This window comes from Stutzerimonas sp. S1 (assembly GCF_025966695.1).
GTDB lineage: Bacteria > Pseudomonadota > Gammaproteobacteria > Pseudomonadales > Pseudomonadaceae > Stutzerimonas.
Map to the genome: position 1 here is coordinate 188421 of NZ_JAOEIY010000007.1, position 176231 is coordinate 364651.

Annotated in this window: 180 protein-coding genes, 2 tRNA genes and 1 other RNA gene (1 of these 183 only partly in view); 137 read left to right on the forward strand and 46 right to left on the reverse strand. The window is 61.7% G+C overall.

The genetic code is table 11. The features are described 5' to 3' along the window. The 3 genes in view from N8H22_RS16700 to N8H22_RS16710 are tightly spaced (at most 4 nt apart) and all read right to left on the reverse strand, a layout consistent with a single transcriptional unit that may run on beyond the window. Positions 1 to 698, reverse strand: the 5' portion of a protein-coding gene (locus N8H22_RS16700; protein WP_264591631.1) for a glycerophosphodiester phosphodiesterase. 43 nt of this gene lie to the left of the window's left edge; only the first 698 of its 741 coding nucleotides appear in the window; it begins with the start codon at positions 696 to 698; its stop codon lies beyond the left edge, outside the window. Beyond that, positions 695 to 997: a phosphodiesterase gene (locus N8H22_RS16705; RefSeq protein ID WP_264591632.1), complete on the reverse strand. Its 303-nt coding sequence runs from the start codon at positions 995 to 997 to the stop codon at positions 695 to 697. Before N8H22_RS16705 ends, N8H22_RS16700 begins: the two co-directional genes overlap by 4 nt. Before the next feature lie 4 nt (positions 998 to 1001). Continuing rightward, positions 1002 to 1571 carry a PilZ domain-containing protein gene (locus N8H22_RS16710; RefSeq protein ID WP_264591633.1) on the reverse strand — a complete coding sequence of 190 codons (570 nt, stop codon included), beginning with the start codon at positions 1569 to 1571 and terminating at the stop codon, positions 1002 to 1004. Between the two features lie 98 nt (positions 1572 to 1669). Here N8H22_RS16710 and N8H22_RS16715 point away from each other — a divergent pair, with 98 nt between their 5' ends. Genes N8H22_RS16715 through N8H22_RS16725 form a run of 3 tightly spaced genes read left to right on the forward strand, consistent with a single transcriptional unit; the run spans position 1670 to position 4867 of the window. Further along, the gene (locus N8H22_RS16715; RefSeq protein WP_264591634.1) at positions 1670 to 2917 is read left to right on the forward strand and encodes a lipoprotein-releasing ABC transporter permease subunit; all 1248 of its coding nucleotides are present in this window, start codon (positions 1670 to 1672) and stop codon (positions 2915 to 2917) included. A gap of 7 nt (positions 2918 to 2924) precedes the next feature. Continuing rightward, on the forward strand, positions 2925 to 3623 hold the full coding sequence (gene lolD / locus N8H22_RS16720) for a lipoprotein-releasing ABC transporter ATP-binding protein LolD (RefSeq protein WP_264591799.1): 699 nt from the start codon (positions 2925 to 2927) through the stop codon (positions 3621 to 3623). After that, on the forward strand, positions 3623 to 4867 hold the full coding sequence (locus tag N8H22_RS16725; RefSeq protein ID WP_264591635.1) for a lipoprotein-releasing ABC transporter permease subunit: 1245 nt from the start codon (positions 3623 to 3625) through the stop codon (positions 4865 to 4867). The genes lolD and N8H22_RS16725 overlap by 1 nt, the downstream gene beginning before the upstream one ends. A gap of 9 nt (positions 4868 to 4876) precedes the next feature. Here the strand turns inward: N8H22_RS16725 and N8H22_RS16730 are convergent, their stop codons facing one another. Next, a complete protein-coding gene (locus N8H22_RS16730; protein ID WP_264591636.1) occupies positions 4877 to 5392 on the reverse strand; it encodes a DUF2062 domain-containing protein in 516 nt (171 codons plus the stop codon). Between the two features lie 153 nt (positions 5393 to 5545). On the opposite strand from N8H22_RS16730, the gene N8H22_RS16735 reads away from it, so the two are divergent. The 8 genes from N8H22_RS16735 (at position 5546) to murB (ending at position 12382) form a co-directional block, all read left to right on the forward strand. After that, the gene (locus N8H22_RS16735) at positions 5546 to 7771 is read left to right on the forward strand and encodes a DNA internalization-related competence protein ComEC/Rec2 (protein ID WP_264591637.1); all 2226 of its coding nucleotides are present in this window, start codon (positions 5546 to 5548) and stop codon (positions 7769 to 7771) included. Positions 7772 to 7842: 71 nt separating this feature from the next. Further along, a complete protein-coding gene (locus N8H22_RS16740; protein ID WP_264591638.1) occupies positions 7843 to 8478 on the forward strand; it encodes a MotA/TolQ/ExbB proton channel family protein in 636 nt (211 codons plus the stop codon). After that, positions 8475 to 8903 carry a biopolymer transporter ExbD gene (locus N8H22_RS16745; protein WP_264591639.1) on the forward strand — a complete coding sequence of 143 codons (429 nt, stop codon included), beginning with the start codon at positions 8475 to 8477 and terminating at the stop codon, positions 8901 to 8903. The genes N8H22_RS16740 and N8H22_RS16745 overlap by 4 nt, the downstream gene beginning before the upstream one ends. Beyond that, on the forward strand, positions 8903 to 9907 hold the full coding sequence (gene lpxK / locus N8H22_RS16750; protein WP_264591640.1) for a tetraacyldisaccharide 4'-kinase: 1005 nt from the start codon (positions 8903 to 8905) through the stop codon (positions 9905 to 9907). Before N8H22_RS16745 ends, lpxK begins: the two co-directional genes overlap by 1 nt. A 45-nt stretch (positions 9908 to 9952) precedes the next feature. Further along, positions 9953 to 10138, forward strand: coding sequence for a Trm112 family protein (locus N8H22_RS16755; protein WP_264591641.1), 186 nt, complete (start codon positions 9953 to 9955; stop codon positions 10136 to 10138). Then, complete coding sequence (gene kdsB, locus N8H22_RS16760; protein ID WP_264591642.1) at positions 10135 to 10899, forward strand: 3-deoxy-manno-octulosonate cytidylyltransferase; 765 nt, start codon at positions 10135 to 10137, stop codon at positions 10897 to 10899. Before N8H22_RS16755 ends, kdsB begins: the two co-directional genes overlap by 4 nt. Positions 10900 to 10901: 2 nt before the next feature. Then, positions 10902 to 11366 (forward strand): low molecular weight protein-tyrosine-phosphatase, encoded by a 465-nt coding sequence (locus tag N8H22_RS16765; protein WP_264591643.1) that lies wholly within the window; start codon positions 10902 to 10904, stop codon positions 11364 to 11366. Next, positions 11363 to 12382: a UDP-N-acetylmuramate dehydrogenase gene (murB, locus tag N8H22_RS16770; RefSeq protein ID WP_264591644.1), complete on the forward strand. Its 1020-nt coding sequence runs from the start codon at positions 11363 to 11365 to the stop codon at positions 12380 to 12382. The genes N8H22_RS16765 and murB overlap by 4 nt, the downstream gene beginning before the upstream one ends. Positions 12383 to 12402: 20 nt before the next feature. Here murB and N8H22_RS16775 read toward each other — a convergent pair whose 3' ends face one another. Both N8H22_RS16775 and rne read right to left on the reverse strand, forming a co-directional pair. Continuing rightward, positions 12403 to 14007 carry an FMN-binding glutamate synthase family protein gene (locus tag N8H22_RS16775; protein ID WP_264591645.1) on the reverse strand — a complete coding sequence of 535 codons (1605 nt, stop codon included), beginning with the start codon at positions 14005 to 14007 and terminating at the stop codon, positions 12403 to 12405. Positions 14008 to 14199: 192 nt separating this feature from the next. Beyond that, a complete protein-coding gene (rne, locus tag N8H22_RS16780) occupies positions 14200 to 17220 on the reverse strand; it encodes a ribonuclease E (RefSeq protein ID WP_264591646.1) in 3021 nt (1006 codons plus the stop codon). 557 nt (positions 17221 to 17777) lie between these two features. Between rne and rluC the strand changes: the two genes are divergently transcribed. The 3 genes from rluC to sppA are packed head-to-tail and all read left to right on the forward strand — an operon-like array spanning position 17778 to position 20383. Next, entirely contained in the window at positions 17778 to 18731 is a 954-nt protein-coding gene (rluC, locus tag N8H22_RS16785; protein WP_264591647.1) for a 23S rRNA pseudouridine(955/2504/2580) synthase RluC, read from the forward strand. Continuing rightward, complete coding sequence (locus N8H22_RS16790; protein WP_264591648.1) at positions 18724 to 19410, forward strand: HAD-IA family hydrolase; 687 nt, start codon at positions 18724 to 18726, stop codon at positions 19408 to 19410. The genes rluC and N8H22_RS16790 overlap by 8 nt, the downstream gene beginning before the upstream one ends. Then, positions 19400 to 20383 carry a signal peptide peptidase SppA gene (gene sppA, locus N8H22_RS16795; RefSeq protein WP_264591649.1) on the forward strand — a complete coding sequence of 328 codons (984 nt, stop codon included), beginning with the start codon at positions 19400 to 19402 and terminating at the stop codon, positions 20381 to 20383. The genes N8H22_RS16790 and sppA overlap by 11 nt, the downstream gene beginning before the upstream one ends. A 23-nt stretch (positions 20384 to 20406) precedes the next feature. Here the strand turns inward: sppA and N8H22_RS16800 are convergent, their stop codons facing one another. Next, the gene (locus N8H22_RS16800; protein WP_264591650.1) at positions 20407 to 20985 is read right to left on the reverse strand and encodes a nucleoside triphosphate pyrophosphatase; all 579 of its coding nucleotides are present in this window, start codon (positions 20983 to 20985) and stop codon (positions 20407 to 20409) included. Positions 20986 to 21088: 103 nt separating this feature from the next. Here N8H22_RS16800 and N8H22_RS16805 point away from each other — a divergent pair, with 103 nt between their 5' ends. From N8H22_RS16805 to N8H22_RS16870, 14 genes are all read left to right on the forward strand, one after another. Further along, a complete protein-coding gene (locus tag N8H22_RS16805; RefSeq protein ID WP_264591651.1) occupies positions 21089 to 21616 on the forward strand; it encodes a YceD family protein in 528 nt (175 codons plus the stop codon). A 12-nt stretch (positions 21617 to 21628) separates the two neighbouring features. Further along, on the forward strand, positions 21629 to 21811 hold the full coding sequence (gene rpmF, locus N8H22_RS16810; RefSeq protein ID WP_008570655.1) for a 50S ribosomal protein L32: 183 nt from the start codon (positions 21629 to 21631) through the stop codon (positions 21809 to 21811). Positions 21812 to 21814: 3 nt separating this feature from the next. Further along, positions 21815 to 22852 (forward strand): phosphate acyltransferase PlsX, encoded by a 1038-nt coding sequence (gene plsX, locus N8H22_RS16815; protein WP_264591652.1) that lies wholly within the window; start codon positions 21815 to 21817, stop codon positions 22850 to 22852. 98 nt (positions 22853 to 22950) lie between these two features. Continuing rightward, positions 22951 to 23889: an ACP S-malonyltransferase gene (gene fabD / locus N8H22_RS16820; protein WP_264591653.1), complete on the forward strand. Its 939-nt coding sequence runs from the start codon at positions 22951 to 22953 to the stop codon at positions 23887 to 23889. A 14-nt stretch (positions 23890 to 23903) separates the two neighbouring features. Then, positions 23904 to 24647 (forward strand): 3-oxoacyl-ACP reductase FabG, encoded by a 744-nt coding sequence (fabG, locus tag N8H22_RS16825; protein WP_264591654.1) that lies wholly within the window; start codon positions 23904 to 23906, stop codon positions 24645 to 24647. 192 nt (positions 24648 to 24839) lie between these two features. Then, positions 24840 to 25076: an acyl carrier protein gene (gene acpP, locus N8H22_RS16830; RefSeq protein WP_003283670.1), complete on the forward strand. Its 237-nt coding sequence runs from the start codon at positions 24840 to 24842 to the stop codon at positions 25074 to 25076. A gap of 178 nt (positions 25077 to 25254) precedes the next feature. Then, on the forward strand, positions 25255 to 26499 hold the full coding sequence (fabF, locus tag N8H22_RS16835; RefSeq protein ID WP_264591655.1) for a beta-ketoacyl-ACP synthase II: 1245 nt from the start codon (positions 25255 to 25257) through the stop codon (positions 26497 to 26499). Further along, a complete protein-coding gene (pabC, locus tag N8H22_RS16840) occupies positions 26496 to 27317 on the forward strand; it encodes an aminodeoxychorismate lyase (protein ID WP_264591656.1) in 822 nt (273 codons plus the stop codon). The genes fabF and pabC overlap by 4 nt, the downstream gene beginning before the upstream one ends. Next, positions 27314 to 28381, forward strand: coding sequence for an endolytic transglycosylase MltG (gene mltG, locus N8H22_RS16845; RefSeq protein WP_264591657.1), 1068 nt, complete (start codon positions 27314 to 27316; stop codon positions 28379 to 28381). Before pabC ends, mltG begins: the two co-directional genes overlap by 4 nt. Further along, positions 28378 to 29010, forward strand: a complete 633-nt coding sequence (gene tmk / locus N8H22_RS16850) for a dTMP kinase (protein WP_264591658.1) — start codon at positions 28378 to 28380, stop codon at positions 29008 to 29010. Before mltG ends, tmk begins: the two co-directional genes overlap by 4 nt. Then, the gene (locus tag N8H22_RS16855) at positions 29003 to 29989 is read left to right on the forward strand and encodes a DNA polymerase III subunit delta' (protein ID WP_264591659.1); all 987 of its coding nucleotides are present in this window, start codon (positions 29003 to 29005) and stop codon (positions 29987 to 29989) included. The genes tmk and N8H22_RS16855 overlap by 8 nt, the downstream gene beginning before the upstream one ends. 31 nt (positions 29990 to 30020) lie before the next feature. Then, the gene (locus N8H22_RS16860; RefSeq protein WP_264591660.1) at positions 30021 to 30377 is read left to right on the forward strand and encodes a PilZ domain-containing protein; all 357 of its coding nucleotides are present in this window, start codon (positions 30021 to 30023) and stop codon (positions 30375 to 30377) included. A gap of 85 nt (positions 30378 to 30462) precedes the next feature. After that, positions 30463 to 31248, forward strand: coding sequence for a TatD family hydrolase (locus N8H22_RS16865; RefSeq protein ID WP_264591661.1), 786 nt, complete (start codon positions 30463 to 30465; stop codon positions 31246 to 31248). Between the two features lie 183 nt (positions 31249 to 31431). Then, complete coding sequence (locus tag N8H22_RS16870; RefSeq protein ID WP_264591662.1) at positions 31432 to 32826, forward strand: amino acid permease; 1395 nt, start codon at positions 31432 to 31434, stop codon at positions 32824 to 32826. 206 nt (positions 32827 to 33032) lie between these two features. Here the strand turns inward: N8H22_RS16870 and N8H22_RS16875 are convergent, their stop codons facing one another. After that, positions 33033 to 34166 carry an aminotransferase class V-fold PLP-dependent enzyme gene (locus N8H22_RS16875; protein ID WP_264591663.1) on the reverse strand — a complete coding sequence of 378 codons (1134 nt, stop codon included), beginning with the start codon at positions 34164 to 34166 and terminating at the stop codon, positions 33033 to 33035. 75 nt (positions 34167 to 34241) lie between these two features. On the opposite strand from N8H22_RS16875, the gene N8H22_RS16880 reads away from it, so the two are divergent. The 3 genes from N8H22_RS16880 (at position 34242) to N8H22_RS16890 (ending at position 36204) form a co-directional block, all read left to right on the forward strand. Then, positions 34242 to 34862, forward strand: coding sequence for a TetR/AcrR family transcriptional regulator (locus tag N8H22_RS16880; RefSeq protein WP_264591664.1), 621 nt, complete (start codon positions 34242 to 34244; stop codon positions 34860 to 34862). 133 nt (positions 34863 to 34995) lie between these two features. Beyond that, positions 34996 to 35598 (forward strand): DUF4823 domain-containing protein, encoded by a 603-nt coding sequence (locus N8H22_RS16885; RefSeq protein ID WP_264591665.1) that lies wholly within the window; start codon positions 34996 to 34998, stop codon positions 35596 to 35598. 39 nt (positions 35599 to 35637) lie between these two features. Then, positions 35638 to 36204 (forward strand): DUF1285 domain-containing protein, encoded by a 567-nt coding sequence (locus N8H22_RS16890; RefSeq protein ID WP_264591666.1) that lies wholly within the window; start codon positions 35638 to 35640, stop codon positions 36202 to 36204. Positions 36205 to 36298: 94 nt separating this feature from the next. Here N8H22_RS16890 and N8H22_RS16895 read toward each other — a convergent pair whose 3' ends face one another. Next, a complete protein-coding gene (locus tag N8H22_RS16895) occupies positions 36299 to 37954 on the reverse strand; it encodes an electron transfer flavoprotein-ubiquinone oxidoreductase (protein ID WP_264591667.1) in 1656 nt (551 codons plus the stop codon). Between the two features lie 324 nt (positions 37955 to 38278). On the opposite strand from N8H22_RS16895, the gene N8H22_RS16900 reads away from it, so the two are divergent. The 7 genes from N8H22_RS16900 (at position 38279) to N8H22_RS16930 (ending at position 44134) form a co-directional block, all read left to right on the forward strand. Further along, entirely contained in the window at positions 38279 to 39028 is a 750-nt protein-coding gene (locus N8H22_RS16900; RefSeq protein ID WP_264591668.1) for an electron transfer flavoprotein subunit beta/FixA family protein, read from the forward strand. Further along, the gene (locus N8H22_RS16905) at positions 39029 to 39958 is read left to right on the forward strand and encodes an FAD-binding protein (RefSeq protein ID WP_264591669.1); all 930 of its coding nucleotides are present in this window, start codon (positions 39029 to 39031) and stop codon (positions 39956 to 39958) included. A 129-nt stretch (positions 39959 to 40087) separates the two neighbouring features. Further along, positions 40088 to 40912, forward strand: a complete 825-nt coding sequence (locus tag N8H22_RS16910; protein ID WP_264591800.1) for a transporter substrate-binding domain-containing protein — start codon at positions 40088 to 40090, stop codon at positions 40910 to 40912. A gap of 12 nt (positions 40913 to 40924) precedes the next feature. Then, positions 40925 to 41284 (forward strand): DUF4398 domain-containing protein, encoded by a 360-nt coding sequence (locus N8H22_RS16915; protein WP_264591670.1) that lies wholly within the window; start codon positions 40925 to 40927, stop codon positions 41282 to 41284. Positions 41285 to 41316: 32 nt separating this feature from the next. Continuing rightward, positions 41317 to 42087, forward strand: coding sequence for an OmpA family protein (locus tag N8H22_RS16920; RefSeq protein ID WP_264591801.1), 771 nt, complete (start codon positions 41317 to 41319; stop codon positions 42085 to 42087). Between the two features lie 92 nt (positions 42088 to 42179). Further along, the gene (locus N8H22_RS16925; RefSeq protein WP_264591671.1) at positions 42180 to 43610 is read left to right on the forward strand and encodes a PLP-dependent aminotransferase family protein; all 1431 of its coding nucleotides are present in this window, start codon (positions 42180 to 42182) and stop codon (positions 43608 to 43610) included. Continuing rightward, positions 43583 to 44134 carry a hypothetical protein gene (locus N8H22_RS16930; protein WP_264591672.1) on the forward strand — a complete coding sequence of 184 codons (552 nt, stop codon included), beginning with the start codon at positions 43583 to 43585 and terminating at the stop codon, positions 44132 to 44134. Before N8H22_RS16925 ends, N8H22_RS16930 begins: the two co-directional genes overlap by 28 nt. A 46-nt stretch (positions 44135 to 44180) precedes the next feature. On the opposite strand, the gene N8H22_RS16935 is transcribed toward N8H22_RS16930, so the two are convergent. Next, positions 44181 to 46751: an EAL domain-containing protein gene (locus tag N8H22_RS16935; RefSeq protein ID WP_264591673.1), complete on the reverse strand. Its 2571-nt coding sequence runs from the start codon at positions 46749 to 46751 to the stop codon at positions 44181 to 44183. 166 nt (positions 46752 to 46917) lie between these two features. Beyond that, the gene (locus N8H22_RS16940; protein ID WP_264591674.1) at positions 46918 to 47085 is read right to left on the reverse strand and encodes a DUF2897 family protein; all 168 of its coding nucleotides are present in this window, start codon (positions 47083 to 47085) and stop codon (positions 46918 to 46920) included. Between the two features lie 195 nt (positions 47086 to 47280). Here N8H22_RS16940 and pyrF point away from each other — a divergent pair, with 195 nt between their 5' ends. After that, a complete protein-coding gene (gene pyrF / locus N8H22_RS16945) occupies positions 47281 to 47976 on the forward strand; it encodes an orotidine-5'-phosphate decarboxylase (protein ID WP_264591675.1) in 696 nt (231 codons plus the stop codon). Between the two features lie 4 nt (positions 47977 to 47980). Here the strand turns inward: pyrF and N8H22_RS16950 are convergent, their stop codons facing one another. Beyond that, the gene (locus N8H22_RS16950; protein WP_264591676.1) at positions 47981 to 48979 is read right to left on the reverse strand and encodes an NADP-dependent oxidoreductase; all 999 of its coding nucleotides are present in this window, start codon (positions 48977 to 48979) and stop codon (positions 47981 to 47983) included. Positions 48980 to 49201: 222 nt separating this feature from the next. Here N8H22_RS16950 and N8H22_RS16955 point away from each other — a divergent pair, with 222 nt between their 5' ends. Next, positions 49202 to 49963 (forward strand): SDR family oxidoreductase, encoded by a 762-nt coding sequence (locus tag N8H22_RS16955; RefSeq protein ID WP_264591677.1) that lies wholly within the window; start codon positions 49202 to 49204, stop codon positions 49961 to 49963. Between the two features lie 122 nt (positions 49964 to 50085). Here the strand turns inward: N8H22_RS16955 and N8H22_RS16960 are convergent, their stop codons facing one another. Continuing rightward, positions 50086 to 51273, reverse strand: coding sequence for a benzoate/H(+) symporter BenE family transporter (locus N8H22_RS16960; protein WP_264591678.1), 1188 nt, complete (start codon positions 51271 to 51273; stop codon positions 50086 to 50088). A gap of 285 nt (positions 51274 to 51558) precedes the next feature. Here N8H22_RS16960 and fliE point away from each other — a divergent pair, with 285 nt between their 5' ends. From fliE to flhB, 18 genes are all read left to right on the forward strand, one after another. Further along, the gene (gene fliE / locus N8H22_RS16965; protein ID WP_264591679.1) at positions 51559 to 51888 is read left to right on the forward strand and encodes a flagellar hook-basal body complex protein FliE; all 330 of its coding nucleotides are present in this window, start codon (positions 51559 to 51561) and stop codon (positions 51886 to 51888) included. A 13-nt stretch (positions 51889 to 51901) separates the two neighbouring features. After that, entirely contained in the window at positions 51902 to 53686 is a 1785-nt protein-coding gene (gene fliF / locus N8H22_RS16970) for a flagellar basal-body MS-ring/collar protein FliF (RefSeq protein ID WP_264591680.1), read from the forward strand. Continuing rightward, positions 53679 to 54695 carry a flagellar motor switch protein FliG gene (fliG, locus tag N8H22_RS16975; protein ID WP_003287596.1) on the forward strand — a complete coding sequence of 339 codons (1017 nt, stop codon included), beginning with the start codon at positions 53679 to 53681 and terminating at the stop codon, positions 54693 to 54695. Before fliF ends, fliG begins: the two co-directional genes overlap by 8 nt. Before the next feature lie 3 nt (positions 54696 to 54698). After that, positions 54699 to 55472 carry a flagellar assembly protein FliH gene (gene fliH, locus N8H22_RS16980; protein ID WP_264591681.1) on the forward strand — a complete coding sequence of 258 codons (774 nt, stop codon included), beginning with the start codon at positions 54699 to 54701 and terminating at the stop codon, positions 55470 to 55472. After that, positions 55462 to 56820, forward strand: coding sequence for a flagellar protein export ATPase FliI (gene fliI / locus N8H22_RS16985; protein WP_264591682.1), 1359 nt, complete (start codon positions 55462 to 55464; stop codon positions 56818 to 56820). Before fliH ends, fliI begins: the two co-directional genes overlap by 11 nt. Before the next feature lie 3 nt (positions 56821 to 56823). Further along, positions 56824 to 57276: a flagellar export protein FliJ gene (gene fliJ, locus N8H22_RS16990; RefSeq protein ID WP_264591683.1), complete on the forward strand. Its 453-nt coding sequence runs from the start codon at positions 56824 to 56826 to the stop codon at positions 57274 to 57276. 191 nt (positions 57277 to 57467) lie between these two features. After that, positions 57468 to 57773 carry an STAS domain-containing protein gene (locus N8H22_RS16995; RefSeq protein ID WP_264591684.1) on the forward strand — a complete coding sequence of 102 codons (306 nt, stop codon included), beginning with the start codon at positions 57468 to 57470 and terminating at the stop codon, positions 57771 to 57773. Between the two features lies 1 nt (position 57774). Then, on the forward strand, positions 57775 to 59469 hold the full coding sequence (locus N8H22_RS17000) for a fused response regulator/phosphatase (protein WP_264591685.1): 1695 nt from the start codon (positions 57775 to 57777) through the stop codon (positions 59467 to 59469). A gap of 28 nt (positions 59470 to 59497) precedes the next feature. Then, a complete protein-coding gene (locus tag N8H22_RS17005) occupies positions 59498 to 59848 on the forward strand; it encodes an Hpt domain-containing protein (RefSeq protein WP_264591686.1) in 351 nt (116 codons plus the stop codon). Positions 59849 to 59927: 79 nt separating this feature from the next. Continuing rightward, positions 59928 to 61157: a flagellar hook-length control protein FliK gene (locus N8H22_RS17010; protein WP_264591687.1), complete on the forward strand. Its 1230-nt coding sequence runs from the start codon at positions 59928 to 59930 to the stop codon at positions 61155 to 61157. A gap of 258 nt (positions 61158 to 61415) precedes the next feature. Continuing rightward, positions 61416 to 61943, forward strand: a complete 528-nt coding sequence (locus tag N8H22_RS17015) for a flagellar basal body-associated protein FliL (RefSeq protein WP_264591688.1) — start codon at positions 61416 to 61418, stop codon at positions 61941 to 61943. Between the two features lie 13 nt (positions 61944 to 61956). Further along, entirely contained in the window at positions 61957 to 62928 is a 972-nt protein-coding gene (gene fliM / locus N8H22_RS17020) for a flagellar motor switch protein FliM (protein ID WP_264591689.1), read from the forward strand. 40 nt (positions 62929 to 62968) lie between these two features. Continuing rightward, positions 62969 to 63442: a flagellar motor switch protein FliN gene (gene fliN, locus N8H22_RS17025; RefSeq protein WP_264591690.1), complete on the forward strand. Its 474-nt coding sequence runs from the start codon at positions 62969 to 62971 to the stop codon at positions 63440 to 63442. Between the two features lies 1 nt (position 63443). After that, on the forward strand, positions 63444 to 63863 hold the full coding sequence (gene fliO, locus N8H22_RS17030; RefSeq protein WP_264591691.1) for a flagellar biosynthetic protein FliO: 420 nt from the start codon (positions 63444 to 63446) through the stop codon (positions 63861 to 63863). Further along, positions 63863 to 64639 (forward strand): flagellar type III secretion system pore protein FliP, encoded by a 777-nt coding sequence (gene fliP, locus N8H22_RS17035; protein ID WP_264591692.1) that lies wholly within the window; start codon positions 63863 to 63865, stop codon positions 64637 to 64639. The genes fliO and fliP overlap by 1 nt, the downstream gene beginning before the upstream one ends. A gap of 10 nt (positions 64640 to 64649) precedes the next feature. Then, positions 64650 to 64919, forward strand: a complete 270-nt coding sequence (fliQ, locus tag N8H22_RS17040) for a flagellar biosynthesis protein FliQ (protein WP_003287611.1) — start codon at positions 64650 to 64652, stop codon at positions 64917 to 64919. Positions 64920 to 64922: 3 nt separating this feature from the next. Further along, complete coding sequence (fliR, locus tag N8H22_RS17045; RefSeq protein WP_264591693.1) at positions 64923 to 65699, forward strand: flagellar biosynthetic protein FliR; 777 nt, start codon at positions 64923 to 64925, stop codon at positions 65697 to 65699. Between the two features lie 33 nt (positions 65700 to 65732). Then, complete coding sequence (flhB, locus tag N8H22_RS17050; RefSeq protein ID WP_264591694.1) at positions 65733 to 66869, forward strand: flagellar biosynthesis protein FlhB; 1137 nt, start codon at positions 65733 to 65735, stop codon at positions 66867 to 66869. A gap of 44 nt (positions 66870 to 66913) precedes the next feature. Here flhB and sodC read toward each other — a convergent pair whose 3' ends face one another. Then, complete coding sequence (gene sodC, locus N8H22_RS17055; RefSeq protein ID WP_264591695.1) at positions 66914 to 67435, reverse strand: superoxide dismutase [Cu-Zn] SodC; 522 nt, start codon at positions 67433 to 67435, stop codon at positions 66914 to 66916. A gap of 277 nt (positions 67436 to 67712) precedes the next feature. Between sodC and flhA the strand changes: the two genes are divergently transcribed. From flhA to N8H22_RS17130, 15 genes are all read left to right on the forward strand, one after another. Continuing rightward, complete coding sequence (gene flhA / locus N8H22_RS17060; RefSeq protein ID WP_264591696.1) at positions 67713 to 69833, forward strand: flagellar biosynthesis protein FlhA; 2121 nt, start codon at positions 67713 to 67715, stop codon at positions 69831 to 69833. A 15-nt stretch (positions 69834 to 69848) separates the two neighbouring features. Further along, on the forward strand, positions 69849 to 71129 hold the full coding sequence (gene flhF / locus N8H22_RS17065) for a flagellar biosynthesis protein FlhF (RefSeq protein ID WP_264591697.1): 1281 nt from the start codon (positions 69849 to 69851) through the stop codon (positions 71127 to 71129). A 90-nt stretch (positions 71130 to 71219) separates the two neighbouring features. Next, positions 71220 to 72047 (forward strand): flagellar synthesis regulator FleN, encoded by an 828-nt coding sequence (fleN, locus tag N8H22_RS17070; RefSeq protein ID WP_264591698.1) that lies wholly within the window; start codon positions 71220 to 71222, stop codon positions 72045 to 72047. 17 nt (positions 72048 to 72064) lie between these two features. After that, positions 72065 to 72790, forward strand: coding sequence for an RNA polymerase sigma factor FliA (fliA, locus tag N8H22_RS17075; protein ID WP_264591699.1), 726 nt, complete (start codon positions 72065 to 72067; stop codon positions 72788 to 72790). A gap of 75 nt (positions 72791 to 72865) precedes the next feature. Further along, positions 72866 to 73240, forward strand: a complete 375-nt coding sequence (locus N8H22_RS17080; RefSeq protein ID WP_171819274.1) for a chemotaxis response regulator CheY — start codon at positions 72866 to 72868, stop codon at positions 73238 to 73240. Between the two features lie 23 nt (positions 73241 to 73263). Then, a complete protein-coding gene (locus N8H22_RS17085; protein ID WP_264591700.1) occupies positions 73264 to 74058 on the forward strand; it encodes a protein phosphatase CheZ in 795 nt (264 codons plus the stop codon). A gap of 11 nt (positions 74059 to 74069) precedes the next feature. Next, positions 74070 to 76253 carry a chemotaxis protein CheA gene (locus N8H22_RS17090; protein ID WP_264591701.1) on the forward strand — a complete coding sequence of 728 codons (2184 nt, stop codon included), beginning with the start codon at positions 74070 to 74072 and terminating at the stop codon, positions 76251 to 76253. A 55-nt stretch (positions 76254 to 76308) separates the two neighbouring features. Then, the gene (locus tag N8H22_RS17095) at positions 76309 to 77406 is read left to right on the forward strand and encodes a chemotaxis response regulator protein-glutamate methylesterase (RefSeq protein WP_264591702.1); all 1098 of its coding nucleotides are present in this window, start codon (positions 76309 to 76311) and stop codon (positions 77404 to 77406) included. Then, positions 77407 to 78147 (forward strand): flagellar motor protein, encoded by a 741-nt coding sequence (locus N8H22_RS17100; RefSeq protein WP_264591703.1) that lies wholly within the window; start codon positions 77407 to 77409, stop codon positions 78145 to 78147. Positions 78148 to 78157: 10 nt separating this feature from the next. Continuing rightward, positions 78158 to 79009: a flagellar motor protein MotD gene (gene motD, locus N8H22_RS17105; RefSeq protein WP_264591704.1), complete on the forward strand. Its 852-nt coding sequence runs from the start codon at positions 78158 to 78160 to the stop codon at positions 79007 to 79009. A gap of 76 nt (positions 79010 to 79085) precedes the next feature. Continuing rightward, the gene (locus N8H22_RS17110) at positions 79086 to 79874 is read left to right on the forward strand and encodes a ParA family protein (protein ID WP_264591705.1); all 789 of its coding nucleotides are present in this window, start codon (positions 79086 to 79088) and stop codon (positions 79872 to 79874) included. Between the two features lie 87 nt (positions 79875 to 79961). Then, positions 79962 to 80783, forward strand: a complete 822-nt coding sequence (locus tag N8H22_RS17115) for a CheW domain-containing protein (RefSeq protein ID WP_264591706.1) — start codon at positions 79962 to 79964, stop codon at positions 80781 to 80783. An 82-nt stretch (positions 80784 to 80865) separates the two neighbouring features. After that, positions 80866 to 81345: a chemotaxis protein CheW gene (locus N8H22_RS17120; RefSeq protein WP_264591707.1), complete on the forward strand. Its 480-nt coding sequence runs from the start codon at positions 80866 to 80868 to the stop codon at positions 81343 to 81345. 3 nt (positions 81346 to 81348) lie between these two features. Then, positions 81349 to 81759: a DUF2802 domain-containing protein gene (locus tag N8H22_RS17125; RefSeq protein WP_264591708.1), complete on the forward strand. Its 411-nt coding sequence runs from the start codon at positions 81349 to 81351 to the stop codon at positions 81757 to 81759. A 119-nt stretch (positions 81760 to 81878) separates the two neighbouring features. Then, positions 81879 to 82319 carry a rhodanese-like domain-containing protein gene (locus N8H22_RS17130; RefSeq protein WP_264591709.1) on the forward strand — a complete coding sequence of 147 codons (441 nt, stop codon included), beginning with the start codon at positions 81879 to 81881 and terminating at the stop codon, positions 82317 to 82319. Here N8H22_RS17130 and N8H22_RS17135 read toward each other — a convergent pair. Both N8H22_RS17135 and N8H22_RS17140 read right to left on the reverse strand, forming a co-directional pair. Further along, entirely contained in the window at positions 82300 to 82626 is a 327-nt protein-coding gene (locus tag N8H22_RS17135; RefSeq protein ID WP_264591710.1) for an EscU/YscU/HrcU family type III secretion system export apparatus switch protein, read from the reverse strand. The genes N8H22_RS17130 and N8H22_RS17135 overlap by 20 nt on opposite strands. Further along, a complete protein-coding gene (locus tag N8H22_RS17140; RefSeq protein ID WP_264591711.1) occupies positions 82623 to 84167 on the reverse strand; it encodes a flagellar hook-length control protein FliK in 1545 nt (514 codons plus the stop codon). Before N8H22_RS17140 ends, N8H22_RS17135 begins: the two co-directional genes overlap by 4 nt. A 136-nt stretch (positions 84168 to 84303) precedes the next feature. Between N8H22_RS17140 and ccmA the strand changes: the two genes are divergently transcribed. The 15 genes from ccmA (at position 84304) to N8H22_RS17215 (ending at position 97563) form a co-directional block, all read left to right on the forward strand. Continuing rightward, complete coding sequence (gene ccmA / locus N8H22_RS17145; protein ID WP_264591712.1) at positions 84304 to 84939, forward strand: cytochrome c biogenesis heme-transporting ATPase CcmA; 636 nt, start codon at positions 84304 to 84306, stop codon at positions 84937 to 84939. Beyond that, positions 84936 to 85607 (forward strand): heme exporter protein CcmB, encoded by a 672-nt coding sequence (gene ccmB / locus N8H22_RS17150; RefSeq protein ID WP_264591713.1) that lies wholly within the window; start codon positions 84936 to 84938, stop codon positions 85605 to 85607. The genes ccmA and ccmB overlap by 4 nt, the downstream gene beginning before the upstream one ends. A 95-nt stretch (positions 85608 to 85702) precedes the next feature. Further along, on the forward strand, positions 85703 to 86458 hold the full coding sequence (locus N8H22_RS17155) for a heme ABC transporter permease (protein ID WP_264591714.1): 756 nt from the start codon (positions 85703 to 85705) through the stop codon (positions 86456 to 86458). Beyond that, a complete protein-coding gene (gene ccmD, locus N8H22_RS17160; protein ID WP_264591715.1) occupies positions 86455 to 86631 on the forward strand; it encodes a heme exporter protein CcmD in 177 nt (58 codons plus the stop codon). The genes N8H22_RS17155 and ccmD overlap by 4 nt, the downstream gene beginning before the upstream one ends. Next, positions 86628 to 87095, forward strand: a complete 468-nt coding sequence (gene ccmE, locus N8H22_RS17165; RefSeq protein WP_264591716.1) for a cytochrome c maturation protein CcmE — start codon at positions 86628 to 86630, stop codon at positions 87093 to 87095. The genes ccmD and ccmE overlap by 4 nt, the downstream gene beginning before the upstream one ends. Further along, a complete protein-coding gene (locus N8H22_RS17170) occupies positions 87092 to 89065 on the forward strand; it encodes a heme lyase CcmF/NrfE family subunit (RefSeq protein WP_264591717.1) in 1974 nt (657 codons plus the stop codon). Before ccmE ends, N8H22_RS17170 begins: the two co-directional genes overlap by 4 nt. Position 89066: 1 nt before the next feature. Continuing rightward, positions 89067 to 89594, forward strand: a complete 528-nt coding sequence (locus N8H22_RS17175; RefSeq protein ID WP_264591718.1) for a DsbE family thiol:disulfide interchange protein — start codon at positions 89067 to 89069, stop codon at positions 89592 to 89594. Further along, complete coding sequence (locus N8H22_RS17180) at positions 89591 to 90064, forward strand: cytochrome c-type biogenesis protein (protein WP_264591719.1); 474 nt, start codon at positions 89591 to 89593, stop codon at positions 90062 to 90064. Before N8H22_RS17175 ends, N8H22_RS17180 begins: the two co-directional genes overlap by 4 nt. Continuing rightward, entirely contained in the window at positions 90061 to 91272 is a 1212-nt protein-coding gene (ccmI, locus tag N8H22_RS17185; RefSeq protein ID WP_264591720.1) for a c-type cytochrome biogenesis protein CcmI, read from the forward strand. Before N8H22_RS17180 ends, ccmI begins: the two co-directional genes overlap by 4 nt. A gap of 29 nt (positions 91273 to 91301) precedes the next feature. Beyond that, complete coding sequence (locus N8H22_RS17190; RefSeq protein ID WP_264591721.1) at positions 91302 to 91736, forward strand: hypothetical protein; 435 nt, start codon at positions 91302 to 91304, stop codon at positions 91734 to 91736. Between the two features lie 153 nt (positions 91737 to 91889). Beyond that, on the forward strand, positions 91890 to 92186 hold the full coding sequence (locus N8H22_RS17195) for a flagellar protein FliT (protein ID WP_264591722.1): 297 nt from the start codon (positions 91890 to 91892) through the stop codon (positions 92184 to 92186). Between the two features lie 424 nt (positions 92187 to 92610). Then, positions 92611 to 94092, forward strand: a complete 1482-nt coding sequence (locus N8H22_RS17200) for a sigma-54 dependent transcriptional regulator (protein WP_264591723.1) — start codon at positions 92611 to 92613, stop codon at positions 94090 to 94092. Positions 94093 to 94323: 231 nt separating this feature from the next. Beyond that, entirely contained in the window at positions 94324 to 95448 is a 1125-nt protein-coding gene (locus tag N8H22_RS17205) for an ATP-binding protein (protein ID WP_264591802.1), read from the forward strand. Next, a complete protein-coding gene (locus N8H22_RS17210) occupies positions 95445 to 96827 on the forward strand; it encodes a sigma-54 dependent transcriptional regulator (protein WP_264591724.1) in 1383 nt (460 codons plus the stop codon). Before N8H22_RS17205 ends, N8H22_RS17210 begins: the two co-directional genes overlap by 4 nt. Before the next feature lie 73 nt (positions 96828 to 96900). After that, positions 96901 to 97563, forward strand: a complete 663-nt coding sequence (locus N8H22_RS17215) for a thiopurine S-methyltransferase (protein ID WP_264591725.1) — start codon at positions 96901 to 96903, stop codon at positions 97561 to 97563. A 33-nt stretch (positions 97564 to 97596) separates the two neighbouring features. On the opposite strand, the gene N8H22_RS17220 is transcribed toward N8H22_RS17215, so the two are convergent. The 4 genes from N8H22_RS17220 to N8H22_RS17235 all read right to left on the reverse strand — a co-directional run bounded on the left by N8H22_RS17220 (position 97597) and on the right by N8H22_RS17235 (position 100970). Then, complete coding sequence (locus N8H22_RS17220) at positions 97597 to 98241, reverse strand: DUF2959 domain-containing protein (RefSeq protein WP_264591726.1); 645 nt, start codon at positions 98239 to 98241, stop codon at positions 97597 to 97599. Positions 98242 to 98321: 80 nt separating this feature from the next. Continuing rightward, a complete protein-coding gene (gene htpX, locus N8H22_RS17225; protein ID WP_264591727.1) occupies positions 98322 to 99194 on the reverse strand; it encodes a protease HtpX in 873 nt (290 codons plus the stop codon). A 107-nt stretch (positions 99195 to 99301) separates the two neighbouring features. Beyond that, positions 99302 to 99754 (reverse strand): hypothetical protein, encoded by a 453-nt coding sequence (locus tag N8H22_RS17230; protein WP_264591728.1) that lies wholly within the window; start codon positions 99752 to 99754, stop codon positions 99302 to 99304. 4 nt (positions 99755 to 99758) lie between these two features. Continuing rightward, on the reverse strand, positions 99759 to 100970 hold the full coding sequence (locus N8H22_RS17235) for a pyridoxal phosphate-dependent aminotransferase (RefSeq protein ID WP_264591729.1): 1212 nt from the start codon (positions 100968 to 100970) through the stop codon (positions 99759 to 99761). Between the two features lie 189 nt (positions 100971 to 101159). On the opposite strand from N8H22_RS17235, the gene msrB reads away from it, so the two are divergent. The 3 genes from msrB (at position 101160) to N8H22_RS17250 (ending at position 103065) form a co-directional block, all read left to right on the forward strand. Then, positions 101160 to 101558: a peptide-methionine (R)-S-oxide reductase MsrB gene (gene msrB, locus N8H22_RS17240; protein WP_264591730.1), complete on the forward strand. Its 399-nt coding sequence runs from the start codon at positions 101160 to 101162 to the stop codon at positions 101556 to 101558. A gap of 23 nt (positions 101559 to 101581) precedes the next feature. Continuing rightward, complete coding sequence (locus N8H22_RS17245; RefSeq protein WP_264591803.1) at positions 101582 to 102064, forward strand: glutathione peroxidase; 483 nt, start codon at positions 101582 to 101584, stop codon at positions 102062 to 102064. A gap of 98 nt (positions 102065 to 102162) precedes the next feature. Next, a complete protein-coding gene (locus N8H22_RS17250) occupies positions 102163 to 103065 on the forward strand; it encodes an ATP-binding protein (RefSeq protein ID WP_264591731.1) in 903 nt (300 codons plus the stop codon). A 51-nt stretch (positions 103066 to 103116) separates the two neighbouring features. On the opposite strand, the gene N8H22_RS17255 is transcribed toward N8H22_RS17250, so the two are convergent. Then, positions 103117 to 103794: a glutathione S-transferase family protein gene (locus N8H22_RS17255; RefSeq protein WP_264591732.1), complete on the reverse strand. Its 678-nt coding sequence runs from the start codon at positions 103792 to 103794 to the stop codon at positions 103117 to 103119. A 27-nt stretch (positions 103795 to 103821) separates the two neighbouring features. Next, positions 103822 to 104577 (reverse strand): hypothetical protein, encoded by a 756-nt coding sequence (locus tag N8H22_RS17260; protein ID WP_264591804.1) that lies wholly within the window; start codon positions 104575 to 104577, stop codon positions 103822 to 103824. A 226-nt stretch (positions 104578 to 104803) separates the two neighbouring features. Between N8H22_RS17260 and N8H22_RS17265 the strand changes: the two genes are divergently transcribed. Both N8H22_RS17265 and N8H22_RS17270 read left to right on the forward strand, forming a co-directional pair. Then, positions 104804 to 104879: transfer RNA gene (locus N8H22_RS17265), tRNA-Glu, on the forward strand. A 5-nt stretch (positions 104880 to 104884) separates the two neighbouring features. Continuing rightward, a tRNA-Gly gene (locus N8H22_RS17270) sits at positions 104885 to 104960 on the forward strand. 205 nt (positions 104961 to 105165) lie between these two features. On the opposite strand, the gene N8H22_RS17275 is transcribed toward N8H22_RS17270, so the two are convergent. Continuing rightward, positions 105166 to 105450: a metal-sensing transcriptional repressor gene (locus tag N8H22_RS17275; RefSeq protein WP_264591733.1), complete on the reverse strand. Its 285-nt coding sequence runs from the start codon at positions 105448 to 105450 to the stop codon at positions 105166 to 105168. 179 nt (positions 105451 to 105629) lie between these two features. Between N8H22_RS17275 and N8H22_RS17280 the strand changes: the two genes are divergently transcribed. From N8H22_RS17280 to N8H22_RS17295, 4 genes are read left to right on the forward strand one after another with little or no spacing between them, the layout of a single operon-like run. Beyond that, positions 105630 to 105956 (forward strand): metalloregulator ArsR/SmtB family transcription factor, encoded by a 327-nt coding sequence (locus N8H22_RS17280; protein WP_264591734.1) that lies wholly within the window; start codon positions 105630 to 105632, stop codon positions 105954 to 105956. Then, entirely contained in the window at positions 105953 to 106387 is a 435-nt protein-coding gene (locus tag N8H22_RS17285; protein WP_264591735.1) for a YeeE/YedE family protein, read from the forward strand. The genes N8H22_RS17280 and N8H22_RS17285 overlap by 4 nt, the downstream gene beginning before the upstream one ends. Before the next feature lie 2 nt (positions 106388 to 106389). Beyond that, positions 106390 to 106809, forward strand: a complete 420-nt coding sequence (locus N8H22_RS17290) for a YeeE/YedE family protein (RefSeq protein WP_264591736.1) — start codon at positions 106390 to 106392, stop codon at positions 106807 to 106809. A gap of 13 nt (positions 106810 to 106822) precedes the next feature. Next, positions 106823 to 107014, forward strand: coding sequence for a DUF2892 domain-containing protein (locus N8H22_RS17295; protein WP_264591737.1), 192 nt, complete (start codon positions 106823 to 106825; stop codon positions 107012 to 107014). A gap of 60 nt (positions 107015 to 107074) precedes the next feature. On the opposite strand, the gene N8H22_RS17300 is transcribed toward N8H22_RS17295, so the two are convergent. The 8 genes from N8H22_RS17300 to N8H22_RS17335 all read right to left on the reverse strand — a co-directional run bounded on the left by N8H22_RS17300 (position 107075) and on the right by N8H22_RS17335 (position 115819). Then, positions 107075 to 107503, reverse strand: coding sequence for a DUF2141 domain-containing protein (locus tag N8H22_RS17300; protein ID WP_264591738.1), 429 nt, complete (start codon positions 107501 to 107503; stop codon positions 107075 to 107077). A 183-nt stretch (positions 107504 to 107686) separates the two neighbouring features. Continuing rightward, entirely contained in the window at positions 107687 to 108067 is a 381-nt protein-coding gene (locus tag N8H22_RS17305) for a rhodanese-like domain-containing protein (RefSeq protein ID WP_264591739.1), read from the reverse strand. Next, positions 108051 to 109862, reverse strand: a complete 1812-nt coding sequence (gene sulP, locus N8H22_RS17310; protein WP_264591740.1) for a sulfate permease — start codon at positions 109860 to 109862, stop codon at positions 108051 to 108053. Before sulP ends, N8H22_RS17305 begins: the two co-directional genes overlap by 17 nt. Beyond that, entirely contained in the window at positions 109862 to 111607 is a 1746-nt protein-coding gene (locus N8H22_RS17315; RefSeq protein WP_264591741.1) for a bifunctional protein tyrosine phosphatase family protein/NAD(P)/FAD-dependent oxidoreductase, read from the reverse strand. Before N8H22_RS17315 ends, sulP begins: the two co-directional genes overlap by 1 nt. 22 nt (positions 111608 to 111629) lie before the next feature. Beyond that, positions 111630 to 112493 carry an MBL fold metallo-hydrolase gene (locus tag N8H22_RS17320; protein ID WP_264591742.1) on the reverse strand — a complete coding sequence of 288 codons (864 nt, stop codon included), beginning with the start codon at positions 112491 to 112493 and terminating at the stop codon, positions 111630 to 111632. A gap of 181 nt (positions 112494 to 112674) precedes the next feature. After that, entirely contained in the window at positions 112675 to 113415 is a 741-nt protein-coding gene (locus N8H22_RS17325) for an ABC transporter ATP-binding protein (protein WP_264591743.1), read from the reverse strand. Then, positions 113408 to 114628, reverse strand: a complete 1221-nt coding sequence (locus tag N8H22_RS17330) for an FtsX-like permease family protein (protein WP_264591744.1) — start codon at positions 114626 to 114628, stop codon at positions 113408 to 113410. Before N8H22_RS17330 ends, N8H22_RS17325 begins: the two co-directional genes overlap by 8 nt. A gap of 6 nt (positions 114629 to 114634) precedes the next feature. Continuing rightward, complete coding sequence (locus N8H22_RS17335) at positions 114635 to 115819, reverse strand: efflux RND transporter periplasmic adaptor subunit (RefSeq protein WP_264591745.1); 1185 nt, start codon at positions 115817 to 115819, stop codon at positions 114635 to 114637. A gap of 196 nt (positions 115820 to 116015) precedes the next feature. On the opposite strand from N8H22_RS17335, the gene N8H22_RS17340 reads away from it, so the two are divergent. Beyond that, complete coding sequence (locus N8H22_RS17340) at positions 116016 to 116945, forward strand: ZIP family metal transporter (RefSeq protein WP_264591746.1); 930 nt, start codon at positions 116016 to 116018, stop codon at positions 116943 to 116945. A gap of 13 nt (positions 116946 to 116958) precedes the next feature. On the opposite strand, the gene N8H22_RS17345 is transcribed toward N8H22_RS17340, so the two are convergent. The 3 genes from N8H22_RS17345 to N8H22_RS17355 all read right to left on the reverse strand — a co-directional run bounded on the left by N8H22_RS17345 (position 116959) and on the right by N8H22_RS17355 (position 119597). Further along, entirely contained in the window at positions 116959 to 117672 is a 714-nt protein-coding gene (locus N8H22_RS17345) for an OmpA family protein (RefSeq protein WP_264591747.1), read from the reverse strand. Between the two features lies 1 nt (position 117673). Then, entirely contained in the window at positions 117674 to 118483 is an 810-nt protein-coding gene (locus tag N8H22_RS17350; RefSeq protein WP_264591748.1) for a MotA/TolQ/ExbB proton channel family protein, read from the reverse strand. Between the two features lie 127 nt (positions 118484 to 118610). Next, on the reverse strand, positions 118611 to 119597 hold the full coding sequence (locus N8H22_RS17355) for an FAD-dependent oxidoreductase (protein WP_264591749.1): 987 nt from the start codon (positions 119595 to 119597) through the stop codon (positions 118611 to 118613). A 322-nt stretch (positions 119598 to 119919) separates the two neighbouring features. Here N8H22_RS17355 and ffs point away from each other — a divergent pair. The 3 genes from ffs to efp all read left to right on the forward strand — a co-directional run bounded on the left by ffs (position 119920) and on the right by efp (position 121996). After that, positions 119920 to 120016, forward strand: an RNA gene (gene ffs, locus N8H22_RS17360) — signal recognition particle sRNA small type. A 230-nt stretch (positions 120017 to 120246) separates the two neighbouring features. Beyond that, positions 120247 to 121386, forward strand: a complete 1140-nt coding sequence (gene earP, locus N8H22_RS17365) for an elongation factor P maturation arginine rhamnosyltransferase EarP (RefSeq protein WP_264591750.1) — start codon at positions 120247 to 120249, stop codon at positions 121384 to 121386. A gap of 43 nt (positions 121387 to 121429) precedes the next feature. Next, positions 121430 to 121996 (forward strand): elongation factor P, encoded by a 567-nt coding sequence (efp, locus tag N8H22_RS17370; RefSeq protein ID WP_264591751.1) that lies wholly within the window; start codon positions 121430 to 121432, stop codon positions 121994 to 121996. A gap of 219 nt (positions 121997 to 122215) precedes the next feature. Here the strand turns inward: efp and N8H22_RS17375 are convergent, their stop codons facing one another. Together N8H22_RS17375 and N8H22_RS17380 are read right to left on the reverse strand one after the other, a co-directional pair. Continuing rightward, a complete protein-coding gene (locus N8H22_RS17375; RefSeq protein ID WP_264591752.1) occupies positions 122216 to 123664 on the reverse strand; it encodes a DASS family sodium-coupled anion symporter in 1449 nt (482 codons plus the stop codon). Positions 123665 to 123928: 264 nt separating this feature from the next. After that, complete coding sequence (locus N8H22_RS17380; protein WP_264591753.1) at positions 123929 to 125278, reverse strand: 3-deoxy-7-phosphoheptulonate synthase class II; 1350 nt, start codon at positions 125276 to 125278, stop codon at positions 123929 to 123931. A gap of 113 nt (positions 125279 to 125391) precedes the next feature. Between N8H22_RS17380 and N8H22_RS17385 the strand changes: the two genes are divergently transcribed. The 17 genes from N8H22_RS17385 to N8H22_RS17465 all read left to right on the forward strand — a co-directional run bounded on the left by N8H22_RS17385 (position 125392) and on the right by N8H22_RS17465 (position 145842). Next, entirely contained in the window at positions 125392 to 126141 is a 750-nt protein-coding gene (locus N8H22_RS17385) for a spermidine synthase (RefSeq protein ID WP_264591754.1), read from the forward strand. Between the two features lie 575 nt (positions 126142 to 126716). Further along, positions 126717 to 128387: a DEAD/DEAH box helicase gene (locus N8H22_RS17390; protein ID WP_264591755.1), complete on the forward strand. Its 1671-nt coding sequence runs from the start codon at positions 126717 to 126719 to the stop codon at positions 128385 to 128387. Between the two features lie 270 nt (positions 128388 to 128657). Continuing rightward, positions 128658 to 128942 (forward strand): integration host factor subunit beta, encoded by a 285-nt coding sequence (gene ihfB / locus N8H22_RS17395; RefSeq protein ID WP_167137668.1) that lies wholly within the window; start codon positions 128658 to 128660, stop codon positions 128940 to 128942. A 127-nt stretch (positions 128943 to 129069) separates the two neighbouring features. Continuing rightward, positions 129070 to 129792, forward strand: a complete 723-nt coding sequence (locus N8H22_RS17400; RefSeq protein ID WP_264591756.1) for a Wzz/FepE/Etk N-terminal domain-containing protein — start codon at positions 129070 to 129072, stop codon at positions 129790 to 129792. A gap of 212 nt (positions 129793 to 130004) precedes the next feature. Continuing rightward, positions 130005 to 130532 carry a hypothetical protein gene (locus N8H22_RS17405; RefSeq protein ID WP_264591757.1) on the forward strand — a complete coding sequence of 176 codons (528 nt, stop codon included), beginning with the start codon at positions 130005 to 130007 and terminating at the stop codon, positions 130530 to 130532. A gap of 79 nt (positions 130533 to 130611) precedes the next feature. After that, on the forward strand, positions 130612 to 131742 hold the full coding sequence (gene wecB, locus N8H22_RS17410) for a UDP-N-acetylglucosamine 2-epimerase (non-hydrolyzing) (RefSeq protein WP_264591758.1): 1131 nt from the start codon (positions 130612 to 130614) through the stop codon (positions 131740 to 131742). Between the two features lie 49 nt (positions 131743 to 131791). Then, a complete protein-coding gene (gene wecC, locus N8H22_RS17415; protein WP_264591759.1) occupies positions 131792 to 133063 on the forward strand; it encodes a UDP-N-acetyl-D-mannosamine dehydrogenase in 1272 nt (423 codons plus the stop codon). Positions 133064 to 133113: 50 nt separating this feature from the next. Further along, positions 133114 to 134442, forward strand: a complete 1329-nt coding sequence (locus N8H22_RS17420; RefSeq protein WP_264591760.1) for an O-antigen ligase family protein — start codon at positions 133114 to 133116, stop codon at positions 134440 to 134442. A 2-nt stretch (positions 134443 to 134444) separates the two neighbouring features. Further along, entirely contained in the window at positions 134445 to 135704 is a 1260-nt protein-coding gene (locus tag N8H22_RS17425; RefSeq protein WP_264591761.1) for a hypothetical protein, read from the forward strand. Continuing rightward, a complete protein-coding gene (locus tag N8H22_RS20085; protein ID WP_272890864.1) occupies positions 135701 to 136216 on the forward strand; it encodes an acyltransferase in 516 nt (171 codons plus the stop codon). The genes N8H22_RS17425 and N8H22_RS20085 overlap by 4 nt, the downstream gene beginning before the upstream one ends. 1 nt (position 136217) lies before the next feature. Then, positions 136218 to 138353, forward strand: coding sequence for a bi-domain-containing oxidoreductase (locus N8H22_RS17435; protein ID WP_264591762.1), 2136 nt, complete (start codon positions 136218 to 136220; stop codon positions 138351 to 138353). A gap of 18 nt (positions 138354 to 138371) precedes the next feature. After that, a complete protein-coding gene (locus tag N8H22_RS17440; protein WP_264591763.1) occupies positions 138372 to 140204 on the forward strand; it encodes a heparinase II/III-family protein in 1833 nt (610 codons plus the stop codon). Then, entirely contained in the window at positions 140201 to 141418 is a 1218-nt protein-coding gene (locus N8H22_RS17445; protein ID WP_264591764.1) for a glycosyltransferase family 4 protein, read from the forward strand. The genes N8H22_RS17440 and N8H22_RS17445 overlap by 4 nt, the downstream gene beginning before the upstream one ends. Further along, positions 141415 to 142011 carry a sugar transferase gene (locus N8H22_RS17450; RefSeq protein WP_264591765.1) on the forward strand — a complete coding sequence of 199 codons (597 nt, stop codon included), beginning with the start codon at positions 141415 to 141417 and terminating at the stop codon, positions 142009 to 142011. Before N8H22_RS17445 ends, N8H22_RS17450 begins: the two co-directional genes overlap by 4 nt. Continuing rightward, the gene (locus N8H22_RS17455; RefSeq protein ID WP_264591766.1) at positions 142008 to 142628 is read left to right on the forward strand and encodes an acetyltransferase; all 621 of its coding nucleotides are present in this window, start codon (positions 142008 to 142010) and stop codon (positions 142626 to 142628) included. Before N8H22_RS17450 ends, N8H22_RS17455 begins: the two co-directional genes overlap by 4 nt. 11 nt (positions 142629 to 142639) lie before the next feature. Beyond that, positions 142640 to 143818 carry a DegT/DnrJ/EryC1/StrS aminotransferase family protein gene (locus N8H22_RS17460; protein ID WP_264591767.1) on the forward strand — a complete coding sequence of 393 codons (1179 nt, stop codon included), beginning with the start codon at positions 142640 to 142642 and terminating at the stop codon, positions 143816 to 143818. Positions 143819 to 143838: 20 nt separating this feature from the next. After that, complete coding sequence (locus N8H22_RS17465; protein WP_264591805.1) at positions 143839 to 145842, forward strand: nucleoside-diphosphate sugar epimerase/dehydratase; 2004 nt, start codon at positions 143839 to 143841, stop codon at positions 145840 to 145842. 197 nt (positions 145843 to 146039) lie between these two features. On the opposite strand, the gene N8H22_RS17470 is transcribed toward N8H22_RS17465, so the two are convergent. Together N8H22_RS17470 and N8H22_RS17475 are read right to left on the reverse strand one after the other, a co-directional pair. After that, positions 146040 to 146447 (reverse strand): PA2817 family protein, encoded by a 408-nt coding sequence (locus tag N8H22_RS17470; protein WP_264591768.1) that lies wholly within the window; start codon positions 146445 to 146447, stop codon positions 146040 to 146042. 201 nt (positions 146448 to 146648) lie between these two features. After that, positions 146649 to 149096: an acyl-CoA dehydrogenase gene (locus N8H22_RS17475; RefSeq protein ID WP_264591769.1), complete on the reverse strand. Its 2448-nt coding sequence runs from the start codon at positions 149094 to 149096 to the stop codon at positions 146649 to 146651. A 253-nt stretch (positions 149097 to 149349) separates the two neighbouring features. Here N8H22_RS17475 and N8H22_RS17480 point away from each other — a divergent pair, with 253 nt between their 5' ends. From N8H22_RS17480 to queF, 3 genes are all read left to right on the forward strand, one after another. Then, complete coding sequence (locus N8H22_RS17480; protein ID WP_264591770.1) at positions 149350 to 150282, forward strand: ABC transporter ATP-binding protein; 933 nt, start codon at positions 149350 to 149352, stop codon at positions 150280 to 150282. Next, positions 150279 to 151058, forward strand: coding sequence for an ABC transporter permease (locus N8H22_RS17485; RefSeq protein WP_264591771.1), 780 nt, complete (start codon positions 150279 to 150281; stop codon positions 151056 to 151058). Before N8H22_RS17480 ends, N8H22_RS17485 begins: the two co-directional genes overlap by 4 nt. A gap of 78 nt (positions 151059 to 151136) precedes the next feature. After that, positions 151137 to 151967, forward strand: coding sequence for an NADPH-dependent 7-cyano-7-deazaguanine reductase QueF (gene queF, locus N8H22_RS17490; protein ID WP_264591772.1), 831 nt, complete (start codon positions 151137 to 151139; stop codon positions 151965 to 151967). Positions 151968 to 152021: 54 nt separating this feature from the next. Here queF and N8H22_RS17495 read toward each other — a convergent pair whose 3' ends face one another. After that, complete coding sequence (locus N8H22_RS17495) at positions 152022 to 152288, reverse strand: DUF4404 family protein (RefSeq protein ID WP_264591773.1); 267 nt, start codon at positions 152286 to 152288, stop codon at positions 152022 to 152024. 286 nt (positions 152289 to 152574) lie between these two features. Here N8H22_RS17495 and N8H22_RS17500 point away from each other — a divergent pair, with 286 nt between their 5' ends. After that, positions 152575 to 153216, forward strand: coding sequence for a VacJ family lipoprotein (locus tag N8H22_RS17500; protein WP_264591806.1), 642 nt, complete (start codon positions 152575 to 152577; stop codon positions 153214 to 153216). Between the two features lie 81 nt (positions 153217 to 153297). Here the strand turns inward: N8H22_RS17500 and N8H22_RS17505 are convergent, their stop codons facing one another. After that, positions 153298 to 153597 (reverse strand): PilZ domain-containing protein, encoded by a 300-nt coding sequence (locus N8H22_RS17505; protein WP_264591774.1) that lies wholly within the window; start codon positions 153595 to 153597, stop codon positions 153298 to 153300. A 206-nt stretch (positions 153598 to 153803) separates the two neighbouring features. Here N8H22_RS17505 and rssB point away from each other — a divergent pair, with 206 nt between their 5' ends. Both rssB and rssC read left to right on the forward strand, forming a co-directional pair. Then, complete coding sequence (gene rssB, locus N8H22_RS17510; protein WP_264591775.1) at positions 153804 to 154988, forward strand: two-component system response regulator RssB; 1185 nt, start codon at positions 153804 to 153806, stop codon at positions 154986 to 154988. After that, entirely contained in the window at positions 154985 to 155467 is a 483-nt protein-coding gene (gene rssC, locus N8H22_RS17515; protein WP_264591776.1) for an anti-sigma factor antagonist RssC, read from the forward strand. Before rssB ends, rssC begins: the two co-directional genes overlap by 4 nt. On the opposite strand, the gene tal is transcribed toward rssC, so the two are convergent. The 5 genes from tal to N8H22_RS17540 all read right to left on the reverse strand — a co-directional run bounded on the left by tal (position 155468) and on the right by N8H22_RS17540 (position 159578). Further along, positions 155468 to 156394 (reverse strand): transaldolase, encoded by a 927-nt coding sequence (gene tal, locus N8H22_RS17520; RefSeq protein WP_264591777.1) that lies wholly within the window; start codon positions 156392 to 156394, stop codon positions 155468 to 155470. A 133-nt stretch (positions 156395 to 156527) separates the two neighbouring features. Beyond that, complete coding sequence (gene dusA / locus N8H22_RS17525) at positions 156528 to 157523, reverse strand: tRNA dihydrouridine(20/20a) synthase DusA (RefSeq protein WP_264591778.1); 996 nt, start codon at positions 157521 to 157523, stop codon at positions 156528 to 156530. A gap of 301 nt (positions 157524 to 157824) precedes the next feature. Continuing rightward, a complete protein-coding gene (locus tag N8H22_RS17530; RefSeq protein ID WP_264591779.1) occupies positions 157825 to 158223 on the reverse strand; it encodes a cupin domain-containing protein in 399 nt (132 codons plus the stop codon). A 78-nt stretch (positions 158224 to 158301) separates the two neighbouring features. Continuing rightward, positions 158302 to 158781, reverse strand: a complete 480-nt coding sequence (locus N8H22_RS17535; protein WP_264591780.1) for a carboxymuconolactone decarboxylase family protein — start codon at positions 158779 to 158781, stop codon at positions 158302 to 158304. A gap of 44 nt (positions 158782 to 158825) precedes the next feature. After that, positions 158826 to 159578, reverse strand: coding sequence for an SDR family oxidoreductase (locus N8H22_RS17540; protein ID WP_264591781.1), 753 nt, complete (start codon positions 159576 to 159578; stop codon positions 158826 to 158828). 227 nt (positions 159579 to 159805) lie between these two features. Between N8H22_RS17540 and N8H22_RS17545 the strand changes: the two genes are divergently transcribed. Continuing rightward, on the forward strand, positions 159806 to 161362 hold the full coding sequence (locus N8H22_RS17545) for a winged helix-turn-helix domain-containing protein (RefSeq protein ID WP_264591782.1): 1557 nt from the start codon (positions 159806 to 159808) through the stop codon (positions 161360 to 161362). A gap of 146 nt (positions 161363 to 161508) precedes the next feature. Then, positions 161509 to 163008: a diguanylate cyclase gene (locus N8H22_RS17550; protein WP_264591783.1), complete on the forward strand. Its 1500-nt coding sequence runs from the start codon at positions 161509 to 161511 to the stop codon at positions 163006 to 163008. A gap of 56 nt (positions 163009 to 163064) precedes the next feature. On the opposite strand, the gene N8H22_RS17555 is transcribed toward N8H22_RS17550, so the two are convergent. Beyond that, positions 163065 to 164177, reverse strand: a complete 1113-nt coding sequence (locus N8H22_RS17555) for a CapA family protein (RefSeq protein WP_264591784.1) — start codon at positions 164175 to 164177, stop codon at positions 163065 to 163067. A gap of 358 nt (positions 164178 to 164535) precedes the next feature. On the opposite strand from N8H22_RS17555, the gene N8H22_RS17560 reads away from it, so the two are divergent. The 11 genes from N8H22_RS17560 to N8H22_RS17610 all read left to right on the forward strand — a co-directional run bounded on the left by N8H22_RS17560 (position 164536) and on the right by N8H22_RS17610 (position 176106). Further along, entirely contained in the window at positions 164536 to 165489 is a 954-nt protein-coding gene (locus tag N8H22_RS17560; RefSeq protein ID WP_264591785.1) for an AraC family transcriptional regulator, read from the forward strand. 228 nt (positions 165490 to 165717) lie between these two features. Then, a complete protein-coding gene (gene benA, locus N8H22_RS17565; RefSeq protein WP_264591786.1) occupies positions 165718 to 167079 on the forward strand; it encodes a benzoate 1,2-dioxygenase large subunit in 1362 nt (453 codons plus the stop codon). Then, positions 167079 to 167567: a benzoate 1,2-dioxygenase small subunit gene (benB, locus tag N8H22_RS17570; protein ID WP_165595170.1), complete on the forward strand. Its 489-nt coding sequence runs from the start codon at positions 167079 to 167081 to the stop codon at positions 167565 to 167567. Before benA ends, benB begins: the two co-directional genes overlap by 1 nt. A gap of 10 nt (positions 167568 to 167577) precedes the next feature. Next, the gene (gene benC / locus N8H22_RS17575) at positions 167578 to 168588 is read left to right on the forward strand and encodes a benzoate 1,2-dioxygenase electron transfer component BenC (RefSeq protein ID WP_264591787.1); all 1011 of its coding nucleotides are present in this window, start codon (positions 167578 to 167580) and stop codon (positions 168586 to 168588) included. 71 nt (positions 168589 to 168659) lie between these two features. Beyond that, entirely contained in the window at positions 168660 to 169436 is a 777-nt protein-coding gene (locus N8H22_RS17580) for a 1,6-dihydroxycyclohexa-2,4-diene-1-carboxylate dehydrogenase (protein WP_264591788.1), read from the forward strand. 107 nt (positions 169437 to 169543) lie between these two features. Further along, on the forward strand, positions 169544 to 170887 hold the full coding sequence (locus N8H22_RS17585) for an MFS transporter (protein ID WP_264591789.1): 1344 nt from the start codon (positions 169544 to 169546) through the stop codon (positions 170885 to 170887). A gap of 28 nt (positions 170888 to 170915) precedes the next feature. Further along, positions 170916 to 172037, forward strand: a complete 1122-nt coding sequence (locus N8H22_RS17590) for a muconate cycloisomerase family protein (RefSeq protein WP_264591790.1) — start codon at positions 170916 to 170918, stop codon at positions 172035 to 172037. 14 nt (positions 172038 to 172051) lie between these two features. Beyond that, positions 172052 to 172342, forward strand: coding sequence for a muconolactone Delta-isomerase (catC, locus tag N8H22_RS17595; protein WP_264591791.1), 291 nt, complete (start codon positions 172052 to 172054; stop codon positions 172340 to 172342). A 73-nt stretch (positions 172343 to 172415) separates the two neighbouring features. Beyond that, positions 172416 to 173354, forward strand: coding sequence for a catechol 1,2-dioxygenase (gene catA, locus N8H22_RS17600; protein ID WP_264591792.1), 939 nt, complete (start codon positions 172416 to 172418; stop codon positions 173352 to 173354). 75 nt (positions 173355 to 173429) lie between these two features. Continuing rightward, entirely contained in the window at positions 173430 to 174731 is a 1302-nt protein-coding gene (locus tag N8H22_RS17605; protein WP_264591793.1) for a benzoate/H(+) symporter BenE family transporter, read from the forward strand. A 106-nt stretch (positions 174732 to 174837) separates the two neighbouring features. Beyond that, a complete protein-coding gene (locus N8H22_RS17610; RefSeq protein ID WP_264591807.1) occupies positions 174838 to 176106 on the forward strand; it encodes an OprD family porin in 1269 nt (422 codons plus the stop codon). Positions 176107 to 176231: the final 125 nt, after the last annotated feature.

Here is a 176231-nt window from a genome sequence, read left to right on the forward strand (position 1 = left end):
GCCACCCCGGGGAAATCGGTGATGAGGCTATCCGCGCCGAAATCGGCGAGTCGACGCATCAGCGCCGGCTCGTTTACGGTCCAGACGGACACATGCAAACCCTGTTGCTGGGCCTTCGCCAGACGCTCGGGAGTGCACAGCGTCCATTTCAACGCGAGCAGGTCACAACCATAGTGGCGTGCAACCTTCAGCGGATCGAGCCAGGCGTATTCGGCGACCAACCCGCGGGAGATTGCCGGGGCCAGGCGCTTCAGCGCCCGCAGGACTTCACGTGAACTCGAGGTTACCGTGATCCGGTCGAGCAGTTGATGGCGCTCAGCTAGCGCCTTGATCGCCAGTACCGTCCGCGCCGCTCGATCTCGCGATGCGCTTTTGACCTCCAGCTGCCAATGCTCGAATGCGCAATTCTCGAACAACTCGGACAGCCTTGGAATCGGACAAGGCTGCTTCCAGCCGGGCCCGCCGAGACGCGCATCGTAGCCGGCCAATTCTTCTGCCGAATGCTGGGCGACCTTGCCGCGCCGGCCGGTGGTGCGTTTGAGCGTCGGATCGTGGATGACCATCAGCTCGCCGTCACGGGACAGGTGCAGGTCCAGCTCACAACGACTTACGCCGTGCTGCAGACATTGCTGGAAGCTCGTGAGGGTATTTTCCGGTGCTTCACCTTTGGCGCCACGATGGCCGTAGATCAGGGTCACGGTAGGGACTGCTCCTGTGCAGTGATGGGGCGGTGATGGCGCACGCTGTTGATCACTCGCTCGTTCTCGAAATAGACCGAAAATTCACGATAATCCCAGCGAGTGATCGGTGGTTTGCCTACAGTTGGATGCTCTTCATCGGCCAGGCCGAAGTGTTCCAGCACGCGATTTTTGTGCTCGCCGCGGGCGGGCATGTCGATCGTTGGTGTGCCTTGCGTGCCGATCGGAATGTGCAGTTGCTCGGCGAGTGACGACTGGCTGAGCGTAAACAGGAGAAGAAGGGCGGGCAGGCGCAGCATTGGGTCAGCTTCCTTGTTGATGATCTCGGGCCAGGCGTCGTTGCAGCGCCTGTTTCTGCAGGATATGCCGGGCCAGCAATTGTCGCTGTGCATCAGTCAGCGCTTCGAACTCGGTCCCCAGCTGGTAGTCGCCCTTATCAAGCGCCGCGCAATGGGTCACCCTGGCCTGTAGCGTCAGCCCCAGCGCCTGTGGCAGCAGTACCAGCCTGAGGGTAAGGAGTGTCCCCAGTTCAACGGGTACATCATGGGCGAAGCTGACGCCACCCTCGGAAAGCACCACTGGACGCGCCGGGCCGATTTCTTTGAGCAGGTCCTGGGCAAGGGCCTGGCCGATGAGTTCGATGCGCTTGTTCTGCACCTTCAGGTAGTTGGCCAGGGTGCGGTTGCCTTCGGCGATCTGGCGCAGCAGGTGCTGGGCTTCGAAATCCAGCTGATGCAGTTCGGCGAGTAGGTCGAACAGCTGTGGTGATGCGCCGTCGGTAGAACGGTCCGGTGTGGGTGGGATGATTTCCAGTGCGATCCGATCGTCGATACGGTAGTATTCGCGGCGTTCTTCAATCTCTTGTGTCGGCATGGCGAGCCCCGGTCAGCAGTGATTTTCAGAGTGTAACAGGGCCCAGGCAGCGCCAGCCGCATGCTCGTTTCCTACCTCGCCAGCGAACCCGTCGATCTATGTTCAGACCGCTGTCCGTGTTCATCGGAGCGCGCTACACCCGCGCCAAACGTCGCAGCCTCTTCGTTTCCTTCATTTCGCTGACCTCCATGATCGGACTCGCGCTTGGCGTGCTGGTGATGATCGTCGTGTTATCGGTAATGAATGGTTTCGATCACGAGATGCGCACCCGCGTGCTTGGCATGGTGCCGCACGCCACCATCGAAAGCGCGGTACCAGTGGACGACTGGCAGGGGCTGGGCGAACAGCTTTCTCGTCATCCACAGGTCAGTGCTGTAGCGCCGTTCATTCAGATGCAAGGGTTGCTGACGCATCAGGGGCAGGTCTCCAAGATTCTGATCAACGCAGTAGATCCGCAGGTCGAGCCCAAAGTCTCGATCATCGATCGATTCTTCCGCGAAGGTGCGCTCGCGGACCTCGCGCCCGGCGAGTTCGGCATCGTGATCGGTGACAAGGCCGCTCAGAAGCTCGGAGTGGGCGTAGGGGACAAGATTACCTTCGTCGCGCCGGAAGTGACCGTGACGCCCGCCGGGATGTTCCCACGCATGAAACGTTTCACCGTGACTGGCATCTTCCACGTCGGGGCGGGCGAGATCGACGGCTACGTGGCGCTGGCTAATATTGCCGATCTCGCACGCCTGCACCGCTGGAAGCCGGGGCAGGTCCAGGGGTTGCGTCTGCGCTTCGACGATTTGTTCCAGGCGCCGCGGATTGCCTGGGAGCTGGCCGGCCAGTTGGACGGCGATTTCTACTCGCGAGACTGGACGCGGACCCACGGCAACCTCTATCAGGCGATTCGCATGGAGAAGGCGATGATCGGCCTGCTGCTACTGCTGATCGTTGCGGTGGCCGCATTCAACATCATCTCCACGCTGGTCATGGTGGTTACCGACAAACGTGGTGACATCGCCATCCTGCGCACGCTCGGCGCGACACCACGCCAGATCATGGCGATCTTCATGGTACAGGGCACCGTGATCGGTGTGGTCGGGACGCTGCTCGGGGCGGTGCTGGGCATTCTTGCAGCACTCAACATCAGCGGCTGGATCGCTGCCTTGGAGCGCCTTATCGGACACAAATTTCTCAGTGCCGATGTGTATTTCATCGACTACCTGCCGTCGCGACTGATGGCCGCGGATGTGATCCAGGTATGCGTCGCCGCGTTGGTCCTGAGCTTTCTCGCTACCCTGTATCCGGCCTGGCGCGCCGCGCGTACGCAGCCGGCAGAGGCGCTTCGTTATGAGTGAAATGGCTATGAATGAGCTGTCTTCCGAAGATCGCGCGGTGCTCAGTTGCCGCAACCTGGGCAAGCGCTACGAGCAAGGACCGGAGTCGGTCGATGTGCTATCGGGACTGCAGCTGGAGCTTTTTCCCGGACAGCGCGTGGCGATAGTCGGCAGTTCCGGCTCCGGCAAGAGCACGCTGCTGAACCTGCTGGGCGGGCTGGACACGCCGAGTCACGGCAGCGTCTGGCTGGCCGGCGAAGAGTTGTCGGCGCTCAACGAGAAGGAGCGTGGGTTGCTACGCAACCGTGCGCTGGGCTTCGTCTACCAGTTCCATCATCTGTTGCCGGAATTCACGGCACTGGAAAACGTCTGCATGCCATTGCTCATAGGCAAGGTGGCGATCCCGGAGGCGCGCGCGCGCGCAAGCGAATTGCTGACGCGCGTCGGCCTGGGGCACCGGCTGGAGCACAAACCGGCCGAGCTCTCCGGCGGCGAACGCCAGCGCGTGGCGATTGCGCGAGCGCTGGTGAATCGTCCGGCTCTGGTGCTGCTCGATGAGCCTACCGGCAATCTCGACCATCACACTGCTCAGGGTATCCAGGATCTGATGCTCGAACTGAGCACATCGCTGCGCACTGCATTTCTGGTGGTTACCCATGACCGTCAGCTAGCTGCGCAGATGGATCAAATCCTGCGCCTGGAAGACGGCCGGTTGGTGGCCGAATAATGTTCCGTCCACTGAGTGTCTACATCGGTAGCCGTTACACGCGGGCCAAGCGGCGCAATCATTTCATCTCGTTCATCTCCCTGACCTCACTGATCGGTCTGGCGCTGGGAGTGCTGGCGATGATCCTGGTGCTCTCGGTGATGAACGGCTTCCAGCGCGAGATGAGTTCGCGAATCCTTGGCATGGTGCCGCATGCCACGGTCTTCGGTACACAGCCGCTGGATGATTGGCGCGCCTTGCGGCAGCGGTTGCAGATACATCCTGAGGTGTTGGCCGGTGCGCCGTTGACACAGCTCGAAGGCATGCTGTCGTACAAGGGCAGCATGCAGCCGATACAGGTCAATGGCATCGAGCCGCAGGCCGAGGCTGGTGTGTCGATCGCTGCTACACGAATGGTCGCGGGCCGCCTCGATGACCTTAAGCCGGGCGAGTTCGGGGTGATTATCGGCATGATCACTGCGCGGCGCTTTGGGCTCTCGGTGGGGGACAAGCTGACGCTGATCGTGCCCGAAGTCAGCTCTACGCCCGGTGGGATTACCCCGCGTATGCAGCGTCTGAACGTGGTCGGTGTGTTCAAGGTTGGCGCAGACCTCGACGGCAGCCTGGCAATGATTCATCGCAGCGATGCTGCACAGATCCAACGCTGGCAGCCAGAGCAGGTGCAGGGTGTGCGGGTCAAGCTTGTCGATCTTTACCGCGCGCCGCAGGTGGCCGAGCAGCTGCTGGCTTCGCTGGGCGACGCTTATCGTGCCGAGGACTGGTCGCATACGCAGGGCAGTCTGTTCAGTGCGATGAAGATGGAGAAGACCATGATCGGTGTGCTGCTGATGCTGATCGTGGCGGTGGCCGCGTTCAATATCATCGCCACGCTGATCATGGTGGTTGCCGACAAGCGGGCGGACATCGCGATCCTTCGCACTCTGGGCGCAACGCCCCGGCAGATCATGGCGATCTTCATGGTGCAAGGCAGCCTCATCGGCTTCAGCGGTACGCTGATCGGTATCGTGCTCGGCGTACTCGGCGCGCTGAACGTGAGCGGACTAGTCGGTTGGCTGGAGCGCGTGACCGGCCAGCACATCTTCAGCTCCGATGTGTATTTCATCAGCACGTTGCCGTCGGAACTGCGCTGGGAAGATGTCGCGATCGTTGCGCTGGTGACGCTGAGTCTGAGCTTTCTGGCAACCCTCTATCCGGCCTGGCGCGCTGCGCAGACTCAGCCAGCCGAGGCGTTGCGCTACGAATGACGCCGGCGCTCAGCGCCGGTCATTCTGCCGCTTGCGCCAGTTGCGACCGACCCACCAGCGCCAGTACCCCTGCGTACCGGCGTAGCCGAGCAGCGCAAAGCCGATCGCCATGACCAGCGAACCGAGGTAGAGCGGCTGCCAGTTGCTCTGCAGCAGCTGAGTTACCCACGCCAGGCTCAGCTCATCGGGCATGTTGACCGCAGGCGTATCCATCAGCCAGGCGCCCACCTTGTAGTTGCAATAGAACACCGGCGGCATTGTCAGCGGGTTGGTCAGCCAGACCAGGCCGATGGCGATCGGCAGGTTGGCCCTGGCCGGCAGAGCGCAGATCGCCGCCGCGAGCATCTGCATGGGCATGGGAATAAGCGCCCAGAACAGGCCGATGGCCATTGCCCGGGATACCGAGTGGCGATTGAGATGCCATAGGTTGGGATCGTGAATCAGCGCGCCGAGAAAACGCAGGGACTTGTTAGTCTTGATGCGATCAGGATGCGGCATGTAGCGTTTGAAGAAACGACGCGGCATGAAGGTTCTCTGGCGGGCTGAGCTTGTCGATTATGCCCCTATTTTGATGGTCGCGCCGACAGTAGTTTTGTCACATAAGTTCTATTGCCGCCGCGCGAAAATGCGGCGAGCGTTCCGGTATTTCTTTGGAAAGGATTCCGAGGAGGATCGACGATGCGTGCAGGGATGCTGGCATTGGCCGTCGGCTTGGTTTTACCGCGTTTCTCTCCGGAGCTGCCGGCGTCGTGGGAACTGTTAACCCTGGCGATGCTGGGTATGGTCTGCGCGCTGCGTCCCGGCTGGCGCCCGCTGGCGTGCTTCTGCGCAGGCCTGCTCTGGGCGTGCATCCACTTCCAGACCGCGTTGGCCGAGCGGCTGCCGGTCGAACTGGACGGGCGCACGTTCTGGCTCGAGGGGCAGGTAGTCGGGCTGCCTGATGTTCGTGGCGATGTGGTGCGCTTCGAGCTGACCGATATCCAGTCGCGGCATGTCGGGTTGCCGTCGCGCCTGCGTTTGGCTTGGTACGACGGCCCGCCTCTACGGGGTGGTGAGCGCTGGCGGCTGGCGGTGCGGCTTAAGCGTCCATCAGGGATGGTCAATCCGCAATCATTCGATTACGAGGCTTGGCTGCTGGCGCGCGGCATCGGGGCAACCGGTTCGGTCAAGGCTGGTGAGCGCCTGCAGGCTGCCGCCGGCGCGGGTGGCTGGCGTGACCGATTGCGCAGTCGGCTGATGGCAATCGACGCACAGGACCGGCAGGGCGCCATCGCAGCATTGGTGGTGGGGGACAGTTCGGGGTTGTCTGCGGCTGACTGGCGAGTGTTGCAGGACACCGGCACGACCCATCTGATGGTCATCTCCGGCCAGCATGTCGGCATGCTGGCCGGGCTTGTCTATGGAATGGTTGCGCTGCTGGCGCGCCTTGGTTGGTGGCCGCGGAGTCTGCCCTGGTTGCCTTGCGCGTGTGCGGCTGCGCTCGTCAGTTCACTTGGCTATGGTTGGCTGGCGGGTTTCGAGGTGCCTGTACAGCGTGCCTGCATGATGGTCGCGGTGGTGTTGCTATGGCGACTGCGCTTCCGTCAGTTGCGCATCTGGCTACCGTTGCTGATCGCTCTTGACGGTGTGCTGTTGCTGGATCCTCGAGCGAGTCTGCAGGCCGGATTCTGGCTATCGTTCGGCGCCGTTGCATTGTTGGCACTGGTTTTCTCCGGGCGTCTGGGGCGCTGGTCGTGGTGGCAAACCCTACCGCGTGCACAGTGGGCGATGCTGCTGGGGCTGTTGCCGTTGATGCTTGCGCTGGGTCTGCCCGTCAGCGCGAGCGGGCCGCTGGCCAATCTACTGGCAGTGCCCTGGGTCGGCCTGACGGTGCCGGTCGCGCTGCTGGGAACATTGCTGTTGCCCTTGTCGGGAGTAGGCGAAGGCCTGTTGGGGCTGACGGGTTGGTCGCTGTCGATGCTGTTCCAGGTGCTGTCAGTTATTGCTAGCTGGCAGCCGGCTTGGTTCGCCGCAGGCTTGCCGAGCTGGGCTTGGTTGCTGGTTGCGCTGGGGGCAACGGTCCTGTTGTTGCCGGCCGGTGTCCCGCTGCGCGCGCTGGGCGTGCTGCTCTTGCTGCCGTTGCTGTGTCCGCCGCAGCAGGCCCCGGCCGTCGGGCGTGCACAGGTCTGGGTTTTCGACGTGGGGCAGGGGCTGTCCGTGCTGGTGCGTACTCGGGCTCACGCATTGCTCTACGATGCCGGACCGCGGCGCGGTGATTTCGATACCGGCGAGCGAATCCTGTTTCCCTCCCTGCGCCGGTTGGGTGTCGGTCGTCTGGACCTGCTATTGGTCAGTCATGCCGACAACGATCATGCCGGTGGTGCCGAGGCCGTACAACGCCTGCAGGGGGCGCAGCGGGTGCTCAGTGGCGAGCCTGCGCAGCTGCCCCCATCACTGCAGGCGGAACTCTGCGATTCATCGCAGGCCTGGCAGTGGGACGGCGTGCGCTTTGACCTCTGGCGCTGGCCGCAAGCGGCGGATGGCAACCAGTCGTCCTGCGTGCTGATGATCGAGGCCAGTGGCGAGCGCATGCTGCTGACCGGTGATATTGACACGCTCGCGGAGCGGGCCCTTGTGCAAAGCGGCAGACCCGTAGGAGCGCAGTGGCTGTTGCTGCCCCACCATGGCAGCAACAGTTCTTCGTCGCCCCCGTTCCTCGCGGCGGTGCGCCCGAGCGCCGCACTGATCTCGCGCGGCCGCCACAATGCCTTCGGTCATCCGCACCCGGCGGTGCTTGAGCGGCTCGGTTCCCGCGACGTTCGCTTATACGATACTGCTGCAACCGGTGCGCTTAAGGTTGAATTGGGGACGTTCGGCGCGGCGCAGGGTTTACGCGAGCAGCGACGATTCTGGCGGGAAAAATGAGAACGGCGACGGTCGGCGGCCTGGTGACCCTATGCTAGAGTGGCGCCACTTTTCCGAGGGGGATTCATCTCGTGTGGGAGCTGGTCAAAGCAGGTGGCTGGATAATGCTGCCGATCATCCTGTGTTCAATCGTCGCGGCCGCGATCATCGCCGAGCGACTGTGGACGTTGCGACCGAGTCGCGTCACACCTCCGCATCTGCTCGGCCAGGTGTGGAAATGGATCAAGGACAAGAAGCTTAGTAACCAGAAGCTCAAGGAGCTGCGCGCCGACTCGCCCCTGGGCGAGATACTCGCGGCAGGCCTGGCCAACTCCAAACGTGGTCGCGAGATCATGAAAGAGTGCATCGAAGAAGCTGCCGCCCGGGTAGTGCACGATCTTGAGCGTTATCTCAACGCGCTTGGCACGATCGCGGGTATCGCTCCGTTGCTCGGACTGCTCGGCACCGTGCTGGGCATGATCGAGATCTTCAGTGCCTTCATGGGCTCGGGCATGGCCAACGCGCCATTGCTGGCAGGCGGTATCGCCAAAGCGCTGATCACCACTGCGGCCGGTCTCATGGTGGGCATCCCGGCTTTGTTCTTCCACCGTTTTCTCCAGCGTCGAGTCGACGAGCTGGTGGTCGGCATGGAGCAGGAGGCGATCAAGCTCGTCGAGGTGGTGCAGGGCGATCGCGACGTCGATCTGGGTGACGAGGGCAAGGCGTGAAGTTCCGGCGCAAACCGCGGGAGAACGTCGAAATCGGTCTGGCCCCCTTGATCGACGTGGTGTTCATCCTGCTGCTGTTCTTCGTTGTCACGACCACCTTCACCCGCGAGACGCAACTCAAGGTGGATCTGCCCGAGGCTGCCAGCGGCACACCGCCTCAGGAAAGCGAGATAAAGCAGCTGGAAGTCGTCATCGATGTGGATGGCAATTACTCGCTCAACGGCAAGGCTTTGCTCAAGAGTGACCTGAACTCGCTGATGGCGGCACTGAACAAGGAGTCGGAGGGTGACAGCAGTCTGCCGATGATCATCAGTGCCGACGGCAAGACGCCGCACCAAGCTGTGATTACGGCAATGGATGCAGCCGGCAAGCTGGGCTTCTCGCATCTGCGCATCACCACCGTCGAGGCGCAGGCAGCGCCCTGATGTCGTTTATCGAGCGTCTCCAGCACGCCTGGTATCAAGGGCATCCGGCATTGACGCTGCTGGCACCGCTGGAGGCGATCTATCGCTGGGTGGTCGCTCGCAAGCGCCAGCGCTTTCTCGCGGGACGGGCCCAAGCCTACCGGGCTCCCGTGCCGATCATCGTGGTCGGCAACATCACTGTAGGTGGCACCGGCAAGACGCCGCTAATCCTCTGGTTGATCGAGCACTGCCGTGCACAAGGCATTCGGGTTGGAGTGGTCAGTCGTGGTTATGGCGCGACACCGCCGACGCTGCCGTGGCGGGTACGGCCGGAGCACTCAGCGAGCGAGGCGGGCGATGAGCCGTTGCTCATCGTGCAGCGTACCACCGTGCCACTGATGATCGATCCCGACCGCGCACGTGCGGTGCGAGCGTTGCTGGAAGCTGAGCCGCTGGACCTGATCCTCTCCGACGACGGCCTGCAGCACTACGGTCTGGCAAGAGATCTCGAGCTGGTGTTGGTCGACGCTGCCCGTGGCCTTGGCAATCGCCGCTGTCTTCCGGCCGGGCCGCTGCGTGAGCCCGTTGAGCGCCTGCAGGACGTGGATGCTGTGTTGCTCAATGGTGCTGCTGCAGACGAGACCGCAGGGTACGCCTTCTGCCTGCAACCATCGGCGTTGATCGAGCTGCGGAGTGGCGAATTCCGGCCGCTCGACCATTTTCCAGCGGGGCAGTCGTTGCACGCCGTCGCTGGTATCGGCAACCCGCAGCGTTTCTTCGCCACGCTTGAGACGCTACACTGGCGCCCGATTCCGCATCCCTTCGCCGATCACGCCGCCTATAGTCCGGAGCAGCTGAGGTTCACTCCCGAGTTGCCGCTGGTAATGACCGAGAAGGATGCGGTGAAATGCCGGGCGTTCGCGCCCTCAGGCTGGTTCTACCTGCAAGTTCAGGCCGCGCCTTCGCCGGCGTTCATTGCCTGGTTGGATGGCCAGCTGGCTCGTTTGCTGCCTGATCACATATAAGCCGTCCGATCTGCAGGTGCAGTCGGCCGCTTCCAAGGACTGCGCATGGATACCAAACTTCTCGATATTCTGGCCTGCCCCCTGTGCAAGGGGCCGCTGAAGCTGGCTGACGACAAAACCGAGCTGATCTGCAAGGCTGACGGTCTGGCCTTTCCGGTGCGCGAAGGAATTCCGGTAATGCTGGAAAGCGAGGCCCGTACGCTTGACGTGGACGAGCGCTTGGACAAATGAGCATTGCTTATACCGTCGTTATTCCCGCGCGTTATGCCTCCAGCCGTCTTCCCGGCAAGCCTTTGCAGGAGATCGCGGGTAAACCGATGATCCAGTACGTCTGGGAACAGGCGCGCAAGAGCGCCGCCCAGCGGGTGGTGGTGGCTACCGATGACCAACGCATCCTCGACGCCTGTGCCGGCTTTGGCGCCGAGGCGGTGCTGACACGAGTCGAGCACAACTCCGGGACTGACCGCTTGGCTGAAGTGGCGAACCTGCTTGGGCTGGCGGCCGATGCCATCGTGGTCAACGTACAGGGTGATGAGCCCTTGATTCCACCCGCGGTGATCGACCAGGTGGCGGCCAATCTGGCGGCGCACCCGGAAGCGGCGATGGCGACTCTGGCCGAACCATTTACCGATGCGGACACGTTGTTCAATCCCAACGCCGTCAAGGTGCTGGCGGACATCAATGGTCTGGCGCTGACCTTCAGCCGCGCGCCGCTACCCTGGGCACGAGATGCGTTTGCCGAGCGCCGCGATGTGCTGCCGACCGACGTTCCTTACCGCCGCCATATCGGCATTTATGCTTATCGTGCTGGTTTCCTGGCGAATTTTGTCGCCTGGGGGCCCTGTTGGCTGGAGAACACCGAGTGTCTGGAGCAGTTGCGTGCGCTCTGGCACGGCCAGCGCATTCACGTGGCTGATGCTGTCGAATCGCCGCCAGCTGGCGTGGATACGGCGGAAGACCTGGAGCGAGTCCGGCGTTTGCTGGGGCATTGAGCATGAAGGTGTTGTTCGTCTGCATGGGCAATATCTGCCGCTCGCCGACTGCCGAAGGCGTCTTTCGCCAGCAGGTACAAGCGGCCGGGGTGCAAGCGCTCGTCGAGATCGACTCGGCCGGTACCGGGGACTGGCACGTGGGCAAAATGCCGGATCGTCGTGCCTGTCTGGCAGCGAAAAGCCGTGGTTACGACATCGGGGCGTTGCGCGCGAGACAGGTTGCTCCGGAGGATTTCGAGCGCTTCGATCTGATCCTTGCCATGGATCACGATAATCTGGCGCATCTGCAAGCGTTGCGCCCGGTGGGTGCGCGTGCCGAACTGGATCTGTTCCTGCGCCGCTATGGTGTGGGTGGCGATGTCGTGCCGGATCCGTACTACGGTGGTACGGACGGTTTCGAACAGGTACTGGACCTAATCGAACAAGCGTCGCAATCGCTCCTCGATGAAGTTCTGGAGCGCCTGTGACCCTGCAGATCAAGGAGCAACGTTCGCTCAAGGCCTTCAACACCTTTGCCGTCGAGCAGCGGGCGCGCCTGTTCGCCGAGGCGCACAGCGATGCCGAGGTGCGGGAAGCGCTAGCGTTGGCGACGCAACGCGGGCTGCCACTGCTAGTGCTCGGTGGTGGCAGCAACCTGCTGCTGACACGCGACGTCGAGGCGCTAGTGCTGCGTATGGCCAGCAGCGGCAAGCGCATTCTCACGGAGCGGGACGGTAGTGTTCTGCTCGAGGCCGAGGCGGGTGAGCCTTGGCATCCCTTCGTGCTCTGGACGCTGCAGCAGGGACTGATGGGGCTGGAGAATCTCAGCTTGATTCCCGGAACCGTTGGGGCAGCGCCGATCCAGAACATCGGTGCCTATGGGGTGGAAATCAAGGACACGCTGGCCGGTATCACTGCGCTGGATTGCGAGACTGGCGAATTGCGCGACTTCACTCCGCAGGAGTGCGCCTTTGCCTACCGCGACAGCGTGTTCAAGCACCTGCCGGGGCGCTACGTCATCCTGCGGGTGCGCTTCCTGCTGCAGCGGCAGGCGCCCTTGCATTTGGAGTACGGACCCATCCGCCAGCGCCTGGCAGAGCAGGGAATCGAGGTACCGACAGCGCAGGATGTCAGTCGAGCCGTTTGCGCCATTCGTAGTGAAAAGCTGCCGGATCCGTGCGTACTGGGCAACGCCGGCAGCTTCTTCAAGAACCCACTAGTACCGCAGGCGTTGGTCGATCGATTGCGGAGCCAGTACCCGGGCCTGGTGGTCTATCCGCAAGCGGGCGATCAGGTCAAACTCGCCGCCGGTTGGTTGATCGAGCAAGCGGGTTGGAAGGGCTTTCGAGAAGGCGATGCCGGCGTCCACGGTCTGCAGGCGCTGGTTCTGGTCAATCACGGTCACGCCACAGGTGAGCAGCTGTTGCGGCTGGCTCGACGCATCCAGGCGGATATCGCTTCGCGGTTCGAGGTCGAGCTGGAGATCGAGCCGAACGTCATCTGAGGCGACTGTCTTAGTTGAGCTCAGTCGATTTTTGGTTCGAAACTTTCCGCCTGCGCCATTTGCCACATCCGGGGGTAGAAGTCGCCCTGCAGGTTATCGGCAAGCAACTCCCCGGGTTCGAGGAAGGTGTGCAGCTGCGAAAATAGCTTGATCTCGGTAGCTGACATCCTGCGCACCAGATGCTTGGCTTCCAGCTGTTCAGGATGCGACAGACCCGCAGCCGCAAGCATCTCGGACAGCGCCTTCAGGGTGTTGCGATGAAAGTTGTAAACCCGTTGCGCTTTGTCCGGTACCACGAGCGCGCGCTGCCGCAGGGGATCCTGGGTGGCAACGCCGGTGGGGCATTTGTTGGTGTGGCACGACTGCGACTGAATACAGCCGATGGCGAACATGAAGCCACGTGCCGAGTTGGCCCAGTCGGCACCGATGGCTAGCACGCAGGCGATATCGAAGGCGCTGACGATCTTGCCGCTGGCGCCCAGTTTGATGTGGTCGCGCAGGTTCAGCCCCACCAGGGTGTTGTGTACGAATAGCAGTCCTTCGCGCAGTGGTACGCCGATGTGGTTGGTGAACTCCAACGGTGCGGCGCCAGTGCCGCCTTCCTTGCCGTCGATGACGATGAAGTCCGGCAGGATTCCGCTCTTGAGCATTGCCTTGGCAATCGCCATGAATTCCCAGGGATGACCCAGACACAGCTTGAAACCCACTGGTTTGCCGCCGCTTAACTCGCGCAACTGAGCGAGGAAGGTTAGCAGCTCAAGTGGTGTGGAGAAGCTGCTGTGGCTAGCCGGCGAGACGCAGTCTCTGTCCATAGGGATGCCGCGGGTCGCGGCGATCTCGGCGGTGATTTTGTGCTTGGGCAGAATGCCGCCGTGGCCGGGCTTGGCACCCTGGCTGAGCTTCACTTCGATCATCTTCACTTGCGGATCTTGCGCCTGGCGCGCGAAACGCACCGGGTCGAAGCGCCCCTGCTCGTCGCGACAGCCGAAGTAACCGCTTCCCAGCTCCCAGATCAGGTCGCCGCCATGCTCGCGGTGATACTGGCTAATGCTGCCTTCACCAGTGTCGTGAGCGAAACCACCGAGCTTGGCGCCTTGATTCAGGGCTCGAATCGCGTTCGCGCTGAGCGAGCCGAAGCTCATCGCCGAAATGTTGAAGATCGATGCGGAGTAGGGCTGGTGGCATTGTGGGCCGCCCACCGTGACACGAAACCCTTGGGGGTCGCTATGCGGTGCGGTTCGGATGGAATGCCCGATGAACTCGAAGCCGGCGCCGTAGACATCGGCCAAGGTGCCGAAGGGTTTGTCGGCAGCCTCGTTCTTCGCGCGGGCATAGACCAGTGAGCGTTGCGCGCGAGAGAACGGTAGTGGATCGCTGTCGTTCTCCAGGAGGTACTGGCGGATCTCTGGGCGGATGGTTTCGATCAGATAGCGCAGGTTGCCGAGGATTGGATAATTGCGGCGAATCGCTTGCTTGGGTTGCAGCAGGTCGAGCGTGCCGATGGCGCTGAGTAGCGCAGTAATCAGGGTCAATCCCCAGACCTGCTCGAGCCAGGGAAGGCTGAGCAAGGTAAATGACACGCAGAACGCATAGAAGGCATAGCGGTTCATCAGCGACAGGTTCATCGGCATCCTTGTGTCTGTGTCTGTGTCTGTGTCTGTGTCTGTGTCTGGCAGCGCAGGGACGGGATGTTGCGCCTGCTAGCAGGATACTGGCAATTGCTCCTTTGGTCGGCTGAGCGCTTTGGGGCGGCGTCGAAAGCGGTTCGGCAATAAAAAAGGGACGCCGAGGCGTCCCTTTTTCCTTATCGCTGCGGATCAGGCTTGAGGCTTGTCCTTGCTGTCCTGCTCGCTTTCCTGTGTGACCTCGCTTTGCTCAGGCGCTACAGGACGTTCTTCTTCGGCAGCCGGTTTGACTGCCTCGCCTGTCTCTTCGGTCTCGCTGGACGCAATAATTTCTGGTTCCAAGCGCTCCTCAGTCTGAGCGGCAGCATCCGATTGTTCATCGGGCTGCTGCTCGGCAGCAGCGGCTGGCTCCGCGGCAACGATCTCCGGGGCGGCCGGTGGCTGCTGTGCAGCAGATTGAGCCTCACGTGCCGCTTGTTGTTCCGCTGCGGCGGCTTCCTGTGCCAGGCGCTCGGCTTCACGCTGACGGCGACGAACCTCGCGCGGATCGTTGGGTGCACGACCGCTTGGCTTGGCTGCGGCGGCTGGTTGCTCAATGAGCGCTTCTGCTGGCACCGGCTCGGTTTCCGGCGCTTCGGGTGCTGCTACCGCGACTTCGACGGTGGCCGGCGGCTGCTCTTCGCTGGCTGCCGGGAGTTCGATCGGCGCTTCGGGCTTCGCTTCCTCTGCGACCACGGCGGCCTCGACGGCAGTCGGGGCTACGATGGTCGTGCTTGGTTCGGTCGCAATGTCGGTCGGCATCTCGGCCTGAGGCGCAGCTTCGACATTGGCAACGATAGCGGCAGTCGTGGCAGCCACCGCAATCTCTTCGGTTTTCACCGGTGCATTGCTTTCATCGACGTCGGCGATTTCATTGCCATCGGCATCACGCTGACGCTCGCGGCGATTGCTGCGTCGGCGCTGACCGCGCGAACGGCGACGTGGGCGCTCGCCATCGGTGGTCTCCTGGCCTTCTTCCGCGCTCTCGTCGGTCTGCTGCAGCTCTTCCTCGCTCGGGATCTGCTCCGCGCGTGGCTTGCGTTCCTCGCGCGGTTGGCGCGGCTTGCGTTCTACGAGCTCTTCGCTCGGCGTTTCCACTACAGGGGTTGTTTCGTCGATCGGGGCGCGCAGTTCGCGTTTACGCTCTTCGCGCGGCTGCCGCTCTTCACGCGGAGCGCGCTCGCGACGTGGCTGAGTCTCCGGAGCCTCGACCTGTTCGCGGGGCTTGCGCTCTTCGCGCGGCGGTCGTGGTTGGCGTTCCTCGCGTGGCTGGCGCTCTTCCCGAGGTTGGCGCTCCTCGCGGGCCTGACGCTCCTCACGTGGTTTGCGTTCCTCGTCGCGACCGCGGCCGTCGCGGCGACGATTCTGTTGACGTCCGCTGCGACGCTCGTCATTGCGCTGTGGGCGGCTTGGGGTCGGCTTGGACGCGACCTCAACTGTCGGCTTCTGCTCTTCCTGCTTGCCGGCAAACAAGCCGACCAGCGATTTGATCAAGCCTTTGAACAGGCTTGGCTCCGGCGCGACGGCAGGGGCGGCGGCGGGTGCCTCGGCAGCAGCGACTGGTGTCGGTGCGGGCGCGCTACGTTGCGGTGCGGTCTTGACGGCGGCTTCCTGGCGTACCAGCGTCCGGGTCGAACTGACCGGCTGGACCTCTTCGGCCTCGCTGTGGCTCATCTCGTAGCTGGCTTGGCCGGCAACAATCTCAGGGCTGTCGTCGCGCAGTCGCTGAACTTCGAAGTGCGGTGTTTCCAGATGGTCGTCCGGCAGAATGAAGATGCGCGCACGGGTGCGCAGTTCGATCTTGGTAATCGCGTTGCGCTTTTCGTTGAGCAGGAATGCTGCAACCTGGAACGGCACGCGGGCCCGCACCTCGGCAGTGCGGTCCTTGAGCGCTTCTTCTTCGATCAGACGCAGAATCGCCAGCGACAGCGATTCGACGTCGCGAATGATGCCCTGGCCATTGCAGCGTGGGCAGACGATGCCGCTGGTTTCGCCAAGAGAAGGGCGCAGGCGCTGACGGGACATCTCCAGCAGGCCGAAGCGCGAGATGCGGCCGACCTGGATGCGTGCACGGTCAGCTTCCAGTGCTTCGCGCATCTTCTCTTCGACGGCGCGTTGGTTCTTGGCTGGCGTCATGTCGATGAAGTCGATGACGATCAGGCCGCCAATGTCGCGCAGACGCAGTTGGCGGGCGATTTCTTCGGCGGCCTCCAGGTTGGTCTGCAAAGCGGTTTCTTCGATGTCGCCGCCTTTGGTGGCGCGCGCCGAGTTGATGTCGATGGACACCAGTGCTTCGGTCGGGTCGATCACGATCGAGCCGCCAGAAGGCAGCTTCACTTCGCGCTGGAACGCGGTTTCGATCTGGCTCTCGATCTGGAAGCGGTTGAACAGTGGGACCGAGTCCTCATACAGCTTGATCTTGCTGGCGTACTGGGGCATCACCTGCTGGATGAAGCTCAGCGCCTCGTCCTGAGCCTCGACGCTGTCGATCAGTACTTCGCCAATGTCCTGACGCAGGTAGTCGCGGATGGCGCGGATGATGACGTTGGATTCCTGATAGATCAGGAACGGGGCGGCGCGGTCCTGCGATGCCTCCTTGACCGCCGTCCACAGCTGTAGCAGGTAGTCGAGGTCCCACTGCAGTTCTTCGCTGGAACGGCCCAGGCCTGCGGTACGGACAATGAGTCCCATGTCGGCGGGCACGTTGATGCCGTTGAGGGCTTCGCGTAGTTCATTGCGCTCTTCGCCTTCGATGCGACGCGAGATGCCGCCAGCGCGCGGATTGTTCGGCATCAGCACCAGATAGCGACCGGCAAGGCTGATGAAGGTGGTAAGCGCAGCGCCCTTGTTGCCGCGCTCTTCCTTCTCGACCTGGACGATGACTTCCTGGCCTTCGCGCAGGACGTCCTTGATGTTCACCCGGCCTTCGGGCGCCTTGCTGAAGTATTCGCGGGAAATCTCTTTGAGCGGTAGAAAACCGTGGCGCTCGGCGCCGAAATCTACGAAGGCGGCTTCGAGACTAGGCTCGACGCGCGTAATCTTGCCTTTGTAAATGTTGGCTTTCTTCTGTTCCCGGGCACCGGACTCGATGTCGAGATCGAACAGGCGCTGGCCGTCGACCAGTGCGACACGCAACTCTTCGGGCTGAGTTGCGTTAATTAGCATTCTTTTCATGTAGTACCGTCGGTTTCCGTAGCGTCCGGAAACGGCGTTCGGCACACACGACTCTCGCGGTCGGTGTCAGGTGAGTCAGGAATGGTTGTAAGGCACTCCAGTGTCCAGCGATGTGCGGCCAATTGGGCCGGCGTCGCGACGACATCTCCTGCTTGCTGTCTTGACAGCAGCAATGGTTCGGGAGGAGGAATCAGGCATCGGTAGCGGACGGAATGAAGCGTCTGTGAAAGCCTTTGCTACGCAATCCGATGCTCTGTGCATCTCCACCCAACACGCATACTTTGAAAATCGGGTGCCGCTCGCAGAATCCGGGGAGCGGGTTGTCGATTATCGCGATTCCCTAAAGGGGGCACGCATCATGTCTTCAAGGCTTGTTTCGCAACTTCACTACTGCTGAGGGAAGCTCCGTCGGACGGCCTCACGTCCTCGAGCATTTCTGCAGGTCCGGAATGGCGATATCGCTGGCATCCCTAGACCTGGCCGCTTTTGGCGGCGTTCGCGACTATAACAGCAATGTTTAAGTGCTTCAATTCCATGAAAATTGCTATGATGCCGCGATGACCAATACCCCCTCCCAGACCTCCGGTGTGCAAATACTCGAGGTCGCGCCGGAACTTGCCGGCCAGCGCATCGATAACTTCCTGCGTACCCAGCTCAGAGGCGTTCCGAAGACGCTGATCTATCGCATCCTGCGCAAAGGCGAGGTGCGGGTTAACAAGGGGCGGATCAAGCCTGAGTACAAGTTGCAGGCGGGAGATCTGGTGCGCGTGCCGCCGCTGCGCCTGGCTGAACGGGATGAGCCTGAGCCGCTTGCTCAGGGGCTGCTCGAGCGCCTTGAAGCGGCGATCGTCTATGAGGACAAGGCGCTGATCGTGTTGAATAAGCCGGCAGGTATCGCGGTGCATGGCGGCAGCGGACTTAGCTATGGCGTTATTGAAGCGTTACGGCAACTGCGGCCTGATGCTAAGGAGTTGGAGCTCGTCCATCGCCTGGATCGCGATACGTCGGGCCTGCTGATGGTTGCCAAGAAGCGCAGCATGTTGCGTCATTTGCACCAGGCGCTGCGTGGTGACGGTGTTGACAAGCGCTACATGGCGCTGGTACGTGGGCGGTGGGAGGCCTCTAAAAAGCAGGTCAATGCGCCGTTGCTGAAGAACACGCTGCGCTCCGGTGAGCGCATGGTTGAGGTGACTAGCGAGGGCAAGGAGGCGCTCACTCTGTTTCGCGTGCTGCGCCGTTTTGGTGATTTTGCCACGCTGGTTGAGGCTAAGCCGGTTACCGGACGAACCCATCAGATTCGCGTGCATGCGCGGCACGCTGGACACAGCATCGCCGGAGACAGCAAGTACGGCGATGAGGAGTTCACTCGAGCCATTCGCGAGTTGGGCGGCAAGAGGTTGTTCCTGCACGCCTATGCATTGCGTGTTCCGCTTCCAGATGGCGGTGAGCTGTCGCTCGAGGCGCCGGTGGATGAGATCTGGGCGCGCACGCTGGAGCGGCTGGGTGAATAGGTACGAGCTGCTGATTTTCGACTGGGACGGCACATTGGTCGATTCGATCGGGCGGATCGTTGAGTCGATGCAGGTTGCCGCTCGTGCCTGTGAGTTGCCGCAGCGTGATGAGGCTTCCCTTAAAGATATCATCGGCTTGGCGTTGCCCGAGGCGATTGCCACCCTTTATCCGCAATTGGCTGGTTCCTCCGTGGTTGAGGATTTTCGCCGCTACTACAGCGAGCACTATCTCGCGCTTGAAGCGCAGCCATCGCCACTATATCCCGGTGTGGCGGAGGTATTGCAGGCGTTTCGTGATCGTGGATATCTACTTGCGGTGGCCACGGGCAAGGGGCGGCTGGGGCTGAATCGCGTGTTGGCAGGGCGGGGTTGGGAGGCGTTCTTCGACGTCACGCGTTGTGCGGACGAGACTGCAAGTAAGCCCGATCCGCAGATGATCCACGAAATCCTCTGTCATTGTGGCAAGCGGCCGGAGCGGGCGCTGATGGTGGGCGATTCGGTATTCGATCTGCAGATGGCCCGGCATGCCGGCATCGATAGCGTGGCGGTTACGTATGGTGCGCAACCGGTCGAGGTCCTGCGGGGGTGTAAGCCGCGGTTGATGATCGACCGTTTTGCGGAGCTTGGTGCCTGGCTGGGCGCTGTGGATAGCTTTGAGGTGAGTGCATATGTCGGATGAATGGAAGGCGCCGGGAGTCGAGAGACCGGACGACCGTAGCAGTTGGAAGCTTCTAGAGAGAACCCTGCAGGCCGGCATTCAGGAGCAGCGGCGAGCCAGGCGCTGGGGCATTTTCTTCAAGCTGCTGACCTTCATCTACCTGTTCGGAGCCTTGGCGATGTTTTCGCCCACGTTGCAGTTCGGCAAGGATCGGGCTGCACGAGAGAGTCATACCGCGGTGATTAATGTGCGCGGAATGATTGCCGACGAAGAGTCAGCTAGCGCTGATAACGTGGTTGGCGCTCTGCGTGCAGCGTTCGAGGATGCCAATACTAAGGGCGTCATCTTGCGTATCAATAGCCCGGGTGGCAGTCCGGTGCAGTCGGGTTACATCTATGACGAGATTCGCCGGCTGCGTGGCGAATACCCGGCGATCAAGGTGTATGCGGTGATCACTGATCTCGGGGCGTCCGGTGCCTACTATATAGCCAGTGCGGCGGATGAGATCTACGCGGATAAGTCCAGTCTGGTGGGGTCCATTGGCGTGACGGCGGCGACGTTCGGTTTTGTCGAGACCATGGAGAAGCTGGGGGTGGAGCGGCGCGTATATACCTCGGGTGAGCACAAGGCCTTTCTCGACCCATTCCAGCCGGAAAAGCAGGAAGAGACCGAGTTCTGGCGCGAGGTGCTGGCAACCACGCATCGGCAGTTCATCGATAGCGTCAAGCTCGGGCGGGGCGATCGTTTGCAGGTCGCCGAACACCCTGAGTTGTTCTCCGGGTTGGTGTGGTCGGGTGAGCAGGCTTTGGAGTTGGGCTTGATCGATGGTCTGGGCAGTACCGCGCATGTTGCTCGCGAGGTGGTCGGCGAGCCGGAGCTTGTCGACTTTACCGTGAAGGAATCGACAATCGATCGCTTTACCAAGAAGCTTGGTGCTGGGGTTGCCGAGCGTCTTGCGCTGCTCGTTGGACTGCAGGGACCGGTGCTGCGATAGTGGCGCTGTATGCGGCGGACGCGTTAGGGAACCTTGATGCCCTCGGCCTGCAGCATGTCCACCAGGCGAATCAGTGGCAGGCCTACCAGGCTGGTAATGTCCTCGCCTTCAGTTGTGCGAAACAGGCAGATGCCAAGTCCTTCTGCTTTGAAGCTGCCTGCACAGTCGTAGGGTTGCTCGATTCGCAGATAGCGTTCTATGCGGTCTTCGTCCAGTTGGCGGAAGTACACCGTGAAAGGGATGCAGTCTACTTGGATGCGTCCGCTGCTGCTGTCGAGTAACGCCAGTCCGGTGTGGAAGCGGACGGCGGATCCGCTGGCGGCCGTCAGCTGCTGTTTGGCGCGTTCGAAAGTGTGGGGTTTGCCGAGGATGGTGTCGCCGAGCGCGGCGACCTGGTCGGAGCCAATGATCAGGTGGTTCGGGTGCTTTTCGGCGAGGGCTCGTGCCTTGCTTTCGGCGAGTCGGCGTGCCATATGTTCGGCGTGCTCGCCGGGCAGTGGTGTCTCATCGATATCCGGGGCGCAGCTATCGAAGGGTAGGTGCAGGCGCGAAAGCAATTCCTGGCGATATTGGGAGCTGGAAGCAAGAAGTAGGCGGCGCATGAATTCCTCCTATATATATGGAACGAATTCTATGCGTTTCGCTGATGGGAATGGGCGGATTTCCTTTGACAGCTAGGGAGTGCATCCCTAGAATGCCGCGCTTATGTTGAAAGGACCGATACCTCCGCACATTGATCCGCGCAAGCTCGCAGACCGGGCGGCTACCTTGGAAGGTGAGCTGCAATTGTCGCAGCTCACGCGGCTCGCTGATTCTCTCGAGGATGATCAGGGTGTGGTGCGCGCCAGTTTTGTTTTTGGGCGCGACGAGCAGCGAACTGCGGTAATCCACAGTCGGCTCGATGTTGAAGTCAAAATGATTTGCCAGCGTTGCCTGGAGCAGGTTGTTCTGCCGATTCATAGCGAATGCGATTATGCCGTTGTGAATGAAGGTGCGAGCAGTCAGCACCTGCCTAAGGGCTATGATGTGCTGGAAGTGGGGGAGGATCCTCTGGATCTGCTGGCGCTGGTCGAGGACGAGCTGTTGCTCGCCCTGCCGATTGTTCCACTCCATGACCCTGAAATTTGCCAGCCGCCGGTTGGGCCGGATGAGCCTGAACCGAGTGAGGACGAGGTAACGCGGTCCAACCCGTTCAGCGTACTGGCGCAGTTAAAGCGTGACCCAAACGTTTAGGAGTTGATCCAAATGGCTGTTCAGCAGAACAAAAAATCCCGTTCCGCTCGCGACATGCGTCGTTCACATGACGCCCTGCAGGCGAACGCTCTGTCCGTGGAAAAGAGCACTGGTGAAGTTCACCTGCGTCACCATGTTTCCCCGGACGGTTTTTATCGTGGTCGCAAGGTGATCGACAAGGGCGCTGACGAGTAATCCTTGTCCGGTCCGGTCATCGCGATCGACGCAATGGGCGGGGACTTCGGTCCCCGTTGCATTGTTCCGGCCAGTCTGTCTTGCCTGGCTGAACTCCCCTCGCTTCATCTGGCCTTGGTTGGCCAATCCTCTTTATTAGAACGTCTCGTTGCCGAACATGGATCGGTCGATCGTGCACGCCTGCAGATTGTCGATGCGGATGACGTGATTGGCATGGCTGAGCGGCCGGCGCAGGTGCTGCGCGGCAGGCCGCGTGCATCGATGCGAATTGCACTGGAGCTGGTGCGCGACGGGCAAGCACAGGCTTGCGTCAGTGCGGGCAATACAGGTGCTCTGATGGCTGTGGCAAGGCAGGTACTGAAAACACTGCCAAGCATTGATCGGCCGGCTATGGTTACGGCGGTGCCGACCCGCGGTGGTCCCTGTCTCCTGCTGGATCTAGGGGCGAACGTCGATTGCACTGCTGAGCAACTGTACCAGTTTGCTGTCATGGGCTCGGTTGCGGCTCAGGCGCTGGGCATAGCTGAGCCACGGGTCGCCTTACTGAATGTCGGTACCGAAGAGGTGAAGGGTAATCAACAGGTCAAGCTTGCGGCCGCATTGTTGCAGCAGGCGAGGGGCCTCAATTTCACTGGATTCATCGAGGGGGATGGGGTGTATCGGGGCGAGGCCGATGTCGCGGTATGCGATGGTTTTGTCGGCAATGTCCTGCTCAAATCCAGCGAAGGCCTGGCTGAGATGGTGGGGGAGCGTGTCGAGGCCCTTTTTAAGCGTTCGCTGGTGACGCGCATTGTGGGGGCGCTGGCATTGCCGATGTTACGCCAGTTGCGCGCGGATTTGCGGCCGTCTCGTTATAACGGTGCCAGTTTTCTCGGCCTGCAAGGCATCGTGGTGAAAAGTCATGGCGCTGCTGGTGTGGTCGCTCTCAAGTCGGCAATCATGCGAGCCGCGCGAGACGTCGAACATGATCTGCCGGGGCATTTGCGAGAGCAGTTGGAGCGGACGCTGGCGCCGGTTGGCTCGAGCGCCGGTGGCGGGTGATGTGACCGCACCGAGTGGCCCGTCATCCAACTGACATTCCCTGCGCCTGTCAGCAGGCGTGTTCATCCAGACGAACAGAACCATAAGAGAGCTGCTTCATGTCCGCATCATTCGCTTTCGTCTTTCCCGGCCAGGGTTCGCAGTCGCTCGGCATGCTCGCCGAACTGGGTGCTCAGCAGAGCGTGGTCCTTGATACATTTGCCGAAGCGTCCGCGGCGCTGGGCTATGACCTCTGGGCGCTGGCTCAGCAGGGGCCAGAGGAGCAGCTGAATCAGACCGATAAAACTCAGCCCGCGATTCTCGCAGCGTCGATTGCCCTTTGGCGTCTTTGGTTGGCGGAGGGCGGCTCGCGTCCGGCATTCGTGGCCGGGCATAGTCTCGGCGAGTACTCGGCGCTGGTTGCCGCCAATAGTCTTTCCTTTGGCGATGCAGTGAAGCTGGTCGAGTTGCGCGGGCAGTTGATGCAGCAGGCAGTACCTGCGGGCAAAGGCGGTATGGCGGCCATTCTCGGCCTAGAAGACGCTGATGTGCTGGCAGCCTGTGCCGAGGCGGCGCAGGGTGATGTGGTCAGCGCTGTCAATTTCAACGCGCCGGGTCAGGTGGTGATTGCTGGTAGCGCCACTGCGGTGGAGCGCGCGATCGAGGCTTGTAAGGCCCGAGGTGCCAAGCGGGCAATGGCGTTGCCGGTCAGCGTGCCGTCACATTGTGATCTGATGCGCCCTGCTGCCGAGCGCTTTGCAGGTGCAGTTGCGGCTATCGCTTGGCAGACGCCGCAGATTCCGCTGGTGCAGAATGTCAGCGCGGCGATCGTTGCGGATCTGGAGACCCTCCGGTGCGATCTGCTTGCTCAGCTCTACAGTCCGGTGCGCTGGGTCGAGTCGATGGTTGCTCTAAGCGAGCAAGGTGTGACTGATCTGGTCGAATGTGGCCCTGGCAAGGTGCTATCTGGACTGAACAAGCGCTGCGTGAAGGGCATCAGTACCTACAATCTGGATACCCCTGACGCCTTTGCAGCTACTCGTGCTGCGCTGGCTTGAACAAGGAGAATGCAATGAGTCTGCAAGGTAAGGTCGCACTGGTTACCGGTGCGAGCCGTGGTATCGGTCAAGCCATCGCTCTTGAGTTGGGGCGCCAGGGTGCCATTGTCATCGGGACCGCAACGACGCCATCGGGCGCTGAGCGCATCGCCGAAACGCTGAAGGCGAATGGTATTGAAGGCGCTGGGCTGGTTCTGGATGTCGGTAACGACGAGTCGGTCGCGCGCACGCTGGAGCATATCCAGCAGCACCTCGGTCAGCCCGCCATTCTGGTCAACAATGCCGGCATCACTCGCGACAACTTGATGCTGCGCATGAAGGATGATGAGTGGTATGACGTCATCAATACCAACCTCAACAGCCTGTACCGCCTTTCCAAGGCTGTGCTGCGCGGCATGACCAAGGCGCGTTGGGGCCGAATCATCAACATCGGTTCCGTCGTGGGTGCCATGGGTAACGCAGGGCAGGTAAACTACGCCGCGGCCAAGGCCGGGTTGGAAGGTTTCAGCCGAGCCCTGGCACGTGAGGTGGGGTCGCGAGGCATTACGGTCAACTCCGTGGCGCCTGGCTTCATCGATACTGATATGACCCGCGAATTACCAGAAGCCCAGCGTGACGCACTCCTGGGTCAGATTCCCCTGGGTCGTCTTGGCCAAGCCGAAGAAATTGCCAAGGTTGTCGCTTTCCTGGCTTCGGACGGCGCTGCCTATGTCACTGGTGCTACGGTTCCGGTGAACGGCGGCATGTACATGAGCTGAATGTGACGCCAAACGCAGGTCGACAGTCATAAAGACTGTCTTATTTCGCTATAAAACTGCGGACTGTTTATAGACAGAAGGTTGAAGGTGGGATCATGCTTGCCCGCTTTCAGCTTGAAATGCGGAAAACGCTTTCTATACACTACCGCGCAGACCAGCTGCCTGATTTTTCCATAGGAGTGAAAACAAGGTATGAGCACCATCGAAGAACGCGTCAAGAAAATCGTTGCCGAGCAACTTGGCGTTAAAGAAGAGGAAGTAACCAATAGCGCTTCCTTCGTCGAAGACCTGGGTGCCGACTCTCTTGACACCGTTGAGCTGGTGATGGCTCTGGAAGAGGAATTCGAGACCGAAATCCCGGACGAGCAAGCTGAAAAGATCACCACCGTTCAGGAAGCCATCGATTACATCAACGCGCACGCGCAGTAAGTTGTAATCCTGCTTCGGAACTAGGAAAGCCGCACTGCCTTGTACAAGGTAGTGCGGCTTTTCTTTGAGAGTCTATTCGCGGTGCGGTACATCGCATGGTGTGTGCCTGCGGATGTTCCCGCGTTATCACGGAGATGACCGCGGGAATCGAACCAACGTTAGGTATAGGAGAATTGCTGTGTCGCGTAGACGCGTCGTGGTCACCGGTATGGGCATGCTATCGCCACTGGGCAACGATGTGCCGAGTAGCTGGCAGGGCATTCTGGCCGGCCGCAGCGGTATCGGCCTGATTGAGCATATGGATCTTTCCGCCTACTCCACACGTTTTGGTGGTTCGGTCAAGGGCTTCGATGTCGAGCAGTATCTGCCGGCCAAGGAGGCGCGCAAGCTGGATCTGTTCATTCAGTACGGCCTTGCCGCCAGCTTCCAGGCGGTGCGCGATTCTGGTCTGGAGATCACCGATGCCAATCGGGAGCGCATTGGCGTTGCCATGGGCTCTGGTATCGGTGGGCTGACCAATATCGAAACCAGCTGCAAAGCCCTGATCGAGCACGGGCCGCGGCGTATCTCGCCGTTCTTCGTGCCTGGTTCGATCATCAACATGGTTTCCGGCTTTCTGTCGATTCATCTTGGTTTGCAGGGGCCGAACTATGCGATCGCCACCGCCTGCACCACCGGTACCCACTGTATCGGTATGGCGGCACGCAACATTGCATATGGCGAGGCGGACGTTATGGTGGCCGGTGGCTCCGAAATGGCGGCCAGTGGTCTGGGCATCGGCGGTTTCGCCGCTGCGCGTGCCTTGTCGACCCGTAATGACGATCCGGCCGCGGCCAGTCGCCCGTGGGACAAAGGCCGCGATGGTTTCGTGCTGTCCGATGGTGCCGGCGCGCTGGTGCTGGAAGAGCTTGAGCACGCGAAAGCGCGAGGTGCGCGTATTTACGCCGAGCTTATTGGCTTTGGCATGAGTGCCGACGCGTTCCATATGACTTCCCCGCCGGATGACGGGGCTGGTGCGGCGCGTTGTATCCGTAACGCGCTGAAGGATGCACAGCTCAATGTCGAGCAGGTGCAGTACATCAACGCCCACGGGACTTCCACGCCGGCGGGAGACAAGGCCGAAGCAGCAGCGATTCGCAGCGTGTTCGGCGATCACGCCTACGAGTTGTCGGTGAGTTCGACCAAGTCGATGGTAGGGCACCTGTTGGGGGCTGCTGGTGCGGTTGAGGCCATCTTCAGCGTGCTTGCGATTCGCGATCAGGTGGCGCCGCCGACCATCAACCTTGATGAGCCTGACGAAGGCTGCGACCTCGACTTTGTTCCGCATCAGGCCAAGGCAATGCCGATTGACGTGGCTATCTCCAATTCGTTCGGTTTTGGTGGTACCAACGGCTCGCTGGTGTTCCGCCGGTTCGCCGAGTGAAACGGAGCTGGGTTGACGGGCAACCCTGTACCGGGATGCCCGTCGACGATCGCGGTCTGGCTTATGGGGATGGCCTCTTCGAGACGATTCGAGTTGAGGCGGGGCAGGCGTGGTTGCTCGAGCGTCACCTACAGCGTCTGGCAGACGGCTGCGAACGCTTGGGCATCCCCTGTGACCAGGCGGCTACTCGGGCCGAGCTTCTGGAGTTCTGCCACGAACTGGTGCGGGGCGTAGCCAAGCTTATCGTTACCCGTGGTACCGGCCAGCGTGGCTACGCGCAGCCAAAGCCGTGTCACCCGCGGCGTCTCTTGCTCGGTTCGGCGCTGCCCGATTATCCAGCCCACAACTGGCAGGCGGGCGTGCGGCTTTTTCCTTGCGCGACTCGTCTCGCCGAACAGCCGCTGCTGGCGGGCATCAAACATCTCAATCGGCTGGAGCAGGTACTGGCGCGGGCCGAGTGGCACGATCCTGCCTATGCCGAAGGACTGTTGCGCGACTGCACTGGACGGGTGATTGAAGGGGTTTTCAGCAATCTGTTTGTCGTGCGTGACGGAGCATTGCTCACAGCCTCACTGCACCGCTGCGGCGTTGCAGGTGTTATGCGCGCGGAGATCATCGATCAGGCGCGGCAACTGGGTATCGTCACAGCGGTGCGGGACCTTGCTTATGACGAACTGCTGGCGGCGGACGAAGTATTTCTCTGCAATAGCGTCTACGGTATCTGGCCTGTGACGGCGCTGGCGGAGCATGCCTGGCCGGTCGGCGCGCTGACCCGTAAACTGCAAGCCGTTGTAGCCGACCTGTCGAGAGAGTCGTGATCCGTAAACTATTCATTCCGCTGGCGGTTGTCGTCGCGCTGGCAATCGCCGGCGTCGGGCTGTTCGCCTGGAAGCAATATTCCGTTCTTGAGCAGCCGCTCATTCTGCAGGAGTTGCAGCTGCTCGATGTCGAGCCCGGCGATACGCCCAGCGGCGTGTTTCAGCGCCTCGAGACGCAGGGGCTGTTGAATGATTCGTTCTGGCTGCGGGTGTACTGGCGGCTAAATCTATCCGGGCAAAGTCTACATAGCGGCGAATACCGACTCGAACCGGGCATGACGGCTCGGGACATGATCGGGCTCTGGCAGCGCGGCGAGGTGGAGCAGTACAGCCTTACGCTGGTGGAGGGGTGGAATTTCCGCCAGCTACGTGCGGCTTTGCAGGGGCAGCCGAAGCTGCAACAGACGCTGCCGGGGTTGTCCGATGCGCAGGTGATGGCTCGCCTGGGACAGCCTGATCTTCATCCTGAAGGGCGCTTCTTCCCCGATACCTATCGGTTTACCCGCGGGACCAGTGATCTCGACTTGCTGAAACGGGCTTATGTACGGCTGGAGCAGGTCCTTGAGCAAGAGTGGGCGCAGCGCGCCGAGAAGTTGCCCTATCAGAATGCCTACCAGGCGCTGATCATGGCGTCGATCATCGAGAAGGAGACCGGCGTGCCGCAAGAGCGTGGAGAGATAGCCGGGGTTTTTGTCCGTCGGCTGGAGCGCGGCATGCTGTTGCAGACTGATCCAACCGTGATCTACGGAATGGGCGACCGCTATCGTGGGCGGATCACGCGTAACGATCTACGTCGATCTACGCCATACAACACCTACACCACCGCCGGCCTGCCACCTACGCCGATCGCGATGGTGGGGCGCGAGGCGATCCACGCTGCGCTGCACCCTACGGAGGGACGCAGTCTGTATTTCGTTGCCCGCGGCGATGGCAGTCACGTCTTCAGCAACACGTTGGACGAACATAATCGTGCTGTGCGCCAGTACCAGCTCAATCGGCGCGCCGACTATCGTTCGAGCCCTGCGCCCCAGCCAACTCCGGCGACCAGCGAGAAGAAGCAGTGACAGGACTTTTCATCACCTTGGAAGGCCCGGAAGGTGCGGGTAAGAGTACCAATCGCGAGTATCTTGCCGAACGCTTGCGAAAGTGTGGGCTGGACGTGGTGCTTACCCGCGAGCCCGGCGGGACGCCGCTAGCAGAGCGGATCAGAGAGCTGCTGCTGGCGCCTGCGGATGAGCCTATGGCGGACGACACCGAGCTTCTATTGGTATTTGCGGCACGAGCTCAGCATCTGGCCCAGGTAATCCGTCCTGCATTACAGCGTGGTGCCGTGGTGCTTTGCGACCGCTTCACGGACGCGACCTACGCATATCAGGGTGGTGGCCGCGGATTGTCGGTCGAACGAATTGCGCAGCTGGAGACTTTCGTACAGCACGATCTGCGTCCGGACCTCACCTTGATCTTCGATCTTCCCGTGGAGGTGGGACTGCGTCGGGCTGCGGCTCGCGGGCGGCTGGACCGTTTCGAACAGGAGGGCCTGCAGTTCTTCGAAGCGGTCCGTCAGGCCTATCTGGCGCGCGCGCATGCTGCGCCGTCGCGCTACCGAGTACTGGACGCGGCGCAACCCTTGGCGAAGGTCCAGCAAGCGATCGATATCCTGGTGCCCGAGCTGTTGGAACGCGCCGATGGCTAATGTTCTCCCCTGGCAGATCGACCTCTGGCAGCAGCTGGCAGGTCGTGCGCAGCATGCTCATGCTTATCTGCTGCATGGGCCGCGTGGCATCGGTAAACGGCTGCTGGCCGAGCGGCTGATGGAGTTGCTGCTCTGCCAGCGCCCCTCCGCTGGCGGCGCCTGCGGGCAGTGCAAAGCCTGCCAGTTGCTGGCGGCGCATACGCATCCTGACCATTACCTGCTTGAGCCGGAGGAAGCTGACAAGGCGATCCGGGTCGACCAGGTGCGTGAGCTGGTCAGTTTCGTCACCCAGACGGCGCAGCTTGGGGGGCGCAAGGTGGTGCTGCTCGAGCCTGCCGAAGCGATGAACCTGAATGCTGCCAATGCCTTGCTCAAGAGCCTCGAGGAGCCTGCTGGCGATACCGTGCTGCTGCTGATCAGTCACCAGCCCAGTCGTCTGTTGCCGACCATCAAGAGCCGCTGCGTGCAGCAAGCTTGTCCGCTGCCGGCCCGCCAGCAGAGTCTCGATTGGCTGGCAACCCAGCTCCCAGAACTCACGACCGAGCTGTGCACGGAGCTCTTGATGCTGTCTGGCGGTTCGCCGCTGATGGCGGCGAAGTTATACGCTCAAGGAGTGCTGGAGCAGCGGGCGCTGGTGGTTGATGGCGTGAAGAGGCTGCTCAAGCAGCAGCAGTCACCCAGTCAGCTGGCCGAGAGCTGGAATGCATTGCCGCTAGGTCTATTGTTCGACTGGTTCTGCGAGTGGTCGCACCTGATTCTGCGCTATCAGATGGCCGGTGATGAAACGGCGCTTGGCGCTGCCGATATGCGAAAGGTGCTGCAGTACCTGGGGCAGAAGGCGTCGCGCGATGGGGTGATGGCATTGCAGGACTGGTTGTTAGTCCAGCGGCAGAAAGTCCTTAGCAAGGCCAATCTCAATCGTGTCTTGCTTCTCGAAGCGTTGCTGGTGCAGTGGGCAAGCCTGCCTGGGCCAAGCTAGAATCCACCGCAATTGTCGCTAGGAAAATCGCATGAGCCTGCCAGCAAATCTCGGTCCGCGTAACGGCATCTTGTCTCTGACGATCAAGGACAAATCGGTGCTGTACGCCGCCTTCATGCCTTTCATTAAGAACGGCGGATTGTTCATTCCGACCAACAAGAGCTACAAGCTCGGCGATGAGGTATTCATGCTGCTCAACCTGATGGATGAGCCGGAGAAGATACCGGTGGCTGGCAAGGTGGTATGGATTACTCCCAAGGGAGCTCAGGGCAGTCGCGCGGCGGGAGTTGGCGTGCAGTTCAATGATGGCGACTCCACAGCGCGCAACAAGATCGAAACCTATCTCGCCGGTGCGCTGAAATCCGACCGTCCGACACATACCATGTGAGTCGGGCCGGCCATCTGCCGCCCTCCAGGCCAGCGCGCGTTTGCATTACAATCCTCGCCTTTACGATTGGCGTAGCGTTCTTCTCATGCTGGTAGATTCCCACTGTCATCTGGATCGACTCGATCTCGCCCTGCATGGTGGCTCGCTCGACGCAGCACTGGACGCCGCGCGCGGACGTGGTGTCGGGCACTTTCTCTGTATCGGCGTCAGTGCCGCCAATGCTGCTGCGGTCAAGGCGCTCGCCGAGCGTTACGAGGACGTCGACTGCTCGGTCGGTGTGCATCCGCTGGATTTGCAGCCAGGTAGTCAGCCGGCTTTGGACTGGTTGCTGCGCGAGCTGGATCATCCGCGGGTGGTGGCCATCGGCGAGACGGGTCTCGACTACCATTACGAACCACAAGCGGCGGATAGGCAGCGCGAGTCATTCCGTCTGCATTTGCAGGCCGCCCGTAGCTGTGGCAAGCCGGTAATCGTGCACACTCGTGAGGCGCGGGCCGACACTCTGATGCTGCTGCGTGAGGCCGCGTTGCCACAAGCGGGGGTGTTGCACTGCTTCACTGAAGATTGGGAGATGGCCAAGGCCGCACTTGATCTCGGGTTCTATATTTCGCTTTCCGGCATCGTCACCTTCCGCAACGCTGATGCCTTGCGCGAGGTGGCACGCCTGGTGCCGGCCGAGCGGCTGCTGGTTGAAACCGATTCGCCGTACCTGGCACCGATTCCCTATCGGGGGAAGCCCAATCTGCCGCAGTACGTACGCGAGGTCGCCGAGTTCCTGGCGGACCTGCGAGGTGTGACATTCGACCGGTTGGCCGAACAGACCACTGAGAACTTCAAGCGACTGTTCCCTCTGGCGCGCGTGGCAGGCTGATTCCTGCCGGTCCTGCCGGGACTCGCTACGCTGTGGCACCGCCCGTGTACAATGCGCGCCGTTAGGTCTACGGCCGTGGTCAAGTCCGGCGTTGAGTGCTGCTTGGAACTGCTGGCGCGACCTATGTTTCCATGCTGTCTGCTTTGGCACGGCGCTCCCCAATCCGTCACAGAAGGTGGCGCAATGACCCGCGATACATTGCATGCCGGCCCGCTTCAGCGTGGCCTGAAAAATCGTCACATTCAGCTCATCGCGCTCGGTGGCGCGATCGGTACCGGCTTGTTCCTCGGCTCGGCAGGGGTGCTGAGAAGCGCCGGCCCGTCGATGATTCTCGGATACGCCATCGGTGGTCTGATCGCCTTCCTGATCATGCGCCAGCTCGGTGAGATGATCGTTGAAGAGCCAGTGGCCGGCTCATTTAGTCACTTCGCCCACCAGTATTGGGGGCCTTATGCGGGTTTTCTCTCCGGCTGGAACTACTGGGTACTCTATGTGCTGGTGGGTATGGCCGAGCTGACGGCAGTCGGCAAGTACGTGCAATTCTGGTGGCCGGAGATGCCTACGTGGGCGACGGCGGCGGTGTTCTTCGTGTTGATCAATCTGATCAACCTGACCAATGTGAAGGCCTTCGGCGAGGCGGAATTCTGGTTCGCCATCATCAAGGTCGCTGCGATCATCGGCATGATCGTGCTCGGACTGTTCCTTTTGTTCAGCGGCCAGGGGGGCGAACAGGCGAGTATCAGCAATCTGTGGAGTCATGGCGGCTTCTTCCCCAATGGCATCAGTGGCATGGTCATGGCGCTGGCGATCATCATGTTCTCCTTTGGCGGGCTTGAGCTGGTCGGAATCACCGCGGCGGAAGCGGCGGAGCCGAGAACGGTCATTCCCAAGGCGATCAACCAAGTGGTGTATCGCATTCTGATTTTCTATATCGGTGCTTTGAGCGTGCTGCTGGCGCTCTATCCCTGGGATAGCTTGCTGCAGACCCTGGGGTCAGCAGGCGATCCGTACAGCGGCAGCCCGTTCGTGCAGATCTTTTCGCTGATCGGCAGCGATACGGCGGCGCACTTGCTCAACTTCGTCGTGCTGACCGCTGCGCTGTCGGTCTACAACAGCGGCGTGTACTGCAACAGCCGCATGCTCTATGGTCTGGCCGAGCAGGGCGACGCGCCGAGGGCGTTGCTCAAGGTCAATCGTCGCGGTGTGCCGGTACTGGCGATCGCGGTATCGGCCGCAGTGACACTGCTCTGTGTGGCCATCAACTATCTGGCTCCGCAGAATGCGCTCGAACTACTGATGTCGCTGGTCGTGGCCTCACTGGTAATCAACTGGGCGATGATCAGCCTGGCGCATCTGAAATTCCGCAAGGCAATGCAGCAGCGCGGTGTGGAGCCCGGCTTCAAGGCATTCTGGTTCCCCTTCAGTAACTACCTTTGCCTAGCATTCGTGGCTGGCATCCTGGTCATCATGCTGTTTATTCCGGGTATTCGCCTGTCGGTGTACGCCATTCCGTTCTGGGTCGCATTCCTCTGGCTGTGCTTTCGCCTGCGCCGTGCCCGGGCAGTCCGTATCGGTTGAGCGGGCAAAAAAAACCCGGATCCTGAGGAAGCCGGGTCAAGACCATTAGGAGTATGAGAGCGCAATCCTCGCGCTCTCAGCTGGTCAGGCAGTGGGGGGAATGCCTCACCAGTGCTCTCAAGTATTAGTCCGATCAGCGAGTTCTGCCGCGAATGGCCTTGTTTTTCTTAAACCTATTTGGAATACATCACTTTGTGCTTGATCGCTCAGCCACGGGCAAGGCTGCGGATCAGGCTTAACGTATCGTCGATGACCGGCGTCTGAGTGTAGAAGTGCGGCGATAAGCGAATGCCACCACCGCGCATCGCGCAGACGACCTGGGCGGATTTCAGCTGCTCGAACAATTCCGGGTTGGGTCGGTTGTCGAGGCGGAATGTGAGTATGCCGGATCTGCGTTCACCGGCTCCTGGGCTGAGCAGCGTGACGCCATCGATGCCGGCCAAGCCTTGGCGTAGCCAGTCGATGCGCTCCGCCAATGCGTTGGCGACACTCGGGATGCCGACCTCCTCGAGCAGCGATAGGCTCGCTTCCAGCGCCATCGTGCCAAGCATGTTGGGACTGCCGCATTCGAAACGACGGGCTGTGCGTGCCGGCTCCCAGTCGTTGCGATCATAGTCGCCAGCGTGTTCGAGCATATGCCAGCCAAACTCGTGCAGCTTCAACTGTTCGCGCAAATCGCTCCGACAATAGAACACGCCGAGTCCCTCCGGCCCCATCATCCATTTATGTCCATCGGCCATGGCGAATGCGCAGCGGTTCTGCTGCGCGTCGAACGGTAGTGCGCCCAGTTGCTGGATTGCATCGATGCACAGGAGCACGCCGCGCTGCTCGCAGCCTTCGCCCAGGCGCGGAAGATTCAGGCGCATGCCGCTGGCGTACTGCACGGCGCTGATCGACATCAGGCGCACCCGCGGGCCGCAGGCGGCTAGCAGATCCGCTTCCGGATCCAGACCCTTGAGACTGACCTGAATGACATCCACGCCCTGTGGGCGTAATGCCTCCCACACGACACAGTTGGAGGGAAACTCTTCGTCGCTGATGACGATCTGGTCGCCTTGCTTCCAGTCCAGGCCGAAAGCGACGAACGACAGTGCCTCCGACGTGTTCTTCACCAGGGCGATGTCCGCGCTGCTAGGGGCGTTGAGCAGCCGAACCAGGCGTTCACGCAGGCGGCTCTCAATGTGCAGCCAGTCCGGATAGTCGCGCGCACCGATGGTCATGTTTTGGTCAGCGAATCTCGCTACTGCGTCAGCCGCACGGCGAGGCCAGGGCGCGACGGCTGCATGGTTCAGATATCGCAATCCGACCGGATGTGGAAATTCGTCACTAAATTGAATCATGGCTGGATGTCCCGTGCATTTCATGACTGGATAGGCATAATGGCCATCTCATTTTTAACGCCAGCAGCCTTTCCTATGCAGATTGAACCTCGCAAGGTTCGCGAATTCCGTCGTCGCGAACAGGAAATACTCGATACCGCCCTGCAGCTGTTTCTCGAGCAGGGTGAAGACAGCGTCACGGTGGAGATGATTGCCGATGCCGTGGGCATCGGCAAAGGGACCATTTACAAGCACTTCAAGTCCAAGGCCGAGATCTACCTGCGCCTGATGCTCGATTATGAGCGCGATCTGAACGAGCTGCTCCACTCGCAAGACGTGGACCGTGACAAGGAGGCCCTGTCGCGTGCGTATTTCGAGTTCCGCATGCGCGACCCGCAGCGCTATCGCCTGTTCGATCGTCTGGAAGAAAAGGTCGTCAAGGGCAATCAGGTACCGGAGATGGTGGAGGAACTGCACCGTATCCGCGCATCCAACTTCCAGCGCCTGACGCAGCTCATCGAGGGGCGTATCGCCGAGGGCAAGTTGGAGGACGTACCCCCCTATTTTCACTACTGTGCAGCCTGGGCGCTGGTACACGGCGCGGTCGCGCTGTATCACTCGCCGTTCTGGAGCAACGTGCTGGAAGATCAGGAAGGCTTTTTCCAGTTCCTCATGGACATCGGTGTGCGCATGGGTAACAAGCGTAAGCGCGACTGAGGACTGCCCGTGCCGGCTTAGTTTGGCGCCGGTTCCGTGCACCGGGCAGGCGGGTACAGAGGCGCGATATGGCGTGGAAGCTGCATCCTCGCGAGGATATGCCGGCTTCCTGTCACCGGCTGGAGATAACCAGATGCGATTGCTGTACGTGTTGCTAGGCTCGCTGGCCCTGACCGGCTGCATGAAGGTCAGCGATATGGCCGAGGGCACCCGTTATCACCTGCGCGATGCGGGCATTCTTGATCACAGCGAAACCCGCCGCGCCAGCCCGTGGCGCCTGCAGGCGGATTCCTTCATCTATATTGCTCAGGGCCACTTCGTTCCGCCCGGTAATGGTTATCCGCGTCCTAACGTGGTCGCGGAAGAAACGTTCGCAGGGTTTGTCGAGTACTTTCCGATGGTGCGACGCTCGGCGCAGCCGGTCGGATTCGAGGAGGCGATGAACCAGGCGGCCGAGGTTGGCGCTCATTATTTGCTGTATACGCGTTTTGCCGCGGCGGATGATCGTATCGGCAGTTTCGACGAGCTAAACGACCAGCGAGCCGTCGATCGACTGGGCGTGGATACTGGCGTGGTGCAGCTTATGCTGGTGGAAACCGGAACGCGTTATCTGGTCGACACGGCTCGCATCCGCGCGCGAGGAGGACTGCTGAACCTGTACGACGCCAAGCCGGACCAGCTGCTCGGGCCACCCATGCAGGACTACGCTCGGCGGCTGCTGGGGCTCAGTGACTGAGCTGCAATGCTGGCGAGCTGATCAGGCGGAGGTAAACGAATGAGCGAATCCACCAGAGCAGCAGACCTGCTGGGGCAAATCCCCAAAGCGGATAAGAAGGCTCTGCCACCGGTACACCTTTGGAACCCGCCCTTTTGCGGGAACATCGACATGCGCATCGCCCGTGATGGGAGCTGGTACTACCTGGGCACACCGATTGGCCGACCGGCGATGGTGCGGCTGTTTTCCAGCGTGCTGCGTCGCGATGGCGATGACTATTTTCTGGTTACGCCGGTCGAGAAGGTGGGTATTCAGGTTGATGATGCACCCTTCGTGGCGGTTCGTCTGGACGTGGCGGGACAGGGCGAGCGGCAACAGCTGCGCATGGTTACCAATGTCGAGGACGAGGTCCAGCTAGGGCGCGAGCACCGCTTGCGTGTCGAGTTGAACCCGCAAACCCAGGAGCCGTCACCCTACGTTCACGTGCGCGCCGACCTGGAGGCTCTGGTCCACCGTAACGTCTTCTATCAACTGGTTGAGCTGGCGGTGCCGCGGCAGATTGATGGGCAGAGTTGGCTGGGTGTCTGGAGCGGGGGAGAGTTCTTTCCGATCGGTCCGGCGGAGTAGCGCGATGCGTTGCAGCGGTCCGTGATCTGGACGCATGCGGCGTCGGATAGAAAGCAAGAAGGCTCCCATGGGAGCCTTCTTTGCTGAACAGTAGTTACATGTTGGGGTAGTTCGGGCCCCCGGTACCTTCCGGCGCCACCCAGGTGATGTTCTGGGCGGGGTCCTTGATGTCGCAGGTCTTGCAGTGCACGCAGTTCTGCGCGTTGATCTGGAAGCGCTTGCTGCCATCGTCATTGGTGACGACTTCATAGACGCCGGCCGGGCAGTAACGCTGCGCGGGCTCGTCGTACAGCGGCAGGTTCTTTTGGATCGGGATGTTCGGGTCGGTCAGTTTCAGGTGAACCGGCTGATCCTCTTCATGGTTGGTGTTGGAAAGGAACACCGAGCTCAACTTGTCGAAGCTCAGTTTGCCGTCCGGCTTCGGGTAATCGATCTTCTTCGCCTCGGCGGCCGGCTTCAGGCAGGCGTGATCCGGCTTGGTGTCGTGCAGGGTGAAGGGGATCTTGCCGCCGAAGATGTTCTGGTCGATGAAGTTGAAGGCGCCACCTTTGATGGCTCCCCACTTGTGGATCGCCGCGCCGAAATTGCGGCTCTTGTACAGCTCGTCGTACAGCCAGCTGTTCTTAAAGCCTTCTTCATAGGCGGTCAACTCGTCGCCGCCCTCACGCCCGGCCAGCAGCGCGTCGGCGGCGGCTTCGGCGGCGAGCATGCCGGACTTCATGGCCGTGTGGCTGCCCTTGATCTTGGCGAAGTTCAGGGTGCCGGCGTCGCAGCCGATCAGTGCGCCGCCGTTGAAAACCATCTTCGGCAGGCAGTTCAGGCCGCCCTTGGCGATGGCGCGGGCGCCATAAGCAACGCGCTTGCCGCCTTCCAGATACTGCTTGATCACCGGGTGGTGCTTGTAGCGCTGGAACTCGTCGAACGGTGACAGATGTGGGTTGCTGTAAGCGAGGTCGACGATCAGACCGACCACTACCTGATTGTTCTCCAGATGGTAGAGGAAGGAACCGCCGGTATTCTCATCGTCCAGCGGCCAGCCGGCGGTATGCACCACCAGGCCCTGCTCGTGTTTGGCAGGATCGATATCCCACAATTCCTTGATGCCGATGCCGTAATGTTGCGGGTCGACATTGGCGTTGAGCTGGAAGCGATTGATCAGCTGCTTGCCGATGTGCCCGCGGCAGCCTTCAGCGAACAGGGTGTACTTTGCCCGCAGCTCCATACCCGGGGTGTACATCCCTTCCTTAGGATTGCCCTCGCGATCGACGCCGAGGTCGCCGGTGACGATACCGCGCACCACGCCATTCTCGTCGATCAGCGCTTCCTGGGCCGCGAATCCTGGATAGATCTCGACGCCGAGGTTCTCGGCCTGCTGCGCGAGCCAGCGGCACAGGTTGCCGAGAGAGATGATGTAGTTGCCTTCATTGTGCATGGTCTTTGGAACCAGCAGGTTCGGCAGCTTGCTGGCGGCGTCGGCATTCTTGAGCAGATAGATATCGTCGCGCTTGACCGGGGTATTCAGCGGTGCGCCGAGCTCTTTCCAGTCAGGGAACAGCTCGTCCAGTGCGCGCGGCTCGAATACCGCGCCGGATAGAATATGGGCGCCTACTTCGGATCCCTTTTCAACAACGCATACACTGATTTCCTGGCCGGCGTCGGCAGCCTTCTGCTTCAGTCGGCAGGCGGCGGACAGGCCTGCTGGGCCGGCACCGACGATCACCACGTCGAATTCCATGTATTCGCGTTCCATAGGGCTTTCTCCTACTCAAGGCTTGGTTGTTATAAAAGGTGGTGGAGGGCTGTGCTCATCCCTGACCGAGCCGAGCCGGCGCATTATATATAGACGCCGGAATCGGTCCAATACAAACGTTTGTTTGAATTTTCTGCAAGCCTGCTAGAATCGGCCCGCTGCGGCTTATGCGCGGGTATATGCGTTGTTGACCCCGCTAGGGCCTGCAGTCAAGATACGGGACAGTTTGCGCTCGCCGAACAGCCAGAAGGGCTATCGGAACCCAGGCCTCTGGCCGGTTCGCCTCGGCGATAAATCTAATCTCCGGAGAGTAACGAGGAATCCATGAAGGTTCTTGTAGCTGTCAAACGAGTGGTCGATTACAACGTCAAGGTTCGCGTCAAGGCGGACAACTCCGGCGTTGACCTGGCCAACGTCAAGATGTCGATGAACCCCTTCTGCGAAATCGCCGTGGAAGAAGCCGTGCGCCTGAAAGAAAAAGGCGTGGCGAGCGAAATCGTTGTCGTCTCCATCGGCCCGAGCGCTGCCCAGGAGCAGCTGCGCACCGCACTGGCGCTGGGCGCCGATCGCGCCGTGCTGGTCGAATCCAGTGAAGAGCTGAACTCGCTGGCCGTGGCCAAGCTGCTCAAGGCCGTGGTCGACAAGGAACAGCCGCAGCTGGTCATCCTTGGCAAGCAGGCCATCGACAGCGACAACAACCAGACCGGGCAGATGCTCGGCGCCCTCACCGGCTATGCCCAGGGTACTTTTGCCTCCAAGGTGGAAGTGGCTGGCGACAAGGTTAACGTGACACGCGAGATCGACGGCGGTCTGCAGACCGTCGCACTGAACCTGCCGGCGATCGTCACCACCGACCTGCGCCTGAACGAGCCGCGCTACGCGTCGCTGCCGAACATCATGAAGGCCAAGAAGAAGCCGCTGGAAACGCTGACCCCGGATGCACTCGGTGTCACCACCACTTCCACCGTGAAGACCCTGAAAGTCGAAGCGCCGGCCGCCCGCAGCGCCGGTATCAAGGTCAAGTCCGTGGCTGAACTGGTCGAGAAACTGAAGAACGAGGCGAAGGTAATCTAAATGACTATCCTGGTTATCGCTGAACACAACAACGCCGTCCTCGCGGCTGCGACTCTGAATACCGTTGCGGCCGCCAAAGCCATCGGCGGCGACATCCATGTGCTGGTAGCCGGTAGCGGCTGCGGTGCTATCGGCGAGGCGGCGGCCAAGATCGAGGGCGTCGCCAAGGTATTGGTCGCCGACGATGCAGCCTATGCCAACCAGCTGCCGGAGAACGTCGCGCCGTTGATCGCCGATCTGGCGAAGAATTACAGCCACGTGCTGGCCGCTGCCACCACCAACGGCAAGAACTTCCTGCCGCGCGTCGCTGCTCAGCTGGACGTCGATCAGATCTCCGAGATCGTCGCCGTCGAGAGCGCCGACACCTTCAAGCGTCCCATCTACGCGGGTAACGCCATCGCGACCGTGCAGTCCAGTGCTGCGATCAAGGTCATCACCGTGCGCTCCACCGGCTTCGACGCCGTCAGTGCTGAAGGCGGTTCCGCTAGCGTCGAACAAATCTCTGGTACTGGCGACGCTGGCAAGTCCACCTTCGTTGGCGAAGAGTTGGCCAAGTCTGACCGTCCCGAACTGACCGCAGCCAAGATCGTCATTTCCGGCGGCCGTGGCATGCAGAACGGCGAGAACTTCAAGCACCTGTACTCGCTGGCCGACAAACTCGGCGCGGCAGTCGGCGCCTCGCGCGCCGCGGTCGATGCTGGTTTCGTACCGAACGACATGCAGGTCGGCCAGACTGGCAAGATCGTCGCGCCGCAGCTGTATATCGCCGTCGGTATTTCCGGTGCGATCCAGCACCTGGCCGGCATGAAGGACTCCAAGGTGATCGTCGCGATCAACAAGGACGAAGAAGCGCCGATCTTCCAGGTCGCCGATTACGGCCTGGTGGGCGATCTGTTCGAGATCGTGCCGGAGCTGGAAAAGCTCGTCTGATTGACCGGCCCTAGAAAACCCGCTTTCGAGCGGGTTTTTTTATGGGCGAACGGATGGGGGGTGGATGCTAAGATCACGCCGCGCCCCTCGCTCGGGGGTCTTTTCACTCTTTCGATTAAGGTGTCATTCATGGAGTTTGGCATTCGGCTGAAATCGGCTCTGCTCTTGCTGGCGCTGGCATCGCCGGTCATGGCAGTCGCTGCTGGCAAATGCGAACGGTTGATCGCCACCGGCGCTGCGGATAATCCGCCGTTTCTCTGGCGCGATCCGCAGAATCCGAAGCGTCTGATCGGAGCCAATGCCGACCTGCTCAAGCAGATTGGCAAGGCGCTTGAAGTGAAGGTCGAGCTGCTCTATAGCGGCGACGCCGGCAAGGCGCTCGACGAGGTCCGAAGTGGTCGGGTTGATATGCTGGCCGACGCCCGACTGGTGGTGCAGCGTCTGGACGAGATGGATTTCGTGCATCCCGCCATCGCGCCGTTGCAGACGGTGGCCTGGGTACGCAACGAGCCAGGTTTCCTCTATTCAAGCCGTGAAGACCTCGCCGGGCACAGTGGCACCTTCGTCAGCGGAAACCGTTTTGATAGCGAGTTCGATGCCTTCGCCAGCCAGAAGCTGACGCTGCAGCCTACTGCGGCTTTGTCTCAGGCGATGCAGCAACTGGTCGCCGGCAGTACCGATTACGTGCTGCATGAGCGCTACAGCGCGCTTGCCAGGATTGGCACGTTGGGGCTGATGGATAAGGTGCAGCGGCTGGAACCCCCAGTACTCAGCCAGGACATGCACCTGGCCGTTTCTCATAACTCAGCTTGTAACGATCCGTGGCTGCGGGGACAACTGGCACGGAAGATGACAGAATTGCGCGCCGCCGGGGTGCCCGAGCAGTTGCTCGTCAGCAACCTGGAACGCTGGAAGAGCCAGCAGGTTGGGTCGGCGAAAACACCGCAACAGTAGGACTTCTTCGTTGTGAAAACTGCACTTTCCTGTGTCGCCCTCTGTTTGTCGCTAACCGCGCTGAGCGGCTGTGCCAGCGATCCGGCTCCGCTCGAACAATTGCGCCTGACCGAGCAGGCCGTGCTGCAAGCGCGGGCGGTCGGCGCCAATCAGCAGACCGCGGAGCTGGCGCTTGCCGAGCTGAAGCTGGCCGCGGCGCGTGCTGCCATGGCGGATGAGGACTACCGGCAGGCACGCCTGTTGAGCGAGCAGGCCGAGCTGGATGCCCGTCTCGCCGAGGCTCGGGTGTTGAATGAGAAGGGCAGCGAGCAGGTCGCGGAGCTGACTCGACGCATCGAGCGTCTGCGCCGCCAGCTGGGAGATCTACGGTGAGAACGCTTCGATTGCATGTCATCACATGCGCCATGCTGGCCGGACTCGCTGGTTGTGCCAATCCGGACGTCGAGCAGCAACTTGCGCAGGCCGCGGTCGCGTTCGCCAAGGTCAGCAATGACCCGCAGATCCAGCGCGGCGCTCCGAAGGACGTCGCGCGCGCCGGCGACTCGCTGGGGCGGGCTCAGCGCTTTGCCGAATTCTGGGGCGGCGCCGAGAACGCTCAGCATTATGCGTACCTCAGCCTGAGCTACAGCGAGATTGCCCGGCAGCACGGCGCGTTGTTGGAGCATCAGCAGCGTGTCATGCAGCTGGAAATGGAGCGCGAGCGGCTACTCGGGATGGTGCGTGACGCCCGCTTGCTGAGCGCGCAGCAACAGGGCCGTTGGGGCGAGGACCAGATGATCAGCATGGCCGCGACCGAGACGGATCGCGGTCTGGTGATGACGCTGGGCGACGTGCTGTTCCGTGCAGGCAGTGACGAACTTGGACGCGAGGCCAATCGTACCCTGCTCAAGCTGGCGCATTTCCTCGAGCTGAACCCGCAGCGGCGAGTGCGCATCGAGGGCTATACCGATAGCCGCGGTGGGGCGGAAGAGAATCTGGCGTTGTCGCGCGCGCGAGCACAGGCGGTCGCCGATGTCCTGATCGATCTGGGTATCGCCCCGCAGCGCATCCAGGTGCGCGGCTATGGTGAAGGATTCCCCATCGCGGAAAATGCTTCATCGCGCGGCCGTGCGCAGAATCGCCGCGTGGAAATCCTCTTCTCCGATGCTCAGGGCATGCTCGGCGCTGATCGCTGAGCAGCTGTTTCGCTCAGTCATTTTGTAACTGTATTGGTTGCATTTGTAGCTGGTGAGCTACTGTTACGGTTCAGTTGGCGGGGACCGGCAAAATGACCAATCTGTTGCTCTATCAGCGCATCGCTCAGCAGCTGGCCGAGGATATTCGGCGTGGCGTCTATCGCCCGGGTGAGCGAGTGCCCTCGGTGCGCAAGATGAGCCTGCAGCTCAATGTCAGCCATGCCACCGTGTTGCAGGCGTATGCCAACCTGGAAGACCAGGGCATGATCCGCGCGCGTCCGCAGTCGGGCTTCTACGTGCATCAGACACCCATGCTGACCGCGCCGACCCCGGACATCGCCCAGGTCGAGCGTCCGACCCTGGTCACCCGCAGCAGCATCATCAACCAGGTGCTCAGCGAGTCGCGCCGGGAGGGACTCATTCCGTTAGGTGCTGCCGTGCCGCATGTGGACTACCTGCCCGTGCGGGCTCTGCACCAACAACTGGCCAAAGTGACCCGCTTCCACAGTCCACGGGCGTTCAGCTACATGTTCAGTCCGGGTTACGAACCACTGCGCCGGCAGGTGGCGATTCGCATGCGTGATGCTGGCGTGGTGGTGGACCCGGCCGAGATCGTCATCACCCACGGTTGTGTCGATGCCTTGCAGATGTCGCTGCGCGTGCTGACCCGGCCAGGCGATCTTATCGCCGCCGAGTCGCCGACTTATTACGGGCTGCTGCAACTGGCCGACCTGCTCGGATTGAAGGTTATCGAGATTCCCAGCGACCCGGATACCGGCATGAGCCTCGAAGCGCTGCAGTTGGCCGCCAGTCAGTGGCCGATCAAGGCGCTGGTCCTGACCGCACGGCTGAGCAATCCGCTCGGTGTCAGCATGCCCGACAGTCGGCAGAAGCAATTGCTCAGCCTGGCCGCGAGTTTCGATATCCAGATCGTCGAGGATGATATCTACGGCGAGCTGATGTTCGAACAGGGCCTGTACAAGGCGCTCAAGTCCAATGATCGGGAGGGGCGGGTCATCTATTGCTCGAGTTTCTCCAAGACCCTCTCGCCCGGTGTGAGGATCGGCTGGATCATTGCCGGTCGTCACCAGGCCGAGGTGCAACGCCTGCAGACCTTCAGCACTCACTCAGCCTGCAGCGTGACGCAGATGGGCGTGGCAGCGTATCTGGAGAATGGCGGCTACGACCGCCACCTGCGTTTCATTCGTCACGAGTACCGCAAGAACCTGTCGGCGTTTCAGCTGGCGGTGCAGCGTTACTTCCCCGAGGGCACCCAGATGACGCGGCCCAAGGGCAATTTCATTCTGTGGGTCAGCCTGCCGGCACGGGTCAACACCAAGGAGCTGCACGCGAGGGCTTTGGCGCAGGGAATCAGCATTGCGCCGGGGCTGATCTTCAGCAATACCGAGCAGTTCAACCACTGCATCCGCCTGAACTGCGGCTTGCCTTGGAATCATGAGACCGAGCGAGCGCTGAGCACCTTGGGTGGGCTGGCTTGCGACCTTTGCCGGGAGGCACAATAGCGGCACGCGCGGTGCGCGCGAATCAAAGGAACAGCGCCTCGATGGTCAAACCTGTGTTGGTGGCTTTTGCACTGCTCTTGCTGACCGCCTGCGACAAGGAGAACGTGCCGCCGGCGCCTGTCCCGCAGGAGCAGCCGTCCGTGCCGGCAAGCGATTCGGCCGAAACGCCGCCGGATCTGCAGATCGAAGTGGCCGCTCCGACAACGCAGCAGGGCGAGATAGTCAAGCCTGAGGTCACGATCAGCGTTCCCGAACCGCCGGCTGCGCCCAGTACGCAGAAAAAGACGGTTCCGGTGCAGGTCGAGGAGATCGAGCTGAACGAGCCGAAACTCGACCTTAGCCTGCCAGCGGACTGGGCCAAGGAATTCGAGGTGGACGATTCTTCGGAGGCAATGAGCCTGCTGCCGCCACTGTTCAGCGAGCCGAAGCGCTCCGTTCAGATGAGCGGTCGACTGATTACCGGCGAGGAGGAAGACGAACCGCTGATCGAGGGGGCGGAAATCCAGTTCGAATTCAAGCGCTGACCCTGTCCTTGCAGGGCCGCATTCTGGCCGGATGCGACCGTTTCGCTCACGCTTCCTCAGGCTGACGAGCCAGCAGTTCGTGCAGTGCTGCAACCGGCAACGGGCGACTCATGTGGAAGCCCTGCACCTCGGTGCAGCCGTCGTCCTGTAGCAGGCGCAGCTGCTCGGCTGTCTCCACTCCCTCGGCCGTCACTTCGAGGTTCAGACCTCGGCCGAGGTCGATCAGCGCGCGAACAATCGAGTGGTCCTCGGCGTTCTGCTGGATGCCACCGACGAAGCTGTTGTCGATCTTGATCACGTCGAACGGATAGTTGCGCAGGTTGCTCAGTGACGAGTAGCCGGTGCCGAAATCGTCCATGGCCAACCGTACGCCGAGTGCTTTGAGTTTTCCGAGCAGAGCCAGGGTGTCGTCGTTTTCCTGCAGCAGAGCGCTTTCGGTGATTTCCAGCTCCAGCCGCGCGGCCGGCAGTCCGCTTTCGGCGAGCGCCGCCTTCACCTCGTCGAGGAAGCGATCGTGGCGCAGCTGCAGTGGGGACAGGTTGACCGATACCACCGGCTGCCCCGGCCAGGTGGTGGCCTCGCGGCAAGCCTGGCGCAGCACCCAGCCACCCAGCAAGGCAATTACGCCGACCTCTTCAGCCAGCGGAATGAAAGCCTCGGGCAGCAACAGTCCGCGCTCGGGGTGTCGCCAGCGCAGCAGGGCCTCGGCGCCGTTGATGCGTAGGCCTTCGCTTCGGTAGCGCGGCTGATAGTAGATCTCGAACTGCTGTTCGGCGATGGCCCGGCGCAGGTCATCCTCCTGGCGATGCCGATCATAGGGACGCTGATCCAGCTCCCTTGAATAGGCCCGCCAGGTGCCACGGCCGTCGGTCTTGGCCTGGTAGAGGGCAATGTCGGCGCAACGCAGCAGTTCGCTGGCGAGTCTGCCGTCGGTAGGCGCGGTGGCAACGCCGATGCTGGTGCCGATGTAGACCTTGTTGCCCTCGTAGAAGAATGGCTCGCCGATGGCGGCAATCACCCGCTCGCAGAGCCTGGCGATGTCGTCCTGTTCGCCCAGGCGGCTGAGCACCATGACGAACTCGTCGCCGCCCAGGCGCGCCACCAGATCATCGTCACGGATGCACTGCTTGAGCCGTTGCGCGACGCCGATCAGTACCTCGTCACCGGCGGCGTGGCCGAGCGTGTCGTTGACGGGCTTGAAGCGATCCAGATCGAGATAGAGGACGGTCAGTCGGGATTCGGGATTGCTCAGCGAAGCTAGCTTGTTCTCCAGGTGATCGCGCATGCGGGCACGGTTGGGCAGCCCGGTCAGTGCATCGTGCTGTGACAGATACTGGACGCGCGCCTGCGCCTTGGTCTCCTCGGTGATGTCGCTGGCGGTGCCGCGATAACCACGCAGCTCACCGCCATCCCTGATCGCCCGCGCGGCGAGCCGACAGTAGCGTTCGCAGCTGTCGGCGGCACGGTAGCTGCATTTCAGCGGCGCTGCCTGTGGCGCCTGCAACCAGTCGCGCAGGGCGGCATGGTCACTGATGAGCAGCTCGATCAGCGGGCGGCCGACCCAGGCATCGGGGTCGTGACCGGTGATCTCCTTGAAACGGCGCGAAAGATAGGTCAGGCGGGCCTGGGCATCGGTTTCCCAGATCCAGTCGGAGGCAGCCTCGGCGACATCGCGAAAGCGTGCTTCGCTGGCAGCCAGCGCGCGACGGTTGCTGGCCAGCCGCTCGTAGCTGGTTTCCATCAACTGCACACTGCGCAGCGCCTGCCGACTCAGCAGCCAGGCCAGCACGCCGAGCCCGAGGGCGACCAGGCCAAGGATCGGCAGGGCTATCCACAGTATCAGTCTCCCGGGTTGTGCCGGTGTCCAGGTCAGCGCTACCGGCGTGCCGTCTTCCAGCGCCAGCGCCAGTTGCGGTGCCGAGCGGCGCCGAGTGGCCTCATGCAGACGCAGCGCATCGATGGCATAGCTTTCGCCGAGCTCGCCGAGGTGTGCGGAGTCCAGAAGATCGACGAACAGCACCACCGAGGCCGGGCCTTCAACGGCCTGCACCTTGCTGTCGCCCGGCGACAGCACCGCCGCCGCCACCATGGCGGGAGTGCCATTGGCCGACAGCAGCCCCACTGCGCCTTGCTCTTCTTCGAAGGCTGTTCGCGCACGGGCGATCAGCAGGTCCAATCCACCCGTGAGCCATTGGCGAGCGTCGATCGGCTGCAATTCGCCCTGTATCACTGCATAAGCCGTACCACCTTGCGGCGTCACCACCAGCAATCCCTCGTAGCCGAAGTCTTGATACAGCGAGGGACCGAAGTTGGCCTGTTCATACGCCCAATCGAGGCTGATCTTACCGTTGAGGTGCGCGTAGGCATCGCCCCAGAAGGCGTAGTCGATGACCGAACGCGACATCCACTCGCGCTGAGCCTCGATGGCCTTGCCGGCGAGGAAGTGGCTCTGTGCCAGGGCATCTCGATCGATGCGGGCGGCGATCAGGCCGACGGCGATGGCGGCGCCGAGCAGCGCGCACACCAGCAGACCAAGCATGCCGGGGATGATACGACGGGCGAACGTGGCGAGGGCTCGCGGACGGTCTTCATCGATGCGGATGGAAGCTGCTGGCATGGGTCATCCATCTGGAGGAAAAGGAGGGTCGTGCGGGTGGCGATATACGACCAGGACAAGCTGCCCGTCGTGCAAACCGTTCGCTGGGCGTTCCCTAGCATGACCGCGGGGTACGCGGCGGGTCGCCCTGACGACAGGATAGCAACCAGCGGCACGTCTCAGCGATTCAGCGGTCGCGTGCGTCCTGCGCATCCGCTTCGGCATTGCGAGCGGCGATGCGTTTCTTCTGCTCTTCGCTGAGCGGGATCTTGCGGGCTGTCGAGCGCAGCATGAGCAGGCTGCCGACGATGGAGCCGAGAGCGACCACCAGGATCAACCAGAAGTACCAGGGCATGGCAATTCTCCACGGGTAGAAATAAGCGGAGCTGTACGTGACGCCCGCAGGTACCGTCACTTTACGCGGTGATGGCATACCGGGCCACGCTTTGCGCCCGCTGGCGCCATCGAGCAGTTTGACTAACGCCTGGGGGTTTCGTCGCTCCGGCGTTTTTCTGCGACAATGCGCGCCGAATTTTGCCGAGGACTCGTCATGACTTGCCAGACTCCGATCATCGTTGCGCTCGATTTCCCTTCGCAGGACGCTGCCCTGGCACTGGCGCAGCAGCTCGATCCCGCGTTGTGCCGGGTCAAGGTCGGCAAGGAGTTGTTCACCCGCTGCGGCCCGGCGGTGGTCGAGGCGTTGCGCGAGCGCGGCTTCGAGGTGTTCCTCGATCTGAAATTCCACGACATTCCCAACACCACGGCGATGGCGGTGAGGGCGGCGGCCGAGCTTGGCGTGTGGATGGTCAACGTGCACTGCTCGGGCGGCCTGCGCATGATGGCGGCCTGCCGCGAGACGCTGGACAAGGTCAGCGGCCCGACCCCGCTACTGATCGGCGTGACCGTGCTGACCAGCATGGAGCAGGCCGATCTGGCTGATATCGGCCTGGACATCGCGCCGCAGGAGCAGGTGCTGCGCCTGGCGGGGCTGGCGGCGCGGTCCGGTCTCGACGGTCTGGTCTGCTCGGCGCAGGAAGCGCAGCCGTTGAAGGCGCAATACCCGCAGCTGCAACTGGTGACGCCCGGCATTCGCCCGGCCGGCAGCGCCCAGGACGACCAGCGACGCATCCTCACCCCGGCGCAGGCGATGGCCGCGGGTTCGGACTATCTGGTTATCGGTCGGCCCATCGCCCAGGCCGCCGACCCGGCGCAGGCGCTGGCCGCGGTCGTCGCCGAGCTGCGTTGAGTGCTCAGCCGACCTTGAGCACCAGCTTGCCGAAGTTTTCGCCGCTGAAGAGCTTCAACAGGGTTTCGGGGAAGGTTTCCAGGCCCTCGACGATGTCCTCCTTGCTCTTCAGCTGGCCGCCGGCCAGCCAGCCGGCCATCTCGCGCATCGCCTCCGGGTAGCGCGCCATATAGTCGGTCACCACCATGCCTTCCATGCGCGCACGGTTGACCAGTAACGACAGATAGTTCGCCGGTCCCTTGACCGCCTCCTTGTTGTTGTACTGGCTGATCGCGCCGCACAGCACCACCCGCGCGCCGACGTTGATACGGGTGAGCACCGCGTCGAGGATGTCGCCGCCGACATTGTCGAAATACACATCCACGCCCTGCGGACATTCGCGCTTCAGGCCCGCGGCGAGGTCCTCGTGCTTGTAGTCGATGGCGCCGTCGAAGCCCAGCTCCGCGGTGAGGAAGCGGCATTTGTCGGCGCCGCCGGCGATACCTATCACCCGGCAGCCTTTGATCTTGGCGATCTGCCCGGCCACGCTGCCCACCGCGCCGGCAGCGCCGGACAGCACCACGGTATCGCCGGCCTTCGGCTGGCCGACGGCGAGCAGGGCGAAGTAGGCGGTCATGCCGGTCATGCCCAGCGCCGACAGGTAGCGCGGCAGCGGCGCCTGCTGCGGGTCGACCTTGTAGAAGCCCTTCGGCTCGCCGCGAAAGTACTTCTGCACACCCAGCGGACCGTTCACGTAGTCGCCGACGGCGAAGCCAGGATGCTGCGATGCGATCACCTTGCCGACGCCGAGCGCGCGCATCACCTCGCCGAGGCCCACCGGTGCGATGTAGGACTTGCCTTCGTTCATCCAGCCGCGCATGGCGGGGTCGATCGACAGGTATTCGACCTGCACCAGGATCTCGTTGGGTCCGGGCTCTCCGGTGTCGGTCTCGACGAACCGGAAGGTGTCGCGCGTTGGCGCGCCGATCGGCCGCTGGGCCAGCAGGTACTGTTGATTGAGCATGTCGAACAAGCCTTCGTTGAGCGAAAAGCTTGGTTTAGTCGCCCTTGATCCCGATCGCAACTTGCACCCGCTGACGCGTATGCAGCGGCATGCAGAGTGGTGATATCGGCGTTCACTTGTTAGCCGGCGCCGCGCAGAGCGGTATAACGGTGACCGCACATCGTCCCGTGGTCACGTAAGGACCGCGCGGCTAGGTTCCAACTCTTTCAGGGTTTATTCAGCATGAGCATGAAATTCTCCGGTCAGGTCGCCCTCGTTACCGGTGCAGCGGCGGGCATCGGCCGTGCGACGGCGCTGGCCTTCGCCGAGCAGGGCCTCAAGGTCGTTCTCGCCGACCTCGATGACACCGCTGGCGAGGCGGCCGCAGCGGCGATTCGGGAAAATGGTGGCGAGGCGTTGTTCGTCCGTTGCGACGTCACGCGCGACGAGGAGGTTCGAGCATTGCTGGAGCAGCTCGTGGGCCGATTCGGCCGGCTCGACTATGCCTTCAACAATGCCGGTATCGAGATCGAGCAAGGCCGGCTGGCCGAAGGCAGCGAGGCGGAGTTCGACGCGATCATGGGCGTCAACGTCAAGGGCGTGTGGCTGTGCATGAAGCACCAGTTGCCGCTGATGCTGGCCCAGGGCGGCGGCGCCATCGTCAATACCGCATCGGTGGCTGGCCTGGGGGCGGCGCCGAAGATGAGCATCTACTCGGCGTCCAAGCATGCGGTGATCGGCCTGACCAAGTCGGCGGCCATCGAATATGCGAAGAAGGGCATCCGGGTGAATGCGGTGTGCCCGGCGGTGATCGACACCGACATGTTCCGCCGTGCCTATGAGGCCGATCCGCGCAAGGCGGAGTTCGCTGCGGCGATGCATCCGGTTGGGCGCATCGGCAAGGTCGAGGAGATCGCGGCGGCGGTGCTCTATCTGTGCAGCGATGGCGCGGCGTTTACTACGGGCCATGCGCTGACGGTGGATGGTGGAGCGACGGCCATCTAGCGTTCTGCTTGAGTGGGTGAGCTGGGCGATCCGCGAGTGTGTGGATGCCTCGGGTTTCGCCCTGCCGGTCAGCGTGCCTGCTGCCGGGACCGCCCGGAGCGGCGCGGAAACCAGGCCTGCTCTCAGCCCTGCCTATTAAGCATCACCAGCGTCACCACTCCCGCGATCAACCCCCACAGCGCGGCCCCGATTCCAAACAGCGTCAGCCCCGACGCCGTGACCATGAAGGTGATCAGCGCCGCCTCGCGCTCATGCGGCTGCTGCATGGCCTGGGTCAGCCCCGCACCGATCGAGCCGAGCAGCGCGAGCGCCGCGATCGACAGCACCAGCGCCGCTGGAAACGCCGCGAACAGCGCCGCCAGGGTCGCGCCGAAGATGCCGGCGATGCCATAGAACACCCCGCACCATGCCGCCGCGGTGTAACGCTTGCCAGGGTCGGGGTGCGCCTCGGGGCCGGCGCAGATGGCCATGGTGATCGCCGCCAGATGAATGCCGTGCGAGCCGAACGGTGCCAGCAGCACCGAGGCGATGCCGGTCACCGAGATCAGCGGCGAGGCCGGCACGTCGTAACCTTCGGCACGCAGTACGGCGAGGCCGGGCATGTTCTGCGAGGCCATGGCGATGACGAACAGCGGGATGCCGATGCTCAGAATCGCAGCGAATGACAGCGACGGCGTGGTCCATACCGGTACCGCCAGTTCCAGACTGAAGTGCCGGAAATCCAGCAACCCCTGCGTCGCAGCCAGTGCGCAGCCGATCACCAGGGCGGTCAACACCGCGTAGCGGGGCCACAGCCGTTTTGCCAGCAGGTAGCTGAAGAACATGCCGAGCACCAGCAGCGGCTGCACTTCCACTGCGCGAAAGATCTCGATTCCGATGTTGAACAGCACGCCGGCCAGCAGCGCGGCGGCCAGTGAGGCGGGTACCCGACGCATAAGCCGCTCGAAGCTGCCGGTTAGCCCGCAGAGTACGATCAGCAGCGAGGCGAAGATGTAGGCGCCAATCGCTTCGGCGTATGGCACGCCGGGCAGGCTGCTGATCAGCAGGGCGGCGCCCGGCGTCGACCAGGCCACCACCACCGGCGTGCGATAGCGCAGCGACAGGCCGATACTGCAGATCGCCATGCCGATCGACAGCGCCCAGATCCACGAGGAAATCTGCGGAGCACTCAGGCCCGCCGCCTGGCCGGCCTGGAACATTAGTACCAGCGAGCTGGTGTAACCAGTGAGCATGGCGATGAAGCCGGCGGCGATGGTTGATGGCGAGCTATCGCTGAGCGGTCGTAACGTGGAGCGGATCGTTTCGGTCATGGCGATTCGGCTGGTGGTCGCAGCGTTGAGGTCTGCACTGTCGTGCTGCCAGCGGTCGGCGGCGGGGTGTAAGTCAGGGTTGAAAGCGGAGGTTAGCCTAGCGGGCGCAGGGCTGTGGCGTCCCATACAGCCAGCGGCCGGTTCGGCGTAACAGTGCCGACCGTCGCACTCTGATGACTGACCGGGCTGGCCGCCGAGAGCACACCTATTTTTGGCACCCTTGTTGCTATCTACATCTCGCCTGCCGCGCAGCGTCAAAAAAACCGCGGCTGTTGGAGGAAGTAGATGAGTCAGGGTGTCCAATTCAATCGCTTGATGCTGGAAATGCGGGCCATGCAGACCGACGCAATGGCGCGCACCAAGCCCGAGGCGCCAGTCCAGGAAGCCGGCGCGCCGAGCTTCTCCGACATGCTCGGCCAGGCGGTGAACAAGGTGCACGAAACCCAGCAGGTTTCCAGCCAGTTGGCCTCCGCCTTCGAGATGGGGCAGGGCGGCGTCGACCTGACCGAAGTGATGATCGCCTCGCAGAAGGCCAGCGTTTCCTTTCAAGCCATGACCCAGGTGCGCAACAAGCTGGTTCAGGCCTATCAAGACATCATGCAGATGCCGGTGTGAGGCGGGTTGAATTATGGCTGACGCGGTGAGCAACGTTCCGGTTCCGAGCGGCGCGGCAGAGGCGAAGAAGCCTCTGCTGGGGCTGTCGTTCCTGGAAAACCTCTCCGAGATGTCGATGCTGCGTCAGATCGGCCTGCTGGTCGGGCTGGCGGCGAGTGTGGCGATCGGCTTTGCCGTAGTGCTCTGGTCGCAGCAGCCGGACTACCGCCCGCTGCTCGGCAGTCTTGCCGGGATGGATGCCAATCAGGTGATGGAAACCCTCGCCGCGGCGGACATCTCCTACACCGTCGAGCCGAACTCCGGCGCCCTGCTGGTCAAGGCCGACGATCTGGCACGCGCGCGACTGAAGCTCGCCGGCGCCGGTATTGCGCCGGCCGACAGCAACGTCGGCTTCGAGATTCTCGACAAGGATCAGGGCCTGGGCACCAGTCAGTTCATGGAGGCGACCCGCTATCGCCGTGGCCTCGAAGGCGAACTGGCGCGCACCATCTCCAGCCTGAACAATGTCAAGGGCGCCCGCGTGCACCTGGCAATCCCCAAGAGTTCGGTGTTCGTCCGTGACGAGCGCAAGCCCAGCGCCTCGGTGCTGGTGGAGCTGTATCCGGGCCGCTCGCTGGAGCCGAGCCAGGTAATGGCGATCATCAACCTGGTTGCCACCAGCGTGCCCGAGCTGAGCAAGTCGCAGATCACCGTGGTGGACCAGAAGGGCAACCTGCTGTCCGACCAGCAGGAGCTGTCCGAGCTGACCATGGCCGGCAAGCAGTTCGACTACAGCCGGCGCATGGAAAGCCTCTATACCCAGCGCGTGCACAACATCCTGCAGCCGGTGCTGGGCAGCGGCCGCTACAAGGCCGAGGTCTCCGCCGACGTCGATTTCAGCGCGGTGGAATCCACCTCGGAAACCTTCAATCCCGACCAGCCGGCGCTGCGCAGCGAGCAGAGTGTCAACGAACAGCGCCAGAGCAGCCTGCCGCCGCAAGGCGTGCCCGGGGCGTTGAGCAACCAGCCGCCGGGCCCGGCGTCCGCGCCCGAACAAGCCAACCAGGCCGCCGCTGCCGCAGGTGCCGTGCCGCCCGGCCAGCCGCTGCTGGATGCCAACGGCCAGCAGATCATGGATCCGGTGACCGGCCAGCCGATGCTCGCGCCATACCCGGCGGACAAGCGCGAACAGGCCACCCGCAACTACGAGCTGGACCGCTCCATCAGCTACACCAAGCAGCAGCAGGGGCGTCTGCGCCGGCTGTCGGTGGCGGTGGTGGTCGATGATCAGGTCATGACCAATGCCGCCGGCGAAGCCACGCGTACTCCCTGGACGCCCGAAGACCTGGCGCGCTTCACTCGCCTGGTCCAGGACGCCGTCGGCTTCGACGCCAGCCGGGGCGACAGCGTCAGCGTGATCAATACCGCCTTCGTCGCGGACTCCTTCGACGACGTCGTGGTCGACATTCCGTTCTACTCCCAGCCGTGGTTCTGGGATGTGGTCAAGCAGGTGCTGGGCGTACTGTTCATCCTGGTGCTGGTGTTCGGTGTGCTGCGTCCGGTGCTGAACAACCTGACCCATGCCGGCAAGGGCAAGGAGCTGCAGACCAGCGACGCAGATGTCGAACTCGGCGACATGGACGGCGTCGACGCAGCGCTGGCCAATGACCGGGTCAGCCTCAGCGGCCCGCAGAACATCCTGCTGCCGAGTCCCAGCGAGGGATATGAAGCCCAGCTGAACGCGATCAAGAACCTGGTGGCCGAAGACCCGGGACGGGTCGCCCAGGTGGTGAAAGAGTGGATCAACGCCGATGAGTGAGAACCGGGTTCAAACCAAGCTCAACAAGGTCGACAAGGCCGCCATCCTGTTGCTGTCGCTGGGTGAAACCGATGCCGCGCAAGTGCTGCGTCACCTCGGCCCGAAGGAAGTGCAGCGGGTCGGCACGGCGATGGCGCAGATGCGCAACATCCACCGGGAGCAGGTCGAGCGGGTGATGAGCGAGTTCGTCGAGATCGTCGGCGACCAGACCAGCCTCGGCGTCGGCTCCGACGGCTACATCCGCAAGATGCTCACCCAGGCCCTGGGTGAGGACAAGGCCGGCGGCCTGATCGACCGCATCCTGCTGGGCGGCAACACCAGCGGTCTGGACAGCCTGAAGTGGATGGAGCCGCGCGCCGTGGCGGACGTCATCCGCTACGAGCACCCGCAGATCCAGGCCATCGTCGTGGCCTATCTGGATCCGGACCAGGCCGGTGAGGTGCTGTCGCACTTCGATCACAAGGTGCGTCTGGACATCGTGCTGCGCGTGTCGTCGCTCAACACCGTGCAGCCGGCGGCGCTGAAGGAACTGAACCTGATCCTCGAGAAGCAGTTCTCCGGCAACACCAACACCAGTCGTGCCAGCCTCGGCGGCGTCAAGCGTGCCGCCGACATCATGAACTACCTCGACAGCTCCATCGAAGGCCAGCTGATGGACGCCATCCGCGATGTCGACGAGGACCTGTCCACGCAGATCGAAGATCTGATGTTCGTCTTCGACAACCTGGCCGACGTGGATGACCGTGGCATCCAGATCCTGCTGCGCGAGGTTTCCTCCGACGTGCTGGTGCTGGCGCTCAAGGGCGCCGACGAAGCGATCAAGGAAAAGGTCTTCAAGAACATGTCCAAGCGCGCCGGCGAACTGCTGCGCGACGACCTGGAAGCCAAGGGGCCGGTGCGCGTCAGCGAAGTCGAGAACGCGCAGAAGGAAATCCTCACCATTGCCCGCCGCATGGCTGAAGCCGGGGAGATCGTCCTGGGTGCCAAGGGCGGCGAGGAAATGGTCTAAGCCGTGGCCAAGGAAAATCCCAGCGATGTGATCCGCGCTCAGGACGTGCGGCTGTTCGACCGCTGGGCGCTGCCCAGCTTCGATGCCGAAGGCGCGCAGGCCGACGATCCGCCGGAAGCGGCCGAGCCGGTTGTCGAGGAGCTGGCACACAGCGAAGAAGTGCCGGTCGAGGAAGTCAAACCCTTGACGCTCGATGAGCTGGAAGCGATTCGCCAGGAGGCCTACAACGAAGGCTTCGCCACCGGCGAGAAGGACGGCTTCCATGCCGGCCAGCTGAAGGCTCGCCAGGAGGCCGAGACGGCGCTGGCCGCACGCCTGCAGAGCCTGGAGCAGCTGATGACGCAGCTGCTCGATCCGATTGCCGAGCAGGATCGCAACCTCGAGCACGCGCTGGTCACGCTGGTCAGCCACCTGTCGCGCGAGGTGATCCAGCGCGATCTGCTGATCGATTCCAGCCAGATCCGCCAGGTGCTGCGCGAGGCGCTCAAGCTGCTGCCGATGGGCGCGCAGAACGTGCACGTTCACGTCAATCCGCAGGATTTCGAACTGATCAAGGCGCTGCGCGAGCGTCACGAGGAGAGCTGGCGGATTCTCGAAGACGCCAGCCTGCTGCCCGGCGGCTGCCTCATCGAGACCGAACACAGCCGCATCGACGCCAGCGTCGAGACGCGCCTGAGTCAGGCGATCAAGCAGTTGTTCGAGCAGCAGCGCGAGAACGCCACGCATCCGCCGGCGGCCGATCTGCACCTCGATCTGGATAGTCCCGATGCGCCTTGACCGGGTCAGTTTCGCCCGGCGCCTGGCCTGTTACACCGAGGCGGTCAAGCTGCCCAGTCAGCCGGTCCTCGAAGGCCGTCTGCTGCGCATGGTCGGCCTGACGCTGGAGGCCGAGGGCCTGCGCGCCGCGGTTGGCAGCCGCTGCCGGGTGATCAACGACGATAGCTACCATCCGACCGAGGTCGAAGCCGAGGTCATGGGCTTCTCCAGCGGCAAGCTTTACCTGATGCCGGTCGGCAGCCTCGCCGGTATCGCGCCGGGTGCGCGTGTGGTGCCGCTGCCCAATACCGGTCGCCTGCCGATGGGCATGTCCATGCTTGGCCGGGTGCTCGACGGCGCCGGTCGCGCGCTGGACGGCAAGGGCGGCATGCGCGCCGAGGACTGGGTGCCGATGGATGGCCCGGTGATCAACCCGCTCAAGCGCCACCCGATCAGCGAGCCGCTGGACGTCGGCATCCGCAGCATCAACGGCCTGCTCACCGTCGGCCGCGGCCAGCGCCTGGGCCTGTTCGCCGGTACCGGCGTCGGTAAGTCGGTGCTGCTGGGCATGATGACCAAGTTCACCGAGGCGGACATCATCGTCGTCGGCCTGATCGGCGAGCGTGGTCGCGAGGTCAAGGAGTTCATCGAGCACATCCTTGGCGAGGAGAGTCTCAAGCGTTCGGTGGTGGTTGCCTCGCCCGCCGACGAGGCGCCGCTGATGCGTCTGCGCGCCGCGCAGTACTGCACGCGTATCGCCGAGTATTTCCGCGACAAGGGCAAGAACGTGCTGCTGCTGATGGATTCGCTGACGCGTTACGCCCAGGCTCAGCGCGAGATCGCCCTGGCCATCGGCGAGCCGCCGGCGACCAAGGGCTATCCGCCATCGGTGTTCGCCAAGCTGCCGAGCCTGGTGGAGCGGGCCGGCAACGCCGAGCAGGGCGGTGGTTCGATCACCGCGTTCTATACGGTGCTCTCCGAAGGCGACGATCAGCAGGACCCGATCGCCGATGCCGCGCGTGGCGTGCTCGACGGCCATATCGTGCTGTCGCGGCGCTTGGCCGAGGAAGGCCATTATCCTGCGATCGATATCGAGGCTTCGATCAGCCGGGTCATGCCGCAGGTGGTCAACGCCGAGCATGTGCGCAGCTCGCAGCGCTTCAAGCAGCTCTGGTCGCGCTACCAGCAGAGCCGTGACCTGATCAGCGTCGGTGCCTACGTGCCGGGCGGCGATCCGGATACCGACCTGGCGATCGCCCGCCAAGCCGAAATGGTGCGCTACCTGCGCCAAGGACTTAACGAGAGCGAATCGCTGGGCGAAAGTGCGGCACAGTTGAGTGCGGTGTTCAGCCCGCGTCAGGGCGCGTAAACCGTGCCACTCAGTCGTGCCGCCCGGCTGGCGCCGGTCATCGAGATGGCCGAGCGGGCCGAGCGCGATGCCGCTCGCCTGCTTGGGCAAGGACAGGCGCAGCTGGCGCAGGCCGAGGCCAAACTCGGCGAGCTTGAACAGTATTTCAGCGATTACCAGCAACAGTGGATGCGCCAGGGTAGTCAGGGCGTCTCCGGCCAGTGGCTGATGAACTACCAGCGCTTCCTGTCCCAGCTCGAATCGGCGATCGGGCAGCAGCAGCGTAGCGTCGCGTGGCATCGCGACAACCTGAGCAAGCTGCGCGCCCAGTGGCAGCAGCGTCACGCGCGGGTCGAGGGGCTGAGCAAGCTGGTGGAGGGCTATCTGCGCGAGGCGCGGGTGGCTGCCGACAAGCGCGAGCAGAAGCTGCTCGACGAGTTCTCGCAGCGTCTGGCAGGGCGCCGCCGGCAGGATTGAGCTTGCCGCACCGGGCCTTGGATGCTAAATCTTGTCCCGCTTCATTGCAGCAGCCCGCGACAGGTCGTTGAGAAACAGCGAGCCCATCCGCTGAGCAGTGCAGCCTGCGTCAGCAGGCATCGATTGTTTTTCAATGCAAAGATTGCGAGCGTGGGTCTGCCCAGATCCCGTTTCGGACCAGGGAGTGCTACATGACCATTACTTCTCAGCCTTCGGCGGATGGGCGCGAGTTGACGATCGCCATCAGCGGTCGCTTCGACTTCAATGCCCATCAGGCGTTTCGCGACGCCTATCAGCGCCAGGATGTCGCTCCCCAGCGGTATGTCGTCGATCTGCAAGGCACCACCTATCTGGATAGTTCGGCGCTTGGCATGTTGCTGTTGCTGCGTGATCACGCCGGCGGCGACGAAGCCGATGTGCGTCTGCTCAACTGCAACGCCGACGTGCGAAAGATTCTCTCGGTCTCGAATTTCGAACAGCTTTTCGTGATCGGCTGAGATGTTCGACCAGCTGACGATCCTGATCGCCGAGGACAATCCGGTCGATCGGATGCTGCTGTCGACCATCATCGCCCGCCAGGGGCATCAGGTGCTGACGGCCAGCGATGGTCTGGAAGCAGTGGCCCTCTACGAGCGGGAGCGCCCACAGCTGGTGCTGATGGATGCGCTGATGCCGCTGATGGACGGCTTCGACGCCGCGCGGCGCATCAAGCGTCTGGCCGGCGACGAGCTGGTGCCGATCATCTTTCTCACCTCGCTCAGCGAGAACCAGGCGCTGGTGCGCTGCCTGGACGCCGGTGGTGACGATTTCATCGTCAAGCCGTACAACCCGGTCATTCTCGAGGCCAAGATCAAGGCCATGCATCGCTTGCGCCGCTTGCAGGCAACGGTGCTCGAACAGCGCGATCTGATCGCCCGGCGCAACCAGCAGCTGCTCGACGAGCAGCGCGCGGCCAAGGCGATCTTCGACAAGGTCGCGCATGCCGGCTGTCTGGGTGCGCCAAATATCCGCTTCCGGCAATCACCGCGGGCGCTGTTCAACGGCGACCTGCTGCTGGCCGTGCAGGCCCCTGCTGGACAGATGTTCGTGCTGCTCGGCGATTTCACCGGTCACGGTTTGCCGGCGGCGATCGGCGCCATGCCGCTGGCGGAAACCTTCTACGGCATGACGGCCAAGGGTTATGCGGCCAAGGACATCCTTCGCGAGCTGAATGCCAAGCTCAAGCAGATTCTGCCGGTGGAGATGTTCTGCTGCGCCACGCTGCTGGACATCAACATGGCCCAGGGCGTGCTCAACGTCTGGAATGGCGGCCTGCCGGACGGCTACCTGATTCGCCCGGATGGTCGGCGCGTGGCGCTGGTATCCCGGCATCTGCCATTGGGTGTGCTGAGCCCGGGAGCATTCGAACCGCGCTTCGAAAGCCATCCGCTGGCGCTCGGCGACCGCCTGTTGCTGCTGTCCGACGGAGTGGTGGAGAGCCGTAACGCCAACGACGAGCTGTTCGGCGAACAGCGCCTGCTGGCGACCTTGGACGCCAATCGCGATCCGGCGCGCCTGTTCGACGAGATCGAGCAAGCGCTGCTGGCGTTCCACGGACAGTTGCAGGATGACCTCAGCCTGGTCGAGGTGGACCTGACCGAGAAGCTGGTGCCGATGCAGCTGCCGTTGTCGCTCGGCGCACCTAACGAGTCGCGTCCGATGGATTGGTCGGCGCAGTTCGAACTGCGCGCGGCTAGCCTGCGGACCGGCAATCCGTTGCCGCTGCTGTTGCAGGTGTTGCTGCAGGTTCAGCAGTTGCGCCCACGCGCAGGTGCGGTCTATACCGTTCTGGTCGAACTGTTTTCCAACGCGCTGGAGCACGGCGTGCTGGGCCTGGACTCGAACCTCAAGCGGGATGCCGAAGGCTTCGCGCAGTACTACGAGTTGCGGCGCCAGCGCCTGGCCGAGCTGACGACGGGACATATCCATCTCGAGCTGGAGATCCGGTCCGGCGACGAAGGTGGCTACCTGCGTATCGGCATCCAGGACAGCGGGCCCGGTTTCGATGTCGCTCACGTATTGGGTGAACGGCACGGCGTCGACAGCTTGTGCGGCAGAGGCTTGCGGCTGATCCGTCAGCTGAGCGACGGGTTCGATTGGCAGGCGGACGGGCGGGGGCTGAGCGTGGAGTTCCGCTGGTCGGCTCATGCATAATTCGCGGCTTTCACCAAGGAGCGGCTCTGTGTCCATCCCTCATCTCGACAGTTCCGTGCTCGCGACCTTGCAAGCGGTAATGGAAGCCGAGTATCCGGTGCTGCTGGACACCTTTCTGATCGATTCCGAGGAACGCTTGCGCCTGCTCCAGCATGCGCTTCAGGCCGGTGAAAGCGAGGCACTGCGCCGTGCCGCGCACAGCTTCAAGGGCAGTTGCAGCAACCTGGGCGCCGCTGCACTCGCTGACCTGTGCTCTGAGCTGGAGGTTCTGGCGCGCGAGCAGCAATTGGTCGAGGCGCCAGCCATGCTCGAGCGGATCGAGCGCGAGTTCGCGATCGTCGGCATCCTCTTTCGTGCCGAGCGGCAACGCTACGCCTGAGCGGACGGCTCTCTGGCGTTTTGTGCTGGCCCGGAACTTGCTCAAGGTTCTGCACGAATCACCCTGAGCGGAAAGATCCATGGCCGTTTCCCCTGATCTGTTGCTGAAATCCCCATCAGTTGACGCACGCCCCAAGGCGGCCGCGGCGAAAGCGGCAGAGGCGCCTGAGCCCAACGCTGGCGGGCGTTCAAGCTTCTCCGAGGTGTATGCGCGCGAGCGCCAGAGCAAGCCTGTCGAGCGCAAGGACGGTGCTGCGGCGTCGGCGCGCGAACCGGCCGACGAGGATCAGCCTGTCGATGAAACGACGGCAGCGAGTGACGCCGAAAAGCCGGCAGTTGCCGAAAGCGGCAATTCCTTGCCTGCCGGGGACGAGGCCGAGGGGCTGGCGCTCGATAGCGAGCTCGACCCATTGCTGCTGCTTGGCTTGAGTGGTCAGTTCCCGCCCCAGGAAGAGGCCGTGGCTACGCAGGCGAGCTTTTCCTTCACGCCGGGACTGACGCAGCCGCAGGCGCAGTTGCAGCAGCCAACTGCCGCGGTCGATGTGCTGGCAGATGATGGGTTGGCCGCCCTTGGCAAGGTGAGCGACTCGACTGCACCGAGCATGAAGACTCCTCTGGTTTCCGAATTGACCAGCAGCACGAAGGACGCCGCGATAACCAGCGAGGACAGCTTCGCCGGTCTGCTGGTGGCCAGCGCCGAGCCGGAGGAAGACGCCGAACTCGAGGTGGCCGTCGGTGAGTTGCTTGAGGGGCTGGATGGGCCGAAGGAGAGCCGCCAGGCTGCCGAACCGGCGACCAGCCGCATCAATCCGCTGAGCCAGGCGATCGCGCAGCAGATTCAGCAGGCGCACAAGCCTGCCCTGGTGCCCGGGCAGCCGGTGCAGATGCAGCAGGCCGGTTGGAGTGAGGCCGTGGTGGATCGGGTGATGTGGCTGTCCAGCCAGAACCTCAAGTCCGCCGAGATCCAGCTCGATCCGGCTGAGCTGGGGCGGATGGAGGTGCGCATCGAGATGAGTCGTGATCAGGCGCAGATCACCTTCCTCAGCCCGCATGCCGGCGTACGCGACGCGCTCGAAGGGCAGATGCAGCGGTTGCGTGAAATGTTCGATCAGCAAGGCATGAGCATGAACGTCAACGTGTCCGACCAGTCCTCGGCGCGCGGTTGGCAGGGGCGTGGCGAGGGCGAAGCGGGGCGCAATAATGCCCTGGCGGGTGGCGCGTCGAGCGACGATGAGCACCCGTTAGGCGTCAGCGAGATCGCCAGCAATCGGACGGTCGGCGATCGCGGTCTGGTGGACTATTACGCCTGAGCCGGGACGCCCGACCGGGTACACCGGCGTGCCTGTTGAGCAACCGCGACAGCCTGCTGACGGTTTTCCGGCGCGTGTGCTTGCTCGATGAGCGACGATAGTCAGCGGTTTATCTCTGCCTGAACGCCGACGATCGTCTCGCGTGTGGGTCATCACCCGTTCACCCTCTGTTGCTTGCCGCGCTTCCCCACGTTGGCACAGCAGTTGCTCCTGTCCTGCCCCAGCGGGATGTTGCGCGCACAACGACGGATATTTGGCATGGCGAAGAAACAGGTACCTCCCGGCCCACCGATTGCCGGCGCAGAAGGCGCGGATGGCAAGGGGCGGCTGAAACTCATCATCGCGATCGCGGTCGCTTTCTTGTTGGCCATCGGTTTGTCGATTGGCGGCACGCTGTTCTTTCTCGACAAGGGCGATGAGGCGGACGAACAACCGGCCGAGGTGGCGGGAACTCCTTCGGGCAAGCCGGCGGCTGTCTACGAAGTGCTGATGCCGGCTTTTGTGGTCAATTTCAATCACAAGGGGCGTCAGCGCTATATGCAGGTCAGCGTGGCCTTGATGTCGCGTGATCAACTGGCGCTCGACGGGCTCAAAGAACACATGCCGCTGCTGCGCAATCGGTTGGTGATGCTGTTCTCCAGTCAGGATTTCGCGGCGCTGATGACGCCGGTAGGCAAGGAAATGCTGCGCCAGCAGGCCACGTCCAGCGTGCAGGAGCTTGCGCAGAAGGAAGTCGGCAAGCTGGCGGTCGAGCAAGTGCTTTTCACCAACTTCGTACTGCAATAGAAGGTTTTTGCCGATGGCTGTTCAGGACCTGCTTTCGCAAGACGAGATCGATGCGCTCCTGCACGGGGTCGACGACGGTCTGGTGGATACCGAGAGCGACGCCGAACCCGGTTCGATCAAGAGCTACGACCTCACCAGCCAGGACCGCATCGTCCGTGGGCGCATGCCCACGCTGGAGATGATCAACGAGCGCTTCGCGCGTTACACCCGCATCAGCATGTTCAACCTGCTGCGCCGCTCGGCGGACGTCTCGGTGGGCGGTGTACAGGTGATGAAGTTCGGCGAGTACGTGCATTCGCTGTACGTGCCGACCAGTCTCAACCTGGTGAAGATGAAGCCGCTGCGTGGCACGGCGCTGTTCATACTCGACGCGAAGCTGGTGTTCAAACTAGTGGACAACTTCTTCGGCGGCGACGGCCGTCACGCCAAGATCGAAGGGCGCGAGTTCACGCCTACCGAGCTGCGTGTGGTGCGCATGGTGCTGGATCAGGCGTTCACCGATCTCAAGGAAGCCTGGCACGCGGTGCTGGACGTCAACTTCGAGTACATCAATTCGGAAGTGAACCCGGCGCTGGCCAACATCGTCAGCCCCAGCGAGGTGGTGGTGGTGTCGACCTTCCACATCGAACTCGACAGCGGCGGCGGCGACCTGCACGTGACCATGCCTTATTCGATGATCGAGCCGATCCGCGAGATGCTCGACGCCGGCTTCCAGTCCGACGTCAGCGACCAGGACGAGCGCTGGGTCAAGGCGCTGCGCGAGGACATTCTCGACGTCAACGTGCCGCTGGGCGCGACCGTGGTGCGGCGGCAGTTGAAGCTGCGCGACATTCTCAACATGCAGCCGGGCGATGTCATCCCGGTGGAAATGCCCGAAGACATGATCATGCGCGCCAATGGCATGCCGGCCTTCAAGGTCAAGCTGGGTGCCCACAAGGGCAACCTGGCGCTGCAGGTGCTAGAGCCGGTGGTTCGTCCGCGGTGACTCACTTTCTTACTCAATTCGAGCCGGTCGAGGATTAGCGATGGCAGACGAACACGAAAACACTTCCCCAGAAGAGCAGGCGCTGGCCGACGAGTGGGCCGCGGCGTTGGCCGAGGCTGGCGATGCCAGCCAGGACGACATTGACGCGCTGCTCAATCAGGGGCCGGCCGCAGCCGAGCCTGCAGCACCGCGCGCGCCGCTGGAAGACTTTGCCAGTATGCCGAAGGCCGGCGGCGCACCGCTGGGGCTGGAGGGGCCGAACCTGGATGTGATCCTGGATATTCCAGTCTCCATTTCCATGGAGGTCGGCAGCACCGAGATCAGCATTCGCAACCTGCTGCAGCTCAACCAGGGCTCGGTGGTGGAGCTCGATCGGCTGGCAGGTGAGCCGCTGGACGTGCTGGTCAACGGTACGCTGATCGCGCATGGCGAGGTGGTGGTGGTCAACGAGAAGTTCGGCATTCGCCTGACGGACGTGATCAGCCCCACCGAACGCATCAAGAAGCTGCGCTGACATGCGCGCGCTAGCCTTTCTCGGCCTGCTGCTCGCACTGCCGGCGCTGGCCGCCGAGCCGGCGACCAGCATGAGCAGCACCGACATGGGCGCTCAGTTGAGCAAGCTGCTGCTCGGCCTGCTGCTGGTGGTCGGGCTGATCTTCCTGCTCGCCTGGCTGCTGCGCCGCGTCCAGCAGCTGAACCCGCGCGGTACTCAGGTGATCAAGCTGGTTTCCAGTCAGGCGCTGGGCCCGCGCGAGCGGCTGGTGCTGGTGCAGGTAGGCAGCGAGCAGGTGCTGATCGGTCTATCCGCCGGCCGCATCACGCCGCTGCACGTGCTCAAGGAACCGGTGCATCTGCCCGATTCCGAGCCAGCCAATCCGGAGTTCGCTCAGCGCCTGATGGAGTTGCTGGGCAAGGATCACAAGGACAAGCCCTGATGTTGCGTATTCTGCTGGCGGTCCTGCTGGCTACGATTGCCCCGCTGGCGCTCGGTCAGGAGGCTGGCGGATTGCTGGCGCGCGGTGACAACCCGTTGTCGATTCCGGCGATCACCCTGAGCACCGACGCTCAGGGCCAACAGGAGTATTCGGTCAGCCTGCAGATCCTGCTGATCATGACGGCGCTGAGTTTCATTCCGGCGTTCGTCATGCTGATGACCAGCTTCACGCGGATCATCATCGTCTTTTCCATCCTGCGCCAGGCGCTGGGCCTGCAGCAGACGCCGTCGAACCAGATCCTCATCGGTCTGACGTTGTTCCTCACGCTGTTCATCATGGCGCCGGTATTCGAGCGGATAAACCAGGAGGCGCTGCAGCCCTACCTGGCTGAGCAGCTGCCGGCGCAGGAGGCGATCGCCCGCGCCGAGGTGCCGCTCAAGGCGTTCATGCTGGCGCAGACCCGCGAAAGCGACCTCGACCTGTTCATGCGCCTGTCGCGGCGGACCGACATCGCCAGTCCGGAGGCGGCGCCGCTGACGATCCTGGTGCCGGCATTCGTCACCTCGGAGCTGAAGACGGCGTTCCAGATCGGCTTCATGATCTTCATTCCGTTCCTCATCATCGACATGGTGGTGGCCAGCGTGCTGATGGCGATGGGCATGATGATGCTGTCGCCGCTGATCATCTCGCTGCCATTCAAGATCATGCTGTTCGTGCTGGTCGACGGCTGGGGGCTGATCATCGGCACCCTGGCCGGCAGCTTCGGCACGCTCTAGGAGGCTCGTCATGACGCCCGAAGTCGCGGTGGACCTGTTTCGCGAAGGCCTTTGGATGACCGCGATGATCGTCGGTGTGCTGGTAATGCCCAGCCTGCTGGTCGGTCTGGTGGTGGCGATGTTCCAGGCCGCCACGCAGATTAACGAGCAGACGTTGAGCTTCCTGCCGCGCCTTTTGGTGATGCTGCTGACGCTGATCTGGGCTGGGCCTTGGCTGGTACGCGAGCTGATGGAATACACCCAGGGCCTGATCGCCAACATTCCGCTGATCATCGGCTGAGCCATGCTGGAGCTGAGCAACGCGCAGATCGGCAGCTGGGTAGCGCAGTTCATGCTGCCGCTGTTTCGCATCGCGGCCTTGCTGATGAGCATGCCGATCATCGGTACCCAGCTGGTGCCGACGCGCGTGCGCTTGTACTTGGCGTTGGCCATTACCCTGGTGCTGGCACCAACCCTCGGCCCGATGCCGCTGGTCGAGGCGCTGAGCGTGCGCGCGCTGTTGCTGATTGCCGAGCAACTGTTGATCGGCGTGATGCTCGGCTTCGTGCTGCAGCTGTTCTTCCATGTCTTCATCGTTTCCGGGCAGCTGCTGGCGATGCAGATGGGCCTGGGCTTCGCCTCGATGGTCGATCCGGCCAACGGCGTGTCGGTGCCGGTGCTCGGACAGTTCTTCAACATGCTGGTGATCCTGCTGTTCCTGGCGATGAACGGCCATCTGGTGGTGCTGGAAATTCTCACCGAAAGCTTCGTGACCCTGCCGGTGGGTGGCGGGCTGTCGACCAACCATCTGTGGGAGGTGGCGGGGAAGCTTGGCTGGGTGCTCGGCGCCGGGCTGCTGCTGGTGCTGCCGGCGATCACCGCGCTGCTGGTGGTCAACCTGGCGTTTGGCCTGATGACTCGCGCCGCACCGCAGCTGAACATTTTCTCAATCGGCTTTCCGCTGACTCTGGTACTGGGCCTGATCATCGTCTGGATCGGCATGGCCGATATCCTGGCGCAGTACCAGATCTTCGTCGGCGAGGCGCTGGCCATGCTGCGCGAGCTGGTGGGGCTGCGCTGATGAACATGCTCATGCACAACGCGGAGGCCGTCGATGGCTGAAAGCGAAAGCGGTGCCGACAAAAGCGAGGAACCCACAGAGAAACGCCGACGGGAATCTCGCGAGAAAGGCCAGATCGCGCGCTCGCGCGAGCTGAACACGGTGGCGGTCACCATCGGCGGGATCGGAGGGCTGCTGGCCTCCGGCGGCGGGTTGGCGCAGGCGCTGATGGGCATGATGCAGGGCAGCTTTGAGTTGAGCCGGGAGATGCTGCTCGATGAGGGCAGCATGGTGATGCTGCTGATGGCCAGCGGCATGATCGCGCTGGAGGCCATCCTGCCGCTGCTGATCGCCCTGCTGATCGCCTCCATTGTCGGCCCGATTGCCTTGGGCGGCTGGCTGTTTTCGGCCAAGGCGATGGCGCCCAACTTCGGCCGGATGAACCCCGGTGCCGGACTCAAGCGGATGTTTTCGACCAAGGCGCTGGTCGAGCTGCTCAAGGCGCTCGGCAAGTTTCTGGTGGTGCTGCTGGTGGCCTTGCTGGTGCTGTCTTCCTACCAGGACGACCTGCTGTCAATCGCCAAGCAGCCGCTGGATCTGGCGATCATGCACAGCGTCGAGCTGGTGGGCTGGTGTGCGCTGTGGATGGCCTGCGGGCTGATCCTGATCGCGGCGGTAGATGTGCCGTTCCAGCTCTGGGACAACAAGCAGAAGCTGATGATGACCAAGCAGGAGGTCAGGGACGAGTACAAGGATTCCGAGGGCAAGCCCGAGGTCAAGTCGCGCATCCGCCAGTTGCAGCGCGAGATGGCCGAGCGGCGCATGATGCAGGCGGTGCCCGAAGCCGACGTGGTGATCACCAACCCGACGCACTTCGCCGTGGCGCTGAAATACGACGCCGCGCGGGGCGGGGCGCCGATGCTGGTGGCCAAGGGCGGCGACTTCCTCGCGCTGAAGATCCGCGAGATCGCCCAGGAGCACAGCGTCACCGTCCTCGAATCACCGGCCTTGGCGCGGGCGGTGTACTACTCGACGGAGTTGGATCAGGAAATCCCGGCGGGGCTATATCTCGCTGTGGCTCAGGTGCTCGCCTATGTCTACCAGCTGCGGCAGTACCGCGCCGGCAAGGGCAGGCGGCCCGATCCGCTGCACGAACTGCCGATTCCGCCGGAATTACGCCGCGACGAATAATGGACGTAGGCTTGGCAGAGTATGGCGGCCGCCCTGCGTCGGCCTTACTCGATGACGCCGCAGGCGACCCGCGCGCCGCCACCGCCGAGTGGTTGCGGGTGATCGGAGTGATTGTCGCCGCCCTGATGCACCATCAGCGCCAGACCCTTGATATCACCGAGGCTCTTCAGTCGCGGGGCCAGTACCGGCTGGGTAGCCTTGCCATCGCCGTCCACGTACAGCGCCGGCAGGTCGCCCATGTGGCCGTCGCCCCAGGGTTCGCCATGCTTGCCGCTGTTCTTCGGGTCCCAATGGCCGCCGGCGGCGCCTGCGGCGGTGGGCTTGCCGTCGATCTCTGCTGCCTCGCAGCTGCCCTTGGCATGCACATGGAAGCCGTGGAGGCCCGGCTGTAGGCCCGCCAGCTCGGGGCGAAAGACCAGACCGTAGTCGCTGCTTTCGATCTTCACGCTGCCGACCGCCTCGCCGATGCCCTGGGCACTGACGGCTTTGAGCGGGACGCTGAGGGTTTCCGCCTGGACGCCGAGGACGGTGCAGCCGGCCAGCGCGGCGATGATCCACTGTTTCATCACGTGTCTCCTTGCAGATTGGACGGGGCGGCGGATTCCGCCGCACGAAGCTCTGACTGCGCGCGGCCCGGCGGGTTCGCAGACTTGGGCAGCGGACTCACCAGACCGCGACACGATGAGCTAAGTCCCGATGTCTGCGCCTCGCCAGCTCGCCGCGCCTGTCGATGTCGTCGGGCTGGGTGTAGGCCGGCGCGTCGAGTTGGACCCCTTCTTGCTATAGCCCCGACAGAACGCATTCCTGCGTCAAAAAAACGATTCTGTCCGCTTGGGGGCTACGTTGGATCGCACGCAACTCATCAACATGCGCAACAGCCTGACGGGAGTCGGTCGGGGCAACCTCGGCGTGCCGCTGCTGTTGCTGGTCATGCTGGGCATGATGATGCTGCCGATCCCGGCATTCCTGCTCGACGTGCTGTTCACCTTCAATATCGCGCTGTCGATTGTGGTGCTGCTGGTCAGCGTCTATGCGCTGCGTCCGCTGGATTTCGCGGTATTTCCCACCATCCTGCTGGTCGCCACGCTGATGCGCCTGGCATTGAACGTCGCCTCGACCCGTGTGGTACTGATCAACGGCCACGAGGGTGGCGCCGCGGCGGGGCACGTGATCGAAGCCTTCGGTAATGTGGTGATCGGCGGCAACTACGTGGTCGGTGTGGTGGTGTTCGCGATCCTGATGATCATCAACTTCGTGGTGGTGACCAAGGGCGCCGGGCGTATCTCCGAGGTGAGCGCGCGCTTCACCCTGGATGCCATGCCCGGCAAGCAGATGGCGATCGATGCCGACCTCAATGCCGGACTGATCGATCAGAGCGAGGCGAAAAAACGCCGCGTCGAGGTCGCTTCGGAGGCGGACTTCTATGGCTCGATGGACGGTGCCAGCAAGTTCGTCCGCGGCGATGCGATCGCCGGCCTGCTGATCCTGTTCATCAACCTGATTGGTGGCATCGGTATCGGTATGGCGCAGCACGGCCTGAGCTTCGCCGAGGCTGGTCGGGTCTACGCGCTACTGACGATCGGTGACGGTCTGGTGGCGCAGATTCCGTCGCTGTTGCTGTCGACCGCGGCGGCGATCATGGTGACCCGCGTCACCAGTTCAGAGGACATGGGCCAGCAGGTCCAGCGGCAGATGTTCGCCTCGCCGAAGGCGCTGGCCGTGTCGGCGGCGATCATGATTGCCATGGGCCTGGTGCCGGGCATGCCGCACATGTCCTTCCTCGGCCTGGGCGCCGCTGCCGCCGCCGGTGCTTACTGGATCTGGCATCGGCAGCGGCAGGTCAAGCAGCAGGCCGAGCAGGAAGTACAGAAGCAGCAGGAGCTGTTGCCAGCACAGCGTGCGGCGGAAACCAAGGAGCTTGGCTGGGACGACGTCACGCCGGTGGACATGGTCGGTCTGGAGGTTGGCTACCGGCTGATCCCGCTGGTCGATCGCAACCAGGGTGGCCAGCTGCTGGCGCGGATCAAGGGTGTGCGCAAGAAGTTGTCGCAGGACCTGGGCTTCCTCATGCCGTCGGTGCATATCCGCGACAACCTCGATCTGTTGCCCAATGCCTATCGCCTGACGCTGATGGGCGTCAGCCTGGGCGAGGCGGAGGTCTACCCGGACCGCGAGCTGGCGATCAACCCGGGCCAGGTGTTCGGGCCGCTCAACGGCATCGCGGCCAAGGACCCGGCGTTCGGTCTGGAGGCGGTGTGGATCGAGGGCAGTCAGCGCGATCAGGCGCAGTCGCTCGGCTATACCGTGGTGGATGCCAGCACGGTGGTCGCCACGCACCTGAACCAGGTATTGCACAAGCACGCCCACGAACTGCTCGGTCATGAAGAGGTCCAGCAATTGCTGCAGCTGCTGGCCAAGAGCTCGCCGAAACTCGCCGAAGAGCTGGTGCCGGGCATGGTATCGCTGTCCACGCTGCTCAAGGTGCTGCAGGCGTTGCTGCAGGAGCAGGTGCCGGTACGCGATATCCGCACCATCGCCGAGGCCATCGCCAATGTGGCTGCCAAGAGTCAAGATCCCGCCGCTATGGTGGCGGCGGTGCGGGTCGCGCTGTGCCGCGCGATCGTGCAAAACGTTGTGGGACTAGAGCCCGAGCTGCCTGTGATCACCCTTGAGCCACGGTTGGAACAGATTTTGCTCAATAGCCTGCAGAAGGCCGGTCAGGGTGCCGAAGATGGCATCTTGCTGGAGCCGGGAATGGCCGAAAAGTTGCAGCGCTCATTGGTAGAGGCGGCGCAGCGTCAAGAAATGCTCGGCAAGCCGGCAATCCTCCTGGTAGCCGGACCGGTTCGCGCGATGTTGTCCCGGTTCGCGCGGTTGGCAGTGCCGAACATGCATGTGCTGGCCTATCAGGAAATACCGGACAACAAGCAGGTCACCATCGTTTCGACGGTGGGTCAGAATTAACCGAGGGTGCAGGCCATGCAGGTCAAACGTTTCTTCGCCGCCGATATGCGCATTGCCATGAAGATGGTGCGCGACGAGCTGGGCGCCGATGCCGTGATCATCGGCAATCGTCGGGTTGCTGGCGGCGTCGAGCTGACTGCCGTGCTCGATTACCCGATGCAGTCCGCACCCGAGGCCAAGAAACCCAACCCCGTGCTGGAAGCGGAGCTGCGCAAGACGCAGTCGCGCATTGCCTCGGCGCATGCTGAGCTGAGCACGCCGAGCCGCATGAAGGTGACTCAGGATCGTCAACTGCTTGACGAACAGCCGGTAGCTGCCGCGCCGCAGGCGGTGGCCGCCAGTGCCCCGCTCGATTCGCGAGCCTTCGAGAGCATGTACACCGAGCTGCAGGGCTTGCGCGAGCTGATCGAAGTGCAGCTCGGCTCGATCGCCTGGGGGCAGGAGCAGAGCCGTCGTCCGCAGCAGGCCGGCCTCTGGCGTCGCCTGCAACGCCTCGGACTGCCGGCGGAGCTGTCGCGCAGCCTGCTGGAGAAGGTCGCGGCCATCGCCGATCCGCGTCAGGCCTGGCGCATGGTGCTGGCGCATCTGGCGCAGGCGATCAAGGTCAGCAAGCAGGAGCCACTGGAAGAGGGTGGGGTGATCGCGCTGGTGGGACCGGCTGGGGTCGGCAAGACCACCACCTTGGCCAAGCTGGCGGCCCGTTACGTACTGAAGTACGGCGCGCAGAATATCGCGCTGGCAAGCATGGACAACTACCGCATCGGTGCCCAAGAGCAGCTGAAGACTCTCGGACGCATTCTCGATGTGCCGGTGGTACAGATCGATCCGTCGCAGCCGCTGGGCAAGACGCTGGCCCCGCTGGCGCGCAAGCGGATCATCCTGATCGACACCGCCGGGCTGCCGGCGAGCGATCCGACGCTGCGCATGCAGCTGGAGGCGCTGTCCGACCGTGGCGTCAAATCGAAAAACTATCTGGTGCTGGCCGCGACCAGTCAGAGCCAGGTGCTCAAGGCTGCCTGGCACAACTACCGGCGTTGTGGCCTGGCCGGTTGCATCCTGACTAAGCTTGACGAGGCCGGCTCGCTCGGCGATGTACTCGGGCTAACGATCAGCCAGCACTTGCCGATAGCCTATCTCGCCGACGGGCCGCGTATTCCCGATGACCTGCACCTGCCGCGCAGCCATCAGCTGGTCAGTCGGGCGGTGAGTTTGCAGTCCGGCGAGGAGCCGAGCGAGGAAACCATGGCCGACATGTTCGCCGGTCTGTACAACGAATCATCGCGGCAGGCCGGATAAGCTCTGCACGGCGTTACTCGAATAAACCAGATGCGTTCGGGCTGAATGCATCGCCGGCCTCCTGGCCCGAGCAATATATAGGCGTAGAACATGGGTATGCATCCCGTACAGGTGATTGCGGTGACCGGCGGCAAGGGTGGCGTCGGCAAGACCAACGTGTCGGTCAATCTGGCGCTGGCCCTGGCCGAACTCGGGCGGCGCGTGGTGTTGCTGGATGCCGACCTCGGTCTGGCCAATGTCGACGTGCTGCTGGGGTTGACCACCAAACGCACGCTTGCCGACGTGATCGCCGGCGAGTGCGACCTGCGCGATGTGTTGATTCCGGGGCCCGGCGGCATCCGCATTGTGCCGGCCGCCTCCGGCACGCAGAGCATGGTTCAGCTGTCCTCGCTGCAGCATGCCGGGCTGATCCAGGCCTTCAGCGACATCGGGGATGATCTCGATGTGCTGATCATCGACACGGCCGCCGGTATCGGCGATGCGGTGGTCAGCTTCGTGCGCGCCGCGCAGGAAGTGCTGCTGGTGGTGACCGACGAGCCGACTTCGATCACCGATGCCTATGCGCTGATCAAGCTGCTCAACCGTGACTATGGCATCAACCGCTTTCGCGTCCTGGCCAACATGGCGCATGCCCCGCAGGAAGGGCGCAACCTGTTCGCCAAGCTGACCAAGGTTACCGAGCGTTTTCTCGACGTCGCGTTGCAGTATGTCGGCGCGATCCCCTACGACGAAGCCGTGCGCAAGGCCGTGCAGAAGCAGCGTGCAGTCTATGAAGCCTATCCACGGTCCAAATGTTCACTGGCTTTCAAAGCCATCGCGCAGAAGGTCGACACCTGGCCGTTGCCGGCGACCCCGCGCGGGCACCTCGAGTTCTTCGTCGAGCGCCTGATCAGACCGGCTGCCGACACCCACGAATGACAGTTGCTGGATCTGCCATGTATTACAGCAAAGCTCAGGCGAAGGATGCTCAGCATCGTTTGATCGACCAGTATGCGCCGCTGGTCAAGCGTATTGCCTATCACCTGCTGGCGCGCTTGCCCGCCAGCGTTCAGGTCGATGATCTGATCCAGGCCGGCATGATCGGCCTGCTCGAGGCGGCGAAAAAATATGACGCTGGCAAGGGTGCCAGCTTCGAGACCTATGCCGGCATCCGCATCCGCGGCACCATGCTCGACGAAGTGCGCAAGGGCGATTGGGCGCCACGTTCGGTGCATCGCAATTCGCGGATGGTCAGCGAGGCGATTCGCGCCATCGAGGCGAAAACCGGGCGTGACGCTAAAGATCACGAAGTCGCGGCCGAACTTAAGCTGAGCCTTGATGAGTATTACGGCATTCTCGGTGACACCCTGGGCAGCCGTCTGTTCAGCTTCGACGACCTGTTGCAGGACGGCGAGCACGGCGAGCTGCACGAGGATGCCGCCAGTACCCATTCGGAACCCTTTCGTGATCTGGAAGACGAGCGCTTCCAGCAGGCTCTGGCCGATGCCATCACCAACCTGCCCGAGCGCGAGAAGCTGGTGTTGTCGCTGTACTACGACGAAGAATTGAATTTGAAGGAAATCGGTCAGGTGCTCGGCGTCAGCGAGTCGCGGGTCAGTCAGCTGCACAGCCAGTGCGCCGCCCGTTTGCGCGCTCGCCTCGGCGAATGGCGTGCAAGCTGATCGACGTTTTATCGCTGCGAGACGTGCTCGGTTGCCGAGATTTTGGGACTTACGGAGGTCGACTTGGACAAGAACATGAAAATCCTCATCGTCGATGACTTCTCGACGATGAGACGCATCATCAAGAACCTCTTGCGCGACCTGGGGTTTACCAATACCGCCGAGGCTGACGACGGCACCACCGCCTTGCCGATGCTCAAGAGCGGTAGCTTCGACTTCCTGGTCACCGACTGGAACATGCCGGGCATGAGTGGCATCGATCTGCTGCGTCACGTGCGCGCCGACGAGCGTCTCAAGCATCTGCCGGTGCTGATGGTGACCGCCGAAGCCAAGCGCGACCAGATCATCGAAGCGGCCCAGGCCGGGGTCAACGGTTACGTGGTCAAGCCTTTCACCGCCCAGGTGCTCAAGGAAAAGATCGAAAAGATCTTCGAGCGCGTCAACGGCTGAAGCAGTAACGCCGCGAGGGCACTATGACGCAAGCAGATCAAAGCCTGGCAGAGTTCGAAGCGACTCTGAAGGCTCATGCACCCCAGTTGATCGAGAGTCTGCAGGAAGGTCGCTTCGACGAAGCGGCGCAGATGTTCAACGAGCTCAACCAGACCCGCAATCAGGGGCTCTATCAAGAGGTTGGCAAGCTCACCCGCGAACTGCACAACGCCATCGTCAAGCTCGAGATGGACACTTGCGCCACCGGGGGTGATCCGTCACCGATCACCGATGCGACGGATCGGCTTTCCTACGTGGTGGAAATGACCGAGAAAGCGGCCAATCGCACCATGGACCTGGTGGAGGAATCGGCGCCGCTGGTCAATTACGTGAGTTACGAAGCCCAGAGTCTGACCGCCGACTGGCAACGTTTCATGCGCCGCGAAATGAATGCCGAGCAGTTCAGGGAGCTGGTCCGCCGGATCGATCAGTACCTGCAGCGCTCGATGAACGACAGCAGTCAGCTGTCGCAGAACCTCAGCGAAATCATGCTGGCTCAGGATTTCCAGGATCTGACCGGGCAGGTGATCAAGCGTGTTACCCGTCTGGTTACCGAGCTGGAAAGCAATCTGCTCAACCTGGTGCTGATGGCCGGCCAAGTGGACCGCGTGGCGGGCATCCAGCATGACCGCGAAGAGATGCGCGCCGAGCAGGAAAAGAAAAAACAAGAGAAAGAACCTTCCAACGGTGAAGGTCCGCAGATGCATGCCGATATACGTGAGGACGTCGTGTCCGGACAGGACGACGTGGATGATCTGCTTTCGAGCCTAGGATTTTAGGGGATAGGAATATGAGCTTCGACGCCGATGAAGAAATCCTCCAGGATTTCCTGGTAGAGGCCGGCGAGATTCTCGAACTATTGTCTGAGCAGCTGGTGGAGCTGGAAAGCAGCCCCGACGACATGGCATTGCTCAATGCGATTTTTCGCGGGTTCCACACGGTCAAGGGCGGCGCAGGGTTTCTCCAGCTGCATGAGCTGGTCGAGTGCTGCCACATTGCCGAAAACGTCTTCGACATCCTGCGCAAGGGCGAACGCCGCGTAGATTCCGAACTGATGGATGTGGTGCTGCAGGCACTGGATGCCGTCAACGCGATGTTCAGCGAAGTGCGCGAGCGCGTCGAGCTCACTCCGGCAACTCCCGAACTCCTGGCAGCGCTGTCGCGCCTGGCCGAGCCGGCAGCAGCCGAGCAAGCCAGCGTAGCGGCGGCCGCGCCGGCCATCGTGCAAACCGTGGCTGACGACGAGTTCGAGCAGATGCTCCAGGCCATCGACGAACCGGCAGCCGCAGAGGCTGTGGTGCCTGGCGGCGATGAAATCACCGACGACGAATTCGAGTCGCTGCTCGACCAGCTGCATGGCAAAGGCCAGTTCAGCGCAACGGCTTCCGAAGCCGCGGCTGCACCGGCCGAACCGGCCGCGGCGGCGGCCAGCGACGAGATCACCGACGCCGAATTCGAAGCGTTGCTGGATCAGCTGCATGGCAAGGGCCAGTTCAGCGAGCCCGCTGCCGCAGCCCCGGCTGCTGTCGAGCCGGCAGCGACTGCTGCGGTCGAGGCGAGTGCGCCGGCTGGCAGTGAAAATATCACCGACGACGAATTCGAGGCTCTGCTCGACCAGTTGCACGGCAAGGGCAAGTTCGAGCCCGAGAGCGTGGCGGTGGCCCCTGCAGCCGCTGCCCCTGCAACACCCCCACCGTCACCAGCCGCCAGTCCAGCCAAGGCTGCACCACGTCAGCCAGCCGCTGTCGCAAGCAAGGCCGAAGCGCCGGCGCGTGCCGCCACTGCGACCGAGAAGCCGGCCAGCGAGGCGGAAACCACCGTGCGCGTGGACACCGCCCGCCTCGACGAGATCATGAACATGGTTGGCGAGCTGGTGCTGGTGCGTAACCGGCTGGTGCGTCTGGGCGCCAACAGTGGCGACGAGGCCATGTCCAAGGCCGTGTCCAATCTCGACGTGGTCACCGCCGATCTGCAGAGTGCGGTGATGAAGACCCGCATGCAGCCGATCAAGAAGGTTTTCGGGCGCTTCCCGCGGCTGGTGCGCGATCTGGCGCGCAGCCTGAAGAAAGAGATCAACCTGGAACTGGTAGGCGAAGAAACCGACCTCGACAAGAACCTCGTCGAGGCGCTGGCTGATCCGCTGGTGCACCTGGTGCGCAACGCGGTCGACCACGGTATCGAGTCGCCCGAGGACCGCGAGGCGGCGGGCAAATCGCGCACCGGGCGCGTGGTGCTCTCTGCCGAGCAGGAAGGCGACCACATCCTGCTGATGATCACCGACGACGGCAAGGGCATGGATGCAAACGTCCTGCGCGCCAAGGCGGTCGAGAAAGGCATGCTGGACAAGGACGCCGCCGATCGTCTGAGCGACCTGGAATGCTACAACCTGATCTTCGCTCCGGGTTTCTCGACCAAGACCGAGATTTCCGACGTGTCCGGCCGTGGTGTCGGCATGGACGTGGTCAAGACCAAGATTTCCCAGCTCAACGGTACGGTCAACGTGTTCTCCACCAAGGGCCAGGGCTCGAAGGTGGTAATCAAGGTGCCGCTGACGCTGGCGATCATGCCGACGCTGATGGTCATGCTCGGCAATCAGGCATTCGCCTTCCCGCTGGTCAACGTCAACGAGATCTTCCATCTCGATCTGTCGCGCACCAACGTGGTCGACGGGCAGGAAGTCGTCATCGTTCGCGACAAGGCTCTGCCGCTGTTCTATCTCAAGCGCTGGCTGGTCCAGGGTGCCGAGCTGGAAGAGCCGCGCGAGGGGCACGTGGTGATCCTGAGCGTAGGCAACCAGAGCATCGGCTTCGTCGTCGATCAGCTGGTGGGACAGGAAGAGGTGGTGATCAAGCCGCTCGGCAAGATGTTGCAGGGCACGCCCGGCATGTCCGGCGCGACCATCACCGGCGATGGCCGCATCGCCCTGATTCTCGATGTTCCCAGCATGCTCAAGCGCTACGCGCGCCGGGTTTGATCAGATAGGCAGGGGTCGTCGTCGATGACGGGACCGCTGCCGCTAGGAGTGTGTTATGGCAGTCAAGGTCCTGGTAGTCGACGATTCGGGTTTCTTCCGCCGCCGCGTTTCGGAAATCCTCTCGTCTGACCCGGGCATCCAGGTCGTCGGCACCGCTACCAATGGCCGCGAGGCGATCGACCAGGTACTGGCGCTCAAGCCTGATGTCGTCACCATGGATTACGAAATGCCCATGATGGACGGCATCACCGCGGTGCGGCAGATCATGCAGCGTTGTCCGACCCCGGTGCTGATGTTTTCCTCGCTGACTCATGAGGGCGCGCGGGTAACGCTGGATGCGCTGGATGCCGGCGCGGTGGACTACCTGCCGAAGAATTTCGAAGACGTCTCGCGTAATCCGGAGAAGGTCAAGCAGCTGCTGTGCGAGAAGATTCATACCGTTTCGCGCAGCAACCGTCGCTTTGGCAGCTGGAGCGGCACCTCGGCGGCGACACCGGCGCCGGTCGCCCGCAGCACGCCTACGGCACTCGGCGCCGCGCAACCCCGAACGACTGCGGCATCGGCAGCTTCCTCTGCGACGCCCAAACGCAAGGCGTACAAGCTGGTCGCCATTGGGACCTCGACCGGCGGCCCGGTGGCCCTGCAGCGTGTGCTGACGCAGTTGCCGGCCAGCTTCCCAGCGCCGATCGTGCTGATCCAGCACATGCCGGCGGCCTTCACCAAGGCCTTCGCCGATCGCCTCGACAAGCTTTGCAAGATCCGCGTGAAGGAGGCCGAGGACGGCGACGTGCTGCGCCCCGGACTTGCGCTGCTGGCGCCTGGCGGCAAACAGATGATGGTCGACGGGCGCGGCGTGGTGCGTATCCTGCCCGGTGACGAGCGTCTGAACTACAAGCCGTGCGTGGATATCACCTTCGGTTCGGCTGCCAAATCCTTCCACGACAAGGTGCTGGCGGTGGTGCTGACCGGCATGGGCGCCGACGGTCGTGAGGGTGCGCGGCTGCTCAAGCAGAGCGGCAGTCAAGTGTGGGCGCAGGATGAGGCTAGTTGCGTGATTTACGGCATGCCCATGGCCGTGGTCAAAGCAAACCTCAGCGATGCGGTATACGGCCTCGACGATATCGGTCGTCATCTCACCGAGGCGTGCATCTAGATGGATGTTCTCAGCCTCATCGGGCTGGTTCTGGCCTTTGTCGCCATCGTCGGGGGCAACTTCCTCGAAGGCGGGCATATCTCCGCGTTGCTCAACGGGCCGGCCGCGCTAATCGTGCTCGGCGGTACTCTGGGCGCGGTGTTGCTGCAGACGCCGATCGCGGTGTTCATGCGGGCCGTGAACATCGCCCGCTGGATATTCTTTCCGCCGCGCATCGACCTCAGTCGCGGCATCCTGCTGGTTACCGGCTGGAGCAACACGGCGCGCAAGGAGGGGCTGCTCGGACTTGAACCGGCGGCCGAAACCGAACCGGACCCCTATGCGCGCAAGGGCCTGCAGTTGCTGGTCGACGGCGCCGAGCCGGAAGTCATTCGCAGCATTCTCGAGGTGGACCTGTACACCCAGGAAAGCCGCGATCTGCGCGCGGCCAAGGTCTACGAGAGCATGGGCGGCTATGCGCCGACCGTGGGCATCATCGGTGCGGTGATGGGGTTGATTCACGTGATGGGCAATCTGGCCGATCCCAGTCAGTTGGGCAGCGGCATTGCGGTGGCCTTCGTCGCGACCATCTACGGTGTCGGGTTCGCCAACCTGCTGGTGTTGCCGATTGGCAACAAGCTCAAGAGCGTGGTGCAGCGGCAGACGGCCTATCGCGAAATGTTGCTCGAAGGCGTGCTGTCGATCGCCGAGGGCGAGAATCCGCGCTCCATCGAAATGAAGCTGCAAGGCTTCATCGACTGAGGTCGCCGCGATGGCACGACGCAGACAGCCGGAAGAGCATGAGAATCACGAGCGCTGGTTGGTGTCCTACGCGGACTTCATCACGCTGCTGTTCGCCTTTTTCGTGGTGATGTATTCGATCTCCTCGATCAACGAAGGCAAGTACAAGATTCTCTCGGACTCGCTGGTCGGCGTGTTCAACCAGGCGGATCGTTCGGTCAAGCCGATCCCCGTCGGCGAGGAGCGGCCGCGCACTACCGAGCCGGACGTCTCGCAGGTCGACGACCCATCCGGCGAGGCGTTGCTGCGTGACACCACCACGCTCGATCCGCTGGAGAGCATCGCGCAGAGCATCCGCGATGCCTTCGGTGAGCTGATCGACAGCGACCAGCTCACGGTGCGCGGCAACGAGCTCTGGGTAGAAATCGAACTCAGCTCCAGTCTGCTGTTTCCCAGCGGCGATGCTTTGCCTAACGATCTCGCTTTCGATCTGATCGCCAAGGTGGCGAAGATTCTTGCGCCCTTCGACAACCCGATCCACGTCGAAGGTTTCACCGACAATCTGCCCATCAGTACCGCCAAGTTTCCGACCAACTGGGAACTCTCGGCGGCGCGTGCCGGTAGCGTGGTACGCATGCTGGCCGCCGATGGCGTCGCCCCGTCGCGTCTGGCGGCGGTGGGCTATGGCGAATTTCAGCCGGTGGCCGATAACGCTACGCCCGAAGGGCGTGCGCGCAATCGGCGCGTCGTGCTGGTGGTGTCGCGCAATCTCGACGTGCGCCGCAGCGTCACCGGTACCGGCAGCAACAACGCAAGGCCCGATGCCGCGCTGCGGCGAGCTGGCACACAAACTGCACCGGTCACGGCCAGTTCGGCGCAGTAGGGCGCCTTCGTCAAATCACCGTCGTCGCTGAGGTCGGCAGCCGCCGCCCCGGATAGATCCAGATGGAAAGTGCGCAATGAGAGTCTGGGCAGTAGCCAATCAAAAGGGCGGGGTGGGCAAGACCACCACGTCGATCGCGCTCGCAGGTTTGCTCGCCGATGCCGGCAAGCGGGTGGTGGTACTCGATCTGGACCCCCACGGGTCGATGACCAGCTATTTCGGTCACGACCCCGACAACCTTGAGCACAGTGTCTTCGATCTATTCCAGCACAACGGCAGCGTACCCGAGGGCTTGCCGTGGCAGTTGCTGCTGTCGACCAGCCATGAGCGTATCTCGCTGTTGCCGTCCAGTACTGTGCTCGCCACGCTGGAGCGCCAGTCACCCGGCCAGAACGGTCTGGGCCTGGTGATCGCCAAAAGCCTGTCACAGCTGTGGCAGGACTTCGATTACGCGATCATCGACAGCCCGCCACTGCTCGGCGTGCTGATGGTCAATGCGCTGGCGGCGAGCCAGCAGCTGGTGATCCCGGTACAGACCGAGTTTCTGGCGATGAAGGGACTCGAGCGGATGGTTGGCACGCTGGCGATGATCAACCGTTCGCGTAAGCAACCGCTACCGTATGTCATCGTGCCGACCCTGTTCGACCGGCGCACCCAGGCCTCGATGAACACCCTCAAGGTACTGCGCGCTGGCTACCCGGACAGCCTCTGGCCGGCAGTCATTCCGATCGATACGCGGCTGCGCGATGCCAGTCGCGCCGGCCTCACACCGTCGCAGTTCGACCCGGGCAGCCGCGCGGTGCTCGCCTATCGCGCCTTGCTCAAACATCTGCTGACGTTGCAGTCGTCACCCGAGGCGGCCTGACATGCTGACGAAGCGTCACGCGGTTGACTCAAGTTCGCCGCAGCACTGGCCGATAGCCTGTCTGGATTGTCAACAGAAGTGGGTCCCATGAGCCGCGCCGTTCTCACCGAAACTCGCTCCCAACTCGCCCTGCAGTCGTATCTCGACGCGCTCTTGCAGGACGCCACGGTTGAGCTGGAGGATTCGGTCAGTCTGGACGAGTTTCAGGCCGCGGTGCTGGAGGAACAGCAACGCGACAACCTGCGCGTCGAGCCAGTAGCACCGATAGCAGTTACACCTGCAGCCCCCGAGGCGCCGACAGTCGCGGCTGCGGTTGCCGAGGTGATCGTCGAAGCCGCGCCATCGATGGCGGTGGTCGAGCCGGTCGCGGAACTGGGGGTCGCCATCCGTGCGGCCGGTGAGCCGCCGTCGATCAACCCGGATGCGCCGCCGCAGTGGGGCGAGCAGCCGTTCGAGTGCCTGCTGTTCGATGTCGCCGGGCTTACGCTGGCAGTCCCGCTGGTCTGTCTAGGTTCGATTTATCCGCTGGCGGGACAGGAGCTGACGCCGCTGTTCGGCCAGCCGGATTGGTTCCTCGGCATACTGCCGAGCCACGCAGGCAATCTGAAGGTGCTGGATACCGCGCGCTGGGTGATGCCCGACCGTTATCGCGACGACTTCCGCGAGGGTCTGCAGTACGTGATTTCCGTGCAGGGCTACGAGTGGGGGTTGGCCGTGCATCAGGTCAGTCGGTCGATCCGTCTGGATCCGCGCGAGGTGAAATGGCGACCGCAGCGTAGCCAGCGGCCCTGGCTGGCCGGCACGGTGATCGAACACATGTGCGCGCTGGTGGATGTCACCGCGCTCGCCGAGCTGATCGCCAGTGGCGCAGTCAGGCAGCTGCCCGGCGCTTCGGCAAAAACGCATTGATACAGGCGGGGCATGCTCGCCATGCCTCGTACAACCGAAAAATCGACCGCCACGGCGGTATCTGAAGGAAGAAGGTGGGGCTATGAAGATGACGTCTGCGCAGGGTTCCGAAGATCCTGTCCTGCAATGGGTGACCTTCCGTCTGGATAACGAGACCTACGGCATCAACGTGATGCAGGTGCAGGAAGTGTTGCGCTATACCGAAATAGCACCGGTTCCTGGTGCGCCGAGCTATGTGCTGGGCATCATCAACCTGCGTGGCAACGTGGTGACGGTCATCGATACGCGCCAGCGCTTTGGTCTCGCACCGGCGCCGGTTTCGGACAACACCCGCATCGTGATTATCGAAGCTGACCGTCAGGTGATCGGCATCATGGTCGACAGCGTGGCCGAGGTGGTCTATCTGCGTCAGTCGGAGATCGAAACCGCACCGAATGTGGGTAACGACGAGTCGGCGAAGTTCATCCAGGGTGTGTGCAACAAGAACGGCGAGCTGCTGATTCTGGTCGAACTCGACAAGATGATGACAGAAGAAGAGTGGGCGGAACTTGAGAGCATCTGATCCATGCTGATCGTGTCGCTGGTTGCGTCGGTTGTTGCGCTAGCTGTCGGCTGTTTAGGGCTGCTGGGCTTCTGCTTGTGGCTGCTCAAACAACAGCGGCTGCAGGCGCAGGAACAGAACCGCCGCGGCGCGATCCGTGATCGACGCATCAAGGAGCTCGCACAGCAGCTTGATGTGTATTTTGACGGCAGCGTGCGCATGGGCGAACGGCTCGATGAGCTGAACCGCCTGGTCGCGCCGCTGCCGGACAAGCTCGCCCAGCTCGAGCAGCGCGACCCCAACAATTTTTCCTTCAGCCAGGCAGCCAAGCTGGTTGGCATGGGCGCCAGCGTGGACGATCTCACGCAATCCTGTGGTCTCTCGCAATCCGAGGCCGAATTGATGAGCAAGCTGCACAAAGCTCGCAAGCCGTAGTTCGCCCAACACTTGCCGGCAACTTGCCGGAACCTCCTGCCTTCCGACGTCTCCAAACCCCCGAGTGTTTCGATCCATTCACGGCCCGCTTCGCGGTGCAAGGGCCGAGGAGCGTGGCGATGGTGCGTGCACTGGTTCTGCTGGGCTTGCTGCTGCCGTTTGCGGCGCTGGCGCAGGAGGCTCCGGGTGAAGTTGAAGGTGCCCTGACCGTGAATGCCTATCAGGCGAAGCGGTTGCATGATCTGGGGGCGGTGTTCGTCGATGTGCGTCCTGGTCGCGAGTGGGCCTGGGGGCACGTGCGCGGTGCGCTGCACCTGGATTTTGCAACGGGGCTCGCCAGCCTGGCGGGTAGCGACTTGCCGCGCTCGGTGCCGTTGGTAATCTATTGCGACAGCGAGTTCTGTGCCGCCGGCGCGCAGGCGACGCGAATGGCTGTCGAATGGGGTTATCGACAGGTGTTCTATTTACGCGACGGATATTTTGCCTGGCAGTTGGAGGACTTCCCGCTGGAGAAGGGCGGCGCAGCCGACTATGCCACGTTCAGCGCGCAGGCCCATTGAGTAACGGCGGCAGGGGAGGCGGCGCCGCGCCCTCGGTGTCGAGCCCGGCAGGACGTTTGCCCTTCAGGTACCAGGCGAAGGCGATGATCTCAGCGATGGTGCGGTACAGCGCCGCGGGAATCTCATCGCCAAGTTCCAGTCGTGCAAGCAGTTTCACCAGTTCGGCGTTCTCGTAGATCGGCACTTCATGTTCGCGGGCGATCGCCAGGATCATTTCTGCCAGCTCGTCATCGCCCTTGGCGCTAAGGGTCGGCGCTTGCTGGCCGTCATAGCTGAGTGCGATAGCCTGGCGCGGTGCTGTGTTCATGCGGTTTCGTCCACGAAGCGCTGTTCCAGAGATGTGCGCGGTCCTTGCGGCGGTACGCCTTGTCGGCACGCCAGTTCGCCGACGCTGAGGCCGGCGGCCTGCAGTCGTTCCCGCAGATGGTCCAGCTCGGTGGTGATCAGCGCCGCGGTTTCGGGTCGTTCGGCCCACAGTTGGCTGGACAGGTTGCCGCGCAGCAACTGTGCCTGGACCTGCAGCGGCCCCAGCGGCGCCATATCGAAGGCCAGTTCGACCTTCCAGAGCACGTCCGCCTGTTCCTTTTCGCTTTGTCGCTGGCTCTCTTCGCGCTGCAACTTGACCTGCAGCGGCACGATATCGCGCTGATCACGCATCGGCAGTTCCAGTTGCCAGGTGGTCAGTTGCGTACCGTCCGGAGTGGTCTGCGATTGCGCCAGGCTCGAGAGCTGGTGGGTTTGCAGGCGCGAGACCGCGGCGGCGGCAAGCTTGAGTAGCAGTTCGAGATCGGCGTGCTCCTCCAGACCCGCTGGCAGTTGGCTGCCCAGCTGGCCGGCTCCCAATGGAAAGCCCAGTGCCGCCTGGCGTGCGCTGGTCTGGCCGAGTGCCCCCAGGGCGTTGCGCGCGAATGCCGGCAGTGCCTGGCCGGTGGCTGCGCCTACCTGCGCGGCCGCCAGCGGTGTGCTGCCCGGCAGATTGGGCAGCTGCGCCAATAATCGCAGCAGCGCGACTTTCAGGTCGCCGGAGAGGCCTTCGGTCTGTCCGGCCAGTAGGCGTGCCTCGAGAAACGCGCCGCTGGCACCGAGCGCTCGCGCCAGTGCTTCGGGATCGCTCAGTTGCTGGATGCTCGGCAGCAGCCCCAACAGTTTGCCGGCCGCACCGCGGACGCCCTCGGGCACCGATCCGGCCATGGCTTCCAGTACTTTGAAAATCCCTTCCAGCGAGGCTTGACGGTTCTGCTGCGCGGCCAGCTGCTGACCCAGCAGCAGACGGTCGAAAAGACCGCTCAGTGGTACGAAACTCAATGCCTGGCTGCCTTGCACCTGGGCGGTGAGCAAGCTGCCAAGGGCCAGCGGCATGCTCGATTCGATCTGCAGTTTCTGCCCAGCCAGCGGCGAGTTGAGCAGGCTCAGTACCACCTGAAAGGACGGACGCCCGTCGGCGCCGATCTGCTGGCCGGTAGCGATCACTTTCCCCTGGATGGTGCTGCCGGCTGGCAACAGCGTCAGGTCGATGCTCTGCAGCGGCTGGTTGCGCCCTGGCTGCGGCTGCGCCAGCAGGCGGCTGTCGGACAGCGCGGCCACCGCGTAGCTGGTGCCCGGCAACACGGCGCGTGAGCTGTTGGCTTCGACGGTAGCCTGGCGACCATTGTCCAGCGTCAGGCGCAATACCAACTGGAAGCTTTGTGCCGTTTCCTTGACGGAAATGACTTCGGCCTGCGCGCTTTCACCGGCGCTCAGCAACCCCTGCATCGGTTGTAGCAGCTTGAGCGCCAGGTCGAGCGCGGCGGTGCCGGCGCGAGGCGCGCTGCTGGCAGGCACGGGGGAGGCGCTCTTGATCTCGGTCATTTTTCCTCAAATGCTCTTACAACCTTTCGCTTCCGTGGCCTTCGGAGTCAGGGGTTGCCATGTATAATTCCGACCGCTCTGGGCTGGCTGCTTGATTATAGCGGCCAGGCTCTTTTCATCTTGAGGTGCCGCCGGCGTGTCAATTCCCTTTCTCGAAGCTGTGGCGCTCGCCTGCGAGCGGGATTGGCGACTGCTGTTCGAGCAGCTCGAACTCCGCCTGGAAAGCGGCCAGATGCTACAGATCTCCGGCCCCAACGGCAGTGGCAAGACTAGCCTGTTGCGTCTGCTTTGCGGGCTGATGCAGCCGACAGCGGGGCAGATCCTGCTCAAGGGACAGCCGCTCGAGTCGCAGCGCAGTGAGCTGGCGCGCAATCTGCTGTGGATTGGGCATGCAGCGGGCATCAAGGGGCTGCTCACGCCTGAAGAAAACCTCAGCTGGCTGTGCGCGTTGCACCAACCAGCCGACCGTGAGGCGATCTGGCAGGCGCTGGCGCAGGTCGGGTTGCGCGGTTTCGAGGACGTCCCCTGTCATACCCTGTCTGCCGGCCAGCAGCGTCGGGTCGGCTTGGCGCGGTTGTATCTCGCACCGCCACCGCTGTGGATTCTCGACGAGCCGTTCACCGCACTCGACAAGCATGGCGTTGCCCAGCTCGAGCGGCATCTGGCCCGACACTGCGAAGAGGGCGGACTGGTGGTGCTGACCACCCATCACACGCTGACGGAAAAACCCGCCGGCTACCGCGAACTGGATCTTGGGCAGCGCGCCGCATGAGCAGTGTTTTCACCCTCCTGGTAGCCCGCGAGGCCCGACTGCTATGTCGTCGTCCGGCCGAGCTGGCCAATCCGTTGGTGTTCTTCGCCATCGTCATCGCGCTGTTTCCACTGGCGGTCGGCCCCGAGTCGCAACTGTTGCAAACGATTTCGCCCGGGCTGGTGTGGGTTGCGGCGCTTCTGGCCGTACTGCTGTCGCTGGACGGGCTGTTCCGTAGTGATTTCGAAGACGGCTCGCTCGAGCAGTGGGTCGTTTCGCCGCACCCGCTGGCGCTTCTGGTGCTCGCCAAGGTGCTGGCACACTGGGTATTTTCGGGGCTGGCGCTGGTCTTGCTGGCTCCCTTGCTGGGGCTGATGCTGGGCCTGCCGCCGAGTGCGTTGCCAGTGCTGCTGCTGTCGCTGCTGCTCGGCACGCCGATTCTCAGTTTGCTCGGTGCTGTTGGCGCGGCGCTGACTGTCGGACTCAAGCGTGGCGGCCTGTTGCTGGCACTGCTGATCCTGCCGCTGTATATCCCGGTGTTGATTCTCGGCAGCGGCGCATTGCAGGCGGCCTTGCAAGGCTTGCCTGCGGTCGGTCATCTGCTATGGCTGGCCAGCCTGACTGCGTTGGCGGTTACCCTGACACCCTTTGCGATCGCCGCTGGGCTGAAGATCAGCGTCGGTGAATAGCTGTACATAACGATGGCCGGATTCACGGCGTTCCGCCGGTCACTGAAGATTGTCGAGGCCGGGTTGTCTGCCTCTTACAACGATGAGTCATTTCGATGAACTGGACATGGTTTCACAAGCTGGGTTCGCCCAAGTGGTTCTACGAGATCAGCGGCCGCTGGCTGCCGTGGCTGGGCTGGAGTGCGGCTGTCCTCATCATCGTGGGGACGATCTGGGCGCTGGCGTTCGCCCCCGAGGATTACCAGCAGGGCAACAGTTTCCGGATCATCTATATCCACGTACCAGCGGCCTTTCTCGCTCAGTCGGTCTACGTGATGCTCGCCGTGGCCGGCATTGTCGGCCTGGTCTGGAAGATGAAGCTCGCCGACGTTGCCTTGCAGCAGGCGGCTCCCATCGGCGCGTGGATGACGTTCATTGCATTGCTCACGGGTGCAGTGTGGGGTAAGCCCACCTGGGGCGCATGGTGGGTGTGGGACGCGCGACTGACTTCGATGCTGATTCTGCTGTTTCTGTATTTCGGCGTGATCGCGCTCGGCCAGGCGATCAGCAATCGCGACAGCGCGGCCAAGGCTTGCGCGGTGCTGGCGATCGTCGGCGTGGTGAACATTCCGATCATCAAGTACTCGGTGGAATGGTGGAACACCCTGCATCAGCCGGCCACCTTCAAGGTCACCGAGAAGCCGGCAATGCCAGCAGAGATGTGGCTGCCGCTGCTGGTGATGGTGGTGGGTTTCTATTGCTTCTTCGCCGCCGTGCTGCTGATGCGCATGCGCCTGGAAGTCCTGCGTCGCGAGTCGCGCAGCAGCTGGGTGAAGACCGAGATCAAGGCTCTGGTGGGGAAAGTGTCGTGAATTTTTCGTCTTTCGCCGATTTCATCGCCATGGGCAACCATGGCCTGTATGTCTGGACCTCCTATGGCATCAGCCTGGCGGTCCTGATTCTCAACGTGGCCCTGCCGATGCTGGCGCGCCGCCGTTACCTGCAAGACGAGGCGCGTCGTCTGCGCCGGGAGGAAATGAAGTGAATCCGGTGCGCAAGAAACGTCTGTTCATCGTGCTGGCAATCCTCGCTGGCGTGGGTATCGCCGTTGCATTGGCGCTGTCGGCCTTGCAGCAGAACATCAACCTGTTCTACACGCCGACACAGATCGCCAACGGCGAGGCGCCCGAAGGCACGCGAATTCGCGCAGGCGGTCTGGTGGAAACCGGCTCGGTGCAGCGTTCCAACGACTCGCTGAGCGTGGCCTTCCGCGTGACCGATGGCGCGGCCACGGTGACGGTGAACTATCAGGGCATCCTGCCGGACCTGTTTCGCGAAGGGCAGGGTATCGTCGCCCTGGGGCGAGTGAACGCCGATGGTGTGCTGGTCGCCGATGAAGTGCTGGCCAAGCACGACGAGAACTACATGCCGCCGGAAGTTTCGCAGGCGCTCGAGAAGAGCGGAATGATGAAGCATTACGAAGGCGGCAAGCAGGAGTACGCCAAATGATTCCGGAGCTCGGTCACCTGGCGATGATCCTGGCGCTATGCCTCGCATGCGTACAGGGCACGCTGCCCTTGATTGGCGCCTGGCGCGGCGATCGACAGTGGATGAGCCTGGCGCAGCCGGCCGCCTGGGGGCAGTTCTCGTTTCTCGCCTTCGCGTTCGCCTGCCTGACCTATGCCTTCATGGTCGATGATTTCTCTGTCGCCTACGTGGCACAGAACTCCAACAGCGCACTGCCTTGGTATTACAAGTTCAGCGCGGTATGGGGTGCCCACGAAGGCTCGCTGTTGTTGTGGGCCTTCATCCTGTCAGCTTGGACTTTCGCGGTGGCGGTCTTCTCGCGTCAGCTGCCGGAGGAGATGCTGGCACGGGTGCTGGGCGTGATGGGCTTGATCAGCATCGGTTTCCTGCTGTTCCTCATCGTTACCTCCAACCCCTTCGATCGTTTGTTACCGCAGTCGCCGATGGACGGTCGCGACCTCAATCCGCTGTTGCAGGATTTCGGTCTGGTGGTGCATCCGCCAATGCTCTACATGGGCTATGTCGGCTTCTCCGTGGCCTTCGCCTTCGCCATCGCCGCACTACTCGGCGGGCGTCTGGATGCCGCCTGGGCGCGTTGGTCGCGACCTTGGACTCTCGTGGCCTGGGCCTTCCTCGGCATCGGCATTGCACTGGGCTCCTGGTGGGCCTATTACGAGCTTGGCTGGGGTGGCTGGTGGTTCTGGGACCCGGTGGAGAACGCCTCGTTCATGCCCTGGCTGGTTGGCACGGCGTTGATTCATTCACTGGCCGTCACCGAGAAACGCGGTGTGTTCAAGAGCTGGACGGTGCTGCTGGCCATCGCGGCCTTCTCCCTGAGTCTGCTGGGGACCTTCCTGGTGCGTTCCGGGGTGCTGACTTCGGTGCATGCGTTTGCCACCGATCCGGAGCGTGGCGTGTTCATCCTGGTGTTCCTGCTGATCGTGGTCGGCGGATCGCTCACGCTGTTCGCCCTGCGCGCGCCGGTGGTCAAGAGTCAGGTTGGCTTCGGCTTGTGGTCGCGGGAGACCCTTCTGCTGGTCAACAACCTGCTGCTGGTGGTGGCCACTGCGATGATCCTGCTCGGCACCTTGTATCCACTGCTTCTTGATGCGCTGTCCGGCGCCAAGCTGTCGGTGGGGCCGCCGTACTTCAACGCCATGTTCGTGCCGCTGATGGCGGCGCTGATGCTGGCGCTTGCCGTGGGTATCCTGGTGCGCTGGAAGGACACTCCCTGGCAATGGTTGATGGGCATGCTGGCGCCGGTTCTGATCGCCAGTGCCGTCCTCGGCGGCCTCGGCTCGCTGTTGTTTGGTGACTTCCACTGGGCGGTCCTGGCGGTCAGCTTCCTTGCTGCCTGGGTTGTGCTGGCGAGTGTGCGTGACCTGCTCGACAAGACGCGCCACAAGGGACTGCTCAAGGGCATGCGTAGCCTGGCGCCGAGTTACTGGGGCATGCATCTTGCCCACCTTGGTCTGGTGATGTGCGCGCTCGGCGTGGTGCTCACCAGCCAGCAGAGCGCCGAGCGTGACCTGCGCCTGGCGCCGGGCGAGGCGCTGGAACTGGGCGGCTACCAGTTCGTCTTCGAGGGTGCGCAGCACCATGAAGGGCCGAATTACACTTCCGATCGCGCCACCGTCCGCGTACTCGACGATGGTGAGGAGGTTGCCGTTCTGCATCCGGAGAAACGTCTGTACACCGTGCAGCAGATGCCAATGACCGAGGCTGGTATCGACGCCGGGTTCACGCGTGATCTCTATGTGGCGCTCGGCGAACCTCTAGGCGATGGTGCCTGGGCCGTGCGGGTACATATCAAGCCGTTCGTCCGCTGGATCTGGCTCGGCGGACTGATGATGGCCTTTGGCGGCGTGCTGGCGGCGAGCGATCGGCGTTATCGGGTCAAGGTGAAAACCCGAGTGCGCGAAGCGCTGGGGCTGGTTGGACAAGGAGCCTGATGTGAAACGATTGCTGATGTTGCTGCCGCTGGCGATTTTTCTGGTGGTGGCGGTATTTCTCTACCGTGGACTGTTCCTCAATCCGGCCGAGCTGCCCTCGGCACTGATCGGCAAGCCGTTTCCGGCGTTCGACCTGCCGGCGGTGGAAGGGGATCGGCGTCTCCGTCGGGAGGATCTGCTCGGCAAGCCAGCGCTGGTCAATGTCTGGGCTACCTGGTGCCCGACCTGCAAAGCCGAGCACCAGATGCTCAATCAGCTGGCCGCCCAGGGCGTGCTGATTCACGGCATCAACTACAAGGATGACAATGCCAAGGCGCAGCAGTGGCTCAAGGACTTCCTTGATCCGTACCAGCTCAACGTGAGCGATCCGGAAGGCAAGCTGGGGCTGGATCTGGGTGTCTACGGCGCACCGGAAACCTTCCTGATCGACAAGACGGGCGTCATCCGTCACAAGTACGTCGGGGCAATCGATGAGCGGGTCTGGCGCGAACAGCTGGCGGCGCTTTATCAGGAGCTGGTGGACGAATGAAACAATTGATTCGCGCCGCATTGCTCGGTCTGTTTGTCAGCGTGACGGCACATGCCGCCATCGATACCTACGATTTCAAGGACGAAGCCGAGCGTGAGCGCTACCGCACCCTCACCGAGGAGTTGCGCTGCCCGAAGTGCCAAAACCAGAACATCGCCGATTCCAACGCGCCGATTGCCATGGACCTGCGTGAAGAGATCTTCCGCATGCTGGAAGAGGGTAAGAGCAACGACGAGATCGTCGACTACCTGGTGGATCGCTATGGTGATTTCGTTCGCTACAACCCGCCGGTGAATACCACAACGCTGCTGCTTTGGTACGGGCCGGCGGGCTTGCTGGTTCTCGGTTTCGGCGTGCTAGCGGTAATACTGGTGCGTCGCCGCCGAGTGGATGCCGCGCCTGCGGCGCGAACCCTTTCCGATGCCGAGCGCCAACGCCTCGCCACGTTGCTGGATAAAAAAGACTCATGATCGATTTCTGGATCGCTGCCGGCCTGCTGTTGCTGGTAGCTCTGGCTTTTCTGCTGCTGCCCATTCTGCGTGGGCGCAAGACACAGGCCGAAGAGGACCGTACCGCGCTCAATGTCGCCCTTTATCAGGAGCGCCTAGCCGAACTCACCGCGCAGCAAGCCGCTGGCCTCCTAACCGACGATCAGCTGGAGGCCGGGCGTGCCGATGCCGCGCGCGAGCTGCTGGACGATACCGAAGGCAGTGAGGCCCAGCGCCATGACCGGCTCGGGCGTGCAGTGCCGCTGATTGCGGCGCTGCTGGTACCGCTGCTGGGCTATGGTCTCTATCTGCACTGGGGTGCCAGCGATAAGGTCGAGCTGGCCCGGCAGTTTGGCGAGCAGCCGCGTTCCATCGAGGAGATGACCGTGCGCCTGGAACGGGCGGTCGAGGCGCAACCTGATTCCGCAGAGGGCTGGTACTTCCTCGGACGAACCTACATGAATCAGGAGCGCCCTGCCGATGCTGCCAAGGCGTTCGCGCGGGTAGTTGAGCTGGCAGGGCGTCAGCCGGAACTGCTGGGCCAGTGGGCGCAGGCGCTGTATTTCGCTCGAGGTCGCCAGTGGTCGGCCGAGCTGCAGGCGCTGACCGACGAGGCGCTGCGTGCCGACCCCCAAGAAGTGACTAGCCTTGGTCTACTCGGTATCGCCGCGTTCGAAGAGGGGCGCTTCCAGGATGCGATCGGGTTTTGGGAACGCCTGGTGGCCACGCTTCCGGCAGAGGATCCTTCCCGCGAGGCGATCAAGGGTGGTATCGCCCGCGCGCGGGAACAATTGGGCGATGCAGCGCCTCCAGCTCAGATAAGTGCCACGCCAGAGGCCGCTGCAGTTCGTCTGCAGATCGAGGTGGATCTGGCTCCGGCGCTGGAAAAGGAGGTGCGCCCGGATGACAGCGTGTTCATCTTCGCGCGTGCCGTTTCCGGGCCGGCGATACCCCTGGCAGCCAAGCGTCTGACCGTCGCCGAGTTGCCGGCAGCCGTCACGCTGGGCGATGCTGATGCAATGATGCCGCAGCTGAAGATGTCGAATTATCCCGAGGTAACCCTGGTGGCCCGAATTTCGCGGCAGGGGAATGCAACCAAAGGCGAGTGGGTGGGTCAGAGCGAGGCGCTGAAAACAGCGGAGGGCGACAAGACCGTTCGCCTGACGATCGACCAGCCCGACACGCCTTGACGCGCTGAAGGGCGCCGGAGGGTGTGAAGATGCACGTGCAAGGTTGCTATGCTCCATCGGTCCGGCTCGGGCAGCGGGTCGCTGTACTGAGCCTGACCCTGCTTCTGGGCGCGTGTGCCGGGACACCCTACGAAGCCGAACGGCCAGCCCCACCTGTCAAGCCTGTGCCGCAGGAGCCGGTGCAACGCGGTCCGGTCATTGCTCCACCGCCCATTCAGACGCCGCCAGCGCCGCGGGCTCCAGCCGTCCAGCGCAGCCACCCACGCTACGCTCCGCCGCCTCATGCTGCGGCGCATTGGGACAATCGGTTGGGCGTCTATGTTGTCGAAGGCAGCGAGCTGTACTATCGCGAGCGTCTTTACTATCGCTGGGATGGGCAATGGTACTGTGCCGGCAGGCCTGATGGCCCTTGGGATCCGGTCGCGCTGCCCAGCGTTCCGCCGGGGTTGCGTAATCGCTACTGACCGCTGCCAGGGCTCAGGTGTGGGGTGTTCGGTTTCTTTTTCGCAGCTCGTGCTAAAGGCCGATAGTGCGTTGCCGATAAGCAGTCAGCAGGGGCGATGCTAGATTGTCACCTGCCCCCAGCCGCATGATGAGCCTACGCCCGGAGTCGATCCATGAATGCTTCCGTCAAACGCCTCGAGGAAACCGGTAGCGCGCTGCGTGATGCGCTGGTGCAACAGGACTGGGCGGCCATCAGCGTGCTTGACCACCAATGCCGTCAGGCGGTCGAGGAGGCCATGCACGAGTCCGAGCGGGATGAGGCGCAGATACGCCAAAGCATGCAGCAGTTGCTGAGTCTTTACGGCGAGCTGGTCGGAGCCTGCCAGGCAGAGCAGCAGCGTATCGCCAACGAGCTGCTGCAACTCAATCAGTCCCAGCAGCGCGCGAAGGTATATCAACTGTTCGGCTGATCTACGGCCGTTCTGTCGAGTCACGACGGTAGCGCGTCGAAGTGCCGCAGTGGTACTTGCGACTGACCGGGCGCGTGGCTTTTTTCGGTGTTTCCCGATTTGCCGTTTACCCCAAAATTCCTGCTGAAAAGTAGGGATATAGTCGCTTAAAGGCGGCATCTCTCCCGCGACCGATAGATTTTTGACTGTCTGGCTCGCTCCTCGATTTTGTCTTTTCTTCTGATATTGCGCTGTCGGAATGCGTATCAGCGCATGTTCGTCGTGCTTCCTATGACGCCTTTAGTCGAGAATTCACGTCATAAATTTGACTCAGTTCATTTTTTTTAATTAACTAGCGGCCAATTGCCTTCGGTGTGGTCGCCTTTCTACATGGATGCGAAAACGCAGGCCTTCTTTCCAGCAATCCAAGAGCCCTATAAACAAGATGTGGCGTGATACCAAGATTTTGTTGATAGACGATGACCGTGACCGTTGCCGTGATTTGACGGTGATTCTGAACTTCCTCAGTGAAGATCACCTGGCATGTTCCAGCAGTGACTGGCGCAGCGTCGTCGACGGGCTGGACTCCAGTCGCGGGGTCATCGGGGTGTTGCTGGGGGAGGTGACGACAAAAGGTGGGGCCGTCGAGCTGCTCAAGCAGATGAATCAGTGGGACGAGAATGTCCCCTTGATCCTGATCGGCGAGCCGACTCCGGGCGACTGGCCGGAAGAACTCCGCCGCCGTGTACTGACCAGCCTGGAGATGCCGCCAAGCTACAATAAGCTGCTCGACTCGCTGCACCGGGCGCAGGTCTACCGGGAAATGTACGATCAGGCCAAGGGGCGGGGGCGACAGCGCGAACCCAATCTGTTCCGCAGTTTGGTAGGTACCAGTCGTGCCGTGCAGCACGTGCGCGAGATGATGCAGCAAGTCGCTGACACCGAAGCCAGCGTATTGATTCTGGGCGAGTCCGGCACCGGCAAGGAAGTTGTCGCGCGTAACCTGCACTATCACTCCAAGCGCCGCCAGGCTCCGTTCGTACCGGTGAACTGCGGCGCGATCCCTGCCGAGTTGCTGGAAAGCGAGCTTTTCGGCCATGAGAAGGGCGCCTTCACGGGAGCGATCACTGCGCGTGCCGGGCGTTTCGAGCTGGCCGAGGGTGGCACGCTATTTCTCGATGAAATCGGCGACATGCCGCTGCCGATGCAGGTCAAGCTGCTGCGCGTGTTGCAGGAGCGCACCTTCGAGCGCGTCGGCAGCAATCGCACGCAGAATGCCGACGTTCGCATCATTGCTGCCACCCACAAGGACCTCGAGAAGATGATCGAGGAGGGGACCTTTCGCGAGGATCTCTACTACCGTCTGAACGTCTTTCCGATCGAGATGGCCCCGCTGCGCGAGCGCGTCGAAGATATTCCGCTGCTGATGAACGAGCTGATTTCGCGCATGGAACATGAAAAGCGCGGTTCGATTCGCTTCAACTCCGCGGCAATCATGTCGCTCTGCCGTCATGATTGGCCGGGCAATATCCGTGAGCTGGCCAATCTGGTCGAGCGAATGGCCATCATGCACCCCTACGGCGTCATCGGCGTCATGGAGTTGCCGAAGAAGTTCCGTCATGTCGACGATGACGACGAGCAGTACGCCGCCAGTCTGCACGACGAGATGGAAGAGAGGGCGGCGATCAGCGCGCCGATGGCCGTTCCGGAAGCGCACGCGATGCTGCCGATCGAAGGGCTGGACCTCAAGGAGTATCTGGGCAATCTTGAGCAAGGGCTGATTCACCAGGCGCTTGAAGACGCCGGTGGTGTGGTCGCTCGTGCTGCCGAGCGGCTACGCATCCGCCGTACTACGCTAGTCGAGAAGATGCGCAAGTACGGGATGAATCGCCGCGATGAAGACAACGGCGAGCTTCACGCCGACTGACGGTTGATCGCCGGTCACCGCCGGTGGCGGGCGGTGGCCAAGGGCGAAAACCCCTGGCGTACTTTGTACGTCTCGCCTGCCAGACTGCTGTCCGCTGGCCTGCCATGCTCAGGCATGAACCTTGCTGACCGCTAGTGATCCGTTCATTTTTTGACAGACACGAGTGGAACTGTGAATTCAGCTGCCGGCCAACCCTCCGCATGTCCTGCCGATCTTCAGCGCCAGCAATCGCTGGAAGGCTTCGCTCATCTGGCAGCTCAGCTAGATGTCTCCCACGGACTGATGGAAGCACGCGTCGCCGAGCTCAAAGGTCAGCTGGACATCGCCAGTGCGCAGCGCTTGCAGGAGCTGGGCGAGAAGGAACGCCTGGCTCAGCGGTTGCAGAGCTTGCTCGACCTGTTACCTGGCGGAGTGGTGGTGATCGACGGGCACGGCACCGTGCGCGAGGCAAATCCGGTCGCCATCGAACTGCTTGGCGAGCCGTTGGAGAACCAGCTGTGGCGCGATGTCATTGCGCGATGCTTCGCTCCGCGGCGTGACGACGGGCATGAGATATCCCTGAAGAACGGCCGCAGACTGTCGATCGCTACGCGGTCGTTGCAAGGCGAGCCCGGCCAGCTGGTGCTGCTGACCGACATGACTGAAACCCGTCGCTTGCAGGATCAGCTGGCGCGTCATCAGCGGCTGTCTTCGCTTGGCCGCATGGTCGCCTCGCTGGCGCATCAGATCCGCACACCGCTGTCCGCTGCCTTGCTCTATGCCAGTCATCTGGAAGAGGGTGGGCTGAGTACGGAACAGCAGCAGCGCTTCGCTGGCCGCCTGAAGAGCCGCCTGCACGAACTGGAACATCAGGTGCGCGACATGCTGGTGTTCGCTCGTGGTGATCTGCCCCTGGAGGATCGAGTCACGCCGGCGGCACTGCTCGCCGCGCTGCGGTCGGCTGCCGACTCGCAGCTGCAGGATGTGCAGCCGCGCTGGCAGTGCGACGTGCCAGACGGGTCGTTGCTGTGCAACCGCGATACGCTGGTCGGCGCGCTGCTCAATCTGATCGAGAATGCGCTGCAGGCTGCTGGCCGCCAGGCACGCCTCAAGATTCACCTCTATGCGCGGGCGGATACGTTGCGTCTGTGCATTAGTGACAACGGCCCAGGCATCGATGCTGCACTGCTGGCGCGCCTGGGCGAGCCCTTCCTTACCACCAAGACGACAGGTACCGGGCTGGGGCTGGCGGTCGTCAAAGCTGTTGCGCGCGCCCACCACGGTGAGCTGAGGCTGTTTTCGCGTGTCGGGCGGGGAACCTGCGCTGTGTTGGTGTTGCCACTGATTTCGTCATGCGCCGAGAGCACTCCATCGTGACCGTTAGAATACTGTTGGTCGAAGATGACCGGGCGTTGCGCGAAGCCCTTGGTGATACCCTCGAGCTTGGTGGTTATCCCTATCACGCAGTGGATAGCGCCGAGGCGGCGGTTCAGGCGCTGAGCGAGGACGCGTTCGGACTGGTGATCAGCGATGTCAACATGCCGGGCATGGACGGGCACGAGCTGTTGCGCATTATCCGTCAACGTCATCCGCAGGTGCCGGTGTTGCTGATGACGGCCTTCGGCGCCGTGGAGCGGGCGGTCGACGCGATGCGCCAAGGTGCGGTGGACTATCTGCTCAAGCCTTTCGAACCCAAGGCCTTGCTGGGCCTGGTTGGCCAGCATGCCTGTGGGCGGCCGAGCGAAGACGAGCTTCAGGCGCCGGTCGCCTGCGCTCCAGTCAGTCAGCAGCTGCTGGCGTTAGCGGCGCGTGTGGCGCGGAGCGATTCCACCGTATTGATCTCCGGTGAGTCGGGCACCGGCAAGGAGGTTCTCGCGCGCTACATCCATCAGCAATCGCCACGAGCAGGCAAGTCGTTCGTAGCCATCAACTGTGCGGCGATCCCGGACAACATGCTCGAGGCCACGCTATTCGGCCACGAGAAAGGTGCCTTCACGGGGGCGGTGGCAGCGCAGCCGGGCAAGTTCGAGCTGGCGGATGGCGGTACGTTGCTGCTCGACGAGATATCCGAGATGCCGCTGGCGCTGCAGGCCAAACTGCTGCGTGTGCTGCAGGAGCGCGAGGTGGAACGGGTCGGCGGGCGCAAGCCAATCAGATTGGATATCCGCGTGTTGGCGACGACCAACCGCAACCTTCAGGATGAGGTGGCAGCAGGGCGTTTTCGAGAGGATCTGTTCTACCGGCTCTCGGTTTTCCCGCTGGCCTGGTCGCCGTTGCGCGAGCGCGCAGCGGATATCGTCCCCCTCGCTGAGCGGCTGCTGGCCAAGCATGGGCAGAAGATGCGACAGGCGCCGGTCAGGCTTTCCGACGCGGCGCGATGCTGCCTGCAGGAATACTCCTGGCCGGGAAATGTGCGCGAGCTCGACAATGCGATCCAGCGTGCGTTGATTCTTCATCAGGGCGGACTCATCGAGCCGGCCGATCTGTGCCTGGATGGCAGCGTCGGCCTCGTGGCCAGTGTGTTTGCCGCAGCCCCGATGAAGGGGCGTCCTGGCGTTGAAGAGCCTCCCGGTGGATTGGGGGATGACCTGCGTCGACGCGAATTCCAGCTGATCATCGATACGCTGCGCGCCGAGCGCGGGCGCCGCAAGGAGACAGCAGATCGCCTTGGCATCAGTCCGCGCACGCTGCGCTACAAGCTGGCGCAGATGCGCGACGCCGGCCTGGATGTCGAGGCGTCGCTCTACGCCGACTGAGACTCCGTGCCCGGGATTCGACTGTCGGGCTGCTCTGGTAAGCTGCGGCCTCCACAGTGGCGGAGGATGCAAGGTGCATGAGGAGTTCTGGCAGGAGCGCTGGGCGCGCAACGAAATCGGCTTCCACCTCAAGGAATTCAATCCCTACCTGCGTCGACACTGGTCGCGCCTTGCGCTGGCCGAAGGCGCACAGGTGCTGGTTCCCCTCTGCGGCAAGAGCCTTGATCTGATTTGGCTTGCCGGCCAGGGATTACAGGTGCTTGGTGTCGAGCTGAGTGAGCGGGCCGTCGAAGCCTTCTTTGCCGAGCAGGGTTTGCAGCCGACGGTCACTCGACAGGCAGCGTTCAGAATCTACCGGTGCGGCTCCTTGGAGATTCGTTGTGGCGACTTCTTCGAACTCGGCGTCGAGGATGTCGCTGGATGTCGGGCGTTCTATGACCGCGCTGCGCTCATCGCGTTACCGCCAGAGATGCGCCGCCGCTACACCGAACACCTGGCGCGCATCCTGCCGGACGGTTGTCAGGGGCTGTTGATCACTCTCGACTATGATCAGTCACAGATGGCGGGGCCGCCGTTCGCCGTCGACGATGTTGAGGTAAACCGGTTGCTGGGGGCGTTCTGCCACGTGCAGCTTCTGGAGCAGGAGGATGTGCTGCAGCAGAACTGGAAGTTTCTCCAGCGCGGGCTCGAACGACTGCACGAAAGCACCTATCTGCTGCGGAAATGCACTGCCTGACGTCACGGGAGCGCTGAGCTCTCTAACCCGTCGCTAGCGTTCGGCGTGCAGTCGGCGGATGAAGCTGTCCGCTTCATCGATGGCGCGCTGCATCTCGGCGACCAGCTGATCGACATTACCCTGTAGCGTGCGGTACTCGCCGTGCAAGGCGCTAATGGCGCGGGCGTTCAGGTTGTGCTTGAGAAACAGTACCTGGTCGTGCAACACGCTGAGCACTGGCGCGATGCGTTGCTCGGCCGCTTTCATGCGTCTCAGCAGGGTACGGTATTCACTGCGCGTACGGCTCAGCTCACTCGCACTGGCGCGCTTCAGGCTGGCATTGCTGTACTGCTGCAGTTCGTCTTCCCATTCGTCGAACAACGCCTCGGCGACATCCTCTACGGCATCAATACGCGCGCGTACGTCGTTTGCGGCAGCGACGCTGGCTTCGTACTCGTCGCTCAGCGCTTCGTAGCGTTTCTCCAGATCCCCGCCTTTGACCTGGACGACGCTGCGATAGCGCTCCAGGGCGTCCTTGAACTGCTGTTTGGCGTCCTGCTGTGAGTCGCGGGCATCCTCGACACGATCGACCAGAATGTCGCGTTTATGAATGCCGGCTTTCTCCATGGCGGAGTAGTAGGCGCTTTGACAGCCGCTGATGCTGAGCATGACGCAGCAGGCGAGAATGAGTCGGCGCATGGCAGTTCCTTGTGCGGGGAAGATGAAGAATAGACAAACAAAAAGGGCGACCTGCGTCGCCCTGGTTCATCCGATCGAGATCAGCCGCGCTGGCGCAGTGCCTCGATGCGGTCGTCGAGCGAAGGGTGGGTCATGAACAGGCCGGCCATGCCGTGCTTCAGTGCGCCGTTGATGCCGAACGCCTTGAGGCTGTCGGGCATCTGGACCGGTACGCCCTGTTCCACTTGCAGGCGTCGCAGGGCGCCAATCATGGCCTGAGTGCCGGCCAGCTGAGCACCGGCTTCGTCGGCGCGATATTCGCGTTTGCGCGAGAACCACATGACGATGATGCTGGCGAGAATGCCTAGCACCAGCTCGGCGAAGATGGTTGCGATGATGTAGCCGATCCCGTGACCTTCTTCGTTCTTGAGAATGGCCTTGTCGACGAAATTGCCGAAGATTCGCGCAAAGAACATCACGAAGGTGTTCACCACGCCCTGGATCAGCGCGAGGGTAACCATGTCACCGTTAGCCACGTGGCCGATCTCGTGGGCCAGTACGGCTTTCACTTCATCGGGCGAGAAGCGCTCCAGCAGACCCTGACTGACCGCAACCAGGGCGTCGTTCTTGTTCCAGCCGGTGGCGAAGGCATTGGCCTCGTAGGCTGGGAAGATACCGACTTCGGGCATCTTGATGCCGGCGTCGCGGGACAGTTGCTCCACGGTCTGCAACAGCCACTGCTCGTGACGTGTGCGCGGTTGACTGATGATCTCGGTACGAGTGCTCATCTTCGCCATCCACTTGGAAATGAATAGCGAAACCAGCGAGCCGGCAAAGCCGAAGACTGCGCAGAAGGCAAGCAGGCTGCCGTAATTCTGGCCGGTGTAGCGATCGACCCCGAGTACCTTGAGGGTGACGCTGGCGATCAGCAGCACCGCAATGTTGGTGGCCAGGAACAGGAAAATGCGCATCATGGTTGCGGCTGACTCCAGGGAAACATTGGAAGAACGATAGGCTATATAAGGTGCGGCCTAGGGCTATTCAACCAGGCGACTATTTCAAGCTATGTCGCCTATCAGGCCTAATCGTCATGCCGGAGCGAGGTCAGGCTGCTTTCGAAGAGCAACCCGGCCAGGCGGGCGAGGCGGTCGCCGTGACCACTTTTCAGTGCGTCACGCAGCTGGTGGGCCAGGCTCGCATGTACGCGTCGAACGCTCGGCGGTAAGGCTTCGGCGGCAGGTGGCAAATCTGGGACCGCACGGGTCAGGCGCTGGAACGCTTTTTCGGTAAGCACCGCCTGATCCAGGGCCTGGAACTGGATCGTGCTATCGAAGCGCAGGTAGCCTTCCTCGGCCAACCACAGCATGGCGCCCAGACAGCTCTGGTGGCGCTTGCTCGGCAGGCCGAATTCGTCCGGCTCCTCATGACCGATCAGATCCTCGACATATAGCGCAACCTTGCGCGGGAAGGCCTGATAAAGCATCAGCAGGCCTGCTGCAGCGTCCCTGTAGAAATCGTCGATGTGTAGATCCATGCGTTTACTGGTGGTACGTCTTGAGGAAGTTGCCGATCCGGCCGATCGCCTGCTCCAGATCGTCCACGCGGGGAAGGGTGACCACGCGGAAGTGATCTGGCCACGGCCAGTTGAAGGCGGTGCCCTGGACGATCAGCAGTTTTTCGGCCAGCAGCAGGTCGAGGACGAACTTCTCGTCGTTGTGGATCGGGCACCTCTTAGGATCGATCCGCGGAAAGGCGTAGAGCGCGCCCATGGGCTTGACGCAGCTGATGCCGGGGATGTCGTTAAGCAGTTCCCAGGTGCGGTTGCGCTGCTCGAGAAGGCGGCCGGGGGGTAATACCAGGTCGTTGATGCTCTGGTAGCCACCCAGTGCGGTCTGGATGGCATGCTGCGCCGGCACGTTGGCGCACAGGCGCATGTTGGCGAGGATATCCAGGCCTTCGATGTAGCTATGCGCCTTGTGCTTGGGTCCGGAAATCGCCACCCAGCCGGAGCGGAAGCCAGCGACGCGATAGGACTTCGACAAACCGTTGAAGGTCAGACAGAGCACGTCCGGTGCCAGCGACGCTGTGGAAATGTGCACCGCGTCGTCGTAGAGGATCTTGTCGTAGATCTCGTCGGAGAAGAGCACCAGCTTGTGCTGGCGCGCCAGTTCGACCATGCCTTCCAGCACTTCCCTGGGATAGACCGCGCCGGTGGGGTTGTTCGGATTGATCAGCACCAGCGCCTTGGTGTTGGGGGTGATCTTGGCTTTGATGTCGGCGAGATCTGGCCACCAGTTGGCCTGTTCGTCACACAGATAGTGCACCGGCTTGCCACCGGCCAGACTCACGGCAGCGGTCCATAGAGGGTAGTCCGGCGCCGGGATCAGAACTTCGTCGCCATTGTTCAGCAACGCCTGCATGGACATGACGATGAGCTCGGACACGCCGTTGCCGAGGTAGATGTCCTCGATACCGATGCCTTCCACCTGCTTCTGCTGGTAGTACTGCATGATCGCCTTGCGGGCGCTGAACAACCCTTTCGAGTCGCTGTAGCCCTGAGCGGTAGGCAGGTTACGAATCACATCCTGCAGAATTTCCTCAGGGGCCTCGAAACCGAACGGTGCCGGGTTGCCGATGTTCAGCTTGAGGATGCGGTGGCCTTCCTCTTCCAGGCGTTTGGCGTGCCGTAGCACTGGCCCGCGGATGTCGTAGCAGACATTGGCGAGCTTGTTCGATTTGCTGACCTGCATGATCCTGAGTGTCCCGAAGTGAAAACGCGCCAGCTCCGGAGTGGCTGGCCACGTTTGGCATGAACCCGGGCGCCTTGGCAGTCGGAAACCCCGCTGCCAGACTAGGCGTCGAAGAGCCACGCATGATACGTGCGGCCTGATCACCGGAAAAGGTACAGATCGGCCTTTTTTACGCGGAGGAGTGTATCGATGGACAAGCTGGAGAAACCGCTCGAAGTCTGGCGCGAAGAGCTCTCCGACGAGCAATTCCAGATCTGTCGCCTCGGTGCGACCGAGCGTCCGTTTACTGGCAGGTACAACGACACCAGAACGCCCGGTATCTACCGTTGCGCCTGTTGCAGCGCGCCGCTGTTCGACGCCGATGCCAAGTTCGATTCTGGTTGTGGCTGGCCTAGTTACTTCCAGCCTGTGAGCGACACGGCGATTACCAGCCTGGATGATTACAGCCACGGCATGCATCGCATAGAGGTTCGTTGTGCCTGTTGTGACGCGCACCTAGGTCATGTGTTCCCCGATGGCCCGCACCCGACAGGGTTGCGTTACTGCATCAACTCGGCGTCCCTCGATCTCGAGCCCCGCGAGACTTGACGCTCGACAGCAAGGAGCAGCGCATGCCCGATCCACTTTTCGCTATCCCCTGCATCACCATCGAGGGCGAGCGCAAAACGCTTGCCGATTACGATGCCAAGGTTCTGCTGGTGGTCAATACGGCGAGCCAATGCGGTTTTACGCCGCAGTACAAAGGGTTGGAAGAACTCTGGCAGCGCTATCGTGAGCGTGGCCTGGTGGTGCTCGGCTTTCCGTGCAACCAATTCGGCAAGCAGGAACCGGGCAGTGGTGCGGAGATCGTTGCATTTTGCGAGCGGCGCTTCGGCGTTACGTTCCCGCTGTTCGCCAAGGTGGAAGTCAACGGTGCCGACGCACATCCGCTGTTTGCAGAGCTGAAGAAGCGTGCACCCGGCTTGCTGGGCAGCAAGGCAATCAAGTGGAACTTCACCAAGTTCCTGATCGCGGATCAGGGGCGTGTGGTCAGACGGTTCTCTTCCAGCACGGCGCCGCAGACGCTTGCGGCGCAAGTTGAAGCGCTGCTGTAAGCGGGCGCTACACCAGTATTTCCGGCCAACAGCCTGCCATTGTCGAGGAGCGGCATGCCGGCCTTCAGCAGTTCGGCCGTTGCCTTACGGAGTTGTCGATGGATATCGAGTTGAAAGCTTTCCTGGAGCGAGCCGAGACGTTGATGCGGCGCGTCGAGCCACTGCTGCCGATGCCGCGTGAGGTGATCGACTGGCGGGTGACATTCGCTGCGCGTTGGCAGCGTGACGCACGCGGGGGTTGGCTGCTGCCGTTGCGCGTGAACCTCGATCTGTCGCTGGATGACCTGATCGGCGTCGATCGCCAGCGCGACCTGCTGGCGGCTAATACACGCCAGTTCGTTGCCGGGCTGCCGGCTAACCATGTGTTGCTCTGGGGCGCTCGCGGCACTGGCAAGTCGTCGTTGATCCGCGCCTTGCTGGCTGAGTATGCCGAGGCGGGCCTGCGGCTGATTGAGATCGAGCGGGACCACCTGGCTGATCTGCCCAGGCTGGTCGAGGTCCTTGCCGGCCAGCAGCACGCGTTCGTGGTGTTCTGCGACGATCTGTCCTTCGAGGCAGGCGAAGGGGACTATCGTGTGCTCAAGAGCGTGCTGGATGGCTCGCTGGAGCGCGCACCGGAGAACGTATTGCTGTATGCCACCTCCAATCGTCGCCATCTCGTGCCGGAGCGTCAGAGCGACAATGAGAACTGGCAGATGGTCGACGGCGAGCTGCACCCCAATGAGGCGGTGGAGGACAAAATCGCGTTGTCCGATCGTTTCGGGTTATGGCTGTCGTTCTATCCGTTCAGCCAAGAGCATTATCTGCGCGTGGTACAGCACTGGATCGGCTCGCTGGCCCGGCGTGTGGAACTCGTCTGGACGTGGGACGAGGCGCTGGAGAAAGAGGCGATTCGCTGGGCGACGAGCCGGGGTAACCGCAATGGGCGCTGTGCCTATCAGTTCGCCCGCCAGTGGGTTGGTGTGCGCCTGCTGCAGACCCAGGCGTCGCGCGCCGACTGAGCGTCATGCAGACGCAGAATAAACGTCGCATGACACTCGCGCGCTTGCTGCTCAGGCGTTGGCTGTCTTGCCCATTTCCAACAGTTTGGCGGTCATTCGTTGTTCGCTGGGTAGGAGGCCGGCGAGCGAGGGCAGGGCTTTCATTCGGGCATAGTGCGCGCTGAGGGCAGGCCAGCGCGTGGCATCCAGCTGTTCGCCGCCGTGCTCCATGTTGATCAACTGGCTGGCGATGGCGATATCGGCCAGTGATAGCCGTTCGCCAACGAAATGAGCCTGCTGGCCTAGTTGTCGTTCGAGGTAATCGAAGTGCGGCGGGAGTTTCTCATGCAGGGCGGTCTGCACGAACTCCTCGTTGCATGGATGTCCGGTGCTGGGTTTCAGCACGCGGTTGCGGAAGATGCCAAAGGTGGTCAGCGGTGCCAGCTCGTAATCGGCGTACTTTTCCAGCCAGCGGATCTGCCCGCGAGCCCTTGCGTCATGCTCGTAGAGGCGCAGCGTATCGGTATAGGCATCTTCCAGGTACTGGCAGATCACGCTCGAGTCGGCGAGGGTGACGTCACCGTCCCGCAGCGCCGGGATACGGCCGAGGGGATTGAGCTGCAGGTACCACTCCGGCGGGGTGAATGGCATCACCATCTCCAGCTGATAATCGAGCCCTTTTTCCAGCAGGCAGAGTCGGACTTTGCGTACAAATGGCGAAAGGGGGGCCCCGAAGACGGTCAGTGCCATTGTCGTTCTCCGTAAAAGGGAAGCGTGTTAGTAGACATTGTTTTTCTTCCAGAGATCTTCGTCGTCAAACGCCTTCATGCCTTCGGTCAGTTCGCTCGGCTCGTCTGCATTCGGGCGGACCTGCGTCAGTACCAAGGTATTGGCGTGGTCGAGGAGGTTTTCCAACTGCTTAAGCTGCGCCTGATACTCCGCTGCCGCGGGTTGCTTGCGGATGTGCTGAATGGCGCGCTCGAATGCCAGGCGGGCACGCTGTGGCAGGTTCTGCTGCAATGCCTGCTTGCCAAGGCCGGCGAAGTACTCGATGTGCAGCACGGCGAGCAGGCGCTGGATTTCGCGGACCCATTGCCGGCCCTCTTCCTGGGTCAGCAGGCTGTCTTTGACCGCACGAGCGATCTGCGCATGCAGATCCTCAAGCATGAAGCGCACTTCCTTTACCTGCGCTTCGTTGACGATCTGACGGGGCGGGTTGCGGACGGCGATGGCTTGGTTCTGCGCAATATCGGCGCGCAAGCTCTGGATACGACTGGTTAGCTGGTCATTGCTGCGCTCGAGTGGCAGCAGGCGCTCACTGAGGTTCAGTTCGATGCGAGCAAGGACCCGTTTGAGCGCGGGTGTCATCATCTGGCCAGGCAGGGATTCGCTCAGATCGCTGCAGCGCCGCCGACGGTCATTCAGGTCGGCGCGCAATCGGGCTTTCTCCAGATTCCTTCGTTCGACGAGCTGATTGATATAGCCGATACCGACAAGAAGAAAAACGCCGACGACGACTAGCCCGGTGATCATTAAGGGAGACACGTATTGCACCTCACACCGCTGATTTTTGCGTCTGAGTGTAGTGGCTGGGGTGGCAGGGTGATAGCTCTGATCTGCAGTACTCTTGGATCGCGATTTTTTTTGGGGAGCGGGGTTGACGGTTTATTGGAGCGTCTCTAGAATGCGCGCCACTTGCAGCGTGAAGCACCAAACGAAACGCTGCGAGCCGGAAGAAAGGCTGTAGTTTCCGGGGTGTGTCCCCTTCGTCTAGTGGCCTAGGACACCGCCCTTTCACGGCGGTAACAGGGGTTCGAGTCCCCTAGGGGACGCCAAGTTTGCGGGAATAGCTCAGTTGGTAGAGCACGACCTTGCCAAGGTCGGGGTCGCGAGTTCGAGTCTCGTTTCCCGCTCCAAATTCGCTTCAGGCCGCTAATTGGCTTGAAGAAAGAGAAAGCGACCTAGGGTCGCTTTTTTTTTGCTTGAAAATTCTTCTGCCTACCCGCGCGATTCTGGCTATTCCGGCTGTTTTATGGCGGCACCGTGCTTTTCGTGGTCGGACAAAGTGCAGCTATGTCGCTCTAGCGGGGCAGATATCCGCTATCGAAGCTTCTGTTCGGTTCAGGTGTACTTGGTGAATATGCCGCGTACACGATCCAGTGCGGCGCCTGTGTCCTGATTCTGATCGAGCAGCGCTTCCTCCAGCAGGCAGGTCAGCATCAGCCGGTAACTTTTGTCCAGCGCGCTACGGGCCGCGGAGAATTGCTGGGCAATAGCCTCGCATTCCTCGCCGCGCTTGATCATTGCCTGGATTCCGCGGATTTGCCCTTCGACTCTGGCCAGCCTCTTGAGCATAGCCTGCTGCTGATCCTGAAGGTCGGTTATCGATGCTGCCTGGTCTTCCATGGTTACCTCGGCGGGAAGAGAGCGAACGAAACACCCGCTGCTGTGTATGAAGTGAACAGGTACGGATACGGGTAGGGGCATCCTAGCGAGAGCGATCAGTGTTGACTACCTGTGCGTTGACAAGCGGTTACCTTTACAATATATAAATAAACATATTGTAATTTGTGAAATCGATTGTAATGAAACTCGATTGTCCAGAGCTGGATATCCAGCAATTACGCGCCAATGCGGCGGCTGCAGGGCGGCTCCTCAAGGCTCTCGCCAATCCGGACCGGCTCCTTCTGTTGTGTCAGTTGACCCAAGGCGAGCGAAACGTCAGCGAAATCGAAAGACTGCTGGGGATTCAGCAGCCCACCTTATCGCAGCAGCTCGGCGTGTTGCGGCGCGAGGGGCTGGTAGAAACCCGGCGCGAAGGGAAACAGATCTACTACCGGATCAGCAGTCCGCAAGCGCTGGCGGTAATTACCACCCTCTATGAGCTTTTCTGCGGGAGAGAGCAGCAATGATTATCGACTGGGCGAACTTCACCCCGTGGACGGCGCTGGCCGGCGGTGCCCTGATCGGGCTCGCGGCGAGTCTGTTCGTCGCGTTGAACGGGCGCATCGCCGGCATCAGCGGGCTGCTTGCCAGCACGTTGGAACGAGGCGCCGAAGGACGGGGCGAGAAGGCATTGTTCATCTTCGGCGTGCTGCTGGCGCCGCTGCTGTGGATGACCGCTGGCGCGTTACCGGAGATGGAGTTTCAAACGAACTGGCTGGGATTGCTGATTGCGGGCCTGTTGGTCGGCGTAGGAACACGCTACGGCTCAGGCTGCACCAGCGGGCACGGCGTCTGCGGGATCTCGCGTCTTTCGCCACGCTCCATCGTCGCAACGCTGGTCTTCATGGCGGCCGGATTCGCAACCGTCTTTGTTCTACGTCATCTTTTCGGGGGTTGATCATGCGCAAACTGACTGCGTTTGCCGCCGGGCTGCTGTTCGGTCTCGGCCTGTTGCTCTCCGGGATGGCCAATCCGGCTAAGGTGATCGGCTTTCTGGATCTGGCGGGTGCGTGGGATCCCTCGCTTGCGCTGGTGATGGCCGGAGCCATTGGCGTTGCGGTACTACCGTTTACCTGGGCGCGACGCAGGGAGCGGACGCTTCTCGATGCGCCGATGCGCCTGCCCGAGAAGCGCGAACTGGATCGGCGCTTGATCGGCGGGAGCCTGGTATTCGGTATCGGTTGGGGCGTTGCAGGGATCTGTCCGGGGCCGGCGCTCGCCGTGCTGCTTTCCGGACGGTGGGAGGTCGTGCTGTTCGTTCTCGCCATGCTCGGCGGAATGCTGCTTTTTACTGCGCTGGAGAGCCGGCGCGCGCATTGACCTGGAGGTCACTATGAAAACCAACGTAGGAACAATCGATCGTACCGTGCGGATCGTCGTCGGGCTGCTGCTGATCGGCCTGACGCTGGGTGGTGTGATCGGCATGTGGGGCTGGATTGGCGTGCTGCCGCTGGCGACCGGAATCTTCCGCTTCTGTCCGGCTTACGGACTGCTGGGCATCAAGACCTGCAAAACCAAACTCTGAGTTTCTCGCCCGCTGCGTGCCGTCCTGGGCCAGCAGCGGGCGCCCTGTTCGCCTCTTCGTTCAGTAGCGCATGTCGATACTGATCGTCGTCACTTCGTCGGCAGAAACATCGAACGCGCTGTCCTCGAACGCGGGCGGTCCCATCACTTTGGGGTTGTTCGACAGGCCATAGCCTTCGGCGGGAAACATGCCGAAACGGCGGTCGAGTTCGCCGTTCGCGTTCTCATCGTGATACGCCATGATCGCGTAGCGTCCCGGCGGTACGTCCCTGAGCGTCAGCGTCACGTCGCCCGCGGTGGCGGGCGCCTGCTTGGTGGCGAAGGACTTGGCTTCCTTGCGAAACGTTTTTGGGCTCGCATATAGCCCGACTCGCACATTACCTTTCTCATGCGCGACGCCCACAAGTGTGATCCTGAGCTCCTGTGCCTGGGCAAGCCCCATTCCGCAAATGCCGACGCCAACCAGCAGCGCCCATGTCTTTAGCTTCATCTTCACCTCTGCAGGTTGGGTAAGGCAGTCATCCGGCTCATAAGACGACAACTGCGCATGTTGCCTCAACTTCGCCGGAACGCCGCGCATGGCGTTCAGCGAAGTTTAGCGTGCTAACGGACAAGTGGGGGTGGCCATCATCTGGGCGCGCCTCGAGTGGCTGTCAGCTGGCGAGCCCTGTGGTTACTCGAAGTCAGGCAGACTCGGCTTCGCCTGTGGCAGGCCCGCTGCGCACCAGGCGTCGAAACCGCCGGCAATGGATTTCACCTGCAGGTAGCCCATCTCCTGAAGCGCGGCCGCAGCCAGGGCGGCACGGCCACTGGTCTTGCAGTACAACAGAATGTTTAGATCCCGCGCGCCGAGCTCTGGCGTATTGCTCAGCTTGAATTCCAGCACGCCGCGCGGAATGTTCACGGCACCGGGAATGTGTGCTTCGTGATACTCCTCGCCTTCGCGTACGTCGATCAGGACGTCCGCCGCGCGAATCGCCGCTTCGGCATCGGCAAGCTGGATCTCGTGAATCTGGGCTTTGGCCTGTTCGACGAGGTCATGTGCGGTTTTCATCGTGGGTTTCCTTCAATGAGTGGGTCAAAGGGTTGGCAAGCTTGGGAGTGCCCTGCTGACGCTTGAGCGCCTGTTCGGTGGTCTGCGGATCGAGCTCGAGCAGTGCTTCGTAGTGGCTGATGAATACACGACCGCCGAAATGCTGCAGGAAATCCGAGCGCCGTAAGCGATCCATCACCGGTCCCTTCACCTCGGAGAGATGCAGCTGCACGCCGGCGGCGTGCAGGCGGACGGTTATCGCTTCCAGACTCTCCAGCGCGCTGGCGTCGATCAGGTTGACGCCAGGGCACATCAGAACCAGATGCTCGGCCTGGGGATGTTGACCGACGAGCGCGGCGATGCGGTCCTCCAGATAGCGGGCGTTGGGGAAGTAGAGGCTTTCATCCACCCTTACCGACAGCACTTTCTTGCTCTGGATTACGGCGAAGCGTTCGACGTTGCGAAAGTGCTCGCTACCTGGCAACTGGCCTACCACAGCGATATGCGGTTGGCTGGTACGCCAGAGGAATAGCAGAAGTGAAAGGCCTACGCCGAGCAGGATTCCGGCCTCGACGCCGACCAGCAGCACGCCGAGCATGGTGGCGGCCATCGCACTGGCATCCTGCCGTGAGTAGCGCCAGGTCCGCTTGAGCGCGGCCAGGTCGACGAGGCTGAGCACCGCTACGATGATGGTCGCTGCCAATACCGCGTGCGGCAGATTGTGAAACAGCGGCGTGAAGAACAATAGGGTGAGTGCGATTCCGGCGGCGGTCAGTGCTCCGGCAAGCGGTGTCTGCGCGCCGGCATCGAAGTTGACCACCGAGCGGGCGAAGCCGCCGGTGACCGGAAATCCGCCGCCCAGGGCCGCCGCGATGTTGGCGCCGCCGAGTGCTACCAGTTCCTGATTGGGTTCGATCCGCTGCCGCCGCTTGGCCGCAAGCGTCTGCGCGACCGACACCGACTCGACGAAGCCGACCAGGCTGATCAGCAGCGCTGCCGGCATGAGTTGCCAGGCCAGTGCCAGGTTGAAGCTGGGCAGGCTGAGCGCCGGAAGCCCGGTAGGCACCTCGCCGACCACTCGAACGCCGGCCTCGCCCAGTTGCAGGAGGCTGACGGCTGCGATCGCCAGCAGCAACGCAATCACCGGGCCGATCTTGCTCAGGTTGCTCGCCAGCCGTGCATCCATACCCAACGCCTGCAGCCAGCCGGTGACCCTGCTGCGTACCAGCCACAGGAAGAGCAGGCTGCCAGCGCCGATCGCCAGGGTTGGCAGATGCACCTGCGGCAGACCGCTTAGCAGTCCCAGCAGCAGGGTCGGCGCATTCTCGCCATGCACTTGAATGCCGAGGATGTGCTTGAGCTGGCCGAGCGCGATAAGGATGCCGGATGCGCTGATGAAGCCGGAGACCACCGGATGACTGAGGAAGTTGGCGAGAAAGCCCAGGCGCAGCGCTGCCATCAGCAACAACAGCGCGCCAGACAGCAGGGCGAGCAGCATTGCCGCCGAGACATATTCCGCACTGCCTGCGGCGAACAGTGGGCCGAGCGCTGCGGCTGTCATCAGCGAAACGACGGCTACCGGGCCGACCGCCAGCGTGCGACTGGTGCCGAAGAGGGTGTAGGCGAGTAGTGGCAGGATGCTGGCGTACAGGCCGGTCACCGGCGGTAAGCCGGCGAGCATGGCATAAGCCAGGCTCTGCGGAATCAACATCAGTGTCACGATCAGCGCCGCCAGGCTGTCCTTGGCGGCGGCCGCCCGATCGTACTGCTTCGCCCATTCCAGGCACGGTAGGTAGCGGGCCAGCGCCTGCTTCATCACTTTTTCTCCTGCGTGAAATCGCAGGCGTTGGGCGCCTCAGCCGGACGCGGCTCGAAATCCAGATGCTTCGGCTCGGCCAGCCATTCGTGGCCCTTGAGCATCATCTCGAAGTAGATCGACGGCATCCATTGCGTCTTCAGGCGCCAAGCCAGGCGTCGGGGCACTCGTGGGTCGAGGGGGAAAGTTGGCAGCAATTTTCCGCCATAGCCGAACTCGGCGAGGATGACCTTGCCACGCTCGACAGTCAGTGGGCAGGAGCCGTAGCCGTCATAGATCGCTCGTGGTCCCTCCCCGTGGAGCACGCTCAGCACATTCTCGGCTACCACCGGTGCCTGCTTGCGCACCGCGGCGGCCGTCTTGGCGTTGGGGGCGGAGCAAACATCGCCGAGGCTGAAAATGTTGCCGAAACGCGGGTGGCGCAGGGTTTCGTGCTCGGCTTCGAACCAGCCGTCGGCATTGGCCAGCGGGCTGTGGCGAATGAAGTCCGGCGCGTGCTGAGGCGGCACCACGTGCAGCAGATCGAAATCGCGTTCGATCGTCCGGCTTTGACCGTCGCTATCGGCGACCTTGAACCAGGCCTTGCCCGCCGGGCCGTCGACCGCGGTCAGGTTGTTGTTGAAATTGAGCTGGGCGCCGTAACGATCGACGTACTGCATCAGCGGAGGCACGAAATCGGCCACGCCGAACAGCACGGCGCCGGCCGAGCAGAAATCCACCTGAATGTCCTTGAGTACGCCCTGTCTCAGCCAGTGATCGCAAGACAGATACATGGCTTTCTGCGGCGCCCCGGCACACTTGATCGGCATCGGTGGCTGGGTGAACAGGGCTTTGCCGTGGCGCAGGTTCTGCACCAGTTGCCAGGTGTAGGGCGCCAGCTCGAAGGCATAGTTGGACGTGACGCCAAACTTGCCGAGGCTGTCGCGAACGCCTTCGATGGCGTCCCAGTCGAGGCTCAGGCCGGGGCAGACCACCAGTGTCCGGTAGCCGATGCGGCTGCCATCCTCCAGCACCACCTGCTGGTGCTCCGGATCGAATGCCTCGGCGGCGGCGGAGATCCACTGGGCCTTGGCCGGGATGCAGCGGCTCATTGCGCGCTCGGTTCTGGCGCGATCGAATACTCCCGCGCCGACCAGGGTCCAGCCTGGTTGGTAGTAGTGCTGCTCCCGCGGCTCGATGATGGCGATGCGCAGGTCCGGGTCGCGTCGGAGCAGGCTGGCGGTCACGGCGCAGCCGGCAGCGCCGCCGCCGACCACCAGGACGTCGTAGCGCGGCGTGACGGCGAATTTCAAAGCCGGGCTCGGCGGCTCGTCTACGGCAGATTGCCAGTGCTGCTCCAGACGCGGCAGCAGGGCGGTCAGGTCGTAGTTCGCCTGTTGCGCAGTTTGCAACAGCACTTGCGGGTCGAGATGGTGCGCCTCGGCCAGCGCCCAGAGGGACGCCGAACGGGTGCCGGTCCGACAAAATGCCAGTGCCGGCCCCTTGATCCGCTCCAGCAAGGCACGAAAGGCCGCGACATCGACATCACTGATCTGCCCGGAAACCACCGGCAGGTGGTGGTACTCGAGTCCCGATGCCTCGGCCGCCGTGCGCATGGCCTCGCTGGAAGGCTGCCCCTCACCCTCGTTGTCCGGACGGTTGTTGATGACGCAGCGAAAGCCGCTGCCCGCCAGCAGTGCCATGTCTGCCGGCTGTAGCTGAGCAGCTACCGAGATGAAGGGAGTCAGGCGCCTAATTGTTTGCATGTGACATCCTCCAGGCAGATGGTTACAGCACGTCCAGCGGGATCTTCAGATAGCGCGTGCCGTTGCTTTCGGGCTTAGGCAGGTCACCGCCGCGCATGTTGATCTGCACCGAAGGCAAGATCAGCGTGGGCATCGCCAGAGTGGCGTCGCGCGCGGTACGCATGGCGACGAACTGCTCCTCGCTGATGCCGCTGTGTACGTGCACGTTGTGCTCGCGTTCGGCTGCGATGGTGGTTTCGTAGAGAAATTCCTCGCGGCCCGGTGCCTTGTAGTCGTGGCACATGAACACGCGGGTCTCACCTGGCAGCGTGAACAGCTTCTGGATCGACTGGTACAGCGTGCGTGCATCGCCGCCGGGGAAGTCGCAACGGGCGGTACCGTAATCGGGCATGAACAGCGTGTCGCCGACGAACGCGGCGTCGCCGATCACGTAGGTCATGCAGGCCGGCGTGTGGCCTGGAGTGTGAATTGCACGCGCCTGGACATTGCCGATCTGGAAGGTGTCACCGTCGTGAAACAGGTGATCGAACTGGCGACCGTCGGTGGCGAACTCACTGCCGGCATTGAACAGTTTGCCGAAGGTGTCCTGCACTACCGTGATCCGGTCACCGATCGCCAGCTGGCCACCCAGTTGCTGTTTCAGATACGGCGCGGCGCTGAGATGGTCAGCATGTACGTGGGTTTCCAGCAGCCATTGCACCTTCAGGTCGTGTGCGCGCACGTAGTCGATCAGGCGCTCCGCGGTCGCGTGGGAGGTGCGGCCGGATGCCGGGTCGTAGTCCAGGACCGAGTCGATCAAGGCGCACTGGCGCGTAGAAAGATCGCTGACCACATAGCTGTAAGTGAAGGTCGCTGGATCGAAGAAAGCTTCAACGTGCGGGTTCATGGTTTGCTCCTCTTCTGTGCGCGGATACCGGTAGGGGTATGGCTGAGTCGATCTTAGCTCCGATTTAGGTTATATGCTTAGAATTAATGGTTATTAATCGGGCGTGAGCCATGCGGACGCATGGAGCGTAGGTGCCTTGTGATTACCAAGCGGGTGAGCAGCGGTGACGCTGATGAGCGGGTCAGCTTCTGCTGGCGCTGGATTCGTCGCTGACGATGAGGCCATCGACCAGCTGGACGGTACGCTCGCAATCGGCGGCGAGTCGCGGATCATGGGTCACCACGAGCACCGCACAGCCGAACTGGGCATTGATGCGGTGAAACAGTTCGAAGATGCTCTGCGCGGTGCGGGTGTCGAGATTGCCGGTTGGCTCGTCGGCCAGCAGCAGCGGCGGCCGGGTCACCAGCGCGCGCGCGATCGCGACACGCTGCTGTTGGCCGCCGGAGATCTGCGTCGGCTTCTTGTCGGCATACGGACCGAGGCCGACTTCTTCGAGCAGGCCACGCGCCAGGTCGATCTCGGCGGCCGATGGGCGGCCGTGGCGGATCATCAGCGGCATCAGCACGTTATCCAGCACGCTGAAGGCCGAAATCAGGTGATGGAACTGAAAGACGAAGCCGATTGCCTCGTTGCGCAGGCGGGTACGGGCTTCGTCATCGATGCTCCGCGTCGGGTTGCCGAGCAGATAGAGTTCGCCGGAACTCGGCGGGTCGAGCAGGCCGATGACGTTCAGCAACGTGCTCTTGCCCGAGCCAGAAGGGCCGATCAGCGCGACCAGCTCGCCTGCACACAGGCGCAGGTCGATGCCATGCAGGACTTCGGTTTCCAGCGGCGTGCCGAGATTGAAGCTCTTGCGCACGCCATCCAGGCGCAGCACTTCGCCGGAATGGTTGATCAGGGGGGCGACGACTGGCTCAGACATAACGGATCGCCACCGCCGGATCGTAGCGTGCCGCGCGACGGGCGGGCAGGGCGGCCGCCAGCACGCCGGTGAGCGTCGCGACCAGCATCGCCACCGGCACCAGTGTTGGCTCGACCGGAATGAAGAACAGGCGCGGCCCGAACAGGTTGAACACCTGCACCAGCCCCCAGCCGACGCCGCCGCCACAGGCCGAGCCGAGCAGACCGAGCAGCCCGCCTTGGATCAGGAATACCCGCAGGATCTGCTGCCGCGGACTGCCCATTGCCCGCAGGATGCCGATCTCACGGGTGCGTTGCACGACGCTGACAGCCAGCACGCTGGCGATGCCAAAGGCCACCGAGATGCCGACGAACACGCGGATCATCTCGGTGGTCATGCTTTGCGAGCTGAGCGCGTTGAGCAGCTGGCCGTTGGTTTCCATCCAGCTTTCGGCGCGCAGCCCGGTCAGGCGCGCGAGGCGTCTGGCGACCTGGTCGGCCTCGAAGATCTCGGCCACGGTGGTGTCGATCACCGTTACCCCGCCCGGGAGGTCGAGCAGCGTCTGCGCCTGCTTCAGGTCCAGATAGACGTAGCGTTCGTCCAGCTCGCGCACGCCCAGTTCGAAGATGCCAGCAACATCGACGACCGCTTCGCGGCCTTCGCCGGCATCCAGTCGCAGCTTGTCGCCGACGCCCAGGCCGAGATCGCTGGCCAGTTCCTTGCCGATGACCGCGTTGCCGGCGCCAACCAGCAGCTCGCCGGCAATCAGATCCTCCGCCAGCGGGATGATGCGCTGATAGCGCTGCGGGTCGATGCCGATCAGTGCCACCGAGGCCCGCGCGACACCGCGCCGCGCCAGTGCCGGGCCACTGATCACCGGCGACACGGCGAGGACCTGGGCGTCCTGATCGAGTACATCGCGGACGTCCTGCCAGTTGCTGATCGAGCGTAGGCGCTGGGCGCGCGGGCTCTCCAATACCAGCGTCAGGCTGCCGTCGGTGGCCGGCAGCAGGCGGTTGACCTCATCCGGCGGCAGGATGCGGATGTGTGCCTGGGTGCCAAGGGTGCGATCGATGACATTGGCCTGCAGCCCGGTGATCAGTGCCGTGATGAAGACGATGACCGCCGAGCCGACGGCGATGCCGAAGATGATCAGCAGCGTCTGCATGCGGTTGTCGAGCAGAAAGCGCAGGGCGATCTTCCACTCGGTCCACAGCGAGTCGAACAGACGCATCGCGGCTCAGTCCTGAATGCCGGCGGGGATCGCCTGCTCGCGTACGCGAACACGCTGGCCTTCGCGGGCATCGTCGGCAAGCACCAGGTCGCCGGCTTGCAGACCGTCGAGCACCTCGCTCATGGCTGTGCCAAGCAGACCGAGGCGTACTTTCACCCGCTCGACCTTGCCGTTGCGCACCCGCAGTACCTGCGCGCGCTCGCCATCGCGGGCGCGCAGAGCATCGTTCGGCAGCACCAGCGCCTGCTCACGGCGCCCGGTTTCGATGTTCACCGACACCGTCATGCCCTGACGCAGCAGCTCGGCCGTTTCGTCGAGGTCCAGGTGCACATCGATGGTGCCACGTGCCGTATCGACGCTGGGTGCGATGAAGCTTACCCGCGCGGCGAACTCCCGCGCCGGATAGGCATCGGCGATCACGCGGGCGGACTGTCCGAGCGCAACGGGCGCAAGGTTCTTCTCGTCCAGCGGCAGAAGCACCTCGCGGCTGCCGGCGCGGGCAATTTCCAGCAGGGTGCGCCCTGGCTGGACGAGGTCGCCCGGTTCGACATTGCGGGTCTGCACGATGCCATCGACATGGGCGTGGATGCGGGTCTTGGCGAGGCCGGCGCGGGCCGCCTCCAGCCGCTGGCGCAGCACCTGTTCCTCGCTGCCGCCTTCGCCCTGCGCGGCGGCCGCCAGCTGCGCGCGGTCACGGATCACCTTGGCTGCCAGCTCTGCGCGACGGGCCTGCTCCAGTGCTTCGGAGGAAAGCAGCTTGCGTTCGAACAGTGTTTCGCGTCGTTCGCGTTCGCGCGTGAGCTGCTCCAGATTGCTCTGTGCGTCGCGCAAGGTGGCCTGGGCTTGCGGTCGGCTGCTGTCGATCAACTGGCGCAGCGCCGCTTCCGCCTCGCGCAAGCGTGCCAGTTGCTCATCGTCACGCAGCTCCAGCAGCAGGTCGCCGGCCTTGACCGCATCGCCTTCGCGCACATGGCGCGCCGAGATCACCCCGGTAATTTCGCTACCCACCTGGGCAATCGACTGGTTGTCCACCTCGCCGCTGGCGACCACGCGCTGCACCAGGGGGCGCATCTCCAGACGATAGCCCGGTAATTGCGGACCTTGCCACTGACGCCAGGCGAGCCAGCCGCCGATCAGGATAACCAGCAGAAGCAGCGGGAGCATGCGGCGGAAAGACGTTGCGGCGGACAAGACGATCACTCCCTGACGTGGCCGGAAGAGGGCCATCAAACTGATTCAAGCTTACGGACAAATGTCTCGCATGGGTACGGCTGTCCGTGTCGCGCGACGTGGCAGCGCGTCGTGTCGTTTGCCTATCGTGCCCATAGCAGGATCGTGCGCGGCTGCCGGCGCTACAATGGCATCCCGCTTTCCGGATCAGATTGTCATGGATACTAATCAAAGCCCTGCAGCGACACTTCGTTCCGCCTGGGTAGCTCAGGCGCAGGCCAATCCCTGGGTAGCCGCAGGACTTGCGGCGGCATTGCTGGCGGTGATCGTGCTACTGCTGGCGAGCGGCTTCAGCGCCTTGCACAACGGCGATCAGGGCAACCTGCGTTACGCGATGCTCGGCGGCAGCGCAGGTTTTGCCGCCACCGCCGTCGGGGCGTTGCTGGCGATTGGTTTGCGTGACATCTCCGGCCGTACTCAGGACAGCATGCTGGGTTTCGCTGCTGGCATGATGCTTGCAGCCGCCTCGTTTTCGCTGATTCTGCCTGGGCTTGCCGCGGGCAAGGATATCTTCGGCAGCGGGCCGGCTGCCGCATTGACGGTCGTTGTCGGGCTCGGGCTGGGCGTCCTGCTGATGCTCGGGCTTGATTACTTCACGCCCCACGAACATGAAAGCACCGGGCCCTGTGGGCCGGATTGCGTGCGGCTGAACCGCGTCTGGCTGTTCGTGCTGGCGATCGCGCTGCACAACATTCCGGAAGGCATGGCGATCGGTGTGAGTTTTGCCAATGGCGACATGAGTGTCGGTGTGCCGCTGACCACGGCGATTTCCATCCAGGATATTCCCGAGGGACTGGCGGTGGCGTTGGCATTGCGCACCACCGGGCTGTCGGCGCTGGCATCGGCGCTGATCGCCGCCGCCTCCGGGCTGATGGAGCCACTGGGTGCGCTGGTCGGGCTGGGCATGTCCACCGGCTTCGCCATTGCTTATCCGGTCAGCATGGGGCTTGCCGCCGGCGCGATGATCTTCGTGGTGTCGCACGAAGTGATTCCCGAAACTCACCGCAACGGCCACCAGACACCCGCGACCATCGGCCTGATGGCGGGCTTCGCGGTGATGATGTTCCTCGATACGGCGCTGGGTTGACCGACGGCGTCGGTCAGGGTTTCTGCGGCTGGGTCTGCATCACCAGTTCGACGCGGCGGTTGCTGGCGCGGCCCTGATCGCTGGTGTTGTCGCCCAGCGGACGGGTCTCGGCGTAGCCCGTCGCACTCATCCGACCGGCTGCGATACCGCTGAGCTGCAGGTAGCGCACCACGCTGCTGGCGCGGCTGGCGGAAAGCTCCCAGTTGGACGGAAAGCGCGCCGTCTGGATCGGCCGATCGTCCGTGTGGCCCTCGACGATGATCCGATGCGGCGTGGCGGCGAGCGTCGGTACCAGCCGGTCGAGCACGTCCAGTCCGGCATCTTCGAGCTCGGCCTGTCCCGAACCGAAGAGCAGTTCGCTGCTGATGCGAAAGCTGATGCTGCCCTCGTTGAGGATTACCTCGATGTCCTCGCCCAGATCCATCTCCGGAAGTGGCGACGTGGCCGGTTCGATGGCCGGCATCGGCGGGATGATCGGTGCGATGGGCTGCAGGTCGCTGGATACCTGCAGCAGACTGATGTCGCCAGTCTGGCTCGGCCCTGCCGTCTCCTTCAGCGTCCGTTCGCCGTCACCCTGGCCGGCGAAGGCGAGCATCACCACCAGCATCACCAGCAGCAGGGTGATCATGTCCAGATAGGTGAGCAGCCAGCCCTCCTGCTCCTCATCGGCGCGCGGCTCCACGTGCCACTTGGCGAAGCGGCCGCCACGCTGCGCTGATCCGTTCATCTCAGGCGCTCTGCTGTGGGTTGCGTGATCTGCCGGCGTTGCCGTCGCGGATCTCATCGTCATGGTGGGCGATGAAAGATTTCAGCGTCTCGCGCATGTAGGCCGGGCTGCGCTTGTTGCACATCATCGAGATACCCTGCATGACCAGATTCATCAGGGCTACCCGCTGCTCTGTCCTGCGCTCCAGCTTCACCGCGACCGGCTTGAGGATCAGGTTGGCCAGTAATACGCCATAGAACGTAGTCATCAGCGCGACCGCCAGGCTGCGGCCGATCAGCTGCATGTCACCGCTGCCGAGCATGAACATCAGGTTGATCAGTCCCACCAGCGTGCCGATCATGCCGAACGCCGGCGCATAGCTGGCCATGGCACGGAACAGCTGCGCCTCGGCGTTTTCCCGCGCGCGCAACTGGGCGATGCGCCATTGCAGCAGGTCGAGGATGTCTTCTTCCGGCGTGTTGTCGATCACCAGCTGCACGCCGGTACGCAGAAACGGGTTGCTGACCCGGTCCACGGCCCGCTCCACGGCCGGCAGATCGCCGCTGATCCACAGGCGGGAAATCTGCACCAGCTCCTCGAGATCCTGACGGGTGTACAGCCGTTCGTTGCGCAACACGGTACCGATCAGGCCGAACACGCGCATCACCTCGCGCAGCGGGTAGCTGATGAAGGTGGCTGCCAGCGTGCCGACCAGCACGATGCCCAGGCTGGGCAGGTCGAGGAACAGCGAGGGGTCGTGTGCGGCGAACAGCATGACAACCGCGAGCAGAGCGATGCTCGCGACAATGCCGATCAGGGTTGAAGGGTTCATCGAAACTCCGGCAGAAGAGGGCGTGCCGCATGGGCACGCGGCATCTAACCGGGTGATTCGGCCGGGATGCCCCCAACTTTAGGCGACATCCTGCCGCGCCGTCGGAAGGAGGCCGTCAGTGTGCCGGCTACAGGTGCTCGAGCAGGCGTCGTGCGGCTTCCTGGCCGCTCAGCCAGGCGCCCTCGACGCGGCCAGACAGGCACCAGTCGCCGCAGGCATACAGGCCCAGGCCCGCGTCGGCGAGCGCGCCCCACTCATGCGCCTGGGTCGGGCGGGCATACAACCAGCGGTGCGCCAGGGTGAACTCGGGTGCAGGCACCACGCAGTCAATCAGCTCGGCGAACGCCCCGAGCAACTGTTCGGTCACCGCTTCCTTCGATAGATCGAGATGCTGGCGACTCCACTGGTGGGTGGCGTGCAGCACCCAGGTGTCCAGATGGCCGTCCCGTCCCGGCTTGCTACGTTCGCGGGCCAGCCAGTCGAGTGCGTCATCCTGCACGAAGCAGCCTTCGACATTGGTGTCCAGCGGCGTGGCAAATCCCAGAGCAACGGCCCAGGTCGGCTCCATTGCGACGCTGGCCGCGACGGCGGCCAGCTTGGGGGCTTCGGCAAGCAGCGCACTGGCCTGTGGCGCCGGAGTGGCGACGATCACCTGGCTGAAGGGGCCGTGACTGGCACCGGCGCCATCCACCAGCGTCCATAATTCTTCGCCGCGAAAAGCTTCGGTGATGCGGCAGCTGAAGGTCACCGGTAGCTCGCCCAGCAGCGCGCGGGTAATCGAGGCCATCTGCGGCGTGCCGACCCAGCGCAGCTGCTCGTCGGTCGAGGGCGACAACTGGCCGGCGCGGGCCTGAAAGAGATTCGGCGACCATTCGGCAGTCCAGCCTTCGTTCTGCCAGCACCGAACCGTTTCGGCGAAGCGCCGGTCGCGCGCGGTGAAGTATTGGGCGCCAAGATCGAATACTTCGGTGTCGACGTGCTTGCCGGACATGCGGCCACCGCAGCGACGGCTCTTGTCGAACAGCTGAACGGCCTGGCCGGCCTCGTGCAGGGCGCGGGCCGCGGAGAGCCCGGCAATACCGGTGCCGATGATGGCGATGGGGGCCTTGCTCATGATTACCTCATTGCTGATGCCGTCCGCCGCGCCGGCACAGGATCGTCAGGTCGACGCAGCACATTTGCATGACAGGAGTTCGACTCGCGCCATGCACTTTCATCCTCGAACAGACACTCGGCTTTGGCTAGGGGCATTTGCGCGCAATGCGGCTATCGGAGGGTAATCCTGGCGCATTGGCTGACCGGCGGTAGCCTTGCGCGGCTGCGGCGAGGGCTGGTGTTGTGCCTGCGACGAGGCGCTCCAGACAACGGTTGTAAGTTGCAGATAAGCCGGTACAATGGCGCCGCTCGCCGCCAGGCGGGTTTCGTTATGGTGGCCCTGCCGGTCCCCCCGCAACGATCAGCCGTGAACCCGGTCAGGCCCGGAAGGGAGCAGCCGCAGCGGTGACATTGTGTGCCGGGGTGTGGCTGGTAGGGTCCACCTCCATAACGTCCGTTCGTTCATCTCCCTTCTTCTTTATTCGTGTTCCGTTCGCTGGTGCATGTGCATGCTCCGGGCGTCGTCGTGTCCGCTGATCCGTTGTTGGGGGTGAAGGCTGTGTCGTGCCGGGTTGCAGCCTGGCGCGCGATCCGTATGCTGCCCTCGGTCATTCACCGACAGATCGTCGTCGTCACGGCGCCGTGTCGTTCGTTCAAGGAGTATCGGTTTGTCCGCAAAAGCTGCCTGGGACATCTTCTGCGTCGTGGTCGACAACTACGGCGACATCGGCGTGACCTGGCGCCTGGCCCGGCAACTGGCGGGCGAACATGGCCAGCGGGTACGCCTGTGGGTCGATGATCTGCAGACCTTCGCCCGACTGTGCCCCGGAACCAGCGCCAGCGCCGCACAGCAGTGGCACGAGGGTGTGGACGTGCGCCAGTGGCCGCGCGAGTGGGGCGGGGCCGAGCCTGCCGATGTGGTCATCGAGGCCTTCGCGTGCGAGCTGCCGCGTGCCTACGTGAATGCCATGGCGGCCAGCGGCCGGCGCATCCTCTGGCTGAACCTGGAATATCTGAGCGCCGAGGACTGGATAGTCGGCTGCCATGCGCTGCCGTCGCTGCAGTCGAGCGGGTTGCAGAAGTATTTCTTCTTCCCCGGTTTCGAGGCGCAGACCGGTGGGCTGATCCGCGAGGCTGATCTGATCCTGCGCCGTGAAGCCTTCCAGCGCGACCCGGCGCGCCGCGAGGACTTCCTCGCCAGTCTCGGTGTGGCGTTGCAGCCCGGCGCGCGGCTACTGTCGCTGTTCGCCTACGAGAACGCGGCGGTGGCGGGTTGGCTCGATGCACTGGCGGCCGATTCTCGACCGAACCAGTTGCTGGTACCCGAGGGGCGTGTACTGGGCGATGTTGCGGCGTGGCTCGGCGTGCCGGCACTGCATCCCGGCGATCGTCATCAGCGTGGTTCGTTGCGGGTGGCGGTGGTGCCGTTCATGACGCAGGACGAGTACGACCTGCTGCTGTGGAGCTGCGATTTCAACGCGGTGCGCGGCGAGGAGTCGTTCATCCGCGGGCAGTGGGCCGGGCGACCGCTGACCTGGCACATCTATCCGCAGGAAGACGACGCGCACTGGGACAAGCTCCATGCCTTCCTCGATCTCTATACCCACGAACTGGCGCCGACTGCCGCTGCAGCATTGCGCGACTTCTGGCGGGCCTGGAATGCGGGCGAGGGTGCCGGTCATGCCTGGACCGCTCTGCAGCGCGAGTATTCGGCGTTGCTGGCGCACGCCGAAGCCTGGACCCACAAGCAGGTGGCCAACGGCGACCTGGCCGGAAAGCTGGTGTTTTTTTACACAGATTGGCTATGATACGCGGCCTGTTTTTTGTCTCTAATTCCAATCGGATGTTCGTATGAAAACCGCACAAGAGTTCCGTGCCGGCCAGGTGGCCATCATCAACGGCGCACCCTGGGTCATCCAGAAGGCCGAATTCAACAAGTCCGGCCGTAACAGTGCCGTGGTCAAGATGAAGCTGAAGAACCTGCTCAACGGTTCGGCTACCGAGACCGTGTACAAGGCTGACGACAAGCTGGAGCCGGTAATTCTCGAGCGCAAGGAAGTGACCTATTCCTACTTCGCTGACCCGCTGTATGTCTTCATGGACAACGAGTTCAACCAGTACGAAATCGAGAAAAGCGACCTCGAAGGCGTGATGACTTTCATCGAAGACGGCATGACCGACGTCTGCGAAGCCGTGTTCTACAACGACAAGGTGATCTCGGTCGAGCTGCCGACCACCATCGTTCGCGAAATCGTTTACACCGAGCCGTCCGTCCGCGGCGACACTTCCGGCAAGGTGATGAAGACCGCCCGCCTGAAGAACGGTGCCGAGCTGCAGGTTTCTGCCTTCTGCGAAATCGGCGACTCGATCGAGATCGACACCCGCACCGGCGAGTACAAGTCCCGCGTCAAGGCCTGATCGCCTCGCAGACTGCTCGTGCAAAGCCCGGCCTGTGCCGGGCTTTTTCATTTCTGCGCCGGTGCTGTTGCGAGCGGTGCCGGCCGCCGGCCGCCGTCCGCTGTTGCCCAGAACCTGCGTCCTGGTTCGGTGGGACCGGTCGTGATTGGCGGCCTTTCGTTTTATCCGTATCGCCAGCGCTCGGCCACGCGCCGGGCTTTCGTGGAATCGCTGCTGCGCTCAGCTTGCCCAGATCCAGCCGACCAGGCCGTAGCAGAGCAGAGTCACCAGCGCGACGCCGAACAGGTTGAGCGCAAAGCCGGCCCTGATCATCGACTGGATGCGCATCCGTCCGGTGCCGAAGACGATGGCATTCGGTGGCGTGGCGACCGGCATCATGAACGCACAGCTGGCGGCGATGGCGGCGGGAATCGCCAGCATTTCCGGCGGCAGTCCCTGTGCCACGGCGAGCGCACCGAGCAGTGGCAGGAACGCGGCCGCAGTGGCTGTGTTGGAAGTGATTTCGGTCAGGAAGGTGATGACCAGCGTGACCAAGCCGATCATCAGGATCAGAGGCAGCACGCCAAAGCCGCCCAGGCCCTGGGCGATCCATTGCGCCAGTCCGGATGCGCCGATCACGCCGGCCAGCGACAGCCCGCCGCCGAACAGCAGCAGCACGCCCCAGGGCACCTTGTTGGCGGTCTCCCAGTCCATGAGGAACACCCGCTGGCGCAGGTCCACCGGGAGCAAGAACAGGCCCAGCGCCGCGGCCATGGCAATGCTGGTGTCGTTGACGCCGTCAAAGTGCCGGGCGAGCAGCGGCTGAATAATCCACGCCAGCGCAGCCAGCACGAACACCACGGCGACCATCTTCTCGGCACGCGACATCGGTCCCAGTTCAGCCATTTCCTTTTCCAGCAGGGCGCGGCTGTCTCCGCCGGCCAGTTTGAAACCGCCGCGGGTCAGCCACCACCAAGTGAACAGCAGCATGCCGGCGCTCACCGGTACGCCCAATAGCATCCACTGGCCGAAGCCGATGTGGACGTCGTAGCTGTCGCGCAGGAAGGCGGCGAGTAGTGCGTTCGGCGGGGTGCCGATCAACGTGGCGATACCGCCGACGCTCGCGGCGTAGGCGATGCCGAGCAGCAGGGCAGTAGCGAAGCGGTCGGCCTCGCGCGCGACACTGCCGGCCACCAGCAGGCCGATCACCGACAGGCCGATGGGCAGCATCATGATGCTGGTCGCGGTGTTGCTCACCCACATGCTGATGAAGGCGGTGGCGATCATGAAGCCGGCGATCTGCCGCTTTGGCTGATTGCCCACCGCCAGCAGCGTGGCCAGCGCGATGCGCTTGTGCAGATTCCAGCGCTGCATCGCCAGGCCGAGCAGGAAACCGCCGAGGAACAGGAAGATCGTCGGGTTGGCGTAGGGAGCAGTGGCCTTGGCCAGGGTGTCGATGCCAAGCACTGGCACCAGCAGGATCGGCAGCAGCGAGGTGGCCGGAATCGGGATCGCTTCGGTGGCCCACCAGACGGCCATCAGCGCGGCCATGCCGACCGTCAGCCAGGCGGTTTGTGAAAGGCCGGCCGGTGGGGCGGTCAGGACACACAACAGCAGGAGCAGGGGACCGAGAAACAGGCCGATGGTGGCCGCCAGTACGGCCCCCTTGTTCTTCGGTGAATCGGGCATTGCAAGGTTTCCTCAAGTGACAGATCCGGCTGCGAGAGGGCGTAGGAGGCCCGGATCAATGCGGCGCGAATTCTAGCAGCCGCTAGTTAACCGACGAATTGAAGGTGTTGCTAATTATTAGCTGGCTATTTATGTCGACGGTATTGCGCGCGTTTTTGACGGCCCGGCCCGGTAGTGGCTGGAACCGGCTGAGGGCTGAGAGAGCCGCCGCGCGGGGACAAGGGGCTGGCCTTGTCCTCCGACTCGGTTACCACTGCCGGGCTATCAGCTCGGGCGCAGCTGCTTCAGCGTTTCGGCAATCATGAAGGCCATTTCCAGTGACTGGTCGGCGTTCAGTCGCGGATCGCAATGGGTGTGGTAGCGATCGCAGAGTCCGGCTTCGGTGATCGGACGGGAGCCGCCGATGCACTCGGTGACGTTCTGTCCGGTCATCTCGATGTGGATGCCGCCAGGGTAACTACCCTCGGCCCGGTGTACATCGAAGAACTGCCGCATTTCGGCCAGCACTCGTTCGAAGTCGCGAGTCTTGTAACCGCTGGATGCCTTCATGGTGTTGCCGTGCATCGGATCGGAGCTCCACAGCACCTGGCGGCCTTCGTTCTGCACCGCGCGGATCAGTCGAGGCAGGCTGGCTTCGACCTTGTCGGCACCCATGCGCACGATGAGGTTCAGGCGGCCCGGGTCATTCTGCGGGTTGAGGATGTCGATCAGGCGGATCAGCTCCCCGCTGTCCATGCTCGGCCCGACCTTGACGCCGATGGGGTTGCCGACGCCGCGCAGGAACTCGACGTGGGCACCGTCGAGCTGACGCGTGCGGTCGCCGATCCACAGCATGTGTGCCGAACAGTCGTACCAGCCGCCGGTGAGACTGTCCTGGCGGACGAAAGCTTGTTCGTAGTTCAGCAGCAGTGCCTCGTGGGCGGTGAAGAAGCTGGTCTCGCGCAATTGTGATGCGTCATCCAGGCCGCAGGCGCGCATGAACTTCAGCGTCTCGTCGATGCGTGCACCAAGCTGGTGGTACTTCTCGGCCAGCAGTGAGTTGGCGATGAAGTCCAGATTCCACTGATGCACCTGGTGTAGGTCGGCAAAACCACCCTGGGCGAAGGCGCGCAGCAGGTTGAGGCTGGCGGTGGACTGGTGGTAGGCCTGCAACAGGCGCTCGGGATCCGGCACCCGGCTCTTCTCGTCGAAACCGATGCCGTTGACAATGTCGCCGCGGTAGGCCGGCAGGGTGACACCTCCGATGGTTTCGTCGCCGGCCGAGCGCGGCTTGGCGAACTGTCCGGCCATGCGGCCTACCTTCACCACCGGGCAACCGGCGGCGAAGGTCATCACGATGGCCATCTGCAGCAGCACCTTGAAGGTGTCGCGAATCTTGGTGGCGGAGAACTCAGCGAAACTCTCGGCGCAGTCGCCGCCCTGCAGCAGGAAGGCGCGGCCCTGGGTTACTTCGGCGAACTGCCGACGCAGCTCGCGGGCCTCGCCGGCAAATACCAGCGGCGGCAGGCCGGCCAGGGTGTGCTCGACGCGCGCGAGATGTTCGGCATTCGGATATTCGGGTTGCTGCTGGATCGGTTTGCTGCGCCAGCTCGACGGGCTCCACGTGGTGGTCATGGGGACGTTCCATTCGCGAAAAAGTGCGGCGATGTTACCGCAAGCGTGCGGCGAAGGCTGATAGCGCCTGCCAATGGGGCTGTTAACATGCGCCGATTCAGGGGAGGGCGGGAATGCAAGACGAGGAACGGCTGCTGGCCGAAGTGCAGGACGAATTCGGCTTGATCCGGGTATACGAGGTCGGCGACTACCGCTTCCTCGAATTCGGCGCGGCGGTGGAGCAGAGCTGTGTATTTACCCCCGATCCCAGCTGGCTGGAGTACGACTACACCCGCGCCATGTTGATCGGCGCGTTATGTCATCCGGCGCCGGAGACCGCGCTGTTTCTGGGGCTGGGTGCCGGTACGCTGACTCAGGCCTGCCTGGAGTTCCTGCCGCTGGAAGATGTGGAGGCCATCGAGCTGCGCCCGGCGGTGCCGGAGCTGGCCATGCGTTATCTCGGTCTGCGCAACGACTCGCGGCTGTACATCCGCGTCGGCGACGCGGTTGAGCTGCTGGACACGGCGGAAAGCGCCGATCTGATCTTCGTCGACCTGTACACCGACGTCGGTCCTGCCGCCGCGCATCTGGCGTGGAATTTTCTGCGTCAGTGCCAGCAGAAACTTGCTCCCGGCGGCTGGCTGATCATCAATCAGTGGGGCACCGACGAGGACAAGCCGCTGGGCGCGGCGCTGTTGCGCGGGCTGTTCCATCGCCACTACTGGGAATGCTCGGTGAAGGAGGGCAACGTGGTGCTGCTGGTGCCCGCCGATCTGGAGCAAGCTCTGGATGTCGACGGGTTGCAGCAGCGCGCTGCCGCGCTCGCGCCGCGTCTCGGCTACTCGCTCGACTACCTGATCGCAGCGCTGCGGCCGGCCAGCTGAATGCCCTGCGTCGGTGCGCGCTGCGCATATTCGAGATCATCAAGGGGCTGAGCGAACGCAGCCTGCACAATGGCCAGACCGTTCGTAAGCCTCCAGCGACATCGGCCAGACGCTCGGCGTGCTGCAGGAAGGCGTCGAGTGCGTGCGACATACCACCAGCAAGCTGCATCAACTGGTCGGCCTCTTCCGCGTCAGTACTGCCACCAGCGAAGTGGCCTGAGCGTTCGGCCCGGCGCTGGGGTTAGGTAAAAGTAACGGGTAGGGTGGATAACGCCGCGTGCGGCTTATCCACCAGCTCTGCATTCACCGCCGACCATTGCTATGCAAAATACGCGCACAGGCTCGCGTTATTCCGGTATAGTACGCGCCGGCTGAAACCCAGCCTGCGTTCAGGTACTGCAACACACGAAGCGCTGCTTCGGCTGCTGTCCGCTTCGAGCGGGCTATCCTTGACGATTCATCATCCATACGTTTTCGCAACCCCGCCGACCAGGCTGCCAGGGTGACCTTCGGGTTTTGCACGGCATGCGCAGCTTCGGAACAATGGGTCTTGCGGAGCATCAGAGACAAGACCCATGACCCAAGAAATCGGCGGCTTTGCCGCACTCGGTATTCACTCCGCTGTCCTGGCTGCCATCAGCGCAGTCGGCTACGAAGAGCCTTCTCCCATTCAGGCCCAGGCGATCCCGGTGATCCTCGGTGGCCACGACATGATCGGCCAGGCGCAGACCGGCACCGGCAAGACCGCAGCCTTCGCGCTGCCGATCCTGTCCAAGATCGACCCGGCCAAGCGTGAGCCGCAGGCGCTGATCCTCGCGCCGACCCGCGAGCTGGCGCTGCAGGTTGCCACGGCATTCGAAACCTATTCCAAGCAGCTGCCCGGCGTTGGCGTCGTCGCCGTATACGGTGGTGCCCCTATGGGCCCGCAGCTCAAGGCCATCCGCCAGGGCGCGCAGGTCATCGTTGCGACCCCAGGTCGTCTGGTCGATCACCTGAGCCGCAACAGCGAGCTGCTGTCGACCATTCGCTTCCTGGTCCTCGATGAAGCGGACGAAATGCTCAAGCTGGGTTTCATGGACGATCTGGAAGTGATCTTCGAGGCCATGCCCGAGAGCCGCCAGAGCGTGCTGTTCTCCGCCACGCTGCCGCACTCAATCCGCGCCATCGCCGAAAAGCACCTACGCGAGCCGCAGCACATCAAGATCGCTGCCAAGACCCAGACTGTCGCTCGCATTGAGCAGGCGCACCTGATGGTCCATGCCGACCAGAAGATCCAGGCCGTGCTGCGCCTGCTGGAGGTCGAGGATTTCGACGCCCTGATCGCGTTCGTGCGGACCAAGCAAGCCACACTGGATCTGGCCGCCGCGCTGGAAGCCAAGGGCTACAAGGCCGCTGCGCTGAATGGCGACATCGCCCAGAACCAGCGTGAGCGCGTCATCGAATCGCTGAAGGATGGCCGTCTGGACATCGTCGTCGCCACCGACGTCGCCGCCCGCGGTCTCGATGTAGCGCGCATCACCCACGTGTTCAACGTGGACATGCCCTACGATCCGGAATCCTATGTGCACCGCATCGGCCGTACCGGTCGAGCCGGTCGCGAAGGCCGTGCGCTGCTGCTGGTCACTCCGCGTGAGCGTCGCATGCTGCAGGTCATCGAGCGCGTGACCAACCAGAAGGTCGCCGAAGCCCGTCTGCCCAATGCCCAGCAGGTACTGGACGCTCGTATCAAGAAGCTCACCAACAGCCTCGCGCCGCTGGTGGCCGACGCCGAAACCACCCATGGCGAGCTGCTCGACAAGCTGGTCGCCGACATCGGCTGCAGCCCGCGTGCCCTGGCCGCTGCGCTGCTGCGCAAGGCCACCAATGGTCAGGCGCTGACCCTGGCGGAAGTCGAGAAAGAGCAGCCGCTGGTTCCGACCAGTGGTCCGCGTGAGCGTAGCGAGCGTTCGGATCGTCCTGAGCGTAGTGGTGATCGCGAGCGTCGCGCTCCAATCCCGCTGGCTGAAGGCCGTGCCCGCTGCCGCACTCCCCTGGGCGCGCGTGACGGCATCGCCGCACGCAACCTGCTCGGCGCCATCCTCAATGAAGGTGGTTTGGCTCGCGAAGCTATCGGCCGCATCCAGGTGCGCGACAGCTTCAGCCTGGTCGAGCTGCCGGAAGACGGCCTTGACCGTCTGCTCGGCAAGCTCAAGGACACCCGCGTCGGCGGCAAGCAGCTCAAGTTGCGTCGCTATCGCGAGGATTAATCCTCGGCGGTTAAACGAAAAAAGGCGGGCTTAGAGCCCGCCTTTTTTATGCCGTCGAGAAAATCGGGCGGCACCGACCTGCCGTCTAGCAATGTGCCCTCGTGGAGAAAAAGCACCGGCATCCCGTCGACTTTGCCATTTCGTGCGGTATCCACCTAAACGAAGCGCTCCTTCGCCGTCAATCCCGTTCGGGCTGTTCAAACTCTGAACAACATGCTAAAAACGACCGCAACCCGAATCATCTAGCCGCTTGAAAACGAAGGGAAAACCATGACCAAGTCGGAGTTGATCGAGCGTATCGTCACCCAGCAGGGCCTGCTTTCGTCGAAGGATGTCGAACTGGCCATCAAGACCATGCTGGAGCAAATGGCCCAGGCGCTGGCCACCGGCGACCGGATCGAAATTCGTGGTTTCGGCAGCTTCTCCCTCCACTACCGCGCCCCCCGCGTAGGCCGCAACCCCAAGACTGGCCAATCCGTCAGCCTTGACGGCAAATTCGTCCCGCATTTCAAGCCAGGGAAGGAGTTGCGGGATCGGGTGAATGAGGAAGAGTAGTTCTCATTAACAACTGTTGATGCCATTGGTCTAATTCGACTCATAATTAGCGCTGGTAAGTTTGGCAATTCAACTCCTGCATGGCACTATGCGCCGTTTTTCAAAAGCGCTTCCCGTGGAGGAACTCATGCAGGAAACAGGAAGTTACCGGGCTATTTCTCGCGACGACGAGATCGATCTGATTGAGCTAGTCATGGCGCTTTGGTCTTACAAGCTCATGATTATCTTGATCACCTGCCTAGGTGTCGCGATTGCATCAGCGTATTCGCTGCTCGTTACACCCACGTACTCCGCTCAGGCAATCATCGCGCCAGCATCCATAAACCGCTTTGGTACACTGGCCGGCGCCCTCAGTAGTCGGCAGCTGCGCCAGGAACAGTCGGCCATATCTAGCGGTGTCCACTTGGCCAATGAAATGTTTGATGTGTTGGTCACTAATCTTAACTCACGGATCATGCGGCGCGATTTTGATGCGGCCAATCCAGATTACCGCGAAGTTGTATTTAAACTGACTCGCGGAAAGCAGCTGACTGATCCGGTTTCTTTAAGTGCCACAGACAAAATAGCAACGCGAACCAATGAATTTATCGTTGCTTATTCGGCTTATGTATCCCATGCAACAGTAGGGCAGCTAAATGAGTATCTGAAAGGTATGGGGGTTACTGAAGACGTTGAGCCGTCAGCCTTGTACCGATTGGAACAGCCCGCGACTACTCCATTGGTACCGATAAAACCAAGGCCTGTGCTGATTATCTCCTTGGGTTTTGTTCTCGGTGCTATGTTCGGGGTCTTCGCCGCATTGGTGCGACACTTGGCCCGTTTGCGCTCCTTCGGCGGCGGTCGCCAATAGGGTGACATCCAAAAGTTATTCCGGTCAGCGACGCTGCTGCTGCCCAGTTGGTCGTTTACGGATTGAGAAAAAACAGACAGGGCGCAACGGCGGCTTTTGGCTCGTAGAGATGGTTAGGCCGGCCGCAGCAATCGCGTTTTAGAGTCGCAGTTTCCAGCGCTGCGACCGTTCCCTTAGCTCTTGACTTATTTGTGCCTCGTTAAGGACTGACCATGCACTTCCCAATGATCGAGCACCATGGTGCCAAGGGTGGTGTCACCGGCGCCTGCCATGAGCTCCATATGAATGCGGGCAGCCCTCTGCTGATGGGCTGCGGGCTGCTCCTGGGTGGCGATGCGTCTGAACGGGCGAATGATGGCCGGGCACGCGCGCTTGAGCCTACCAACTGGCTCAAACTTCACATCACCCTCAACTCTCCGTTGGCTAGCAGCCTCACTAACGCCGGCCGTATCTTCACCTACTTCAAAGTCATGCTGGGCGATAAAAGGCACAACGTCCTCTTTGCCGGCTATCGAGCTACAGGTCCCCGACCCACGCAATCCAGATGTACGGTCCGACAGGTGGCTACGGTGGATCTCCATGGTGAGTGCTTTGCTGTCAGTTCAGGCATCACCAGCATTATTGGCTATTCGGCCCATGCAGATCACAAAGAATTAGCGAAAATTTGTGACCCGAATGCAGTTGTGGCCGACGGAGATACGGATAGTGCATATCTAGAAAATAATCTAAGGAGGCGCTGATCGAAGTGCTAGAACAGCATTTTCGGACGCCTTCTGAATTGAAGCTGTAGAGCATTAGCTCGTTCTTTTTGGAGCAGAAATGACAATCAAGACTCTCTGTGTCTTTGGAACGCGCCCGGAGGCGATCAAGATGGCGCCATTGGCGCTTTCCCTGTCTGGCGATGAGCGCTTTGATTCCAAGGTATGTGTGACTGGCCAACATAGGCAGATGTTAGATCAAGTGCTTGAGCTGTTTGAACTCAAGCCTGACTTTGACCTGAGGGTCATGAAGCCTGGGCAGGATCTCACAGGGGTGACAACCGCTATCCTAATGGGGATGAGAGATGTGCTGGCGAGCTGCAAGCCGGACATCGTGCTGGTTCATGGCGATACTGCTACGACTTTTGCCGCGAGCCTTGCTGCTTTCTACCAGCAGATCCCGGTCGCTCATGTGGAAGCCGGGCTACGCACAGGAAACCTCTATTCGCCGTGGCCGGAAGAAGCTAACAGAAAGCTGACGGGCGCCTTGGCAACACTGCATTTCGCACCTACCGAGAATTCGAAGGCCAATCTTTTGCGCGAAGGGGTCGATCCTGCGTCGATCCATGTCACAGGCAATACGGTCATCGATGCGTTGCTGGAAGTGATCGAACGCCTTGATAAGGATGTGGAGCTAAGCCAGCAAGCAGCCGCGCCTACCGCATTCCTCAATCGGGACCGCAAGCTGATCTTGGTTACCGGCCATCGCCGTGAAAGTTTTGGCGGAGGCTTCGAGCGGATATGCCAGGCCCTGCTGGAAACGGCCAAGCAGCATCCCGACGTGGATATCGTCTATCCGGTACACCTCAATCCCCAGGTTCAGGAGCCAGTCAATCGCCTGCTGGCAGGGGTGGATAACATCCACCTGATCGAGCCGTTGGACTACTTGCCTTTTGTATACCTAATGAGCCGGGCGCATATCATCCTGACCGATTCAGGTGGTATCCAAGAAGAAGCACCCTCGCTGGGCAAGCCTGTTCTGGTCATGCGCGATACCACGGAGCGTCCGGAGGCCGTATCGGCGGGTACGGTCAAGCTGGTCGGTACCGATGTGGCACAGATAGTTGAGGAGCTGGATATCCTGTTGACTGACAAGATCGCATACCAGTCGATGAGCTTTGCGCATAACCCGTATGGTGATGGCAAGGCCTGCCTGCGTATCTGCTCAACACTTTCTGATTTTCTTTCCTGACAATCTGATTAGCTGCGTAACTGCCTGCTTTACTCTAAATGGAATAATCATGTCATTTGAAACAATTTCGGTCATTGGCCTCGGTTATATCGGACTTCCTACCGCGGCAGTTTTTGCCTCTCGGAAAAAGAAGGTTATTGGCGTCGATGTAAATCAGAAAGCGGTGGACACCATCAACCGAGGTGAAATCCATATCGTCGAGCCGGATCTGGATATGGTAGTTCACGCGGCTGTTACCGAAGGCTATCTGAAAGCCGTCACGATACCCGAGCCGGCGGATGCCTTTCTGATCGCCGTACCCACACCGTTCAAAGGCGATCACGAACCGGACCTTAGCTATATCGAATCCGCCAGCAAGGCTATCGCCCCGGTACTGAAGAAGGGGGATCTGGTCATTCTCGAGTCCACCTCTCCGGTTGGTGCGACGGAGCAGATGGCCGAATGGATGGCAGAGGCGCGACCGGATCTAACCTTTCCGCAAACCCACGGTGAAGAATCTGATATCCGAGTTGCACATTGCCCTGAGCGCGTTCTACCCGGCCACGTCCTGCGTGAGCTGGTGCAAAACGACCGGGTGATTGGTGGTATGACTGCGAAGTGCTCGGATAAGGCTGCCGCACTGTACAAGACCTTTGTGGAAGGCGAGTGCGTCATCACCAATGCGCGCACAGCTGAAATGTGTAAGTTGACGGAAAACAGCTTTCGAGACGTCAATATTGCTTTCGCCAATGAACTATCGATGATTTGCGACAAGCTGGACATCAATGTATGGGAGTTGATCCGGCTTGCCAATAGGCACCCTCGCGTCAACATCCTTCAGCCAGGGCCAGGCGTGGGCGGGCACTGTATTGCAGTTGACCCTTGGTTCGTTGTTAGCAAAACGCCAGAACAGGCGCGTCTGATTCGGGCGGCCCGTGAAGTCAACGATAGCAAGCCAGAGTGGGTAATCGAGAAGGTCAATCTGGCTGTTGCCGAATACCTACAGGCCAACCCTGAAAAGACCGCGAAGGAAGTTACTATTGCCTGCTTTGGTCTAGCATTCAAGGCAGATATAGATGACCTACGCGAAAGCCCTGCTATGGCGATAGTGCAAGAAATTGCTTTTATCCATCCTGGCCCGACAATAGCGGTGGAGCCCAATATTAGTGCGCTACAAGAGAATGCGGCTAGAAACGTAACGCTTTCTAGTATTGAAGGTGCGCTAAATCGTGTAGATATAGCGGTTTTGCTCGTCGATCATAAACAATTCAAAAGTGTTGAGTGGAAAGAGTTTTCTTCGCAATATGTAATTGATACTCGCGGTATGGCGACAGGTTTATAGGTGAGGTTATATATATTTTTGCGTAATGCGGGGGCTAGGGATGTACAAGAATGGGGCATCAGCAAGTGCTTAAATTACAAAAAGCGATAGCGTGGCTGGTAATGTTTCTGATGCCTATCCCTATCTTCCTGTCTCCTAGTAGTTCGATAGTATTCGCGAATGGAACTATAGGGAATGAAGCTTTGGCATTTCCGCTTTCATTGGCGATGGTGCCATTGGTTTTTACTTTATCGGTTATTAATATTAATAAAGTTAGGGGCGTGAAAGCCTTTTTGTATTTTTGGCTATTATTGTTCTCGTTGTGGGTTATAGGCTCCGCTTTTGCTTCTGCTTCAAATTACCCAGTTTCATTAATGTATGCGTCGCAGTGGGTATTGATTTTTTTATGGGCGGGCTATTTTTTTTCCAGTTTAGAGGGCTTTCCGTTTGAAAGTTTGGTGCGTCCATTTTTTATTGGTGCTTTCTTTGGTGCCTTTTATATATTTATTTCTGGCTTTATGGAGTTTCTCTTTTATGGAACCTTGCTAGATGCAGGGCGAATGACGCAAAATCTAGTACTAAAGGGGCAATACCAATTGGCGGTTTATACGCCTACTGTTTTAGCTTACTCGTTCCTTGTTTTGCTTGTTAGTTGGTCTTCGCGCATTTTTCCTTTTTCGTCATTGGCTTTCTTGCTGTATGCCGTAGTGGTATTAGTTGCGTTAATTTTTACAGGGGCAAGAGAGGGGTTGTTGGTTTATTTTCTTGGTAGTTTTTTTATATTATTTTTACGCTCTCTGCGTGCGCTCTTTGTCTGCACGATTCTATCAATTTTTTTCGTGTTTATATTTTTATCGAGGTTAGAAGAGGTAGTCTATTGGTTTTCCGTGTCGGAGCTTCGATTGCTAAATAAGATTGCTCGGCTTTTTGAAGAAGGTGGGGCTCTTGGGGCGCGGGATATTATGATCATGGAGTATGTGAAAATTATTATTGATAATCCCTTTTGGGGGGTTATGATGGTTCCCCCGGAAGTAATTTCCAATGGAGCGGCTACGAGTGTAAAAAGTGCACACAACTTCTACGTTGATGTTTGGGCGTGGGCTGGGTTTCCGGGTTTTTTAACTTATTTGTTTTTCTCTATTTCGTTATTATTTATGGCTATAGCTTCAATAGCAAAGTCATGGCTAGCAAGAGGTGGAGATCGGGTCGTGGTCGGCGCTTCTTGGGTGGTTATTATTATGCTGCTAGTCAGTAATAATATTAATGTTCCACTTCGGCAGCCTCTTGTTATCCCGTTATTCTTGTTCTGTGTTTATCTGATGTTTCCCTCAAGAAATAGGGTGGGGTGTGGTGCTGTTTTAAATGTCGAGCGACATAATTTTCTTATTAGAGAGTCATAATAATGAACGATGCTCTCCGGCAAAAAATATTGCTGGTGACAGCTGTACTAGTCAACCTAGTGGCTGGGCTTGTTGCTATTCCGATCATAAGTCGTGGTTTTAGTTCGGATGAGTTTGCCACGGTTTCGGTTTTGTTGTTAATTAACGCAATGTTTGGCGCTTTTGATTTTTTTAGGCCGGTGTTTGTTTCGGAATTTTCAGCTGGAGATAAATTAATATCAATAGCTGATATGTTTGCTTCTTCCGTTGTTGTGTTGCTTTTTTTATCCATTCCGATTTACATTCTGTATTCGCAGTTCTTGTCGTCTTATTTTTCTGGGGATGACTTCCGTAATATTTTTATTGCCTTTTTTTTGTTTGTTTTTTATTCGGGATTTTGGGCTGCTTTAGATATTAATAATAAGGTTGGTGTTTCGGCGCTTCTTAGGTCTCTCTGTGTGGCAGGGGGGTATTTGTTTTATGCGGTTGAGGCTGTTTTCAAAAATTCTATCGCTCTTTCTTTTGGCTTGTTAATTATTCATGGTGTGTCTTTATTTTTGTTTATTTTGCTATCCTTTCCCTACCTTTCGATCGCGGCTAAAAGAAGAGTAGGTCAGAGCTTTTATAGAAAAGCATTTTGGACATTTGGTCAAAATTTATCGAAGGTGGTGATTGATTTTTGCGATAGGCTCTTTGTTTCGCGTTTTTTTTCTCCAGAGGTGACTGGGGCTTATAATTTAATTTATGATGTAGCGTCGCGTAGCGGTATATTTAGCCAGGTCTGGACCACCTATAGCTACCCGAAACTATGCGAATCTAAAGACTTGATCTCGCGCTTTTTGGTTGTTGGCATTGGACTGTCTTCGTTGATATTTGTTCTGGGGCTGTTGTTCTTACTTTTCGGGCAGCAATTGTATATTCTGTATTTCGGTGAAAGGCTGGTCGCTTTCTTTAAGCCTTTTTGTGCGATGATTTTCGCTTTTTCAATTTTCTCTCTCGCTTTTTTTTCTCAGGCTGGGTTAAGAGCTGTTGGGCGGTACGCTTATTTGTCTTTTAGTTTTGCCGTGTCAGCTGTCTTGGGTCTTGTGAGTATATATCCATTATATCTTTTCTTTGGTCTTAAAGGGGTGCTTTTGTGCTTTCTCTTGTTAAAGTTGCCTGGGGTTTTTGGCTATTGGTACATGCGTACTTTGCTGGGTAAGTATAAAATATGTTTTTATGCATTGGTTCTCTTTAATTGCCTTTTGTTTTTTTATGTGATGTTTGCTTGGGGGGAGGTATGAAGTACTTTCTTGTTGTGAGTGCTGAGGTTTTGTCTTCTTTGCTTTTTCTTTTGCCTAGATACAGGGCTCTTAATTTTTTTAAATCTTGTTACTTGCGATTTGTTTGGGGTGCAAGTGTCGGGAGAAGGGTTGTTTACTATTCGGGTGTGCGAATTTTTTCTGGTAGAAATCTGGTTGTTGGGGATGATGTTGATTTTGCTAAAGGTGTAATGGTTACAACTGAGGGTGGGGTTACAATTGGTGATCGAGTTTTGCTCGGATACGGGACGCAGATCCTCTCGTCAAATCATAGGGTCCCGTCTAAGTCCGAAAGAATATTTGACGCGGGGCACGTTAAGAAGCCGGTAGTAATTGAGAGTGATGTCTGGGTTGGAGCTAACTGCATTATTTTGCCAGGTGTAACTGTCGGCAATGGAGCAGTGGTTGCGGCGGGTAGTGTGGTAACAAAAAGCGTACCGCCACTGGTATTTGTTGGTGGTGTTCCTGCAAAAGTAATAAAGATGCGAGATTAATATGAGGCAAGTTCTCCAAGACATGGCTAAGGGCGAAACTATCTTGGCCGAAGCTCCGGCACCCCAGGTATCTCGTGAGAATCTGATTATTAATAGTCGTATTTCACTGATATCTGCTGGAACCGAGCGAATGCTGGTTGGTTTTGGAAAGGCCTCCTATCTGGAGAAGGCTCGCCAGCAGCCAGATAAGGTAAAGATGGTGCTTGAAAAGGTGGCGACCGATGGCCTGATGACTACCATTGAGGCGGTGCGGTCTAAGCTGGCTCAACCGTTACCGCTTGGCTACTGCAATGTGGGGGTTGTATCCGAGGTCGGCGTTGGTGTTGAAGGCTTTAAGATCGGCGACCGCGTGGTCTCCAATGGCCCCCATGCTGACCTGTTCAAGGTACCGAAGAATCTTTGCGCTCGAATCCCCGACGAGGTGGACGACGAGTCTGCGTCGTTTGTCGTGGTGGGCAGTATTGGATTACAGGGCATCCGTTTGGCCCAGCCCACGCTGGGTGAAGCTTTCGTAGTTACCGGCGCAGGTCTTATTGGACTGCTGACCATCCAGTTGCTTCGCGCCCACGGTTGCCGTGTGCTAGCCATTGATTTCGATGACTCCAAGCTCGGGTTGGCTCGCCAGTTCGGCGCATTGACCTGTAACCCCGCTAAGGGTGAAGACCCGGTTGCGGCAGGTATGGCGTTCAGCCGTGGTCAAGGAGTCGACGGTGTGATCATCACTGCCTCGACCAAAGCCACCGATCCCGTTACCCAGGCGGCGCGTATGTGTCGCAAGCGGGGGCGTATCGTCTTGGTGGGTGTGACCGGTCTCGAACTCAATAGGGCCGACTTCTATGAGAAGGAGCTGACATTCCAAGTTTCCTGTTCCTACGGTCCCGGTCGCTACGATCCGAACTATGAGGACAAGGGGCAGGATTATCCGCTGGGCTTTGTCCGCTGGACTGAACAGCGCAACTTTGAGGCGGTGCTGGATATTCTGGCTAGCGGTCAGCTTGATGTGAAACCCCTGATCACCCATCGCTTCGCCTTTGAGGATGCGCCGCAAGCCTACCAGACCCTGACTGAAGATAAGGCCGGCCTCGGTATTCTTCTTCAGTACACCTCTGATGTAGCCGAACGCTCCGTTCGAAAAGTGGCACTAACGGCGGCTCCCACCTTCGATGCTCAACGACCCGTGATGGGATTTATCGGTGCGGGTAACTATGCCTCACGAATGCTGATTCCGGCCTTCAAAGCAGCCGGTGCGCAATTCCATAGCATCGCTACCGCTGGCGGTATCAACGGCGTGGTACACGGCCAGAAGGCGGGTTTTGCCGAAGCTACTACCGATACGGGTGCCATGCTCGCCAACCCGGGCATCAATACCGTAGCCATCGTCACTCGCCATGACAGCCATGCCCGTTTCGTCGCCCAGGCGTTGCAGGCTGGCAAGAACGTCTTTGTCGAAAAACCATTGGCTATTGACTTCGCCGGGCTGGACGAGGTGGAGGCGGCCTACGCTGCAGCTCATGCTGACGGTGGTGGTCCGCAACTGATGGTTGGTTTCAACCGCCGCTTCTCGCCGCAAGTACAGAAGATGAAAGCGTTGCTCGAGCCGCTGCAAGAGCCGAAATCTTTCATCATGACCATGAATGCTGGCGCCATTCCGGCTGATCACTGGACTCAGGACAATGCAGTTGGGGGCGGGCGAATCATTGGCGAGGCTTGCCATTTCATCGACCTGATGCGTTTCCTGGCAGGGAGCAAGATTGTTTCGATACAGGCGCGTCGAATGGGAGATGCTCCCGGCGTAGCTGTCACTGAAGATAAGGCTTCTATTACCCTCGCTTTCGAAGATGGTTCTTTCGGTACCATTTTGTATCTGGCTAACGGTGCCGCCAGTTTCCCGAAAGAGCGTGTCGAGGTGTTTGCTGCCGGCCGCGTGCTTCAGCTGGATAACTTCCGAAGGCTCAGGGGCTATGGTTGGCCGGGCTTTTCCAAACTCAACCTATGGAAACAGGACAAAGGACAGGATGCGTGTGCTGCTGCCTTTCTGAAGGGTATCGAGCAGGGTACGCCGGCGATCCCGGCTAATGAGATCTTTGAGGTTGCGCGTACCACCATCGAAGTCGCCGAATTATTGCGTAACCAGTAACCCGCAGGTTTTCTTTGAATGACGACTTTAGCAAAGGTGCGGACCGCTTTCGCGTTGGGCATACCCAATCTTGTACGCGTGGCGTCCTATCGCCTTGGCGTCAGAGCCGGTTTGAACCCGGTACTGCGCTTGGCTGGCGGAGTTGTTAAAGGGGTATTCTTCCGACCCGCCGAGCAAGAGCCTCTTGATCTGCCGGCTTCACAGCAGTGGCAAAAAACGGCTCTCTTGTTTAGCTATTGGCCGTTCACCATAGCCGCAAGTACTCCAAATTGGCATATCAATCCATTGAGCGGTGCCCGGATTGCTGAACCACAGAACAATTGGTGGCAGATTCCTGATTTCGATCCGGCTGTAGGCGATATCAAATCAATTTGGGAGGCCTCACGATTCGATTGGGTACTGGCTTTTGCTCAACGTGCAAGTACAGGCGATATCGCATCGCTTGATCGCTTGAATGCATGGCTGGCCGATTGGTGTGTACAGAACGCTCCTTATAAGGGCCCTAATTGGAAATGCGGACAGGAAGCCTCGATTCGCGTGATGCATCTGGCTATGGCTGCGTTACTACTGGGTCAAATCAGTTCCACGACACCGGCATTGCTGGAACTTGTACGCCTGCATCTGCAACGCATCGCGCCGACTCTGCGGTATGCCATAGCTCAGGATAACAATCACGGGACCTCCGAGGCTGCGGCGCTCTTCATCGGTGGCAGCTGGTTAGTTGCACATGGAGCGCGGGAAGGCGAGCTCTGGCAACGGCAAGGTTGTAAATGGCTGGAGAACCGGGCCGTGCGGTTGATCGGTGAAGATGGCAGCTTTAGCCAATATTCGTTGAATTATCACCGCGTTCTGCTGGATACGTTCTGCATGGTAGAGATTTGGCGCCAGCGTCAGTCCTTGCCGCGTTTCTCTCCTCTCTGGTACGCGCGATCTCTGGCGGCTAGCCGTTGGCTGCATGCGATGGTCAATGCCGAGAACGGTGACGGTCCCAATCTTGGCGCCAATGATGGCGCACGCCTTCTGCAGCTAACCGATACCGATTACCGCGACTTCCGTCCCTCAGTACAGCTCGCTATGGCTTTGTTTGCGAATGCTCGTGCCTACGAGACAGAAGGGGTATGGAATCTTCCTTTGCGTTGGCTTGGGGTCGAGTTACCAACAGTGCTGGCGGAGCAGCCGGGTAGCTGCCAGTTCGACAACGGTGGTTTTGCTGTGCTGCGGCGAGGGGCGGTCATGACGATGCTGCGATATCCAAGGTTCCGCTTTCGCCCTAGCCAGGCGGATGCGCTGCATCTGGATTTGTGGCTTGGGGGACGTAATCTGCTACGCGATGCAGGTACCTATAGCTACAACACTGAAGCACAGTGGTTGAGCTATTTCCCCGGTACTGCCAGCCATAACACCGTGCAGTTCGATGATCGCGATCAAATGCCCCGTCTGAGCCGTTTCCTGTTTGGTGACTGGCTGAAAACCTCATACCTGGAGCATCTCGATGTGCAGGCTGGGACCGTCAGCTTTGCCGCGGGTTACAGGGATGGATACAGCGCGAGCCATCGGCGTGGCGTTCACCTGCATGATGACTCGCTGGTGGTGAACGATCAGGTCGATGGCTTTCAACATAAGGCTGTGCTGCGCTGGCGTCTGGAGCCTGGTCAGTGGCTCTTCGAGGGCAATGTTTTGAGTAACGGCGAGCACGTTATTCAAGTACACGCTTCGGTACCTATCGTGCGGTTTGAGCTGGTTGGTGGCTGGGAATCGCGTTATTACCTGGAAAAAACCCAAGTGCCTGTGCTGGAGGTGGAGATAGACCAGCCAGGCTCGTTTATCACGGAGTATCGCTGGGCCTCATGAAAGTCCTTTATTTTCACCAGCACTTTTCGACCCCGAAAGGATCAACGGGTATACGCTCCTATGAAATGGCTCGTCGCCTTGTCGCGCGGGGCCACCAGGTGACCATGGTCTGTGGCAGTTACGGTGGTGGAGAAACTGGAATAGCCGTGCCGTTCGTTAACGGGATGCGTCGTGGCGAAGTGGACGGTATCGATATCATTGAGTACGACTTGGCCTATTCCAACAGCGATGGCTTTTTTAAACGCTCTATGACTTTTGTAAAGTTCGCTCTGCGCAGTATCGGCGTAGCACTGACCGCACGCTATGACTTGGCTTTCGCTACCACCACTCCCCTGACGGCTGGTATTCCAGGCATTTTTGCTCGCTGGTTTCGTGGGAAACCTTTTGTTTTTGAAGTTCGCGATTTATGGCCGGAGCTTCCCAGAGCTATGGGGGTGATTCGTAACCCATTGGTGCTGGGAGCCATGTCGGTTCTGGAATGGGTCAGTTATCGCTCGGCTCACCGTCTGGTGGGATTGTCGCCAGGTATTGTCGATGGGATTGCTAGGCTCGGCGTACCGCGTGAGCGTATTGCATTGATACCCAATGGCTGTGATTTGGATATCTTCGCTGGAGAGGTTGAACCTTGGCGGCCGTGGCAGGTGAAATCCGATGATCTGCTCGCGGTGTTCGCTGGAACTCATGGCGTTGCCAACGGACTGGATGCGCTCTTAGATGTTGCGGCTGAACTGAAACAGCGTGATCGGTCAGATATAAAGTTAATGCTTATTGGCCAGGGTAAGCTAAAACCTGCTCTACAGGATCGGGCTATCCGAGAGAACTTGGATAATATCGTTTTTCATGATCCCGTTAACAAGGCTCGCCTTTCTGGCTTGATGGCTGGAGCTGACGTAGGCTTGCAAACCCTGGCAAATATTTCAGCCTTTTATTATGGGACGTCACCTAACAAGTTTTTTGACTATATCGCAGCTGGTTTGCCGGTACTTAACAATTATCCAGGTTGGTTGGCTGGGATGATACGGGACAACCAGTGTGGTTTCGCCGTCGAGGCGGAAAACCCGCAAGCCTTTGCTGATGCCCTAGAACAGGCTGCTAACGACCGGGCTGTACTCAAGGTCATGGGTCTGCGTGCTCGTGAGTTGGCGGAGCGTGAGTTCAATCGCGAGCAGTTAGGTGATCGATTTGTCGATTGGCTGGAAGGAGTGAAGCAGTGATCAAGCGTCTTTTTGATATCGTTGCTTCTGCTCTTGGTTTGTTGCTGCTATCCATAGTTATTGCCGTTGTAGCTTGGAAAATTCGCCGCAAGCTCGGCTCGCCGGTGCTGTTTCGCCAAGTGCGGCCGGGCCTTAATGGTAAGCCGTTCGAGATGATCAAGTTCCGCACCATGCGCGATGCCGTGGATGCCCAAGGCAATTCGCTGCCCGACTCCGAGCGTATGACTCCGTTTGGTAGCTTTCTGCGTGCTAGTAGCCTGGATGAATTGCCGGAGCTGTGGAACGTGCTTAAGGGCGATATGAGCTTGGTCGGTCCGCGCCCACTGTTGATGGAATATCTACCGCTTTACAGTCCTGAGCAGTATCGACGGCATGAGGTGCGTCCAGGCGTTACCGGTTGGGCGCAAATCAACGGGCGTAATGCGCTGAGCTGGGAAGAAAAGTTCAAGCTGGATGTCTGGTACGTGGACAACCGCTCGCTATGGCTGGATCTGAAGATCCTCTTCCTAACCATCAAGAAGGTAGTCGTGCGTGATGGCATCAGTGCGGAAGGGGAGGTGACTATGCCGAAATTCACCGGCCGTAAGTTGTGAGCAGGTTGGCCATCCTTGGGGCGAGCGGCCACGGCAAGGTGGTTGCGGATACCGCCGAATGCTGTGGTTGGCAGACCGTCCAGTTCTTCGACGATGCGTGGCCAGATCTTCATGAAAATAGTATGTGGCCAGTCGTGGGCGATACGGCAGCTTTGATGAGCCGGTTAGCTGATTTCGATGGGGTGCTGGTTGCTATCGGTGATAACCGTATCCGTCATGCCAAGCTGCTTGAGCTCCAGGCGGCGGGGGCTCGCTTGGTGACACTGGTTCATCCTGCCGCCACCGTCAGTCGCTACGCCGCTATTGGCGAGGGGGCGGTTGTTTTTGCCGGTGCGGTGGTCAATGCCGGCGCGCGTATAAACCCGGGCGCTATTCTCAATACCTGCTGTAGCATCGATCACGATTGCCTGCTCGGCGATGCCGTGCATATCAGCCCAGGTGCGCGGCTAGCGGGCGGTGTGCAGGTGGGGGACTTGAGCTGGATTGGTATCGGTGCCAGCGTGCGTCAACTGATTTGTATTGGCCAGCGGGTGATGGTGGGCGCCGGTTCGGCGGTCATCGGTGATATTCCGGATGATGTGACTGTGGCTGGCGTGCCGGCCAAAAGGATGAGGTAACCAGAAGTATTATGCTCAACACCCCGTTTTCCCCCTGGCCAAGTTTCAGTGAAGAAGAGGCCGATGCCGTTCGCGATGTAGTTCTATCCAACAAGGTCAATTACTGGACGGGGCAGGAGTGTCGTGAGTTCGAGAAGGAGTTTGCGGCATGGGCTGGCACCGAGCATGCTATCGCGCTGGCCAATGGCACGGTAGCGCTGGATGTGGCGCTGCAGGCGTTGGGCATTGGCGCAGGTGATGAGGTGGTTGTCACACCGCGCACATTCCTGGCTTCGGTATCCAGCATCGTCAATCGCGGCGCGGTTCCGGTGTTTGCTGAGGTGGATCGTGAATCGCAGAACATCACTGCCGACACCGTTCGTGCAGTGCTGACGCCGCGTACCCGCGCTTTGATTTGTGTGCATCTCGCTGGCTGGCCGTGTGACATGGACCCGATAATGGAGTTGGCTAGCGAGCATGACCTCAAGGTCATCGAGGACTGCGCCCAGGCCCATGGCGCGCGCTACAAAGGGCGCTCGGTCGGCTCGATTGGTCACGTAGGAGCCTGGTCGTTCTGTCAGGACAAGATCATGACTACCGGCGGTGAGGGTGGGATGGTCACCACGAGTGACCGGGAGTTGTGGTCGAAGATGTGGTCGTTCAAGGATCACGGTAAGAGCTGGGAGGCTGTCTATGAGCGCGAGCATGCGCCGGGCTTCCGTTGGCTGCATGAGAGCTTCGGCACCAACTGGCGGATGTTGGAAGTGCAGGCCGTAATTGGTCGGATTCAGCTTCGCCGTATGTCTGACTGGCATGCAACTCGTCTGGCCAATTGCGAGCGTATCTGGGCCGTTGCCGAGACCCTGAAGGGACTGCGCGTTCCCGAGGTCCCTCAAGAAGTCGCACATGCGGGCTACAAATGCTATGTCTTTGTTGAGTCGGCAGAGCTTGCAGAAGGGTGGAGTCGGGATCGCGTCCTTGGCGAGATATCTGCGCGAGGGGTGCCGTGCTTCTCCGGCTCCTGCTCAGAGGTCTATCTGGAAAAAGCGTTTGACGGTACCGGTTGGCGCCCCGCAGAGCGTTTGCCGGTTGCGCGGGAGCTGGGGGAGACGAGCCTGATGTTCCTCGTGCATCCGACGCTGACAGTTGCCGAAATCGAACAGACCTGTGCAGTGCTTGCCGAAGTGATGACGGCCGCAGTCGAACGATAAGGATACGAAGTGTGTTGAGGTTGGTAGAAAAATTGCGGTCTCGATTAGTCTCGCTACCGCGGCGCTATAAGCGCCTAATCCAGCTAGCGGCGGATATCGTGCTGGTCTGGCTGGCGCTCTGGCTGGCCTTTGTGGTGCGGCTGGGTGACTCTAAAAATATCGAGCCGTTGGATGGCCATGCCTGGCTGTTTGGTATCGCTCCCGTCATCGCTATTCCATTCTTTATCCGCTTCGGCATGTACCGCGCGGTGATGCGCTATTTCGGCAACGATGCGCTGATGGCCATTGCCAAGGCTGTCACATTGTCTGCTTTGTTACTTTCCCTCGCTGTGTATTGGAACTCCGGCGCGCCAAAGCTGATCCCGCGCTCGATGGTATTCAACTACTGGTGGCTGAGCTTGGTTCTGATCGGTGGTTTGCGGTTGGTGATGCGTCAGTACTTCATGGGCGACTGGTTTTCGCCGGATTCGCTCACGAAATTCAAGGGACGCGACGCGAGTTTGCCGAAAGTGGCGGTTTACGGTGCTGGTGCAGCGGGTAATCAGTTGGTGGCGGCGTTGCGTTTGGGGCGCGGTATGCGCCCGGTAGCGTTCATCGATGATGATCCTAATCTGTACAATCGAACCATTGCCGGACTGCGGGTTTATTCGCCCAAGCATATCCAGCAGATGATCGATGAGACGGGCAGCGACGAAATCCTGTTGGCGATTCCTTCGGCATCGCGCGCGCGGCGGCGTGAAGTGCTGGAGAATTTGGAGCATTACCCGCTGCACGTGCGTAGCGTGCCGGGTTTCATGGATCTGGCGAGCGGACGGGTCAAGGTCGAGGACATTCAGGAAGTCGATATCGCAGACTTGCTCGGGCGGGACGCCGTGCCACCTGAGCAAGCGCTGTTCGAGCAGTGCATTCGCGGCAAGGTAGTCATGGTGACGGGCGCGGGTGGTTCGATCGGCTCTGAGCTGTGCCGGCAGATTCTCTCGAACAAGCCACAGGCGCTGCTGTTGTTCGAGCATAGCGAATTCAATCTCTACAGCATCCACATCGAGTTGGAGCGCACTATCGAGCGCGCCTCGCTGCCGATCCGACTGGTGCCAATCCTGGGTTCCATTCGCAACCCCGAACGCTTGCTGGACGTGATGCGCACCTGGCAGGTTGAAACGATCTATCACGCTGCTGCCTACAAGCATGTGCCGATGGTGGAGCACAATGTCGCCGAGGGCGTGCTGAACAATGTGCTGGGCACCCTGAATACCGCGCAGGCGGCGGTGCAGGCTGGCGTCGCCAATTTCGTGCTGATCTCCACTGACAAGGCCGTGCGACCGACGAATGTCATGGGCAGCACCAAGCGTCTCGCGGAGATGATTCTGCAGGCGTTGAGCCGTGAGACGGCGCCCTCTCTGTTCAATGCCGATGGGGCGGTGCACCACGTCAACAAGACGCGCTTTACGATGGTGCGATTCGGCAATGTGCTCGGCTCGTCAGGTTCGGTGATACCGCGCTTCTACGCGCAGATCCGCGCGGGCGGGCCGGTGACGGTGACGCATCCGAAGATCACCCGTTACTTCATGACCATTCCCGAAGCAGCGCAGCTGGTGATTCAGGCCGGCTCGATGGGGCAGGGCGGCGATGTGTTCGTGCTCGACATGGGACAACCGGTGCGGATTGCCGAGTTGGCCGAAAAGTTGATTCACCTGTCCGGCCTGAGCGTGCGCTCGGAAAAATGCCCGCATGGGGATATCGCCATCGAGTACACCGGCCTGCGCCCGGGTGAGAAATTGTACGAAGAGCTGCTGATTGGCGATAACGTCAGTCCGACCGATCACCCGATGATAATGCGTGCCAATGAGGAATTCCTTACCTGGAACGTGCTCAAGGGCATCTTGGCGAAGCTGCTCAAGGCGGTCGATGAGGATGATTACCCGCAGGTTCGTCTGTTGCTGCGTGAGGTGGTCAGCGGCTACGTACCAGAAGGTGAAATCGTCGACTGGATCTATCAGCAGCGTCGCGCCGAACCCAGCGAGTGAGAGCGGAGGGCTGCCGCTCGCTCGGTTGATGACGCTTCACTTGGTGCGGCCTTATCCGTATACGTTCGCCGGCCGGCCGGTGAGTCGAGTCGGCCCATGATTTATCGCTGGTGGCGGCCGTAGCACCTCAGCTATCGAGTCGCTGGCGCTTATTAGGTGCGGGTCACCTTCACTCAATCCACAATCCGCTCGCGCCTTCAGTGCCGAGCGCTTAGTTCGGACATGCTCAGCAGCTGTTTTTCCTGATTCCAGTCGAAGGGCTCGTCGTTCTGTTCGGCCTCATAGCGGCGCTCTTCGAGAGCCTGAAAGATGGCGATTTCCTCGTCGGGCATGTAGTGCAGGCAATCGCCGCCGAAGAACCACAGCAGGTCGCGCGGCACCAGATGAGCGATCTGCGGATAGCGGTGGAAGACTTGGCAGATCAGGTCCTGACCCATATGGCGCTCTTCCGGCACGTTCTGCAGGTTCATGATCAGCTCGTCGAAGCGCTCGAGGAACAACGCGTGGCTCTCTTCCGAAACCTGTTCCGCCTCGCCCATGGCGAGCAGGATGCCGCGCAGATGGGCCAGCAGAGCCAGGTTGTGGTCGTGATAGGGATTGGCCATGTATGCACCTGTGTCGAATTTCTGGGGTCGCGATTATAGGCGTGTGCGCCAGCGTACGGGCTTGTTTGATTGACTCGTGATGGCGCCGAGGGTTCGACGCCTTCTTTCGGTTTGGGCGGGGGATGCCACTTTGAAGTGCATAGCGAGCAGCAGTCCCGCGCGAGCGTCCATGCTGCGGTGGCTGCGCGGTGCCGTCACTCCTTAGCGTGTTCTGCCTGCCTGCAACTCCAGCTCTTCCTTGCTGAAATCATCCACATCGATGACACGCCGCCTGGCGACTTCCGCCTCCTGCAAGCGCTCGGCCTCGTCGTCGGAGAGCACCTCCGCAGCCTGCGCGGTGCCGATGACATCGGCACCAGGGGCGGGTTTGAATGTGCCTGTCTTGAGTGCCTGCTGCAGCTTTTTCGCCGCCGGTTGGCTGGCTTTCAGACTGTCGAATGCATGGTGCAGGGCGCCCAAGGGTTCCTCTGGGCTCTGTGGGCGGTAAAGTCCATCAAGCAACTGCTCCAGCGCTGGGTCGCCCTCCGGTCGTCCGAGGATCGCTGCTACCTCGGCATCCAGCCTGTCCGACGGACCGTGATGTCTGGCTCCGAACGGGAATACCAGCACCTGCAACAGCCCTCCCAGGATGCGATTGGGGAAATTGCCGAGGATGTCGCGCAGCGCTATTTCACACTGGTGCAGGCAGTCTTCCAGCGCCCAGCGCAGCAGTGCGTCCTGTTCGGCCGGCTGGCCCAGATCGTGGTAGCGCTTGAGCGCCGCCGAGGCTAAATAAAGGTGGCTGAGTACATCGCCCAGGCGTGCGGACAGCCGCTCGCGCCGCTTCAGTTCGCCGCCCAGCAGCATCATCGAGAGATCGGCGAGCATGGCGAAGGCTGCAGCGATACGGTTGAGCGCCAAGAAGTAGGGCCGTGTCAGCTCGTTGCCCGGCGCCTTGCCGAAGCGGCCGAGCGTCAGGCCGAGTACCAGCGTGCTGGCGGTGTTGCCGATGGCGAAGCCGATGTGCTGCATCAGCAACTGGTCGAACTTCGCTGCTGCCGCATCGCGGTCCGGCTCGTGGACCAGTGCCATCTCCTTCAGCACGAACGGGTGGCAGCGGATCGCACCCTGACCGAAGATCATCAGATTGCGCGAGAGGATATTGGCGCCCTCGACCGTGATGGAGATCGGCGCGGACTGCCACAGGCGTCCCAGATAGTTGTTCGGCCCCAGAATGATCCCCTTGCCTCCGTGGATATCCATCGCGTCGCGTACGCAGACGCGGCCGCGCTCGGTGAGGTGGTACTTGAGGATCGCCGACAGCACCGAGGGCTTCTGGCCAAGGTCCACGGCGCTGGCGGTGAGGGTTCGGGCGGCGTCCATCAGCCAGGCATTGCCGCCGATGCGTGCCAGCGGCTCCTGGATGCCTTCGAAGGCCGCCAGCGGTACGCCGAACTGTTCGCGGATCTGCGCGTAACGCCCGCTGACATAGCTGCAGACCTTGGCGGCGCTGACGCCAGTGGCCGGCAGGGAAATCGAGCGGCCGACCGACAGGCAGTTCATCAGCATCATCCAGCCCTTGCCGATCATGTCGCGCCCGCCGATGACGGCGTCGAGCGGCACGAAGACGTCCTTGCCCCAGTTCGGACCGTTCATGAAAGCGGCGCCGAGGGGGAGGTGGCGACGGCCGATCTCGACGCCGGCGGTGTCGGTGGGGATCAGCGCCAGGCTGATTCCCAGCTCGTCCTCATCGCCCAGCAGATGGTCGGGATCATAGGTCTTGAAGGCGACGCCGAGCAGGGTAGCGACTGGTCCGAGGGTGATGTAGCGCTTCTCCCAGTTCAGTCGCAGGCCGAGCACTTCCTCGCCCTGCCATTGGCCTCTGCAGATGATGCCGCTGTCGTTCATCGCGCCGGCATCCGAGCCGGCGTAGGGCCCGGTTAGGGCGAAACAGGGGATATCGGTGCCAGTGGCCAGGCGCGGCAGGTAGTGGCTGCGCTGTTCGTCGGTGCCGTAGTGCATCAGCAGCTCGGCCGGGCCGAGCGAGTTGGGCACCATCACGGTGCTGGCGAGGTCGCCGCTGCGGGTCGCGAGCTTCATCACGATCTGCGAGTGGGCATAGGCGGAGAAGCCTTTGCCACCGTATTCCTTGGGAATGATCAGCGCGAAGAATCCCTGTTCCTTGATGTAGTCCCAGGCCTCGGGCGGCAGGTCTAGCCGCTGGGCGATATCCCATTCGCTGACCATCGCGCAGAGGGTTTCGGTGGGGCCATCGAGAAACGCCTGCTCTTCTTCGGTCAACCGGGCTGCAGGGTAGTCGAGCAGTACGTTCCAGTCCGGTCGGCCGCTGAACAGTTCGCCATCCCACCACACGGTGCCGGCTTCGATGGCATCGCGCTCTGTGTCCGAGATGGGCGGCAGCACTCGCTTGAACCAGTCGAACATCGGTCCGCTCACGTACTTGCGTCGCAGATCAGCCACCAACAGCGGCACGGCTGTGACGATCAGCAGCAGCCAGAGAATCGCGACCAGCCAGCCGGACACCTCGTCCGCGGCGCTCATTGCCAGCAGGTAGACAGTCACCAGGGCCAGCGATGGGACGAGTGGCAGTCGCAGATGCGCGATGACGACGATGCCAAGCAACAGGACCAGTAACCAGACCAATGTCATTGAGGTCATTCCTTATCGACGAGTTGAGTTAACAGCATAGGCTTCTCGGGTACGTGTGTAGACAGGGTGCCGCGGCGCATCGAGCCTGGATCGGGCGAATGTCGCGTGCCTACAGGCTCTGTGCGCGGCGCGAGCAGGGGGCTGAGCATGACTCGCCGCGTCGACGGTCAGGAGCAGCGCGGAAATCTGCGGTTGCAATCGAGGCATGCCGACCTTATCTAGGATCATCCTTCTCGCGTTGTGTGCATTCCTTATGAGTACTGCTCTGTCCATCCGGCAGTTGACCAAGACCTATGGCAATGGTTTCCAGGCCCTCAAGGGGATCGATCTGGACGTTGCCGAAGGCGATTTCTTCGCCTTGCTCGGCCCCAACGGCGCCGGCAAGTCCACCACCATCGGCATCCTCTCCACGCTGGTGAACAAGAGCGGCGGAACGGTGAATGTGTTCGGCCACGATCTGGATCGCGATCCCTCCGGACTCAAGCGTTGCCTGGGTGTGGTGCCGCAGGAGTTCAACTTCAACCAGTTCGAGAAGGCCTTCGACATCCTTGTCACCCAGGCCGGCTACTACGGCATTCCGGCAAAGATCGCCAAGGAGCGCGCCGAGCGCTACCTCAATCAGCTGGGCCTGTGGGACAAGCGTGACGTGTCCTCGCGAATGCTTTCCGGCGGCATGAAGCGCCGGCTGATGATCGCCCGCGCGCTGATCCACCAGCCGCGCCTGCTGATTCTCGACGAGCCGACAGCGGGCGTGGATATCGAGCTGCGCCGCTCGATGTGGTCGTTCCTCACCGAACTGAATCGTGAGGGCATCACCATCATCCTGACCACGCACTACCTGGAGGAGGCCGAGCAGTTGTGCCGCAACATCGGCATCATCGACCACGGTCGCATCGTCAAGAACACCAGCATGCGCGAGCTGCTCAAGCAGCTGCACGTGGAGACCTTCCTGCTCGACCTGAAAGAATCGCAGCTGGTGCCACCGGAGCTGGGTGGTTATCCGTCGCGGCTGGTCGACCATCACACCCTTGAGGTGCAGGTGGAGAAGAGCCAGGGGGTGACCGAGCTGTTCCGCCTGCTCGCCGCGCAGGGCATCGAGGTGCTGAGCCTGCGCAACAAGACCAATCGGCTGGAGGAACTGTTCGTGTCGCTGGTGGAAACCAACCTGCAGAAGGTGAGCCCATGAGTGCCGAGTTGCGCCCCAACCTGGTCGCGCTGCAGACCATCGTGCAGCGCGAAATCCGTCGCTACACACGCATCTGGCCGCAGACATTGCTACCCCCGGCGATCACCATGGTGCTGTACTTCGTCATCTTCGGCAGCCTGATCGGTGCACGAATCGGCGAGATGGGCGGCTTCAGCTACATGGACTACATCGTGCCGGGCCTGATCATGATGTCGGTGATCACCAACTCCTACAGCAATGTGGTATCGAGCTTCTTCAGCACCAAGTTCCAGCGGTCCATCGAGGAGCTACTGGTTTCGCCGGTGTCACCGCAGGTGATCGTCATCGGCTTTGCACTGGGCGGTATCACCCGCGGCCTGGCGGTGGCATTGATCGTCACGCTGCTGTCGATGTTCTTCACCGATCTGCAGGTCCATCACGCCGGCGTCATGGTGCTGGTGATTGTGCTGACGGCGACGATCTTTGCCCTAGGCGGCTTCATCAACGCGGTGTATGCACGCAACTTCGACGATATCTCGATCATCCCAACATTCGTGCTGACGCCGCTGACCTACTTGGGCGGCGTGTTCTACTCGATCAACCTGCTGCCGCCGTTCTGGCAGATGCTGTCGCTGGCCAACCCGATCCTGCACATGGTCAACGCCTTCCGCTACGGCATCCTCGGCGTGTCGGATATTCGCATCGGCGTGGCGATCAGTTTCATGGCCGTGGCGGCGGTGCTGCTGTACCTGTTCTGCGTGCGTCTGCTCAAGAGTGGGCGTGGTATGCGCCAGTAATCGCCGGGCACCGTCCCGCACTGAAAAAAACGCCGCAAAGCTTTACACTTCGCGGCGTTTTTCGTTCAGGTTCCCGTCATGCAGCATCCCGCAGAACATTCGCCGCTGGGTAAGTCCAGCGCCTACGTCGCCACTTACAGCCCCGAGCAGCTGTTCCCCATCCCGCGCGCGCCAAAGTGGGCCGAGCTGGGCCTGAGCGCAGCGACGCTGCCGTATCGTGGCGTAGATATCTGGAACTGCTACGAGCTGTCCTGGCTGCTGCCGTCGGGCAAGCCGGTGGTGGCCATCGGCGAGTTCGCCATCCCGGCCGATTCGCCGAACATTATCGAGTCGAAGTCGTTCAAGCTCTACCTCAACTCGCTCAACCAGTCGGTCTTCGCTTCCCGGGAGGCGTTGCTCGAGGTGATGCAGCGCGATCTTTCGGCCGCGGCGGGCAAGCCGGTTACGGTTCGCCTTCGCAGTCTCGACGAGGTTGCCAGCGAGGGCATCGCAGGATTGCCGGGGCGTTGCATCGACGAGCTGGACGTGGTGATCGAGCATTACGACTCGCCTCGACCGGACTTGCTGCGCTGCGATGCGAATCGGCAGGTGGAGGAGTGCCTGCACAGCCACCTGCTCAAGTCCAACTGTCCGGTGACCGGTCAGCCGGACTGGGGCAGTGTGGTGGTGGAGTACAACGGACCGGCATTATTGCCGGAGAGTCTGCTGGCCTACCTGGTGAGCTTCCGTCAGCACGCGGATTTCCACGAGCAGTGCGTGGAGCGCATCTTTCTCGACCTGCAGCGGCTGTTGCAGCCTCGCCGGCTCACGGTCTACGCACGCTATGTGCGCCGCGGCGGGCTCGACATCAACCCTTACCGCAGCACCGAAGTCGTGCAGCCGGACAATCGCCGGCTGGTGCGCCAGTAAGCGCGAGCGCGATGGCAGCCGGCGAGCTTGGTTGCCGGCTGCGCAAGGCGCCGTTCAGATACCCATGTTGGCCAGACTTTGCATGATATTGCGCAGTGTCATGGCCATGCTCGGGTGGCTGACTTCGAAGCGTTCCACGGCGAGATTGACGCCGTCGACCAGCGAATCGCTGTATTCGGCCTCGCCGTCATCCGCCAGACGGGCCTCGATATCCTGGGCGATAGCTTGGAGCGACGCGCGCTCCTCGTCGGTCAGCGGGGTGTCCTGCGCCAGTTGATTACGCAGTTCTTCGAGCTGCGACTGCAGATCATTTGCCGGCATGTTGCTTCCCTCTCGTGGTTGCGGAGCGACACGGCGATGATCCGTGTCGGATGGATGAAGGTTAAACCAGCGCTTGGGCGCTTGTCTGTGCCTTTGCAGCGGATCTCCCGCCGAATTCTGCGCGGGACGCTCCGCGTGTCCGTGCGCTGCCGAAACGCTATTGAATGGTTTTATACTGCGCCGCTTGGATCGGCAGGTGGTTCGGCCACCGACTTACAGGAGAGTTGCAATGCACAAGATCGGCATGCGGTGGTTCGGGCTTTTCAAGGTGCCTCTGGTGGCTGCGATGGCACTGGGGGCACCCGTGCTGCAGGCTGCCGAGGAAGATCCGTGGGAGGGCTTCAATCGCGCGGTGTTCCGTTTCAACGATACGCTCGATACCTACACCCTCAAGCCGCTTGCCAAGGGTTACCAGAAGGTGACCCCGACCTTCCTTGAAGACGGGATCGGCAATGTCTTCCGAAACCTCGACGATGTGGTCGTGCTGACCAACGATCTGCTGCAAGGCAAGGTACACGAAGCGGGTATCGATACCAGCCGCATTCTGTTCAACACCACCTTTGGCCTGCTGGGCTTCTTCGACGTGGCGACCCGCATGGGGCTGCAGAAAAACGACGAAGACTTCGGCCAGACACTGGGCGTCTGGGGCCTGGGTAACGGCCCTTACGTCGTCCTGCCGCTGTTGGGGCCAAGCACCGTCCGCGATGCCGCCGGGCGGGTGCCGGATTCGTTCCTGCAGCCTTACCCGCATATCGACCATGTGCCAACGCGCAACGTGACGCGCGGTGTGGAGGTGGTCGATACACGTGCGGAGCTGCTTTCCGCGGAGAAGATGATCACCGGCGACAAGTACATCTTCGTGCGCAACGCCTACCTGCAGAATCGCGAGTTCCGCACACTGGACGGGCAAGTCGAGGACGACTTCTGATCGACGCGCCGCCCTCGCCCTAAGGGGAGGCGAGCCGTGGCCGCGGGATGCGCAATGTGATGGCGCTCCCGCTCCCGGCGCTCAAAGTATTGCGAGGATCGCCAGCCCCAGGCTTTGCCGGCCGTCTTCGAGCGTGCTGATGCGCACCACCTCGGTCTCGGCGTCCAGGCCCTTGAGCGTGGGGTGCTCCGAGGGAATCAATACTCGCAACTTGTCGCCCATCTTCAAGCTGGTGGGCGCGACCACCTGCATACCCGTGCTCGACAGATCGACGCACGTGCCGTCGATCTGTCGCTCGCCATCGAGCAACTGAACGACGCTGTCGACGTGCATGCGAATGAAGTCGCGCTTCTCGCTGTAATCCCGGTCTTTCTGAGTCATATGCTGGTCCTTTCCATATATCCACGACGCTTCTTATAGCTGGCGATAATGCCATCGGCAAAGGCGGGCTTGTGGCCGGGGTGCTTGGCTTGAAACGCCGTTCGTATGGGAGTACCGTCTGCGCCTTGAAACGAACCCACGAGCCGCGCCCCGCGCGAAGTCCACACTCTGGCCAATCATCCTGGCGGATACCGCCTGGTAGGAACATGCATAAACCAAGCGCGACGCTACTGATCATAGATGACGACGATGTGGTGCGGGCCAGCCTCGCTGCCTATCTGGATGACAGTGGTTTCCGGGTACTGCAGGCCAGTAGCGGGCAGGAAGGCATGGAGCTGTTCGAAACCGAACAGCCCGATCTGGTCATCTGCGACCTGCGCATGCCCCAGATGGACGGCCTTGAGCTGATTCGTCAGATCAGCGAGCGCCAGGCCGATCTGCCAGTCATCGTGGTATCCGGTGCCGGGGTGATGAGCGATGCGGTAGAGGCCCTGCGCCTGGGCGCCGCCGACTACCTGATCAAGCCGCTGGAAGATCTGGCCATGCTCGAGCACTCGGTGCGCCGTGCGCTCGATCGCTCACGCCTGCGTCTGGAGAACCGGCGCTATCGCGAGCAGCTGGAAACGGCTAACCGTGACCTGCAGGCCAGCCTGCATCTGCTGCAGGAAGATCAGGATGCTGGTCGCCAGGTGCAGATGAACATGCTGCCGGTGACCCCCTGGAGCGTGGACGGCTTCGACTTTGCTCACCAGATCATCCCCTCGCTGTATCTGTCCGGCGACTTCGTCGACTATTTTCGCGTGGACGAACGGCGCATAGGCTTCTATCTCGCCGACGTGTCCGGGCATGGTGCTTCGTCGGCATTCGTCACCGTCCTGCTGAAGTTCATGACCACGCGGTTGCTCTACGAGTCGCGCCGCGGCGGCACGTTGCGTGAGTTCCGGCCATCCGAAGTGCTCGACCATATCAACCGTGGCTTGATCAACTGCAAGCTGGGCAAGCATGTGACCATGCTCGGCGGCGTGATCGACACGGAGCATGATGTGCTGCACTACAGCATCGGCGGGCATCTGCCGATGCCGGTGCTTTATAACGGTGACAGTGCCCGCTATCTGGAAGGGCGAGGCTTGCCGGTAGGTCTGTTCGTCGAGGCGACCTATCAGGATTTCGAGCTCAAGCTTCCCGAAACCTTCAGTCTGACGTTGCTCTCGGACGGCATTCTGGACCTTTTGCCGGGCGACACACTCAAAGAAAAAGAGTCCGCGTTGCCAGAGCTCATCAGCGGCGCTGGCGGCACGCTGGACGGTTTGCGCCGGACCTTCGGTCTGGCCGAGCTGGCAGACATGCCCGACGATATAGCCTTGCTGGTGTTGAGCAGGAACCTTGCATGAGTACTGGTAAGATCCAGTTCGCCGAGATGGACGGTACCTTTGTCCTGAAGTTCGTCGGTGAAATTCGCTTGACGCTGTGTTCGGCATTGGATGCCACGATCGACAAGATCTTCTCGTCGCTGAATTTCTCCGCGATCGTCATCGATCTCACGGAAAGCCGCAGCATCGACAGCACCACCCTCGGCCTGCTGGCCAAACTGTCGATCCTCTCGCGGCAGAAGGTCGGCATGCTGCCGACGCTGGTGACCACTCACCCGGACATCACCCGTCTGCTGCAATCGATGGGTTTCGATCAGGTATTCAACATCGTCGACACCCCGCTACCGTGCCCGGAGTGCCTGGCTGACCTGCCGTCGCAGGATCAGTCTGAAGACGTGGTCAAGGCCAAGGTGCTCGAGGCTCACCGCATCCTGATGAGCCTCAACGAATCGAATCGCGAGGCCTTCCATGACCTCGTCACCGCACTGGAGCGGTCCTGATCAGGCCAGCGCCTTGAGCAGACCTTCGAGCTTCTCCTGATCACGAGCGAACTGGCGGATACCCTCGGCCAGTTTCTCGGTCGCCATCGCATCTTCGTTCAAGCCCCAGCGGAAACTCGCCTCATCCAGGCTGATGCGTGATTCGCTTCCGCGACCCGGTGCCAGGCGGCGCTCCAGAGTGCCGCTTTCCTCGGCGAGCTGGCCCAGCAGTTCCGGGCTGATGGTCAGCCGATCACAGCCGGCCAACGCCTCGATCTGCCCGATGTTGCGGAAGCTGGCGCCCATCACCACAGTGTTGTAGCCGTGCGCCTTGTAGTAGTCGTAGATGCGGCTGACCGACTGCACGCCTGGATCTTCCGCACCCTGATAGTCACGGCCTTCGTGCTTCTTGTACCAGTCGTAGATGCGGCCGACGAATGGCGAGATCAGAAACACGCCGGCTTCGGCACAGGCCACCGCCTGGGTGAAGGAGAACAGCAGGGTGAGGTTGGTCTGGATGCCGGCCTTTTCCAGCTGCTCGGCTGCACGGATACCTTCCCAGGTGGATGCGATTTTGATCAACACGCGCTCGCGGCCGATGCCGGCCTGCTCGTAGAGGCCGATCAGACGCTCGGCACGCTGGATCATCGCCTGACTATCGAAGGACAGCCGGGCGTCCACCTCGGTCGAGATGCGTCCGGGGATCAGTTTTAGAATTTCATGGCCCACCGCCACGGCAAACAGATCGCAGGCGAGGCCGATATCGCTCTTGCACCGCGCCATGGCCGCGTTCAGGTGCTCGGCATAACGTGGCAGCGCAGCAGCCTTGAGCAGCAGCGACGGATTGGTGGTGGCATCAACCGGTTGCAGACGGGCAATGGCGTCGATGTCGCCGGTGTCGGCGACAACGGTGGTGAACTGCTTGAGTTGTTCCAGCTTGGAAGTCATGAAAAAGAAGGCTCCGTCCGATGATTGGCATGACCTTACCCGAGCGCACCAGCCCGCTCAACGGGCGGATGGCCGCGGGCACGCCAGGCTTTGATGGGCATGCAGGCGCAGCGTTCCCTTGCTTCGCGGAGGGTCAATGTCCTTCGAGCAGGGCGCAGGCCTGGTCGAGCAGGGCGAGCGGATCGGCTGTCTTGTGAATGTCCACCGAGAGGAGCTGGCGAAAACGCCGCGCACCGGGAAAGCCCGAACCCAGGCCAAGCACGTGGCGGGTCACGTGATGCATGGCGCCGCCTGCCGCCAGATGCCGTTCGATGTACGGGCGCATGTTGCGTAGCGCCTGCGCGCGGCTGGGGCTTGGCGCATCGCTGCCGAACAGGCGCTGGTCGACCTGAGCCAGCAGGTAGGGATTGTGGTAGGCCTCGCGGCCGAGCATCACGCCGTCGAAGGTCTGCAGGTGCGCCTCGCATTCCTCGAGGGTCTTGATGCCGCCGTTGAGGATGATCTCCAGCTCTGGGAAGTCCCGCTTTAGCTGTGCGGCGACGTCATAGCGTAGCGGCGGCACCTCGCGATTCTCCTTTGGCGACAGGCCTTCGAGAATGGCGATGCGCGCATGCACGGTGAAGCTGCGACAGCCGGCATCGCGTACCTGGCCGACGAAATCGCAGAGCTCGGCGTAGCTGTCGCGGCCATTGATGCCGATGCGATGCTTGACCGTCACGTCGATGCCCACGCTGTCGCGCATCGCTTTCACACAGTCGGCCACCAGCGCCGGATGAGCCATCAGGCAGGCGCCGATCATGTTGTTCTGCACGCGGTCGCTAGGGCATCCGACGTTGAGGTTGACCTCGTCGTAACCGGCCGCTTCGGCCATCTTCGCGCAGGCCGCCAGGTCCGCCGGGACGCTGCCACCCAGCTGCAATGCCAGCGGATGCTCGCTCTGGTCATATCCCAGGTAGCGTGGCGCATCGCCGTGGATCAGCGCGCCGGTGGTGACCATCTCGGTGTAGAGCAGCGCATGCCGAGACAGCTGGCGCAGGAAGTACCGACAATGGCGATCGGTCCAGTCCATCATCGGCGCGACGCTGAATCGTCGACTTGCAACAGATTGATTTGAAAGGGAGTTATCCAACGTATCGACCGCAGTTCAGTAAGGGGGATGCAGAAGGGGCGGCATTATACAGGTGCGCTGCACCACCCTGATTCTGGATACTGCTTGCGGGTTACGCGCGCCGATGAAGTGCGCTTCCTGGGGATCGTGAACCGGGAGACTTCTTGTCCGGAGGCGGCGCTGTGCTGATCGAGCCTATTGTCGCTCAGCAGGCCGCGATCCGCGGCTTGTTCGATACCACGATGTCGGCCGGATAAAAAACACCAGTTACCGTCCGGCGTTGGGTGGCGGCTGCCGACGGCTTGGCGGCAGCCGTATCGCATTATTGTTCCGGGGTCAGGATTGGTTCGTCTTGCTGCTTCAACAGAAAGACAAGAAATCTGGCGGGTTCGCTGCGGCTCGCGTTGTGTCCGACCGTATGGAGGTCATCCGGGCCTTCATAGAAGATTTGACCCGGTGTCAGCGTGACTGGCTCGCCGCCGCGTACGCCCATGACAATCGAGCCTTCCAGCACGTACACAACGCCGTGTGCGTTGTGCCGGTGCACGGGATCGCCGCCGCCTGGCGGGTAAACCACCTCGATGACCACGGCTTCCTTGCCTGGATGTTCGGCCAGCGGTTTGCTGAACAGCGGGTTTACCTGCACTTGGGCGGGCTGCTGCTGTGCACTGGCGGCGCCAGCGGTCAGCAGCAGCAAAGTGAGCAGGCTGAGCTTGTGCATGGTTTTATCCTCATTTCGGATCGCTATGGCGCTGACGTTAAAGCCGAGGGGCTTTCCGGCCAGCGCACCGATGCGTGGTCACGCGAGGCCGGACTTGTCTACGCCGAAGGCCTTGTCATAGCTGCCGGGCACGACACGGAAGCCGATATTGATCCGGTTCCAGGCGTTGATTGACATGATCTGGAAGGTCAGGTCCGACAGTTCCTTTTCAGAAAACTGGCTGCGGACCCGCTCGTAGATGTCGTCGGGCACGCCCTGAGCGGGAATCGCGGTCAGGATCTCGGTCCACTCCAGCGCCGCACGTTCACGCGGGCTGAACAGCGTAGATTCACGCCAGGTGACGACATGGTGCAGCCTAAGCGGGCGCTCGCCGTGGATCGTCGCTTCCTTGACGTGCATGTCGACGCAGAACGCGCAGCCATTGATCTGCGATGCGCGAATATCCACGAGGTCGCGGATCGGTTGCTCGATGGCGCACTGCTTGAGTGCAAGGCTGAACTCGATGAGCTTCTTGAACAGCTCCGGGGATTGCTTCTGGTAGTCGATGCGCTGAGACATGTTGGGAACCTCGATAGGCAAAAGGTTGGTAACGGGCGCCGGGCTTATCCCCGCGGTGCGCGGCTGAGCCAGTTCTGAAAACGCGTCCAGCCACGGCGCGGGGTCATGCCAGCGACCAGCGAGCGATCATTCAGCTCACTGCCAAAGTAGCGTGCGTGGACGTCCGCAATGACCTGGCGCTTGTCGCCTCGTGCGGTCAGGAACTTGCGGGCAATCTCATCGAGAGGGAAACAGTCCGGGCCGGCGATCTCGACGATGCCGTTGACTGGTGCGCCGACCGCGAGGTCCGCCAGGGCAATGGCAACGTCATCCGCGGCGATGGGTTGCATGAGTGCCGGGGAAAGGCGTGCAATATCGCCCTCCGTGCCAGATTCGATGATGCTGCCGATGAACTCGAAGAACTGCGTCGAACGCAGGATGGTATAGGGGATCCGCGACCCTTCGATCAGAATTTCCTGGGCCAGTTTTGCGCGAAAGTAACCGCTATGCGGCAGGCGATCTGTGCCAACCACAGAGAGTGCCACGTGGTGTTCCACGCCTGCCTCGGCCTCGGCAGCTAGCAGGTTTCGACTGGAGGTCTCGAAGAAGTCCAGTACGGCCTGGTCTTCGAACGAAGGAGAGTTCGCCACGTCGATCACCACCTGGGCACCGCTCAGTGCCTGCGCCAGGCCGCGGCCGGTGACAGTATTCACGCCGGTGCCGGGTGATGCCGCCACGACCTCGTGACCATCCAGACGCAGCCTGTTCAGGACGTTCGAGCCAATTAACCCTGTACCACCCACTACGACTATTTTCATGTTCGGGTCCTCGATTCGTTATCGATCACCGTTGTGGTGACCGATGGACTGAGCATGCGATCTGGGCGAGCTGAACACCTTGTCGTTGCCTTGGCTTTCCCTTGGATTGCGCTTGGATATTCGTAGGGGCCGTGCCGTTGCCGCGCGGGGTTGCGTCCAGCAAATAATCGCCGTGCCATAGCTTTTGGGCGTCGTGCGTGGCATGAGAACGGACTGAGGAGCTTGGGATGCGTTTGGTATTCGATGATTGCGTGCTCGACCTGGATCGACGGGAGCTCGTCCGTGGCTCCGAGGTCGTCGCAACCGCGCCCAAGGTGTTCGACCTTCTGGTCTACCTGGCCCGCAATCGGGCGCGCGTGGTCAGCAGAGATGATCTGATCGACGCGGTATGGGCCCGCCGGATCGTCTCGGAGTCGACCTTGGCCAGCCACATCAATGCAGTGCGCAAGGCAGTCGGTGACAACGGCCAGCAACAGCGCGTGATACGCACGATTGCGCGCAAGGGCTTCCGTTTCGTCGCCGAACTCAGCGAGATCGGCGCGGAGGAGGGCGTTGCCTCGGATGCCAGTCCAAAGGTGCCGACACTGCCGGACCGGCCTTCCATCGCGGTGCTGCCGTTCGTGAATCTCAGCGGTGACCCCGAGCAGGATTACCTTGCCGACGGGGTGGTGGAGGACATCATCGCGGCGTTGTCCCGCTACCGCTGGCTGTTCGTCGTCGCGCGCAATTCGAGCTTCACCTACAAGCAGCGCATGCCTGACGTAAAGCAGGTCGGCTACGAGCTGGGCGTGCGCTACGTGCTCGAAGGCAGTTGGCGCAGGGCGGGAAACCGGGTGCGCATCACCGGCCAGCTGATCGACGCCGCAACCGGTGCGCACCATTGGGCGGGCCGCTTCGAGGGTGTGCTGGGCGATATCTTCGCGCTGCAGGACCAGATTACCGAGAGCGTGGTCGGTGCGATCGCACCGCAGCTAGAGCGCGCCGAGATCGAGCGGGCAAGACACAAGCCCACCGAAAGCCTGGACGCCTACGACTACTACCTGCGCGGTATGGCCAGGCTGCATAACGGGTCACGGGAGGCCATCGACCAGGCGCTGCCGCTCTTCCATGAGGCTATGAGGATCGATCCGGACTTTTCATCGGCGTGTGCGATGGCCGCCTGGTGCTACTGCTGGCGAAAGGTCAACGGCTGGATGGCGGATCGTGAGCAGGAGACGGCGGAAGGGATCCGGCTGGCACGACGGGCAGTGGAACTGGACAAGGGCGATGCGGTTGCGCTCACGCGTAGCGGACACGCCCTTGGTCATCTTGCCGGTGACCTCGAAGGTGGCATCGCATTGCTCAACAAGGCACTCATGCTCAATCCGAATCTCGCCGCCGCCAGATTTCTGGGGGCATTCCTGCGAATTTGGCACGGTGAGACCGAGGCGGCCATCGATGATCTGACGCATGCCATGCGCCTGAGCCCGCTTGACCCTGAGCTGTATCGCATGCAGGCAGGCATGGCGCTCGCCAATCTGTTCCTGGGGCATTACGACGATGCCTCGTGCTGGGCCGGTAAAGCATTTCGCGATCTGCCAAGCCTGTTGCTCGCCGCCGCCGTCCTTACCGCGAGCCATGCGCTGGCTGGCCGAGTGCCCGAGGCGCGGGAGACGCTGGAACAGCTGCGTCAGCTTGATCCGACATTGCATCTGTCGAACATCGCCGATTGGCTGCCGATCCACCGTGCCGAGAATCTCGCCACGCTGCTGAAAGGCTTGCGTATCGCAGGGTTGCCTGAATAAGCGAGCGGTGAGTGCGCGTCCATGCTGCATCAACCAATAGCCGACACTGGCGGCACGCACGCGGCATCGTGTCCAGCTGCCTCGGCCAAGCGTCCACGTATGATCAAAGACATGAACCTGGGCGCGGGGCAAGACGGAGTGAAGGTTTGAAAGGCAGGGCGGGACTTCTGGCGGTTTTGATTCTGATGCTTGCGCTGGTGCCCATGTGGGTCTTCGTGGTGAACGAGATCAGGCATGAGCGTGCCCTGATAAAAGAGGGCGCACGGAACGATGCGATGAATCTGGCGACCGCATTTGAAGCGCATGTGCGCAGCGCCGTTCGCCTGATGGACATCGTGCTGCTGGATATGCGCGATGATGTGTTGGAGTTCTCGGACTTCCACGAGCACGTCAAGGAGGAGCTGGCCGCTTACGGGAATTTCATTACGCAGCTTGCCGTGATAGACGCCGATGGCCGGTTGGTGTTTTCAAACCTCGCGCCGGTGAGCAAACCATTGGATCTGAGCGACCGTGAGCATTTTCGTGCTCATCGTGACAATCCCACCGAGGATAGGCTCTACATCAGCAAGCCGGTGCTCGGCAGGATGTCGCAACAGTGGACGATCCAATTCACCCGGCCCATTCGCAAGGACGGTCAATTTGCCGGGGTGCTGGTGCTATCCGTGCCGACCAGCTTCTTTGCCGACTACTACCAGCAGATCGATGTCGGGCCAAACGGCAGCATCGTGTTGCTCGGTACCGATCGCAGCCTGCGTGCCATTGCTTCCGGGACTCCGCTTTCCGGGCGTTATGGCCGCTTCAAGGTGCCTGAGAGCAGGCCCTATTTCGCCCCGGATGCCCCCGAACGCGGCTACTACGAAGGCGTCAATTCCATCGATGGTGAGTATCGTCTCGGCGCGTATCGGCGGCTGACGGAAAACGGACTCGTCGTGCTGGTGTTGCTGTCGCCGAAGGATTTCATGGCGACCTTCCATGAGCGCCGGAAGCTGCTGCTGGCCTCGGCTGGGGTGATTTCGGTGCTGCTGTTCGCGGTGGCTGTGCTGATCTTCGTATTGAGCCGGCGCTATTTCCTGAATACCGCCCGGCTTCATCAGGCGCATCAACAGCTGTCGCAACTGGTTAACACGGACGTGCTAACCGGCGTGAGCAGCCGCCGATCGTTTCTCGGTAGCCTCGAGGCAGAGCTCGCTCGTGCTCGGCGCCACGGTGAATGCGTGAGTGTGTTGATGCTCGATATCGACCATTTCAAACGCGTCAACGACGGCTATGGCCACCCAATTGGCGACGTGGTGCTCAAGCAGTTTGCCGCCACGTGCAGTCGCCTGCTTCGCGCGCATGACGTGATGGGGCGGCTTGGCGGCGAGGAATTCGCGATTACGTTGCCGCACACGGACACTGAAGGCGCCCGTTGTGTCGCCGAGAAGATCCGCCTCGCCGTCGCGCAGACGCCGATCGAGACCGCAGCCGGCGAGATCGCCATTACGGTCAGCATCGGCCTGGCGAATACGCAGCACGAACCGGATGACGTGGCTCGGCTCATCGCCAGGGCCGACGGTGCACTCTACGAAGCCAAGCAAAGCGGCCGAAACCGGGTATGTTGCGCGCGCGAAGGTGGGACCGAGTGCGCAGCTGCCGAGATTGGCTGATCTCGGCTATCGATACGACGGGGTGGTGATGCTGCTTCGCGTCTGCACGCCATGCATCAGTGCCGCGTCGATGGCCAGACCAGGGTGAAACTGTCTGACACCGTCGTCTTGAGGCTACAGCCGAAGCGCGCCGACTCGCGTTCCAGCGTGTCGCGCAGCCATCGTCGCTCCTCGGCATCGAGCGGCGTCAGTCGCAGACCGCAGCGCCGAATCGGCACCAGCTCGAGCGCTGTCAGTCGGCCATCGGCAGCAAGATCGGCGAAATACAGACAGCCGAGGTCGGCGCGATACTGTTCATAACCGGCGATGCCTTCGTAGTCGTTCAGCAGGTCGCCGCAGCCGTAGACGATCAGCCGCTCGCGGTACACCTCCATGCCCTTGATGTGGTGCGAAGAATGACCATGCAGCAGATCGACTCCGGCTTCGTCGATAAGGTCGCGGGCGAAATAGATCTGTTCTTCGGGGATGGCGAAATCCCAGTTGTCGCCCCAGTGCAATGACACCACCACCAGATCACCGGGGCGCTTGCAGGCGCGGATGCGTTGGACGACCCGGCGCAGGGACGCCTGCTTCAAATCCGCTAACCAGGCCACGCCCGGACGGTCGGGACCTGCGGCCCAGTGCGAAGGCACGCCGCTGTCGTAAGTAGCGTAGGCGAATACCAGCATACGGCGACCGCCGGGCAGTGCGAGTATCGCCGGCGCTTCGGCTTGGACCTCGTTGAGGCCGGCACCGGCATGGGGGATGCGCTGCTGGTCGAGGCTCTGCAGTGTGTCGGTCAGCCCGGGCTCACCCCAGTCCAGTACATGGTTGTTGGCCAGCGAGCAGCAGCCGATCTCGGCGACTTCGAGAATACCCATGTTGGCCGGATTCATACGGTAGTGCAGGCCGTGCGGGCGGGGTGTGCCGCGCTGGGTCACGGCGGTTTCGAAGTTGACCAGCCTGACCTGCGGGTGCCTGCTCGTGATCGCCTCCAGGGCGATGCCCCACGGATACGCGTAGTCGACGCGGTGTGGAATCGGCCCGTTCCGCTCTTCGGCCAGGCGTACATAGTCGCCGGCCGACTGTGCGTAGGGTTCGTGGATCTGCGGATCGCCGGGGTGCGGCAGCAGGTGGTCAATGCCGCGTGCGGTCATCAGGTCGCCGGCGAAGAACAGTCTGGTGAGCATGACGAGCTCCATTGGGGCGGCGCGGGTGATTGAAATCCGGAGCGCTGCGACGCCAAACGTCGATCACGGGAACGGGGAGCCGGCCGCATAGTCTGCTAGGAATAGTAGAGTCCCGCGCGCCTGTCATGTCCGTTGATCCGATACGCCGTTCGCGCCGGGACGGGCGAACGCCGTTGAGCAGAAACTGTTCGGTCACCGAACGGACAGGCTGTTGTCCGTTGGTCGAATCTCCTATGCTCGACTCAGCCGATACTCTTGACGCAGATCAAGTTCTCGCTCGACGCGAGGGCGCGGCAGAGATCGATGCTGGCGATATCGCAGCATCGGCGAACTATAAGAACAACGTGAGTGCCTGGTGATGGAACGACTGCTGAATGAAAAAAGCAGGATCTTCGAGCATGCCGACCCGCACGCGGTGTCGGAGTACGTCAATCAGCACGTGGGTGTGCACTGCATCCGTCTGCCGCGCACCGGCACGCCCCAGGCCAGCCTCAACCATTGCAAGTTCGGCCAGCTCGACCTCTGTCAGATCAGCTACGGCGGCAGCGTCCACGTCAGCTCGGCGGCGCTGGAAACCATCTATCACCTGCAACTGCTGCAGCGTGGTCACTGCCTGTGGCGCGGTCGCGGGCAGGAACACTACTTCACCCCAGGCGAACTGCTGCTGATCAACCCGGACGATCCGGTCGACCTGACCTATTCGGACGATTGCGAAAAGCTTATCGTCAAGCTGCCGGCCTCCTTCCTTGAACAGGCCTGCAGCGAGAACCAGTGGCAAGCACCGGCCGAGGGCATCCGCTTCAGCGGCAACCGCTACGCGCTCAAGGAGCTGGACGGCTTCGACAGCCTGGTCGGACTGATCTGCCGCGAGGCCGGCTCCGAGCAGAGCATCCCGCAGATTCAGGAGCAGTACAGCCGGATCATCGCCAGCAAGCTGCTCTGCACGCTGGCCAACAACATCCGCCGCGATCCGTTCGGTGACAGCTGCCCGTCGTTCGGCCGGCTCAGCGACTACATCGACGAGCACCTGAAGAAGGACATCTCCGTCGAGCAACTGGCTGAGCTGGCCAACATGAGCCTGCGCTCGCTGTATCTGCTGTTCGAACGCAAGGCCGGCACCACGCCCAAGTCCTACATCCGCCAGCGCAAGCTGGAGCAGATCCACGGGCGCCTGAGCGACCCCTCGGCCAAGGTGCGCAACATCACCGAGATCGCCATGGACTACGGCTTCATGCACCTGGGCCGTTTCTCGGAAAGCTACAAGAGCACCTTCGGCGAGTTGCCTTCGGACACCCTGCGCCGCCATCACTGAGTCCCCTTGAGGCGCTGCCATTCCGACGGCAGCGCCTCTTTTTCTTCCCGCTCTCGACCACCTCCACCGCCATTCCGGGTGGCGATTTGCCGTGCGCGCGTGTGCGGCAATCTGTCCTCTTGCATTGTGCAGAAAATGGATAGAGGTCGTGCAGAAAACGGATATTGATGCCGCCGCCAGCGCCTTAGCCTTCATCACGTGGAAACAATAACAATGGAGGCCCCGGCCATGTCCCTGGGAATCGACTACCTTGATTCGCTGCTCGATGAAGACAAAGAGAAGGGCATCTTCCGCTGCAAGCGCGAGATGTTCACCGACCCGCGGTTGTTCGAGCTGGAGATGAAGCACATCTTCGAGGGCAACTGGATTTACCTCGCCCACGAGAGCCAGATCCCCGAGAAGAACGACTACTACACCACCCAGATGGGCCGGCAGCCGATCTTCATCGCACGCAACAAGGACGGCCAGCTCAACGCCTTCATCAATGCCTGCAGCCATCGCGGCGCCATGCTCTGCCGCTTCAAGAGTGGCAACAAGGCGACCTACACCTGCCCGTTCCACGGCTGGACCTTCAACAACTCGGGCAAGCTGCTCAAGGTGAAGGACCCCAAGGAGGCCGGTTACCCCGACAGCTTCGACTGCGACGGCTCGCATGACCTGAAGAAGGTCGCGCGCTTCGAGTCCTATCGCGGCTTCCTCTTCGGCAGCCTGCGCGAGGATGTCGCGCCGCTGGAGGAGTTTCTCGGCGAGTCGAAGAAGATCATCGACATGGTGGTCGACCAGTCTCCGGAAGGCATCGAAGTTCTGCGCGGCTCGTCCACCTATGTCTATGAAGGCAACTGGAAGCTGCAGGCCGAGAACGGCGCTGACGGTTATCACGTCACCGCCGTGCACTGGAATTACGCCGCCACCCAGCAGCAGCGCAAGCTGAAGGAAGCCGGCGACGACATCCGCGCCATGAGCGCCGGTGGCTGGGGCAAGAAGGGCGGTGGTTTCTACTCCTTCGAGAACGGCCACCTGCTGCTCTGGACCCGCTGGGACAACCCGGAAGACCGTCCGCTGTACGCCCGCCGCGACGAGATGATCGCCGAGTTCGGCCAGGCGCGTACCGACTGGATGATCGAGAACTCGCGCAACCTCTGCCTCTACCCGAACCTGTACCTCATGGACCAGTTCGGCTCGCAGCTGCGCATCGCCAAGCCGCTGTCGGTGGACAAGACCGAAGTCACCATCTACTGCATCGCGCCCAAGGGCGAGAGTGCCGAAGCGCGTGCGCGGCGCATTCGTCAGTACGAAGACTTCTTCAATGTCAGCGGCATGGCCACGCCGGATGACCTCGAAGAGTTCCGCGCCTGCCAGCAAGGCTTTGCCGGTCGCGCCATGGAGTGGAACGACATGTCCCGCGGCGCCAAGCACTGGATCGACGGTGCCGATGAAGGCGCCAGGGAAATCGACCTGCAGCCGCTGATGAGCGGTGCCCGCACCGAGGATGAAGGCCTGTTCGTGCTGCAGCACCACTACTGGCAGCAGCAGATGATCAAGGCGGTGAAGGCCGAGCAGGACCAGCTGATCCACGTGGAGGGCGCGTAATGAGCATCTCCTACGAAGCCGCGCGCGACTTCCTCTACCGCGAAGCGCGCTACCTCGACGACAAGGACTGGGATAGCTGGCTGGAGCTGTACGCCGCCGACGCGACCTTCTGGATGCCGGCCTGGGACGATGAGGACAAGCTCACCGAGGACCCGCAGAAGGAAATCTCGCTGATCTGGTACGGCAACCGCAGCGGTCTGGAAGACCGGGTGTTCCGCATTCGCACCGAGCGTTCCAGCGCCACCATTCCGGATACCCGCACCTCGCACAACATCAGCAACCTGGAGCTGATCGAGCAGGGCGAGGGCTTCTGCAAGCTGCGCTTCAACTGGCACACGATGAGCTTTCGCTACAAGACCGTCGACCACTTCTACGGCACCAGCTTCTACACGCTCGACACCCGCGGCGAGAGTCCGCTGATCAAGCACAAGAAGGTCGTGCTGAAGAACGACTACATCCGCCAGTTGATCGACGTTTACCACCTGTGAGGGCAAGGCCATGACTCATCAGATCGCATTGAATTTCGAAGACGGGGTGACCCGCTTCATCGAAGCCAACCTCGGCGAAACCGTCGCCGACGCGGCCTACCGCCAGGGCATCAACATCCCACTGGACTGCCGCGACGGTGCCTGCGGGGCCTGCAAATGCTTCGCCGAAGCCGGCAGCTACGACCTCGGTGAGGAGTACATCGAGGACGCGCTGAGCGAGGACGAAGCCGCCCAAGGCTTCGTGCTGACCTGCCAGATGCGCGCCGAAAGCGACTGCGTGATTCGCGTGCCGGCCTCCTCGGATGTCTGCAAGACCGCGCAGGCCAGCTACCAGGCGACCATCAGCAACGTGCGCCAGCTGTCGCAGAGCACCATTGCGCTGTCGATCAAGGGCGAGTCGCTGAGCCAGCTGGCCTTCCTGCCCGGGCAGTACGTCAATCTGCAGGTACCGGGCACCGATCAGACCCGTGCCTACTCGTTCAGCTCGCTGCAGAAGGGTGGTGAGGTCAGCTTCCTGATCCGCAATGTGCCGGGCGGGCTGATGAGCAGCTTCCTGAGCGGCATGGCCAAGGCCGGCGACAGCCTCACCCTGGCCGGTCCGCTGGGCAGCTTCTACCTGCGCGAAATCAAGCGGCCGCTGCTGTTGCTGGCCGGCGGTACGGGCCTGGCGCCGTTCACCGCGATGCTGGAGAAGATCGCCGAGCAGGGCAGCGCGCATCCGCTGCACCTGATCTACGGCGTCTCCAACGATTTCGATCTGGTGGAGATGGACCGGCTCGAAGACTTCGCCGCGCGCATTCCCAACTTCACCTACAGCGCCTGCGTGTCCAGCTCCGACAGCCAGTATCCGCACAAGGGCTACGTGACCCAGCACATCGAGCCCAAGCACCTGAACGAAGGCGAAGTGGACATTTACCTGTGCGGCCCGCCGCCGATGGTCGAGTCGGTCAACCAGTTCATCCGTGAACAGGGCCTGCAGCCGGCCAACTTCTATTACGAGAAGTTCGCCGCCAGCGCCTGATCAGCCAGCCGTAGGGTGGGCAACTGCGCAGCATTGCCCACCGAATCCTCGCCATTCCAGAGGTTGGGTAGATGAACACACGTTTTCAGGACAAGGTCGCGGTGATCACCGGCGCGGCCCAGGGCATCGGTCGCCGTGTCGCCGAGCGATTCGTCGAGGAAGGCGGCCGGCTGGTGGCCGTGGACCGTTCCGAACTGGTCCATGAACTGGCCGATCAACTGGGGCAGGGCGCCGAAGTCTTGACCCTGACCGCCGATCTCGAGCAGTTCGCCGACTGCCATCGGGTGATGGATGCCGCGAAAGAGCGTTTCGGCCGTCTCGACATTCTCGTCAACAACGTCGGTGGAACCATCTGGGCCAAGCCCTTCGAGCATTACCAGGAACATGAGATCGAGGCCGAGGTGCGTCGCTCGCTGTTCCCCACGCTGTGGTGCTGCCACGCCGCGCTGCCGCACATGCTGGAGCAGGGCGGCGGGGCCATCGTCAACGTCTCATCGATCGCCACGCGCAGCCTCAACCGCGTGCCCTACGGCGCGGCCAAGGGTGGCGTCAATGCGCTGACCGCGTGCCTGGCCTTCGAGAACGCCCAGCGGGGCATCCGTGTCAACGCCACCGCACCCGGCGGTACCGAGGCGCCACCGCGGCGTATTCCACGCAACGCAGCCGAGCAGAGCGAGCAGGAAAAGATCTGGTACCAGCAGATCGTCGATCAGACCGTCGATTCCTCATTGATGAAGCGCTACGGAACCATCGACGAGCAGGCCGGCGCCATTCTTTTCCTCGCGTCCGACGAGGCCTCCTACATCACCGGCGTGACCCTGCCGGTGGGTGGTGGCGATCTCGGTTGAGCAGTACCCGGGCCGGCTCGACCGGCCAGCGCCAAGGCACATCGGCGGTGCGGTGACCCATCGCTGCAGCCGATTCGCGACTAACAAAAACAATAGAGAGTCTTGCCATGCGACAAGTAGATGTTCACGAAATCATCGATAACGCGCGCTTCAACCGCTTTCACTGGCTGGTCGTGTGCCTCTGCGCACTGCTGCTGATCTTCGACGGCTACGACCTGTTCATCTACGGCGTGGTGCTGCCGGTAATCATGAAGGAGTGGGGGCTCACCCCACTGGAAGCGGGCGCGCTGGGCAGCTACGCGCTGTTCGGCATGATGTTCGGCGCCCTGGTGTTCGGCACCCTGGCCGACCGCATCGGGCGCAAGAAGGGCATCGCCATCTGCTTCGTGCTGTTCAGCGGCGCCACGGTGCTCAACGGCTTCGCCAGCACGCCCACCGAATTCGGCATCTTCCGCTTTCTCGCCGGCCTCGGCTGCGGCGGCCTGATGCCCAACGTGGTGGCGCTGATGAACGAGTACGCGCCAAAGAAACTGCGCAGCACCCTGGTAGCGATCATGTTCAGCGGCTATTCGCTGGGCGGCATGTTTTCCGCCGGACTGGGCATCTACATGCTGCCGCGCTTCGGCTGGGAAGCGATGTTCTTCGCTGCCGCCGTGCCGCTGCTGCTGTTGCCGCTGATCCTCTGGAAGCTGCCTGAATCGGTGGGCTTTCTGGTGCGCCAGGGCCGTATCGAGCAGGCGCGCCATCTGCTCAATCGGCTCGATCCGAACCAGCAGCTGGGCGCCAGCGATGAGCCGGTGCTGGTCGAGGTGAAGGGCAAGAGTGCGTCGGTGCTGGAGCTGTTCCGCCACGGCCGCGGCGTGCGCACCGTGTCGCTCTGGCTGGCGTTCTTCTGCTGCCTGCTGATGGTCTACGCGCTGGGCTCCTGGCTGCCGAAGCTGATGGCCAATGCCGGCTACAGCCTGGGTTCCAGCCTGTCGTTCCTGCTGGCGCTGAACTTCGGCGGCATGGCCGGCGCGATCCTCGGCGGCTGGCTGGGCGATCGCTTCAACCTGGCCAAGGTGGTGGTGGCGTTCTTCGCCGTGTCGGTGGTGTCGATCAGCCTGCTGGGCTTCAAGTCGCCGATGCCGGTGCTCTACACGCTGATCTTCATCGCCGGCGCCACCGTCATCGGCACGCAGATTCTGCTCTACGCCGCCGCGGCGCAGTTCTACGGGCTGTCGATCCGCTCCACCGGTCTCGGCTGGGCCTCTGGCATCGGCCGCAACGGCGCCATCGTCGGCCCGCTGCTGGGCGGTGCGCTGCTGGGCATCAACCTGCCGCTGCAACTCAACTTCATGGCCTTCGCTGTGCCGGGTGCAATTGCCGCGCTGGCCATGACCGTCTTCGCCATCTCCAGCCAGCGTAGCGGTGCCACGGCACCCGCGATGCTGGCGGCGGCGAAGGCCTGAACACTGAAACTGGAAATCGGAAGCTGATATGAGCCATTCACTGATCGAAAGCATCCAGACGGTCATCGTCGACCTGCCGACCATCCGCCCGCACAAGCTGGCGATGCATACGATGCAGAAGCAGACGCTGGTGATCATCCGCGTGCGTTGCGCCGACGGCATCGAAGGCATCGGTGAGGCCACCACCATCGGCGGCCTGGCCTACGGCAACGAGAGCCCGGAAAGCATCAAGACCAACATCGACAGCCATCTCGGCCCGCTGCTGGTCGGTCAGGATGCGGCGAATATCAATGCCGCCATGCTGCGCCTGGACAAGGCGGCCAAGGGCAACACCTTCGCCAAGTCCGGCATCGAGAGCGCGCTACTCGACGCGCAGGGCAAGCGCCTCGGCCTGCCGGTCAGCGAGCTGCTCGGCGGCCGGGTGGGCGACAGTCTGGAAGTGGCCTGGACGCTGGCGTCCGGCGACACCGCCAAGGACATCGCCGAAGCCGAGCGCATGCTCGACATTCGCCGCCACCGCATCTTCAAGCTGAAGATCGGCGCCGGTGAGGTGAATGCCGATCTCAAGCACGTCATCGCCATCAAGCAGGCCCTCGGCGAGCGCGCCAGCGTGCGCGTCGACGTTAACCAGGCGTGGGATGAATCGGTGGCGCTGCGTGCCTGCCGCATCCTCGGCGACAACGGCATCGACCTGATCGAACAGCCGATCTCGCGGATCAACCGCGGCGGGCAGGTGCGCCTGAATCAGCGCAGCCCGGCGCCGATCATGGCCGACGAATCGATCGAGAGCGTCGAGGACGCCTTCAGCCTGGCCGCCGACGGCGCGGCCAGCATCTTCGCCCTGAAGATCGCCAAGAACGGCGGGCCGCGTGCCGTGCTGCGCACCGCGCAGATCGCCGAAGCGGCGGGCATCGCGCTGTACGGCGGCACCATGCTTGAAGGCGCCATCGGCACTTTGGCCTCGGCGCATGCCTTCGTCACCCTCAACAAGCTGACCTGGGGCACCGAGCTGTTCGGCCCGTTGCTGCTCACCGAAGAAATCGTCACCGAGGCGCCGGTCTATCGCGACTTCCAGCTGGAAGTGCCGCGTACGCCGGGCCTGGGCCTGACCCTCGATGAAGAGCGCCTGGCGTTCTTCGCCCGCAAGTAAGAGGAGAACCCGAGATGCTCTTCCACGTGAAGATGATCGTGAAGCTGCCGGTCGACATGGACCCGGCCAAGGCCGCCAAGCTCAAGGCGGACGAGAAGGAACTGGCCCAGGGCCTGATGCGCGCCGGCAATTGGCGCCATCTGTGGCGCATCGCCGGGCAGTACGCCAACTACAGCGTGTTCGATGTCGCCAGCGTGCAGGAACTGCACGACACGCTGATGCAACTGCCGCTGTTCCCCTACATGGAAATCGAGGTCAACCCGCTGTGCCGTCACCCGTCCTCGATTCGTGAGGACGACAGCTGATCGACTTTTCCGGACCAGGCGATGCCCGGTCAGTTAACCCGCGTCACCACAATTACAAAATGAGGCCTGAGCCATGACTGTAAAAATCTCCCACTCCGATCACGTGCAGACCTTCTTCAAGGAAGCCAGCGGCTTCAACAATGACGAAGGCAGCAGCCGCATGAAGACGGTGATCAACCGCATCCTGGTCGACACCGCGAAGATCGTCGAAGACCTGGAAATCACCCAGGACGAGTTCTGGAAAGCGGTGGATTACCTCAACCGTCTCGGCGGTCGTCACGAGGCCGGGCTGCTGGTGGCCGGGCTCGGCCTGGAGCATTACCTCGACCTGCTGCAGGACGCCAAGGACGAGCAGGAAGGCCTCACCGGCGGCACGCCGCGCACTATCGAAGGCCCGCTGTACGTCGCGGGTGCGCCGATCGCCCAGGGCGTGACGCGCATGGACGACGGCAGCGAGGATGGCGTCGCTACCCCGATGTTCCTCCAGGGCCGCGTCACCGGTCCGGATGGCCAGCCGGTCGCCGGCGCGGTGGTCGATCTGTGGCATGCCAACACCAAGGGCAACTATTCCTATTTCGACAGGAGCCAGTCCGAGTACAACCTGCGTCGCCGCATCGTTACTGACGAGAACGGCTACTACCGCGCCCGCAGCATCGTGCCGTCCGGCTATGGTTGCTCGCCCGATGGCCCGACCCAGGAAGTGCTCGACATGCTCGGCCGCCATGGCCAGCGACCGGCGCATATTCACTTCTTTATCTCCGCGCCGGGCCATCGTCATCTGACTACCCAGATCAACCTGGCGGGCGACAAGTACCTGTGGGATGACTTCGCCTATGCCACGCGTGAAGGCCTGGTCGGCGACATCCGCTTCATCGAGGATGCAGAGGCGGCTAACAGCCGTGGTGTGCAGGGCCGCTTCGCCGAAGTGGACTTCGATTTCCAGCTGCAGAAGGCGCCTGCACCGCAGGCCGAGCAGCGCAGCCAGCGCCCGCGCGCACTGCAAGAAGCCTGACTCACGCCGTGGTGGTCGGGACATTCCCGGCCGCTACGGTGCTTGACCGTTGGCGGGTGTCGCATTGATATACCGATGCGCAGCTGGCGCATCACCCATAACAAGAGTGATCCGGGCAACGCCACGGATTGCCTGCCTGTCTTGCGAGGCGATATGAAAGCGCTACTCAAAGACTTCTCGCTCTCCGCGGTGGTCGCCGGTTTCATCGCGACGGTGATTTCCTATGCCGGCCCGCTGGTGATCATCTTCCAGGCCGCCAAGGCGGGGAATCTGCCCCATGATGTGCTCTCGTCGTGGGTCTGGACGATCTCCATCGGTAGCGGTGTGCTCGGCATCCTGCTTAGCGTGCGCTATCGGGTGCCGATCGTCATTGCCTGGTCAGCACCCGGCTCGGCGCTGCTGGTAACCATGTTGCCTGACATCACGCTCAACGAGGCGGTCGGTGCTTATATCGTCACCAGCTTGATCGTGTTGGTGATCGGTTTATCCGGCGCCTTCGACCGCATCATCAGCCGTCTCCCTGCGGCGATTGCGGCAGGCATGCTGGCGGGCATCCTGTTTCACTTCGGCACCGGCCTCTTCGTTGCGGTCAAGGAACAAGCATGGCTGGTGCTGGCGATGTTTGGTACCTACCTGTTGTTCAAGCGCTCCATGCCGCGTTACGCGGTGCTTGCAGTGCTGGTCGTCGGTGTGACGATTGCCATCGCTTCGGGTGAGTTGCGCGGCGAGGCGCTGGTGATCGGGCTGGCGACGCCGGTGTGGATCACACCGGAGTTCAGTTGGCCGGTTGTCCTCAATATCGCCTTTCCGCTGGTGATGGTTGCGCTGACCGGGCAGTTCGTGCCGGGTATGGCAGTCCTGCGCAACGACGGTTACGCGACGCCGGTAAGCCCGTTGATCAGCAGCAGTGCACTGGGCTCGTTGCTGTTGGCGCCTTTTGGTTGTCACGGTTTGAACCTGGCGGCGATCACGGCGGCAATCTGTACCGGTAGGGAGTCGCACGAGAATCCTGATCGGCGTTATGTGGCGGGCGTCTCCGGCGGCGTCTTCTATCTGCTGCTGGGTATCTTTGGGGCGACGCTGGTCTCGATCTTCAGCGCATTCCCGGCCGCGTTGATCGCCGCCTTGGCCGGGCTGGCGCTGCTCGCGGCGATCGGTGGTGCGCTGAGTACCGCCATGTCAGTCGCGGCAGATCGTGAGGCGGCGCTGATCACCTTCCTGGTCACAGCATCAGGGATGTCGTTCCTCGGGCTGTCCGCTGCGTTCTGGGGGCTGATCTTCGGTATCGCAGCCCACCTTCTGCTCGGCCTGCGACAACCCACGCCGAACCTCGCAGTCGCCGAAACAACCGCCAAGGAGGAGCAGCCCGCCCGCTGAGGACGGCTGTCCGACGTTCCACACTAGAAAACCTAAGCCGCCGTTCTCTTCTGGCCATGCCGGAGGGGGCTGCGTGCGCCTCAAAAACAACAACAAGAGACATGTTATGCACAATTCAATGATTTCTCTGCTCGCCTTTTCCATAGGTTCGGCCTTCATTGTGCCCAGCGTTTTTGCCGCCGACGGCGGCTTCATCGAGGACGCCACGGCTACCCTGCAGGCGCGCAACTATTACTTCAGTCGGGATTTCTCTGACATCGTCGGTCCCAATCAGCAATCGAAAGCCGAAGAATGGGCGCAGGGCTTCATCCTCAAGGTCAATTCTGGCTTTACCCAGGGGGCGGTCGGCTTCGGCGTCGACGCTATCGGCATGCTCGGCTTCAAGCTCGATAGCGGCGGCGGTCGGGTCAACACCGGCCTGCTGCCAACCGGCAGCGACGGTAACGCGCAGGATGACTACAGCCGGCTCGGTGCCGCGCTCAAGGTGCGGCTCTCGCAGACTGAGCTGAGAATCGGCGAGCTGACACCGAATCTGCCGGTGCTGGCGTTCAGTGATATCCGCCTGCTGCCGCCGACCTATCAGGGACTAAGCGTTGTTTCCAATGACATCGCCGGACTGACGCTACAGGCCGGCCAGCTGCGCTCCGGGAGCCTGTTGAACGAAGCAGGCGATGGCGAGATGTTCGCCAAGATCGGCTACACGCCACTCCGAGGTGCTGGCTTGAGCAGCGATCGCTTCAACTACGCTGGTGCCGATTATGCCTTCGATGACAAGCGTACTTCGGTAGGTGTCTGGTACGCGCAACTGGAGGACATCTACAACCAGCGCTTCTATAGCTTCAAGCACAGCAAGCCGATGGGCGGGTGGATGATTGGCGCCAACATCGGTTTCTTCGACTCGCAGGAAGACGGCGACAGGCTGCTCGGGAACATCGACAACCAGGCCGCGTTCTCGCAAATCTCGGCTAGGCATGGCGGGCACACCTTCATGGTCGGCTATCAGGCGATGTTCGGCGACGACGCGTTCCCAAGAGTCTTCAACAACATTGCGCCCTTGGGTAATGAGGTCCCAACTTACGAATTTGCCGAGAAGGACGAGCGTTCTTGGCAAGCTCGCTACGATTACGACTTTGCGGCCCTGGGCGTCCCTGGCCTGGTCGCTACGGTGCGTTATATGACCAGCGACAACGTTGACACTGGAAAAGCCTTCGAAGGGAAGGCTCATGAGCGTGATCTAGACCTCGGCTATACGGTGCAGAGCGGCCTGTTCAAGAATGTCGGTATCAGACTCCGAAACGTGGCTGCTCGATCGAACTACCGCAGCGACATCGATGAGAATCGCCTGATTCTGAGCTATACGCATACGTTGTTCTGACTTTCCTGGGGGAGGGCTCTGGAAGTGGTGTGGCAGCAAGGCGGCAAGAAACTGAAATAAGCGGTTGACGCCAGTTTTGAGGCCCCTATAATGCGCACCACTTCCGGCGCAGTCCTTAAGTAAAA

Coding starts and splice junctions, on each gene's coding strand:
- N8H22_RS16705 (WP_264591632.1), bottom strand. CDS start 997: ATGCTGCGCCTGCCCGCCCTTCTTCTCCTGTTTACGCTCAGCCAGTCG.
- N8H22_RS16710 (WP_264591633.1), bottom strand. CDS start 1,571: ATGCCGACACAAGAGATTGAAGAACGCCGCGAATACTACCGTATCGAC.
- N8H22_RS16715 (WP_264591634.1), top strand. CDS start 1,670: ATGTTCAGACCGCTGTCCGTGTTCATCGGAGCGCGCTACACCCGCGCC.
- lolD (WP_264591799.1), top strand. CDS start 2,925: ATGAATGAGCTGTCTTCCGAAGATCGCGCGGTGCTCAGTTGCCGCAAC.
- N8H22_RS16725 (WP_264591635.1), top strand. CDS start 3,623: ATGTTCCGTCCACTGAGTGTCTACATCGGTAGCCGTTACACGCGGGCC.
- N8H22_RS16730 (WP_264591636.1), bottom strand. CDS start 5,392: ATGCCGCGTCGTTTCTTCAAACGCTACATGCCGCATCCTGATCGCATC.
- N8H22_RS16735 (WP_264591637.1), top strand. CDS start 5,546: ATGCGTGCAGGGATGCTGGCATTGGCCGTCGGCTTGGTTTTACCGCGT.
- lpxK (WP_264591640.1), top strand. CDS start 8,903: ATGTCGTTTATCGAGCGTCTCCAGCACGCCTGGTATCAAGGGCATCCG.
- N8H22_RS16755 (WP_264591641.1), top strand. CDS start 9,953: ATGGATACCAAACTTCTCGATATTCTGGCCTGCCCCCTGTGCAAGGGG.
- kdsB (WP_264591642.1), top strand. CDS start 10,135: ATGAGCATTGCTTATACCGTCGTTATTCCCGCGCGTTATGCCTCCAGC.
- N8H22_RS16765 (WP_264591643.1), top strand. CDS start 10,902: ATGAAGGTGTTGTTCGTCTGCATGGGCAATATCTGCCGCTCGCCGACT.
- N8H22_RS16775 (WP_264591645.1), bottom strand. CDS start 14,007: ATGAACCTGTCGCTGATGAACCGCTATGCCTTCTATGCGTTCTGCGTG.
- rne (WP_264591646.1), bottom strand. CDS start 17,220: ATGAAAAGAATGCTAATTAACGCAACTCAGCCCGAAGAGTTGCGTGTC.
- rluC (WP_264591647.1), top strand. CDS start 17,778: ATGACCAATACCCCCTCCCAGACCTCCGGTGTGCAAATACTCGAGGTC.
- sppA (WP_264591649.1), top strand. CDS start 19,400: ATGTCGGATGAATGGAAGGCGCCGGGAGTCGAGAGACCGGACGACCGT.
- N8H22_RS16800 (WP_264591650.1), bottom strand. CDS start 20,985: ATGCGCCGCCTACTTCTTGCTTCCAGCTCCCAATATCGCCAGGAATTG.
- N8H22_RS16805 (WP_264591651.1), top strand. CDS start 21,089: ATGTTGAAAGGACCGATACCTCCGCACATTGATCCGCGCAAGCTCGCA.
- rpmF (WP_008570655.1), top strand. CDS start 21,629: ATGGCTGTTCAGCAGAACAAAAAATCCCGTTCCGCTCGCGACATGCGT.
- fabD (WP_264591653.1), top strand. CDS start 22,951: ATGTCCGCATCATTCGCTTTCGTCTTTCCCGGCCAGGGTTCGCAGTCG.
- fabG (WP_264591654.1), top strand. CDS start 23,904: ATGAGTCTGCAAGGTAAGGTCGCACTGGTTACCGGTGCGAGCCGTGGT.
- acpP (WP_003283670.1), top strand. CDS start 24,840: ATGAGCACCATCGAAGAACGCGTCAAGAAAATCGTTGCCGAGCAACTT.
- N8H22_RS16855 (WP_264591659.1), top strand. CDS start 29,003: ATGGCTAATGTTCTCCCCTGGCAGATCGACCTCTGGCAGCAGCTGGCA.
- N8H22_RS16860 (WP_264591660.1), top strand. CDS start 30,021: ATGAGCCTGCCAGCAAATCTCGGTCCGCGTAACGGCATCTTGTCTCTG.
- N8H22_RS16865 (WP_264591661.1), top strand. CDS start 30,463: ATGCTGGTAGATTCCCACTGTCATCTGGATCGACTCGATCTCGCCCTG.
- N8H22_RS16870 (WP_264591662.1), top strand. CDS start 31,432: ATGACCCGCGATACATTGCATGCCGGCCCGCTTCAGCGTGGCCTGAAA.
- N8H22_RS16875 (WP_264591663.1), bottom strand. CDS start 34,166: ATGATTCAATTTAGTGACGAATTTCCACATCCGGTCGGATTGCGATAT.
- N8H22_RS16880 (WP_264591664.1), top strand. CDS start 34,242: ATGCAGATTGAACCTCGCAAGGTTCGCGAATTCCGTCGTCGCGAACAG.
- N8H22_RS16885 (WP_264591665.1), top strand. CDS start 34,996: ATGCGATTGCTGTACGTGTTGCTAGGCTCGCTGGCCCTGACCGGCTGC.
- N8H22_RS16890 (WP_264591666.1), top strand. CDS start 35,638: ATGAGCGAATCCACCAGAGCAGCAGACCTGCTGGGGCAAATCCCCAAA.
- N8H22_RS16895 (WP_264591667.1), bottom strand. CDS start 37,954: ATGGAACGCGAATACATGGAATTCGACGTGGTGATCGTCGGTGCCGGC.
- N8H22_RS16900 (WP_264591668.1), top strand. CDS start 38,279: ATGAAGGTTCTTGTAGCTGTCAAACGAGTGGTCGATTACAACGTCAAG.
- N8H22_RS16905 (WP_264591669.1), top strand. CDS start 39,029: ATGACTATCCTGGTTATCGCTGAACACAACAACGCCGTCCTCGCGGCT.
- N8H22_RS16910 (WP_264591800.1), top strand. CDS start 40,088: ATGGAGTTTGGCATTCGGCTGAAATCGGCTCTGCTCTTGCTGGCGCTG.
- N8H22_RS16920 (WP_264591801.1), top strand. CDS start 41,317: ATGCTGGCCGGACTCGCTGGTTGTGCCAATCCGGACGTCGAGCAGCAA.
- N8H22_RS16925 (WP_264591671.1), top strand. CDS start 42,180: ATGACCAATCTGTTGCTCTATCAGCGCATCGCTCAGCAGCTGGCCGAG.
- N8H22_RS16935 (WP_264591673.1), bottom strand. CDS start 46,751: ATGCCAGCAGCTTCCATCCGCATCGATGAAGACCGTCCGCGAGCCCTC.
- N8H22_RS16940 (WP_264591674.1), bottom strand. CDS start 47,085: ATGCCCTGGTACTTCTGGTTGATCCTGGTGGTCGCTCTCGGCTCCATC.
- pyrF (WP_264591675.1), top strand. CDS start 47,281: ATGACTTGCCAGACTCCGATCATCGTTGCGCTCGATTTCCCTTCGCAG.
- N8H22_RS16950 (WP_264591676.1), bottom strand. CDS start 48,979: ATGCTCAATCAACAGTACCTGCTGGCCCAGCGGCCGATCGGCGCGCCA.
- N8H22_RS16955 (WP_264591677.1), top strand. CDS start 49,202: ATGAGCATGAAATTCTCCGGTCAGGTCGCCCTCGTTACCGGTGCAGCG.
- N8H22_RS16960 (WP_264591678.1), bottom strand. CDS start 51,273: ATGACCGAAACGATCCGCTCCACGTTACGACCGCTCAGCGATAGCTCG.
- fliE (WP_264591679.1), top strand. CDS start 51,559: ATGAGTCAGGGTGTCCAATTCAATCGCTTGATGCTGGAAATGCGGGCC.
- fliF (WP_264591680.1), top strand. CDS start 51,902: ATGGCTGACGCGGTGAGCAACGTTCCGGTTCCGAGCGGCGCGGCAGAG.
- fliG (WP_003287596.1), top strand. CDS start 53,679: ATGAGTGAGAACCGGGTTCAAACCAAGCTCAACAAGGTCGACAAGGCC.
- fliI (WP_264591682.1), top strand. CDS start 55,462: ATGCGCCTTGACCGGGTCAGTTTCGCCCGGCGCCTGGCCTGTTACACC.
- N8H22_RS16995 (WP_264591684.1), top strand. CDS start 57,468: ATGACCATTACTTCTCAGCCTTCGGCGGATGGGCGCGAGTTGACGATC.
- N8H22_RS17000 (WP_264591685.1), top strand. CDS start 57,775: ATGTTCGACCAGCTGACGATCCTGATCGCCGAGGACAATCCGGTCGAT.
- N8H22_RS17010 (WP_264591687.1), top strand. CDS start 59,928: ATGGCCGTTTCCCCTGATCTGTTGCTGAAATCCCCATCAGTTGACGCA.
- N8H22_RS17015 (WP_264591688.1), top strand. CDS start 61,416: ATGGCGAAGAAACAGGTACCTCCCGGCCCACCGATTGCCGGCGCAGAA.
- fliM (WP_264591689.1), top strand. CDS start 61,957: ATGGCTGTTCAGGACCTGCTTTCGCAAGACGAGATCGATGCGCTCCTG.
- fliN (WP_264591690.1), top strand. CDS start 62,969: ATGGCAGACGAACACGAAAACACTTCCCCAGAAGAGCAGGCGCTGGCC.
- fliO (WP_264591691.1), top strand. CDS start 63,444: ATGCGCGCGCTAGCCTTTCTCGGCCTGCTGCTCGCACTGCCGGCGCTG.
- fliP (WP_264591692.1), top strand. CDS start 63,863: ATGTTGCGTATTCTGCTGGCGGTCCTGCTGGCTACGATTGCCCCGCTG.
- fliQ (WP_003287611.1), top strand. CDS start 64,650: ATGACGCCCGAAGTCGCGGTGGACCTGTTTCGCGAAGGCCTTTGGATG.
- fliR (WP_264591693.1), top strand. CDS start 64,923: ATGCTGGAGCTGAGCAACGCGCAGATCGGCAGCTGGGTAGCGCAGTTC.
- flhB (WP_264591694.1), top strand. CDS start 65,733: ATGGCTGAAAGCGAAAGCGGTGCCGACAAAAGCGAGGAACCCACAGAG.
- sodC (WP_264591695.1), bottom strand. CDS start 67,435: ATGAAACAGTGGATCATCGCCGCGCTGGCCGGCTGCACCGTCCTCGGC.
- flhF (WP_264591697.1), top strand. CDS start 69,849: ATGCAGGTCAAACGTTTCTTCGCCGCCGATATGCGCATTGCCATGAAG.
- fleN (WP_264591698.1), top strand. CDS start 71,220: ATGGGTATGCATCCCGTACAGGTGATTGCGGTGACCGGCGGCAAGGGT.
- fliA (WP_264591699.1), top strand. CDS start 72,065: ATGTATTACAGCAAAGCTCAGGCGAAGGATGCTCAGCATCGTTTGATC.
- N8H22_RS17080 (WP_171819274.1), top strand. CDS start 72,866: ATGAAAATCCTCATCGTCGATGACTTCTCGACGATGAGACGCATCATC.
- N8H22_RS17085 (WP_264591700.1), top strand. CDS start 73,264: ATGACGCAAGCAGATCAAAGCCTGGCAGAGTTCGAAGCGACTCTGAAG.
- N8H22_RS17090 (WP_264591701.1), top strand. CDS start 74,070: ATGAGCTTCGACGCCGATGAAGAAATCCTCCAGGATTTCCTGGTAGAG.
- N8H22_RS17095 (WP_264591702.1), top strand. CDS start 76,309: ATGGCAGTCAAGGTCCTGGTAGTCGACGATTCGGGTTTCTTCCGCCGC.
- N8H22_RS17100 (WP_264591703.1), top strand. CDS start 77,407: ATGGATGTTCTCAGCCTCATCGGGCTGGTTCTGGCCTTTGTCGCCATC.
- motD (WP_264591704.1), top strand. CDS start 78,158: ATGGCACGACGCAGACAGCCGGAAGAGCATGAGAATCACGAGCGCTGG.
- N8H22_RS17110 (WP_264591705.1), top strand. CDS start 79,086: ATGAGAGTCTGGGCAGTAGCCAATCAAAAGGGCGGGGTGGGCAAGACC.
- N8H22_RS17115 (WP_264591706.1), top strand. CDS start 79,962: ATGAGCCGCGCCGTTCTCACCGAAACTCGCTCCCAACTCGCCCTGCAG.
- N8H22_RS17120 (WP_264591707.1), top strand. CDS start 80,866: ATGAAGATGACGTCTGCGCAGGGTTCCGAAGATCCTGTCCTGCAATGG.
- N8H22_RS17125 (WP_264591708.1), top strand. CDS start 81,349: ATGCTGATCGTGTCGCTGGTTGCGTCGGTTGTTGCGCTAGCTGTCGGC.
- N8H22_RS17130 (WP_264591709.1), top strand. CDS start 81,879: ATGGTGCGTGCACTGGTTCTGCTGGGCTTGCTGCTGCCGTTTGCGGCG.
- N8H22_RS17135 (WP_264591710.1), bottom strand. CDS start 82,626: ATGAACACAGCACCGCGCCAGGCTATCGCACTCAGCTATGACGGCCAG.
- N8H22_RS17140 (WP_264591711.1), bottom strand. CDS start 84,167: ATGACCGAGATCAAGAGCGCCTCCCCCGTGCCTGCCAGCAGCGCGCCT.
- ccmB (WP_264591713.1), top strand. CDS start 84,936: ATGAGCAGTGTTTTCACCCTCCTGGTAGCCCGCGAGGCCCGACTGCTA.
- N8H22_RS17155 (WP_264591714.1), top strand. CDS start 85,703: ATGAACTGGACATGGTTTCACAAGCTGGGTTCGCCCAAGTGGTTCTAC.
- N8H22_RS17170 (WP_264591717.1), top strand. CDS start 87,092: ATGATTCCGGAGCTCGGTCACCTGGCGATGATCCTGGCGCTATGCCTC.
- N8H22_RS17180 (WP_264591719.1), top strand. CDS start 89,591: ATGAAACAATTGATTCGCGCCGCATTGCTCGGTCTGTTTGTCAGCGTG.
- ccmI (WP_264591720.1), top strand. CDS start 90,061: ATGATCGATTTCTGGATCGCTGCCGGCCTGCTGTTGCTGGTAGCTCTG.
- N8H22_RS17190 (WP_264591721.1), top strand. CDS start 91,302: ATGCACGTGCAAGGTTGCTATGCTCCATCGGTCCGGCTCGGGCAGCGG.
- N8H22_RS17195 (WP_264591722.1), top strand. CDS start 91,890: ATGAATGCTTCCGTCAAACGCCTCGAGGAAACCGGTAGCGCGCTGCGT.
- N8H22_RS17200 (WP_264591723.1), top strand. CDS start 92,611: ATGTGGCGTGATACCAAGATTTTGTTGATAGACGATGACCGTGACCGT.
- N8H22_RS17220 (WP_264591726.1), bottom strand. CDS start 98,241: ATGCGCCGACTCATTCTCGCCTGCTGCGTCATGCTCAGCATCAGCGGC.
- htpX (WP_264591727.1), bottom strand. CDS start 99,194: ATGATGCGCATTTTCCTGTTCCTGGCCACCAACATTGCGGTGCTGCTG.
- N8H22_RS17230 (WP_264591728.1), bottom strand. CDS start 99,754: ATGGATCTACACATCGACGATTTCTACAGGGACGCTGCAGCAGGCCTG.
- N8H22_RS17235 (WP_264591729.1), bottom strand. CDS start 100,970: ATGCAGGTCAGCAAATCGAACAAGCTCGCCAATGTCTGCTACGACATC.
- msrB (WP_264591730.1), top strand. CDS start 101,160: ATGGACAAGCTGGAGAAACCGCTCGAAGTCTGGCGCGAAGAGCTCTCC.
- N8H22_RS17245 (WP_264591803.1), top strand. CDS start 101,582: ATGCCCGATCCACTTTTCGCTATCCCCTGCATCACCATCGAGGGCGAG.
- N8H22_RS17250 (WP_264591731.1), top strand. CDS start 102,163: ATGGATATCGAGTTGAAAGCTTTCCTGGAGCGAGCCGAGACGTTGATG.
- N8H22_RS17255 (WP_264591732.1), bottom strand. CDS start 103,794: ATGGCACTGACCGTCTTCGGGGCCCCCCTTTCGCCATTTGTACGCAAA.
- N8H22_RS17260 (WP_264591804.1), bottom strand. CDS start 104,577: ATGATCACCGGGCTAGTCGTCGTCGGCGTTTTTCTTCTTGTCGGTATC.
- N8H22_RS17275 (WP_264591733.1), bottom strand. CDS start 105,450: ATGGAAGACCAGGCAGCATCGATAACCGACCTTCAGGATCAGCAGCAG.
- N8H22_RS17280 (WP_264591734.1), top strand. CDS start 105,630: ATGAAACTCGATTGTCCAGAGCTGGATATCCAGCAATTACGCGCCAAT.
- N8H22_RS17285 (WP_264591735.1), top strand. CDS start 105,953: ATGATTATCGACTGGGCGAACTTCACCCCGTGGACGGCGCTGGCCGGC.
- N8H22_RS17290 (WP_264591736.1), top strand. CDS start 106,390: ATGCGCAAACTGACTGCGTTTGCCGCCGGGCTGCTGTTCGGTCTCGGC.
- N8H22_RS17295 (WP_264591737.1), top strand. CDS start 106,823: ATGAAAACCAACGTAGGAACAATCGATCGTACCGTGCGGATCGTCGTC.
- N8H22_RS17300 (WP_264591738.1), bottom strand. CDS start 107,503: ATGAAGCTAAAGACATGGGCGCTGCTGGTTGGCGTCGGCATTTGCGGA.
- N8H22_RS17305 (WP_264591739.1), bottom strand. CDS start 108,067: ATGAAAACCGCACATGACCTCGTCGAACAGGCCAAAGCCCAGATTCAC.
- sulP (WP_264591740.1), bottom strand. CDS start 109,862: ATGAAGCAGGCGCTGGCCCGCTACCTACCGTGCCTGGAATGGGCGAAG.
- N8H22_RS17315 (WP_264591741.1), bottom strand. CDS start 111,607: ATGCAAACAATTAGGCGCCTGACTCCCTTCATCTCGGTAGCTGCTCAG.
- N8H22_RS17320 (WP_264591742.1), bottom strand. CDS start 112,493: ATGAACCCGCACGTTGAAGCTTTCTTCGATCCAGCGACCTTCACTTAC.
- N8H22_RS17325 (WP_264591743.1), bottom strand. CDS start 113,415: ATGTCTGAGCCAGTCGTCGCCCCCCTGATCAACCATTCCGGCGAAGTG.
- N8H22_RS17330 (WP_264591744.1), bottom strand. CDS start 114,628: ATGCGTCTGTTCGACTCGCTGTGGACCGAGTGGAAGATCGCCCTGCGC.
- N8H22_RS17340 (WP_264591746.1), top strand. CDS start 116,016: ATGGATACTAATCAAAGCCCTGCAGCGACACTTCGTTCCGCCTGGGTA.
- N8H22_RS17345 (WP_264591747.1), bottom strand. CDS start 117,672: ATGAACGGATCAGCGCAGCGTGGCGGCCGCTTCGCCAAGTGGCACGTG.
- N8H22_RS17350 (WP_264591748.1), bottom strand. CDS start 118,483: ATGAACCCTTCAACCCTGATCGGCATTGTCGCGAGCATCGCTCTGCTC.
- N8H22_RS17355 (WP_264591749.1), bottom strand. CDS start 119,597: ATGAGCAAGGCCCCCATCGCCATCATCGGCACCGGTATTGCCGGGCTC.
- efp (WP_264591751.1), top strand. CDS start 121,430: ATGAAAACCGCACAAGAGTTCCGTGCCGGCCAGGTGGCCATCATCAAC.
- N8H22_RS17375 (WP_264591752.1), bottom strand. CDS start 123,664: ATGCCCGATTCACCGAAGAACAAGGGGGCCGTACTGGCGGCCACCATC.
- N8H22_RS17380 (WP_264591753.1), bottom strand. CDS start 125,278: ATGACCACCACGTGGAGCCCGTCGAGCTGGCGCAGCAAACCGATCCAG.
- N8H22_RS17385 (WP_264591754.1), top strand. CDS start 125,392: ATGCAAGACGAGGAACGGCTGCTGGCCGAAGTGCAGGACGAATTCGGC.
- N8H22_RS17390 (WP_264591755.1), top strand. CDS start 126,717: ATGACCCAAGAAATCGGCGGCTTTGCCGCACTCGGTATTCACTCCGCT.
- ihfB (WP_167137668.1), top strand. CDS start 128,658: ATGACCAAGTCGGAGTTGATCGAGCGTATCGTCACCCAGCAGGGCCTG.
- N8H22_RS17400 (WP_264591756.1), top strand. CDS start 129,070: ATGCAGGAAACAGGAAGTTACCGGGCTATTTCTCGCGACGACGAGATC.
- N8H22_RS17405 (WP_264591757.1), top strand. CDS start 130,005: ATGCACTTCCCAATGATCGAGCACCATGGTGCCAAGGGTGGTGTCACC.
- wecB (WP_264591758.1), top strand. CDS start 130,612: ATGACAATCAAGACTCTCTGTGTCTTTGGAACGCGCCCGGAGGCGATC.
- wecC (WP_264591759.1), top strand. CDS start 131,792: ATGTCATTTGAAACAATTTCGGTCATTGGCCTCGGTTATATCGGACTT.
- N8H22_RS17420 (WP_264591760.1), top strand. CDS start 133,114: ATGGGGCATCAGCAAGTGCTTAAATTACAAAAAGCGATAGCGTGGCTG.
- N8H22_RS17425 (WP_264591761.1), top strand. CDS start 134,445: ATGAACGATGCTCTCCGGCAAAAAATATTGCTGGTGACAGCTGTACTA.
- N8H22_RS20085 (WP_272890864.1), top strand. CDS start 135,701: ATGAAGTACTTTCTTGTTGTGAGTGCTGAGGTTTTGTCTTCTTTGCTT.
- N8H22_RS17435 (WP_264591762.1), top strand. CDS start 136,218: ATGAGGCAAGTTCTCCAAGACATGGCTAAGGGCGAAACTATCTTGGCC.
- N8H22_RS17440 (WP_264591763.1), top strand. CDS start 138,372: ATGACGACTTTAGCAAAGGTGCGGACCGCTTTCGCGTTGGGCATACCC.
- N8H22_RS17445 (WP_264591764.1), top strand. CDS start 140,201: ATGAAAGTCCTTTATTTTCACCAGCACTTTTCGACCCCGAAAGGATCA.
- N8H22_RS17460 (WP_264591767.1), top strand. CDS start 142,640: ATGCTCAACACCCCGTTTTCCCCCTGGCCAAGTTTCAGTGAAGAAGAG.
- N8H22_RS17470 (WP_264591768.1), bottom strand. CDS start 146,447: ATGGCCAATCCCTATCACGACCACAACCTGGCTCTGCTGGCCCATCTG.
- N8H22_RS17475 (WP_264591769.1), bottom strand. CDS start 149,096: ATGACATTGGTCTGGTTACTGGTCCTGTTGCTTGGCATCGTCGTCATC.
- N8H22_RS17480 (WP_264591770.1), top strand. CDS start 149,350: ATGAGTACTGCTCTGTCCATCCGGCAGTTGACCAAGACCTATGGCAAT.
- N8H22_RS17485 (WP_264591771.1), top strand. CDS start 150,279: ATGAGTGCCGAGTTGCGCCCCAACCTGGTCGCGCTGCAGACCATCGTG.
- queF (WP_264591772.1), top strand. CDS start 151,137: ATGCAGCATCCCGCAGAACATTCGCCGCTGGGTAAGTCCAGCGCCTAC.
- N8H22_RS17495 (WP_264591773.1), bottom strand. CDS start 152,288: ATGCCGGCAAATGATCTGCAGTCGCAGCTCGAAGAACTGCGTAATCAA.
- N8H22_RS17500 (WP_264591806.1), top strand. CDS start 152,575: ATGGCACTGGGGGCACCCGTGCTGCAGGCTGCCGAGGAAGATCCGTGG.
- N8H22_RS17505 (WP_264591774.1), bottom strand. CDS start 153,597: ATGACTCAGAAAGACCGGGATTACAGCGAGAAGCGCGACTTCATTCGC.
- rssB (WP_264591775.1), top strand. CDS start 153,804: ATGCATAAACCAAGCGCGACGCTACTGATCATAGATGACGACGATGTG.
- rssC (WP_264591776.1), top strand. CDS start 154,985: ATGAGTACTGGTAAGATCCAGTTCGCCGAGATGGACGGTACCTTTGTC.
- tal (WP_264591777.1), bottom strand. CDS start 156,394: ATGACTTCCAAGCTGGAACAACTCAAGCAGTTCACCACCGTTGTCGCC.
- N8H22_RS17530 (WP_264591779.1), bottom strand. CDS start 158,223: ATGCACAAGCTCAGCCTGCTCACTTTGCTGCTGCTGACCGCTGGCGCC.
- N8H22_RS17535 (WP_264591780.1), bottom strand. CDS start 158,781: ATGTCTCAGCGCATCGACTACCAGAAGCAATCCCCGGAGCTGTTCAAG.
- N8H22_RS17540 (WP_264591781.1), bottom strand. CDS start 159,578: ATGAAAATAGTCGTAGTGGGTGGTACAGGGTTAATTGGCTCGAACGTC.
- N8H22_RS17545 (WP_264591782.1), top strand. CDS start 159,806: ATGCGTTTGGTATTCGATGATTGCGTGCTCGACCTGGATCGACGGGAG.
- N8H22_RS17555 (WP_264591784.1), bottom strand. CDS start 164,177: ATGCTCACCAGACTGTTCTTCGCCGGCGACCTGATGACCGCACGCGGC.
- N8H22_RS17560 (WP_264591785.1), top strand. CDS start 164,536: ATGGAACGACTGCTGAATGAAAAAAGCAGGATCTTCGAGCATGCCGAC.
- benA (WP_264591786.1), top strand. CDS start 165,718: ATGTCCCTGGGAATCGACTACCTTGATTCGCTGCTCGATGAAGACAAA.
- benB (WP_165595170.1), top strand. CDS start 167,079: ATGAGCATCTCCTACGAAGCCGCGCGCGACTTCCTCTACCGCGAAGCG.
- benC (WP_264591787.1), top strand. CDS start 167,578: ATGACTCATCAGATCGCATTGAATTTCGAAGACGGGGTGACCCGCTTC.
- N8H22_RS17580 (WP_264591788.1), top strand. CDS start 168,660: ATGAACACACGTTTTCAGGACAAGGTCGCGGTGATCACCGGCGCGGCC.
- N8H22_RS17585 (WP_264591789.1), top strand. CDS start 169,544: ATGCGACAAGTAGATGTTCACGAAATCATCGATAACGCGCGCTTCAAC.
- N8H22_RS17590 (WP_264591790.1), top strand. CDS start 170,916: ATGAGCCATTCACTGATCGAAAGCATCCAGACGGTCATCGTCGACCTG.
- catC (WP_264591791.1), top strand. CDS start 172,052: ATGCTCTTCCACGTGAAGATGATCGTGAAGCTGCCGGTCGACATGGAC.
- catA (WP_264591792.1), top strand. CDS start 172,416: ATGACTGTAAAAATCTCCCACTCCGATCACGTGCAGACCTTCTTCAAG.
- N8H22_RS17605 (WP_264591793.1), top strand. CDS start 173,430: ATGCGCAGCTGGCGCATCACCCATAACAAGAGTGATCCGGGCAACGCC.
- N8H22_RS17610 (WP_264591807.1), top strand. CDS start 174,838: ATGCACAATTCAATGATTTCTCTGCTCGCCTTTTCCATAGGTTCGGCC.